Genomic DNA, 230,686 nt, shown 5'->3' on the forward strand with positions numbered 1-230,686 from the left:
TCGGTTTCGGCGCCTCGGCGGTCTATCCGTTCCTGGCTTACGAAGTGCTGGGTGACCTGATCCGTACCGGTGAAGTGCTGGGCGACCTCTACGAGGTGTTCAAGAACTACCGAAAGGGCATCACCAAAGGTCTGCTGAAAATCCTGTCGAAGATGGGCATCTCGACCATCGCTTCGTATCGCGGTGCGCAGCTGTTCGAAGCCATCGGCCTGTCCGAAGAGGTTTGCGAGCTGAGCTTCCGTGGCGTGCCGAGCCGCATCAAGGGTGCGCGTTTCGTCGACATCGAAGCCGAGCAGAAAGCGCTGGCCACCGAAGCCTGGAGTCCGCGCAAGCCGATCCAGCAGGGCGGTCTGCTGAAGTTCGTCCACGGCGGCGAATACCACGCCTACAACCCGGACGTGGTCAACACCCTGCAAGCCGCCGTGCAGCAGGGCGACTACGCCAAGTTCAAGGAATACACCTCGCTGGTGGACAACCGTCCGGTGTCGATGATTCGCGACCTGTTCAAGGTCAAGACTCTCGACAAGCCGCTGGACATCAGTGAAATCGAACCGCTGGAATCGGTGCTCAAGCGCTTCGACTCCGCCGGCATCTCGCTGGGCGCTCTGTCGCCGGAAGCGCACGAAGCCCTGGCCGAAGCCATGAACCGCCTCGGTGCGCGTTCCAACTCCGGCGAAGGCGGCGAAGACCCAGCACGCTACGGCACCATCAAGAGCTCGAAAATCAAGCAGGTCGCCACTGGCCGTTTCGGCGTAACCCCGGAATACCTGGTCAACGCCGAAGTGCTGCAGATCAAGGTCGCCCAAGGCGCCAAGCCGGGCGAGGGCGGGCAACTGCCGGGCGGTAAGGTCAACGGGCTGATCGCCAAACTGCGTTATGCAGTGCCGGGCGTAACGCTGATTTCGCCACCGCCGCACCACGACATCTATTCGATCGAAGACTTGTCGCAACTGATTTTCGACCTGAAACAGGTCAACCCGAAGGCGCTGGTCTCGGTGAAACTCGTTGCTGAAGCAGGCGTCGGCACCATCGCCGCCGGTGTGGCCAAGGCCTACGCGGACTTGATCACCATCTCCGGCTACGACGGTGGCACCGGTGCTTCGCCGCTGACCTCGATCAAATACGCCGGCGCTCCGTGGGAACTCGGCCTCGCTGAAACCCACCAGACCCTGCGCGGCAACGACCTGCGCGGCAAAGTCCGGGTGCAGACCGACGGCGGCTTGAAAACCGGCCTCGACGTGATCAAGGCGGCCATCCTCGGCGCCGAAAGCTTCGGCTTCGGTACCGCGCCGATGATCGCGCTGGGCTGCAAATACCTGCGCATCTGCCACCTGAACAACTGCGCCACCGGCGTTGCGACGCAGAACGAGAAGCTGCGCAAGGATCACTACATCGGTACCGTCGACATGGTGGTGAATTTCTTCACCTACGTCGCCGAAGAAACCCGTGAGTGGCTGGCCAAGCTCGGCGTGCGTTCCCTCGAAGAGCTGATCGGTCGTACCGATCTGCTGGAAATCCTCGAGGGCCAGACCGCCAAGCAACACCATCTGGATCTGACCCCGCTGCTGGGCAGCGATCACATCCCGGCGGACAAACCGCAATTCTGCGGCGTTGAGCGCAACCCGCCGTTCGACCAGGGCCTGCTGGCCGAGAAAATGGTCGATATGGCGACCTCGGCGATCAATGACCTCAGCGGTGCCGAGTTCGAACTGGACATCTGCAACTGCGACCGTTCGATCGGTGCGCGGATCTCCGGCGAAATCGCACGCAAGCACGGCAATCAGGGCATGGCCAACGCGCCGATCACCTTCCGCTTCAAGGGGACGGCCGGTCAGAGCTTCGGCGTGTGGAACGCCGGCGGTCTGAACATGTACCTGGAAGGCGACGCCAACGACTACGTCGGCAAAGGCATGACCGGCGGCAAACTGGTCATCGTGCCGCCGAAAGGCAGCGTCTATCAGACTCAGAACAGCGCCATCATCGGCAACACCTGCCTGTACGGCGCCACCGGCGGCAAGTTGTTCGCCGCCGGCACCGCGGGCGAGCGCTTTGCCGTGCGTAACTCCGGTGCCCACACGGTCGTGGAAGGCACTGGCGATCACTGCTGCGAGTACATGACCGGTGGTTTCGTCTGCGTCTTGGGCAAGACCGGTTACAACTTCGGCTCTGGCATGACCGGTGGTTTCGCCTACGTGCTCGATCAGGACAACACCTTCGTTGACCGGGTCAACCACGAACTGGTGGAAATCCAGCGGATCAGCGGCGAGGCGATGGAGGCCTACCGCAGCCACCTGCAGAACGTGCTGAACGAGTACGTCAAGGAAACCGAGAGCGAGTGGGGTCGTGAGCTCGCCGAAAACCTTGATGACTACCTGCGTCGTTTCTGGCTGGTCAAGCCTAAGGCTGCCAACCTGAAATCGTTGCTTTCCAGCACTCGTGCCAACCCGCAGTGATATGCGCCTGAAGAGTTTGATGAGGTTTTAACAATGGCTGAACGTCTGAATAACGACTTCCAGTTCATCGATGTCGGGCGCAAGGATCCGAAGAAGAAACTGTTGCGTCAACGCAAGAAAGAGTTCGTCGAGATCTACGAACCGTTCAAACCCCAGCAGTCGGCCGATCAGGCCCACCGCTGCCTGGGTTGCGGCAACCCGTATTGCGAATGGAAGTGCCCGGTGCACAACTTCATTCCCAACTGGCTGAAGCTGGTGGCCGAGGGCAACATCCTCCAGGCCGCCGAGCTGTCGCACCAGACCAACACCCTGCCGGAAGTCTGCGGCCGGGTGTGCCCGCAGGATCGGCTGTGCGAGGGTGCCTGCACCCTCAACGACGGCTTCGGCGCGGTGACCATCGGTTCGGTCGAGAAGTACATCACCGACACCGCATTCGCCATGGGCTGGCGCCCGGACATGTCCAAGGTCAAGCCGACCGGCAAGCGTGTCGCGATCATCGGTGCCGGCCCGGCGGGTCTGGGCTGTGCCGATGTGCTGGTGCGTGGCGGCGTGACCCCGGTGGTGTTCGACAAGAACCCGGAAATCGGCGGTCTGCTGACCTTCGGCATCCCCGAGTTCAAGCTAGAGAAGACTGTGCTGAGCAATCGTCGCGAAGTCTTCACCGGCATGGGCATCGAGTTCCGGCTCAATACCGAGGTCGGCAAGGACGTGACCATGGAGCACCTGCTCGCCGAATACGATGCGGTATTCATGGGTATGGGCACCTACACCTACATGAAGGGCGGTTTTGCCGGTGAGGATCTGCCGGGCGTTTATGACGCGCTGGACTTCCTGATTGCCAACGTCAACCGCAACCTGGGCTTTGAAAAGTCGCCGGAAGATTTCGTCGACATGAAAGGCAAGAAGGTCGTGGTGCTCGGCGGTGGCGACACGGCGATGGACTGCAACCGCACCTCGATCCGTCAGGGCGCCAAGTCGGTGACCTGCGCCTATCGTCGTGACGAAGCGAACATGCCCGGCTCGCGCAAAGAGGTGAAGAACGCCAAGGAAGAAGGCGTGAAATTCCTCTACAACCGCCAGCCGATCGCGATCGTCGGTGAAGACAAGGTCGAAGGCGTGAAGGTGGTCGAGACCCGTCTCGGCGAACCGGACGCCCGTGGCCGTCGCAGCCCCGAGCCGATCCCGGGCTCCGAAGAGATCATCCCGGCCGATGCAGTGGTCATCGCGTTCGGTTTCCGTCCAAGCCCGGCACCGTGGTTCGAACAGTTCGAAATCCAGACCGACAGCCAGGGCCGCGTCGTCGCGCCTGAGCAAGGTCAGTACAAGCACCAGACCAGCAACCCGAAAATCTTTGCCGGTGGCGACATGGTGCGCGGTTCCGACCTGGTGGTAACGGCGATCTTCGAAGGCCGCAATGCCGCCGAGGGGATCCTCGATTACCTGGGCGTCTGATTACATTTCAGCCTGAAATGCGATCAGAAATGTGGGAGTGGGCTTGCTCGCGAAGGCTTTGTATCAGTCACCCGATGTATTGACTGACACACCGCTTTCGCGAGCAAGCCCGCTCCCACATTGGTTTCTGTGCGCTCAATACAGCGCAACAAATTGACCCGATAGACAAAAGGCTGACCTGCATCCGTGCCTTTTGCGTCGCGCTCTGAGAAAATGCCCGCACTTTTTTTCCGGATGCCGACATGACTGCCCTGAAGAACGACCGTTTCCTCCGCGCCCTGCTCAAGCAACCCGTTGACGTCACCCCGGTGTGGATGATGCGCCAGGCCGGCCGCTACCTGCCGGAATACCGCGCCAGCCGTGCCCAGGCCGGTGATTTCATGAGCCTGTGCATGAATCCGGAATTCGCCTGCGAAGTCACCCTGCAGCCGCTCGACCGTTATCCACAACTGGATGCGGCGATCCTGTTTTCCGACATCCTCACCATCCCCGATGCCATGGGCCAGGGACTGTACTTCGAGACCGGTGAAGGTCCGCGCTTCAAGAAAGTCGTCAGCACTCTGGCCGACATCGAAGCGTTGCCGATCCCGGATCCACACAAAGACCTCGGCTACGTGATGGACGCGGTCAGCACCATCCGCCGCGAGCTGAACGGCCGTGTGCCGCTGATCGGCTTCTCCGGCAGCCCGTGGACTCTCGCTACTTACATGGTTGAGGGCGGCTCGTCGAAAGACTTCCGCAAGACCAAGGCGATGCTCTACGACAACCCGCAAGCCATGCACCTGCTGCTGGACAAGCTGGCGCAGTCGGTGACCTCGTACCTCAATGGCCAGATCCAGGCCGGCGCGCAAGCGGTGCAGATCTTCGATACCTGGGGTGGCAACCTGTCGGCGGCGGCGTATCAGGAGTTCTCCCTGGCCTACATGAAGAAAATCGTCAGCGGCCTGATCCGCGAGCACGACGGGCGCAAGGTGCCGGTGATCCTGTTCACCAAGAACGGCGGCCTGTGGCTGGAAAGCATCGCCGAAGCCGGTGCCGACGCACTGGGCCTGGACTGGACCTGCGACATCGGCAACGCCCGCGCCCGTGTCGGCGACAAGGTCGCGCTGCAAGGCAACATGGACCCGACCGTGCTCTACGCCAAACCTGAAGCGATCCGCACTGAAGTCGGTCGTATTCTGGCCAGCTATGGCAAAGGCAGTGGCCACGTGTTCAATCTGGGTCACGGCATCACCCCTGAGGTCGACCCGGAGCATGCCGGCGCATTCCTGCGTGCGGTGCATGAGTTGTCGGCGCAGTACCACGAATAACTTCGCAACATTTGCATAAATAAGCCTGTCCCGTGTTATGCGGGACAGGCTTTTTTTATGCTGCTTCAAATTTTAATTAATCATTTCCTGTTGTAAGAATTCTTTCCTTAGTTGTCGGATTAATTATTGCGGAGACTATTCCTGCTGCACCCGACGATTACTCCTACATAGAACTTTTCTCTATCCACGTAAGGTTTCAGGCATGTGCTCGGCATGGCGCTGAGTGCTGTAATAGAGCCTGGCGTCGGGCCGGGCTCGCTTATTAAGATATGCCTGGAATAACAATGAAAAAACCTACTTTTAAAAGAAGTGCGTCGACAACATGTGCTTCTTCGTTGATGTTGTTATCGGCCCTGTTGGGTTCTTCGGGCGCAGCGGCCCACGGTTATGTGGAGTTTCCGCCATCGCGCGCTTTTCTCTGTCAGAAGGGGGTGAACACCGCTTGTGGTCAAGCTCAGTATGAGCCGCAAAGTGTCGGTGAAACCTTCAAGGGCTTTCCGGCAGGCGTCGGCGGCGCACCCGGGCAAGGCCCGATTGACGGCAAAATCGCCAGCGGCGGCCACGAGCTGTTTTCTCCCATGGACGTGCAGTCCGCCACCCGTTGGCAGCTCACCGAGCTCAAAGAGCGCACTCTGGATTTCCAGTGGCATTACAAAGCTCCGCACCCTGTAGAAAAACACCAATATTTCATCACCCGTAATGGCTGGAACCCGAATGAATCGCTCAAACGCGCTTCGTTCGAGAGCACGCCTTTTTGCCAGGTCGAGGGTGATTTCCAGCTCCCGGTACCCGGCACCAAGCACCACTGCAGCATCCCCGAGGACAAAAACGGTCACCACGTGATCCTCGCAATCTGGAGCGTCGGCGATACCGCGGCGGCGTTCCACAGCGTCGCTGACGTGAACATCCTCGCAGAAGCCGTGCTGCCGGGTGGTTGGTCTGCCGTTGGCACCATTGCTGCTGCCACGCCGCTGCTGACCGGTGACAAGGTCAAGGCGCGCGCCTTCACCGCAGCGGGTGAAAGCGCGGCTTACAGCGTCGAAATCTCGATCGACAACGCTGAAGACGCCGAGCCGCAAAACTGGTCGTTCAAGCTCGCCCAGCAGATCAACCAGTCGCAGACCCTGATCCGCGCGGGTGTTCGCGATGAAAACGGCGACGTCGAAGCGATTCGTGGCACCAACACGCTGTACGCGCAAAAAGACAGCGGCGTCGTACGCTACGAAGTGCAACTGCTGATGAAAGAGGACACCGACGCGCGCATGGCGGTGACTTCGCAACAACCGGAATACGTGCTCGACAAAGGCCGAACCAAAGTCGATTTCAGCATGATGTCCAACCGCAAAATGAACGTTGAAGCCAACCTGTTCAACGACCAGAACAAGCTGGTGGGCACCACCACTGCTCAAGCCGACAGCGGTGTGACCTCGCTGGCCATGGACATTCGCAGCAACCCCGGCCCGCACACTCTGACCCTGGTGGGTACCACGCTGGATGGCCGCACCACCCGTCAGGACACCCAGCCGGTAAACGTCACGGGTGAAGGCGCGGGTGCCGATTACGACTTCCTGTTCCCTGAAGGACTGAGCGAATACACCGCCGGCACCAAGGTACTGCAAGCGAAAACCGATGAGGTGTTCGAGTGCAAACCGTTCCCGGCATCCGGCTATTGCAAGCAGTACACGCCTGAGGCGAATGCCTTTGAACCGGGCGTCGGCGAGCACTCGGATGTGGCGTGGAACAAGCTTTAAGGCCCGTTCTGCGTAATGGCGTCAGGCGGCCTGAAGGGGGCGTCTGACCGCTGGTGTTTTTCAGGGGCGATTCGAATGATGCTTCCAGTTTATTCCAAGCAACAAATGCTGCTGCATTGGGTGTCGGCAGCGGTGATCCTGTGGACGTTGGTCACCGGGTTCTATGTGGCCAACATTAACGTCGCCAATGACACCAAACAGTGGGTGGCCGGGGTCAATGTCTCGCTGACCACGCTGTTCATTCCAGTGTTTTGCTGGCGTCTGGTGTTGTTTGTCCGCCATCTGCGACATGAGCGCATGGCGCAGGTATCCCCGGGCAAAATGCTCGCCATGTTTGTCCATCGGCTGATCTATGTGCTGGTGGTGGTGGTGCTTTTGAGTGGCGTGTTGATGATGGATCGGCCGATCCCTGTATTCGGCCTGCTCGAGTTCCCTCAACCGCTGAACGATGTAGCGCTGACGGATGGCTTTTTCGTGCTGCACATCTGGGCCTGCACCGGCCTGGCCGTACTGGTCGCCATGCATATCGGCGCGGTGATCCTGCACGAGCTGCGGGGTTATCGCGTGTTGCGGCGCATGTCGTGGCGCTCGCGCATTCGTCAGGCGTGCGGACGTTCGGGATGAGCAACCGGTGAGGATCTTTTCATCATTGAGCCTGTGGGCGCTGCCGGTCGCATGTGCCGTGTTTCTTGCGTGGCAGGAGTGGGCATTTCGCCATGCGCAACGCCTGCCGCTGCCGGTCGCCGTACCGCTGCCGGCTGCGCCCGTGCCCGGGCCGTTGAACACCACGGCGGTGGCGACGGTATTCGGCCTCGCAACGCACACCGCACTTCAGCCAAGTGCCGAGTCGCTGACCCTGCAAGCGACGTTTGTCGCCGACAGTGGCCTGTCGAAAGCGTTGATCAGCACCGCACAAGGGGCGCGGTTGTATCGGGTTGGCGACGACTTGCCGAGCGGCAGCGTGTTGCGTCGGGTTGAAGCGCAGCACGTGGTGTTATGGAACAAGGGCCGGGAGGAATTATTACCTTTCGCGCGCCCTGCCAGCGCATTCCTCACGCACTTGTCAGCGCCCGCCGAGGCAAAACCCGCTGAGATTTCCGCACGTTTTCTACGCCCGCTCGTCGGGCACTCAGAGTGACCACATTGATGAACAGTTTGATTGGCGCGCAGGCCCTGCGCGTCTTGTTGGCTTGCGCCGTGCTGGCGACGCTGCTTCTCGGATACCCGGTGCACGCCGTGGAACAGCGCTGGCAGTTGGCGATGAATCAGGCCGAGTTGCGCGACATCGTCGAAGAAATCTCGGCGATCCTCGGCACCACCGTGGTGCTCGACCCGCGCGTGTCGGGCCGCGTCACCGTCATGTCCCGTCAGGCGCTGGATCGCGAAGGCGTACGGCGCTTGTTCTACTCGGTGCTGGACGCGCACAACTTCACCGTGATCGATGAGGGCGACCGCATCCTGATCACCCCGGTGGCTGACGTGAAAACCCGCGCCAGCCAATCTGCCGATACGCAAGCGACTCCGGCGCAATTCATTACCCGGGTCATTGAACTGAACACCAGCAGCGCTGCCGATCTGGCCGCGCTGCTCCGGCCATTGGTATCTGCCAACGGCTACTTCGGTCCGTCAGTGTCGGCCAACGCCCTGGTGATCACCGACACTCAGGCCAACGTTGAGCGCATCGCCCGCGTGGTGCGCCAACTCGACGCCGGGCAGCAAGATCAGCACGCCGTGGTGACGCTACGCTTTGCCCAGGCCAGTGATGTTGCCACCGTCATCGAGTCTTCTCTGGGCAAGCGCAATGCCGACTCGCCGATTCAGGTGCTGGCCGATGTCAGAACCAATCGACTGATTGTCATTGGCCCCGTTGTCGTACGTCAGCGTCTGACCGAGCTGATTCGCCAGCTCGATGTTCCGGCCACCGCCAGTCTCGACACTGCGCGGGTGATTCGTTTGCGCCACAGCGATGCCAGGCAATTGGCAGAAGTGCTGGAGAGCATGGGCCAGAATCGCAAGCAGCCAGTGGCCCTCGGCAGCGGCAAGGACGCGGCCGTGGCGACGCCGTTCATGCTCAAGGCCGACGAGAGCCAGAATGCGTTGGTGCTGATTGCCGATCCGGCTCAGGTCAGAACCATTGAAAATATCGTTCGCGAGCTGGATCAGCCTCGCGCGCAAGTGCTGATCCACGCCGCCATCGTGGAAATTTCCGGCGATATCGCTGACGCCGTGGGCGTGCAGTGGGGCTTGAGCACCGGTGATGCCAAGGGCTTTATCAACTTTCCCGGTACCGACATTCCCATCGTCGGCGGGCTGACGTTCGACGAGAAAATATCGGCGCCCGACGGCGCGATTCTGCAATTGGGCAGCGACCGTTTCGGCGCGTTGATTTCGGCCCTTGCGAGCAATACGCGGAGCAATCTGCTGTCCACGCCGAGCCTGCTGACCCTGGACAATCAGCAAGCGGAAATCATCGTCGGGCAGAACGTGCCGTTCAAGACCGGTTCGTACTCCACCAACAGCAGCGGTGCAGAGAATCCTTTCACCACGGTCGAGCGCAAGGATGTCGGCATCAGCCTGAAGATCAAACCCTACATCAACGAAGGCTCGACCCTGCGCCTGGAAGTCGAGCAGGAAGTCTCGGACATCGCGCCCTCGGTGTCGGGGATTGATTCCTCGGATCTGATCACCAACAAACGTGCCCTGAAAAGCACGATTCTTGCGGACGACGGCGAAATCATTGTGATCGGTGGGCTGATCCGCGACAGCGTGCGCACGCAGAAAAGCGGTGTGCCGTTGCTGCGCGACATTCCCTATCTCGGCGCGTTGTTTCGCTGGAGCCGCGACACCCAGACCAAAAGCAATCTGATGGTGTTTCTGCGTCCGACCATCGTGCGCAGTCGCGAGGATCTCTCCGGCATCAGCCAGCAGCGTTACGACACCTTGCGTGATCTGAGCCAGCCCAAAGCCGGGGAGAGCAACTCGCTGTTACTACCGGCCGAGGCGCGACATTTGTTTGAGCCGACAACGGTGGCGCCATGAGTGCTGCACTGGAAATCCTGCCATTCGGCTTCGCCCGGCGGTTTGGCGTGCTGCTGCACGGCACGGGCACGCAGGCCCGTCTGCTCATTCGCGGCGACACGTCGCTGACGGCGCTCGCCGAAGTGCGCCGGTTGTGCGCCCGCGAGTTGTCGATCGAGGTGCTTGCGCCGGAGCTGTTCGCTGAGCGACTGGCCGCGACCTATCGTGAAGGCCAGAGCGCCGCGCAACAGGTCGCGCAAGGGCTGGACGATGAACTTGATCTGCTCAGCCTCGCCGAGCAAGTGCCGCAGACCGCAGACCTGCTGGAGCAACAAGGCGATGCACCGGTGATTCGCCTGATCAATGCACTGCTCAGCGAAGCGGTGCGCGCGCAGGCCTCGGACGTGCATCTGGAAACCTTCGAGCAATACCTTTCGGTGCGTATGCGCGTCGACGGCCAGTTGCGCGAAATGCTCAGGCCAAGGCGCGAACTGGCAACGTTGCTGGTGTCGCGGATCAAGGTCATGGCGCGGCTGGATATCGCGGAAAAACGTGTGCCGCAGGATGGCCGGATTGCCCTGCGTCTGGCCGGCCACGAAGTCGATGTGCGGGTCTCGACGCTGCCGTCGGCGCACGGTGAACGCGTGGTGCTGCGCCTGCTCGACAAACAGGCCGGACGCCTGGAACTGCAAAGTCTGGGCATGCCGGATGACACCCTCGCCACGCTGCAACGACTGCTCGCCAGACCTCATGGCATTTTGTTGGTCACCGGGCCGACCGGCTCCGGCAAAACCACCAGCCTGTATGCCGCGTTGAGCAGCCTGAATGATCCGTCGCGCAACATTCTCACGGTCGAGGACCCGATTGAATATCACCTGCCGGGGATCGGCCAGATGCCGGTCAATCCGAAAGTCGAGATGACCTTTGCACGCGGTTTGCGCGCCATTCTGCGTCAGGATCCGGACGTGGTGATGGTCGGTGAAATCCGTGATTGCGAGACAGCGCAGATCGCCGTCCAGGCTTCGTTGACCGGACATCTGGTGTTGTCGACATTGCACACCAATCACGCCGTCGGCGCGGTGACGCGCCTGGTCGACATGGGCGTGGATGCGTATTTGCTGGCCTCGTCGCTGGTCGGTGTTCTCGCGCAACGCTTGTTGCGCACTCTGTGTGTGCACTGCAAGACAGCGTATGTCGCCGATGCGGCGACCTGCCAGCGGTTGGGGCTTGAGCCCCTGGCGGCGCCGCCACTGTTTCGTGCGCAGGGCTGTGAGCATTGTCAGCATGGCTATCGGGGACGCATCGGCATCTACGAATTGATCAGCATCACCGATGCGGTTGCCGCGCTGATTCATCAGGGGGCCAGTGAGCGCGAACTGACCGACGCCACGCGTAAGGAGTCGCGAAGTCTGTTTCAGGCTGCTCGACAACGGGTGCTCGATGGCGTCACCAGCGTCGATGAGTGGCTGCGCGTGACGCAGGAGGACTAGCCGATGCCGACCTTCGATTACCGCGCCGACAACGCTCAGGGTCATCGCTGCCGTGGCCAACTCGAAGCGGAGAATTCCCGGCATGCGCGACAGCAGTTGCGTGAGCGAGGGCTGTGGCCATTACAGCTCAAGGAACTGCGCGGCCATGGCGACGGCCACGGAGCACGGCGCGCCGGCCGCCTGAGCGCTGGCGATCTGGCACTGCTGACGCTGCAATTGTCGACGCTGGTGCAGGCCGGTCTGCCGCTGGAGGAAGCGCTGGAAGTGGTCGCCCGTCAAACCGCCAGGCGACGCGTGGCCGGACTGCTGTGGGCAGTGCGCGGACGAGTCATGGAAGGGCATGCGCTGGCCGTCGCGTTAGGCCGCTTTCCGGCGGCTTTTCCCGAGTTGTACCGGGCCACTGTGGCGGCGGGTGAACGCTCCGGTCATCTCGGGCATGTGCTTGAGCAACTGGCCGCTTACACCCAGGCGCGGCAGGCATCGCGGCAAAGGATCCAGATGGCACTGATCTATCCGGCGATTCTGATGTTCGCGAGCGTGGTCATCGTCGCTTTTCTGCTGGGCTATGTGGTGCCGGACGTCGTGAAAATTTTCATCGACAGCGGCCAGCCGCTGCCATGGCTGACCCGCGCTCTGATCAGTCTCAGCGACGGTGTACGCCAGACTGGTCTGCTGTTTGCGGGCGGTGGTCTGGCGCTGCTTGGCAGCTGGCGCTGGAGTTTGCGTCAGCCCATCTGGCGGCTGCGCTGGCATGCGCTGGTGTTGAACATGCCGCTGATCGGCGCGTTGCTGCGTGCCATGGAAGCGGCGCGGTTTGCCAGCACGTTGGCGATTCTGGGCAAGAGCGCGGTGCCCTTGGTCGATGCGCTGGAAATCGCCGCTGCCGTCATCGGTAACCGGACCATTCGTGCACGCATGAGCGCGGTCGCGCGCGCGGTGCGCGAAGGCTCGACCCTGACCCGCAGCCTGGAACGTAGCGGCGATATCCCGCCGATGATGCTGCACATGATTGCCAGCGGTGAGCGCGCCGGTGAACTCGACGCGATGCTCGGCCGTGCCGCCGAACAACAGGAAGCCAGCCTCGCCGCACGCATCGCGTTGATGGTGAGTCTGTTCGAGCCGGCGATGCTGCTGGTGATGGGCACTGTGGTGTTGCTGATCGTCCTGGCCATCCTCCTTCCGATCCTCAGTCTCAACCAATTGGTGAATTGATCCATGGCTCTTCTGCACAGAAACACAGCGGCCGCGCAGCGCGGTTTCACCCTCATCGAAATCATGGTCGTGGTGGTCATCATCGGCATTCTCGGCGCGATTGTCGTGCCGCAATTCATGAGCCGGCCGGATCAGGCGAAGACCACCGCGGCGAAGATCGACATTCAGGCAATTGCCACGGCGCTGGAGATGTATCGGCTGGACAACGCGCGTTACCCCACCACGCAGCAGGGCCTGGAAGCGCTGGTTAAACGCCCGACCGGCACACCGGTGGCGCGCAACTGGAACCCTGCCGGTTACCTGAAAAGTCTGGCGCGTGATCCGTGGGGCACGCCGTATCAATACCTCAACCCTGGCACGCGCTCAGTGGGCGGCGGTTACGACTTGTATTCATTGGGCTCCGATGGCGTCAGTGGCGGGGAAGGTCACGCCGCCGACATCGGCAACTGGACCGTCGACTGATGCGCCAGCGTTGCCGGGGTTTCACCTTGCTGGAATTGATGGTGGTCATGTTGCTGATCGGCATGCTGCTGGGCATGGTCAGCCTGGTCGGCGGGAATAATCCGGCGCAAGTGGCGCGACAGGAGGCGAGCCGGATTGCGCGGATGATCGAGCAGTTTCGCGAACGCGCGGTGCTTGAGGGACGGGAATTTGGCGTGGGTTTCAGCCTTGAGGGCTATCGCGTTCTGCAGCTCGACGCGCAAGGCTGGCAGCCGTTGACGGCCCTGCAGCAATGGCCGGCGGATCTGCATGCGCAGCTTGTGCTGGATGGTCTGCCGGTGCGTTTGCTGAACAGCGCACCGGCTCCGCAATTATTGATGCTCAGCAGTGATGAAATCAGCGCATTCAGCTTGTTGCTGGCAAGTCGCGAGCGGGTCTGGGCCGGTCTGGCGTCGGATGGCTTGAGTGAGGTAACGCTCGATGAATAAGCGAGCGATGGTCAGGCGGATGCAAGGTTTCACGTTGCTGGAAGTCATGGTGGCGCTGGCAATTTTCGCGGTGCTGGCGGCGTCCCTGTTATCGGCAAGCCGTTACGTGGTGCAGCAGAGCGGTGCGGCTGAGCAGCGTCTGTTTGCAGCATGGCTGGCGGATAACCGGCTCAGCGAACTGCGCCTGCAAAGCGCCTGGGTCAGCGGGCAACAGCAGCAGATCGTGCGCATGGATCGTCGTGACTGGCGCCTGCGTCAGCACTTGCGCGAAGTCGATACAGCGGGGCAGTTTTCGGTGGAGCTGGAAGTCAGTCTGGCCGACAGCGATCAGCCGCTCTATCGAACAATGGCTCGGTTGCACAGTCGTCATGACTGACCAACGCGGTTTCACCTTGCTGGAACTGATCATCGCGCTGGCGATTTTCGCCGTGCTTGGTCTTGCCAGTTGGGGCCTGTTTGACAGCGTGTTGCGCGTGCAGCAAGCGACGGCCGACCACGAACGCGGGTTCAGAAGTCTGCAACGGGCGGTGGCGGCGATCGAGCGTGACCTGTTGCAGGTCACCGGGCAGCCCCTGGTCTTGAATGCCGGGCAGCTGCGTGTGCAACGCAGCAACTGGCGCAATCCGCTGGATCAACCGCGTAGCGAACGCCAGGAACTGACCTATCGCCTGCACGACGGCGTGCTGTGGCGCGAAAGCCGCGCCGAGGGGGCGCTGACTGTCCAGCGGCAGAAACTGCTGGATGAGGTGATTGATCTGCGATGGCGAATGATCGAGGCCTCTGCGGGTACACCTTTGGCGCTGGAGCTGCAGGTGTCGACTCGGCGCTATGAGGCGATTCGCCGGGTGTGGTTGTTGCCGGGAGCCTTGTCATGAAGCGTCGGCAACAAGGGCTGGCGCTGATCAGCGTGATGTTGGTGTTGAGCCTGGCCTTGCTGATCACCAGTGGCCTGTTGCGCAGCCACCGACTGTCCTTGCAGAGCAGCGCGCAGCAGCTGCAGACCCTGCACCTGCGCCAATTGGCAGAGGCCGGAGAAGCCTGGGCGCTGCGGCGTTTGCATCGGGCTGTGGTGAATCAGCAAAGCCACGCCGAGATGCTTCGCGACTGGCCCCGAATCATTCCCGGACTCGATAGCGATCAGGCGCAGGTCGAGGTGCAAATCGAGGACCTGTCGGCGCGGTTCAATCTCAACGCATTGCTGCGCCAGGGCCAGATCGAGGTGGTGACGCTGGAGCGCTGGGCGAGGTTGCTCGAATTGCTGGAGCTGCCCGCGCTGCAACCGAATCAGGTCGGCGCGTTGTCCGAAGTGAGCCAGTTGCGTCTACTGCCGGGTTTTGATGCGACCACGCTGCGCCGCCTGGAACCGTGGGTAGCGCTGCTGCCCACGGATGCGACGCTGAATATCAACACCGCACCGGCGCTGTTGCTGCGCGTGCTGGAAATCGAGTCCGCCACCGCCGATGCGCTGGTTCGCCAGCGCTCGGCGCAGCCTTGGCCCGCTGTTCAAGCATTCGGCACCGATCCACTGATTGCCGATGCCGGGGTCAACACGCATGGACTCGGTGTCGACAGCCGCTGGCACCGCCTGACTGTGCGCGTCGTGCAAGACCAGCAGGTGCTGACGCTGAGCACCGACATCGAGTACATCGCGAAAACAGCCCGACTGACAGTCCTGCAACGCCGTTTACTTCCCTCCCGCGGCAACGAGATAACGCAATGAAAAACTGGCTTTACCTGACCGCCGAAGGGCTTGCGGACATGTCGTCCGACTGGCCTTGTTGTCTCTGGTCGCACACCAGCGAGCGGTTAACAATGCCGCTGCATCAAGCGGCCCAAGTGCTGCACGGGCAAAAAATCGACTTGCTACTGCCCATCGAATCCTGCAGTTGGTTGCGCAGTGAACCCTGGCCCGGCCGCCGTGCGCCCGCCGCGCAGGCCCTCGCGTTTGCGGTGGAAGAGCAGCTTGGCGAAGCGCTGGACAAGGTGCACTTGAGCGTCGGTCAAGCGGATGCCGAGCGACGTTATCCGCTGATCGTCATCGCTCGTGAGCGCTTGGCGGCGGTGTTGTCGCTGCTCACCGAAAATGGCCTGCAGGTGCGCTCGGTGTTCGTTGATGCCGATTTGCTGCCCACGGATCAGCCGATCGCTACCCGATGGTTCGGGCGATGGCTATTGGGTGGAGCGTTGCCGGCCCGGCTCGCGTTGACGGAGGAAGGTTTGCTGGCGCTGAAGAGTGTGTTGCCCGAGGACATGCTCTGGCGTGATGAGCCGGATGAACAGGCATGGCTGACGGAGGGTTTTTGTCAGGCGATCAACCTGCGACATGGCGAATTTGCTCCCCGAAACTCACCGCTGCCGTGGCGTGCCTTATCGGCGGTGGTGCTGATCCTGTTGTTGCTGGGCGCGGGCGCCAGTGAAACGCGGATACGTTTCCTCGATGGCGAAACACGGCGCCTGGCGCAGATCAATGACCAGCGCTTCAATACGCTGTATCCACAACACGCGCAAATCGTTGGCCTGACCGCGCAGATCGAGGCGATTCAGAGTGTGCCTGCGCAGTCGCGCGATACGCGCATTGCAGCGCTGGTCAGGTTGGTCGAACAAGTGATTGGGGCCAGTCAGGTTGAGGTCAGGCGCATTGAATATGAGCAAGCCAATGGCTGGAAAGTGCAACTGACGGCAAACAGCTTTGCCGAGCTTGAGCGCCTGCGTGAGCGCGGTCGCCAGCAAGGTTTGACGATCAGGATCGATGGCGCCAGCAAGATGGTCGACCGGGTGACGGCAACGCTGACCTGGGAGGATGACGTATGAACACCGACGTTCACATCAAGCGATGGCGACGCCTCTCGCAGCGTGAGCGTGGCCTGCTTGTGCTGCTGATCGCCGGGCTGCTCGGCGGCGCGCTATTTTTTTGCATCTGGCAACCGGCGATGCAACGGCTGGACGCGGCCGAGCATCGGTATCGCCAGCAACAGCATTTCGCCGTGCAGCTGGAGCGCGCTCAACCGCAGAGCCGATCGTTGTCCGATGCCAGTCAGCCGTTGTCCTTGCGGATCAGCGAGAGCCTCGTTACGGCAGGGCTTGAGGTGCAGCAGATGGACAGCGATAACGAGCAGATTCGCCTGACCCTTAGCGGCCAGCCCGAGCCACTGCTGCGCTGGCTGGACAGGCTTGAGCGGGACGACGTCTTGTTGCAGTCACTGACGCTGGAGCCGCGCGACACGCTGATCGAGGCGCGGCTGCAGCTCAGATAGTCGCGCCGGTCAGAGGTGGCAACTTCGCCAGTTTCAACGCCACCAGCAGTGCCACCAGCAACAGCGCACCAATGAACAGGCCAATCCCGTTCCAGCCTCCCAAGTGCCAGAACACCCCGCCCGCCGTCCCGGCGATGCTGGAGCCTGCGTAGTAGCTGAACAGGTACAGCGAAGACGCCTGGCCCTTGGCCTTGGTCGCGCGCCGGCCGATCCAGCTGCTTGCCACCGAGTGCGCACCGAAAAAGCCGAAGGTGAAGATCAACATGCCGACGATCACCAGCAACAGCGGCGTGAACATAGTCAGTGCAAGGCCGGCGAACATCAGTGCGATGGTTGCCCACAGCACTTTGCGCCGCCCCAGTTTGTCCGCCAGCGAACCGATTTTCGCCGAGCTGTAGATACCCGACAGGTACACCACCGACAGCAAACCGACGAACACCTGATCGAGGTTGTACGGCGCGGCGAGCAGACGATAGCCGATGTAGTTGAAAAGAGTGACGAAGGCGCCCATCAGCACGAACGCTTCAAGAAACAGCAGCGGCAGGCCGGCGTCGCGAAAGTGCATGGTGAAGCCATCGAGCAGGCTGCGTGGGTGCAGCGAGCGTGAGCGGAAGTTGCGCGATTCGGGGAGGATTTTCCAGAACACCGCCGCCGCGACCAGTGCCAGACCGCCGATCACCAGCATCGCCGTGTGCCAGCTGACAAAGTCGATCAACACCCCGGTGATCAACCGCCCGCTCATCCCGCCAATCGCGTTGCCACCGATGTACAGGCCCATCGCCAGACCGATGTGCTGCGGGTGGATTTCCTCGCTCAGGTAAGTCATCGCCACGGCCGCCAGGCCGCTCAGCGACAGCCCGATCAGCGCGCGCATGATCAGCACGCCCTGCCAGCTAGGCATCATCGAGCTGGCGATGGTGCACAGCGCGGCGGCGAACAACGCTGCGACCATCACCGGCTTGCGTCCGACCCGGTCGGAAATCGGCCCGGTGATCAGTAGTCCGATGGCGAGCATGCCGGTCGCCACCGACAGAATCAGGCTGCTCTGCGCCGCGTTGATTCCATACTCGTTGGACAGCAGCGGCATCATCGGTTGCACGCAATACAGCAGGGCAAAGGTCGCAAAGCCGCCGCTGAACAGCGCGAGCACCGTGCGCATGAACATCGGCGTGCCTTTTTCGATGTAGATCTCCTGCAGCTCGGCGATGACATCGTCCGCCGTGGCAGGCGGAACTTCATGGGCAAGAGGGGCGGCGGCGGTTTTCACATCAGACCTCGGAGAGCACGGCCAGGCAGGCAATGAAAAAATCATATAGCTGGCTAATGTTTCTATCCAATATATTGTTCGACCTGTTTGATAGCTTTAACGACCTAATGGGGTTTCCATGGAATTGCGTCATCTGCGCTACTTCATCGCCGTCGCCGAAGAACTGCATTTCGGCCGCGCCGCACAGGTGCTGGGTATTTCCCAGCCACCGCTGAGTCAGCAGATTCAGGCGCTGGAGCAAGAGGTCGGCGCGCGGTTGTTCGAACGCACCAATCGTCGGGTCGAGCTGAGTGAGGCTGGCCGATTGTTTCTGGAGGAGGCGCGACTGGTGCTGGCGCAGGTCGACAAAGCGGCGGACGTCGCCCGGCGTGCACAACTCGGCGAACTCGGCGAATTGAAGATTGGCTTCACCTCGTCGGCCCCGTTCAACTCGACCATCCCCCAGGCGATTTTTTCTTTTCGCCAGCGTTTCCCGGCAGTGCACCTGAACCTGCGGGAGATGAGCAGCACCATGGTCGCGGATGCGCTGGTGGATCAGTCGATCGAAGTCGGGATCATGCGCCCGCTGGGCCTGCCGGATTCGCTGAGTGTGGTGGAGCTGATGCGTGAGCCGCTGGTGGCGGTGCTCGGCTCCAAACATCCGTTGGCGCAAGGCAGCGAGGAAGGCCTGTTCCTCTCGGCGCTGGCGCTGGAGCCGTTTGTGTTCTTTCCACGCAGCTACGGCAGCGGGCTGTATGCGCAACTACTCAGTCTGGCCCGCGATGCCGGGTTCAGCCCGCACTTCGCCCAGGAGGCCGGGGAAGCGATGACCATCATCGGACTGGTCGCAGCGGGGCTGGGGGTTTCGGTGTTGCCGGCGTCGTATCAGCGGATGCGCATTGACGGTGTGGTCTATCGACCACTGCTTGATCCGGAGGCGGTGTCGGCGGTGTGGCTGGTGCAGCGCAAGGATCAGAAATCGCCGATGGCCAAGGCGTTTGTCGAACTGCTTACACGCAAGGTCGAACCTTCATCAGTGTGATGCCTGCCGGCCTCTTCGCGAGCAAGCCCGCTCCCACCCTGGAATACGTTCCCCTGTGGGAGCGGGCTTGCTCGCAAAGGCGCCCGCCCAAACACCACACCTCTCAGGGCAACCGCACCAGATCCCCCTTCAACGCCACCCGCGTCACAAACACCCCCGCACGGCACTCATAGGTATTCAAATCCTTGCGCACATGCTGGTCGTAATAACTGACGATGTTGACCACCGCATTCGCCCCGACCCGTTTGGCATCGGCCTGCAACTTGATCAGGTTCGACTGCAGCACCCACTCGCAGGAATCGTGATCACTCTTGTTGAAGCCGTTGGTCTTCAGATCACTGACCACATCCCGGCGCAACAAGCGCTGCGTGCCCTGCGGCCCATTGCCGATCAGATAGAACTTCACACTGCCATCCAGCCGCCCGGCGCGGATCGCATCCGAGAGCACGGTTTCGAACGGCATGTACATCAGGTTGGTGGCGTGGCTGGCGATGGGCAATAGCCCGAGGAGTGCGGCGGCGATCAGGGCTTTCACTTGCATGGTCATCTCCTTGACTTTGCGAGTCAGCATTCAACGATTTAACGAGTGTAGACACCGTACGTCGGTGCAGAAAAAACCATCTGGAACATGTGTAGCTCAAGGGCTACACTTCCGAGCATGCCCGAGATTATTCGAAGTTCAACATTCTCCTGCTGGCTTTTGAAGCTGGCTGACAGCCGCGCCAGGATGCGTATTCAGGTGCGCATTGATCGTATGGCCGATGGGAATTTTGGTGATGTCAAAGCCGTCGGTGAGGGGCTCAGCGAAGTCAGAATTGACTATGGCCCCGGATATCGAGTCTATTTCATGCAACAAGGTCGGCAAGTGGTCATCCTCCTTTGTGGTGGAGACAAGAGCAGCCAACCCCGAGATATCAAGCAAGCCAAGCTCATCGCGGAGTCTTGGCAGGAGCAAAACCCATGACCGAACAATTCACTCGTTGGGACTCAGCCGAGTACCTCAAGACAGAAGAGGACATGGCCAATTATTTGGATGCCTGCATGGAGGAGGCTGGAGATGATCCTGCCTTTATCGCCAAGGCACTGGGCACCATTGCGAGAGCGCGAGGAATGACCCAAGTCGCACGTGACGCCGGGCTGTCTCGAGAAAGTCTCTACCGTGCACTGTCAGGTGAAGGAAATCCTGAGTTTGGAACGATTCTGAAAGTGGTAAAGGCGTTGGGCTTGAAGTTACATGCCAGCACTTGAGCTGAACAGAACAGCAAAGGGCGCCGCAGGGCGCCCTTTGTCGTTTCTACAGTTCAATCAATCCACGTGCGCAAGGTCTCCGCGCAACGCCACGCTCGACACCACCAGGCCCGCACGGCACTGGAATTTCTCGGTGTCTTTGTACAGGTCGCGCTGGTCGACGCTGGCGATGTTGATCACCGCGTTGGCGTCGGCTTTTTTCGCGGCGTTCTGCAGGGTCGCGAGGGCCGATTGCAGGGCCCAGAAGCAGGCGTCGGTGTCGGATTTGTTCGAGCCGTTGGTTTTGCGGCTGCTGCTCACGGTGTCGAGTTTGCGCACCTGTTTTGGCAGGGTTTCGCCGGCCAGGTAGAACTTCACGCTGCCGTCCAGCAGGCCGGCGTCGGTGGCGCGTTTGACGCCCTCGCGAAAGCTCAGGTAAGTCGGCTCGTCGGCGCCTTGCTTGACGATGCCCAGGTCGTTGACGAACTCGATGTCCGGGTTGATCGACAGTTCCTTGAGCACGTTGTCGCGCAGGCGGTTGACCCAGCGGTTGTAGTTGCCGTGGATCTTGCCGTCCTTGGCGTCGAGGCCGTAGCTGCTGCGGTAGTCGATTTCAAACGAGGTCGGGCTGAACGGGATGTCGACTTCGGCGTGATGACGGCCGCGTACGGTAATCGCCGCTTTGATCATGCCCGGTCGCACCGACTGCACCACCCACTGGCGATCATTGAGTGCGGTGACGATGGCGCGGCTCATCTGCGCCTGGGTGAAGCCGAGGTTGGGCGAGAATTCTTCCTTGGCGTTGTAAACCGGTTTGCTGGTGCAACCGCCGAGCACAAAGGCCAGGGCCAGCAGGGCGGCGATGCGGTGAAACTGAGTCATTCCCTTCACTCCAAACGTGTTGCGGTCAGTGCCAGCGGCGGAAAATCAACGAGGTGTTGACGCCACCAAAAGCGAAATTGTTGTTCATCACGTATTCGTGATGCATCTGGCGGAATTCGCCGCGCAGGTAATCGAGCTTGCCGCAGTGCGGATCGACCTCGTCGAGGTTGAGCGTGTGCACGTACAGGTCGCGATTGAGCATTTCGATGCTGAACCACGACTCCAGCGCGCCGCAGGCCCCCAGCGTGTGGCCGAGGAAACTCTTCTGCGAGCTGATCGGCATGTGTTCGCCGAAAAGGCTGCTGGTCGCCAGTGTTTCGGCAATGTCGCCCTGTTCTGTAGCGGTACCGTGACCATTGACGTAACCGATGGCGTCCGGCGTCAGCCCGGCGTCTTCCAGCGCCAGTTCCATTGCACGGCGCATGGTGACCTGCTCGGGGCGGGTAGTGTGCTGGCCGTCGGCGTTGCTGCCGAAACCGACGATCTCGGCGTGGATCCGCGCACCGCGAGCCAGCGCATGCTCCAGCTCTTCGAGCACCAGCATGCCGCCGCCTTCGCCGATCACCAGACCGTCGCGGCCCTTGTCGTACGGGCGTGGGCTGGTCTGCGGTGCATCGTTTTTCAGGCTGGTGGCGTAGAGCGCGTCGAAGACCATGGCTTCGGTCGGGCACAGCTCTTCGGCACCGCCGGCGAGCATCAGCGGCAGCCGTCCGAACTTGATCGCTTCATACGCGTAGCCGATACCCTGACTGCCGCTGGTGCAGGCGCTGGACGTCGGGATCAGCCGCCCGGTGAGGCCGAAGAAGATGCTGATGTTGGCCGCGGTGGTGTGCGGCATCATCCGCACGTAGGAGTTGGCGTTGAGGCCCTCGGCCACCGAATTGAGCAGCATATTGCCGAACGCCTTGATCTCGTCGGTGCTGCCGGTGGATGAGCCGCAGGCCACACCCATGCGTCCGTCCTTGATCGATTCGTCACCGAGCAGGCCGGCGTCGGCCAGTGCCTGTTCCGCCGCGCCCACCGCCAGCCGTGACACCCGGCCCATGCTGCGCAGTTGTTTGCGGGTCCAGTGCGCCGGCACGACAAAATCATCGATCGGCCCGGCCAGACGGGTGTTGAGTTCGCTGAAGCGGTCCCACTCGTCCATCCGGCGGATGCCGCTGCGGTTGGCCGCGAAGTTGCCGGCGATGGTCTGCCAGTCGCTGCCCAGCGAGGTGATGCCGGCCATGCCGGTGACGACGACGCGCTTCATCAGCACAAGCCTCCGTTGACCGCCAGAACCTGGCGGGTGATGTACGAGGCTTCCGCCGACATCAGGAAATTCACCGCAGCGGCGACCTCTTCCGGGGTGCCCATGCGTTGTGCGGGGATCATTTTCATCAGCTCTTCCACCGGCACGTTTTCGTCGAGCATCGCCGTGTCGATCAGGCCCGGCGCGACGCAGTTAACCGTGATTTTGCGCTTGCCCAGTTCAATCGCCAACGCTTTCGCCGCACCGATCACCCCGGCCTTGGAGGCGCTGTAGTTGACCTGGCCACGGTTGCCGATCAAACCCGACACCGAGGTGATGCAGACGATCCGACCGGAGGCGCGACGACGGATCATCGGCATCATCACCGGGTGCAGGACGTTGTAGAAACCGTCGAGATTGGTGCGCAACACCACGTCCCAATCGTCATCGCTCAGCGCCGGAAAAGCGCCATCGCGGGTCAGGCCGGCGTTGAGTACCACGCCGTAATAGGCGCCGTGGGTTTCGACGTCGGCTTCGAGAATGGTTTTGCAGGCTTCGCGGTCGGCGACGTCGAATTGCAGGATGCGCGCGCTGCGGCCCAACGCTTCGACTTCGGCTTTCACGGCCTGGGCTTCAGCCACGCCGCTGCGGCAGTGCAGGACGATGTCATGCCCGGCCTGCGCCAGACGCAAGGCAATGGCGCGGCCGATGCCACGGCTGGAGCCGGTGACCAGTACGGATTCAGTCATCGTTCGACTCTCTGTTTTGTTCAAGGTATTGGCTGGGCTGCGGCGGGCGGAACACGTTCAAGCGTGCGCTGGCTTGTATGTCAGGCCCGTGGATGTGGCATTCGAAAACACCCATGCCGTTGTCGTCTTCCAGCGAACGGATGCCGTGGATGGTCAGTTCGCTGCCAGCCGGGAAGGCCTCTACGTTGCACTCGAATTTGCGCGTGCCGAGCAGGAACCCCAACTCCACCGGGTTGCCCTTCCGCCGTGCATGGCAACCGGCAAACGCGGCGACGCTTTGCGCCATCAGCTCAACGCCAACCCACGCTGGCAGGCTGCCGTCGGGCAGGCTGAACAAACCGTCGGGCTTGACCGTGAGGCGGGTGTGGATCTGCTCTTCGTCGAAACTGAGGATGCGGTCGAGCAGAATCATGTCGCCAGCGTGGGGCAGCAGTTCGGCGAGCGGCCAGTCGTTCATGGGGCGTCTCCGATAATCAGGCTGACGTTGTTGCCGCCGAAAGCAAACGAGTTGCTCATCAGGTAGCGGGGTGCAATGGACGCCAGGCGTTCGCTCGCGGTCACCCACTTCAGCGCCGGCAAGTCGGGGTCGGGCCGGGCGTCCCAGACGTGTGGCGGCAAGGCGTGCTGCGGGTTGTCGGCGCTCAGGCTCAGCCAGCAGAACGCCGCTTCGAGGGCGCCGGCAGCGCCGAGGGTGTGGCCGGTCATCGGCTTGGTCGACGAGCAGGCCACGCCTTCAGGAAACAGCGTGGCAACCGCCAGACTTTCCATCGCATCGTTGTGCTGGGTCGCCGTGCCGTGCAGGTTCAGGTAGTTGATTTGACCGGCTTGCAGCTGCGCGCGGTGCAAGGCTTTCTGCATCGCTTGCAGGGCGCCGCGGCCGCTCGGTTCTGGCGCGGAAATGTGGTGCGCGTCGGAGCTGGCGCCGCTGCCGAGCAGGGCAATGGCCGGGCCGTCGCTGCGTTGCTTGCTCATCAGGAACAGCACCGCCGCTTCGCCGATGTTGATGCCGTTGCGGTTGGCCGAGAACGGATTGCAGCGCTGGTCAGACACCGCTTCCAGTGAACTGAAACCGTTGAGCGTGAGTTTGCACAGGCTGTCGACCCCGCCGCACAGCACCGCGTCGCACAGGCCCAGATCGAGCAGGCGCTGCGCGCTCATCAACGCCCGCGCACTGGACGTGCAGGCGGTGGAAATCACGTAGGCCGGGCCGCTGAGTTGCAGCCAGTCGGCGAGAAAATTCGCCGGGGCGCCGAGTTCCTGTTGCCGATAGTCGTACTCGCCAGGGAACTGCTGCTCACGGAGATAATGCGCCAACCCGCGGCTGGCTTCGTCGATCCCCGAAGTACTGGTGCCGAGCACCACGCCGATGCGCTCGCGGCCATAGGTCTGGATCGCCCGGTCGATGTCCTCGCGAATCTGCAGCGCGGCTTCCAGCAGCAGTTGATTGTTGCGGCTGCTCTGGTCGGCCAGTTCGGCCGGAATCGCCGTCAGCTCACCATGCACCGCCGCCACCGGCAACTCACGCCCGGCCACCCAGCCGGACTCGCGGCGCATGCCCGAGCAGTCACCGGCAAACAGGTTGTGCGCGACCTGTTGCTTGTCGCGGCCCAGTGCGCAGATCACGCCGAGGGCATTGAGGTAGGCAGTCATGGCGTCGGTTCACCGAGAGGAGAAACCCGATAGTGCGGGCCTTGGGGCAGATTCAATTGGAAACTCAACGGTTGTGCATAACGGATCGTCCAGCGCGGCGCCAGCGTGCGTTGCTCGCCCTGCTGCTGCGCGGCGGGATAATTGCGCGCCAGCTCGCCGGACGGGGTCAGGGCGAACAGCAACGCGGCGAACAGCTCCCGGGCTTCCGGGTTGGGCGGCAGCAGCCCGTCGGCCTGCCAGCGACCGTCGATCAGTTGCTGACGCGCCTGGGGGATGCCCAGCGGATCCATCATCGACCAGCGGATGCCGGGGCCTTCGCGCTGGATCACCAACAGCCAGTCCTGACGCTGATCGGCTTGTTGGCGTTCGATGTGCAGTTGCATCGGCAGCGGCAATGTCGGGTTGCCCGCTGGCAACGGCGCCTGGCTGGCGCAACCACTCAACAGGGCCGTTAGCAACAATACCAGCCACACCACAACCCCTGTGGGAGCGGGCTTGCTCGCGAAGGCGTCGGCACATCCGACATCAATGCAAGCTGACCCAGCGCTTTCGCGAGCAAGCCCGCTCCCACAGGTTAAGTGTTGCATCAGCAAGCCCCTGCCAATGGTTTTCGCGCGACGACATTCACCAAGGTCTCCTCACGCTCGCCAAACGGCTTCGGCCGGCGCAATCCAAACCGTTCCAGCAAGCCGAAATCCTTCGAACGGCTCCACCACAGATACGGGTACGAGACATTGCGCTCGCCAAACTCGAAACCCTGCTGGCGAATCATCTCCAGGTACTGCGCCGCGCTCTTCTGCACATGCATCGGATGACGGAACAGCCAGCGGATCACCCAAGTATCAATGTAGGCCTCGGTGGACTCGGCGAACAGCAGATAACCGCCCGGCTTGAGCACGCGGTAGAACTCGGCGAGGGCTTTTTCCTGTTCGACCAGATGATGAAAGGTCTGGTGGCAGAACAGCAGGTCGACACTGGCATCGGCCACATTGAGCGTCGCGCAGTCGCTACCGATCAGCTCCACATCGAAACCCTGGCGCGCCGCTTCTTCGGCGCTCAATTGCAGGCTGTGCGGATCGGCATCGACGCCGATCAGACGCTGTGGGGCGAAGGTCTGGCGCAGGTGGCGGAACGATTTGCCCTGACCACAGCCGGCATCCAGCAGCACCGGATTGGCCGGCAGCGACTCGCTGAACAACCCGCGCAGGTCGTTGATCGCCACGCGCAACACATGGTGCTGCCAGGTGTGGCTGCGCAGGAACCAGAAACCGAAGCGGGTTTCCTCGACGTAGCTGTCGCTCAAGTAATTCATGGGGCGTCCTTTGCACAGAGTTCGGAAATCATCTTCAACCGGCGGCGCGCTTCGCTGACGAACGGGTTGCGTTCATCCCAGGCGTAGCCGGCGAGGATCGAGCAGATCATTCGGCGTATGTCGGCCTGACTGTCTTGATAAAAAATCACGTCCTGGAAGGTGCCGGCGTACCAGCCTTCGACGTAGCAGCGGAAGGTATCGACCCCACGTTTGAGCGGCTCGGCGAACTCGCGCTGCCAGTCGACAGTTTCGCCCTGCAACTGCCGGTGCAGGACCGCGGCGGCCATGCTCGCCGAACGCATGGCGATGGTCACGCCGGAAGAGAACACCGGGTCGAGAAATTCCGCGGCATTGCCGAGCAGGGCGAAGCCCGGGCCATGCAGGGTTTTCACATTGGCCGCATAACCACCGAGGGTGCGCGCCGGGGTGTCCCACACGGCGTTGTTCAACACACCGGAGAGGCTCGGGGTTTCGGCGATGAAACCACGCAGGCAGGCATCCAGATCGCTATCGCGACCTTTGAAGTGTTCGGCGGCAGCCACCACGCCCACCGAGCAGCGACCGTTGCTGAACGGGATCGTCCAGAACCAGATGTCGCGGTGCTCGGGGTGGGTGGTGACGAGGATCTTCTCGCGGTCGAAGGCCGGATTGTCGATGTGATCTTCAACGTGGGTGAACACCGCCTGGCGCACCGGGAAATTCGACGGCGCTTCCAGATCGAGCAAACGCGACAGCACGCGCCCGTAGCCGCTGGCGTCGAGCACGAAATCCGCTTCGACGCGGTACTCGCTGCCGTCTTCGCGCAGCACGTCGAGCTGCGGTTTGGCCCGGTCGAAATCGACGCGGACGATGGCGTCGCCGTAGCGGATTTCGGCACCCTGCAATTCGGCCTGATCGGCCAGCAGCTTGTCGAAATCGGCGCGCTGCACCTGGAACGTGGTGGGTTTACCTGCGGTGAAGGTGTCGCCGAAATCGAAGGCGCTGTAGCGCTCGCCCCAGGCGAATGCAGCACCGGTCTTGCGCTGGAAGCCGGCGGCGTTGACGGCATCGAGCATGCCGGCTTCTTCGACGAAGTCCAGGCAGTGACTCAGCAGGCTTTCACCAATGGAAAACCTCGGGAAGTGCTGGCGCTCGATCACCAGCACATCGTGGCCCTTGCGCTTGAGCAGGGCGGCGGCGATGGCGCCGGACGGGCCGGCACCGATGATCACTACCTGACGACGTTGCATTTCAACGGTTGGCACGTGAACTCCCGGGCACAGTGGCGGTGGTTTTCAGGGGCGCGCGGTGCAGGCCGATCAGGGCCGGCAGCAGCGTCGCGATCAGGCCCATCAGCATCAGCGCGAAGTACAGCGCCGGGCTGATCAGCTGTTGTTGCAGCAACAGATTGAGAAAGACGATTTCGCTCAAGCCGCGAATGTTCAGCAGCACGCTTTCACGCCAGCGGCTGGCGCCTTCGAACGATGCACCGGCCCAGCCCAGACCCAGCCAGTTGCCGAGCAGTTTACTGGCAATCGGCAACAGCAGCAGCGCCGCCCATTGCACTGCGCCGAGGCTGGCGAGGGCACTGTGCACGTCGATCTGGACGATGCCGAAGGTGAGGATCAGCGGGATCGCGATCCACGTCTGCAAACGGCTCATCCATCGCGCCGGCAATGGCAGCACCAACGGCACTTTCAGCAGGGCCATGCACAGCAGATAACCGATGCCGAAAATCAGCGCGTTGAGTTTGTAGTGCTCGGCCAACACCAGCAGCGCAAAGAAGCCGAGGCTGTAGGTCAGTGGTCGGCGCACGCGCAGCAGATGCAACAGCACTGGCACGCAGGCCAGGCCGAGTGGCAGCAACAGGCTGCTCAGATGCAGACTGCCCTGAGCGAGGCCGAACAGCGTCCAGCAGGTCAGGTCGATGAGGATGGCGGTCTGCACCAGACGCCGGGTGGCGGCGGGCGGATAGTCGATGTGGCGCAGGTACAGGTACAGCACCGGGATCGCGGTGATCGCGAATACCAGCCCAATGGCCAGCGAGTTCAGCCACGGTTGCGCCGGTAGCAGCCAGCAGGCGGCGGCCAGACCGCAGGCGAACGGCACGGCAAAACTCGGCACGGCGATTTTCACGCTCTGGCGGTCCAGCCGCAGGTCGATCACATCACTGAGAATGTGCCCGAGCAACAGCGCGAAACTCAGGCTGTAGAGGTCTTTCAGCCACCCCGGTGCAATCAGTTGAGCACCGCTGAGCTGCCAGCCCGGTTCGATCCAGAAATACATCAGCAGCGGCAACCCGAAGCTGGCCAGCAGCAACTGGCTGACGATCGGTATCAGGCCGAAATGCCGACCGATACGGGTCGCCACGGCGAACAGCGCCAGGGCCATCAGCCAGAAACCGACGACCATCATGCTGCCGGCTCTGCGACGGCGGCACGGTGGACGTGACGTCCGGCCCACGGCGCCAGAATGAAACTGAAGGCCAGCCCCAAGCTCACTGACAGGCCGAAATTGCTCACCGCCGGCGTGCTCGACACCGCCAGCAAACCGAACGACAGCCAGGTCGTCAGCGCCGCCAGCAAGGTGCCCAGCAAGCTGACCGCCGCACCGCCGACCTGCTCACGCATGAGGATCGCGTAATCGACGCTGATCGCCGTTACCAGCAGCAGGCCGAACAGGCTGAACAGGGTCAGCGGCTGACCGAGCCAACCGAGACTGGCCAGGCTGCACAGCGCCGCGAGTAACGGCAGAGCGACGATGCGCAAGGCGCCGCCGAAGCCGAACGGCACGATCAGCACCAGCACGATCAACACGCAGGAGGCGAGTTTCAGTTCGGCGGCGCTGATCTGGGTCGCGGCGAATACGTTGTTCAATTCGCCGAGACGATCCACCAGCGTCACCCCCGGCAAATCCAGGGCCTGCACCCGCAGCAGTGACGGATTGTTCAGGCCTTGCAGGCTGGTCATCGCCGCCACGCCGTCATCGGTCGGGCCGAGCCACAGCGTACGGTAAGGCTCGCCTAACGGCCCGGCCAATGCGGCGTCGATGTCTTCGGCAGGCAGGTTCTGCAGCTGCTGCAACTCGGTTTGCAACGACGCGAGCGGTACGCCGAGGTCGAGCAATGGCTGCCAGTATTGCGGCAGTTTGCTCAGCGCTTCACGAACCTGCTGTTGCTGGCTCGGCGGACTGAGCAGTTGGTCGAGGGCCAGATAGCCTTGCAGTTTGTCGAGGTTGACCAGTTGCTGCAGACGCTCGCTCAGTGCGGCCTGACGCTCCAGCAGTTGCTGCTGATTGGCGGCGCGCACGAGGAAGAACTGGCTGGTCGGCTGATAGCCGGTGATGCGCGCGATGGTCTGCGCTTCATCGGTCAGGCGTTGTGGCGCACCGACCCACTGGCGGATGTCGTTCTTGCTTTGCAGCTGCACCAGACCGCCGGCGCAGAAGGCGATCAACAGCGCCAGCAGCACCGGGGTGCGCACGTGTTCGAGCAGGGTTTCGCGCAGCTGCACCAGACGCTCGGCCAGATGCAGCGGCCATTGCGCCGGTTGCAGTTCAACGTTTTTCAGCAGGGCTGGCAGCAGGCACACCGCCGACAAATAAGCGCCGAGCAAGCCAGCGGCGGAGAACACCGCGATTTGCGTCAGCGCCGGGAAGGGCGTCCAGGCCAGCGCAAGATAACCGATGGCGCTGGTGATCAGGCTCAGCGTCAGCCCGGACAAGGTCAGGCGCAGCGCCGGCCAGCTGCGCCACGGCTTGAGGCTCCAGCTTTTCGACAGATAGTGCAGCGGGTAATCCACCGCCACGCCGATCAGGCTGGAACCGAGCACCAGGGTCATCACGTGCATGTGGCCGAACAGCGCCACGCAGGCCACCGCGCCGAACAGCATGCCCACCAGCACCGGCACGAACGCCAGCAGTACCCGCCAGCGACGAAACGCCAGCAGCAGCAACAGCAGAATGCCGACCGTCGCGCCGCCGCCAACCCAGGTCATTTCGCGGGTGGCTTGCTGCTGACCGTTGGCGGCGTAGAGCAGACCGCTGGCGGCCAACAGTTGCACGTCGGATTTCGCCGCCTGCTCGCGACTGTGCTGCAGCAGATCAGCGACTTGCAGCGGCAGGTTCATGTCGAAGGCATTGCCGGTGGTGCGCGCGCGCAGCAGCACCCAGCTCTTGCCGTCGGCATCGGCGACCAGTGCGCCGCTGCCGATGTCCAGTTGCACCGCGCCGTGTTTCGGCTGGCTGTTCTGAATGCGTCCGGTCAGGCCCAGCCAGTCGTCCTGGCTCGGCACCAGTGTGAACCCGTTGAACGGGTCGAACAGCGCCTGCACCCGTTGCTGAATGAACGCATCGGGATGCTCGGTCAGCAGTTGCCGGTCATCTGCCGAGAGCATCGCCAGTCGACCTTGCAGCAGTTGCGTACGCAGCGCCGGCAGATCCGCCTGCAGGTTCCACTGGACCTTTTCGAACAGACCGCTGGCCTGCCATTGCTCGCCCAGAGTCTGCGCCATAGCCAGCGCTTGCTGGCGATCGGCGTGGCCGACCAATACCAGCATTTCCCGATTAAGCGGCTCCTGCATGCGTTGTTCGGCGCGCAGTTCGAGGGCGTCAGGATTGGTTCCGGGCACCAGCTCCATGAGGTTGGCCGACAGCGGCGCACCGTCGCGCCACTGCCACCCGGCCAGCGCGACGACCGCCAGCAGCAGGATCAGGAACAGCCACGGCAGCCTGCGTTCACTCGGCAAAGTCATGTTGCTCCGCTTCGCTCAATGGCTGGCTTGCAGTGCTGTCCTGCATGCGCAGCACGGTGCTGTCGCCCTGGGTTTCCAGCAGCTCGATGGTCTGTACCAGTGCACCGCCGTCGATATTGATCTGATTGAATACTTGCTTGAGCAGCACCGAGCGCGGGGTCAGGGTCAGTTTCCACTGCTGTGCATCGCCGCTCAGGGCCAGTTCGAAATCCCGCTGCAAACCGCTGCTGTCGCCTTGCAGCACAGCGAGGAACAAGCGGTTCTGTTCGGCGCCGGCGCTCTTGTTCGGCAGCAACTGCCAAGCGTTGCCGTCACGACGGGCGATGCCGTTGGCGGTGATGCGGTAATCCTGTTGCAGCGGGCTCTTGAGCAGCCAGAGCAGGCCGTGATTTTTCGCCAGCACGAAGCTGCCCTTGCTGATCAACGGCTGGGGCAGGGCGCGCAGATGTTTTTCCTGAATGAACTGGCCGTGGATCACTTCCGGTTTCGCCAGTTGCTCGCTGAGCTGTTGCAGGTCGAAGGCGTTGGCCAGCGTCGACACGGCGAGCAGCGCCATCGCGCCAAGGCATTTGCAGAACAGGTTCATCGCAGCATCCTTTCCACCGCATCGGTGAACACTTTCGGTGAGGCCAGTTGCATCTCGCGGCTGCTGATCTCGACCGCTACCTGCACCGAGCTGGCGCGGGTCAGGCGTTCGCCGGTCTGCAGGTCGGTGATCAGATAATTGATCTTCAAGCGGTTCTCCCACTCCACCAGACTGGCGCGCACGTTCAAGCGCTGGCCGAACACCGCGCCCCGCACATAACGCAGTTGCAGGTCGATGATCGGCCACGCGTAACCGGACTCGGACATCTGCGTGTAGTTGTGGCCGATCTGATCCAGCAGCGCGCAGCGCGCCACTTCCAGGTATTTGACGTAGTGCCCGTGCCAGACCACGTGCATGGTGTCGACGTCGAAAAACGGCACGAGGATTTCCGTGTCGGCGTGCAGCACTCCGGCGCTACGCATGCAGCCTCCAGTGTTGCTCGGCGATGCGTTGCAGACACAGGCGCAGTTCGCCTTCCAGTGCACGGTCTTCGATGACCGGCGGGAAGTCCTTGGCCAGCTCTTCGTGCATGGCGGCCAGCGAAGGTGGCAGCGCGCGTGCGTCTTCATCGCGACCGCGCAACCAGACGCCCTGATTGGCCGCGAGCAACGTGGCGGCGGCGACCTGTTCGGTCAGCTCCAGCACGCGGATCGCGTCACGGGCGGCGATGGTGCCCATGCTCACCTTGTCCTGGTTGTGGCACTCGGTGGAGCGTGAGAACACGCTGGCCGGCATGGTGTTTTTCAGCGCTTCGGCGGTCCAGGCACTGGTGCCGATCTGCACGGCCTTGAAGCCGTGGTTGATCATGGCGCGATCCGCCGGGGCGCCGGACAGGTTGCTCGGCAAGCCATGGTTGTAGCGCTCGTCGACCAGCAGCGCGAGCTGCCGGTCGAGCAGGTCGGCGACGTTGGCCACCAGATTTTTCAGGCTGTCCATGGCGAACGCGATGTGCCCGCCGTAGAAGTGCCCGCCGTGCAGCACGCGCTCGGCTTCGGCGTCGATGATCGGGTTGTCGTTGGCGCTGTTGAGTTCGGTTTCGATGAATGAGCGCAGCCAGTTCAGGCTGTCGGCCAGCACCCCGAGCACGTGCGGGGCGCAGCGCAGCGAGTAGCGATCCTGCAGGCGATGCAGCGGCGCGGTCGGCGCGTCGATCGCCAGATCCTTGCGCAGCCACGCGGCAACCTGCATCTGTCCCGGATGCGGCTTGGCGGCGAACAGACGCTCGTCGAAGTGCTCCGGGTTGCCTTGCAGCGCGACCACGTTGAGCGCGGTGATGCGCGTGGCCAGTTGCAGCAGATAGTCGGCGCGGGCGAACGCGAGGCAGGCGAGGCCGGTCATCACCGCCGTACCGTTCATCAAGGCCAGCGCTTCTTTCGGGCGCAGCACCAATGGCGTCCAGCCGAGTTCGCGATGCACGTCGGCAGCCTGGCGACGCTCGCCACGGAACAGCACTTCGCGCTCGCCGGACAGGGTCGCGGCAACGTAGGACAGCGGCGTCAGATCGCCGCTGGCGCCGACCGAACCTTCTTCCGGAATCAGCGGCAGGATGTCGTGTTCAAGGAAGGCGTGCAGGCGCTCCAGCAGTTCGATGCGCACCCCGGACACGCCGTGGCACAGCGACTGCAAACGCGCCGCCAGCACCGCGCGGGTGGCTTGGGCGTCGAGCAGCTTGCCGAGGCCGCAACCGTGGAAGGTGTAGAGATGACGCGGCAGTGCCTCGACGTGATGCAGCGGCACCGCGACCACGCAGGAATCGCCGTAACCGGTGGTCACGCCGTAGATCACGCCTTCCTTGTCCAGCAGCGAATCGAGGAACCGTGCGCCTTTGGCGATACGCTCGCGATAAGCGGCGTCGCTCTGCAACTGCACGGGCGCCTGACGGTTGGCCAGGGCCAGCACGTCTTCGATGCGCAAAGGGCGTTCGCCGAAGGTTACCGGCTCATGGGTTGGCGTCGTCATCGGTCTTCCAGAAAGGGTAAAAGTTGAACCATTGGTGCGGGGCTTCGAGGCAATAGTGACTCAGGCGCTGCGCATAGCGGGTGGCCCACTGATGAATGACCTGCTCGCGCTCGCGGCGCGTCCACGTCACGCTGTCGGCGAACGGTTCGAGGGTCAGGCGATAGTGGCCGTCCGGTTGTTTCAGGCACATCAGCAGATTGACCGGGCACTTGAGCAAGCCGGCCAGCAACCATGGGCCTTGCGGAAACGCTGCCGGGTGGCCGAGAAAATCCACGCTGACGCTGCGCCCGCCATGCAACGGTACGCGGTCGCCGGCAATCGCCAGCCATTCGCCGCGCTCCAGGCGTTCGTGCAGTTGCAGCATGATCACCGGGTCCAGTTCGCTGACCTGAATCAGGCGCAGATTGGTCGCCCCGGCCTCGCCCAGCAAACGGTTGAACTGCTCGGCGTGCTTGGTGTGCACCAGCACATTCATGGTGACCTTTTCGCCGATCTCGGCCAGCGCCCGGCATACCTCAAGGTTGCCCAGGTGCGCGCCGACCAGCAGTTGCCCGCGACTGCCGCGCAACTGATTGCGCAGCAGTGCCGGGTCGATGATTTCGATCTGCTCGATGCGCAGCTTGCCGTTCCACACGTCGAGCTTGTCGAGCAGCGAATCGGCGAACGCCATGAACTGGCGAAACACCCGCCAGTAACTCGGTCGCAATTCGGCACGCTGGCTCCAGTCGGCCAACCGTTGCTGGTATTGCCAGGCACTGTTGCGCGCGGTACGGCCGAACAGGAAGAAGTACAGGACGATGCCGTACAGCAGCGGACTGAGCAGACGCCGGCCAAGCACCTTGGCGGCGAACGCGGTGAATTTCATCAGCAGGAAGCTGCCGCGTTCTTCACGGTCGGCCCAGTGCTTCTTGTCGGTCTCGACGCTCATGTGCGCCACCGGCGCCAGAGGATGACCGGCAGGCGCAGCAGCATGCCGAAGAACAACCGGGTGTGCATGCTGGAAATCAGCGCGTTGTCGTGCAGCAGACGGAAGTGCGAGACGCCGTCCAGCGGGTAATGCACGCTGGTCTGCAGCCAGCGCATCGGCTGGTTGCGCCACGACAGGCGCACGAGGATGTCGGAGTCGAAATCCATACGCTTGCCTACCCGCGCCGAGTCGATCACCGCCAGCGTCGGAGCCAGCGGGTAGACGCGAAAGCCGCACATCGAATCGCGGATCTGCAGCGACAGTGTGTTGATCCAGACCATCACATGAGTCAGATAACGCGCGTACAAGCGGCCCTTGGGCACGCTCTCGTCGAACAGCGGATAACCGCAGATCATCGCGTCCGGGTGGGCGCGGGATTCCTCGACGAAACGCGCGACGTCGTGCAGGTCGTGCTGGCCGTCGGCGTCAACCTGCAGGGCATGGGTGAAGCCCAGGCGCGCCGCTTCGCGCAGGCCGGTCATCACCGCGCCGCCCTTGCCCTGATTGAGGGTCAGGCGCACCAGATGCACGTTGTCACGTTCGGCCAGCGCATCCAGCACGCGCGCGCAGGACAGGGTGCTGGCGTCGTCCACCAGAATGCATGGCAGGCCCCGGGCGAGCAGGGCATCGACCACGGTGCCGATCGCGGTTTCATGGTTGTAGACCGGAATCACGGCGCAGGGGTTATGCATGATTCACGCACCCATTGTGGCGAGGGAGCTTGCTCCCGCTCGAGTGCGCAGCACTCGCTCGCAGTTTTGCGTGGACCGAGTTTGGGGCCGCTTCGCAGCCCAGCGGGAGCAAGCTCCCTCGCCACAGGTTAAGCATTGGCAGGCTCCAGGATGATTCGCCCGCTGGAGCAGGTCGCGGTGTCGTTACGGTAGGCGAAATACAGTTTGCCGCGCTCGGGATCGAAACGCAGGTGCAGCTGGACTTCATCGCCCGGGCGTACCAGTTGCTGGAATTTCAGCACTTCCATGCCGGCAAATTTGCCAGACAGGTTCAGCAGTTGTCGGCCAAGGTTCAGCGCCCATTCGACTTGCACCACGCCGGGCAGCACCGGAGCCTTGGGGAAGTGACCGCTGAAGTAGGCCAGGTCCGGTGGAACACTCAATTGCAGGCTCCACTCGCCGTCGGTTTCGACCTGCTCCAGCACTTCCGGAGCTTTCGGCCGTGGCGCCAGCAGCAGCGCTTCGATGTCGGCCTGCGGCAGCTTGCCCTGGCTGTTCAGTGGCAGTTGCCGCACCAGACGCCAGCGCCGGGGCAAGGCCAGGGCTTCGCAATGCTGGCTCAGGTGCTTGCGCAGGGCTTCGGTCAGGCTGCGTCGGCCCTGTTCACGCAAGGCAAACAGGCCGGCGTCGCTGAGCACCAGCAAGGCGCCAAGCACCGCACGGTTTTCTTGAACCACGCCCAGCCGCGCTTCGGCGACCCATTCATGGGCGACCAGTGCCTGTTCGAGCATCGGCAGGGAGATGCGCTTCTCTTCGAGTTTGACGATCCGGTCCAGCCGCCCGAGCAGTTCGAAACGCCCGTCGGCGGCAATGCGCGCGGCGTCGGCGGTGTGTTCGACATGCCCGGTCGGCAGGTAGGGCGAGGCGATCAGCAAGGCGCCGTCGCTGTCCTGGCTTAGCTCAACCCCGGCGAAGGGCTGCCACAGACTGGCGCCCTGACGCCAGGCGATGCCGCCGGTTTCCGAGCTGCCGAGGATTTCGGTCGGCCACTGTTGCAGGCGTTGCTGCAGGCTCTGCGCCGCGTCTGCGGGTAAAGCGCCGCCGGAGGAAAACACCCGGCGCACGGCGCTCAGGGCCGGCCAGTCGAGGTTGTCGCCCATGCGCTTGAGCAACGCCGGGCTGCCGACCCAGGCGAAGGCCGGGTGTTCACGGCTGGCGCGCTGCAGATCTTCCGGAAACGCCAGTTGCTTGCGCACGAACGGGCGTCCGGCGCACAGCGGCCACAGCACCCGGAACAACAAACCGTAGATGTGCTGGGTGGCGACACTGCCGATGATCCAGGCTTCACCGAGATCTGCGCCCCACAGTTGCTCCAGCGCTTCGACCTCGTTGGCCAGTTGGCGCAGGGTCTTGTCGATACGCTTGGGCTCGCCGCTGGAGCCGGAGGTGCACAGGCTCAGGCGGCACTGGTCGAGATCCAGTTCAGCGCCGGGCAGGGCCGGCTGCAGCAGATCGTTCAAGTGAACATCCGCGCTGTGATCGGTCAGCCATAGATCGACTTCATTCGACCAGCGTTGGCGGGTCTGCGCTTGCAGGTCAGCGGGCAGCAATACACTGACACCCGCGCGCCAGGCCCCGAGCAGGGCGATGGCGAGGTCGGCAGCATCTTCCAGATGCACCGCCATACGCTGCACGCCGCGTGCCTGCAGACCGGCGGCAACGCTCAGCGCCTGTTCGCGCAGTTGCGTGTGGTCGAGGGCCGGGGCGGCGCTGATCGCGCGTTCCGGCAGGGCCTTGAGCAACAGTTGCTCAAGTTTTATCCAGTTCATTTACGGCCTCTTACCCGTTGTCGTATCAGCCATTCAATGGCAAACATCAGGCCGATCAATCCGTAGGAGATCAGGCCGGTGTACAACATCCACCAATGCAGCGGCGCCCACAGGGTCAGGAGCGCGGCGCACAAACCGTTGCAGAAGAAAAACACGCTCCAGGCCACCGTGACCTGACGGGTGTAGCGGATCGCCTCGGGCGGTAATTGCGGCTCGCGCAGTCGCGCCAGACGCTCGACCATCGGCGGCCCGTATTTCAGGCTCAGGCTGAACAGCACCAGCATGAAGCCGCTGATCAGCACCGGATACCAGCGCAGCAACAGCGGACTGTCGAACAGCGCCAGCAGCAGGCAGAACCCGATCGCCACGCAGGCCATCCAGCGGCTGCCGGGCTTGCGCTCGCCGGTCAGTGCGCGCGCCAGCCACAACCCGCCCAGTAGCAGTCCGAACTGCCACGGGGCGAAGTGCTCCATGCCGAAATACACCGCAAAGGGGTACAGCAGCCCCGCCAGCAGCAGGCCGAGGCCGATCAATCGGCTCATGCGGCCGGTTGAACCAGTCGGTAGACCGCCTCGACCACGTCACCGACGGTGCGCACCGATTTGAATTCTTCGGCGGCGATTTTCTTGCCGGTCTGGCGTTTGATGTGATCGATCAGGTCGACCGCGTCGATGCTGTCGATCTCCAGATCCTGATACAGGTTGGACTCCAGGCTGATCCGCGCCGGATCCAGTTCGAACAGCTCGACCAAGGCATCGCGCAGGGTGTTGAAAATGTCGTCACGAGTTTGCATGGTCCGGTCTCAAGCTGCCTGTTTTGCCGTGACGAACGCCGCAAGGCTCGCCACGTTGGTGAAGTGGTTACGGGTGTCTTTGGCGTCGGCGTCGATCTTGATGCCGTACTTTTTCTGGATCGCCAGACCCAGTTCCAGTGCGTCGACGGAGTCCAGGCCAAGGCCTTCGCCGAACAGCGTCTGGTCGTCGCCGATGTCGTCGGCGCTGATGTCTTCGAGGCCGAGGGCGTCGATGATCAACAGTTTTATGTCACGGTGCAGATCGCTCATCTTCGGCGAGCTCCTTGATGAAGTAGGTGTGCAAATAGTCGTTGAGCTTGCGCGAGGCTTGCGGGGCGGGGCCTTGCGTGGCGAAAGTCTGTGGATCTATATCGGCCCCGACGCGGAAACTGAAGTGCACGCGACGGCGGGGGATGCGATACCAGGGTTCGGCCTTGGTCAGGGTAGTCGGACTGACCTTGATAACCACTGGTGTAAGGATTTTCGCACCGCGCAGGGCAATCGCCGCGGCCCCCCGATGAAAGGCCGGTGCCTGCCCCGGCTGGGTGCGGGTGCCTTCGGGAAAGATGATCAGGGTCTGGCCGTTTTGCAGGGACTCGGCGGCGGCGTCGAGCATGTCCATGCTGCCGTCATTGCTGATGTATTCGGTGCGGCGCAGCGGGCCGCGAGTGAAGGGATTTTCCCACAGGCTTTTCTTCACCACGCAATTGGCCTGGCGCACCAGACCGATAAGGAACACCACGTCGATCAGCGACGGGTGGTTGGCGATGATCATCTGCCCCGGGCGGCCGAGGCGTTCCGCGCCTTGAATGTCGTAAGTCAGCACGCCGGTGCGGGCCATGAACCGCACAAAAAACCAGAACAGCCGACTGACGGTCTGCCGCGCGCGCTGCCGATGCTTGAGTGCGTCACCCGATAAGCAACCGAGCAGCGGAAATACCAGTATGCGCAGGCACAGCCCGCCGAGCCCGAACAGGGCGAAACTGGCGGCGGTGGCCAGCAGGCGCCAGTAATAGGCGTCGCGGTTCTTCTCGGTCACGGGTTGCGTTGCCAGGTCCATACACGATTTTTCCAGGCATGTTGGCAATGGGGTTGCTGGCCGAGCAGGGCGCGCAACAGATTCAGCGCGTGGGGCCAGTGCGCTTTGGACAGTGCTTGCGGGCCGCTGTTCAGGGTCAGCCGCCAGTCGGTACCGGGGGTGAGCAACAGACCCAGCGCATAAGGGAACGGCACGTCGTCGATCCACTGCGAATAGGCCTGTGGCGGCTGTTCTTCGGTGATGATCAGCAGCACCGCCGGCGCGCCCTCATCGAGCAGGGCGGCGGCTTCGAGGATGCCGTGTTCCAGGCCATCGCCTGCGGCCGCCAGTGCAGTCATTTCGCTGGTTTCGCCGCGCATGATCGACCACAGGCCGATGATCGCGTTGTGCACCGACAGGCTGAACTGGGTCGGCGACAACGGCTCGTCCTTGGCCAGGTCACTGAGGATCTCGAAGGTGCGCGGGGTTTCGCCGTGTCGTGAAACAAACACCAGCGGCAGGTTCTCCCGTCCGTCGGCCAGCGGCCAGCCGACACTGAACGCCATCCGCGCCAGACGGCTGAGGCGTCGACGCTGCATGGCTGGCAGAAACGACACATCGGGCGCGACATCGCTGCTCGGGAGTACGACCGGTTGTCGGCTCCAGGCCTGCCACGCGTCCACGCTGTCGAGCCCCGGGGCCCACGCGCGCCATTGGGCGATGTTGAAGTTGATCACGGATGCTCATCCCGCCCCTGCGGGCTTTTATGACGCTTTGAGTCGCCAAGGCCGCGGCTGACTTGACGTGGCGCTTGGCGCCGGGTGGCGCGCATTATCCCGGTGCGACGAGTGTGTAGCAAATGTTGGTTACGTTTTGCGCAACGAAATGTACCGAGTGGTTCGTGGAAAAAATGTCACTTGGCCATTATCCGGATCGTGCGGGATTTGTCTGTCGGGCATATCAGCGCAATCGCGAGGTTTTTGCCCGCTGTGCCCGCTGATTTTTGCGCCTGACTCTGTAGTCCGCGTCGTTGAGGTAGCGAAGCGTGCGCACAGGCAACTACACTCGGTCATTCTTTGATACACGGAGGTTTTGTCATGCGGCGTGTGGTGTTCAATCAGAAAGGTGGCGTGGGCAAATCCAGCATTGCCTGCAATCTGGCCGCGGTGAGTGCCAGCGAGGGCTATCGCACGCTGTTGGTCGACCTCGACGCCCAGGCCAACTCCACTCAGTACCTGACGGGGCTCACCGGCGATGACATACCGATGGGCATTGCCGACTTCTTCAAGCAAACCTTGTCATCAGGACCGTTCTCGAAGAAAAACCAGGCCGACATCTACGAAACCCCGTTCGACAACCTGCATATCATCACCGCCACCGCTGAACTGGCCGATCTGCAGCCCAAGCTTGAGGCCAAGCACAAGATCAACAAGCTGCGTAAGTTGCTGGATGAGCTGGATGGCGAATACGACCGGATTTATCTGGATACGCCACCGGCGCTGAACTTTTATGCTGTGTCGGCGTTGATCGCCGCCGATCGTGTACTGATTCCCTTCGATTGCGACAGCTTCTCGCGCCAGGCGCTGTACGGGCTGCTGGCGGAGATTGAAGAGTTGAAGGAAGACCACAACGAAGGTCTGGAAGTCGAAGGCATCGTGGTCAACCAGTTCCAAGCCCGGGCCAGCCTGCCGCAACAGATTCTCGATGAGTTGATTGCCGAGGGCTTGCCGGTGCTGCCGGTGTACCTGAACAGCTCGGTGCGCATGCGCGAGTCGCACCAGGCCAGCACCCCGCTGATCCACCTCGACCCACGGCACAAACTCACGCAGCAGTTCGTTGAATTGCACAATCTGCTCGAAGACCACTGACCCCTGAGCTACTCAGATCCCCTGTAGGAGTGAGCCTGCTCGCGATGGCGTCCTGTCAGCCAACATATGAGTTGATTGACCGGACGCCATCGCGAGCAGGCTCACTCCCACATTGGGTTCTGTGTGGTATCAGATGCCCTGGCTACGCAGCCACGCCATCAACTGCGGCAACGGAAACGCCCCGCTCTGGCGCGCCACTTCCCGACCGTTCTTGAACATAATCAGGCTCGGAATCGAACGAATCCCCAACTGCGCCGACAACTGCTGATTGGCCTCGCTGTCGAGCTTGGCCAACCGGCACTTGCCCGCCAACTGCGCCGCTGCCTGCTCGAACACCGGCGCAAACGACTTGCATGGCCCGCACCAGTCCGCCCACACGTCAACCAATAGCGGTAGATCACCTTTGATCTGGCTGGCGTAGTCACCTTGCTTGAGTTCGAACGGCTTGCTCAGCAGTACCGCGGATTTGCAGCGCCCGCATTTTGGCTGGTCGGCGAGGCGTTCGGCGGGGATGCGGTTGAGGCCGTTGCAGGCGGGGCAGGGGATTAGGAGTGGTTCAGACATGATGGGCTCTCGGGCAGGAAGTCTATAAGACTGATCTGGAGGCAAAGTCGCGATTATCAAGGAATCGGTCTGTAGGTCATTACCATCGTCACTTAAGGAAAGGACCTACGCGCGTCGGTGCTGAATCTGATTATCTGTATTTGATCCAATTGGTAATCTTGAGCAGACCTGAACCAAATAACGCTTGGACTCCCATCCCTATGGCCTTCACAACGGGTAAACGTCTTTCGCTCTTACAGCTTTTAGAAGGATCTGAGTCTGTTGAAGACTTAAATGTCCGCGCGATTTACTCGTTTGCCGGGGACTTTGTTGGTTTCGAGAATGTTTGGCTAGATTCCGGTGCTGACCAAAATCCGGATTTCTTTCCTCGTCCTCTGCGTCGGCCAGAAAATGAAGATGACTACGACGCCTTGGTTCAGGCCGTCGATGAGATCCTTGAGATAACCGGTGATGATGGCTCGCATCCACTCGCGAGCCTGCTGGACATCATCAGTGATTGGATTGAGGAGTGGGATCGCACGCATCATCCGGTGCCTAAACCACCAGGTCGTGAAGTGTTGGGATATTTAATGCGTGAACATGGTTTGACCCAGAGCGATTTGCCCGGGGTCGGTACTCAGTCTGTTGTCTCGGAAATCCTGAGCGGCAAGCGGCAGTTAAACCTGCGGCAGGTTTGCTGGCTGGCCGAGTTTTTCAAGCTTCCTGTAGACGTATTTGTCTAAGACGTCTCAGGAAGAACAACTGATCTCCAGATGCTTGCCCCACTCCGGTGGCCGTTCGGCATAACCTTCCATCCCCGGCTGTTCGTCGAACGGTTTGCTCAGCACCGCATGCAGCCGGCGCACCTCGGAGTAGTCGCCTTGTTCGGCGGCGTCGATGGCTTTTTGCGCGAGATAGTTGCGCAGGATGTACAGCGGATTGACCGCATGCATCCGCGCCCGGCGCAGATCCTGATCGCTGTCGCCATCGCGGGCAACCCGTGCCACGTAGCGCTCGCCCCAGGCGTCGAAGCCTTTGATATCGACGAAGTCATCACGCAATCGGGCGACAGCCTGTTCTGCTGACTCTTCGCCGAGATGGCGGAAGAACAGCGTGTAGTCGACGCCGCTGTTCTGCATCAGTTGCAGCAGGTCTTCGAGCAGTTTCTGGTCGTCATCCTCGGCGGTGGTGAAGCCGAGGCGGCGGCGCATCAGGTCGAGGTAGTGCGCCTGGAACAGCGGCAGGTACAGGCCGAGGGTTTCGCGCAGGGCTTCGACGCTGATGAACGGCGTCAGGGCTTGGGCCAGAGCGCTGAGGTTCCACTGGCCGATCGGCACCTGGTTGCTGAACGAGTAGCGGCCCTGATCATCCGAGTGGTTGCAGATGAAGTTGGCGTCGAAATCGTCGAGGAAGGCGAACGGGCCGAAGTCGAAGGTGATGCCGAGGATCGACATGTTGTCGGTGTTCATCACCCCGTGACAGAAGCCGTAGGCCTGCCACTTGGCGATCAGTTCGGCGTTGCGCTCGACGATCTCGCGGAACATCGCCAGATACGGCTCCGGCTGCTCCAGGCATTCGGGATAATGCATCGCCAGCACGTGCTCGCCGAGTTGCTTCTGCTGCTCGGGACGCTTGGTGTAGTAGAAATATTCGAAATGGCCGAAACGGATATGGCTTGGCGCCAGACGCAGCACCATCGCTGCGCGTTCCTGCTTTTCGCGCCACACCGGAGTGTCGGAGCCGATCACGCAGGCTGCCCGTGAAGACGGGATGTTCAGCCCGTGCAGTGCTTCGGAAGCGAGAAACTCACGGATCGACGAACGCAGCACCGCGCGGCCATCGCCCATGCGCGAAAACGGCGTCTGTCCGGCGCCCTTCAGATGCAGATCCCAGTGTTCGCCAGCGTCGTTGTAGACCTCGCCCAGCAACAGTCCGCGACCATCACCCAGTTGTGGCGTGTAGCCGCCGAACTGATGCCCGGAATAGACCATCGCTCGTGGTTCGGCATCGGCCCACAACTTGTGGCCGCCGAACAGTTCAGCAAATTCCTGAGTCTCAGCGGTCGCCGGATCGAGATCGAGCAAGGCCAGGGCCGCCGGGCTGGCGACGACCAGACGCGGGTTGTCGATCGGCTCGGGCAGCACATGGGCGGAGAACGCGTCGCCCAGGCGGGCGAAGCGATTGTCGAAGGTCAGTTCGTCGAGGGCTTTCAAGGGCCGGCTCCAGCAGAATGTCCGAGCATTCTGCTGGGATCAGACCGGTTAGTCGAGTTTGGCCGGCGGCGGCTCTTGCAGCGGTTTCTGATCGTCGGGGATCGGTACGATGGTTTTGGTCTCCGGCTCGATCGGCACCATCTTGTATTCCTGACCGTGGAGGTTCTTCAGGTACACCTCCATCTGGCGGAACGAGATGTTGATGTGCTGCTTCTTGAACTCGCGGTTGATGAAGCGGTTGACCTCATCGAGTACCGGGTTGCGGTCACCGAGGTCACGTACGTGCATGCGCAATTCGTGGTCGAGGGTGCTTTCGCCGAAGTTGAGGAAGTACACGTGCGGCTCGGGTTCCTTGAGCACGCGCGGGTTTTCCCGGGCGGCCTTGAGCAGCAGTTCCTTGACCAGATCCAGATCGGAGCCGTAATCCACGCCGAGTTTCAGCGTGACGCGGGTGATGGTGTCGGTCAGCGACCAGTTGATCAGTTGCCCGGTGATGAACGTCTTGTTCGGGACAATGATGTCCTTGCGGTCGAAATCGGTGATGGTCGTGGCGCGGATGCGGATCTTGCTCACCGTGCCCGACAGGTTGCCGATGGTGATGGTGTCGCCGATCCGCACCGGGCGTTCGAACAGGATCATGATGCCGGAGATGAAGTTGGCGAAGATCTCCTGCATACCGAAGCCGAGGCCGACCGACAGCGCCGCCACCAGCCACTGCAACTTGTCCCAGCTCACGCCGAGGGTCGACAGGGTCGAGACAAAACCGACGCCGGCGATCACATACGACAACAACGTCGTGGTCGCATAGGCACTGCCCTGCGCCAGGTTGAGTTTCGACAGCACGAACACTTCGAGCAGACCCGGCAGGTTGCGCGCCAGGGCGAAGGTGATGCCGATGATGATCAGCGCGCCGAGCATGTCGCCGATGCTGATCGGCACCATGCTCATGTTGGCGCCGGTGCCGCTGGTGTATTCGTAGAGGGTGATGTTGTCGAGGTACGAGAACACCGAAATCAGGTCGGCCCAGACCCAGTACAGCGCGGCAATGAAGCCGCCGAGCAGCGCCAGACGGATCAGGCGCAGCGACTGTTCGTTGACCTTTTCGATGTCCAGGGTTGGCTCCTCGATCACCGCTTCGCCGTCGCCGGCCTCTTTCGCGGCCTGACGTTTGGCCAGGGCGCGCTGGTAGGCCAGACGGCGTGCGGCGACCGCCAGACCACGGACGAACGTGGCTTCGATCACCAGCCAGAACATCAGCAGGTACAGGGTGTTGATCAATCGGTCGCTGAGTTTCAGTGCGGTGTAGTAGTAGCCGAAGCACACCGCGACGAACAGGGCGATCGGCAGCAGGGTGAACATCACACCGACGGCCTTGCGGAACAGCGAGGTGTTTTCGTGGGCCGGGCTGCTGATCAGCAGGCGGCTGAGCAGCCACGCCATCAGCGCGTAGCAGGTCAGCACCACCGGCATGCCGAGCACGTCGTCGGCCAGCGCTGCCGGTTGCAGCTCGGCGACGGCCACCACGGTCACCAGGGCCATCACCACCAGTCCGAGGCGACGGATCCAGCCCTGAAGGAACTCGACCTGCGGCTTGTCCCAACGGAAGTGCAACTCGGCCACACCGCCCGGCGAGAGAATCCGGTAGGCGGTGTAGAACACCAGCCACGCCTGACCCATTTGCAGCAGCGCCGCGCCCATGTTGGCGTTCTGCCCGCGGGCGTCGATCTGCAAGGCCAGGCCGCACAGGCCCAGACCCAGCGCCACCGGCATTGCCAGCAAAATATTGATCAGAATCGCCTGCGGCGTATGCCACTGGCTGTCACGCTTGAAGTGCCCGATGTCCTGGTGAACCTTGTTCAGTCGCGCGTACAGTGCTTTGCGTCGCCACAGTAGAGCGCCGATTAACAGGGCCAGCGGCAGGAACAGCAGCGGGCGTTGGGTCAGGCCGTCGGTCAGCTCGCTCAGGCTCGAGGCCAGCGGCAGGGTGTCGATCTGACGCTTGAGCCGCTCCGGCACGCCGCGAATCCATTCAGCGTCCAGCGGTTTGTTGCTGGGGATCCAGAACATCTGCTCGTCAAGGGTCGCACGCAGGCTCTGCGCGGTGCTCAGCAATTGTTTCTGGTTGAGTTGCAGGGTGATCGATTCGTTGAGCACCGCGCTCAGTTCGCGGTTCAGGCGCTCCAGCAGGTCGGCGCGGGTGTTGGCCAGTTCCATCAGGCTCTTGCGCAGTTGCGGGGTGACTTGTTCCGGCGGCTGGGTGGAGAGCAGGTTGTCGACGTAGGTCGCCGGATTGCTCAGGAGTTCGCGCTGCTGGCTGACTTCGAACTGATACAGGCGAATATCGGCGATCTGGTCCGCCAGATCGCGGTCGACCTTGAGTCGCGGCAGCGCCTGTTTCTGCTTATAGAGAATCTTCGACAGCAGCAGGCTGCCCTTGAGCACGTTGATCTGCTCGTCGAGGGCCGAATCGCTTTGGGTCAGGCTGTCGAGCTGCTGTTTGGTCTGCAGGTTCTGCTGAGTGACTTCGTTGAGGCGGTCGGTGCTTTTGAGCAGGTAGTCGGAGAGCTTGAGGTTGGCTGCACTTTCGGTGGCGAGCAGGCTGCTGCCGCCGGCCTTCTGTGCCTCGATCGACTGCTGAGTGACAGTTTCCTGAGATTGCGCCAGTCGCTTCTGGTTGATCAGGGTCTGCAGTTCCTGGATCTCACGGTCGAGACGGTCGGACTTCTCCGAGAGCAGGTCGTGCTGACTGTTGCCCAGATCCTGCAACTGGCTGTTGCCCGCCAGTTCCTGACGGCGCAGCGGAATCAGTGAGTTCAACGCAGCGAGCTCGGCGTTCAACTGGTCGCGCTGCTCGGCGCTGACGGTCTTGCCCGCGTCCTTGCCGGATTTGAGGATGTTGTTGATCTGCTGGATGCGCGTCTGGCTGGCAGAGATTTCTGCCTGCGCACGCTCGGGGCGAGTCTGGGCGGTGATGATCAGGCTGTTGGCATCGGCCAGGGCTTTTTGCAGGTCACTTTGCTGGGTCGAGCGGTCGGTGAGGATCTGCTCCAGCTGCTGGATCGACTCTTTGCTGAAGCGCTGCGCCACCGGCACCACTGCCGTGGCCTTGAGGCGTGACAGTTCGCGGGTATTCTCGATGGTCTGCCGAGGGGCGGAGGCCAGTTGCTGCTTGAGGTCGATCAGCTTCTGGTCGTAATCACGCCGGCTGTTGAGTTGATTGAGCGTGGTTTGCAGGACTGACTGCAGGGACTTCTTGTCGGCATCCGGCAGTTTGCTGTCGGCCAGCTTGTCCAGGCTGGCCTGTACGGCTTCGCTGGACGGCGGTTCGGCGGCGTAGAGCGGGCCGACGGAAAGACTCAGGCCCAGCAGGGCCGCGAAAAAGAAGGAGCGCAGGGTAGGCATAGAGACCGGTCAAGCAAGTGAGAGTGGACGCAGTTTAGAGGAAGAGACCGGGACCCGGGCGACTTCCTTCGGGGAATCTGACGCCCACTTTGCCGATCTTGTTCCCGTCCATGACCGCGACCGTCCAGTGGGTGTTGTTCCACTCCACCTGGTCGCCAACGATCGGTGCACCCCCGACCTTTTGGGCAATGAACGCACCCAGGGTCATGTCCGGATCGATGCCTTCGGCCGGTAGGCCATAAAGCGCGGCAACCGCTTTAAGCTGGGCGTCTCCTTCGAGCACGAAGTCGCCGAAGAAGCGCAGATCCAGACCGCGTTGCGGTGCCTGGCTGAACAGTTTTCCGAGGGCTGGCAAGTTGTGTTCATGGCCGATAACACACAGCAAATCATCGACTTCCAGCACCGTACTACCCGACGGATGGAGCAGTTGCTGGCCACGAAACAGGGCGGCGATGCGGGTGCCTTCGGGCATTTTCAGCTCGCGCAAGGGCGAACCGATGCACCATTTCTCGGCACCGAGCTTGTAAACGAACAGCTCCCACTCGCTGGTGATATGCACTTCCAGCGCCGAACGGGAAATCGGCGCCGGCTCCGGCGGGACCGTCACCTTCAACAGTTTGGCCACCCACGGCAGGCTCGTGCCCTGCACCAGCAGCGACACCAGCACGATGAAGAACGCGAGGTTGAAATACAGCTGCGCATTCGGCAGCCCGGCCATCAGCGGGAACACCGCGAGAATGATCGGTACCGCGCCGCGCAGGCCGACCCAGGAAATAAATGCTTTCTCGCGACCGTGGAATGCCTTGAACGGCAGCAGGCCGACCAGCACTGACAGCGGCCGGGCGAACAGAATCATCCACAGCGCCAGACCCAGAGCGGGCAGGGCGATCGGCAGCAAGTCATGCGGAGTGACCAGCAACCCCAGCACGAGGAACATGCCGATCTGTGCCAGCCACGCCATGCCGTCGAGCATGTGCAGAATGCCGTGACGGCTGCGCACCGGGCGGTTGCCGATCACCAGACCGCACAGGTACACCGCGAGGAAGCCGCTGCCGTGCAGGGCGTTGGTCAGGGCGAACACCACCAGACCGCCGGCGATCACCAGAATCGGGTACAGGCCGGTAGCGAGGTTGATCCGGTTGACCAGTTGCAGCATCAGCCAGCCACCGCCCAGACCGATCACGCCACCGATGCCGAATTCGCGGATCAGGTGGGTCAACAGGCTCCAGTGCAGGCCGGTCTGGCCGCTGGCGAGCATGTCGATCAGGGTCACGGTGAGGAACACCGCCATCGGATCGTTGCTGCCGGATTCGATTTCCAGGCTGGCGGTCACCCGTTCGTTGAGGCCCTTGCCGCCGAGCAGCGAGAACACCGCAGCGGCGTCGGTGGAACCGACAATGGCGCCGATCAGCAGGCCCTGAATCAGGTTCAGGTCGAACAACCACGCCGCCGCCATGCCGGTCAGCCCGGTGGTGATCAACACCCCGACCGTCGCCAGCGACAACGCCGGCCACAGCGCCACGCGAAAACTTGAAACCCGGGTGCGCAAGCCACCGTCCAGCAGGATCACTGCCAGTGCGAGGTTGCCGACCAGATAGGCCGTCGGGTAGTTATCGAAAATGATCCCGCCGCCATCGACCCCCGCCGCCATGCCGACCGCGAGAATGATGACCAGAATCGGGATGCCGAGACGGGAAGAAAGAGAGCTGACAAGAATGCTTGCACCTACCAGCAACGCGCCGATCAAGAACAGGCTGTTGATGGTCGTCGCATTCAAAGGCAGTACTCCAGAAGCGTAAAGACGGGCACAAACTGACCATGCAGTCTGCGTGCCAGCGATTCTAACCTGTTGAAATGTGATGCTGTCAAAAAGCTTTTTACAGCGTGCTCACGCAGGAGGTGCGGCATGTGATGACTGTGGCGAGGGAGCTTGCTCCCGCTGGGGCGCGCAGCGCCCCCAAAAATCAGACGCAAAGGTTTTTTCAGAGCAGACGCAGTGGCTGGATTGCGCCTGCTGCGCAGCCGAGCGGGAGCAAGCTCCCTCGCCACAGAGATTTCATTTACTTCAAGGTAAATGTTGTTACAGGCTGAACCGCCCAACCATGTTGTTCAAGTCCAGCGCCAGGCGCGACAGCTCGTTGCTCGCCGCACTGGTCTGATTCGCGCCGGTGGCCGATTGCACCGACAGGTCGCGGATGTTCACCAGGTTGCGATCCACTTCGCGGGCCACTTGCGCCTGCTCTTCGGCAGCGCTGGCGATCACCAGGTTGCGCTCGTTGATCTCGACGATCGCGGTGTTGATGGTGTCCAGCGACATCCCGGCCCCCCGGGCGATGTTCAGGGTCGATTCGGCGCGCTCGGTGCTGTTGCGCATCGAGTCCACGGCGTGTTCGGTGCCGCTCTGGATGCTGCCGATCATGCGTTCGATTTCGCTGGTCGACTGCTGGGTGCGATGCGCCAGGGCACGCACTTCATCGGCCACCACGGCAAAACCACGCCCGGCTTCACCGGCACGCGCCGCTTCGATCGCTGCGTTCAGGGCCAGCAGGTTGGTCTGATCCGCCAGACCACGAATCACGTCCAGCACCTTGCCGATGTCACGGGATTCATTCGCCAGATCGCCGATTAGGGTCGCGGTGCTCTGCACGTCGGCGCTCATGCGTTCGATGGCGCTGACGGTTTCCTGCACCAGGTCGCGGCCGTCGCCGGCCGAGGTGGTGGCGTTCTTCGAGGCTTCCGAAGTGCTCACCGCATTGCGGGCGACTTCTTCCACCGCGCTGGTCATCTCGTTGACCGCGGTGGCGGCCTGTTCGATTTCGTTGTTCTGCTGGGTCAGGCCACGGGCGCTTTCGTCGGTGACGCTGTTCAGCTCTTCCGCCGCAGATGCAAGCTGGGTGGCCGAGCCGGAGATGCGCTGCAAGGTGTCGCGCAGCTTCGATTGCATCTTGGCCATTGCCGCGAGCAGGCGCCCGGCTTCGTCGCTACCGTCCACATGGATCGGCTGGGTCAGGTTGCCTTCAGCGATGGTTTCCGCTGCGTCCAGTGCTTTGGAAATCGGCTTGGTGATGCTGACGGTCAGCAGCCAGGCGAACAGGAAGGTCAGGCCGGTGGCGATCAGCAGGAGAGTCACGACCAGATTGAAGGACATCGAGTACTGGTTGGCTGCACCTTGATTCGTCTCGGCGATTTGCTGGGTGTTGATCTCCAGCAGGCGCGCCAGGGCGGTGTTCACCGCTTCCGAGTTACTCAGCAAGTCCGAGTTGAGCATCTGCCGCAGCTCATCGATCTGATTGTTGCGCGACAGGGTTTTCATCCGGTCTTCGAGTTGACGGTACTGAGCCAGGAGCTGCACGTACTGGTCGTAGGCCGCGCGCTCTTGCGGGCCATCGATCAGTGGCTCATAGGCACGCTGAGCGTCGGCGATCTGCCGGTTGCGCAACTCGAACAGCTCGATGGTTTTCTGCTGCACGTCGGGTTCGCGGTTGATCAGCAACCGATACGACAGCACCCGTAGGCGCAGCGTCAGTTGAGTGAATTCATCAACGGCCTTGATCGATGGCACGCTGGCAGTGGCGATGTCTTCGCCCGCTGCACGGATTTTGCTCATCTGGTTCAGGGCAAACACGCCGAGAATCAGCATCAGGCCGCCGATCAGGGCGAAGCCGGTGAACGCCCGGGGGGCGATATTCATATTACGAAGGGACATGGCGCGGATACCAAAAAGGGCCGCATCCATGCGGGCTGAGACTGCTGTATGGATGACTTATCGGTCATACGACTAAAGTCTTGAGGCACTGTGCGTATTTGTCGCATACGGGCCTGGGCGACGAAGTGCAGGAACCAGATCGGCAGATCACAGTCTTTTAAACTCGCGAGAACGGTCGGCCGCCAGGAAAATCAAGGCCTTGCGCCGGTATAACCCTGGCATCCGCAGTGACTTTTCTTTATCGTACGCGCCCTTTGAAAAACGCTTGGAAGATCAAAATGTTGGAAGCATCCCTCAGCCAATTGGAACAGCTCGTCAGCGACCTGGTGCAACAGAACCAGACCCTTGCGCAAACCAACCAGACCCTGTCCACGGAACTGGCCCAGGCCAAGGATGAAAACGAAAGCCTGCAACTGAGCCTGATGGAACAGGAAGAGAAGCACGGCGCCACCGCAGCGCGCATCCAGGCTCTGGTTGATCGCGTCAACGCAGGCCCTGTCAGCGCATGAACCACGGCACCGCAGGGGTAAAAGTCATCTCCATTCTCGGGGAGGACTATTCGATCAAGGCACCGGCCGGGGAAGAACAGACCCTGCTGGACGCCGCACTGATGCTCAAGGCCGCACTGGCCGACACCAAACGCAAATACCCGACGCTGATCGGTGACCGCTTGCTGGTGCTGGCAGCGATGAACCTGTGCTCGCAGCAGATCGAAATGAAGAAGCAGCACCAGAAAGAACTCGACCGTTACCAAGAGCAAGTCAGCGCCACGGTCGACACCATCGCCAAGACCATCAATCAGGGCTGATGGGGTTGCGCACAACCAAAGAATAGATTGTCGATCGGGTTGTATACAATCGGCACGGCTGTTGCATTGTTTCGGCCACTTATTCTTTGGGGGTGCTCCATGCAGTTGTGGCGACGCAGTATTCAATGGCAGCTGATTCTCAGCATGGGCACCGCCCTGCTGGTCAGCATCCTGATCGTGGTTGGAATTTATACCCTGGTGGTCAACCGCCTCGCCCAGAGCTATCTGGTCGAACAAGCGCTGCCGTCGAGCATCGAAGCGACGCGCAACGACATCGAACGCATCCTCGTCCAACCCCTGACCGCCGCCAAAGACATCGCCAGCAACAGCATGGTGCGCGACTGGCTGGCAGCGGGTGAAGACAGCAGCAAAACAGCGGCCTTCGCGCAGTATCTGGAAGGCATCCGCGCCGAACATAAAGCTTTCACCGCGTTGATCATCGGCACCGACTCCAATCACTACATTACCGAAAAGGGCCTGGATCGCACCCTCAGTCGGGCCAAACCGGCCGATGCCTGGTTCTACTCCTTTCTCGATAGCAATCAGCCGCGCACCCTGAACATCGACAACGATGGCACCACCGGAGAATTGGCGCTGTTCATCGACTTGAAGGTCGAGCACGCCGGCAAGGTGGTCGGCGTGGCTGGGTTGGGCCTGAGCATGAAAGAGCTGTCGGAGTTGATCCACAACTTCAGCTTTGGCGAGCGCGGCAAGGTCTATCTCGTGCGTTCCGACGGTTTGATCCAGGTCCATCCCGAGGCGCAGTTCAGCGGCAAGCGCACCCTCACGGAGCAGATCGGTGCGTCGGCGGCGCAAGCGGTCATGGGGCAGAAAGTCGCCAGCAACAGCTCCTTCCAGCGCGACGGCGAAGACTTCCTCGCCTTCAGCCTGCCGTTGCGTGATCTGGGCTGGACGCTGGTGGCCGAAGTGCCGCAATCGCAGATCTACGCCGAAGCCCGCAAGGCGATGTGGATGAGCGGCGGTATCGGCCTGGCGGTGGCTTTGGTGTGCCTGGCGCTGGTGGTGTGGCTGGCCCAAGGGCTGGTGCGACCGATTCGTCAGGTAACAGCCGCGCTGGTAGCGATCGGTAGCGGCGGTGGAGATTTGACCCATCGGTTAGATTCCAGTCGCGCCGATGAGCTGGGCGATCTCGCGCGCGGCTTCAACCGTTTTCTCGACAGCCAGCGCGGGCTGATCGGCGAAGTGCTGACCACCAGCGAGCGTTTGCGCACGGCGGTCGGCCAAGTGGCGAAGGTGGTGGAAAACACCGCCGAACGCTCCGGGCGCCAGCAGGAAATGACCGACATGGTCGCCACGGCGGTGCATGAAATGGGCCTGACTGTGCAGGAAATCGCGCAGAACGCCGGCAACGCCGCGCTGGCTTCACAAACTGCTCGCGATGAAGCAATGCAGGCGCGGGAAGTCGTCGGTGGCTCGATCCGCCATATCGAAAGCATGTCCGACGAGATCGGCGTGGCGGCGGGCGCGGTGGGTGAGCTGGCGCATCAGGTGGCGTCGATCGATTCGGTGCTGGCGGTGATTCGCGGCGTGTCCGAGCAGACCAACTTGCTGGCGCTCAACGCGGCGATTGAAGCAGCGCGGGCCGGAGATATGGGGCGCGGGTTTGCGGTAGTGGCGGATGAAGTGCGCACCTTGGCGCGCAGAACCCAGGCCTCCACCGACGAGATTCAGCAAATGATCGGCAGCCTCAAGCAAGGCGCCGAGAATGCCGTGTCATCGATGCGTACGGGTCAGGCTGCGACCGGCACCGGGGTTGAGTCGAGCCAACGTACGGGCGCGTCGTTGACCGCGATTACCGGACAGGTCGAGCGCATCAGCGACATGAACCATCAGGTGGCGACCGCGACGGAAGAACAATCGGCGGTGACTGAAGAGATCAATCGCAACGTGCAGGGGATTTCCGATCTGGCCCGGGCGACGGCGGGCGAGGTGCGGGCGTGTCGCGAGGATTGTCAGATGTTGCAGCGGTTGGCGGATGATCTGGCGAGACAGATGGGTGGGTTCAAGTTGAGCTGATGTGTTGTCAGTTCGGGCCTCTTCGCGGGCAAGCCCGCTCCCACAGTGTCCGTGTCGTACCAAAACTCATGTACACCAGATAAACCTGTGGGAGCGGGCTTGCCCGCGAAGACGGCACCAGCAGCGACTAAAAAACCGGATCAGAACCACGCATCCCGCATCGCCAGGCACGTATCATCCCGCGCCTCCAGCAACGCCAGCTCATGGTGACAGCCTGGCACTTCCCACGTCAGGAAGTACCGCGCCGCCTGCAACTTGCCCTTATAGAAGTCAGCATCCGCCGTATTGCCCTTGGCCAGCCCCTCCTCGGCGCGGATCGCCTGTTCCAGCCAGCGCCAGCCAATCACCGTGTGCCCGAACACCTTCAGGTACAGCGCCGAATTCGCCAGGCTGCTGTTGACCTTGCCCTGCGCCAGATCGGTGAGCAGGCCGATGGTCACCGCTTGCAGGCGCGCCACCAGTTTCTCCAATGGCTCACGCAGTGCGGTCAACGATTCATACGCAGTCGCGCGCTCGGCGGTGTCGGCGATCAGACGGATCAGTTGCTTCAACCCGGCGCCGCCGTTCTGCGCCAGTTTGCGCCCGAGCAAGTCCAGCGACTGAATGCCGTGGGTGCCTTCGTGGATCGGGTTCAAACGGTTGTCGCGGTAATACTGCTCCACCGGATACTCACGGGTGTAACCGTGGCCGCCGAGGATCTGGATCGCCAGTTCGTTGGCCTTAAGGCAGAACTCCGACGGCCAGGATTTGACGATCGGCGTCAGCAAATCCAGCAACTCATGGGCCTGTTTGCGCTCGGCTTCGGTTTCCAGTGTGGTGGTGTCATCGAACAGCCGTGCGGCGTACAGGCCGAGGTCAAAGGCCCCTTCGACGTAGGACTTTTGCGTCAGCAGCATGCGTCTGACATCGGCGTGCTGAATGATCGTCACTGGCGCCGTGGTCGGATCCTTGCTGTCCGGCACTCGGCCTTGCGGGCGTTCGCGGGCGTATTCCAGCGAATACAGGTAGCCGGCGTAACCGAGCATCACTGCGCCCATACCGACGCCGATCCGCGCCTCGTTCATCATCTGGAACATGTAGCTCAAGCCATGGTGCGGCTTGCCCACCAAATAGCCGACACACTCGCCGTTATCGCCGAAGTTCAGTGCCGTGGAGGTGGTGCCGCGCCAGCCCATCTTGTGGAACAGCCCGGCCAGCAGCACATCGTTGCGCTGGCCGAGGCTGCCGTCATCATTGACCAGAAACTTCGGCACGATGAACAGCGAAATGCCTTTCACCCCCGGCGGTGCGTCCGGCAGTTTGGCCAGCACCATGTGCACGATGTTTTCCGACAGCGGGTGATCGCCGCCGGAAATGAAGATCTTGTTGCCCTTGAGGCGATAAGTGCCGTCGGACGCCGGCTCGGCGCGGGTGCGAATATCCGACAGCGAGGAGCCGGCGTGGGGTTCGGTGAGGGCCATGGTGCCGAAGAAACGGCCGTCGATCATTGGTTGCAGAAAGCGCTGTTTTTGCTCGTCGGTGCCAAAGCTTTCGATCAGGTTGGCCGCGCCCATGGTCAGGAACGGGTACGAGGTGGTCGCCGCGTTCGCCGCTTGAAAGTGCGCAAAGCACGCTTGCGACAGCAGCGTCGGCAGTTGCATGCCGCCCGCTTCGAAGCTCCGCGCGGCATTGAGGAAACCCGCCTCGAGGAACGCATCCACCGCCGGTTTCACTTCGGGAATCAAAATCGCCTGAGCGTTCTCGTAGCGCGGCTCGTTCTCGTCGCCCTTGCGGTTGTGCGGTGCGAAGAATTTCTCGGCGATGCTGCGCGCAGTGCCGATGGCGGCGTCGAAAGTCTCACGATTGTGCTCGGCAAAGCGCTCACGCCGGGTCAGGTCTTCGGCATCGAGGACTTCGTACAGCTCGAAAGCCAGATTGCGGGAACTGAGCAGCGTCTCGGACATGGCGGCCTACCTGAAATTGGGGTTGGGCCGAGTCTAGGCTTGCTGATAAGGGCTGAATACGATGATTGATGGCGGTGATGTCAGGGCCGAGCACCGACTTAACAAACACCCCAAAACAACTGTGGGAGCGGGCTTGCTCGCGAATGCGGTGGATCAGTCACTGGAGATGTCGACTGACACAACGCCTTCGCGAGCAAGCCCGCTCCCACATTGGGATTTGATTGTCAGGCAACCATTGCGGTTGCCTGACTTACCGGGTGTCAACCGATAGTCATCAAACTCGCATTACCACCCGCCGCAGCGGTGTTGACGCTCAACGCCCGCTCGATCACCAGACGCTCCAGCGCAATGTTGGTCTCGCCCTGGGACAGGCCCTGAACGCCAACGATCGCACCGGCGCGTTTGGCAATCTGCTGGCAGACACCACGCAACTGGTCGGAATGGCCGTGATGCAGCACGGCATCAAACACCACTTCATCCTTGTGCCAGTCGGCAACCCGTTTGATCCGCGCCTGAACTTCCTTCGGCAGGCGTGCGAACAATGCCTTGCTGATGTCGGACTCCGGCCATACCGCCGAACCGCCGACCGCCAGGACCGCCGCCAGTTGGGCCAACAGATCGCCTTCGACGTCCGCCAGGCACAGCACGTGTTCACGCGGCAGGATCGCGTAGCTGTTTTTCTCGCCGGTCGGGCCGGCCAGCACGCGGGTGATGCCGCTTTGCGATTGCGCGGCGTACTGCACGCACAGGGTGCTCAGTTCGGCGTACTGGTTGCTCTCGGCCCAAGCCTTGAAAGCGTTAAGCGGTTTGCTCATGGCATCACGCAGACGCACGTCCGGGGCGACGACCGCATCACCGCGAGCGAAGGACTGCTCGATCGCGTCAGTAGGACGGGTCGACAGCAAACGGTACAGGTACAGCGGGCCACCGGCTTTCGGGCCAGTCCCCGACAGGCCTTCGCCACCGAATGGCTGCACGCCGACCACGGCACCGACGATGTTGCGGTTGACGTAGACGTTACCGGCGTTGACGTTGTCGATCACCTTGGCGATGGTCTCGTCGATACGGGTGTGCACGCCGAGGGTCAGGCCATAACCGGAGGCATTGATCTGGCCGATCAACTGGTCGATGTCCTTGCGCTTGTAGCGCACCACGTGCAGCACCGGGCCGAAGATCTCGCGTTGCAGTTCGTCGAAGCTTTCCAGCTCGATCAGGGTCGGCATGACGAAGGTGCCGCGTTTGACTTCTTCGCTGTCGGCGATAGCCACCTGATAGACGCTGCGACCTTTATCGCGCATGGCCTGGATGTGCTTGTCGATACCGGCCTTGGCTTCGGCGTCGATCACCGGGCCGATGTCCACGGACAGGCGCTCAGGGTTGCCGAGGCGGCTTTCAGCCATCGCGCCTTTGAGCATTTCGATGACACGGTCGGCGGAATCTTCCTGCAGGCACAGTACGCGCAGAGCCGAGCAACGCTGGCCGGCGCTGTCGAAGGCCGAGGACACCACGTCGATCACCACTTGTTCGGTCAGTGCCGAGGAGTCGACGATCATCGCGTTCTGGCCACCGGTTTCGGCGATCAGCGGAATCGGACGGCCCTGGCTGTCGAGACGGCCAGCGATGTTGCGCTGCAGCAGACGCGCAACTTCGGTAGAACCGGTGAACATCACGCCTTTGACGCGCTCATCACCGACCAGACCGGCACCGACGGTTTCACCGCGACCCGGCAGCAGTTGCAGCACACCTTCCGGAATCCCGGCTTCGAGCAGCAAACGTACAGCTTGCGCGGCGACCAGCGGAGTCTGTTCAGCCGGTTTGGCCAGCACCGGGTTACCGGCGGCCAGTGCGGCAGCGACCTGACCGCTGAAGATTGCCAGCGGGAAGTTCCATGGGCTGATGCACACCACCGGGCCCAACGGGCGGTGGGCGTCATTGCTGAAATCGTTGCGCGCCTGCACGGCGTAGTAGCGCAGGAAGTCGACCGCTTCACGCACTTCGGCGATGGCGTTGGCGAAGGTCTTGCCGGCTTCACGGGCCAGCAGGCCCATCAATGGCTGGATCTCGCCTTCCATCAGGTCGGCGGCGCGTTCCAGAATCGCCGCACGTTCGGCTGGCGGAGTGGCCTGCCAGATTGGCGCAGCATTCAGCGCGCACTGGATCGCGTTGTCGACGTCTTCGACGGTAGCTTCCTGCACGTGGCCGACCACATCGCGGTGATCCGCCGGGTTCAGCACCGGTGCTGGCGCTTCGTTGCTGGAAGCGCAACCGAGCATCGGCGCGGCTTTCCAGTGGTTGTGCGCGGTGGCGAGCAGCGCGCAGGACAACGAGGCCAGACGATGTTCGTTGGCCATGTCGATGCCGGCGGAGTTGGCGCGCTCGGCACCGTATAGATCACGCGGCAGCGGAATGCGTGGGTGCGGCAGGCCGAAACCACCTTCCACGGTTGCCATCTGCTCGATCTGCGCCACCGGATCGGCCACCAGCTCCTGAATCGAAATCGACTGGTCGGCGATGCGGTTGACGAACGAGGTGTTTGCGCCGTTTTCCAGCAGACGACGCACGAGGTACGCCAGCAGGGTTTCGTGGGTGCCGACCGGTGCGTACACGCGGCACGGACGGTTCAGCTTGCCTTCGGAAACTTTGCCGACAACCTGCTCGTAGAGCGGTTCGCCCATACCGTGCAGGCACTGGAATTCGTACTGGCCCGGGTAATAGTTCTGACCGGCAATGTGGTAAATCGCCGACAGGGTGTGGGCGTTGTGCGTGGCGAACTGCGGGTAGATGACTTCCGGCACCGACAGCAGTTTGCGCGCGCAGGCAATGTAGGAAACGTCGGTGTACACCTTGCGGGTGTACACCGGATAGCCTTCCAGGCCTTCGACTTGGGCGCGCTTGATTTCGCTGTCCCAGTACGCGCCTTTCACCAGGCGGATCATCAGGCGATGGCGGCTGCGGCGAGCGAGATCGATCACGTAGTCGATCACGTATGGGCAACGCTTCTGATAAGCCTGAATCACGAAACCGATGCCGTTCCAGCCGGTCAGTTGCGGTTCGAAGCACAGGCGCTCGAGCAGATCCAGCGACAGCTCCAGACGGTCGGCTTCTTCGGCGTCGATGTTCAGGCCGATGTCGTATTGCTTGGCCAACAGGGTCAGCGACAGTAGGCGCGGGTAAAGCTCGTCCATCACGCGCTCGTACTGCGCACGGCTGTATCGCGGGTGCAGGGCCGAGAGCTTGATGGAAATGCCCGGGCCTTCATAAATCCCACGGCCGTGGGAGGCTTTGCCGATCGAGTGGATGGCTTGTTCGTACGACGCCAGGTACTTCTGCGCGTCGTGTTCGGTGAGTGCCGCTTCACCGAGCATGTCGTAGGAGTAGCGGAAGCCCTTGGCTTCGAACTTGCTCGCGTTGGCCAGTGCTTCGGCGATGGTTTCGCCGGTAACGAACTGCTCGCCCATCAGGCGCATGGCCATGTCGACGCCCTTGCGGATCATCGGCTCGCCGCTCTTGCCGATGATGCGGCTCAGCGACGAAGTCAGGCCGGCTTCGTTGTGCGTGGAAACAAGCTTGCCGGTCAGCAGCAGACCCCAGGTCGCGGCGTTGACGAACAGCGACGGGCTGTTGCCCAGGTGCGGCTGCCAGTTGCCGGTGCTGATCTTGTCGCGGATCAGTGCATCGCGAGTGCCTTTGTCCGGGATGCGCAGCAGCGCTTCGGCCAGGCACATCAGCGCCACGCCTTCCTGGGACGACAGGGAAAATTCCTGCAGCAGGCCCTGAACAATGCCTGCACGACCGCCGGCACTTTTCTGGTTACGCAGTTTTTCCGCGATCGTCGCGGCGAGTTTGTTGGTGGCGTCGGCCATCGGTGCCGGCAGGCGCGCCTGCTCGATCAGCATCGGCACCACTTCCGGCTCAGGGCGACGGTAAGCAGCGGTGATCGATGCGCGCAGTACCGATTGCGGCAGGATGCTTTCAGCGAATTCGAGGAAGCACTGGTGGGCGTGATCGGTATGGGCTTCACCGGCATCGTCGGTGTCTTTGGCGGTCAAACCGTTCAGCTCGGTCAGGGTTGCACCACCCTCGAGTTTTTCCAGGTAATTGAAAATTGCCTGCTTGATCAGCCAGTGCGGTGTGCGATCAATCGAGGTCGCGGCAGCCTTCAGGCGCTCGCGGGTCGGGTCATCGAGTTTGACCCCAAGGGTGGTGGTAGCCATATTTTTATCCTCATGGTTGCCACAGTTGCGTGGCATCAGCTGGCGGCAAGATTAGCCGTGCGCCGAAAGAGGTGCAACCGGGTGCAACCCTTTTTTTGTCGGAAAAATAAACGCTTCGTCAGGAATTATTTTCTGGTACTGAAGTGCCGCTCCTGCTTGGTGCTTTTACTTCTAGCGGAGCGAGTTGACTGCGCTAAAAGGGAGCAAAAACGGCCTGTTTATCGGTATATCCGACTAGGTGCAACTTAATCACCAGAAACTGGTTGCACCTTTTTTGGTTTGTTGCATAGCATTCGCGCCCAAGGTGCAACCGGGAATACCCGGTGCATCGGCTGGTGGCTTTCCTGGGGAAACATCAGTCCTAAATGCGCGGGATCCCGATTCGTCTGCCAAACGTCGTCGTTTGTGTGCGATAGATCACCGCTGCTACATAAAAACAAAGCCAGGGCGTAACTTAATGAGCGTAAGCAATCCAACACTGATCACGTTCGTGATCTACATCGCAGCAATGGTGCTGATCGGCTTCATGGCCTATCGCTCCACCAACAACCTTTCTGACTACATTCTTGGCGGCCGCAGCCTTGGCAGCGTCGTCACGGCTCTGTCTGCCGGTGCTTCCGACATGAGCGGCTGGTTGTTGATGGGCCTGCCGGGTGCCATCTACATGTCCGGTCTGTCCGAAAGCTGGATCGCCATCGGCCTGATCGTCGGTGCCTACCTGAACTGGCTGTTCGTCGCCGGCCGTCTGCGTGTGCAGACCGAGCACAACGGCGATGCCTTGACCCTGCCGGACTACTTCTCCAGCCGTTTCGAAGACAAAAGCGGCCTGCTGCGTATCATCTCAGCGGTGGTGATTCTGGTGTTCTTCACCATTTACTGCGCTTCCGGCATCGTGGCTGGCGCCCGTCTGTTCGAAAGCACTTTCGGCATGTCCTACGAGACGGCGCTGTGGGCCGGTGCTGCGGCGACGATTGCCTACACCTTCGTCGGCGGTTTCCTCGCGGTGAGCTGGACCGACACCGTACAAGCCACGCTGATGATCTTCGCGCTGATCCTCACGCCGATCATCGTGCTGCTGGCCACCGGCGGCGTCGATACCACGTTCCTCGCCATCGAAGCCCAGGACCCAAGCAACTTCGACATGCTCAAGGGCACCACTTTCATCGGCATCATCTCGCTGATGGGCTGGGGTCTGGGTTACTTCGGTCAACCGCACATCCTCGCGCGTTTCATGGCCGCTGACTCGGTGAAGTCGATTGCCAACGCCCGTCGCATCTCCATGACCTGGATGATTCTGTGCCTGGGCGGCACCGTCGCTGTGGGCTTCTTCGGTATCGCCTACTTCTCGGCGCACCCGGAAGTCGCCGGTCCCGTGACCGAGAACCACGAGCGGGTGTTCATCGAGCTGGCGAAAATCCTCTTCAACCCATGGATTGCTGGCGTGCTGTTGTCGGCCATTCTGGCTGCTGTGATGAGCACCCTGAGCTGCCAGTTGCTGGTGTGCTCGAGCGCCCTGACCGAGGACTTCTACAAAACCTTCCTGCGCAAATCCGCTTCCCAAGTGGAACTGGTGTGGGTCGGCCGCGCGATGGTGTTGCTGGTGGCGCTGATCGCTATCGCCATGGCCGCCAATCCGGAAAACCGCGTACTGGGCCTGGTGTCCTACGCCTGGGCCGGTTTCGGTGCCGCGTTCGGCCCAGTTGTGCTGATCTCGGTGATCTGGAAAGACATGACCCGCAACGGCGCACTGGCCGGCATCCTGGTTGGCGCGATCACCGTCGTGGTCTGGAAGCATTTCGAACTGCTGGGTCTGTACGAAATCATCCCGGGCTTCATCTTCGCCAGCCTGGCCATCTACATCGTCAGCAAAATGGGCGAGCCAACCAAAGGCATGGTGCAGCGCTTCGAAGCGGCGGAAAAAGATTTCCACCTGAACAAGTGATGCATTGAGCTTCGGCTCACAAGAGAGCGGCCCGTTTCCTACTGGAGGCGGGCCGTTTTTTTATGCCTGCAATACCCCTGAGTCAGCATAGATCCCCTGTGGGAGCGGGCTTGCTCGCGAATGCGGTGGGTCAAATGAAATCAATGTCGACTGACACGGCCCTTTCGCGAGCAAGCCCGCTCCCACAGTTTTTCGGTGGTGAGTTTGAGAGGGTTGTCTGTAGTCGCATGCGCCGATTTTCGAAGGCTTTTTCGGCAGTGAAAGTAGGGCAAATCTGATTTTCCCGTCACCCACCCAACACCCCTTGCCCCTCATGCAGAATCGCCCGCCCTCAATCTGCAGAGAGACATCGGATGTTCGCGCCTGCCAATCAACCGCGTTTCACGTTGACCCTCGAAGGCGCCCAATTTGATCTCAAAGTCCTTGAGTTCACGGGCAAGGAAGCCATCAGCCAACCCTTTCGTTTCGAGCTGGAACTGGTCGGTGAGCGACCGGATCTGGACCTCGAAAGCCTGCTGCACCGTCAGGCGTTTCTGAGATTCGATGCGGAAGGTTCCGGTGTTCATGGTCAGATTTATCAGGTCGGGCAGGGTGATTCCGGGAAGCGTTTGACGCGTTATCACTTAAGCCTGGTACCGCGTCTGACTTACCTTGGGCATCGCATCAATCAGCGGATTTTTCAGCATCAGACGGTTCCGCAGATCGTCGCGCAGGTGCTCAAGGATCATTCGATTCTGCGTGATGCTTTCGAATTTCGCCTAGGCAGCGAGTACCCGGAGCGCGAGTACTGCGTGCAATACGCCGAAAGTGACCTCGCGTTTATCCAGCGCCTGTGCGCCGAAGTCGGCATTCATTACCACTTTCAGCACAGTCCGGAAGGTCACCTATTGGTGTTCGGTGATGATCAGACGGTGTTCCCTAAACTGGCTCAACCGGCGCTTTATCTGCCCGGCAGCGGCATGGCCGGTGGCGCGCCGGCGATCAATCGATTCAATGTTCGCGTGGAAACCCGTACCAGCGTAGTGACCCGGCGCGATTACAACTTCATCAAGCCGCGCCTGCAGCTGCAAAGTCGGGTCGACGGTGAGCAGCGCCCGGTGCTTGAGGATTATCACTTCCCCGGCCAATTCAATGATCGTGAAACCGGCAGGCACCTCGCCCAAAGAGCGCTTGAGCGACATGTCGCCGATTACCGTCAGGCCGAGGGCGTCAGCGACGTATCCGCACTGGTTTGCGGACATTTCCTGCAACTGATCGACCATCCGCGTAGCGACTGGAACGACCTGTGGCTGCTGACCTCGGTCGAACACCACGGCCGACAGCCGCAAGTGCTGGAGGAGTCGGTGACCAGCGATGGGGAAGCATTCCAGGGTTACCGTAATACCTTTCTAGCCACGCCATGGGAGGTGTTCTTTCGCCCGGCGTTGGGACCGGAAAAACCGCGCATGCTTGGCTATCAACCTGCCGTGGTGACCGGCCCGGCCGACGCGGAAATTCACTGCGACGAGTACGGTCGGGTCAAGGTGCAACTGGCCTGGGATCGCGATGGTGAGTTGAACGAGCATTCCAGCTGCTGGCTGCGTGTCGCCACGGGCTGGGCCCATGACCATTACGGCAGCGTGCTGATTCCACGGGTCGGCATGGAAGTGCTGGTCGGTTTCATCGACGCCGATGCCGACAAACCGCTGGTCATGGGTTGTCTGCCAAACGCCGCCACTCCGGTGCCGCTGGATTTGCCAGCGGACAAGACCCGCAGCATCCTCCGCAGCCAGAGCAGTCCCGGTGGCGGCGGTTACAACGAATTGCGCATCGAGGACAAAAAGGGCGCCGAAGAAATCTACCTGCGCGCTCAGCGCAACTGGACCCAGCATGTCCTGCACGACCAGCAGCTGCAGGTCGATAACCAGCGCAGCATTGTGGTCACGGGTACCGCCAAACATGAGTTGAAGGCCGACGAACAACGCATCACCCACGGCCAGCGCCAGACTGAAGTAAAACAGGACGATCATCTGACGGTGGTCGGCGATCGGCATATTCGGGTGAGCAATCAAGCCACCAGCGCAAGCGCGCAAATCCACGTCAGTGCCGGGCAACAAGTGGTGATCGATGGCGGCGCGAGCGCGACGATTCAGGCCGGTGGGCAGTGGATCAATATTGGCCCCGGCGGGATTTTCAGCAGCGTGCCGATTGTGGTGGGCGGGGCGCCAATGGTGGCGATGAGCGCGGCGCCGAGTGTGCCGGGACTGCCGGCGAAACTTGCAGCGGCACCGGCGGCCATGCTCACCGCCGCACAAATCATGAGTTTCAAAGGCGATGCGCCGTTCTGCGAAGAATGTGAGCGTTGCAAGGATGGTGTTTGTGCAGCCTGATTGCCTCATGCCGGCAGAGTGGCTGGCGCGTGAACCGCTGAACCCTTCGGAACAACTGTTCGCGATCTTCAGTAACGCCAGCGACGCCAGGCCTCCATTGGTCGCACCTAAGCCGATCTGGGCGGAGACGATCTACGCCGAGTGGGACGCGGTGATGCCCTTCGTGGGAATTGTCGCTACTGACAGTGAGTTTCTCGATTGGGTGGCCTCTACCGAGTCTTGCGACTGGGGTTGGCTGGCGGTGTCTTCGGCGAGTCTGGAAGTGCTGGTCGAGCACTTTCGCAGCCTGACTCAGGTGCTGATGCCGGACGGCAAAGCGGTGTTTTTCCGCTTCTGGGATGGGCGGTTTGTATTGCCGATCCTGCAGTCCGACGAAGTGCAATCGGCGCAGTTGATGCCAGTGATTTCGCGCGGTTTGATCAACGGACAGGCCGTGGAGATCGGGGGCAGGGCGCAGGTTTCGGGGCGGGTTTTTCCTTGGTGGAAGGTGCCTGAGTCGGTACTGGCTTCAGCAGGGGATGGAGTCCGGATCGGCAATGCGCTGCAATGGCTGAGCGAGGAGCATCCGGCACTCTACGAGACGTTCCCGCAGACTGTGTTGCGCTGCAAGGTTCAGCAGTTTTTTCAGGTTTCAGCGTTGGAAGAATCGTCACCATCGGTGCTGTTGGCGTATTTGCAGGACGAAGCAGAATGAAATTTCCGGGCGAAGGCTTCGGAAATTTCCCGCGAGTTGCGGCGGATTTCATGAACTGGTGGGCGGTGGGTTGCGGGGATAGTCTTTTCGTTGTCACTGCGAGAGTGGTGGCAGGGTGTAGGAACCCGAACTTCAAATGTGCATCAGTGCCGTCGATTGGTTGCGACACTTAACCAGTGTCCACAACGCCTTTTATGGCGGCTGTGTGCGGGACACGTTTCGACGTGGCTGATTTGAAGTTCCTCAGTTCCTACTCCCGCGCATGGCTGCCACCCAAACCCGTAGGAAGGTCGATGTCAGTCTCTATTTAGAACTTCGAGAATGCTCAAATATGACGATGCTTAAACCCGATCCACCCTACGAAAAAATCATCCCCCATCCCGATAATCGCTTCATGGCCCTGACCGGCAATTGCAGCGACATGCCCACCCTGTTCATCGATACCCAAGTTCCCCTCGACATCCTCATGGACGCCGCCAACCACCGCATCCGCGCCGTTATTCAAGTGCTGGAAAACATGTGCATGCGCGGCTCGGTCGAATGCGACTCGATCATCCTCAGCGACTTCGCCATGCTCTGCGCCATTCCGCTGCGTGACGGCTGCGATGTGCTGGATGTCATCGGCAAACGCTTGAGCGCGATGCCTTAACGTCACAATTATGAATAGATCCTTCCAGCCTCTATCGACGGAAGGATCACTAGCCTGCTGAGAAGAATTTAGTTCTGCAGATACTGATCTTGTGACTTGATAAAGGCGTCGAATGCAGGGGAGTTGTAAATTTCAAGGCAAGAATAGAACACGATATTTTTTCCAGACTGCTTGCTGGTTGAAGAAGTCTTGGCGTAAGCATCCGCCACGTACTTCTCTGTTTCCACATAGGGATCATGGATGACTTCAAGTGTGTCTTCGTTCTGCAAAATCGCGTGTTGTCCCTTGCCCATTACGGAGTAAGCGCCAATAGCGAGGCCGAGATCCGATTTGATATCTGATTCACTCTTGAATTGATTTGATATGCAGTTGGCGAGGCCGTAATTCTTCAATGAAACTCTTGCGGTGGTTAGATTTGCTTCATTTGAGAAGGCATTTACAGATGCGCCAAGAATACCTACCGCAATGAATAGCTGGAATTTCATCCCTTTAGCTCCCAGAAATTGATTTTTTCGAGTTTTACGTCTGGCCGATCATAAGTGTGGCTATTCGGGCGATGGTAGTCGCTGTTGTCTCCGGTGGAGCTACCGTTCCACAAGGTCGCATGACCGGTCGCGTCGGTCCACCCGGTGATTTCCATAATAATCACGCCTTTCTTGCCATTGATGAAGTCAGCCTCACTGAGTTTCAATTCATGATCCGGAGCCCCCCAATTGTGTTTCAGGAAGGCAAGGAAATCTGCGACCTTCATGATGTACGGGAGTTGGTCTGCGCCGGCAAGGCGATAGATGGATTTGCTGGGAATGATCGTTCCTTTCGGGATTTTGTAGCCGCCATAGTTAAATCCTCTACTTATTCTAAGGGCGCAAGCGTTCGCGTAAGCATCAGGCTTTTCTGCTCTGGCCGCTTCGACATTACCTCCAACCAGTGCATAAACATCAATCGAGTTTTTGAGGCCGACCTCTGCGTAGGCAGTCCATAGGGTGCTGAACTTTGGTCTTTTGACAACTATGTTTGAGGTTACGCCACCGGCACTGATATTGAGCTGAGCCACTAGACTTCTCCTTCCATGTCGAAGAATTCACCTTGAAAAGCGTTTGGAATGATCGCTATGCCTTTTGCCCCCACCGTCCCGGTCAGTTTTTTTTCTGTCGTACCGCTGATCGTTACAGCCACGGTCTCTCCCGGTAAATAGCCGGAAGTTTTCACATGAATATTCAAGTCGCAATAGAAGCGCGATATCGAATCGACGGGTGTCTGGTTTTCTCCATACGAGAACGTTATGCGCTGGATGCTCTTCGGTTCAGGGATCAAAGGGACGATGGGAGAAAAGCTCGCAGCGCTATGTTCCCCGCCACCAAAGACAGAGGATTGAGCAAAGAGAACAGTGTTGGATTTTGGCGGGCAGCCACACGCGACATAGTCGCCCTCAAGTGCAACCAGGCCAGCCGGTAAAGTGATTGTTCGTGGGCCGACAGCTACGATGGGACCTTTGCCTGGAGGGCATACAGGACAACTTGCCATGTGGCCGATGGATGAAGTGCTCACCGCGTAATCAATGTTGATTCCAACGTTTCCTTCCAGAACCACACCACCAGTTGATGTAGGCGCGCCGATTCCGACCACTTTTCTTCCCATGTAAATTTCCCTCTTTACAGGTTTTCAGTGGAGCGGATATTCGCACTCCCTTCGCTCGTGAGACGACGGTTAGCCTGAGGAAGATGTTTCTTTATGTTGCTCATAGAGTTGCGGGAGACCGCCCAAAACTACCGCAGGTGCTGGAAAACATGTGCATGCGCGGCTCGGTCGAATGCGACTCGATCATCCTCAGCGACTTCGCCATGCTCTGCGCCATTCCGCTGCGTGACGGCTGCGATGTGCTGGATGTCATCGGCAAACGCCTCGGCAACCCATCCCTGTAAGCCTGAGACAGTTTTTGTGGCGAGGGAGCTTGCTCCCGCTTGGCTGCGCAGCAGCCGTAACCAGATTGTCGCGGTGTCAGACGGAATCGGGATTTAGGTCTTGTAACGCTTCGCAACCCGGCGGGAGCAAGCTCCCTCGCCACAAAGGCAAGAGCAGAAGATCGCAGCCTTCGGCAGCTCCTACAGGGGGTACGCCAATTCTGTGTAGGAGCTGCCGCAGGCTGCGATCTTTGCTGTTGGGGGCCGCTCGGCCGCCAACCCCTGACTTGCCGCCCGGTAAAAGGTAAACTTTGCGCCCTTCGCAGGAGCAGCCATGAATTATCGTCACGCCTTCCATGCCGGCAATCACGCCGATGTGTTCAAACACCTGACCTTGACCCGCCTCATCGCCCTGATGTCGCGCAAGGAGCAGCCGTTTGCCTATCTCGACACGCACGCCGGTATCGGTCTGTATGACTTGCAGGGCGATCAGGCCAACCGTACCGGCGAGTATCTGGAAGGCATTGCGCGCTTGTGGGATCAGCCGGATCTGCCGGCGCTGACCGCCGACTACATGATGGTGCTGCACGAGATGAACCCGGATGGCCAGTTGCGCTACTACCCGGGTTCGCCGGAGCTGGCGCGGCGTCTGACCCGACCGCAGGACCGGGTGATGCTCAACGAGAAACACCCGGAAGACGGCGTGCAGCTCAAAGAGAACATGGCCGGCGACCGTCGGGTCAAGGTGCATCTGGGCGAGGGCTGGCATGTGGCGCGGGCGATGCTGCCGGTGCAGGAGAAGCGTGCGGTGATGCTGATCGATCCGCCGTTCGAGCAGCTCGACGAGATGCAAAAGTGTGCGGCGTCGCTGAAAGAGGCGATTGGCCGGATGCGTCAAACCGTGGCGGCGATCTGGTACCCGGTGAAGGATCAGCGTGCGTTGCGGCGGTTTTATCAGGATCTGGCCGGTACCGGCGCGCCGAAGTTGCTGCGCGTGGAGTTGCTGGTGCATCCGCTGGATACGCCGAACAGCCTGAACGGGTCCGGGATGGCGATTGCCAATCCGCCGTGGGGGCTGGAGGAAGAATTGCGTGAGCTGCTGCCGTGGTTGGCCAAAAAGCTTGGGCAGACCCAGGGTGGGTGGCAGATGGATTGGTTGATCGCCGAGAGCTGATCAATTGGTTTAACGGTGTCTGATCGGACGCCTTCGCGGGCAAGCCCGCTCCCACAGGGTTCGCGCAGATTCTGGAATCGCGCACGACCTTGTGAGAGCGGGCTTGCCCGCGATGCTTTTAGGACTTAGTTACCCGCCAGGCTCGGTGGCATGCACACGCCGGTGCCGCCAATCCCGCAATAACCTTCAGGATTTTTCGCCAGGTATTGCTGGTGATAAGCCTCGGCGAAGTACACGGTCGGCGCCAGCTCGATCTCGGTGCTGATTTCGCCCAGACCCGCCTTCGACAGTTCAGCCTGATACACCTCTTTGCTCTTCAGCGCCGCGTCGAGGTGCTCCAGGCTGGTCGCGTAGATCACCGAACGGTACTGGGTGCCGATGTCGTTGCCCTGACGCATGCCCTGGGTCGGGTTATGCAGTTCCCAGAACATCGCCAGCAGCTCTTCGTAGCTGACTTTGGCCTTGTCATACACCACCAGCACTACTTCAGCGTGGCCGGTCAGGCCCGAGCAGACTTCTTCGTAGGTCGGGTTCGGCGTGTAGCCGCCGGCGTAGCCGACCACCGTGCTGACCACGCCTTCGCGCTGCCAGAAACGGCGTTCCGCACCCCAGAAGCAACCCAAGCCGAAGATCGCAAAGTCGACGTCCTGGAAAAACGGGCCGAGCAGCGGAGTTTCTTCGAAGACGAAATGCTTTTCAGGCAGGGTCATCGCAGTTTCGCGGCCGGGCAGAGCTTGATCTTTGGTCGGTAGCACGTTTTTGTTCACCAGAATTTCCGAGCGTAGAACCATGATCGTTCCTCTCAGTCAGGATGGGATGTAAAAAGTCAGACCGCCAGTGTGCCGAATGATGCCGGATTTCGCACTATTCAGATGTGGGAGCGGGCTTGCTCGCGAAAGCGGTGTGTCAGTCGATATCAACATTGCCTGACAAACCGCATTCGCGAGCAAGCCCGCTCCCACAAGGGGAATTCATCGACAGGGATATCTGTGGGGGCTAGAGGCAGAGCGGGCCGCGCGGGTAGCGCTTGAGCGCCTGGATCAGCTCGGCGCCGGGGATTGGCCGGTCGAACAGGTAGCCCTGGCCGACGTCGCAGCGGTGGCGACGCAGGAACGCCAGTTGCTCGGCGGTCTCGATGCCTTCGGCCACGACTTTGAGTTTCAGGTTGTGGGCCATGGCGATCACCGCGGAGGTGATTTCCATGTCGTCCTGGTTGTCGGGGATTTCGTGGATGAAGCTGCGATCGATCTTGATGATGTCGATCGGGAATTTCTTCAGGTAGCTGAGTGACGAGTAACCGGTACCGAAGTCGTCCATGGCCAGGGTCAGGCCCAGGCGCTTGAGCTGGTCGAGCTGCAAGTGGGTGTCTTCGGTGGCTTCCAGCAGCAGGCCTTCGGTCAGCTCCAGTTCGAGCAGATTGGCCGGCAGCGCTTCTTCCTTGAGGATATTGGCGATCGAGGCGACCAGATCCGGATCAGAGAACTGCTTCGGCGAGAGGTTGATCGCCACTTGCAGGTTGCCCATGCCCGCCGCGGTCAGCGCCTTGCTCATGCGGCAGGCCTGACGCGCGATCCACTTGCCGATCGGGATGATCAGGCCGGTCTCTTCGGCAACGCTGATGAACTGGTCCGGGCGAATCATGCCGCGCTCCGGGTGGTTCCAGCGCAGCAGCGCTTCCATGCCCAGCAGGCGACCGCTGCGCAGGCACAGCTTGGGCTGGTAGAACACGTCCAGCTCGTTCTGGGTCAGGGCGCGGCGCAGGTTGTTCTCGACGAACAGCTTGTAGCTGGCCTCGGCATTCAGTGCTTCGGTGAACACCTGGACCTGGTGTTTACCGTTGGCCTTGGCCTTGTGCAGCGCGAGGCCGGCGTTGCGCATCAGGGTCTGCGGATCGCGGCCATGCAGCGGCGCACAGGCCAGGCCCACGGAGCCGGTGACGCTGATCAACTGGTTGTCGACGAACATCGGTTTGTCGAGGGTCGCCAGCAGTTGATTGGCAATCTGTTGGCCGGTGGCGAGGTCGGTGTCGTCGAGCAGCACCGCAAACTCGTTACTGGCGAAGCGCGCAAGGCTGCCACTCGGGCTGAGGCTGTTGCGCAGGCGCCGGGCGAGGCTGATCAACAGTTTGTCGCCGGTCTGGTGACCGAGGCTGTCGTTGATCCGCTTGAAGTTGTCGATGTCCACCAGCAGCAGGCTGATCGGCGTATCGCTATCGCGGGCGAAGCGCTCGTCCAGATTGCGGATAAACGCCGGGCGGTTGCCGAGGTTGGTCAGGTTGTCGGTGTACGCCAGGCGTTCGATGCGCTGCTGCGCCAGTTTGGTCTGGGTGATGTCTTCGTAGATGCCGATGTAGTGCGTCAGCTCACGGTTGTCGCCGTACACCTTGGAGATCGACAACTGGCCCCAGTACGGTTCGAGGTTCTTGCGCCGGCTCTTGAATTCGCCCTGCCAGCTGTTGCTTTTGGCCAGCGCCGAGGGCGCGTCGAACAGCAGCTCGCTGAGGTTCTCCAGCGCCGGCAGTTCCGACAGGCGCTGGCCGTGAACTTCCTCGGTGGAGTACTGGGTGATCGCGGTGAAGCTGGGGTTGACGTACTCGACCACGCCGTCGCAATTGACCAGCAGAAAGGCGTTGGCGCTTTGCTCGACCGCGCGCTGGAACAGGTGCAGGGCGCTGGTGGCGGTGCGGCGGTTGTGGTTGTTGATGACCTGAGCGAACTGGTCGGCCAGCTCACCGGCAAAGGCGATTTCATCGGACTGCCAGGCGCGAGTGACCCCAGTCTGCTCCAGACAGAGCACGCCGACCACCTGGCCGTCGACCCGGATGCTGGCGTCGAGCATCGCGTTGACGTCGCGCGGGCGCAGGGCTTCGGCCATCTCGCGGGTGCGCGGGTCGCGCATCGCATTATGCGCGTCGATGGCGCGGCTGCCGTGCAGCGCCTCCATGTAGTCGGGGAATCCGCTGATGTCGATCACCTCCGGCAGGATGTATTCCTGCGTGGCGCGGTGATACGCGGAAATCGGCACCAGCAGATTGCCTTCGAGGTTCCACAGGCTAGCGCAGTCGATTTCATAGATATCGCAGGCGCAGCGGGTGATCAGTTCGGCGGCTTCCTGCAGCGAGTTGTGGCTGCTGTAGCGCTGGCGGGCGAGCAGCAGAATCAGATCCTGCTGGGCGCGTACGCGATCGAGGTGCTGCAGTTGTTCCTGCTGGGCGCGCTGGTTGAGTTCGAGGGCGATCTGCAGGCGCGAGTTCTGGGTTTCGAGGTCGACCGAGGGCAACGCTGGTGCCTCGTCGAACACATTATCGACCGCCAGCAGATAACCGCGCAGCAAGTGTCGATTGTGCTGCTTATAGGCTTCGCCGAGTTCGAGGATGCTCAAGTCGCCAGCGGCGGTGTGCAGGGTGTAGCGCACCAGATAATGCGGGCTGTTGCACAGTTGTTGCTGAATATTGTCGTGCAGTTGATAACGCGCTTCGGGCTCCATCAGGCTGGCGTAGGGCGAGCCGACCAGAGCACACAGTTCAACGGCCGGCTGGCCGAACTGGCGTTCGCAATTGGGATCGAGAAACAGCATCGCCCAACTGGCTTCATTCAAGCGCTCGAAACGCAGCATGCCGAGCCGCGAGGGCACAGGCAACTGCGTCACTACCTCGGCCGCCATACGGCTGGCGGCATCGGGTTGGCTCTTCATGAAGGAACTCGCTTGGAAATATGCTGAACGCGCCGGGCTCTCGCCCTCTTTACTGTTGCCTGCGGCAAGGTTGCATCATTGCGGCACCGACTGACAAGAGAGATGAAGGCCAAGTGCTATAAGAATGTGTCGGCCGCATAGCGCATTTCTCCAGCCCCTCTTGGAAAAGAGCAAAAGATCGCAGCCTGCGGCAGCTCCTGCAGGCGATGCATACCAATGTAGGAGCTGCCGAAGGCTGCGATCTTTCAGGATCTCAACGTAATTTCAGGCTGATCGATTGCAGTTTCTTGCCATCCCGATCATGGTAACTGATCAAAATCTGATCAGTCTCGACCACCACATGCGCGAAGTTGTCTTCGCTGACCACTGCGCAGGTCAACTCATGTTGATAGTCGCCCGCTGCAGTGCGCACCAGTGGCTGATCAAGAATGAACGTCGACGCCTTGGCATAGGGCAACAGTTTGCTGTTACACAACGGCGAGGAGACGATGGTGTGGACTTCGAAGTCCGGGTCTTCGCTGTGGGTCAGGCGCGAGGTCAGCGAGCCGTGCACGTCGCCCGAGACGAATACGACATTCCTGATCTGTCGGGTGCGAATGGTTTCCAGCAGGCGCAGGCGCTGCTCCGGGAAGGCTTTCCAGGCATCATCGCCGTGCAGTTTGCGATCCGGATAGAACATCACGCTGGTGACCACGAATTTGACTCGTGCCTTGCTGGTGCTCAGCCAGGCGACCAGGGCCTGTTCCTGCTCGCTGTCCAGGATGCGTCGATCATCAGCAGCCAGGTTGCGCCGAGTCCGGCTATCAGTGACAAACCATTCAATATCACCATCGCTGAACTGATACCAGTAACGCGCCAGTTTCGAGTGATCGATCTCGCCATCAACTGTTAGTTCATGCGCCGGACTATGACTGGCTTGATACAACTCATACGCCGCCATTGCGTTGCGGTATAACTCATGATCGGACTTGCTGGCGTTCGCCGGCCAGTTGTCTTCAATTTCGTGATCGTCGAGGATCATGTAAGTCGAAGTGCCGGACATCAGCTGCTGAATATTCGATTGTGAGAACGCCGTGCGATATTTTTCGAGGATGTCCTTGTATTCGCGATCCGGGGCAATCAGGTTGAGGTCGTCGACATAGATCTGGTCTCCGGTCATCAGGGTGGCGCTGATCGGCGGCTCGGCGCCTTCAATCAACTGATTGATCGAGGCGAATATGCGGTCGCCAAATTGGGGCAGGGAAGCAATGCCGGCGGTCATGCGCAAGTAGCGACAGGAGCCGATGATGTAAGCGCGTGGCTGCGCGGCGTCGCTGGCGCGGGTGCGAAAACGGTAGATCTCGCGCGGCCATTGCAAAGGCAATTCGGCGATGCTCTCGACGGTATGCGCAGGGCTCATGGGGCTGAACCAGCCCGCCTGATATTCGTACTCGCAATGGCTCTCCAGGTCATTCAATGAAAAGACCTGGCAAAAATCGCGCAATGCACTTAAACGGGAAAAAAGGCTATTTGACCATTGTTTGCTGTCGCGCTTTCGATAACGCAGGCCGGCAAATACGCCGGCATTGTTTTGCGAGTCGCCGCGCATGAAGATGCGTGCGTGATTAGTTGTTGTATGGCCAATAATCGGGCCGACAGTTGGTTTTAACATGTTCGAATCCATTCGAATTGATACTTGAATAACGGTCAGTGTTTAGCAAGTTATTCGTTTAACTTGTGCCGCCAAGGTTAGTTGTCGGCGGATAAAAAATATCGGCGCGAAGTGGACTGGACTCGTGGCTTAAGTAGACCGAAGTTGTAGGAATAAAAGCGTTGTAACTTTTCTTCGGGCAAAAAAAGCCCCGTCAAACTGACGGGGTTGAGGTACGAGCGTGTGGCGCTCGAAAACGTGGAACGCAATCGGCCCTCCGTTGCCGGAGGGCCGAACGCTTTACAGCAGGATGGTGCGGATGTCGCCCAGCAGGCTGCCCAGACGCTGGGTGAAGCGTGCAGCAGCAGCGCCGTTGATCACGCGGTGATCGTAGGACAGCGACAGTGGCAGCATCAGTTTCGGCTGGAAGGCTTTGCCGTCCCAGACTGGCTGGATGGTTGCCTTGGAAACACCGAGGATCGCCACTTCCGGCGCGTTGACGATCGGCGTGAAGCCGGTGCCGCCAATGTGGCCGAGGCTGGAAATGGTGAAGCAGGCGCCTTGCATCTCGTCCGAAGAGAGCTTCTTGGTACGGGCTTTTTCAGCCAGCGAAGCAGCTTCTGCGGCCAGTTGCAGCAGGCTCTTCTGGTCGACGTTCTTGATGACCGGTACCAGCAGGCCATCCGGGGTGTCGACCGCGAAACCGATGTTGACGTACTTCTTGCGAATGATCGCCTTGCCGCTTGGCGCCAGCGAACTGTTGAAGTCCGGCAGTTCCTTGAGCAGGTGCGCGCAGGTCTTGAGCAGCAACGGCAGGATGGTCAGCTTGACGCCGGCCTTCTCCGCGACGGCTTTCTGCGCAACACGGAAGGCTTCCAGCTCGGTGATGTCCGCCGAGTCGAATTGCGTCACGTGCGGCACGTTCAGCCAGCTGCGGTGCAGGTTGGCAGCGCCGACCTGCATCAGGCGGGTCATCGGCACTTCTTCGATTTCACCGAAGCGGCTGAAGTCCACGACCGGAATCGGCGGGATGCCCGCGCCACCGGTTGCGCCAGCGGCAGCGGCCGGTGCTTCCTTGGCCTTCTGCATCATGGCTTTGACGTAAACCTGCACGTCTTCTTTCAGAATGCGACCGTGCGGACCGCTGGCGCCAACGGCGCTCAGTTCGACGCCGAACTCGCGGGCCAGTTGACGCACGGCAGGGCCGGCGTGAACCTTCGCGCCTGGCTTGGCCGGAGCAGCAACCGGAGCGGCAGCAGCAGGTGCAGCGGCAGCCGGAGCAGCAGCGGCTGGCGCCGGAGCGCCAGGAGCAGCGGCGGCAGCTGGAGCCGGGGCAGCAGCAGGGGCCGCGCCTTTGACTTTCAGCTTGAGGATCAGGTCGCCGGTACCGACTTCGTCGTCCAGCTTGATCGAAACGCTTTCCACCACGCCAGCGGCAGGCGATGGGATTTCCATGCTTGCCTTGTCGGATTCCAGAGTGATCAGCGACTGGTCGGCTTCAACGCTGTCACCAGCCTTGACCAGGACTTCGATGATCTTGGCCTTGCCGGCCGAACCGATGTCCGGAACGTGGATGTCCTGAACGCTGTCAGCCACTGGAGCAGCCGGGGCTGCCGCAGGAGCAGGCGCAGCGGCAGCGGCCGGCGCAGCAGCCTGAGCCGGAGCGGCCGCAGCCGGGGCCGCAGCACCCGCCACTTCCAGATCCAGAATCAGGTCGCCAGTGCCGACTTCGTCGTTGAGCTTGACGCTGATGGCCTTGACCACGCCCGCGGCAGGCGACGGGATTTCCATGCTCGCCTTGTCGGATTCCAGGGTGATCAGCGATTGATCAGCCTCGACGGTGTCGCCGACCTTGACCTGGATCTCGATGATCTGCGCCTTGCCCGACGAGCCGATGTCCGGCACGTGCACTTGCTGCACCGAAGCGGCAGCAGGGGCAGCGGCTGGCGCGGCAGCAGCAGGAGCGGCAGCCGGTTTGGCTTCAGCTTTTGCAGCCGGTGCAGCAGCAGGTGCAGGGGCCGCTTGCGCGGCGCCCTCGACTTCCAGCTCAAGCAGTTCGTCGCCTTCTTTCAGGCGGTCGCCCAGCTTCACTTTCAGGCTCTTGATGACGCCGGCTTTCGGGGCCGGCACTTCCATGCTGGCCTTGTCCGATTCCAGGGTCAGGATGCTCTGGTCGGCTTCGATACGGTCGCCGACCTTCACAAACAGTTCAATTACTTCACCTTCACCGCTGCCGATGTCAGGTACGCGAATGAGTTCGCTCACAAAATGTCTCCTCAGCAGTCCAGTGGGTTGCGTTTTTCCGGGTCGATGCCGAACTTGACGATGGCCTCGGCCACGACTTTAGGTTCGATATCACCACGGTCAGCCAGTGCTTCCAGGGCTGCCAACACCACGAAATGACGGTCGACTTCGAAGAAATGACGCAGTTTCTTGCGGCTGTCGCTGCGGCCGAAACCGTCGGTGCCCAGGACTTTGAATTCCTTGGACGGTACCCACTGACGGATCTGCTCGGCGAACAGCTTCATGTAGTCGGTAGAGGCAATCACCGGACCCTTACGGCCGCTCAGGCACTCTTCAACGTAGCTCTGCTTAGGCTTCTGGCCAGGCTTCAGGCGGTTGCTGCGCTCTACGGCCAGGCCGTCGCGACGCAGTTCGTTGAAGCTGGTGACGCTCCATACGTCAGCGCCGATGTTGAACTCTTCACGCAGGATCTTCGCCGCTTCACGCACTTCACGCAGGATGGTGCCGGAGCCCATCAGCTGTACGTGATGCGCTGCATCGCGGGTGTCTTCTTCGAGCAGGTACATGCCTTTCTTGATGCCTTCTTCGGCACCGGCCGGCATGGCTGGCTGCTGGTACGACTCGTTCATCACGGTGATGTAGTAGAAGATGTCCTGTTGCTCTTCGGTCATCTTCTTCATGCCGTCCTGAATGATCACCGCCAGCTCGTAGCCGTAGGTTGGATCGTAGGTGCGGCAGTTCGGGATGGTCGCGGCCAGCAGGTGGCTGTGACCGTCTTCGTGCTGCAGGCCTTCACCGTTCAGGGTGGTACGGCCGGCGGTGCCGCCGATCAGGAAACCACGGGTACGGCTGTCGCCAGCGGCCCAGGCCAGGTCACCGATACGCTGGAAGCCGAACATCGAGTAGAAGATGTAGAACGGCAGCATCGGCTGGTTGTGACTGGAGTACGAAGTACCGGCAGCGATGAAGGAACTCATGGCGCCTGCTTCGTTGATGCCTTCTTCAAGGATCTGACCTTTCTGGTCTTCCTTGTAGAACATCACCTGGTCTTTATCGACTGGCTCGTAGAGCTGGCCGACGGAGGAGTAGATGCCCAGCTGACGGAACATGCCTTCCATACCGAAGGTACGGGCTTCGTCCGGGATGATCGGCACGATGCGCGGGCCGATTTCCTTGTCCTTGACCAGTTGCGCGAGGATCCGCACGAAGGCCATGGTGGTGGAAATTTCACGGTCGCCCGAACCATCGAGGATGGCTTTCAGGGTGTCCAGGTCCGGGGTCGGTACGCTGAAGCTCTGCGCGCGGCGCTGAGGTACGAAACCGCCCAGTGCGGCACGGCGCTCGCTCAGGTAGCGGGCTTCGGCGCTGTTTGGCTCTGGCTTGAAGAACGGCAGGTTCTCCAGCTCTTCGTCCTTGACCGGGATGTCGAAGCGGTCACGGAACAACTTCAGGCTGTCGACGTCGACTTTCTTGGTGTTGTGCGCAGTGTTTTTCGCTTCGCCGGCACCGGTGCCATAACCCTTGATGGTCTTGGCGAGGATGACGGTAGGTTGTTCTTTGTGGTTGACCGCTTCGTGGTACGCCGCATAGACCTTGTACGGGTCGTGGCCACCACGGTTGAGTTTCCAGATCTCGTCGTCGGACAGATCGGCAACCATCGCCTTGAGTTCAGGCGTGTTGAAGAAGTGCTCGCGAACGAACGCGCCGTCTTTGGCTTTGTAGTTCTGGTACTCGCCGTCGATGACTTCGTCCATGCGACGTTGCAGGATGCCGTCGACGTCCTTGGCCAGCAGTGGGTCCCAGAAACGGCCCCAGATGACTTTGGTCACGTTCCACTGTGCACCGCGGAACACGCCTTCGAGTTCCTGGATGATCTTGCCGTTACCGCGAACCGGGCCGTCGAGGCGCTGCAGGTTGCAGTTGATGACGAAGATCAGGTTGTCCAGCTTCTCGCGGCCGGCCAGGGAGATCGCGCCCAGGGATTCCGGCTCGTCGCACTCGCCGTCGCCCAGGAAGCACCAGACTTTCTGTTTGCCCGGCTGGATGAAACCGCGGTGTTCCAGGTACTTCATGAAGCGTGCCTGGTAGATCGCCTGGATCGGACCCAGACCCATGGATACGGTCGGGAACTGCCAGAAGTCAGGCATCAGCCAAGGGTGCGGGTAGGACGACAGGCCCTGGCCGTCGACTTCCTGGCGGAAGTTGTTCATCTGGTCTTCGGTGATGCGGCCTTCCATGAATGCACGGGCGTAAACGCCTGGCGAGGTGTGGCCCTGGAAGTAGATCAGGTCGCCGCCGTGTTCGTCGGTCGGGGCCTGGAAGAAGTAGTTGAAGCCGATGTCATACAGGGTCGCGCTGGAAGCGAAGCTGGAGATGTGACCACCCAGGTCAGAATCTTTCAGGTTCGTACGCATTACCATGGCCATCGCGTTCCAGCGCACCAGCGAGCGAATGCGGCGTTCCATGAACAGGTCGCCAGGCATGCGTGCTTCGTGGGTTACCGGGATGGTGTTGCGGTAAGGCGTGGTGATGGCGTAAGGGAGCTGCGAACCGCTGCGGGTCGCCAGTTCACCCATACGGGTCATCAGATAGTGAGCACGGTCTTCGCCTTCTTTGTCGAGAACCGATTCCAGGGCGTCCAGCCATTCCTGGGTTTCGACGGGATCGAGGTCTTGCATGGCTTGCTCCAGGGCGGAAAGGCTTCCAGAATCGGTTGCCTGAGTTTGCGACTGGCCTTGTGGGCAGACGATTTAAAATTCTTGGATTGCCGACAGGTTGTTCCGGCGGCGTGTAGTTTTACTACAAATCTTTGAGCATTTCAGCCTTTCGCCTGTATAGACGAGTAGTAAAACTACAGAGGAAAGGCTTGTGGCCTCCGACTGCGTTGTGAGAATAATCGTTAAGGTTGGTCGATTACCATCCGAAAAAGGTGAAAGTTTGATGCTGGATGCCAAAGAAGAAGAAATTTCAGCTATTTCTAACTTTTGTTCGACAGTCCTTCGCGTAGCGGGTTTTCATCAAACACTACAAGCGGCCATTTACACGCCGATCAAGGATAGACCATGACCCTGCCCGTGCTCGCTGAACTCCCCGCCATTCTCTTGCCGTTGGTCACTCGATCCGAGCAGTCGTTCCGTACGGCGGTCGCCGCGCTGGAAGACGATCACGGCTTCTCCACCTGGACACCGGAACGCTGGGCGCAATTCGCCCGCGTCAGTGCCGCCAGCGATTTTGTCATTGAACAGAGCGTTCGTGACCCTTTGATGTTGCTGTCGCTGGTGCAGTCCGGCGAACTCGACCGGCCGTTCGCGCCGGGTGAATTGTGCGCGCAGATTGCCGCCGCCGTGAACACGGCGCAAAGCGAAGACGAACTCGGGCGTGTCCTGCGCCGCCAGCGCGCACGGCATCAAGTGCGGATCATCTGGCGTGACCTCAACCGCCAGGCCGATCTGGTGCAGACCTGCCGCGACCTTTCCGACATGGCCGACGCCACCATCGACCAAGCTTACCTATGGCTGTACAGCCGCCATTGCCAGCAGTTCGGCACACCGACCGGCCGGCGCAGCGGTCTGCCGCAGCAGATGGTTATCCTCGGCATGGGCAAGCTCGGCGCGGTCGAGTTGAACCTGTCGTCGGACATCGACCTGATCTTCGCCTACCCCGAGGGCGGCGAAACCGTCGGTGTGAAGCGCGCGCTGGATAATCAGGAATTCTTCATTCGTCTCGGTCAGCGCCTGATCAAGGCCCTCGACCCGATGACGGTCGACGGCTTCGTGTTCCGCGTCGACATGCGCCTGCGTCCGTACGGTTCATCCGGCGCGCTGGTGCTGAGCTTCAATGCGCTGGAACAGTATTACCAGGATCAGGGCCGCGACTGGGAACGCTACGCGATGATCAAGGCGCGGGTGGTGGCCGGCGATCAAACCGCTGGTGCGCAGTTGCTCGATATGCTGCGCCCGTTCGTCTATCGGCGTTATCTGGACTTCTCGGCGATCGAAGCGCTGCGCACCATGAAGCAGTTGATCCAGCAGGAAGTGCGGCGCAAGGGCATGGCCGACAACATCAAGCTCGGCTCCGGCGGTATCCGCGAGGTCGAGTTCATTGCCCAGGCTTTTCAGTTGATTCACGGCGGGCGCGACCTCAGCCTGCAACAGCGTCCTCTATTAAAGGTGCTGAGCACGCTGGAAGGGCAGGGCTACCTGCCGCCGGCGGTGATCAGCGAGCTGCGCGAAGGTTATGAATTCCTGCGTTACACCGAACACGCGATCCAGGCGATTGCCGACCGCCAGACCCAGATGTTGCCGGACGGCGCTCAGGATCAGGCGCGCATTGCGTTCATGCTCGGCTTCGCCGATTGGCAGGCCTTCCATGAAAAGCTGATGTTCTGGCGCGGCCGGGTGGCCTGGCACTTCGCGCAGGTGATCGCCGATCCCGATGAAGAAGAGGGCGCCGACTGCGAAGTGGTGGTGGGCGGTGAGTGGTTGCCGCTGTGGGAAGAAGAGCAGGACGAAGAGGCTGCTTGCCGGCAACTGGAAGAAGGCGGATTCAAGGACGCGACCAAAGCGCTGAAAGCGCTGGCCGGTTTGCGCGGCAGCCCGCAGTTACGCGCGATGCAACGGCTGGGTCGCGAGCGTCTTGATGCGTTTATTCCGCGCCTGCTGGCCCAGGCGGTGGAGCATGACAACCCGGATCTGGTGCTGGAGCGGGTGCTGCCGCTGGTCGAAGCGGTCGCCCGACGTTCGGCTTATTTGGTCCTGCTGACAGAAAATCCCGGCGCCCTGCGGCGCTTGCTGACGCTGTGCGCGGCCAGTCCGTGGATCGCCGAGCAGATCACCCGCTTCCCGTTGCTGCTCGACGAGTTGCTCAACGAAGGCCGGCTGTTCAAGCCGCCACTGGCCCCGGAGCTCGCCGCCGAATTGCGCGAGCGCCTGACGCGGATCCCCGAAGATGACCTCGAACAGCAGATGGAAGCCCTGCGTCACTTCAAGCTGGCGCACCGCTTGCGCGTCGCCGCTTCGGAAATCGCCGGCAGTCTGCCGTTGATGAAAGTCAGTGATTACCTGACCTGGCTCGCCGAAGCGATTCTCGAACAAGTGCTGGCGCTGGCCTGGCGCCAGACGGTGGCCAAGTACGGCACGCCGCTGCGCACTGACGGCAGTTTGTGCGATCCCGGCTTCATCATCGTCGGTTATGGCAAAGTCGGCGGGCTGGAACTGGGGCATGGTTCGGATCTGGACCTGGTGTTCATCCATGACGGCGATCCGCAGGCGGAAACCGACGGGCCGAAGCCGATCGATGGCGCGCAGTTCTTTACCCGGCTGGGGCAGCGGATCATTCACTTGCTGACGGCGCAGACCAACTCCGGCCAGCTGTATGAAGTGGACATGCGTTTGCGGCCGTCCGGCGCGTCGGGGCTGTTGGTCAGCTCGCTCGGGGCTTTTGAGCGCTATCAGGAAAATGAAGCTTGGACCTGGGAACATCAGGCGCTAGTGCGGGCGCGGGTGCTGGTCGGCAGTCAGGATGTCGGCCAGGCCTTCGAGACAGTCCGCGCGCAGGTTTTGGGCAAGGCGCGGGATCTGGCGAAGCTGCAACAGGAAGTCAGCGAGATGCGCGCCAAGATGCGCGATAACCTCGGCAGCAAGAGCACGGCGGCCGGTACCGCGGCAAATGCCTTCGAGGCCACGGCGCCGTTCGACCTCAAGCAGGACGCCGGAGGTATCGTCGATATTGAATTTATGGTGCAATACGCGGCCCTGGCGTGGTCGCACAGCCACCCGCCATTGCTGCGCTGGACCGATAACATACGCATTCTGGAAGAGCTGGAGCACGAACGGCTGATGCCTGCCGAAGATGCCAGCCTGTTGCGTGAGGCCTATAAAGCCTACCGCTCCGCCGCCCACCGGCAGGCCTTGCAGAAGGACGCCGGGGTGATTGCAGGCGACCAGTTTGTCGAGGAGCGCCGGCAGGTATTGCGGATCTGGCGTGAGTTGGGGCTAAGCTGAGGCCAGATATTTGAAGCACCGAGTTCCTTGTGGGAGCGGGCTTGCTCGCGAAAGCGCAGTGTCAGTCACCATCGATGCAGGATGTGACGGCCCCTTCGCGAGCAAGCCCGTTCCCACATTGGATCTGCGTTGATTGCAGATTAAGGGCCGGATGCAAAACCCTGTGGGAGCGAGCCTGCTCGCGATAGCGGAGTATCAGACGACAATAATGTTGGATGTGAAGACCCTTTCGCGAGCAAGCGCGCTTCCACAGCAGATCTACAGTGTTTGTAGAATTCTCGAGGCGGGGAGGCGTAAATGCCTCCCCGGTTCGTTTATGGAAACCACATGAATATTCTGATCGTTGGGCCCAGTTGGGTCGGTGACATGGTGATGGCGCAGACACTGTTCCAGTGTCTCAAGCAGCGCCACCCGCAATGCGAAATCGACGTGCTGGCCCCCGAGTGGAGCCGGCCGATCCTTGAGCGCATGCCCGAAGTGCGCAAGGCTTTGAGCTTTCCGCTCGGCCATGGCGCACTGGAATTGGCCACTCGCCGGCGGATCGGCAAGTCCCTGGCCGGTCAATACGATCAGGCGATCCTGCTGCCGAACTCGTTGAAGTCGGCGCTGGTGCCGTTTTTCGCCGGCATCAAACAACGCACCGGCTGGCGTGGCGAATTCCGCTACGGCCTGCTCAATGACGTGCGCACGCTGGATAAAGAACGTTATCCGCTGATGATCGAACGCTTCATGGCCCTGGCTTACGAGCCGAACGCCGAGCTGCCGAAACCTTATCCGCGTCCGAGCCTGCAAATCGATCCGGTGACCCGCGAAGCGGCGCTGGCCAAGTTCGGCCTGACCCTCGACCGCCCGGTGTTGGCCCTGTGCCCCGGCGCCGAGTTCGGCGAATCCAAGCGCTGGCCGTCCGAGCACTACGCCAAGGTCGCCGAAGCGCGGATTCGCGAAGGCTGGCAGGTGTGGCTGTTCGGCTCGAAAAACGACCACGCGGTGGGCGAAGACATTCGCGCACGACTGATTCCCGGCCTGCGTGAAGAATCGGTCAACCTCAGCGGCGGTACCTCGCTGGCCGAGGCCATCGACCTGCTGTCGTGCGCCGATTCGGTGGTGTCCAACGACTCCGGCCTGATGCACGTCGCGGCGGCGCTGAACCGTCCGTTGGTGGCGGTCTATGGCTCGACGTCGCCGGGGTTCACTCCGCCGTTGGCCGAGCACGTCGAAATCGTTCGGCTGGGTCTGGATTGCAGCCCGTGCTTCGACCGTACCTGCCGTTTCGGCCATTACAACTGCCTGCGCCAGCTGATGCCGGATGCGGTCAACGATGCCTTGCAGAAACTGCAGGGCTCCGTGGTCGAGGTTCATTAAGTTGCGGGTATTGCTGATCAAGACTTCATCGCTGGGCGACGTGATTCATGCGTTGCCGGCGCTGACCGACGCGGCCCGGGCCATTCCCGGGATCAAGTTCGACTGGGTGGTGGAAGAAGGCTTCGCCGAGATCCCGACCTGGCACCCGGCCGTCGGCAAGGTGATTCCGGTGGCGATCCGTCGCTGGCGCAAGAACCTCTGGCAGACGATCAAGAGCGGCGAGTGGAAGCGCTTTAAGCAAAGCGTGCGCGCCAGCCAATACGACCTGGTGATAGACGCTCAGGGCCTGCTGAAAAGCGCCTGGCTGACGCGCTACGTCAAAGCCCCGGTGGCCGGCCTCGACAAAGGCTCGGCGCGTGAGCCGATCGCTGCGCGATTCTATGACCGCAAACTGGCGGTGGCCCGTGGGCAGCATGCGGTCGAACGGGTGCGTCAGCTGTTTGCCATCGCCCTCGGCTATGACCTGCCCAAAGGGTTGGGCGACTACGGCCTCAACGTCGAGCGTCTGGTCGAATTACCGCGCAAGAGCGCCTTCGTGGTGTTCCTGCACGGCACCACGTGGGACACCAAGCACTGGCCGGAAGCCTACTGGCGCGAGCTGACCGAGCGCGTCGGCTATCTGGGCGTCGGGGTAAAACTGCCGTGGGGCAACCCGCTGGAGAAGGCCCGTGCCGAACGCATTGCCGCTGGTTTCAAACACGCCGAAGTGTTGCCGAAGCTGAATCTGGCCGGGGTCGGCAAAGTGCTGGCCGGCGCCCAGGCTTGCGTCGCGGTGGACACCGGTCTCGGTCACCTTGCAGCCGCGCTGGATGTGCCGACGATTTCGCTGTTCGGCCCGACCAACCCGGGCCTGACCGGCGCCTACGGCAAGGTGCAGATTCACATGGCCAGTGATTTCCCCTGCGCCCCTTGCCTGCAAAAGAAATGTACGTATCAACCGACCGCGCAGGATGCCCGTCAGTTTGACCTGAAACGCGAGCAGCCGCTGTGCTTCACGCGTGTGAATCCCGAGCGTGTCGCCAGCCGACTGAGCACGTTGTTAATGGCTGAGGAGCTGCGCTGATGCAATTGGCTTTTGTCCTGTACAAATATTTCCCGTTCGGTGGCTTGCAGCGCGACTTCATGCGCATCGCCCTCGAATGCCAGAAGCGCGGCCACCAGATCCGCGTCTACACCCTTATTTGGGAAGGCGATGTGCCGCCCGGTTTCGAAGTGCTGGTGGCGCCGGTCAAGGCGTTCTTCAACCACCGTCGCAACGAGAAACTCACGGCGTGGATGGAAGCGGACCTGGCCAAACGTCCGGTGGACCGCTTGATCGGCTTCAACAAGATGCCGGGGCTGGACGTCTACTACGCCGCCGACGGCTGCTTCGAAGACAAGGCGCAGAACCTGCGTCACTCGCTGTACCGCCGTTGGGGCCGCTACCGGCACTTCGCCGAATACGAGCGCGCGGTGTTCGCCAAAGATGCGAAAACCGAAGTGTTGATGATTTCCGAAGTGCAGCAGCCGCTGTTCATCAAGCACTACGACACGCCGCTGGAGCGCTTCCACCTGCTGCCGCCGGGCATCGCCCAGGATCGTCGCCGGCCGGCGGATGCCGACGAGATTCGCGCCGGTTTCCGCGCCGAATTCAACCTCAAGGACGACGAACTGCTGCTGGTGCAGATCGGCTCCGGGTTCAAGACCAAGGGCGTCGATCGCAGCCTCAAGGCGCTGGCCGCATTGCCCGCCGAGCTGAAGAAACGCACCCGGCTGTTTGTAATCGGCCAGGATGACCCCAAATTGTTCCAGATGCAGAGCGCCACTTTGGGCCTGGGCGACAACGTGACGTTCCTCAAGGGCCGCAGCGATATTCCGCGGTTCCTGCTCGGCGCCGACCTGTTGATCCACCCGGCGTACAACGAAAACACCGGTACGGTGCTGCTCGAAGCGCTGGTCGCCGGTTTGCCGGTGCTGGTCAGCGCGGTCTGCGGTTACGCCCATTACATTGCCGAGGCGGACGCCGGGCGAGTGCTGGACGAACCGTTCGATCAGGCGCAACTGACGCAATACCTGACTGACATGTTGAATGACGACGCTGCACGCGCGGCCTGGAGCCGCAATGGTCTGGCCTTCGCCGAGACGGCCGACCTCTACAGCATGCCGCAGCACGCGGCCGATGTGATTCTGGCGGAGCACGCTTAAATGAAGTTGATGCTGGCTGAACCGTTCAAAAGCCTTTGGGCCGGACGCGACCCGTTCGCCGAAGTCGAAGGCTTGCAGGGCGAGGTCTACCGCGAGCTGGAAGCTCGACGCACGCTGCGCACGGAAGTCGACGGCAACGGCTTTTTCGTCAAGATCCACCGGGGCATCGGCTGGGGCGAGATCTTCAAGAACCTGCTGACCGCCAAGCTGCCGGTGCTCGGCGCGGGTCAGGAGTGGAAGGCGATCCAGCGTCTGCAGGAAGTCGGCGTGCCGACCATGACCGCCGTGGCTTACGGCGAGAAGGGCAGCAACCCGGCCGATCAGCATTCGTTCATCGTCACCGAAGAGCTGGCGCCGACCATCAGCCTCGAAGATTTCAGCATCGATTGGGTCAAGCAGCCGCCTGCGCCTGCGCTCAAGCGCGCGCTGATCGCTGAAGTGGCACGCATGACCGGCATGATGCACCGCGCCGGGGTCAACCACCGCGACTGCTACATCTGCCACTTTCTGCTGCACACCGACAAGCCGATCACCCCGGACGATTTCAAGCTCTCGGTAATCGACCTGCACCGCGCCCAGACCCGCCCAAGAATTACTCAACGCTGGCGCAACAAGGATCTGGCCGCGCTGTATTTCTCGGCGCTGGACATCGGCCTGACCCGACGCGACAAGCTGCGTTTTCTCAAGGGCTATTTCCAGCAACCGCTGCGACAGATCCTGGCGGAAGAAGCGCCGCTGCTGAGCTGGCTCGAAGGCAAGGCCAACAAGCTATATGCGCGCAAACAGCGTTACGGGGATGCGCTCTGATGGCGGGTTGGACGCTTGAACCGCAATACAGCGAACTGGCCGAAGATTTCGGCAGTCTGGAAGCGGTGTTTGCCCTGCAGGGCGAGCGCCTGACCCGTGATCCGCTGTCCGAAGTCATCCGCGTGCAGCGCAACGGCGTGAATTACTACGTCAAACGCTACGTCGGCGCCGGTAAAGGCTTGCGCCGTTACCTGGGCAAGCCGCGGGTGAAGATGGAGTGGCAGAACCTCAAGCGCTTCGCCAAGTGGGGCATTCCCACCGCCGAAGTGGTGGCCTGGGGCCTGGAGCGACGTGGCGCGGCCTATGCCCGTGGCGCGATGATCACCCGCGAGCTGCCGCGCACCGAAGACCTCTCGGCGCTGGCCGAACGCAACGATCCGAAACTCAAGGATCGCCTGTGGGTTGATGGCATCAGCCGTCAACTGGCCGGCTACACCCGAACCATGCACGATCACCGCTTTACCCATAACGATCTGAAGTGGCGCAATTTGTTGATCGACGATCAGGCGCAGCTGTTTCTGATCGACTGCCCGAATGGCGATTTCTGGCGCGGCTTCTGGCTCAAGTACCGGATCACCAAGGATCTGGCCTGTCTCGACAAGGTGGCCAAGTATCACCTGTCGAACACCCAGCGCCTGCGCTTTTACCTGCAATACCGCGGACGTGATCGGCTGAATGCCGCCGACAAGAAACGGATTCGCCACGTGGTGAGATTTTTCGAGGGACGCGAATGACTGATTTCCTGGCCGCTGAAGACCGGGAGTTGCTTGAGCGCCATGGCCTCGGCACTTTCGACGCGCTCTGGGCCAAACAGCTCGAAGCCGTGGACGAACCGAACACCGATGGCGGTGGCTGGAGCAGCGTGTTTCGCCTGGAGCTGGAAGGGCAGGCCTACTACCTCAAGCGCCAGAGCAACTACCTGACCCGCACCCTGCACGCGCCGTTCGGCGAGCCGAGTTTCGCCCGCGAGTTTCGCAATATCAGCCGCTACAACAAGTTGGGGATCCCGGCGCTGCAAGCGGCGTTCTTCGGTGAGCGCAAGGTCAAGGGCGATGTCCAGGCGATCCTGCTGACCCGCGCCCTCGACGGCTGGGATGATCTCGACTCGTTGCTTCAGCGCTGGTCCGAGCTGACCGCCGAGCAGCAATCGGCCATTCTCAAGGCCTGTGGACAACTGGCGCGCCAGCTGCACGGCGTGCGTCAGGTGCACGGCTGCTTTTATCCGAAACACATCTTTTTGCAGGCTGACGGCGAGCGCTATCGGGCACAGCTGATCGACCTGGAAAAGACCCGGCCCCTGCTGTTCGGCATGCGCGACCGGGTCAAGGATCTGGAACCGCTGCTGCGGCGCGCGCCGGAATGGAGCGAGGCGCAATTGCGCGAGTTGCTCGCGGCCTATCTCGATCAGCCAGTCGACAGTTCGCTGGTCGACAGTTGGGTGACGCGCCTGACCGCACGTCGCAGTCGCAAGGAGACCCGTTGATGCGCTTGTCCGAACTGAAAAACGCCGGGCGCGCGCCGAGTCTGCCGCTGACGATTTCGCTTGCCGATGCGGCAGGCCCAGCGGACCTGCAACTGCTGAGCCTGCTGCGGGTGTTGCCGGGGCAGCGCTATGTCGGTGCCGGGGTCTGGCGCGGGCGGCCGGTGCTGGCCAAATTGCTGGTGGGCAGCAAGGCTGCGCGGCATTTTCAGCGCGAGCTGGCGGGCGTCAAGCTGCTCGCGGAACAAGGTCTGACCACACCGTTGCTGTTGGCCGATGGCTTGCAGGACGGCGAGGGCGGCTGGCTGCTGTTCGAATTCCTCGAAAACGCCGAAAGCCTCGGTGAGGCCTGGCAGAAAGTCGAATCGCTGCCAGTGCTGGCGGACGAGCAATCGGCGGTACTCGCCGAGGCGCTGGGCGCTATCGGTCAACTGCATGGCAAAGGCCTGTGGCAGGAAGATCTGCACCTGGACAACCTGCTGCGTCAGGGCGGTCAGCTGTACCTGATCGATGGCGCCGGGATCTGCGCCGAGACCGCTGGCCAGCCGTTGTCACGGCAGAAAGTGCTGGAAAACCTCGGTGTGTTTTTCGCCCAGTTGCCCAAGTCTCTTGAGCCGTTCACCGAAGAATTGCTGGTGTATTACCTGCTGAGCAACAGCGAGCACGCGTTGCCGCTGGAAGCCTTGCAGAAGCAGATCGCCAAGGTACGCGCCTGGCGGCTGAAGGATTACCTGATCAAGGTGGGCCGCGAGTGCACGTTGTTCAGTGTGCAGCGCGGTGCGTTCGGTCTGTGGGCGATCCGTCGCGAGGAAGAAGCGGCGATGCTCCCGGTGCTGGATCGGGCCGATGCGCTGCTCGATCAGGGCCATCTGTACAAGACTGGCGGCGCGGCGAGCGTCGGCAAGGTCGAGGTGGCCGGGCGCTCGCTGGTGATCAAGCGCTACAACATCAAAGGCTTCGCGCACTGGCTCAAGCGTTTCTGGCGTCCGAGCCGCGCGTGGCACTCTTGGCGTGAAGGTAATCGTCTGGCATTCCTTGGCATCGCCACGCCGAAACCGCTGGCGGTGCTGGAAAAGCGCTTTTTATGGCTGCGCAGCCGTGCTTATCTGGTGACCGAGTTCCTGCCGGGGCCGGACATCATCGAGCGCTTTGCGCCGTATGTGGAAAGCGGTGCGGCGCCGGAATCCGAGTTGCAGGCGCTGGATCGACTGTTCGCACGGTTGATTGCCGAGCGCATCAGCCATGGCGACTTCAAGGGGCATAATCTGTTCTGGCAGGAAGATCGCTGGGCACTGATCGATCTGGATTCGATGTGTCAGCACAGCTCTGTCGGAAGTTTCGCAGCGGCCTATGCGCGGGATCGGGCGCGGTTCATGCGCAACTGGCCCGAGAGCAGCGCGCTGTATCAGGTGATCGATCAGCGATTGCCCAAGGACATCTCCAGCGCGGCCTGAGCCGCCTTCGCCAGCAGGCTGGCTCCCACATGGGAATGCATTCCCTTGTAGGAGTGAGCCTGCTCGCGATAGAGCTTTTTAGGCCCAAAAATCTCCCGTTGAGCAATAGCGGACAAACTGCACTGACTTGTCCTACAGCTTCTCCAGAAGCCATGAACTGTGCCCGCTCCAGCCCCGATGCTAGCTTGCCCTGACCACTTCGGAGGGCAAGACTTGACCATCAAAAACGTCGTAACACTCAGCACCTGCGCATGGCTTTTATCCGGCTGCGGCACCGCCGCCTCGGTGTTGCAAATGGACGCTGACGTCGCCCGCGACATGCGCAGACAGAAAACCTACTGCCAATCGATTCCACGGATCTACAGCGGTCTGGCGTTCGACTTCTGTGTACTCAATGCCCCGCCTGACCCGACGGGCGTGCTGTTGCCATTCGTGCTGCTGGATCTACCGTTGTCCGGTGTTCTGGATACGGTGGTTTTGCCGTACACGATTTATCAACAGGTCATGGATGGCAACATCAGCATCTATTGGCGAATGGATCGCGGGTAGCTTGCTTTGCAGTTTTCTCTGTTTGAAAACCAGAGCGAGTCGCAGGCGATTGTCGAGGCGACAGCACTTTTGTATCCATCCGGGAAATACAGCGACTTCGTCATCTATGTTGATGAAAGCGGCGATCACGGGATGCAGAAGCTGGACCCCTATTACCCGATATTCGTGCTCGCTTTTTGCGTCTTTCACAAAAGGCATTACTGCGAAAAGGTCATTCCGGCCGTCCAGAAATTCAAGTTCAACCATATGGGGCACGATCTGATCGGGCTGCACGAGCTCGAGATTCGAAAAGAAAAAGGCGCATTCTCCAGCCTGTTCACTTCAAGAGCGCACAAGCATGCCTTTCTCGACGAATTGACCGGCATTATCGAGGCCATCAATTTTGTCCTGATCAGTTGCGTTATCGACAAGTCCTTGCTGCGCGAAAAGCAGGCATCTGCGGACAACCCCTACCACTTGGCTCTCGGCTTCTGTCTGGAAACGCTGCATGAGTTTTTGCAGGAAAAGCATCAACATAAAGTGTTAACGCATGTGATTTTCGAGCGGCGAGGCAAGCGGGAGGATAACGAGCTTGAGCTGGAGTTTCGCAGGGTTTGTGGCGGGTCTAACCGATTGGGGGTTCAACTGCCGTTTGACATCGTCTTCGCCACAAAACAAGTCAATTCCACCGGATTGCAGCTGGCTGATCTTGTTGCAAGGCCGATCGGCATGAGTGTTTTGAGGGCTGGTCAGGAAAATCGCGCGTTTGATGTGCTCAGGCGCAAGTTCTATTGCAGCGGTGGGCGGAATAAAGTTGGGAAAGGTTTCGAGAATTGGGGGTTGAAGGTTTTCCCTCCCCCAGAAAGCGAAAAGCCCCGGTGATCTCACCGAGGCATTAGCGCCGACCGGGATCCCCCAGCCCATTTGCACGGAAGTCTATGTTGAGAGGCTCGGGAGTGTCAACGCAAAGGCCGGCCAGTTCCGCTAGAGGCTTGTCGGCGCTTTTACGCTATAATCCCGCCCTTTAGCTGTCTCTCGCCCGGTGCGAGGGCACATCAATTTTCAAGGCGCATCGCGCCTGAATGCAGACTAAAGAGGCTAGACCCTGTGGCATTGACGATTCTTGGCCTGTCCGGCGCCCTTAGCCATGACCCTTCAGCCGCCTTGTACATCGACGGCAAGCTGGTGGCGGCGGCTGAAGAAGAGCGCTTCGTCCGCGATAAGCATGCAAAGAACCGCATGCCCTACGAATCGGCGAAGTTCTGCCTGGAACAGGCGGGTATCAAGCCGTCCGACGTTGACGTGGTGGCGATTCCGTTCGCCCCGATCAGCCTGTTCGGCAAGGCCCGCTGGCACTATGCCAAGCGTTACTGGTACGCGCCGGATCGCGCCCTCGATGCGATCCTGATGGGCAACCGTCGCTACAAGCGCTATCGCAACAAGATCGTCTGGTGCCTGGAGCAACTGGGTTTTGATCCGAAGAAGATCAAGATCGAGCCGGTCGAGCACCACCTGGCTCACGCCTCCAGCGCTTACCACTGCTCGGGTTTCAAAGAGAAAACCGCGATCCTCGGCATCGACGGCAAGGGCGAGTACGCGACGACCTTCTTCGGTTATGGCGAAAACGGCAAGATCCACAAGATCAAGGAATTCTTCGATCCGGACTCTCTCGGCGGCCTGTATGGCGCGATCACCGAGTTCCTCGGTTTCGAGATGCTCGACGGTGAGTTCAAGGTCATGGGCATGGCGCCGTACGGCGACGCCAGCAAATACGATTTCTCGCGTCTGGCCTCGTTCGAGAACGGCGAACTGGTGATCAACACCGACTACGCCAACGTGATCGGCCTGCGTCGCTATAAAGAGAAGGGCAAAGGCTTCTACTTCTCGCCGAAGCTGATCGAGTGGCTGGGTCCCAAGCGTGAAGGCGATATCGCCGACGAACCGTACATCCACTACGCCGCGAGCATGCAAGCGCTGTTCGAGAAACTGGCGTTGCAGATGATCGACTACTACCTGGGCGATGTGCTCAAGGAAACCGGCAAGCTGGCCTTCGCCGGTGGCTGCGCGTTGAACGTCAAGCTGAACCAGAAAATCATCGCCCGCGATGACATCAAGGAACTGTTCGTACAGCCTGCGTCCGGCGATGCCGGCACCGCGGTCGGCGCAGCGGCCTATGTGTCCCACGCCCGTGGCGTGCCGGTCGAGAAGATGGAACACGTCTACCTCGGCCCGTCGTACAGCAACGAAGATGTGATCGCCGCGTGCGCCCGTCACGAGAACAAGCCGACCTGGCGCAAGCTCGACAACATGCCGGAGCAGATCGCCAAAATCATGGTCGATGGCAACCCGGTAGCCTGGTTCCAGGGCCGCATGGAGTTCGGTCCGCGCGCGCTCGGTGGTCGTTCGATCATCGGTTGCCCGAGCGTGGCCGGTGTGGCTGACCGCATCAACCACCAGATCAAGTTCCGCGAGCGCTGGAGGCCTTTCTGCCCGTCGATGCTCGACACCGTTGCGCCACAGATGATCAAGATCGATCACCCGGCGCCGTTCATGACCTTCACCTTCGAAGTGGCGGAAGAGTGGAAGACCCGCGTGCCGGAAGTCGTCCACGAAGACGGCACTTCCCGGGCTCAGGTCCTGAAGCGCGAATACAACCCGCGCTACTACGACATGATGAAGGCACTGGAAGACCTCACCGGCAACGGCGTGTCGCTGAACACTTCGCTGAACCGTCGTGGTGAACCGATGATCTGCTCGCCGACCGATGCCCTGAACATGTTCTTCGGCTCCGATCTGCAGTACCTGATCATGGAAGACATTCTGGTGGTCAAAGAGGGCGCAAACGCTTATGACTCGCTCGGCTGAACGCCATGTGCTGCAGTTCTGTCACGGCTATGACGGGCCGTTCCTCGACTGCGCACGGCAGTACGCCAGCCTGTTCGCGGGCACCGGTTATCGGGTGACCACGGTCTTTCTGACCGGGGCCGCCGACAGCGAGGTGGCCGCAGCGTGTGCTTCCGATGAAGTGTTGTTCATGGAATACAGCTCCAAGGCCATTCGTGGCCTGAAGCTGGGCGCCATCGGCGATCTGCGCAAGATCGCCGCATCACGCAATTTCAGTTTCTGCATCGCCCATCGCTTCAAGCCGATCTACATCGCCTTGCTCGGCACCTCGCTGCCGGTGATTGGCGTGCATCACGCGTTTGACGATTACAAACGTGGCACGCGCAAGCTGTTCGCACATATTTTCCGCAAGCGTCTGAGCCTGCTCGGCGTCTCCGACGCGGTGCGCGACGACATGCGGCGCTGTCTGCCGAAATGGCCGTCGACCCGCATCCAGACCTTGTACAACCGCATTGATGTGCCGGCCTTGCAGGCCAGTCAGGTGTCAGCCCGCGAGGCTCGCGAGACCCTCGGTCTGGCGGCGGATGCGTTCATTGTCGGCAACGTCGGACGGCTGCACCCGGACAAGGATCAAGCCACCTTGCTGCACGGTTTCGCCGCGGCGTTGCCCGGTCTGCCGGGCAACAGTCAGCTGGTGATTCTCGGCAAGGGCCGTCTGGAACAGGACCTCAAGGAGCTGGCGCGCGAACTGGGCATCGGTGACCGGGTGCTGTTTCTCGGCCAGGTGCCGGACGCGCGCAATTACTTCCGCGCATTCGATGTGTTTGCCCTGAGCTCCGATCACGAACCGTTCGGCATGGTGCTGCTCGAAGCCATGGCCGCTGGCGTGCCGTTGCTCGCCACGGCCTGTGGCGGGGCGAAGGAAGTGGTCGAAGGCGTTGGCATTCTGTTCCCGCTGGGCGATGCCGAACACCTTGCACAAGGCCTGCAACATTTGGCCGGTATGGATGATCAGCAGCGCCGGCAGTGCGCCGAGCTGATGCTCGATCGCCTGCGCGAGCGTTTCTCCGACCGTGCGGTGCGCGACACCTTCTGGCGTCTGCCGCAAGTTACCGATCTGGCACCGAGGGGCTGATGCTCAACCGATTTCAAGGCTGGCGCGAACGTGGCTGGTCGCCCGTTGACGCCTCCACCTATGCCACCGCCTGGCAGCGTTTTGGCGGCAGCGTCGCGACCCATCCTTTGGTCGTCGAGCGTCTGGCGGATCTGGCCGGCATCCCGGTGCGCTATCTGGCGTGGGAGCAGGGCGGCGAAGTCAAAGCGGCGATCCCGACCTGGGGCCGCGATCTGGCACTGTCCAAGGACGTGCTCAAGCGTAACGGCAAGAAAGGTCTGTTCGACCTCGGCAATGCCGAGCTGATCCTGCCGGCCGCCGTCGATGCCCAGGCACCGTTGCGCCATCGCGCACGCTATCTGTCGGCGCTCAATGAAAACCGCTTCAGCGGCCTCAAGTTGCAGACCGAACAACTGGCCATGGCCCGCACCCCCGAAGAGCTGTCGAAGAAGTTTCGCTACAACCAGCGCCGCGAACTGCGCCTGCTGGAAGAGGCGGGTGGCGTGGTACGTCCGGTCGCAGAGTTTTCCAGTGCAGAACTGGCGGCGATCTACTGTGATCTGTTCCAGCGCCGCTGGGGCTTCCCGGCCACCGGCGCGGCGCGCATGGCCGAGGTCATCGAGCTGCTGCGCGAACTGCTGATTGGCTCGGTGATCTTCCTCAACGACGCGCCGATCGCCATTCAACTGGTGTATCGCGTCGAAGCGCCGGAGTGGATCAGCGTCGAATACATCAACGGTGGCGTCGATCCCGAGACCCGCGAATTCAGCCCTGGTAGCGTGTTGAGCTTCCTCAACACGCAAAGTGCCTGGGAACACGCGCGAGCACTGAACAAGCCGCTGCGGTTTTCCTTCGGTCGCGCCGACCGTGAATACAAGGATCGCTGGTGCAATCCTGTGCCGGTGTTCACCGTATGAGTCAGCCCATGAGCCGCAAACAGCAACTGCTCAAGCGTCATCGGCGCAATAAACGCATTACCTTGCTGATCGCCCTGGTGGTGTTGATCGCGCTCGGTGTGCTGGTCGCGTGGTGGTTGCCCCTGGTGCTCGCGGTGGTTGGCTGGATCGCCCACGAGGCATGGTTTGCCGATCATCTGTTCTATTCGCCGAAAGACGATTACCAGTACAGCTTTCCGCCGTTCACACCGCAGCCGAAGGTGCATTTGAGCGGCGAGCAATTGCGTCTGGATGAAGGCGTGATGCTGGTCGACGAGGCCACACTGATTCTCGCGGTGCGAGTGAAAAGCAACTGGCTCGGACGCTTCTTTGATCCGCGCGTCGAACTGCTCGGCGGGGCGAATCCCGATTCGCAAACCTTCGAGCGCGGGGTCAATGGCCTGCGTTATCTGAATCTGAGCGGTCAGGCGCAAGCTTTGTCGCAAGGCCAGTTGCGCTTGCGCGGGCGCTTTTGCCGAGTCTTCGGCGAGCCGGTGCTGTGGGCGCTGGAGCAACCGGACTACCGCCGTCAGCGGGTGATGGTGATTGCCCCGCACGCCGACGATGCCGAGTTGGCGGCGTATGGCTTGTACAGTCAGGCCGATGAAGCCTGGATCGTCACCCTGACCGCAGGTGAGATCGAAGCCGAACACTATCAACAGATGGGCATGAACAAGGTCGAGGCGGCGCGGCTCAAGGGCCGTCTGCGTGCCTGGGACAGCCTCGCCGTGCCGCGTTGGGCCGGTGTGCCGCAGGAACACTGCGTGCAACTCGGCTACTTCTGCCTGCAACTGGCGGCGATGCAGGCCGCACCGAATCAGGCAGTGGGGTCGCGCGAAGCGGACTTGAACGACACGCGACTGTTTCGTCAGTTGAATCCGTTCACTCTGCCGGGCGATGCCGACGGCGCGCCGACCTGGAACAACCTGCTGGCCGACCTGCGTGAAGTGCTGCTGCGCGCCCGTCCGGAGGTGATCGTGCTGCCGCACCCGACCCTCGATCCGCACCCTGACCATATCTGCGCCCAGCAAGCGGTTTTGCAGGCGCTCCAGGGGCTCGACTGGCAGCCGACGTTGCTCGGTTATGCCAACCATTTGCATGACAACGACCGCTGGCCGATGGGCAACACCGGGCAGGGCATTGCCTTGCCGCCTGCCTTCGATTTGGCGGTGCCGATGCAGCCGCTGTGCCTGCCGCTGTCCATTGAGTTGCAACGGGACAAGGCCATGGCGCTGGGCATGATGCATGACCTGCAGCCGCCGGCTCCGTTCAAGCGTCGCCTGCGCCGGGTTATCCAGCGCGTGCTGGCCGGGCGGGCCGCGTCGGTCTACGGCGAAAACGAATTTTTTCGAAAAGCGGTCAGGCGCCAGGAGTTGTTCTGGCTACTGAAGCACGGTGAGACAGGCGTCCAGCGGGGAGAGTCATGAGTCAACGGTTCAAGGTGTTGCAGCTGCAACCCGACTACAACGTCAAAGCCCATGACTTTGCCGACCTCGCCGAGCAGATCGTCAAGGCGCTGCCGAGCGATCGCTATGAGATCACCGCGGCTTTCCTGCGCGGCAAACCGGGGCCGGGCGAGCCGGTGAGCCGGGCCGACCATTCGGTGTACTTCGAGTTTTCCGACAAGTCGCTCAAGGGCATGCGCCTGCGGGCGATGTGGCAGCTGTACAAGTTCTGCCGCCGGGAAAAGTTCGACGTGGTGATCTGCAACCGCTTCAAACCGGTGAATATGATGCTGGCGCTCAATCGCTGGCTGAAGGTGCCGCTGTGCATTGGCATCTCCCACGGTTTCGGCGAATACGACCGCTTTTACCGGCGTCGTCAGACCCAGCGTCTGATCGATCGGCACTGGCGCTTCGTCGGTGTGTCGCCGGCGGTCAAACAGTACCTGCTCGATTGCGATTGCGGCTTCACCGACCAGAACACCTACGCCATCACCAATGCCATCGACATCCAGCAGGCCGAAGGCTTGCAGCACAGCCGCGAAAAAGCTCGCGAGTTGTTGGGCATCGATCCGAATGTGCGCTTGATCGGCGCGCTGGGGCGGCTGGTATCGGTCAAGGGCCACACCTATCTGCTGCAGGCCTTTGCCGCACTGAAGGACAAATACCCGAACACCCAGTTGGCGATCATCGGTGCCGGGCGCCTGCAGGCACCGCTGGCGGCCGAGATCGAGCAATTGGGCCTGAGCGGTCGCGCGCACCTGCTGGGTTTCAAGGAAAACGCTCTGCAATACGTGCGTGCGTTCGACATCTGGACCATGCCGTCGCTGGCCGAAGGCCTGGGCCTGGCGTTGCTCGAAGGCATGAGCGGACACCTGCCGGTGATCGCTTCGAACGTGCCGGCGATGTTGCCGCTGATCGAAGGTGCCGGTGGTCTGGCGATCACGCCCAAGGACGTGCCGAGTCTGGTCGCCGCACTGGATAACTATCTGGCGCTGTCGGACGACGAACTCAAGACCAAGGGCGAGCAGGCCTACCGCTATCTGCAGGAACAACACGACATCGAGGTGTTCCGTCAGGAATACCTGGATCTGATCGACTCTGGCCTGGAGCAGGCCCGCAAGGAGCAGCCGTGAGCGAAGAGAAAACCGTGAGCGAAGAACAAGCCATGAGCGAAGCCAACGCTCTCGTCACCGTGATCATCGCCTCGTACAACCACGGCCCGTATATTGAGGAAAGCATCCTCAGCGTCCTCAACCAGAGCTACAAGAACATCGAGCTGTTGGTGGTCGATGACGGTTCGAAGGACGACAGCGTCGAGCGCATTAGCGCGTTGCAGGCGCAGTACGGCTTCGATTTCCGTGTGCAGCAGAATCAGGGCCTGACCAATACCCTAAACGGCGCGATCGCCCGCTCGAAGGGCAGCCTGATCGTGCCATTCGGCTCCGATGACATCATGTACCCCGAACGTATTGCTACCCAGGTGGCGTACATGGACGGCAAGCCTGAAGTCGGGATCTGTGCCGGCAATATCGAGCTGATGCACGCCGACGGCAGCCTTTATCCAGAAAAGCGTCAGCGCCGCGACGTGCCGTTTCGCCGCCTCGATTTCGACGACATGTTTCTTGAACGCAAGCCGTATCCGCCAGCGCCGACGCTGATGATCCGTCGTGAGGCGCTGGAGAAGGTGGGAGGATTCGATCCGACGATTCGTCTTGAAGACCTGTACATCGAGCTGAAGGTGACCCGTGCTGGCTACTTCATCGACGGTTTGAATGTGGTGATGGCGCGCTACCGCAAGCACGCCACCAACTCGTACAAGAACCATCGCTTCATGATCGAGAACATCCTGCGCACCTATGCGCTGTTCAGCGATCATCCGCTGTACGACGAAGTGCGCTTCAAGGCGCTGAACTCGATGTTCCTCAAGACCGCAAACCGCAATCGCAAGCTGGCACGCGAGCTACTGGCACAGATCCCGTTCAAGGCCTGGAACAAGAAGACCTGGCGCGGACTGGGGCGTTTGCTCTTTTCCCCGCTGGAAAAGGAGTGAGGCGACGGTCGCTCGCACTCAGCGAGCGACCTTCTCCGGCAGGCGCTTTTCGCCCTTCTGACGCTGGCGCAGCCAATGCACAACCTTCTTGCCGGCAGCCATGCCCGGCTGTTCGATATAGAGGAACGTCGCGCTGCTGATCAGAATCAGCAAGCACGTGCAGACGGCCACCAGGGGCAAGTACACCGCCGTTTCTCGCGCATCGATATCCAGCAATAGCGGCAGCCGTTGTACCATCAGCCACAGGACAAACCCGTGCAGCAGATAGGTGCTGTAGCTGATTTCGCCGAGCCAGCGAATGCTGCGTGGTTTCAGCGCGCCGAACAGATTATTGCCGGACGCCACGATCACGAAAAACAACCCCAGCAAAAACAGCGGTGCAGTCTTGAATGCACGACTGAACGCGGTGAACGCAATCACCAGCGCGAGCACGGCAATGATGCTCGCCAGGCGTGACTGGCTCCATGCCACGAGCGCCGGTCGGCGAATCCAGTAGGCGGCGGCGATGCCACCGAGGAAGCTCGCCAGAAAGTGTTTCTTCAGCGAATGTTCCCAGCCGATGACCTGGTACAGCGTGTAGATGCCGATCAGGCACAGCACCACCTGCAACCAGCTGCCGCGGTAGATGAACACCAGCCCGGCCAATGGCAGCGCCATGTAGAAAAACACCTCATAGGCCAGCGTCCAGGTGACGTTGGATATCAGCATGCCGGAATGACGGTACTGGTTGATGTCCGGGCGGTCGAACGTCAGCCAGGCGAGGATCTGTTTGAACAGCTCCAGGCCAGGCTCCTTCATTTGCCAGTCCTGCAAGTGGAAGATCGAGACGAACACCAGCAGCATCAGCGGCAGGTACAGCGGATACAGACGAAATGCCCGTGAGACGCCGAACGCCAGCCAGTCATGGTTGCGTCCCTGCGCGAGCAGGCGGCTCCAGAACAGAAAACCGGTGATCATGAAGAACAGCGCGACGCTGCCCTGACCCAGCATCGAATAGAAGTTGCTCGGCGGAAAGTCGATCACCCCGGTGCGCAAGAAGATCCAGGTAATGACCGAGTGGTGCACGAACACACCAAACGCCAGATAGCCGCGCAGACCGTCGATGCTGGCATATCGACTTTCGCCGGAATGCTGCAGGTGCCGAGCGATTTTCGGCACCGCGCGCAACAGCAAAGCGGAGGTGACGATGGCCAGCAGATAGGCTGCCAGCGCGATAAGCGGATTGGTTTCGATCATCACTGAACTCGGGCCGGGGCGTTGCCGGCCAGCACTTGCCTGTGCAGGTTTTCAACCGCGGATTTGGACGCCGTCATGGCGTACCCCTGGAGCAACGCATCGAGGTGATCCTCGAACAGCCAGCGTTTGTCGACAGTGTAACGTTGCATATGACGCAAATTGCGTTGGCGCAGGGAAAGACTGAGCGGAGTAGGGTAGATACGCAGGTCGGCCAGATCGATCAAGCCGAACTCGCCATCTTCCAGCACCAGTACGTTGCCCAGATGCAGCGAGCGGAAATACACGCCTTTCTCGTGCAGTTGCGCCATGAATTTGCCAAAGCGCTCCACCAGCGCCTGGCGCACCGCTGGAGCCGTAATGCTCTGCAGCACCTGACGCAGCGTGTGCCCCGCTAATGGCGTGTAATGCACGGCACTGCTGCCATCGTCGAGACGGTACAGATTCAATATTTGTGGGGTCGGAATGCCCATCTGGCGCAGTTGTTCGCTGTTGACCGCGAAACGTTCGGAGTAGGGATTAAAGCTGCCGGAGGTGTACCAGCGGCGACGGCGGAACAGTTTGAGGAAGCTGCCATCGGTCAGGCGCAGGACTTTCGGGCCCAGGCCGTCTTCTTCGATGATCCGGGCTTCGCGGCTCAATTGTTCCAGGCCTTCAAGCGACAGCTTTTGCACTGGAAGGGTCAAAAGACGCCGCGCACGTTGATTGATGCTCAACGCCGCGATCAGTGCCAGTGGGATCCACAACAGGAACCAGTGTTCCTTGGGCCGTGAAATGATCCCGCCGCCCTCGGTCAGCCCGGCACCGATACCGAATACCAGCCAGGTCGAGGCAATGATCAGCAGTGGCTGCACACGCTGGCGCCAACTGCTCAGCAGGCCCCAGAACAGGAAAAACAACCATGGCAGCAGGCCGATGATGCCGACGTAATACAGGACACCGAGGGCAAAGCTGTGTGGTTCCTGAAGGATGTAGCCAACGCCCGGGTCGACAGCGAGGGTGGCACTGTAGCCATGACCGAGCCACGGGTGGTCGGCAATCTTGTGCAACACGATTTGCCAGATTTCCAGCCGGTAGGAATCACCTCGTTCAATGATCATCTGCGAAAACAGCGTGAAGACCGCGACCCCGCTCAGGGCCAGGGCCACCAGCAACCCCACTGAACGTCGGTTCCAGCAGATGAAGCACAGCCACAGCGCGGCCATGGTCAGTGCTACCAGCGGCGTTCGGGAGCCGGTGCCGATCACCGCCATGAACATGATCGCCATCGCCGGCACGCTGAGCCACATCATCTGGCGGCGCTTGCAGGTCATGGTCACGCTCAGCCAGTAGGCACTGAAGAAGCCGAACAGGTGCGAGCTGAGCAACGGGTTATCGAAGGCACCACCGCCGATCAGGCGCATGCCTGGTTCATAAACCCGGGCGAACATGAACAGAAAAATGGTCGTGGCAATCAGTGCGACCAGCGCCGCGCCGAACAGCAAGGGTTGCAGGATATCGCTGCGATAGCGCACCAGCAGGTAACAGCCGGCAAACAGCAGCAAAGTGTGCAGCGGTGGCTTGAACATTCCGCCAAGTAGCTCGCCAGGGCCCCACGCCAGGCTGAGCAAGGCCCATGCAGCAAACAGCAGGACTGCAATGAAGATCGGCTCGCGCAGCAGCTCCTTGAGTTCGCGCGGGCGCAGGCATAGGGCGATCAGTGTCGGAATGCTGAACAGGCCATAGAACAGCTTGTGATGCAGGCTTCGACCCGGCAAAAAGAACAGCGCGCACAGGAGCAGGAAATAACCGGCGGGAAGAATCCACAGGCTAATGAAATCGAAAATCCGATTGGACGTACTGCTGAAGCCGCGAAGTTGCATGCTGTGAGATTCATTCCTGAGGTTGATCGACCATTCGAGTGATGGCTATTTGATGCAGAAAAGGTGCATAACAATAACAGCCTTTCGCCGATTGCCAGAACCCTGAAGAAGCTGTGCTAAAGTCAGCGTCCTTTTTATCGACTTTCGCGTGATATGACCGATTCCAGTCCCGCCGCAAGCCCATCGAGCTTGAAAATCTACTTCCGCCTGCTCGGCTATGTCCGGCCGTACATCAGTCTGTTCCTGATCAGCATCGTCGGCTTTCTGATTTTCGCCTCGACGCAACCGATGCTTGGCTACATCCTCAAGTACTTTGTCGATGGCCTGTCCAACCCTGAAGCGGTGCTGTTTCCCTCCGTGCCGTACCTGCGTGACCTGCAGCTGCTGCAGGCCGTACCGCTACTGATCATCCTGATCGCCGCGTGGCAGGGGCTGGGCTCCTATCTGGGCAACTATTTCCTGGCCAAGGTTTCCCTGGGCCTGGTGCATGACTTGCGTGTGCAGTTGTTCAACAACCTGTTGGTGCTGCCTAACCGCTACTTCGACAAGCATAACTCCGGTCATCTGATTTCGCGTATCACCTTCAACGTGACGATGGTCACGGGGGCGGCAACGGATGCGATCAAGGTCGTAATCCGTGAAGGCATGACGGTGATCTTCCTGTTCGCCTCGCTGTTGTTCATGAACTGGAAGCTGACCCTGGTGATGGTGGCGATCCTGCCGCTCATCGCCTTGATGGTGCGCACCGCCAGCAAGAAATTCCGCAAACAGAGCAAGAAGATTCAACTGGCGATGGGTGACGTCACGCATGTGGCCTCGGAAACCATTCAGGGTTATCGCGTGGTTCGCAGCTTCGGCGGCGAGGCCTATGAAGAAAAGCGCTTCCTCGATGCCAGTCAGGGCAACACCGACAAGCAACTGCGCATGACTCGCACGGGTGCGATCTACACGCCGATGCTGCAACTGGTGATCTACACCGCCATGGCCGTGCTGATGTTCCTGGTGCTGTACCTGCGCGGTGACGCCTCTGCCGGTGACATGGTTGCCTACATCACCCTGGCGGGCCTGCTGCCCAAGCCGATCCGTCAATTGTCCGAAGTCAGCTCGACCATTCAGAAAGGCGTGGCCGGTGCCGAGAGCATTTTCGAGCAACTGGATGTCGAGCCGGAAGTCGATACCGGTACGGTCGAGCGCGATGCGGTGAGCGGTCGTCTGGACGTGCGCAACCTCAGCTTCACCTACCCTGGCACCGAACGCCAGGTGCTGGACGACATCAGTTTCTCGGTCCAGCCAGGGCAGATGGTCGCACTGGTCGGGCGTTCGGGCAGTGGCAAGTCGACGCTGGCCAACCTGATCCCGCGTTTCTATCACCACGACAAGGGCGAAATCCTCATCGACGATGTGGAAGTCGAACAGTACAAACTGCTCAACCTGCGTCGTCACATCGCTCAGGTGACCCAGCACGTGACCCTGTTCAGCGATACCGTGGCCAACAACATCGCCTATGGCGATCTGGCCGGTGCGCCGCGCGAGGACATCGAGAAAGCCGCACGTGATGCCTACGCGATGGACTTCATTTCGCAACTGCCGCAAGGTCTGGACACCCAGGTCGGCGAGAACGGCGTCCTGCTTTCCGGTGGTCAGCGTCAGCGTCTGGCGATTGCCCGTGCGCTGCTGAAGAACGCGCCTCTGCTGATTCTCGACGAGGCCACCTCGGCACTCGACACCGAGTCCGAGCGGCACATTCAGGCGGCACTGGATCAGGTGATGAAGGGGCGTACCACGCTGGTGATCGCTCACCGTCTGTCGACCATCGAGAAGGCCGACCTGATTCTGGTCATGGATCAGGGCCGCATCGTCGAGCGCGGCACCCACGACCAGTTGCTGGCGCAAAATGGTTACTACGCGCGCCTCAACGCCATGGGCCTCGATGCCCCGGCTGAAGATATCGCCTGATTCCAGGCCCTGCCCTGTGGGAGCGAGCCTGCTCGCGAAGCGCTGCAACAGACGACGTCCGTGTCGAATGTTCACCCGCTATCGCGAGTAGGCTCGCTCCCACAGTCGTTTGTATCCAGACCTTTACCCTTCTTGACCAAACCGGAATAAATCCGGGCACCGCGCTTGTTAAGGTTCCTCAACGAACTCTGACTTTTCATCGAGGGGGCCATCCCCGTCGCGCGGGTGCTTTCATGTTGCAACGCTATCTCTGGAAACTGCTGCCAAAGCCGCAGCGGGCCTTTCTGCTCGGGCGCCTGTCGGTGGTCGATCGCCAGGTGGTGAACAAGTCGATGTCGGCCAACCTGACGTTTCCCCAGCCCTTCCAGCAACGTTCCTGCCTGTTCATCCATGTCCCGAAATGCGCTGGCAGCAGCGTTTGCACGGCGCTGTTCGACGGCTGGCGACCCGGGCACTTGCCGTTGTACTGGTACGAAGAGCAATTCCCCGAGCCGTTCGCCAACGCCTTCAAGTTCGCTTTTGTTCGCGACCCGCTGGAACGCGCCTATTCGGCCTACGCCTTTTTGCGTGGCAACGAGTTGAGCGCGCGTGACCATCTGGCGCAGCGGCTGGTGCGGCAATACCGCGATTTTGATGACTTTGTTGCACGCTGGCTGCATCCGGAAACGATTTCCCGGCAGTTGCACTTTGCCGCGCAGACGGACTTTCTTACCGATTCGCTGGGGCATCTGGCGCTGGACTTCATCGGGTATCAGGAACATCTGACTCGGGATTTTCGTCTGGTCTGCGAGCAGTTGGGGCTGACTGTGGAGTTGCCTCACGTCAACGTGTCGCGGGAACGACAATCGACGCCGGCGCGCGAGTTCTGTTCGGTGCGCACCCGGCGACTGGTGCGTCGGGTGTATCAGCGTGATTACGAGTTGCTCGGTTATGAATGAGTCCCTGTCACTGCCGCTACAGACGCTCGCCATTCGGCCTTACGGTCTGGCGCTCTCGCACCAGGCCCGGGCAGCGCTCAAGGCACAACGCCCGCGTTGTCTGTGGTTGACCGGGTTTTCCGGCGCCGGCAAGTCAACCCTGGCCAATGCCCTCGAACTGCACCTGCATGCGTCGGGTCTGCACACCTTTTTGCTTGATGGCGACAATGTGCGCAATGGACTGTGTCGCGACCTGGGCATGAGCGACGTCTGTCGCCGGGAAAACATCCGGCGTATGGCCGAGGTGGCGCGGTTGATGGTCGACGCCGGGCTGATTGTGATCGTTGCGGCCATTTCGCCGTTCCGCGCCGAACGCGACGCCGCGCGCAGGCTGTTTGCCCAGGATGAATTCATTGAAGTGCACGTCAGCACTTCGCTCGAAGTCTGCGCCCGTCGCGATCCGAAAGGTTTGTATCAGGCCGTACGGGAAGGTCGGATCACGCACTTTACGGGCGTGGATAGTCCTTACGAAGCGCCATTGGCAGCCGAGTGGCAGATCGACACCGAGGCGCTGCAATTGTCCGAAGCCTGTGGACAACTGGCGGCACTGGTGCTCAAAAAATGAGCAAAGTAACGGACTGTTTCATCCTGTTGCAGGCTGCACGCAAGCCTGCGCCAACCCTGTGTTAATATCGCGCCCCTGTTCATTTTGTATGTGGGTTGCTCCATGAAGTTGTCCATGCCGCGATTCGATCAAGCCCCAGTCTTGGTGGTCGGCGATGTCATGCTCGACCGTTACTGGCATGGTGGAACCTCACGGATTTCCCCTGAGGCACCGGTTCCCGTCGTAAAAGTCGAGCAAATCGAAGACCGCCCGGGCGGTGCTGCCAACGTTGCCTTGAACATTGCCGCGCTGGGTGCGCCGGCGTCGCTGGTCGGTGTGACCGGTGATGACGAAGCCGCCGACAGCCTGAGCAACAGTCTCAAGGGTGCGGGCGTACGCGCGCTGTTCCAGCGCATCGCGCATCAGCCGACCATCGTCAAACTGCGGGTCATGAGCCGCCACCAGCAATTGCTGCGTATCGACTTCGAAGAACCGTTTGCCACCGATGCGCTGGCCCTGGCCTCGCAGGTCGATGATCTGCTCGAAGGCATCAAGGTGCTGGTGCTGTCGGACTACGGCAAAGGCGCGCTGAAAAACCATCAGGCCCTGATTCAGGCGGCCCGGGCCAAAGGCATTCCGGTGCTGGCGGATCCCAAGGGCAAGGATTTTTCGATCTACCGTGGTGCCAGTCTGATCACGCCGAACCTCAGCGAATTCGAAGCCATCGTCGGCGGTTGCGCCGATGAACACGAGTTGGTGAGCAAGGGCGCCGCCCTGATGCACGATCTCGAACTCGGCGCATTGCTGGTCACTCGTGGCGAACACGGCATGACCCTGCTGCGTCCGGAGCATCCGGCGCTGCATTTGCCGGCCCGTGCCCGTGAAGTGTTCGACGTGACCGGTGCCGGCGACACGGTGATTTCCACCCTGGCGGCGGCGATTGCTGCCGGTGAAGAGCTGCCGCACGCGGTGGCGCTGGCCAATCTGGCGGCGGGCATTGTGGTCGGCAAGCTCGGTACTGCGGCGATCAGCGCCCCTGAACTGCGCCGTGCGATCCAGCGTGAAGAGGGCTCGGAACGTGGCGTATTGGGGCTGGAGCAACTGGTACTGGCGGTGGCCGATGCTCGCGCGCACAACGAGCGCATCGTCTTCACCAACGGCTGCTTCGACATTCTGCACGCCGGGCACGTGACCTACCTCGAACAGGCGCGCGCCCAGGGCGACCGGCTGATCGTGGCAATCAACGATGACGCCTCGGTCAGCCGCCTGAAAGGGCCGGGTCGTCCGATCAACAGTGTCGATCGACGCATGGCGGTACTCGCCGGCCTCGGCGCGGTGGACTGGGTGATCAGCTTCCCCGAAGGCACCCCGGAAAACCTGCTGCGCGAGGTCAGGCCGGATGTGCTGGTCAAGGGCGGTGATTACGGTATCGACCAAGTGGTCGGCGCCGATATCGTCAAGGCTTACGGCGGCACGGTGAAAGTGCTGGGGCTGGTGGAAAACAGCTCGACCACCGCGATCGTGGAAAAAATCCGCGGTCACTGATTCAAGCTGAAAAGATCGCCGCCTGCGGCAGCGCCTACATTGGAATGCGTTTCCCTGTAGGAGCTGAGGCAGGCGGCGATCTTTTGCGTTTCAGGAGCTGACTTTTTTGCGCGGCACGATCTTCTTCAGCAACTGCTTTGCCTTGCCGCGCAACTGCGCCAATCCGGTAGGTTTCTCTGGCGGCGTCAGGCCTTGCTGGCGCAGCCAGTCCTTCCAGCGAATCCGCTCCTCGCGCACCAGCCAGCCATCCTGTCTGGCAAAGCTTTCGGCCAGATACAGACCGCGCGTGCCTGCCGGATAAAGCTGACCTTTCTTCAAGGTATACAGCTCGGCCAGCGGTTCGCCGTCCTGCAGCGGCATCAGGTACAGATCGGGGCGCTTGCGGTCCAGTCGCGCCACCAGTTGATCACCCTCCAGCCGCTCATCGACATGAAACAGACTCAAGGATTTGGCTTCCTTGGGCACGTCCAGGCGCAAGTCGTAGATCAGTTGCAGCGATGCTGTCGGCAGATGCACGTAGGCCCGTGGTCGTTCGAGCAGTTGCAGATTGGCGCAGCGCACCGGTCGTGCCGAGCCGGACAGCGGCGTCAGGCGAAACGGCAGGGCCTCGCGATAGTGCAGCGCGGAGGAGTAGGGCGCCGGTAGCCAAGTGTCGTTGAAACGCCCACCGAGCCAGCCTTCCGGGGTTTCCAGCAGACACTCTTCGGCAATTTCCTGAATCGCCGTGTGTAGCGGGATGTTCAGCTCATGAGCCGGCACGTAACCGGAAATCAGCTTGAGCACGACGTCCCCACGATCCTGCCGACGCTGGCGCACCAGCACCCAGTAATCGCGATTCTGCCAATGCAGGGTCAGGCGCACCGAGACCCCGAGGTTGGCCAGTTCCACCGCGAAGCGCTCGGCATCCGCCACGCTCACCGGTTTGCGCCGCTGCAGGGTCTGGGCGAAGTTCAGCGGCATGCCGACGCTCTGATAGGTCAGGCCTTCGGGCGTAGCTTCGACGTACAGCGGCAGAGTCTTGAAGTTGCTCGGGTTCTTTCTGATGAGCGTGCGCGGCATGTCGGCTCCTGCTTAAGGCCGCGGGGCGGCGTCAGTGACCACGAAGGACCTGGGCAACGGTCGCAACGTTATGGACGAGGTGCAGCGGATTGATCGTCCCGACAATAGCACTGGCCACGCCGGGCTGCTGGAACAACAACTCGAAGCTGGCGCGCACCGGATCCACGCCCGGACTCAGGCATACGTGGCCGCTGGCCAGGGCTTTTTTCACCAGAATGGCTTTGCCGTGGGCAGCAGCATAGTCAATGACTGCCTTCTCGTTCTGTTCGTTCAGATTGTAGGTGACCATCGCGCAGTCCCCTTGCTCCAGCGCCTTGAGTCCACCTTCGACGGTTTTGCCGGAGAAGCCGAAACCGCGAATCTTGCCCTCGGCCTTGAGTGCAGCGAGGGTGGCGTAGACCTCCTCGTGTTCGAGGATCGCCAGGTCGTTGCCGTCGGAGTGCACCAGCACCAGGTCAATAAAATCGGTTTCAAGACGTTGCAGGCTGCGCTCCACCGACATCCGCGTGTGCGCCGCACTGAAGTCATGGCGCGACAGGCCGTCGGCAAACTCTTCACCGACCTTGCTGACGATCACCCAGTCTTGCCGCTGGCCGCGCAACAACGGGCCGAGGCGTTCTTCGCTGCGCCCGTAGGCCGGGGCGGTGTCGATCAGGTTGATGCCCAATTCGCGTGCCTGCCTGAGCAGCATGCGCGCGGCTTCGTCATCGGGAATCTGAAAGCCGTTGGGGTATTTCACCCCTTGGTCGCGGCCCAGTTTGACCGTGCCCAGGCCCAGCGGCGAGACCGTCAGGCCGGTGCTGCCCAGTGGGCGGTGCAGTTCGTGCAGGTTCGCGATAGTCATGGCAGCAGTTGCTCCCAGGCTGGAACGCCCATCGGTGGTTTTGGCAACGCCGGCAAAGGTTCGGCGGCTTGTGGCTGAATGCCGTCGCGCTCCAGCGAGGTGATGACCCGGTCAGCAAAGTCTGGCGCCAGTGCGAGTTTGGTCGGCCAGCCCACCAGCAAGCGCCCCTCTTCGGCGAGGAAGGCGTTGTCCGGGCGGGTCAGGCCGGTTTGCAGAGGTTCGGCGCGGTCGACGCGCAAGGTCGCCCATCGCGTGGTACTGAGGTCGATCCACGGCAACAGCTGTGCGATCTCCTTTTGCGCCGTGGCGATCTGTTCGGCAGGTTCGCGGGCCACGCCTTCGCTTTCGGCGATGTCACCGCCCATGTACCAGACCCACTGACCGTCGGCGGCCGGGTGCGTGGTCACGGTGATCCGCGGTTTGGTGCCGCCGCCCAGGCAATGGGCGTACAACGGTTTGAGGCCCGGGCCTTTGGCGATGATCATGTGCAGCGGCCGGCGTTGCATCTGCGGATGGGTCAGGCCCAGGTCTTCCAGCAATCGGGCAGTGCCGGCGCCGGCACTGAGGACGATGCGCTGGGCGCGGATTTCACGACCGTCGACCTTCAGACCGACCAGCACACCGGCTTCCAGCAGCGGCTCGATGGTTTGCCCGGCGAGCAGACCGTCACCGGCCAGATCGGCCAGGCGCTGGATCAGGCTCGGCACGTCGACCACCAGTTCGGCGAGGCGATAGACCTTACCCTTGAAGCGCTTGTCTTGCAGGGCCGGCGGCAGTTGATCGCCCTTGACCTGATCGACCCGGCCACGCACGGCCTTGCTGGCGAAGAAACTGGTGAGGTTGCCGGCGAGTGTGCCGGGCGACCACAGGTAATGCGCTTCGGACAACAGGCGCACGCCGGTCAGGTCCAGCTCGCCGTTGCCGGCCAGCGCTTCACGCCAGCGGCGCGGCATGTCGGCGATGGCTTCCGAGGCGCCGGTCAGCGCACCGTGCAACGCATATTTGGCGCCGCCGTGAATGATGCCCTGGGACTTCACGCTCTGCCCGCCGCCGAGACTGGCGCTTTCCACCAGCACGGTCGAAAAACCCTGACGGCGCAGACGCGCGTTCAGCCAGAGGCCGGCGACACCAGCGCCGACAATCAGAACGTCGGTGGAAATAACGGATGGCATGCAACGACCTCAGTGTTCAAGACGAGGGCGCAGTATACAGACTCGGGAAAGAGCGGGATTTGTCGATGATCAACAGGGCAGATGCAAAACCAAATGTGGGAGCGGGCTTGCTCGCGAATGCGGTATGTCAACAACATTTCTGTTAACTGACACACCGCATTCGCGAGCAAGCCCGCTCCCACAGGGGGATTTGCGTTACTGCAAATCAGTGCCCGGCAGTCTTGGAGAACAGCTGGATGACCACCACACCGAGCACGATCAACGCCATCCCGAGCATCGCCGGCACGTCCAGCTTCTGCCCATAAATGAACAGCGCCGCGACGCTGACCATGACGATGCCCATGCCCGCCCACACGGCGTAGGCGACTCCCACCGGCACAGTGCGCACCACCAGCGTCAGCATCCAGAACGCGATGCCGTAGCCGACGATCACCAGAATCAACGGCAGCGGGGTGCTCAGGCCTTTGACCGCTTTCATCGAAACGGTGGCAATCACTTCGGCGCAGATGGCGATAGCCAGAAAGGCGTAGGCGTTCATGTGTAGATCCTCATGTAAAACGTTGCTTGCTGAGGCGGCATTCTAGTCGCTCGCCAGATGGGGTAAAGTCATTACCTATCTGTTTTGAAGATGGGCCGCTGCATGAATACCCTGTGGAATCTGGAACAACTGCGCGCCTTCGTCAGCGTCGCCGAACAACGCTCGTTTTCTGCGGTGGCGCGCGAGCAGCGCAAGGCGCAGTCGGCGATCAGCAGTGCGATTGCCATGCTGGAAGACGATTTGGGCGTCAGCCTGTTCGAGCGTAGCAGTGGTCGTTCGCCCAGGCTCACCGAAGCGGGCGAAGCCTTGCTCGAAGAAGCCCGGGAAGTGCTGCGTCAGTGCGAGCGCCTCAATGGTCGGGCGATGGCGATGATGCGCGGTCAGGAAGCGCAGTTGCGCGTGGCTCAGGATGAAGCCATGCCGTATCAGGCACTGGTGGAAAGCTTCGATGCGCTGGCCGAGCAATTTCCCAGCCTCGAAGTGCAACTGACCAGCGCCGCTCAAGGTGAAGTCGCACGCAAACTGGTCGAGCGTCGCGCTGATCTGGGCCTTCTGTTCTATCACGACGAAATTCCCGAAGCGCTGGAGCGTCGGGTTCTGGGTCGGGTGGAAATGGTCACGGTCTGCGGCATCAATCATCCGCTGGCGACGCAGTCCTACGTCACCTGCCAGCAACTGGCGCAGCATCGGCAATTGTTGATGTCGACGCAAACCAGCGTCTACCCCGGCAACGAACCGGCCAGTCCGCAAGTGTGGCGCGCCGACAGCTTCTACGTGATGGCCGAATGGCTGGTGCGCGATCTCGGCTGGGCCTGGCTGCCCCGGCATGTGGTGCAGTACTCGGCTTATCAGGGCCTGATGGTCGAACTGGACAGCGAATGGACCCCGCCGGCGCTGGTGGTGGAGCTGGTCTGGCGCCGGGATGAACCCCTCGGCCCGGCTGCGCGCTGGCTGGCTGAACGTTTTGCCGTGCACTTGCGGGCGATTGGCGACAAAAGTCGATAAACTCCGCCGCCATGAATAGAACTCTCTACACCGCGCTGTTTTACCTGGGGCTGCCATTGGTGGCGATTCGGCTGTGGCTACGCTCGCGCAAGGCCCCGGCGTATGCCAAGCGGATTGGCGAGCGCTTCTCCTACGGGATGCCACCACTGCAGCCCGGCGGGATCTGGGTGCACGCGGTGTCGGTGGGCGAAAGCATCGCCGCTGCGCCGATGATTCGCGCCTTGCTGCAACGTTATCCACGGCTGCCGATCACCGTGACTTGCATGACCCCGACCGGATCAGAACGGATACAGGCGCTGTTCGCCAACGAGCCGCGCATCCAGCATTGCTATCTGCCATACGATTTGCCGTGCGCAGCGGCGCGTTTTCTTGATCACGCCAAACCGAAACTCGCAGTGATCATGGAAACCGAACTGTGGCCCAACCACATTCATCAGTGCGCCAAGCGCGGGATTCCGGTGGCGCTGGCCAACGGCCGGTTGTCCGAACGATCGGCCCGGGGCTATGGCCGCTTCAGCAAGCTGACCGCGCCGATGCTGGCGGAAATGAGTTTTTTCGCGGTGCAGACCGAGGCTGAAGCCCAGCGCTTCCGCGATCTCGGCGCGCGTCCGCAGACGGTCGAGGTCACTGGCTCGATCAAGTTCGACCTGACCATCGACCCGCAACTGCTGCAGCGCGCCCATGAGTTGCGCGGCCAATGGCAGGCGCTGGAGCGCCCGGTGTGGATCGCTGCGAGTACCCACGAAGGCGAAGACGAAGTGGTGCTCGACGCCCATCGCCGGCTGTTGGCGAACTACCCGAATGCATTGCTGATCCTGGTGCCGCGCCATCCCGAGCGCTTCAACTCGGTGTTCGAGTTGTGCCAGCGCGAAGGCTTTGCCACTGTGCGCCGTTCCACCGGTGCCAACGTCGAGGCGGACACTTCAGTGCTGCTCGGCGACACCATGGGCGAGTTGCTGTTTCTCTATGCGCTGGCCGACAGCGCTTTCGTCGGCGGCAGCCTGGTGCCGAACGGCGGGCATAACCTGCTGGAGCCGGCGGCCCTGGCCAAACCGGTAATCAGCGGCCCGCACTTGTTCAACTTCCTCGACATTGCCGCGCAGTTGCGCGAGGCCGGGGCGCTGGCCGAAGTGGATGATGCCGAAGGGCTGGCGGTGGAAGTGCAGCGCCTGTTCGAATTGCCGCGCGATGCCCAGCGCATGGCCGAGGCGGGGCTGGCGGTGATGCGGCGTAATCAGGGTGCGCTGCAGCGGTTGCTGGATGGGTTGGCCCGGTTGATCAAGTAAGTCAGCACGCCAAAGAGCAAAAAAGATCGCAGCGTGCCGCAGCTCCTACAGGAAAATGCATTCCAATTGTAGGAGCTGCGGCACGCTGCGATCTTTTGCTTTTCAGGCTTAAGGGCGCGCCTTGAGCTGCGCTTCGGCTGCCTTGGCCAGATCCGGCGGGAGGAAATCCTTGTCTGGGTTGTAGTCGGCCTTCAGATAGCGCGCCAGGTCCTGCAAGTCACCCGGATTCAACGTTCCTGCCGCCTGCTTCAGACGCAGGTTGTCGAGGATGTAATCGTAACGGGTGTTGTTGTAGTTGCGCACCGAGGTGTACAGCTGGCGCTGGGCGTCGAGCACGTCGACGATGTTGCGCGTCCCCACCTGATAACCGATTTCCGTGGCTTCCACTGCGCTCTGGTTGGAGATGATCGACTGGCGGCGCGCCTGTACCTGCTCGACATCGGTGTTCACCGCGCGGTGCAGATTGCGGGTGTTTTCCACCACTTGCCGGCGCAGGGATTCGCGCTGTTGCTCGCTCTGATCCAGTTGCGCATAGGACTGGCGCACTTGCGAACTGGTCAGCCCGCCACTGTAGATCGGGATGTTCAGTTGCAGGCCCAGGGTGCTTTGCTCGACGTTGCCACTGTACGGCGTACCGAAGGCGTTCGGGTTGGCGAAACCGAGGGCGTCGTTGTCACCCTTTTCATATTTGGCCACGGCATCGAGGGTCGGCAGGTGACCGGCCTTGCGCTGTTTGAGGGTCTGTTCGGCGGAGCTGACCGCAAAGTTGCTCGCCAGCAGATTGAGATTCTGCTTGCCCGCGGTTTCGACCCAGGCCTTGGCGTCGTTTGGCGCCGGAGGCAGGATTGGCAGCGTGTGGACGATGCCCTGAATCGAGTTGTACTGACGGTTGGTCAGGGTGATCAGCGCTTCGAACGCATCGTCGACCTGACGCTGGGCGACAATGCGGTTGGCGCGCGCGGTGTCGTAACTGGCCTGCGATTGCAGGACGTCGGTCTTGTCCGACAGGCCGACATCGAAGCGCTCGTTGGACTGGTCGAGCTGACGTTTGAACGCGGCTTCTTCAGCCTTGGTCGAGGCCAGATTGTCCTGGCTGCGCAGCACGTTGAAGTAGCTTTCGGCCGATTGCAGGATCAGGTTCTGCTCGGTGGCCGACAGTTGCAGCGCGGCTTGTTCGTTGACGTCCTTGGCGGCCTGATACTGGAACCAGCGGTCGGCGCGGAACAAGGGCTGGGCCAGGGTCGCCTGATAGGAATGCGCGCTGCGATTGGCAATGGCTGAAGGCTGGTCGATCGAGGTGCGCACATCCGCCACTTCGGCGCCGCCGGACAGGTTAGGCAGCAACCCCGCGCGGGCCTGCGGCACCACTTCTTTCTGGGCCCCGTACTGGGCGCGGGCGGCGGCCAGATCGGCGTTGTTGTCGACGGCTTCCTGATAGACGCTGACCAGATCGGTCTTGGTCGACAAGGGCGCTTCTGCTGCCCAGGCCATTGCGTTGGACGCACAAGACACGGCAAGAGCCAGTGAAAGTTTGCGCAGCATGAGGCGATCCCTAGCAAAAATATTACGGAAATAATGTGCGCGCCAAGGCTACGGCGCGGCCCCGGCAGCGTCAAGGCGCGCAGAGCACAGCGAGTGTAGTTGCGCAATCGTGCGGCAACAATCCTGCAAGTCCCGGTAATTGCGCCATTCATCATGGTGTTTGCCGCGGTGTTGGCGTTCTTTGCCGGTTGTGTCTAGACTGGCCGGGTTCTTGTCGGGGTGCCTTGCTATGAGGCTGAGATCGAATAATTTCGGATCCCGTTGAACCTGATCAGGTTAGCGCCTGCGTAGGGAACAAGATTTCTCGTCACCCGGCGAGTCCTCTTGTGCTTCGTCCGGGAAATTGTTCGACAATCGAACGCTCGACGACGATGCACAGCACCAGTCCTGGTGCGTCCGTGCCTTTCAGGTTCTGCTCCGACAATCCATTTGCCTGGATGCTGTCTGGAGAGCCCGTGATGACTACAAAAGCAAAAAACGCGATCAACCTGAGTGACTCGGCCAAGGTCGATGAACAGTCGGTTCAGCCGTTCACCCGTTCGCAAAAAGTCTACGTTCAGGGCTCGCGCCCGGACATCCGCGTGCCGATGCGCGAAATCACCCTCGATGTGACGCCGACCGATTTCGGCGGTGAAATCAACGCGCCGGTCACCGTCTATGACACCTCGGGCCCGTACACCGATCCGAACGTGGTGATCGACGTGCGCAAAGGTCTGGGTGACGTGCGTTCGGCGTGGATCGATGACCGTGGCGACACCGAGCGTTTGCCAGGCCTGAGTTCCAACTTCGGTCAGGAACGCCTCGCCGATCCTGAACTGACCAAACTGCGTTTCGCTCACGTCAACAACCCGCGCCGCGCCAAGGCCGGGGCCAACGTCAGCCAGATGCACTACGCGCGCAAAGGCATCATCACCGCCGAGATGGAATACGTCGCCATCCGCGAAAACATGAAGCTGCAAGAGGCCCGCGCCGCTGGCCTGTTGAACCAGCAACACGCCGGCCACAGCTTCGGCGCAAGCATCCCGAAAGAAATCACCCCTGAGTTCGTCCGCGAAGAAATCGCCCGTGGTCGCGCGATCATTCCGGCCAACATCAACCACGTCGAACTGGAACCGATGATCATCGGCCGTAACTTCCTGGTGAAGATCAACGGCAACATCGGCAACAGTGCTCTGGGTTCGTCCATCGAAGAAGAAGTGGCGAAACTGACCTGGGGCATTCGCTGGGGTTCGGACACCGTGATGGACCTGTCCACCGGCAAACACATTCACGAAACCCGCGAATGGATCATCCGCAACTCGCCGGTGCCGATCGGTACCGTGCCGATCTATCAGGCGCTGGAGAAGGTCAACGGCGTCGCTGAAGACCTGACCTGGGAGCTGTTCCGCGACACGCTGATCGAGCAGGCCGAGCAGGGCGTCGACTACTTCACCATCCACGCCGGCGTGCTGTTGCGCTACGTGCCGCTGACCGCCAAGCGCGTGACCGGCATCGTTTCCCGCGGCGGTTCGATCATGGCCAAGTGGTGCCTGGCGCACCACAAAGAGAACTTCCTTTACACCCACTTCGACGAAATCTGCGAAATCATGAAGGCCTACGACGTCAGCTTCTCGCTGGGCGACGGCCTGCGTCCGGGCTCGATTGCCGACGCCAACGACGAAGCGCAATTCGGCGAACTGGAAACCCTCGGCGAGCTGACCAAGATCGCCTGGAAACACGACGTGCAGTGCATGATCGAAGGCCCGGGCCACGTGCCGATGCAGTTGATCAAGGAGAACATGGACAAGCAGCTGGAGTGCTGCGACGAGGCGCCGTTCTACACCCTCGGCCCGCTGACCACCGACATCGCTCCGGGTTACGACCACATCACCTCGGGCATCGGCGCGGCGATGATCGGCTGGTTCGGTTGCGCCATGCTCTGCTACGTGACGCCGAAGGAACACCTCGGCTTGCCGAACAAGGATGACGTGAAGACCGGGATCATCACCTACAAGATCGCGGCGCATGCGGCGGACTTGGCCAAAGGGCATCCGGGCGCGCAGATTCGTGACAACGCCCTGAGCAAGGCGCGTTTCGAGTTCCGCTGGGAAGACCAGTTCAACCTCGGTCTGGACCCGGACACCGCGCGTTCGTATCACGACGAAACCCTGCCGAAAGACTCGGCCAAGGTCGCGCACTTCTGTTCGATGTGCGGGCCGAAATTCTGCTCGATGAAGATCACTCAGGAAGTCCGCGAGTACGCGGCCAACCAGCGGATTGACGCGGTCGACGTGGACGTCGCCCAGGGTCTTGCGGAGCAGGCCGAGCGGTTCAAGAAGGAAGGCAGTCAGCTGTACAAGAAGGTTTGATCTGACCTGAAGTCTGCGGTGTCTGTGCTGGCCCCTTCGCGAGCAAGCCCGCTCCCACATTTGAATTCAGTTGTTCACGAAACTTGTGTTCACAGGCGATCCAGTGTGGGAGCGGGCTTGCTCGCGAAGGCGTCAGAACAGGCACCAAGGATCTCAATGACAAAAATACTCCTCCGAGATAACACCCTTGAGCATTCAACCCGGCACTTATTCCCCCGACCTCGCCGTACCCGCCGACAAGCGGGTGTTCGGCGGTCGCGATCTGTTTTCCCTGTGGTTTTCCCTCGGCATCGGCCTGATGGTGTTGCAGACCGGTGCCTTGCTCGCGCCTGGTCTGGGCCTCTCCGGTTCACTGCTGGCGATCTTCCTCGGCACGCTGGTTGGCGTTCTGCTGTTGGCCGCTGTCGGCGTGATCGGCAGCGACACCGGTCTGTCGTCGATGGCCGCACTGAAACTGAGCCTCGGCCACAAAGGCGCGAGCCTGCCGGCGCTGCTCAACCTGCTGCAACTGATCGGTTGGGGCTCGTTCGAAATCATCGTCATGCGTGATGCCGCCAGCCTGCTCGGCACTCGCGCGTTCAGCGAGGGTTCGCTGTGGGCCAGCCCGATGCTCTGGACCTTGTGCTTCGGTGCGCTGGCGACTTTGCTCGCGGTCAGCGGGCCGCTGACGTTCGTGCGCAAGATCCTGCGTAAATGGGGTATCTGGCTGATCCTCGCCGCGTGCATCTGGCTGACCTGGAATCTGTTCGCCAAGGCTGATCTGGCGGCACTCTGGGCGCGGGCCGGGGACGGTTCGATGCCGTTCGCCGTGGGCTTCGACATTGCCATCGCGATGCCGCTGTCGTGGCTGCCGCTGATCGCCGATTACTCGCGTTTCGGCAAGCGTGCGAAGAACGTGTTCGGCGGCACCGCCATCGGTTTCTTCATCGGCAATTTCTGGTTGATGAGCCTCGGCGTGGCCTACACCCTGGCGTTCGCGCCGAGCGGTGAAGTCAATGCGTTGCTGCTGGCACTGGCCGGGGCCGGTCTGGGCATTCCGCTGTTGCTGATTCTGCTGGATGAGTCGGAAAACGCTTTCGCCGATATTCATTCGGCGGCGGTATCGAGCGGGATTCTGTTGCGCCTGAAAGTCGAGCATCTGGCCTTGGCCATCGGCGTGATCTGCACCCTGATTGCACTGCTGGCGCCATTGGCGCAGTACCAGAACTTCCTGTTGCTGATCGGTTCGGTGTTCGCGCCGCTGTTCGGCGTGGTGCTGGTGGATCACTTCATCCTGCGCAAGCGCAGTGCTCAGGTGGCGTCAGCCGCGTTGCGCTGGCCGGCGCTGTTGGCGTGGCTGGGCGGGATCAGCACCTACCACTTGCTGGCGAATCTGTACCCGGACGTCGGTGCGACCCTGCCGGCACTGGTGCTGGCAGGGCTGTTGCAGCTGGTGCTGGGGCGAGCCTTCAGTTACGGCCCGGAAACAGCTCGGGTTTGACGATGCCTTTCAGACGCGGGTAAGGGATCTTCAGTTCGACGTGGCCCAGTGCGTAAGGCGCAATGGTGCTCACGTCGTACTTGAGGATCACGCCACCGTAGGTCAACGCCACATTCGGGGTTTTGACGAACGGCCAGCTCTTCACGAAATCCGCTTCCTGATCGAGCTTGGTGCTGATCAGCCAGCTGTTGTGCGCCACTTGCGCCGCTTTCCAGAACGCTTCTTCCTGACCCGGCAGCAACATGTCCGACAGGTTCAGCACTTTATGCTGCTGGCGCGAGTAGTTGATGAAGCCGCGCCCCGGGGTGCCATGGGCGCCGCCGGTGTCGAGGTAGCTCGACAGTTCGATGATCACCAAGCCGTCATGCTGCTCGCGTACCTTGGCTTGTAAATAGCTGCTGTTGCGCGGGCCGGCGTTGCGCAGGAATTGATCTCGGTAGGCGGCCAGGGTTGGCGCTACCGGCGCGTTCGCTTCAGTGCGGGTCATTTGCAGCAGACGTTTTTCGATGATGCCGTCCAGTGCAGGTTCGGCCGCGAAGTGCAGGGTGTCGATGTTCACCAGCGGGCAGTCCGGGTTGGAGCAGCCGGGTTTCAAAGTTTCCGACGCGTCGCGGGTGGTTTCCAGCGGCGTGCGGTAGTTGGGCTGGAACAGGTTGGCGCAGGCACCCAGGGTCAGGGCGATGGCGGCCACAGAGGCAATTTTGAAAAGCGACATGGGCGTCCTTTCTGAAACAGGGGAAGGCAAAAAGTTATCCGCTTCGACCCTCGCCGAAGCAGTCAGTTCGCCACTAAGCTAATTAGAGTGGGTTTCGCCGCCACCGTCCATCCCGCTGACGGTAAAGGGGCTGCATCAAACCGTTCGGGCGCGTTAGGATGGCGCGAAGTCGAGGTTGCCACTCACGCAAGGCAGCCTCGTAATGGAATTGCAGTAAAGAGGATGCTCATGACTGATTTTGCCAACGCCATTCCGACCGCCGTGGATATCGTGCGGCGCGAAAAATGCTACGAGGGCTTTTACAAGCTCGACCGTGTTCACCTGCGCCATGAATTGTTCGCCGGGGGCATGAGCCGCGAAATCAACCGTGAAATCTTCGTCCGCCACGATGCCGTGTGCATGCTGCCATACGATCCACAGCGCGACGAAGTGGTGCTGATCGAGCAGTTTCGCATCGGCGCCATGGGCAAGACCGACAACCCGTGGCTGGTCGAACTGGTCGCCGGTCTGATCGACAAGGATGAGCAACCGGAAGAAGTTGCTCACCGCGAGGCGCAGGAGGAAGCTGGACTGGACATCAAGGCCCTGTGGCCGATGACCAAATACTTTCCGTCACCGGGCGGCAGCAACGAATTCGTGCATTTGTACCTGGGGCGTTGCAGCACCGAAGGCGTAGGCGGCCTGCATGGGCTGGAGGAAGAGGCAGAAGATATCCGCGTCACGGTCTGGGCCTTTGAAGATGCCTTGCAGGCCGTCCGTGACGGACGCATTGCCAACGCGGCGAGCATCATCGCCTTGCAATGGCTGGCGCTGAACCGCGCCGAAGTGAGGGGGTTATGGTCGTAAACAAGCTGCGCGATCGCTATCGAGTCGACCTCGCCGGGCTGCAAGCCGCCTGCGAGGCCAACTACGCGCGCCTGATGCGACTGGTGCCGGACATGCGCAACGACCCCGAGGCGCGGCGCATCGCCGTGACCCAGGGCGAGCAGATGCTCGGCGTGCTGGCCCTCGAAGTGCTGCAGACCTGCCCGTACACCACCACTTTGCAGGTGCGTCAGGAACACAGTTTGCCGTGGCTGCCGGTGCCACAACTGGAAGTGCAGGTCTACCACGATGCGCGGATGGCCGAAGTGATCAGCGCCGAGCATGCACGACGCTTTCGCGGCATCTATCCTTACCCGAACGCCGCCATGCATCAGCCGGATGAAAAGGCCCAGCTCAATCTGTTCCTGGGGGAATGGCTGAGCCATTGTCTGGCCCTGGGGCACGAGTACGAAGTCGTACGCTAGTTGTGAACTGCGTCCGGTTCGCCGGTTTCCCCTTTGCGCCATCCCCCAGCATAATTGCGGCACTCAACCGATTCCGTGCTTTTGCCCTGGGAGAACGCCTTGCCGAGCGTATCCACATTGACCACCGCCGATCCGGCGCTGCTGGTGCAGTTATCCGACAGTCATCTGTTCGCCGAGGCGGGCGGCACGCTGCTGGGCATGAACACCCGCGAGAGCCTGCAAAAGGTCATTGAGTTGGTGCTGGGGCAGCAGCCGCAGATCGATCTGATGCTGGCCACTGGCGATATCTCTCAGGACGGCACGCTGGAGTCATATCAGCTGTTTCGCCAGATGAGCGCGCAGATCGATGCACCGGCGCGCTGGATTCCCGGCAATCACGATGAACCGCTGATCATGGCGGAGGCCGCGGTGCAAAGCGCTCTGCTGGAGTCGGTGGTCGATATCGGCAACTGGCGCGTGACCCTGCTCGATTCGGCGGTGCCGGGTTCCGTGCCGGGGTATCTGCAGGACGATCAGTTGCAACTGCTGGCGCGCTCGCTGAGCGAAGCCCCGGACCGCCATCATCTGGTGTGCTTCCACCATCATCCGGTGTCGATCGGATGCCCGTGGATGGAGCCGATCGGTTTGCGCAATCCCGAGGCCTTTTTCGACGTGCTGGACCGTTTTCCACAGGCCCGCGCGGTGCTGTGGGGGCATGTGCATCAGGAAATCGACCGCGAACGCAATGGCGTGCGGCTGATGGCCTCGCCATCGACCTGCATTCAGTTCGAACCGGGCAGTCACGACTTCAAGGTCGGTGAGCAGGCGCCGGGTTATCGCTGGTTGCGGCTGCTGCCGGACGGGCGGCTGGAAACTGGCATCGAGCGCGTTACCGACTTCCAATTCACTGTCGATTACGGCTCCAACGGTTACTGAAAACCGCGTCGCGCCCTTCGCGAGCAAGCCCGCTCCCACAAAGGATCTGTGCCGTTCGCAAATCCCTTGTGGGAGCGGGCTTGCTCGCGAAGGCGTCCTTACAAACACCCACGATCCCCCTGACTCCCTGTAAACTCCGCTATCTTTCGCCGACACCCAGGGAGCTCCAATGTCCGGTTCGATCCTCTATATCCACGGTTTCAACAGCGCCCCGGCCTCGAAAAAGGCCTGCCAGCTGGTCGAGGTGATGGAACGGCTGGGTTTGAGCGACCAATTGCGTGTCCCGGCGCTGCATCACCACCCGCGTGAAGCCATCGGTCAGTTGCAGCAGGCGATTGCCGAGCTGGGCCGGCCGTTGCTGGTGGGAAGCTCACTCGGCGGCTACTATGCGACTCACCTGGCTGAGCGCCACGGCTTGAAAGCCCTGCTGGTCAACCCGGCGGTCAGCCCGCACCGGATGTTTGACGGCTACCTGGGCACACAGAAAAACCTGTATACCGATGAGACCTGGGAATTGACCCACGACCATGTGACGGCCCTGGCCGAGCTGGAAGTGCCGGCACCCGTGGATGCACAGCGTTATCAGGTGTGGTTGCAGACCGGCGATGAAACACTGGATTATCGCCTCGCCCAGCAGTATTACCGGGCCTGCGCCTTGCGCATTCAGGCCGGCGGCGACCATGGTTACCAGGGGTTTGCCGGGCAATTGCCGGCGTTGCTGAGTTTTGCCGGCATTGGCGCCGATTTGTATCAGGCAATCGACTTCACCGCACTGTGAAGTCTTGCCCTTTTTTCATTGAATCACTGACGACGAGACCCTATGGCCACTCCCAGCGCTAGCTCTTATAACGCCGACGCCATCGAAGTCCTCTCGGGCCTCGACCCGGTGCGCAAACGCCCCGGCATGTACACCGACACCAGTCGGCCGAACCACCTCGCCCAGGAAGTCATCGACAACAGTGTCGACGAAGCCCTGGCCGGCCACGCCAAATCGGTGCAGGTCATTCTGCACGCCGATCACTCGCTGGAAGTCAGCGACGATGGTCGCGGCATGCCGGTCGACATTCACCCGGAAGAGGGCGTGTCGGGGGTCGAGCTGATCCTCACCAAGCTGCACGCGGGCGGCAAGTTTTCCAACAAGAATTACCAGTTCTCCGGCGGTCTGCACGGGGTGGGTATTTCCGTGGTCAACGCCCTGTCGACCGAGGTCCGGGTGCGCGTGAAGCGTGACGGCAACGAATACCAGATGACCTTCAAGGATGGCTTCAAGGCCACCGAGCTGGAAATCGTCGGCACCGTTGGCAAGCGCAACACCGGCACCAGCGTGTACTTCGCGCCGGATCCGAAATACTTCGATTCACCGAAGTTCTCCATCAGCCGCCTCAAGCACGTGCTCAAGGCCAAGGCTGTGCTGTGCCCGGGGCTGCTGGTCAGCTTCGAAGACAAAGGCACCGGCGAGAAAGTCGAATGGCATTACGAAGACGGTCTGCGCTCCTATCTGGTGGACGCAGTCAGCGAATTCGAACGCCTGCCGGACGAGCCGTTCTGCGGCAGCCTGGCCGGTAATAAAGAAGCGGTGGACTGGGCGCTGCTGTGGTTGCCGGAAGGTGGCGACGCGGTGCAGGAAAGTTACGTCAACCTGATCCCGACGGCGCAGGGCGGTACCCACGTCAACGGTCTGCGTCAGGGCCTGCTCGATGCGATGCGTGAGTTCTGCGAATTCCGCAGCCTGCTGCCGCGCGGCGTGAAGCTGGCGCCGGAAGACGTCTGGGAGCGCATCGCTTTCGTACTGTCGATGAAAATGCAGGAACCGCAATTCTCCGGCCAGACTAAAGAACGTCTGTCGTCCCGTGAAGCGGCGGCGTTTGTCTCCGGGGTGGTCAAGGACGCCTTCAGCCTGTGGCTCAATGCCAACCCGGAAACCGGTCTGGCGCTGGCCGAACTGGCGATCAACAACGCCGGTCGCCGCTTGAAAGCGAGTAAAAAGGTCGAGCGTAAACGCGTTACCCAAGGCCCTGCGCTGCCGGGCAAACTGGCCGACTGCGCGGGTCAGGACCCGATGCGTTCCGAGCTGTTTCTGGTCGAAGGTGATTCCGCCGGCGGTTCCGCCAAGCAAGCGCGGGACAAGGAGTTCCAGGCGATCCTGCCGTTGCGCGGCAAGATCCTCAACACTTGGGAAGTCGACGGCAGCGAAGTGCTCGCCAGCCAGGAAGTGCATAACATCGCCGTGGCCATCGGGGTCGATCCGGGCGCGGCAGACATGAGTCAGCTGCGCTACGGCAAAATCTGCATCCTCGCCGACGCCGACTCCGACGGTCTGCACATTGCGACCTTGCTCTGCGCGTTGTTCGTCCAGCATTTCCGCCCGCTGGTGGATGCCGGTCACGTCTACGTGGCGATGCCGCCGCTGTATCGCATCGACCTTGGCAAAGAGATTTACTACGCCCTCGACGAAGCCGAACGCGACGGGATTCTTGACCGTCTGGTGGCTGAGAAGAAGCGCGGCAAACCGCAGGTCACCCGATTCAAAGGTCTGGGTGAAATGAACCCGCCGCAGTTGCGTGAAACCACCATGGACCCGAACACCCGGCGTCTGGTGCAACTGACCCTGGGCGAGGATTTTGCCGAAACCTCGGAAATGATGGACATGCTGCTGGCGAAGAAACGCGCCGGCGACCGCAAGACCTGGCTCGAATCCAAAGGCAACCTCGCCGAGGTGCTGGCCTGATGCGGTTTGGCTGGGCCTTGGCGGGTGTGTTGCTGCTGAGTGCGATGAGTGTGTCGGCGGAGCCGTTGCAGGAATTGCGCGTGCTCTCCGAACACCCGGTCGTCGGCATGCGCGGTGGCAACCTGTCGGGGCTGGCCATGTGTGGCAGCGAGTTGTGGACGGTGTCGGATCGCGATGACGACCAGATCTATCGGCTCAATACCGCCGATCAGGTCTGGCAGGCCGAGGCTTTGCACATCGACGTGCCTCTGGTGCCGGAGACCGGTTTGCCGTGGGGATTACGCTCGCGCAATTGGGCCGCGTCGTTCGTGCGCGGTGGCGATCTGGATTTCGAGGGCATCAGCTGCGACAGCGCCGGCAATCGCTACATTGTCAGCGAGGGCCACGCGGCGGTCTTGCAGGTGCCCGTCAGCGGCCCGGTCAACTGGCTGAAGATTTCGCCGATGATGGTTCGCGAAGCGCGGGCCAGTGGCATGCTCCTGCATTTCAATGCGATCTTCGAAGGTCTGGCGATCAACCCGGCGGGTGATCAGATGTGGCTGGCCGGCGAACGGCAAAACCGGGGCTTGCTATTGATCAAGCGTCAGCAGACGGTGTGGGATTGCGACGGTCGTTGCGTGCTGCTCAGCGAGGGCGGCAAGCAGATGCAGCCGCCGCAGTTCCCGAAGGCCAGAGCGGTCGACCGCGACTTTTCCGACCTTTCGTTGTTCAACGGCAAATTGTTTACCCTTGAGCGCAACGCCTTCCAGATTTGTCGGCGCGATGCGCAGACCGCCAAGGTCGAGCGTTGCTGGTCGTACGCCGCTGAATTGTTGCAGGCCAACCGCCGTTACTCGCAGAACTTCGGGCTGGAAGAAGCGCTGATCGTTGACGCTGATGGTGCATGGGTCGGCGTCGACAATAATTTCGGCCCGCGGGCCGACGGCGAGGTTCGCCCGGTCGTCTGGCGCTTCGCCGCGCCTGAAGGTGGCTGGAGCGCCAAACCGTGAGTCAGCAACCGCCGGGCAAGCGCGCCGGCCGGGTGTTGATGATTCTGGCCTGGTGCGCGGGGCTGTTTCTAGCCACGCGGTTTTTCGGCCAGTGGGAAGAGCGTCAGCAGAATCCGAACGTGGTGGTCACGTCCGAGCAGCATGGCGGCGTGATCGAAGTAAAGCTGGCCGGCAACGCCCAAGGGCATTTTGTCGCCAGTGGCCAGATCAACGGTGAGCCGGTGGAGTTCATGCTCGACACCGGCGCGACCGATGTGGCGATCCCGGCGGATCTGGCCAAACGGTTGAAACTGGAAGAAGGTTTCGGTGTGACCCTGAGCACGGCCAACGGCCTGAGCCAAGGCTACCGGACAAAGATCGACCGCCTGCAACTGGGCGACATCGTGCTGCGGGATGTCCGCGCACTGGTGGCGCCGGGGCTGCATGGCGATCAGGTGCTGCTCGGCATGAGCGCCCTGAACAAACTTGAATTTACCCAGCGCGGTGGCACCATGCTGCTGCGCCAGACAACGAACCGATGAGGCCCGCATGAGCGACTCCCTTGATCTCAGCCTGGACGGTGTAGAACGCCGCTCGCTGGCTGACTTCACCGAAAATGCCTACCTCAACTACTCCATGTACGTGATCATGGACCGTGCCCTGCCGCATATCGGCGACGGCCTGAAACCGGTACAGCGGCGTATCGTCTACGCCATGAGCGAGCTGGGGCTGGACGCCGATTCCAAGCACAAGAAATCGGCGCGTACCGTCGGTGACGTGCTCGGCAAGTTCCACCCGCACGGCGACTCGGCGTGTTACGAAGCGATGGTGCTGATGGCCCAGCCGTTCAGCTATCGCTACACGCTGGTCGACGGCCAGGGCAACTGGGGTGCGCCGGACGATCCGAAGTCCTTCGCCGCTATGCGTTACACCGAAGCACGCCTGTCGCGCTATTCCGAAGTGCTGCTCAGCGAGCTGGGCCAGGGCACGGCCGACTGGGGCCCGAATTTCGACGGTACCCTGCAGGAACCGCTGGTGTTGCCGGCACGTTTGCCGAACATCCTGCTCAACGGTACCACCGGCATTGCCGTGGGCATGGCCACCGACGTGCCGCCGCACAACTTGCGCGAAGTCGCCACTGCTTGCGTGCGTCTGCTCGATGAGCCGAAAGCCACGGTCGAACAGCTCTGCGAACACATTCAAGGCCCGGACTATCCGACCGAAGCGGAAATCATCACGCCGCGCGCCGACCTGCTGAAAATGTACGAAACCGGCAAGGGCTCGGTGCGCATGCGCGCCGTGTACCACGTCGAGGATGGCGACATCATCGTCACCGCGCTGCCGCACCAGGTCTCCGGGGCCAAAGTGCTGGAACAGATCGCCGCGCTGATGCAGGCCAAGCCGTCGAAAGCGCCGCAGATCGCTGACCTGCGTGACGAGTCCGACCACGAAAACCCGTGCCGCATCGTGATCATTCCGGTCAATAGCCGCGTCGATCACCAAGCGCTGATGCAGCACCTGTTCGCCAGCACCGAGCTGGAGTCGACCTACCGGGTCAACGTCAACATCATCGGTCTGGACGGCAAGCCGCAGCTGAAAAACCTGCGGGCATTGCTGGTCGAATGGCTGGAATTCCGCGTGCTGACCGTGCGTCGCCGCCTGCAATTCCGCCTCGACAAGGTCGAGCGTCGCCTGCATCTGTTGGACGGTTTGCTGATCGCTTACCTCAACCTGGATGAAGTGATCCACATCATCCGCACCGAGGAGCACCCGAAAGCCAAGCTGATCGAGCGTTTCGCCCTCAGCGAGATCCAGGCCGACTACATCCTCGACACCCGCCTGCGGCAGTTGGCACGTCTGGAAGAGATGAAGCTGCGCGACGAGCAGGATGAACTGCTCAAGGAACAAGCCAAGCTCCAAGCCCTGCTGGGCAGCGAAGCCAAGCTGAAGAAGCTGGTGCGCACCGAGCTGCTGAAAGACGCTGAAACCTACGGCGATGACCGTCGTTCGCCGATCGTCGAGCGTGCTGAAGCGAAAGCGCTGACCGAGCACGATCTGCTGCCGAACGAGAAAGTCACCGTCGTGCTGTCGGAAAAAGGCTGGATCCGTTCGGCCAAAGGTCATGACATCGATGCCACCGGCCTGTCGTACAAGGCCGGCGATGGCTTCAAAACCTCGGCGGCGGGGCGTTCCAACCAGTCTGCCGTGGTGATTGACTCCACTGGCCGCAGCTATTCGGTCGCCGCGCATACGTTGCCGTCGGCGCGTGGCCAGGGCGAGCCGCTGACCGGCCGTCTGACCCCGCCACCGGGCGCGACCTTCGAATGCGTGCTGATGCCGGAAGACGATGCGTTGTACGTGATCGCCTCCGATGCCGGTTACGGCTTCGTGGTCAAAGGCGAAGACCTGCAAGCCAAGAACAAGGCCGGTAAAGCCCTGTTGAGCTTGCCGAACAACGCCAAGGTGATCGCGCCGCGTCCAGTGGCCGATCGTGAGCAGAACTGGCTGGCTTCGGTCACGACCGAAGGTCGCCTGCTGATCTTCAAAATCAGCGATCTGCCACAATTAGGGAAGGGCAAAGGCAACAAGATCATCGGGATCTCCGGTGAACGCGTGGCCAGTCGCGAAGAGTATGTCACGGACATCGCCGTGCTTCCGGAAGGCGCCACTCTGGTGCTGCAGGCCGGAAAACGGACCCTGTCGCTGAAAGCCGACGACCTCGAACACTACAAAGGTGAACGTGGCCGTCGTGGCAATAAGCTGCCAAGGGGCTTCCAGCGGGTCGATGCGCTGCTCGTCGAAAACCTCAATCAGGCGTCCTAGAGAGCTCGATCTACGATTTAACGCGTAGATCGACGCTTTGGCGCTGGAGTCGGAACGCATATTCACGGATGATATGGCCTTTCCAAGCGCCGGCGTGGCCGAGCGTTCTTCATATTTATTGAGTATTTTCACTGTGGTCAGCCTTGTGGCGGCCACCTGGACGGGATGATGACTGCTCTGCGCCCCCTTATTTTCCTGCTCGCCGGCGTTTTCGGCCTGGCGGGTTGCAGCGTTCACCAGCCGGTGTCGCTGTATCAGCTGGACAGCGGAAGTCCGGCTCAGCCTGCGCAAAGCACAGGCATGGCGGTTTTGTTGGGTCCGGTAGTCATTGCTGATTACCTGCAACGTGAAACTTTGCTGCAACGTCAACCGGATGGCAGCCTGCAAGCCTCGACCGACGGTCGCTGGGCTGGCAGCCTTTCGTCGGATATCGATCAATTGCTGATGCGTCAGGTGGCCGGTCATCTGGACAGCCAGCGTGTGGTATTGGCACCCGCTACTCTGGGGTTTGCTCCGGATGTGCAGGTATTGCTGACCATCACGCGTCTGGACTCCGGTGAGAAACAACCGGCGATCCTCGATGCGCAATGGCGTCTGATCGACCGTCGTGGGCAGGTGCGCGACAACCGCATCGTTCATCTGCAGGAGCTGCATGCCGGCACCACGGCTTCGCAGGTGCAGGCTCAAGGCATTCTGCTGCAGCGTCTGGCCGAGCAGTTGTCGGTGGCGCTCAAGCCACTGGCCAACCAGCCTCCAGTGGCCGAGGCACCGCGTAAGGCGGCGCCAAAACCGGCAGCGCCGGCGACGGAAGCCGAGAAGCAGCCGAAGATTCCGATGGCATCGCCGATTCGTACCGATATGGAAGTGTTCCGCTTCTGAGTGTGGTTTGAGTCAAAACAAAGCCCGCCTTGTGCGGGCTTTGTTGTGTCTGGGGGCTGGAGGATAGTTGTCGTCAGTGCTGACGCCTTCGCGAGCAAGCCCGCTCCCACATTTGATCAGCGGCGGGCACACACCCTGTGGGAGCGGGCTTGCTCGCGAAGGGGCCGGAACAGGCGCCATAAAAGATCGCAGGCAACAAAAAAGCCCGCAGACGATCGCTCGTCTGCGGGCTTCTGTGTTTCGGGCCTGAGGCTTACGCCCGGCGCTCATGCATCCGCGCCAGTTGTCGCTCAAGCATCGACGGATACGGCTCCATCAAGCGCTCGACACAGCAAGCGCCTTCCGGGCTGGCGATCGGACGGATCCGCGCACGCTGGCGAATCAGCGCGTCGTCACCGATCTTGCGCTCGACCAGCAGCAGGTTGCGGCTGTGTTGCGACAGGGCCAGTGCATCCTGAGCCGAATCGGTCAGCAGCAGGTCGATCTGGCTCAGGCCGAACAATTCGTCGCCCAGGGTCAGGCCCAGTTGCAATTGCAGGGTGATGCCGCTGTCGGCGACTTCGATCTGCAACTGATGGCCCAGCGCCCGCAGCAACTCGCCGCAGCAGATCGCATTGGTCAGGTAGTCGTCACCGCTGTCTTCAGTGTGGAACAGCATCAGTGTGCTGCCATCGTTCAGGGTTTCGATTTCGCCCTGATACAACGAAGCGGCCTGATCGAGGCAGTCGCGATAGCGCTCCAGCAACTCTTCCAGACGGGCACGCGGCAGGCGACGCAATTGCTCTTGCGAACCCAGCTGGATCGCCAGCACCGCACTGTGCTGCGGCACGCTCGGGGTCGCTTTACGCGGCACCGGAACAGCTTCGGTCAGCGACTCGTCGCGCAGATCGGCAAACGGATCTTCGTCGTCATCATCGTCTTCAACGGTGCTGACCACGTGGCGCGGTGCCGGTTTTTGCGCGGCCATCGGGCGGGTTTCGTCAAAGCTCGGGTCACGCAGGTTGCGCACTTCGAACTCTGGCTCATCTTCGTCTTCGAACTCGGGTTCCGGCTCTGGCTCGGGTTCCGGTGCAGGCTCCGGCGCGAAGTTGGCGTGCAGCTGACGCGCCAGATCGCCGATTTCGTCCTGACGATCTATGCCCGGCGTGTGTTCGTCGATGCGCCGCAGCCAGACGCGCAATTGCAGCAACGGCGTCGACAGATAGCGACCCATGCGCAGGCTCAAGGCCAGCGACAGCGCCAACAGAATCGCACTGAGAATGCCCATGCTTTGCAGGCTGATGGTCATCGGCTGCTGGAACTGATCCATGTCCAGGCTGATGCGCAGTTGCCCGGCGGTCACATCCTGGAAGGTGATCTTGCTCTCGTACATGCCTTCGGCTTCGCCCAGCAGGCTGTGCTTGGGACGCTGACCGGATTCGGCGAGGATGCGGTTGTCCACGCTATAGATGGCCGCGTGGGCCACCAGCTTGTTCTTGGTCAGGTTGTTGAGCAGCACGTTGAGGCTGAGGATGTCGTTGGACACCAACAGTTCCGTGGCGGAAGTGGCGGTCTGCGTGGTCAGGCTTTCGCCCAGCGCATCGGCCTGCTCGTGCATGGCCTGCTTGAACTGCAAGCCCATTACCCCGGCATAGATCACCAGGGCCAGAGCGACCAGGATCACGTTATGGCTGGCAATGCGCAATGCAATCGGTACACGGCGATGGCGCAGTGCACGGAAGATCAGCAGGAAGAAGTTATCGGTTTTAACTGGCGTGGGCCGGTTCACTGAGCTCGGCTCTTTTGTCCGTGAAGTTGACGCGCAGTATAGCGACAGGCCCTAGACCGGCAAAGCGCTCACGGTGCCCGATGGTCACTGAAAGTGGGTAGAATGCGGTTTTTTTCCAGTTGCGGGGGTGCGCGTTGCGCGAAATCGTCCTGATTAACATCACGGGAGTCGACCGTCCGGGTCTGACTGCGGCCATTACCGGCGTTCTGGCACAAGGTGGTGTGAACATTCTCGACATTGGTCAGGCGGTGATCCACGACACCCTGTCGTTCGGCATCCTGGTTGAAATTCCCGACTCCGAGCAGGGCAAAGCCGTGCTCAAGGACATCCTGTTCAAGGGCTACGAGCTCGACCAGCAGGTGCGCTTCACCCCGGTGTCCGAAGAGGATTACCAGCAGTGGGTGGGCAATCAGGGCAAGAAACGCCACATCGTCACCCTGTTGACCCGCAAAGTGACCGCCGGCCAATTGCAGGCAGTCAGCGCGATCACCGCCAAATATGGCCTGAACATCGACCATATCGACCGTCTGTCGGGTCGCATGCCGCTGGACACTCCGGCGGACAAGGGCAAGGGCTGCATCGAGTTCTCCGTGCGTGGCGAAGCGGCGGATCCGCAGGCTCTGCGCGCCGAATTCCTCAGCGTTGCCCAAGAGCTGAACGTCGACATCGCTTTCCAGGAAGATTCGCTGTTCCGGCGCAACCGGCGTCTGGCGGTGTTCGACATGGACTCGACCCTGATCGAAGCCGAAGTCATCGATGAACTGGCCAAGGCGGCCGGGGTGGGCGAGCAAGTTTCGGCCATCACCGAGCGCGCGATGGCCGGCGAACTGGACTTCCGCGCCAGCTTCAAGGAGCGCCTGGCGTTGCTCAAAGGCCTGGATGTCAGCGTGCTGGACTCGATCGGCGCTTCGCTGCGCCTCACCGAAGGCGCGGAAACCCTGTTCGCCGAACTCAAGCGCCTGGGCTACAAGACCGCGATCCTGTCTGGCGGCTTCACGTACTTCGCCAAACAGCTGCAGGCCAAACTCGGCATCGACTACGTGTTCGCCAACGAACTGGAAGTGGTCGATGGCAAGTGCACCGGCGTGGCGATCGAGCCGATTGTCGATGCGCAGCGCAAGGCTGACCTGTTGAAGGAGCTGGCGCACAAGGAAGGCTTGCGTCTGGAGCAGACCATTGCCGTGGGCGACGGTGCGAATGACCTGCCAATGCTGGCGATTGCCGGGCTGGGTGTGGCGTTCCGCGCCAAGCCGCTGGTCAAGCAGTCGGCCAAGCAGGCGATCTCCACCCTTGGGCTGGATGGCGTGCTGTATCTGCTGGGCTTCCGCGATCGCGACGGGCAGCTCTGAGCCTGAGACGGCCTCTGTGGCGAGGGAGCTTGCTCCCGCTGGGGCGCGAAGCGGCCCCGCTCTTTGACTCAAGAGAGTGGGACTGCTGCGCAGTCCAGCGGGAGCAAGCTCCCTCGCCACAGTTTCTTTAAAGCTTTAAAGCGACTTCCACAACGAATCAAAATCCTCCTCGCCCCCGCCATTCTGCGCGGCCTCCAGCGAGCGATAGGCAAATTGATTGAAGCTGTGGGTGCTTGCCACCCGTCGATCCAGCCCGGCGCGGTGTTCTTCGCCGTGGGTGTTGATCAGCACTTTATTGCCTTCCTGAAATGGCAGGCGCGGTGTGAGCAAGGTCGCGGGCAGGTCGATGGCGCTGATCTCCGGTAGCAATAAGCCGCGCAAATAATGGCTGTGATCATCCCGCGCACGCACCAGTTGCAAGCCGCAGGGCTCGGCGTGCGGCGCCACCAGCTCGATGCCCATTTGCGGCCCGCTGCCGCGTACCTGACGGATCCAGCGCACCACCGCAATGCTCCAGCCCTGACTCGCGCTGTCCTGAATTCCGACCATCTCCCCGGCCTGCAACTCGGCGGGCACCTCACCCGGCCAGCCCAGGCAATAACCACCGGGGCTGTGGTTGATCACCGGCAAGGCGTAGGTCGGGTAGTGCGGTGTGTGGTCAGCTGTGTTTTCGTCTTCACCGAGATGGTCGTACTGGATTTCCTCGTAGGGCAGAAATTCATCTGCATTGCTTTGCGGGGCGGCGTCGAAGGCCTGGCTCCAGCTGTCCTTTTCGCCCTGGACCACAACGCGACTGAAGTTAGCCGCGCGAGCACCGGGATGTTTGAGCAGTTCGCTGAAGCTGCGTTCGCCGCCCAGGTAAAAGTGCAGGGCGCTCATGCCCACGCACACGGTCAGGCTGCCCTGACCTGCGGTGCGCTGAAAACTGCGCTCGGCGGCCTGGCCCCAACTGGCGTGCAAATGTTGCAGGGTGTCGAGGCTCAGTCCTGCCGGGACTGGCAGCGGCGTCGACGTTTCCTGCTGCAGTAAATGCGCTTCGATCACGTTCACCAGCGGCTGCGGATCGAAGCCCAGCAATGCGCCCTGTTGTTCTTTGCGAAACATGCTGCGGTAGCGCGGCCCAGCATCCAGTTCGGCGCTGATGGCGAACAATCCATCCTCCGGACTGCCGGGATGCAATTTGAGCAAGGCACTCCACGGCTCCAGCACTTCGGCCAGCCGGGCGATCTGGTTCTGCCGCAGTTGATTGCAACGGGCGCTGCCCAGCAGCAGGGCGGCGATGTAGGTCTGTTCCAGGCTCAGCTCGCTGCTCAGGCTTGCCAGATCGTCATGCACCCGACGCTGTTGCAACTGCAAGGCGCAAGCGCAGCGATACAGCTGATGCAGCTCGAACCACAGATGTTCCGGCGGCGGACTGTACAGCTGCGTCGCCCGCAGCAGTTGCCCCTTGAGCGCATGCGCGGCCCGTTGCAGGGCCTGACTGAGCAGTGCCGCACGATCCTTGTGATACTTGGGGACAATGCGCAGAACGATCTGCTTGTAGCCGATAGCCAGATGACTTTGCAGCGCCTGACACAGGTTGCTGATCTTGCGCGAGCGGTCATCGAGCATGATCGCCTGATGCAGAAAGTGCCGCTCCAGATGCTGGCAGACGAAGTAAACCTCGGGGCGCAGCAACTCCAGCAGTTGCAGGCGATTGTCACTGGGGGTGAGCAATTGGTTGAGTTCGCCCAGGCCTTGATACAACTGGCGGGCGGTTTCGCCGATGTTGGCCTTGGGCAGGCCGGCGATCCAGCGCTTGAGGTCGCGCGGGGTGGCTTCACAGAACGACAGGCGCGTTTGCGTCGGGATCGGGGCGCGTAGGGAGGGTTGGGGGCGTGACTCACTCATGCCGTGATTGGCTCCAGCGGCGAAATTGGCAACACCAGGAACTCTAGCAGTTGTGGTCTGTTTCGCCGGATGGCGTCAGGCTTTTTGACCGCTGGTCTGCTGGCCGGATGCCATTCAACAAGCCCTACTAGTCTCTCAGACGTGCGATCGGAAACGCACGGTTGCACGGCCTGCCGTCAACCTCGGGCAGGTCTCCCGAAACTTCAAGGAGATGAGGTTCATGTCTAAATATGCAGTGGCAAATCAATGGGGCGGTAGTTCGGCACCGTGGCATCCGGGTGGGACCTGGGTGCTGGGCGGGCGGGACAACCAGCAAGTCGTCGCCATCGAGATCAAGTCAAGCGATGGCGGCAAAAGCTTCACCGGCACCATGACTTACGCCGGCGAAGGCCCGATTGGCTTCAAGGCGCAGCGCACCGGTCAGAATCAATACAACGTCGAGAACCAGTGGGGTGGCAATGATGCCCCATGGCATCCGGGCGGCAAGTGGGTGATCGGTGGACGGGACAATCAGAACGTAGTCGCGTTGAGCGTCACTTCCAGCGATGGAGGGAAAAACCTCAGTGGCACCAATACCTACGCCAACGAAGGGCCGATCGGCTTCCGTGGACAGATAGAGTAACGGCGCCTCCCAGGTCGTGTCCGCCCCTTCACAGACGTGTGAAAGGGCGGATCAGCCGGCTCAGGCCGTCGGCAGGGCCAGGGCCTGGCCCATTTGCACTGGCGAACCCGCCACCAGTTCTTCGGCCCACTTCACCTGATCCGGGCCAAACAGCACGATCGCTGTCGAACCCAGCTTGAAGCGACCCAGCTCCGCGCCTTTTTCCAGATGAATCGGCGCACGGGCGGCTTCGTCGTAGCGGAAGGTTTTCAGTTCGCGCTTCGGTGGGGTGACCAGACCAGCCCACACGGTTTCGATCGAAGCGACGATCATTGCGCCGACCAGCACCACGGCCATCGGCCCGCGCTCGGTGTCGAAAATGCACGCCACACGCTCGTTGCGGGCGAACAGCTCCGGAACGTTTTCCGCGGTGGTCTGGTTGACCGAGAAGATCCGGCCCGGGATGTAGACCATCTCGCGCAGAGTGCCGGCCAGCGGCATGTGCACGCGGTGGTAGTCCTTTGGCGACAGGTAAATGGTGGCGAAGTCGCCGCCCATGAACGGCGCCGCATTGGCCGCATCACCGCCGAGCAGTTCCAGCACGCTGAAGCTGTGGCCCTTGGCCTGGAACACGCGACCGTGTTCGATCGGGCCGAGCTGGCTGACCGCACCGTCGGCCGGGCTGAGGATCGCGCCCGGCGTCTGGTCCAGTGGCCGCGCGCCGTCTTTCAGGGCACGGGTGAAGAAGGCGTTGAAATGCTCGTAGGCGGTCAGGTCTTCGACCAGCGCTTGCGACATGTCCACCTGATAACGCTTGGCGAACCACTGGGTGAAGGCATTCTTGAACCAGCGCACGCGGCACTCGGCAACGCAGCCGGCCAGGCGCGACAGCAGGTGATGAGGCAGCAGGTACTGGCTGAGGATAAACAGACGCTCTTTCATTAGTTGTCCTTAAAAAACCTTAAATCTCGACAGGCGTATCAGGGTGGTTGCCCCACTCGCCCCAGGAACCGGCGTAGCCCTTGACCCGCGGATAACCGAGGGACTTGGCCACCAGATAAGTGAAGCCCGACCGGTGATGGGTCTGGCAGTGGGTAATGATTTCTTTGTCCTTGGTGATCCCGAGGTCTTCGAGGATCTGCGGCATGTCCGTGCGAATCCGCAATTGACGCTCTTTGTCCATGCCGGCGGTCCACTCGAAGTTCACGGCGCCGGGGATGTGTCCACCCTTGGCGGCCAGCATCTTCTCGCCCGAATATTCCAGCGGCCCGCGGGCATCCCAGATCGCCAGATCGGCGGCGCGGAGACGACTTTGCAGGTATTCGCGGGTTGCCGTCGGCTCGTCGTGCAGGGTCAGCGCCACCGGGCCACCCACTGCAGACGGTACCTGGATCGACATCGGCATGCCCGCTTCCAGCCATGCCGGCAAACCGCCGTCGATGTAGTGGTATTTGTCATGACCGATCACGTCGAGCAGCCAGATGAAACGCCCGGCCCAGCCACCGCCCTCGTCGTCGTAGACCACGTAAACCGCGTCCGGACGATGCCCCAGCTCACCGAACAACGCCTCCAGATCGGCTTTGGCCGGCAGCAGTCCCGGCGCCGGCGGCTGGCCGAGCTGGGTGCGCTTGGGGTCGACAAAGCGTGCGCCGGGAAGGTGACCTTCGGCATAACGGGCAGGGCTGGTCAGATCCACCAGAATCAGTTCAGGGGAATCGAGACGCGGGAGCAGGTCGCTCGGCTCGATGACGAGCGGCAAGCCAGAGAAGTCAGACATGTGAGGTCTCCAGAGCACAAAGGGGGGGATTGTAGCGCAGCCTCATCGGCCACGGCTGCTAAAGCTGTGCAGGGCTTTTTCGATGCACTGCGCGGTTTTGCCAAAGGCTTGCACGGTGATGTCGGCGAACGGCCCACCGCCCTGGTCGGCGACGACGATCATGATCACCCGGCCGTTATTGACCAGCGAACGCAGGAACAGATGCTCGCCACGGAACAGCGCACGCAGGCCCGGCGGCAACAATGCGGAAAACTGTGCGTTGTTCTCGGGGTTGATCCGCACCTGTGCCTGCTGCGCGAGCAACCGTTGCAGGACTTTGCTCTGACTGACGACAAAATTCAGCGCGGCTGCTTCCTTCGGCAGGCCGAAGGTCTGGTGCACCCGCAGATTCGATTGCGTGCGGTCGGCCATCAGAAGCATCACCCGACGCATCCCGCTGGCGACCAGCGCATCACGGGCGGCGACGGTCAGGCTCATGGCATTGGTGAAGCGGCTCGGCTCGGCCAGCAGTTCGGCGCATTGCCGGCGCCACTGCGTCAGATCCTCGGCATTCGGCGCCGCCGCCGGCAGCATCCCGGCCGGCAAGCGATGGGTGCCCCATGGCCATAATAAGGAAACGGCCGGGTGCCACAGATCGGGCATCGCGTGCTGGCGCGCACTGTTGGCGGCTTGCTGGTGCAACTGCTGCTGCACTTCGTCCATCGAGATTTGCAGATAAAGGCTGGTCAGGTACTGCCAGCGCTCGCTGTGCGGACTGTCCCAGGCCTGTTGCGCCGACAGCGCCAGGCCGTTGGCCAGCAACACGGTGTTGGCCGGCTGGTTGAGCCAGCGGCGCAGGGTCGGATCGTCGTCGAGGCGATTCTGCTGGCGCAACGGATGTTCGCTGTCGCGGGCGATGCGCAACACTTTCACCAGTTCGCGCTGTTCGCTGAGCAGCAGTTTATAGCCCTGCTGCACCCAGATCGGCAGATGCCAGACCTGTACCAGCGCCTCGGCGATCTTCAGCAGGCGTACGCCGAACAGTTGCTTCTCGACCATCCGCGCCGATTCGCCCTTGTGGATAACCCGCAACTCCCACTCTTCGAGCAACTCTGGAAACGTCAGCGCCAGCGGCCATAACGGCGACAGAAACAACAGGCTGCCCCAGTGAATGTCCTGCCACAGGCGTGCGAGGCGGCTGGCGAAAAAACCGTTGGCCTGTTGCGTGGCGTGCTGGCTGATCATCTGCAGTTGGCGCAACGCCTTGGGGATCTGCATCTGCGGTTCGACCGGCAGACGCGCGAGCAATTCTTCGGTACGCGCCAGGCCCAGACGGTTGATCGCCACCTCGAGATTTTCCGCCGGAGCGGCCATGGTGCCGTGGGTGTGACGATTTGCCTCACGGATGATGCTCAAGGCCAGCGCCGGGCTGTCCTGCATCAGGTCGGCGATATCGCGCAACGAGCTGCGGTTGTCGCGGATCGCCCGACAAACCTTGTCGTGAGCCTCTTGCGGCACGGGCAGGCGCACGCCATCGAGCAGTTTGACCCAGCCCTCGAGCGTGGTCGGTTTTGCGTGTGGGACGTTCGTTTCATTAGCCATGTCTGGACGAGATCTTCACTGACTGTAGACGCGCCCGGCATGGGCTAAATTGGCTTTTCGCCTGAACTGGCTATAGTCTGGCGCAGTTTTGCCGATAAGTAGAAGAAGAGATTTTTTAACTTCCGAATATGACCTTGAACCCGACTTAAATAAGTACTTTCTACCTATGGCTAAAATTATCGGCATCATCGTCGTATTCGCGAGCGTGCTCGGCGGATACGTGCTCTCCCACGGCAAAATTGCCGCCCTGATCCAGCCCTTCGAGGTGATGATCATCGGTGGTGCGGCCCTCGGTGCATTCCTCCAGGCCAACCCCGGTTACATGACGATGCACGTGCTCAAGAAATCCCTGAGCATGTTCAGTTCGCGCTTCAGCCACACGTTCTATCTGGAAGTGCTCGGCCTGATCTACGAGATCCTCAACAAGAGCCGCCGCGAAGGCATGATGGCCATCGAAGGCGATATCGAAGACGCTGCCGCGAGCCCGATCTTCGCCAAGTACCCGGCCGTGCTCAAAGACGAGCGCATGACCGCGTTCATCTGCGATTACCTGCGCATCATGTCCTCCGGCAACATGGCTCCGCATGAGCTGGAAGGCCTGTTCGACATGGAACTCTACAGCCTTAAGGAAGACCTCGAGCACCCGTCCCATGCGGTGAACGGCATTGCCGACGCCATGCCCGGTTTCGGTATCGTTGCGGCGGTATTGGGTATCGTGGTGACCATGGCGTCGCTGGGTGAAGGCGATCAGAAATCCATCGGCCTGCACGTGGGTGCGGCACTGGTCGGTACCTTCTTCGGTATTCTCGCGGCCTACGGTTTCTTCGGGCCGTTGGCGCATTCCCTGGCGCACGATGCCAAGGAAGAATTGAACGTCTACGAAGCCATCAAGGCCTCGCTGGTGGCTTCGGCTTCCGGCATGCCGCCATCGCTGGCCGTGGAGTTCGGGCGCAAGGTTCTGTACCCGGCGCACCGTCCAAGCTTTGCCGAGCTGGAACAAGCCGTTCGCGGTCGCTAAGCCATGGAAAATAATCAGCCGATAATCATCAAGCGCGTCAAGCGCATAGCCGGTGGGCACCACGGCGGGGCGTGGAAAATCGCCTTCGCCGACTTCGCCACGGCGATGATGGCGTTCTTCCTGGTGTTGTGGCTGCTGTCCACCGCGACACCGGAGCAGAAGATCGCCATCGCCGGTTACTTCAAGGATCCGGTCGGCTTCTCCGAAAGCGGCACGCCGTACATCATTGATCTGGGCGGCACGCCGACCCTGGCACCGGAAAACACCCTCAACCCTGAGGTGAAATCCCAGCCGCAACCGGACAAGGTCACGGTCGACACCGAGCAGGTCGAAGGCATGGCCGAACAGGTCGAGAAAGAACGCCTGGAGCTGTTGCTGCAAGAACTGCAGAACAAGGTCGACGAGAACCCGCAGTTGCAGAAGTTCAAGGATCAGATCCTGTTCGAGATCACCCCGAACGGCTTGCGCATCCAGATCATGGACGCGGAAAACCGGCCGATGTTCGACTCAGGTTCTGCACGTCTGAAGCCGTATTTCGAAGACATCCTGCTGGCCATGGCCGACACCATCAAAGCGGTGCCGAACAAGATCAGCATCAGCGGCCACACCGACGCCAAGCCGTACATCGGCACCGGCGATTTCGGCAACTGGGAGCTCTCGGCCAACCGTGCCAACGCTGCACGGCGTGCGCTGGTGGCCGGCAGCTATCCGGATTCGCAGGTGGCGCGGGTTGTCGGTTATGCCTCGTCGGCGCTGTTCGACAAGGAAAACCCGTTCAATCCGGTCAACCGCCGCATCGACATCGTGGTCCTGACCAAAAAGGCCCAGGCCGCCATCGAAGGTTCGCAAGGTGCCGACGCGGCCAAGCCCGCCGCCGAAGGTCAGAACGGCGCCGCTCCGGCGACGCCGGTCGATCCGAACGCGCTGCCTGCGGACCAGCAACCAGTGCCGGCACACGAGTTGCGCGAACGCCTGAACCTGTTCGACGACGCCGCACCGAAACCGGCCGCGCCGGGGACTGCGGCGCCAGCGCCAACAGTTCCGCCAGCTGCTGCACCGGCCCCCGCGCCGAAGCAGTGACCGACAAAAAAGCCGACAGTGATGTCGGCTTTTTTGTGGCTGTCGATTGGCTTCAGAACCCGCGCCGAATCCGGTTTTTCAGTTGTTCATGGAACAGATCGGCGTTGCGCTTATAGGTGCCGCTGAAGGATTCGTTGCTCGAATCCAGCGTCATCGAGCGCTTGCTCGATACTTCTTCACGATAGGCATCGATGAAGAAATTCAGATCACTGGCCGTGCTCAGCTTCGGCCACTTGTCCAGATACTCCGGCAATTGCGCCTGCCCGGTGCGGAACGAGCAGATCCGTCGGTTGCTGATCGTCGCTTCGCCGATTTCGAACGGCACCCACCACGACAGTGCGGTTTTCTCCGAAACCACCGCCAGCAGGTGCGTGCATTCGGTGATGTTGCGGGTGATCACCCCGGTGATGTCGTCGGTGGTCTGCGACTCCGGGTCGAGCACGTCGAGGTAAGTCTTGATGTTGGCCTGCATCAATTGCGCATTGATCGCCATGGCCTGCGGGCGATCAATGTGGCGGTAGCTGATGAATACGGGCATCAGAAGTGTCCTTTTATGGCGAGTTCACGGTAATAGGCGCCGAGCGCCGTGAGGCGGCAGCCCGTGGAGTGAATGGCGGCGTAGTACATGTGTTCGGCATCCACCGGTTCAATCAGGCTGTGGCGGTTGCACTTTTGCAGTTGGGCGAAAACCTCGCCGTGCTCCGGGTCGAACGTTGCTTCGGTGGGTTCGTAGCTAGGGGCAAGGCGGAACGTCGATTCAGCTTCGGCGAACCATTCCGGCAGTTTGCGCAGAATCTCCTTGGGGATCAGCGGCGAGACCTCGCGCAGGGAAATGAACTGCGAGACGTTGGTCTTGAACACCGGACGCTGCTCCCAGGCGTCGAGCGCGTTGTCGACGAAGGAATACAGGCTGCCCGGTGTGATCTTGCCGAGAATGTTCGCCGCACCGCCGTGCAGGGCCTGCAACAGCAAGCCGGTGAAGACACCGTGTTGCGCGCCTTCCATGGCTGGCTCTTCCTTTTTGCAGGCGGTCAAAATGGTCATGCCTTCGCCGACCACGCTGCTTTCGCTGCGCAAGGCGCGCACTTCGCCGGCCGCGCCGCTCTGGCAGCAGTCGAGGATGATCACTTTGTTTTTGATTTTCGTGGCTTTGGCGGCCCAGTTGAGGATGTCGCTGATGCGGATTCCGTCCTTGGCGCTGCGATAGTCCTGCGGCAGGAGCATGCCTTCATCGTTGTCGCTGTCGAAGCCGCCGTGCCCGGCGAAGTACAGCAACGCGACGTTGCAGTCGCCGCAGAACAGCTCGCGAATCTGGTCTTCGAGCTTGCCTCGGCCAAGGTTGTCCTCAGCCGAGGTCAGCACCACGTTCTTGAAGTTGGGATCACCGTTGGCGTCGGTCTTCAGCACGGACGCCATGGCCATGGCGTCGTTGCAGCAACCGCTCAAGGGCGAAACGTAGTCGTAGTGGTTGATGCCGATAAACAGTCCCTTGCGCATGTTTACACCGCCGTGTGCTGACGGATCGCACCAATGATGCTGTTGGTGTTCCACGCGCACTCGGCGTGAGCCGCCTCACGCACGACAGTGGAAATGCGCTCGGCGCCGAACGGTTTGATGGCGATGATCACTTTGCCCATGCGCTTGGCGATCTCGATTTCCTTGTTGATCCACTTGCTATAGGTCGAATACATGCCCGCCATGATCAGCACCGCCGAGCACGGACGGATCTTGTTTTCGATGGCTTCTTCGAGCTGCTTGTCGGTCTGCGCGCCCATGATCGGGTTGTGCGGCGGCACGGAAAAATTCTTGAAGCTGAAATCCGGTTTGGCGCCGAGCAGGCGTACCAGATTGTCGTGGGCGTGGGCGTAGTTCCACGAATGGCTGATGAATAAATGGTAGGTCTGCATGGGGTTCCTCGAAGGTCGCGAAGGTGCGAAGGAGGACCCCAATCTAGGCATCTGACGCGAGCCTACAAGGGCTGGGCGGTGAAAGAGAAATGTCCTGCAAACAGGTGCGAGCGAGTCTGTCAGAAGAGTCTGACGTTTAACGAAATCGAGGATTTGTCAGGCGCGGTCCGACATCCGGCAGCCCTCGGGCGAGAGGCTGCCGGTGCAGATGTTTAGTAGCCGTTTTCCGGCAGGCTGGCGATGATCGCGCGGTAGCTGTTCATCCGCTGCTGCTGCACGCGGCCGTCTTCCAGGGCCTTGAGCAGTGCGCAACCGGGTTCGCGATCGTGCTTGCAGTCGCGGAAGCGGCAGGTGCCGAGCAGGTCGTTGAACTCGATGAAACCGGCTTCGACGTCGGCGCGGCTGACGTGGCCCAGACCGAACTCACGGATACCCGGGGAGTCGATCAGCTCGCCGCCGCCTGGGAAGTGGAACAGGCGCGCGGTGGTCGTTGTGTGCGTGCCCTGACCGGACAGCTCGGACAGCGGGCCGACGCGGGTCTCGACTTCCGGCAGCAGGCTGTTGACCAGCGACGACTTGCCGACGCCGGACTGGCCGACGAACACGCTGATGCGGCCGTCGAGCTGCTTCTGCAACTGCTCCATGCCGTTGCCGTGATGCGCCGAGACTTCCAGCACCGGATAACCCAGCGTGCGGTACACCGCCAGCAGGGCATTGAGCGCCGGGGCGTTCTGCTCGTCGATCAGGTCGAACTTGTTCAGCAACAGCAGCGGGCGGATGCCTGCGTGTTCGGCGGCAACCAGGTAGCGGTCGATCAGGTTGGCATGTGGCTCGGGCAGCGGTGCGAAGACGATGACGATCATGTCGACGTTGGCGGCGACCGGCTTGAGCTGGCCACGGCTGTCCGGGCGGCAGAGCTCGGTGTTGCGCGGCAGTTGCGCGACGATCACCCCGATGCCCTGGTTGCCGGCGCGCCAGACCACCCGATCACCGGTCACCAGCGCCGGCAGGTTGGCGCGCAAGTGGCAACGGAAAACCTGGCCGGCCTGTTCGCCGTCCACGGCCTCGACTTCGACCTGCACACCGAAGTGGGCGATCACCAGGCCGTGTTGCTCAGGGCCGAGGTCGCCGCCCTCGAGGGCTTCGACCGCCGAGGACTCGCGTTTGGCGGCGCGCGCGGCGCGCTCGCCCTGAATCTTTTCGATGCGCCAGTTTTGACGACGATTGAGTTGGCGTTTGGCCATGGGTGTTCCGTCTGAAGAATGCAGCGATTAGGTAAAACGGCCGCGAGTTTAGCACGCCCGGGCACCGGCCTAGGCTAAACTGCGCAGCATTGCCTAGGAGCCCGAATATGCAAAACCCGCAGAACCTGATCTGGATCGACTTGGAAATGACCGGTCTGGATCCGGAAAACGACGTCATCATCGAAATGGCCACCATCGTCACCGACAGTGACCTCAACACTCTGGCCGAAGGCCCGGTGATCGCCATTCACCACAGTGACGAAGTGCTCGCCCGCATGGACGAGTGGAACACCCGCACCCACGGCAACTCGGGTCTGACCCAGCGCGTGCGTGACAGCCGTATCAGCATGGCCGAGGCCGAGGCTGAAACCATCGCTTTCCTGGAAAAGTGGGTGCCGAAGGGCAAGTCGCCGATCTGCGGCAACAGCATCTGCCAGGATCGCCGCTTCCTTTATACCCACATGAAGGCGCTGGAAAGCTACTTCCACTACCGCAACCTCGACGTGTCGACGCTCAAAGAGCTGGCTGCACGCTGGGCACCGGATGTGCGCGACAGCTTCAAGAAGGGCAGTACCCACCTGGCGCTGGACGACATCCGCGAGTCGATCGCCGAGCTGCAGCACTACCGCAAGCACTTCATCAAGTTCTGATTGAGGGGTGTCTGCCCTGACGTCTTCGCGAGCAAGCCCACTCCCACAATTTGGAATGCGTTCCCCCTGTGGGAGCGGGCTTGCTCGCGAAGAGGGCGTCAGAGTCCCGTAAGATTCAAGTCAGAAATGCAACCCGGAGTGCGCCCCCTTCTGGTGCGGCGCTGAAATGGCTAGACTGCGCGCCTTCCTGCCAGGACCGCCGCCATGTTGCTGATGCTCTATCTGATCGCCATTACCGCTGAAGCCATGACCGGCGCGCTGTCTGCCGGGCGGCGCGGCATGGACTGGTTCGGGGTGGTGTTGATTGCCTGCGTCACGGCATTGGGCGGCGGTTCGGTGCGCGATGTGCTGCTCGGGCACTATCCGCTGACGTGGGTAAAACACCCGGAATATCTGGTGCTGACTTCGGCCGCCGCAATGCTCACAGTGTTCACCGCGCGCTGGATGCGTCACCTGCGCTCACTGTTTCTGGTGCTCGATGCGGTAGGTCTGGTGGCATTCACCCTGATCGGCTGCATGACCGCTCTGGAAATGGGCCACGGCATGCTGGTTGCGTCGGTCAGCGGCGTGATCACCGGAGTCTTCGGCGGCATCCTGCGCGACATCTTCTGCAACGACATCCCGCTGATCTTCCGCCGCGAACTGTACGCCAGCGTCTCGTTTGCCGCCGCGTGGTGCTACATGCTGTGCCTGTACCTGAATGTGCCGAGCGAACAGGCGATCCTGATCACCTTGTTCGGCGGCTTTCTGCTGCGGTTGCTGGCGATCCGTTTTCACTGGGAAATGCCCAAGTTCGTCTACAACGACGAGCATTAATGCATTCCCCTGTAGGAGCTGCCGCAGGCTGCGATCCTTTGATCTTGTCTTTTAAAAATCAAAGTCAAAAGATCGCAGCCTGCGGCAGCTCCTACAATTGATCGTGCTGTTTCAGCGCCCACTCGACGTGTTCGCGGACTAGATCGGACGGGTAATCACGGCGCGCCTTCAAGGCTTCCAGCACCGGAATGCTCGACGGCGCGTTGCCTAGCCCGACTGCCAGATTGCGCAGCCAGCGCTCGTAACCGGCGCGGCGCAACGGCGAGCCTTCGGTGCTGCTGAGAAATTTGTCCTCGTCCCACAGAAACAACTCCGCCAGTTCGGCGTTGTCCAGGTTGTGCCGTGGCTTGAAATCGCTTTCCCCGGATGGCTTGGCGAAGCGGTTCCATGGGCAGACGATCTGACAGTCGTCGCAGCCAAATACGCGGTTGCCGATCAGCGGGCGCAGGTCTTCGGGGATGGCGTTTTTCAGTTCGATGGTCAGGTACGAGATACAGCGTCGGGCGTCCAGCACATACGGGCCGACGAAAGCATTGGTCGGGCAGATATCCAGACACGCGGTGCAACGTCCGCAATGTTCGCTGCTGTGCGGTTCGTCCACCGGCAGCGGCAGATCGACGAACAGTTCACTCAAGAAGAAATAGCTGCCGGCCTTGCGGTTCAGCACCAGGGTATTTTTACCGATCCAGCCCAGTCCGGCCTGCTCGGCGATGGCTTTTTCCAGCACCGGGGCGCTGTCGACGAAGGCACGGAAACCGAACGGGCCGATCTCCGACTGAATCCTGTCGGCCAATTGCTGCACACGTTTACGGATCAATTTGTGGTAATCGCGGCCCAAGGCATAACGCGAGACGTAAGCCTTTTCCGGTTGCGCGAGCATTTGCGCCATTTGCGTGTCGCCGGGCAGGTAGTCCATGCGCAGCGAAACCACACGCAGCGTACCCGGAACCAGTTGCTCCGGATGCGAGCGTTTGCTGCCGTGAGCGCCCATGTAATCCATTTCGCCGTGGTAACCGGCGGCGAGCCAGCGCTCCAGGTGCTGTTCATGCTCGGCCAGGTCCAGACCGCTGATGCCGACTTGCTGGAAGCCCAGCTCGCGGCCCCAATCCTTGATCGATTGGGCGAGGGCGGGCAGATCTGTGGTGATGGCGGACATGAGGCGAGAGAAACCGGAGCTGAGGTGCGTATAATTCTGCCAGACATCGGAGCCCGGAGACGCATGCCGCACACGAAAGATGAATTACCCGACGCGCTGTATGGCGCCGCACAGGTGCGAGCACTCGATGCGCGGCTGATCGCTGCGGGTACGCCGGGCTTCGAATTGATGCAGCGCGCCGCGCACGCGACCTGGCGCGCATTGGTACGGCAATGGCCTGCGGCAAACCAGATGACCGTGCTTGCCGGGCATGGCAACAACGCAGGCGATGGTTTTCTGATCGCCGCGCTGGCGCATCGAGCCGGCTGGGCGGTGCGGGTGCTGGCCGTCGGTGATCCGCAACGCTTGCAGGGTGATGCGGCGCAGGCTTATGAGCAGGCCATCAGCGATAACGTCGCCGTGCAGAGCTGGACTGCGCAAAGCGAGCTGCGCGGGGTGATTGTCGATGCCTTGCTCGGCACCGGGCTGGCCGGCGATGTACGTGAGCCATATGCCGCTGCGATCAAGGCGATCAATGCCAGTGGCCAGCCGGTGGTGGCAGTGGATATTCCTTCCGGACTGTGTGCCGATACCGGGCATGTCCTCGGCGTTGCGGTTCGCGCCGACCTTACCGTGACTTTTATCGGCTTGAAGCTCGGCCTGTTCACCGGGGAAGCGGCGGATCAGGTCGGGGCGCTGGTGTTTAACGATCTGCAAGCCGCCGCCGACATCTACCGTGACATTCCTGTCAGCGCTCTGCGTCTCACCACGGCTAATCTTCCACGACTGGCTCCGCGTGCGCCCGCTGCACACAAAGGGCGCTTCGGGCATTTGCTGCTGATCGGTGGCGATCAGGGCTTTGGCGGGGCGATTCTGCTCAGTAGCGAAACGGCCTTGCGCAGCGGCGCCGGAATGGTGTCGCTGGCAACCCGTGCGGAACATGTTCCGGCAGCGCTGACGCGGATGCCGGAAGTCATGGCGCTCGGCACGTCGTCGGCCAATCAGTTGATGGGGCTGCTGGAAAAGGTCTCGGTACTGGTGGTAGGCCCGGGACTCGGGCAGGCGAGTTGGGGGCGGGCGCTGTTGTCCGCTGCCGCCAATGCGCCGCTGCCACAGGTATGGGACGCCGACGCGTTGAATCTGCTGGCGAGCGGTTCTGTCAGCCTGCCCAAGGATTGCGTGATCACCCCGCATCCGGGCGAAGCCGCGCGGCTGTTGGGCGTCAGTACCGCTGAGGTGCAGGCCGATCGCCCGGCCGCCGCGCGGGCGTTGAGCAAAAAATACTCGGCCGTCGTCGTGCTCAAAGGCGCCGGCAGCCTGATCGCCCATCCCGATGGGCGTCTGGCGCTGTGTCATCAGGGGCATCCGGCGATGGCCACTGCTGGCTTGGGTGATGTGCTCGCCGGGTTGACCGGGGCGCTGCTGGCGCAGGGTATGGACGGCTTCGATGCCGCGTGCCTGGCAGTCTGGCTGCACGCCAATGCCGGCGCTCAACAAGGTAAATTCGGCCGTGGGCTGGCGGCCAGTGATCTGATTCCAGTCATTCGTCAGTTGTTGGAGGAGCATGCACCGTGTCTGAAGTAACCCTGTACCTGGCCGATGAACAGGCCATGAGCGACTTTGGCGCACGGATCGCCCGCGTGACCCAGGGCCATGGCCTGATTTTCCTGGAAGGCAACCTGGGCATGGGCAAAACCACCCTGTCGCGGGGCATTATTCGTGGCCTTGGGCATGTTGGCGCGGTAAAAAGTCCGACCTTCACCCTGGTCGAGCCCTACGAGATCGGCGACGTGCGCGCCTTCCACTTTGACCTGTATCGTCTGGTCGATCCGGAAGAGCTGGAGTTTCTCGGCATCCGCGACTATTTCGAAGACGATGCCCTGTGCCTGATCGAGTGGCCCGATAAAGGTGCAGGCTTTTTGCCAAAGCCTGACCTGACCATTACCATTAGCCCGCAAGACAGCGGGCGTTCGCTGAAAATTTTATCCCAGGGCTCGCGTGGCGAGGCCTGGTGTGCCGCTTTGGCATTGGAATCCAATTAAATGATGGGGTTAGGTATGCGCTTTCGCGCGTTGGTGGCTGCCGTTGGACTGATGTTGATGGCAGTAACCGTCAACGCTGTGGCCGAGACAAAGGTCAACAGCGTGCGCCTGTGGCGGGCGCCGGACAACACGCGACTGGTCTTCGACCTGAGCGGCCCGGTGCAGCACAGCGTCTTCACCCTGACCGCACCGGATCGGCTGGTGATCGACATCAATGGCGCCACCCTGGGGGCGCCGCTGAAGGTTTCGACCGCTAACACGCCGATCACCGCGATGCGCTCGGCCCAGCGTACGCCGACCGACCTGCGGGTGGTCATCGACCTGAAAAAAGCCGTCACTCCGAAAAGTTTCTCGCTGGCGCCGAACGCGCAATATGGTAACCGTCTGGTGGTCGACCTGTTCGACAACCCGGCCGATGCCGCGCCGCCGCCAGCCCCGACGCCATCCGTCGCCACCGTGCCGGCAGTGCCAGTAACGCCGTCGGAACCGGCGATCAAACTGCCACCGGCCCCGGCCGGCAAGCGCGACATCATTGTGGTGATCGACGCCGGTCACGGCGGCGAAGACCCGGGTGCGTCCGGCTCGCGCGGCCAGCGTGAGAAAGACGTGGTGCTGCAGATTGCCCGCGAGCTGCAGCGTCAGGTCAACGGCATGAAAGGCTTCCGCGCCGAGCTGACACGGACCGGTGACTACTTCATCCCGTTGCGCGGCCGTACCGAAATTGCCCGCAAGAAGGGCGCCGACCTGTTCGTTTCGATCCACGCCGACGCTGCGCCGTCTGCGGCAGCCTTCGGTGCCTCGGTGTTTGCCCTGTCTGATCGCGGCGCGACGTCGGAGACCGCCCGTTGGCTGGCCGACAGCGAAAACCGTTCCGACCTGATCGGTGGTGCCGGCAACGTCAGCCTCGACGACAAGGATCGCATGCTCGCCGGCGTGCTCCTCGATCTGTCGATGACCGCGTCGCTGACTTCCAGCCTCAACGTCGGCCAGAAAGTCCTGACCAACATCGGTCGCGTGACCCCGCTGCACAAGCAGCGCGTGGAGCAGGCCGGGTTCATGGTGTTGAAGTCGCCGGACATCCCGTCGATTCTCGTCGAAACCGGATTTATCTCCAACGCCAACGAAGCGAACAAACTCTCGGCATCGAGCCACCAGCAGGCGCTGGCGCGTTCGATCAGCAGCGGCGTGCGCCAGTTCTTCCAGCAGAACCCGCCACCGGGCACCTACATTGCCTGGCTGCGTGATTCCGGCAAGATCGCCCAAGGGCCGCGTGACCACCGTGTCGGTCCGGGTGAAACGCTGGCGATGATCGGCGTGCGCTATCAGGTGTCGCCGGCCACGCTGCGTGCTGCCAACAACCTGAAAAGCGATGAGCTGAAAGTCGGTCAGCACTTGACCATTCCAGGCACCGAACTGGCGTCCAAAGAATGAACCAGGTGTTGAACGCTGCCCGCATCGAACTGCTCAGCCCACGGCTGGCGAACCAGATCGCCGCCGGCGAGGTGGTCGAGCGCCCGGCTTCGGTGATCAAGGAGTTGCTGGAAAACAGTCTCGACTCCGGTGCCAGGCGCATCGATGTCGATGTCGAGCAGGGCGGCGTCAAGCTGCTGCGGGTGCGTGACGACGGCAGCGGCATTTCCGCCGATGACCTGCCGCTGGCGCTGGCCCGTCACGCCACCAGCAAGATTCGCAATCTCGAAGACCTCGAGCAGGTGATGAGCCTGGGCTTCCGTGGTGAAGCACTGGCGTCGATCAGCTCCGTGGCGCGCCTGACCCTGACCTCGCGCACCCGCGACGCCGATCAGGCCTGGCAGGTCGAAACCGAAGGTCGCGACATGGCGCCTCGGGTGCAGCCGGCGGCGCATCCGGTCGGTACCTCGGTGGAAGTGCGCGACCTGTTCTTCAACACTCCGGCGCGGCGCAAGTTTCTCAAGACTGAAAAAACCGAATTCGATCACCTGCAAGAGGTGATCAAGCGCCTGGCGCTGGCGCGTTTCGATGTGGCCTTCCATCTGCGCCACAACGGCAAGACCATCCTCAGCCTGCACGAGGCCCACGATGATGCGGCCCGCGCCCGGCGTGTGGCGGCGATCTGCGGTTCGGGCTTCCTTGAGCAGGCGCTGCCGATCGAGATCGAGCGCAATGGCCTGCACCTGTGGGGTTGGGTCGGGTTACCAACCTTCAACCGTAGCCAGGCGGACTTGCAGTATTTCTTCGTGAACGGCCGTGCGGTACGCGACAAACTGGTGGCCCACGCGGTGCGTCAGGCTTATCGCGATGTGCTGTTCAACGGTCGTCATCCGACTTTTGCGCTGTTTTTCGAGGTCGATCCGGCGGCGGTGGACGTCAACGTGCACCCGACCAAGCACGAGGTGCGCTTCCGTGACGGGCGCATGGTGCATGACTTCCTTTACGGCACGTTGCACCGCGCGTTGGGCGATGTGCGTCCGGAAGATCAGTTGGCCGGCTCTGTCACCACAGCCGTGGTGCGTCCAACCGGTATCGAGGCCGGTGAATTCGGCCCGCAGGGCGAAATGCGCCTGGCGGCCAACGCGCTGCTGGAGCAGCCGCAGGCGCAACCGGCGTTCAATACTTCGTCCGGCGCCAGTGCCGGCGGCGCTTATCAGTATCAGTACACGCCGCGTCCGCAGTCGGCTGTGCCGGCCGCCGAGGCTCAAGCCGCTTACCGCGAGTTCTTCGCACCGTTGCCGGAAGCGAATGCCAACGCGCTGCCGGCCGGTCAGGAAGATATTCCGCCGCTCGGTTACGCACTGGCGCAGCTCAAGGGCATTTACATTCTGTCCGAGAACGCTCAGGGGCTGGTGCTGGTGGACATGCATGCCGCGCACGAGCGGATCATGTACGAACGCCTGAAAATCGCCATGGCCAGCGAAGGTCTCAGCGGCCAGCCGCTGTTGGTGCCGGAATCGCTGGCGGTCAGTCAGCGTGAAGCCGATTGCGCTGAAGAACACGCTGCATGGTTCCAGAAACTGGGCTTCGAGCTGCAGCGTCTGGGCCCGGAAACCTTGGCAATCCGCCAGATTCCGGCGTTGCTCAAGCAGGCCGAGGCCAATCGGCTGGTGGGTGACGTGTTGTCGGACCTGATGGAATACGGCACCAGCGACCGGATTCAGGCGCACCTGAACGAACTGCTCGGGACCATGGCCTGCCACGGCGCGATCCGCGCCAACCGGCGTCTGGCCCTGCCAGAAATGAACGGTCTGCTGCGCGACATGGAAAACACCGAGCGCAGCGGTCAATGCAACCATGGCCGACCGACCTGGACCCAACTGGGCCTGGACGATCTGGACAAACTGTTCCTGCGCGGTCGTTGATGAGCCAGCTTCCTCCAGCGATTTTCCTGATGGGCCCGACCGCTGCGGGCAAGACCGACCTGGCCATCGAGCTGACCAAGGTGCTGCCGTGCGAGCTGATCAGTGTCGATTCGGCGCTGGTCTATCGCGGCATGGACATCGGTACCGCCAAGCCTTCCAAAGAGTTGCTGGCCGAATATCCACACCGTTTGATCGATATTCTCGATCCCGCCGAAGCGTATTCGGCTGCAGATTTTCGTCGCGATGCCCTGCAAGCCATGGCCGAGATCACCGCGCGCGGAAAAATTCCGCTACTGGTCGGTGGCACCATGCTCTATTACAAGGCGCTGGTTGACGGTCTGGCGGACATGCCGGCGGCCGATCCCGAGGTCCGTGCGCAGATCGAAGAAGAGGCTGCACGCCTTGGCTGGCAAGCCCTGCACGATCAACTGGCGATTATCGATCCGGTGTCGGCAGCACGCATTCATCCGAACGATCCGCAACGCCTGAGTCGGGCGCTGGAGGTTTATCGGGTCAGCGGTCAGAGCATGACTGCCCTGCGTCAGCAACAATCTGCGCAAAGTACTGAAGCAGCCGCTTCGGGACGGCAACAATTGCCCTATACTGTCGCGAACTTGGCCATTGCTCCGGCAAATCGCCAGGTACTGCACGAGCGCATTAAACAAAGATTCACAAATATGCTGGAACAGGGGTTCATCGACGAGGTCGTAGCCCTGCGTAAAAGAAGTGACCTGCATTCCGGGTTGCCGTCTATACGTGCGGTAGGCTACCGCCAAGTCTGGGACTACCTGGATGGCAAGCTGTCGTTAGCTGAAATGCAGGAACGCGGCATCATTGCCACGCGTCAATTGGCCAAGCGCCAGTTCACCTGGCTGCGCAGCTGGGAAGAACTGCACTGGCTGGACAGTCTTGATTGCGACAATCTGCCACGCGCCTTGAAATACCTTGGGACCATCTCCATATTGAGCTGAGTCCTTGCAATTGCCGTCTATCCTTGGGGGTGTGGCGGCCAAAGCCATCTGAATTACCTATTTTTATTATTGAATCCTTAAAGGAGTGCGGCACATGTCAAAAGGGCATTCGCTACAAGACCCTTACCTGAATACTTTACGTAAAGAGAAAGTTGGGGTTTCCATCTACCTGGTCAACGGGATCAAACTGCAAGGCACGATCGAGTCGTTCGACCAGTTCGTTATCCTGCTGAAGAACACCGTCAGCCAGATGGTTTACAAACACGCTATCTCGACAGTCGTGCCAGTACGTCCAATTCGTCTGCCTAGCGCAACCGAATCCGATGCAGGTGACGCTGAGCCAGGTAACGCCTGATAGGAGTCTCCTTTGTTCTTTGAGCGCCACGGTGGTGGTGAGCGAGTCATCCTCGTTCACTTGGAAGGTCAGGACCCTGAGGCGCGCGAAGATCCGCAGGAGTTTCAGGAATTGGCTAATTCGGCGGGCGCCGAGACCGTTGCGTTTTTTAACGTGCCGCGTCATCGGCCAACCGCCAAATTCCTGATTGGCAGCGGCAAGGTCGAGGAATTACGCGACCTGGTTCATGCCGAAAAGGCCGATCTGGTGATTTTCAATCACATTCTCACGCCCAGTCAGGAGCGTAACCTCGAACGTGTTTTCGAGTGTCGCGTGATCGACCGTACCGGCCTGATTCTCGATATCTTCGCCCAGCGCGCCCGTACCCATGAAGGCAAGCTCCAGGTAGAACTGGCCCAGCTTGATCACATGAGCACCCGGCTGGTTCGCGGCTGGACTCACCTTGAGCGTCAGGGTGGCGGTATCGGCATGCGTGGCCCGGGTGAAACCCAGCTCGAAACCGACCGGCGTCTGCTGCGGGTTCGTCTGCGTCAGATCAAGGGGCGTCTGGAAAAAGTGCGCAGCCAGCGCGAGCAATCGCGTCGCGGCCGCTCTCGTGCGGATATCCCTACCGTGTCTCTGGTGGGCTATACCAACGCCGGCAAATCCACGCTGTTCAATAACGTGACCAAGTCCGAGGTTTACGCAGCCGACCAGTTGTTCGCCACGCTGGACCCGACCCTGCGCCGTCTGGAACTGGACGACCTGGGGCCGATCGTTCTGGCTGACACGGTAGGGTTCATTCGGCACTTGCCGCACAAGCTGGTCGAGGCATTTCGGTCTACGCTCGAAGAGTCGAGCAATTCCGACCTGCTGTTGCACGTGATCGATGCGGCCGAGCCGGATCGCATGTTGCAGATCGAGCAGGTGATGGTGGTGCTGGGCGAGATCGGAGCCCAGGACTTGCCGATCCTCGAGGTATACAACAAACTCGATTTGCTTGAAGGCGTGGAGCCACAGATCCAGCGCGATGCCGATGGCAAACCGCAGCGGGTCTGGCTGTCAGCGCGTGATGGCACGGGGTTGGAATTGCTTGAGCAAGCCATTGCCGAATTGCTGGGCAGTGATTTGTTCGTGGGCACATTGCGCTTGCCGCAACGATTCGCTCGACTGCGTGCGCAGTTCTTCGAACTCGGTGCGGTACAGAAAGAAGAGCATGACGAAGAAGGCATCTGCCTGCTGGCCGTTCGTTTGCCCCGGGTCGAGTTGAATCGACTGGTAAGCCGCGAAGGATTGCAGCCGATGGAATTCATCGAGCAACACACTTTGCAATAAAAGCCTGGCAAAGCGGTTGTGCCGCAACGGCAGGCATTCTGTAGCATTGGTCGGCGCGCCGTGGGTGCGTCTTTGCTTTATCAGATGGAGAGCGCTATGGCTTGGAATGAGCCGGGTGGCAACTCGAATAATCAGGATCCTTGGGGTGGCAAGCGCCGCAATAACGGCGACCGCAAGGGGCCACCGGATCTCGACGAGGCCTTCCGAAAGCTGCAGGAAAGCCTGAACGGGTTGTTCGGTGGTGGTAAGAAACGCGGTGGTGATGACGGCGGTGGTTCGGGCAGGAGTGGTGGCGGCTTCGGCGGTCTGCTCGGCATCGGCCTCGTCGTGCTGGCGGCTGTCTGGCTGTACAGCGCGGTCTATGTGGTCGACGAGCAGGAGCAAGCCGTGGTGCTGCGCTTCGGCAAATACTACGAGACGGTCGGTCCCGGCCTGAACATCTATTTCCCGCCGATCGACAAGAAGTACATGGAGAACGTCACGCGTGAGCGTGCCTACACCAAGCAGGGCCAGATGCTGACCGAAGACGAGAACATCGTCGAAGTGCCGCTGACCGTGCAGTACAAGATCAGCAACCTGCAGGACTTCGTGCTGAACGTCGATCAGCCCGAAATCAGCCTTCAGCATGCGACCGACAGCGCCCTGCGCCACGTGGTGGGTTCAACCGCCATGGACCAGGTGCTGACCGAAGGTCGTGAACTGATGGCCAGCGAAATCAAGGAGCGTCTGCAACGTTTCCTCGATACCTATCGCACTGGTATCACCGTCACTCAGGTCAACGTACAGAGCGCAGCGGCACCGCGTGAAGTGCAGGAAGCCTTTGACGACGTGATCCGCGCCCGTGAAGACGAGCAGCGTTCGCGCAACCAGGCGGAAACCTACGCCAACGGCGTCGTGCCGGAAGCCCGTGGTCAGGCCCAGCGTATCCTCGAGGATGCCAACGGTTACCGTGACGAAACGGTCTCCCGCGCCAAGGGTGAAGCTGATCGCTTTACCAAACTGGTCGCCGAGTATCGCAAGGCGCCTGAAGTCACCCGCCAGCGTCTGTATCTGGACACCATGCAGGAAGTCTTCAGTAATACCAGCAAGGTACTCGTAACCGGCAACAAGGACGGCCAGAGCAACCTGCTTTACCTGCCGTTGGACAAAATGATCCAGAACAGTTCGGGCGGCAATGCACCGGTTACCGGTTCGGCCGCCGCCAGCAACAACACGGACGTCACGCCGCATGTCTCTGACGTGCCGCAGACACGTACAAGGGAGACCCGCTGATGAGCAATAAATCGCTGATCGCCCTGATCGTAGGCGTCGTCGTGGTACTGGTGGGCTGGAACTGCTTCTATATCGTGGCTCAGACCGAGCGTGCGGTGCTGCTGCAATTCGGTCGTGTGGTTCAGGCCGATGTTCAGCCAGGCCTGCATGTGAAAGTGCCTTACGTTAACCAGGTGCGTAAATTCGACGCACGTCTGATGACGCTGGATGCACCGACACAGCGCTTCCTGACCCTGGAAAAGAAAGCCGTGATGGTCGATGCCTACGCCAAGTGGCGGGTGAAAGATGCCGAGCGTTTCTACACAGCGACGTCCGGCCTCAAGCAGATCGCCGACGAGCGTCTGTCCCGTCGTCTGGAGTCCGGTCTGCGTGACCAGTTCGGCAAGCGCACCCTGCACGAAGTCGTGTCGGGTGAGCGTGATGCGCTGATGGCTGACATCACCGCATCGCTGAACAAGATGGCGGAAAAAGAGCTGGGGATCGAAGTGGTCGATGTCCGGGTCAAAACCATCGATCTGCCGAAAGAAGTGAACCGCAGCGTGTTCGAGCGTATGAGCACCGAGCGTGAGCGTGAAGCTCGCGAGCATCGCGCCAAGGGTAACGAGCTGGCTGAAGGCATCCGTGCCGACGCCGATCGTCAACGCCGCGTGCTGCTGGCTGAAGCCTATCGTGAATCCGAAGAGATTCGCGGTGACGGCGATGCCCAGGCCGCTGCGATCTACTCCAAGGCCTACGGTCAGGATCAGGAGTTCTACGGTTTCTACCGTAGCCTGCGTGCCTACCGTGAAAGCTTCGCGAACAAATCCGACGTCATGGTTCTCGACCCAAGCAGCGACTTCTTCCGTTACCTGGAAAAGTCCAAGCCTTGATACGACGTTGACCTGAATCATTCCGCCCGGCGGCTAAAACCTCGGGCGGGGTGATCCTTTGGGAAAACGTGTGTATGATGCGGCAGCCGGGAAATTCCCGGCTTTTTTGCGTCTGCACGTTTGATTGCTGTTTTTTGTTGCAGGCATCGGGTTGAATGGCCCGAGAGATTTTCGAGGAAAGTGATGGGCGAAGCCGGTAACAGGCCTTTCGCCGCGTCGTTCATGCGCGTGCGTTTTGAACGGATCGGTCATTTTCTGCTTCACTCAAGGCTCGCCCGCAGGCTGGCCGCCCGGATCAAAGGGGAATGGCGTAATGGCAACGGTAGACCGCTGGCTGCTGCCAGATGGCATCGAAGAAGTACTGCCACCGGAAGCGGCGCGCATTGAAGTCGCGCGTCGTCAGGTGTTGGATCTGTTCCAGAGCTGGGGTTACGAGTTTGTCGTGACTCCCCATATCGAGTACCTGGAATCCCTGCTGACCGGTGCGGGCCAGGACCTGGATCTGCGTACCTTCAAGGTCATCGACCCGCAGTCGGGTCGGCAGATGGGGTTCCGGGCCGACATCACGCCGCAAGTGGCGCGTATCGATGCGCACACCCTGCGTCGCGAAGGCCCGAGCCGTCTGTGCTACGCCGGCAGCGTGCTGCATGCCCAGCCGCGCGCACTGTCGTCCTCGCGCAGCCCGATTCAACTGGGTGCCGAGCTGTACGGCGATGCCAGCCCGAGCAGCGACGTTGAAGTCATCAGCCTGATGCTGGCCATGCTGCAACTGGCCGACGTGCCGGATGTGCACATGGACCTTGGCCATGTCGGCATCTACCGTGGTCTGGCGCGCGCCGCCGGTCTGTCCGGTGAAGTCGAGCAGCAGTTGTTCGATGCGTTGCAACGCAAGGCCATCGACGAGGTCATTACCTTGACCGAAGGCCTGCCGGCCGATCTGTCCGGCATGCTGCGGGCGCTGGTCGACCTGTGTGGCGGCCGTGAAGTGCTGACTGCCGCCCGTGAGCGTCTGGCCAGTGCACCGGCGCCGGTGCTGGCGGCGCTGGAAGATTTGCTGGAGATCGCCGATCGTCTGGCGACGCGTTTCCCGGAGCTGCCGCTGTACTTCGATCTGGGCGAGCTGCGCGGCTACCACTACCACACCGGTGTGGTGTTCGCGGTGTTTGTCCCGGGCGTGGGCCAGTCCATCGCTCAGGGCGGTCGTTACGACGACATCGGCGCTGACTTCGGTCGTGCCCGTCCGGCGACCGGCTTCTCTACCGATTTGAAAACCCTGGTGACCCTGGGGCGTGCTGAGATCGAGCTACCGTCTGGCGGTATCTGGATGCCTGACAGTACGGATGCGGCACTCTGGCAGCAGGTTTGCCAGTTGCGCAGTGAGGGTCAGCGTGTCGTTCAGGCGTTGCCTGGACAACCTTTGGCCGCCGCCCGTGATGCGGACTGCGACCGGCAATTGATTCAGCAGAACGGGCTTTGGCAAGTATCGCCACTGACTTCTTGAGTTTTCCTGCCGGCCATCGCCGGCACCAAGTTTGCGCGAATGAGGACAAGTGTTATGGGTAAGAATGTCGTAGTCCTGGGCACCCAATGGGGTGATGAGGGCAAAGGCAAGATCGTTGATCTGCTGACCGAACATGCTGCCGCCGTAGTGCGCTACCAAGGTGGCCACAACGCTGGCCACACCCTGGTGATCGACGGCGAGAAAACCGTCTTGCACCTGATCCCGTCGGGCGTGCTGCGCGAAGGCGTGCAGTGCCTGATCGGCAACGGTGTGGTGGTTGCACCTGACGCCCTGCTGCGTGAGATCACCAAGCTGGAAGAGAAAGGCGTACCGGTGCGCGAGCGCCTGCGTATCAGCCCGTCCTGCCCGCTGATCCTGTCCTTCCACGTGGCGCTGGACCAGGCCCGTGAAAAAGCCCGTGGCGAGCTGAAGATCGGTACTACCGGTCGCGGCATCGGCCCGGCTTACGAAGACAAGGTTGCACGTCGTGGCCTGCGCGTGGGCGATCTGCTGAACATGCCGCGTTTCGAAGACAAGCTGCGTGAGCTGGTGGATTACCACAACTTCATGCTGGTCGGTTACTACAAAGAGCCGGCCATCGAGTTCGAAAAGACCCTGGCCGAGTGCAAGGAATACGCCGAGCTGCTCAAGCCGCTGATGCTCGACGTGACTGCCGAGCTGCACGACCTGCGTCGCGCCGGCAAAGACATCATGTTCGAAGGCGCTCAGGGTTCGTTGCTCGACATCGACCACGGTACCTACCCGTACGTGACCAGTTCCAACACCACCGCCGGTGGCGTGGCGACCGGTTCGGGCGTTGGCCCGATGTTCCTCGACTACATCCTGGGCATCACCAAGGCTTACACCACTCGCGTCGGTTCGGGTCCATTCCCGACTGAGCTGTTCGACGACGTGGGCGCGCACCTGGCCAAGCAAGGTCACGAGTTCGGCGCAACCACCGGCCGTGCCCGTCGTTGCGGCTGGTTCGACGCCGTTATCCTGCGTCGCGCTATCGATGTGAACAGCATCTCGGGCATCTGCCTGACCAAGCTGGACGTACTCGATGGTCTGGAAACCATCAACATCTGCACCGGTTACAAAGACGCGCAAGGCAACGCCGTAGCGCCGACCGACGCTGACAGCTACGTAGGCCTGCAGCCTGTGTACGAAGAAGTGCCGGGCTGGACCGAATCGACTGTGGGTGCCAAAACCCTGGAAGAGCTGCCAGCTAACGCTCGTGCCTACATCAAACGCGTTGAAGAGTTGATCGGTGCGCCGATCGACATTATTTCGACGGGCCCGGATCGCAACGAAACCATCGTTCTGCGCCATCCGTTCGCTTGATAAGTCGTTGATGTAAAAAACAAAGGCCCCTTAATCGGGGCCTTTGTCGTTTATGCCTGTTGGACGGCATGACCTTTGCTGTAAATCTTCCTACAAGAGTGCCATCAAATTAATGGCGTCAGAAGTAGAGGGATTCACAGTGTCGGCCGTTCTCTCACTGTTACAAAGCCGTTTGTTGCGGCCCGTGTTCGTTACCCTTGGTATCGCCCTTTTGGTGCAAGTGCTAGTGGCAGTCGCCCTGACACGAAGCACGGTCACGGCGCTGGAAGCCGATCTCGGCACTCGTCTAGGCGCTGACAGCCAAAAGCTCTCCGGCGAACTGGAGCAGGCCGGGCGTGAAGTCACCTCAAGCCTCGATAACCTTTCCTCCAGTACCCGGCAGCGTCTGACCGCCGGCCTGTCCGCGCGTCTGAAGGACGAGCAGGCGCAACTGCGTGCGACTTTGGAAAAGGACCTGAAGGACTCGGCCAATGACATGGCTCAGTTGCTCGCCTCGGTTGCGCCGCGCGCCATGTGGGACAGCGACGTGCCAACCCTTTCCGAATTCGCCCGCCGCGCTCAACGCAATCCCAATGTGTTGTTCGTGGTTTACGATGATGCCACCGGGCAGCATCTGACGCGTTACCTCAACCGCGAAAACCCGATCAACAAGGCCTTGCTGGAAAAAGGCCAAGGCGAACGCGCGCTGGACAAGGTGCTGGACGCGGCGAAAAACGATCCGTCGGTCTACTACCTTGAAGCTTCGATCAATCCCAACGGCGTGGAAATCGGCAAAGTGCTGATGGGCGTTTCGACGGCGTCGGTGGAAACCGATCTGGCCGCGCTTGATCAGCGCTTCTCGGCGCTGATCGCCAGCAGTGATCAACTGGTCGGCGATAGCCTCAAGGGCGCTGCCGCCGACAGCGCGGCAGCGATGCAGGCGCGCCTGCAGTCGGCGCAATCTACCGCCGCCGAGATGAAAGCCAACACCACCAGCACCGTGCAGGACGCCGCCGCGACCTTGCGCTGGCGTATCGGCATGGGCCTGGCGCTGGTCGGTTGCGGCGTGCTGTTGTTGCTGGCGGTGGTGCTTGGGCATCGGGTGGTCAATCGCTTGAAGATGCTCAACGCGGCGATGGACGATCTGGCGGCAGGCGAGGGCGACCTGACCAAGCGCGTGCAGATCAACAGCAAAGACGAAATCGGCGACATGGCCTCGGCGGTCAATCGCTTTGTGGATAAGTTGCAGCCGATCGTGCGCGAGGCGGGCGACGTGGCCCAGCGTACCGGTGTGGAAATCGGCGCCATGACCCTGCGCAATGCCGGTGCCGACGCAGCGGCCGGGATGCAGCGTGACGAAGTGGCGGAAAGCCTGCGCGCGCTGTCGCAAATGGCTGACGAGGCGCAATCGGAAAGCCATGCCATGCAGGCGGCGTTGAAGCAGGTGGTGGATATTCGCCAGGCCACCGATGAAAGCACTCGTACCTCGGCGAAAGTCGGCAGCCTGATCGAGGCGCTGGCCGGGCAGGTCGACACCGGGGCGAAAGTCATCGAGCGGCTGGCGCAACAAAGTGAACAGATTGAAGTGGTGCTGACGGTGATTCACGGCATCGCCGAGCAGACCAACTTGCTGGCCTTGAATGCGGCGATCGAAGCGGCGCGGGCCGGTGAGACCGGCCGCGGTTTTGCCGTGGTCGCGGACGAGGTGCGCGCGTTGGCGAGCAAGACGCAAAGCTCGACCGGCGACATTCAGGCGCACATCGTCGCGTTGCAGCAGGGCGCGCGTGAAGCGGTAGAAGCGATCGGTCAGGCGGGGCGTCAGGCCAGCGAAGGTTTGCTGGTGTTGCGCGATAGCGCTCGGTTGCAGCAGTCAGTGCAGGCTTCGGTCGAGCAGGTGCACGCGGCGATTGGTCTGGCGACCCAGGCAGCGGCGCATCAGGCTCAGGGCGCGCAGGCAGTGCGCGGACGGGTCGAAACGATTCATGCTCAGGCCGAGAAGGCGGCGCAGGCGGTGGTGGAAACTACGGCCAGTGGCAAGGTGCTGGATGGTTTGGCGGCGCAGCTGAAGGCAAGCCTGGGGCAGTTCAGGGCTTGAGGTCGTCTGGCGGGCCTCTTCGCGAGCAAGCCCGCTCCCACATTCGATCGCATTCCCAGGTAGGGACTCGGTCAAAATGTGGGAGCGGGCTTGCTCGCGAAGGCGATTTCAGCGGCTCAGATACATCCGCGTCGTCAGCAGATATACCGGCAACCCCGACACCACAATCAACAACGCCGCATAAGGCGCCGCCGCCGCAAACTCGACATTCGCCGTATGCGCCCAGACCTCGGTCGCCAGCGTGTTCAGCCCGGTCGGACTGAGCAGCAGCGTCGCCGTCAATTCCTTCATCGCATCCAGAAACACCAGCGCAAACGCCGCACCCAGTGCCGGGAAAATGATCGGCAGGGTCACCCGGCAAAACGCGGTGAATGACGATGCCCCCAACGTGCGTGCTGCTTCTTCCAGTTGTGGCGCAGCCTTGTTCAGTGCCGTGCGAATCGGCGCCTGTGCCAATGGCAGGAACAGCAGCGCATAAGCGATCAGCAGCAATGCCGAGGTCTGGTACAGCGCCGGCACGTAATGCAGGGCGAAATACACCAGTGTCAGCGCGATCACCAGGCCCGGCAAGGCGTGGAGCAGATACGGCAAGCGTTCGGCCCAGATCGCCAGTTGACCCTTGTAACGCACCACCAGCAGCCCGACCGGCACCGCCAGCAGCAGGCACAGCGCCGCGCCACCCAGCGACAAGGCCAGCGACGACAGCAGGGCCTCGGTGATCGCCGCGACCGGGAAGGCTGCCGATGAGCCGACCGCCAGCCAGTACGCGAGCATTCCCAGCGGAATCCCGCTACCGACAATCGCCAGCAACAGGCAATACAACTGACCGGCAACCGCCCACGGTCCCAACCGCACTTGCTCGGCTCGACGCGCTGCACCCTGGCCGGTGCGCACATGGCGCCCTTTACCGCGCACCCGCAGCTCCAGCCACAGCAGCAGCAGACACAGCGCCAGCAATACCGCCGAAAGCATTGCCGCATTGGCGTTGCTGAATTCCAGTTCGAATTGCTGATAGATCGCGGTGGTGAAAGTTTGCAGGCCGATGATCGACAGTGCGCCGAACTCGACCAGCATGTGCAGGGCAATCAGCAGCGAGCCGGCCAGCAGCGACGGCCAGAGCAGCGGCAGAGTGACGCGGAAAAACACGCCCCAGCGATTCTGCCCCAAGGTGCGAGCCGACTCTTCGAGGGACGGATCGAGGTTGCGCAGGGTCGCCGCGACCGGCAGAAAGATCAGCGGATACTTCGACAGGCTCATCACCAGAATCGCCCCGCCGAGGCCTTCGAACTGCGCGCTCAGCGACACCCAGGTGAAGCTGCTGACAAACGCCGGCACCGCAAACGGCAGGCACAGAATCACGCCCCACAGACGTCGTCCCGGCAGATTGCTGCGCTCCAGCAACCACGCCAGCGACAGGCCGATCACGCCGCACGTCAGCGTCACCCCAACCATCAGCGCCAGAGTGTTGCGCAGCAGGCCGAATACGTACGGGCGCCACAACAAGTGCAGCGCCTCCGCCCACCCGGCTTGCCAGGCTTTCAGGCCGACATAGGCCAGTGGCAACAGGCTCATGACCACCAGCAATAAAACCGGCAGCACCAGCCAGATCGACGGGCGTTTGCGTCGTGGCACGTAACCCCCGCGCGCGGCGGGGGCGGATAACGATGCGGCCATCAGTTCAGGCCAACTTCACGTTCCAGCTCCAGCGCTTCCTCGGCGTTGCCCAGATCGGCCGGGGTCACGTTCGGCGCTTGCAGTTCGCTGAACGGCTTGAGTCCGCGATCCGATTCCATGCCTTTGTGCAGCGGGTATTCGGCGGTGGTCTGGGTGATCACGCGCTGGCCTTCCTCACTGGCCATGTAGGCAAGGAATTGCTGGGCTTCTTTTGGGTGTTTGCTGGATTTCAGCACGGCAGCGCTGGATACGGTGATCAGTCCGCCGACGTCGCCGCCGGTGAAGTAATGCAGTTTCGAGTCGAGTTTGCCTTTCTCGCGCTGCAGGGCGAACCAGTAGTAGTTGTTCACCAGCACGGTGGCGACTTCGCCGTTTTCCACGGCTTTGAGGGCGACCATGTTGTTGCTGTAGGTCTTGCCGAAAGCGCGCAGGCCGGTCAGCCATTCTTCGGCGGCGTCGCGACCGTGCATCTTGATGATCGCCACGGCCTGTTCCTGGAAGGCGCCGCTGGTCGGGACGAAACCGACTTTGCCTTGCCACTTCGGATCGGAGAATTCCATCACCGACTTCGGCAGGTCTTTCTCATCGACCAGTTTCGGGTTGTAGGCAACTACGCGAACCCGCGCGGTGACACCGATCCAGGTGCCGTTGCCGGCGACGTATTGCTTGGGCAGTACGGCCAGCGTGGCGTCGTCAGTCTTGGCCAGCAGACCTTGCTCGCCGAGGTTGTTCAGCGGCGGGGATTCTTCGGTGTAGATCACGTCGGCGGGGGAGCGGTCGCCTTCTTCGATGACCTGGCTGGCGAGCTGGTTGCTGCTGCCCTTGCGTACGTTGACGTGAATGCCGGTCTTGGCCTCGAAAGCCTTGGCGATCGCATCGCCGACTTCCTTGTGTTGGCCGTTGTAGAGCGTCAGGGAAACCGCATCGGCTGCCTGGGTGAGGGGAGTGGCGAGTGCCAGGCCGAGCAGGGTGAAGGTCAAGCCGCGGCGCAGGGTATTTCGAAACATCATTCGCAGGGTTCCTCACTGTCGCATTGCAAAAACTTGCAACAATGATAAACGATATTGTTTCTCAAGTGCGCCTTGCGGGTCGGTTGAGTGTTTGCTAGAGGCTGGTCGCTATGATCATTGTGGCTAGGGAGCTTGCTCCCGCTGGGGTGCGAAGCGGCCCTCGCTTCTGCTTCAATTAACGTTGCGCTCAGAGATTGCGACTGCTTCGCAGTCGAGCGGGAGCAAGCTCCCTCGCCACAGAGGCTTGCAGGTTTTCAAAGGCCAGAAACGCAAAAACCCGCTTTCGCGGGTTTTTGGGAAACTCAACGTCGTAACCTTGAGTTTGAATTGGTGCCCAGAAGAAGACTCGAACTTCCACGACCGTAAGGTCACCAGCACCTGAAGCTGGCGTGTCTACCAATTTCACCATCTGGGCATTCATCGCGAGCGTTGCCGCTGTTGATGTGGCGCACTATACGGAGCGCTTTTTGATCTGTAAACCCCTGATTTAATTTTAATTAATCGGGTTCAACAAAACCTTTCCCCGGAATGCAAAAAACCCGCTTTCGCGGGTTTTGTGTGAGTCTTGAAACTGATCTAGTCTCAAACTCGAAATTGGTGCCCAGGAGAAGACTCGAACTTCCACGACCGTAAGGTCACCAGCACCTGAAGCTGGCGTGTCTACCAATTTCACCACCTGGGCATCTCGTCAACGTGTGTACGTCGTCGATGGCGCGCACTATACGGAGCGCCTTTTTAACTGTAAACCCCTGTCAGCAAAAAAAATGAATTTTTTTACCAGCGGTGTTCAAAAGGGCTTTCAGGCGTCGATACAAGGCTCCAGAAGGGCCTTATATAGTCGGAAATTTCCCGTTTGATGGCGCCTATGCCAAACTAACCCGCATATAGACAAGGTGAAAACTCTCTAATGGCCGATTGGCAGTCCCTCGATCCCGAGGCCGCTCGTGAAGCGGAAAAATATGAAAACCCTATTCCCAGCCGCGAACTGATCCTGGCGCATCTCGCCGATCGGGGTTCGCCTGCTGCCCGCGAGCAACTGGTCGAAGAGTTTGGTCTGACCACAGAAGACCAGATCGAAGCCCTGCGCCGCCGCCTGCGCGCCATGGAGCGCGACGCTCAATTGATCTACACCCGCCGTGGCACTTATGCGCCGGTGGACAAGCTCGACCTGATCCTCGGCCGCATCAGCGGTCACCGTGACGGTTTCGGCTTCCTGGTGCCGGACGACGGTAGCGATGACCTGTTCATGAGCCCGGCGCAGATGCGTCTGGTGTTCGATGGCGACCGTGCGCTGGCACGGGTGTCCGGTCTCGACCGTCGTGGCCGCCGTGAAGGCGTGATCGTCGAAGTGGTGTCCCGTGCCCACGAAACCATCGTCGGTCGCTACTTCGAAGAGGGCGGTATCGGTTTCGTCGTTGCCGACAATCCGAAGATCCAGCAGGAAGTGCTGGTTACGCCAGGCCGCAATGCCAACGCGCAGATCGGTCAGTTCGTCGAGGTGAAGATCACCCACTGGCCGACGCCGCGCTTCCAGCCGCAAGGCGATGTGGTCGAAGTGGTCGGCAACTACATGGCGCCGGGCATGGAAATCGATGTCGCGCTGCGTACCTACGACATTCCGCACGTCTGGCCTGAAGCGGTGCTCAAAGAAGCCGCCAAGCTCAAGCCGGAAGTCGAAGAGAAAGACAAAGAGAAGCGTGTCGACCTGCGCCATCTGCCGTTCGTCACCATCGACGGCGAAGATGCCCGCGACTTCGACGACGCGGTTTACTGCGAAGCCAAGCCGGGCAAACTGCGTCTGTTCTCCGGTGGCTGGAAGTTGTACGTGGCGATTGCCGACGTCTCCAGCTACGTGAAGATCGGTTCGGCGCTGGACAACGAAGCCCAGGTGCGCGGCAACTCGGTGTACTTCCCCGAGCGCGTGGTGCCGATGCTGCCGGAGCAGCTGTCCAACGGCCTGTGCTCGCTGAACCCGCACGTCGATCGTCTGGCCATGGTTTGCGAGATGACCATCTCCAAGTCCGGCGAAATGACCGACTACTGCTTCTATGAAGCGGTGATCCATTCCCACGCCCGTCTGACCTACAACAAGGTCAGCGCGATGCTGGAAACGCCGAAAGCCACCGAAGCGCGCAAGCTTCGCGGCGAATACACCGACGTGGTGCCGCACCTCAAGCAGCTCTATGCGCTGTACAAAGTGTTGCTGGCGGCTCGTCACGTGCGTGGCGCGATCGACTTCGAAACGCAGGAAACCCGGATCATCTTCGGTTCCGAGCGCAAGATTGCCGAAATTCGTCCGACTACTCGTAACGATGCGCACAAGCTGATCGAGGAATGCATGTTGGCGGCCAACGTGGCCACTGCCGAATTCCTCAAGAAGCACGAAATTCCTGCGCTGTACCGTGTCCACGATGGTCCGCCACCGGAGCGTTTGGAAAAACTGCGCGCCTTCCTCGGCGAGCTCGGCCTGTCCCTGCACAAAGGCAAGGACGGCCCGTCGCCAAAGGACTATCAGGCTCTGTTGGCGAGCATCAAGGATCGTCCGGATTTCCATCTGATCCAGACCGTGATGCTGCGCTCCCTGAGCCAGGCGGTGTACAGCGCCCAGAACGAAGGCCACTTCGGCCTGAATTACGAAGCCTATACCCACTTCACCTCGCCGATCCGTCGTTACCCGGACCTGCTCACGCACCGCGCCATCCGCAGCGTGATCCATTCGAAACAGGACACTCCGCACGTTCGTCGTGCCGGGGCGATGACCATTCCGAAGGCACGCATCTATCCGTACGACGAAGCGGCGCTGGAGCAACTCGGCGAGCAGTGCTCGATGAGCGAGCGCCGTGCCGACGAAGCCACCCGCGACGTGGTGAACTGGCTCAAGTGCGAGTTCATGAAAGATCGTGTGGGCGAATCGTTCCCGGGCGTGATCACCGCCGTGACCGGTTTTGGTCTGTTCGTCGAACTGACCGATATCTACGTCGAAGGCCTGGTGCACGTCACCGCGCTGCCGGGCGATTACTACCATTTCGATCCTGTGCATCACCGCCTGGCGGGCGAGCGCACCGGTCGCAGCTTCCGTCTCGGCGATACCGTTGAAGTGCGCGTGATGCGCGTCGACCTCGACGAGCGCAAGATCGACTTCGAGATGGCCGAAAAAACCATCAGCGCACCGATCGGTCGCAAGAAACGTGGCGCCGATACCGCAGCGCCTGCGAGCAAGGCTGTGGAAGACAAGGCTCCGGCCAAAACCGCCAGCCGTCGTCCGGCCAAGGAAAAAGCGGTCGAGGCCTATCGCCCGAGCGATGCCGTGGCGAAAAATGCCGAGCTGCGCAAAAGCCGTGAATTGAAGAAGGCCTTGCTGGCCGAAGCCAAAAGCGGTGGTAAAGCGGCGTCTGGGGGAAAGACCGGACGGTCGGCGCCTGAGAAGGCCGTCGGCGGCAAGCCAGCCAAACCGAGCAAACACCGTAAAGGCCCGCCGAAAGCGGGTTCGGCTCCAGCCAAAAGTGGCGGGTCGCGTAAACCGAAGGCGAAGTCATGAGTCAGTTGGAAAAAATCTACGGCGTTCACGCGGTAGAAGCGTTGCTGCGTCACCACCCTAAACGCGTCAAGCAGATCTGGCTGGCCGAAAGCCGCAACGATCCGCGCGTGCAGACCCTGATCGAACTGGCCAACGAAAATCGTGTGCAGATCGGTCAGGCCGAGCGCCGCGAAATGGACGCCTGGGTTGAAGGCGTGCACCAGGGCGTGGTGGCGGACGTCAGTCCGAGCCAGGTCTGGGGCGAGGCAATGCTCGACGAGCTGCTCGATCGTACCGAAGGCGCACCGCTGTTGCTGGTGCTCGACGGCGTGACCGACCCGCACAACCTCGGCGCCTGCCTGCGGTCGGCGGATGCTGCCGGCGCGCTGGCGGTGATTGTGCCCAAGGACAAGTCGGCTACCCTGACGCCGGTGGTGCGTAAAGTGGCCTGCGGCGCGGCGGAAGTGATTCCACTGGTGGCGGTGACCAACCTGGCGCGCACTCTGGAAAAGCTTCAGCAGCGCGGTCTGTGGGTTGTCGGCACGGCGGGTGAGGCCGAGGTCAGCATTTATGACCAGGACCTGACCGGCCCGACCATCCTGATCATGGGTGCCGAAGGCAAGGGCATGCGCCGCCTGACTCGCGAGCACTGCGACTATCTGGTGAACCTGCCGATGGCCGGTAGCGTCAGTAGCCTCAACGTGTCCGTGGCAACCGGTGTGTGCCTGTTCGAAGCGCAGCGTCAACGTGGCGCCAAGGCCAAGGCTGCAGCCAAGAAAGCCTGACCTGTTGCAAATCCCCTGTAGGAGTGAGCCTGCTCGCGATAGCGGAGTTACATTCAGCATCAAAGTTGAATGTTGCGCCCTCATCGCGAGCAGGCTCACTCCTACATTGCTTTGTGGTGTGGCCTGTATCCGGTGATTGTTCAAATAATCACCAATTGCCTTGCGCCTGCGCAGTCCCTTCTCTACAATTGCGCCCCTTGCTGTGACGGCAGGCACGCATGTGCCCCGCGCCAGCAAGTCCATAAGTGTCATTCACTCCTTGTCTGACCGTTTTTGAGCGGCAGGCTACAACCCGTAAGGAGCATTCATGCGTCATTACGAAATCATCTTTCTGGTCCACCCTGACCAGAGCGAGCAAGTCGGCGGCATGGTTGAGCGTTACACCAAGCTGATCGAAGAAGACGGCGGCAAAATCCACCGTCTGGAAGACTGGGGCCGTCGTCAACTGGCCTACGCAATCAACAATGTTCACAAGGCTCACTACGTGATGCTGAACGTTGAGTGCACTGGCAAGGCCCTGGCCGAGCTGGAAGACAACTTCCGCTACAACGATGCTGTGATCCGTAACCTGGTCATCCGTCGCGACGAAGCCGTTACCGGCCAGTCCGAGATGCTCAAGGCTGAAGAAAACCGCAGTGAGCGCCGTGAGCGTCGCGACCGTCCTGAGCACTCCGACGCTGATGGCGTTGAGGGTGATGACAGCGACAACAGCGATAACGCTGACGAGTAATCCACGGACCTTTTAAGGAGCCTATCAAATGGCACGTTTCTTCCGTCGTCGTAAATTCTGCCGCTTCACCGCTGAAGACGTGAAAGAGATCGATTACAAAGATCTCAACACTCTGAAAGCCTACGTATCCGAGACCGGCAAAATCGTTCCAAGCCGCATCACCGGTACCAAAGCTCGTTATCAGCGTCAGCTGGCCACCGCTATCAAGCGCGCCCGCTTCCTGGCCCTGCTGGCCTACACCGACAGCCACGGCCGCTGAGACCGGGCAGTCGACAAGTAGCAAAGGATTGAATGCATGCGTGCCTTAGCTGAGTTCATCATGCGAGGCCGTATGCAGGCCACTCTCGTGGTGGCCGGATGTGCAACATTGCCGTTGTTGTATTGGTTGGGTGCTGCCGCCGGGAGCCTTGTGCTCCTGCGGCGCGGACTGACGGACGCCCTGGGTGTTCTGTCTCTGGGGCTGCTGCCGGCTTTGGTCTGGTGGCTGTATGCCGATGATCCACGGGCACTTCTGGTGCTGCTGGGGTCTTCGGGGCTTGCGTTGGTATTGCGCGCAAGCGAGTCCTGGGTTCGCACGCTGCTGGTCAGCGTAGTGATTGGAGTGGTGTTTTCAGTGGTGCTCGGGGCGGCGTTTGCGGCCCAGATCGAGATGCTCGCGCAGGCCTTGATAAAGGTCATGCCGGCGCTTCTTGGTGAAACCTACAAGCAATTGTCGGTCGATGAGCAAGCGCGCTTCGCGTCCCTGATTGCACCGGTCCTGACCGGACTGATTGCGGCTTTGTTGCAGATCGTCAGCGTGCTGAGCCTGATTGTCGGGCGGCATTGGCAGGCGTTGTTGTACAACCCGGGTGGTTTTGGTCGCGAGTTTCGCGCCATCCGGATCCCGCTGGGGCCGGCGATGTTGCTGCTGGCGTTGATGCTTCTGGGCCCGAATCTCGGTGCACAGATGGCCATGTTGACGCCGTTGTGCAGTGTACCGCTGGTGTTCGCAGGACTCGCCCTGATTCACGGGCTGGTCGGGCAGAAGCGACTGGCCGGTTTCTGGCTGGTGGGGTTGTACGTGACACTGCTGCTGTTCATGCAGCTGATCTATCCGTTGCTCGTGGTTCTGGCCATTGTCGACAGCCTGATTGATTTTCGCGGTCGTCACGTGTCGAAAGACACCGATAACGCGAACGGTGAAGGTTAAAAGTTAAGAGGATTTCCACATGCAACTGATCCTTCTGGAAAAAATCGCCAACCTGGGCAACCTGGGCGACAAAGTAAACGTTAAGGCCGGTTACGGCCGTAACTACCTGCTGCCTTTCGGCAAGGCTACCGCTGCGACCGCTGCCAACCTGGCTGCGTTCGAAGAGCGTCGTGCCGAGCTGGAAAAAGCCGCCGCAGACCGTAAAGCATCGGCTGAAAGCCGTGCTGCCCAACTGGCCGAGCTGGAAGTGACCATCACTGCCACCGCTGGCGACGAAGGCAAGCTGTTCGGTTCGATCGGTACTCACGACATCGCTGACGCACTGACCGCCTCCGGCGTTGAAGTGCAGAAGAGCGAAGTTCGTCTGCCGAACGGCACCATCCGCAACGTGGGTGAATTCGACGTGGCTGTGCACCTGCACGCCGAAGTTGAAGCCACCGTACGCGTTGTCGTGGTAGCAGCTTAAGCAATACTTGTCGGCTGGCACCCTCGGGTGCTTGCCGGTAACATCGGGCACGATCCTGTTTACAGGTCGTGCCCTTTGTCTTTCTGGTAATCCCGTTTTCAAACCTGACTCCAAGTGGCCATGAACGAAATCACCGCTCCCGAGCAATACGATCTGCAAACCGCTGCCCTGAAGGTGCCGCCGCATTCCATCGAGGCCGAACAGGCCGTACTCGGTGGTCTGATGCTGGACAACAACGCCTGGGAACGTGTGCTCGATCAAGTCTCCGACGGTGATTTCTACCGACATGACCACCGTCTGATCTTCCGTGCGATCGCCAAACTGGCCGATCAGAACATGCCGATCGACGTCGTGACCCTGGCCGAGCAATTGGACAAGGAAGGTCAGACGTCTCAGGTCGGCGGCCTCGGTTACCTCGGCGAGCTGGCGAAAAACACGCCGTCCGTCGCCAACATCAAGGCCTATGCGCAGATCGTTCGCCAGCGCGCGACGTTGCGCCAGTTGATCGGTATCAGCACCGAAATTGCCGACGCCGCGTTCAACCCCGAAGGCCGTACTGCCGAAGAGATCCTCGACGAGGCCGAACGGCAGATCTTCCAGATCGCCGAGGCGCGGCCCAAGACCGGCGGCCCGGTGGGCGTCAACGAACTTTTGACCAAGGCCATCGATCGCATCGACACCCTGTTCAACACCGCCGACGCAATCACCGGTCTGTCCACCGGTTATACCGACCTCGACGAGAAGACCAGCGGTCTGCAACCGTCCGACCTGATCATCGTCGCTGGCCGTCCGTCGATGGGTAAGACCACCTTCGCCATGAACCTGGTGGAAAACGCCGTACTGCGCAGCGACAAGGCGGTGCTGGTGTACTCCCTCGAGATGCCAGGTGAATCGCTGATCATGCGTATGCTCTCGTCCCTCGGTCGTATCGATCAGACCAAGGTGCGTTCCGGCCAGCTCGAAGACGACGACTGGCCGCGCCTGACCTCGGCAGTCAACCTGCTCAATGATCGCAAACTGTTCATCGACGATACCGCCGGCATCAGCCCGTCGGAAATGCGCGCGCGGACCCGACGTCTGGTGCGCGAGCACGGCGACATCGGCCTGATCATGATCGACTACCTGCAGCTGATGCAGATTCCCGGCTCCAGCGGTGACAACCGGACCAACGAGATTTCCGAAATCTCCCGATCCCTCAAAGCCCTGGCCAAGGAATTCAACTGCCCGGTGGTGGCGCTGTCGCAGCTCAACCGTTCCCTGGAACAACGTCCCAACAAGCGCCCGGTGAACTCCGACTTGCGGGAATCCGGAGCGATCGAGCAGGACGCCGACGTCATCATGTTCGTGTACCGGGACGAGGTGTATCACCCGGAAACCGAGCACAAGGGCATCGCCGAAATCATCATCGGCAAGCAGCGGAACGGCCCGATCGGCTTTATCCGCCTGGCCTTTATCGGTAAGTACACCCGCTTCGAAAACCTCGCGCCGGGCAGTTACAACTTCGACGACGACGAGTAAATTCTTCATCGTTTGAGCTGACGCCTTCGCGAGCAAGCCCGCTCCTACACTTGGAATGCATTCAAATGTGGGAGCGGGCTTGATCGCGAATGGGCGTGGCGCAATTTCCGACCACAGCCGTCGGAATTGGTCAAAATTTGTGCTATATTCCGCGCCCGCGAAATTCAATGAAAGCCAACACCGGTTATCGACATGCAAGCAGCCAAGCCGTTATTTGACTATCCAAAGTACTGGGCCGAATGTTTCGGGCCAGCGCCATTCCTGCCGATGAGCAGGGAGGAGATGGATCAGCTCGGCTGGGATTCCTGCGACATCATCATCGTCACCGGTGATGCCTACGTCGATCACCCCTCGTTCGGCATGGCGATCATCGGCCGGCTGCTGGAGTCCCAGGGCTTCCGCGTCGGGATCATCGCCCAGCCGAACTGGCAGTCCAAAGACGACTTCATGAAGCTCGGCGAGCCGAACCTGTTCTTCGGCGTCGCGGCCGGCAACATGGACTCGATGATCAACCGCTACACCGCGGACAAGAAAATCCGTTCCGACGACGCCTACACCCCGGGTGGCATGGCGGGCAAACGTCCGGATCGCGCGAGCCTGGTCTACAGCCAGCGCTGCAAGGAAGCGTACAAACATGTGCCGATCGTCCTCGGCGGCATCGAAGCTTCCCTGCGCCGCATCGCCCACTACGACTACTGGCAGGATCGCGTGCGCAACTCGATCCTGATCGACGCCAGCGCCGACATTCTGCTGTACGGCAACGCCGAGCGCGCCATCGTCGAAGTCGCCCAGCGACTTTCCTACGGGCACAAGATCGAAGACATCACCGATGTGCGCGGCACCGCGTTCATCCGCCGTGACACGCCGCAGGGCTGGTACGAAGTCGACTCCACGCGCATCGACCGTCCGGGCAAGGTCGACAAGATCATCAACCCGTACGTCAACACCCAGGACACCCAGGCTTGCGCCATCGAGCAAGAGAAGGGGCCGGTGGATGATCCCGAAGAAGCCAAGGTCGTACAGGTTCTGGCCAGCCCGCGCATGACCCGTGACAAGACCGTGATCCGCCTGCCGTCGATGGAAAAGGTGCGTAACGACCCGGTTCTGTACGCCCACGCCAACCGCGTGCTGCACCTGGAAACCAACCCGGGCAATGCCCGCGCGCTGGTGCAGAAACATGGCGAGATCGACGTCTGGTTCAACCCGCCGCCGATTCCGATGACCACTGAAGAAATGGACTACGTGTTCGGCATGCCTTACGCGCGGGTTCCGCACCCGGCGTATGGCAAGGAGAAAATCCCGGCTTACGACATGATCCGTTTCTCGGTGAACATCATGCGTGGCTGCTTCGGCGGCTGCACTTTCTGCTCGATCACCGAGCACGAAGGCCGGATCATCCAGAACCGTTCCGAAGAGTCGATCATTCGCGAAATCGAAGAGATCCGCGACAAGGTTCCAGGCTTCACCGGCGTCATCTCCGACCTCGGCGGCCCGACCGCGAACATGTACCGCATCGCCTGCAAGAGCCCGGAAATCGAATCCGCGTGCCGCAAGCCGTCCTGCGTGTTCCCGGGCATTTGCCCGAACCTGAACACCGACCACTCGTCGCTGATTCAGCTGTACCGCAGCGCCCGTGCATTGCCGGGTGTGAAGAAGATCCTGATCGCCTCCGGCCTGCGTTACGACCTCGCGGTCGAGTCGCCGGAGTACGTCAAAGAGCTGGTGACCCACCACGTCGGCGGTTACCTGAAGATCGCCCCGGAACACACCGAGGAAGGTCCGCTCAACCAGATGATGAAACCGGGGATCGGTACCTACGACCGCTTCAAGCGGATGTTCGAGAAGTACACCAAGGAAGCAGGCAAAGAGCAGTACCTGATCCCGTACTTCATCGCCGCGCACCCGGGCACCACCGACGAAGACATGATGAACCTGGCGCTTTGGCTCAAGGGCAACGGTTTCCGTGCCGACCAGGTGCAGGCGTTCTATCCGTCGCCGATGGCCACCGCGACCGCGATGTACCACTCGGGCAAGAACCCGCTGCGCAAGGTCACCTACAAGAGCGACGGCGTGACCATCGTCAAGAGCGAAGAGCAGCGTCGTCTGCACAAGGCGTTCTTGCGTTATCACGATCCGAAAGGCTGGCCGATGCTGCGTGAAGCGCTGACCCGCATGGGCCGCGCCGACCTGATCGGGCCGGGCAAGAATCAGCTGATCCCGCTGCACCAGCCGGCTACCGACAGCTACCAGAGCGCCCGTCGCAAGAATTCGACGCCGGCCGGCAGCCACAAGGTCGCGAAAGAGAAGACCACCAAGATTCTCACCCAGCACACCGGCCTGCCGCCGCGTGCCAGCGACGGTGGCAATCCTTGGGACAAGCGTGAACAAGCCAAGGCTGCGGCGTTCGCCCGCAACCAGCAGGCGGCCAAGGAGCGCAAGGAAGCGGCCAAGGGCAAGGGGCCGAAGCCGGCGCGCAAGCCGGTCGTACCGCGCTAAACATCGCTTGAGCTGAACAGAACGCCAACCTTCGGGTTGGCGTTTTGCATTTCAGGGTTCAAGAAGTGTGCTGAAACGACTGGCCCTTTCGCGAGCAAGCCCGCTCCCACATTGGAATACGTACTCCCGTGGGAGCGGGCTTGCTCGCGAAGGCGTCATCTCAGGCGCCGCATCTACCACTGCCGCCACATTTAGGCGCAACTTCCTCGAACCATTTCCCCGCATCGCCCGATTTTGGTGCTGTACTGCCCTGAGCATTCCGGGAAAGCGCCCAAGCCCCTGCATGGCATAAGTCTTGCGCGCTTTCGAATACGCTTAGGCTCGCAGGAGGCACGCCGTGTCGATTCATGTCGCATTGCATCACGTCACGCATTACCGCTACGACCGCGCTGTCGAACTCGGCCCGCAGATCGTACGCCTGCGCCCGGCCGCCCACAGCCGCACGCGGATCCTCTCGTATGCGCTGAAGGTCTCGCCCGAGCGGCATTTCATCAACTGGCAGCAAGACCCGCAGGGTAACTACCTCGCGCGTCTGGTGTTCCCCGAGAAAACCGACGAATTGCGCATCGAAGTCGATCTGCTGGCCGAGATGGCGGTGTTCAATCCGTTCGACTTCTTCCTCGAACCCTACGCCGAGAAAATCCCCTTCACCTACGCGGCCGATGAGCGCAAGGAGCTGGCGCCGTACCTCGAAACCCTGCCGCTGACCCCGGCATTCAAAGCCTATCTGGACGGGATCGACCGCACGCCGCTGCCCGCTGTGGATTTCCTGGTGATGCTCAACCAGCGCCTCAGCGAAGATATCCGCTACCTGATTCGCATGGAGCCGGGCGTGCAAACCCCGGAACACACCCTCGAACATGCCTCCGGCTCCTGCCGCGACTCGGCGTGGCTGCTGGTGCAACTGCTGCGCAACCTCGGGCTGGCCGCGCGGTTCGTCTCCGGCTACCTGATTCAACTCACCGCCGACGTGAAGAGCCTCGACGGCCCGTCCGGCACCGAGGTGGATTTCACCGACCTGCACGCCTGGTGCGAGGTGTACTTGCCAGGCGCCGGCTGGATCGGTCTGGATGCCACTTCCGGGCTGTTCGCCGGTGAAGGGCATATCCCGCTGGCCTGCAGTCCCGATCCATCCTCGGCGGCGCCGATCAGTGGTCTGGTCGAACCGTGCGAATGCCAGTTCAGCCACGAAATGTCGGTGGAGCGCATCTGGGAAGCGCCACGGGTAACCAAGCCCTACACCGATGAGCAGTGGCTGGCGATTCAGGCGTTGGGCCGGCAGATCGACGCCGATCTGCTCAAAGACGATGTGCGCCTGACCATGGGCGGCGAGCCGACCTTCGTCTCCATCGACGACCCCGATGGCGCCGAGTGGAACACCGCCGCGCTGGGCCCGGACAAGCGCCGCCTCTCCGCAGAACTGTTCCAGCGCATGCGCCAGCACTATGCGCCGAAAGGTCTGGTGCATTTCGGTCAGGGCAAGTGGTACCCCGGCGAGCAATTGCCGCGCTGGTCGCTCAACTGCTATTGGCGCCGCGACGGCGTGCCGATCTGGCACAACAGCGCGCTGATCGCCGACGAGCAACAGGATTACGGCGCCAATGGCGAACTGGCCGGGCGCTTTCTGGCGAGTGTTGCCGAGCGCCTGAAACTGCCGGCACGTTTCGTGTTTCCGGCCTACGAAGACAATTTTTATTACCTCTGGCGTGAGGGCGCATTGCCGAGCAACGTCAGCGCTGAAGATTCGCGTCTTGAAGAACCGCTGGAGCGTGCGCGTCTGCGCAAGGTTTTCGCTCAGGGCCTGGATAAAGTGATCGGCCAGGTGCTGCCGCTGGCGCGTACCGCCAAGGGGGATCAATGGCAGAGCGGGCGCTGGTATCTGCGCGACGAGCATTGCCGGCTGGTGCCGGGGGATTCGCCGCTGGGTTATCGCTTGCCACTCGGCTCGCAGCCGTGGGTGAAGGCGGCGGAGTATCCGTTCATTCATCCCAACGATCCGAATCAGGACTTTCCCGAGCTGCCGGACACCACCCAGCTCAACAGCCATGCCGAATCCGCCGCGGCCGACGAGCGTGCGCCGAAAGTCGACGAGTCCGCCGACTGGCTGACCCGCACCGCATTCTGCGCCGAAGCGCGCGAAGGGCGTCTGTATCTGTTTATGCCGCCGCTGGAACGGGTCGAGGACTATCTGGAACTGGTGGCGGCCATCGAAGCCACCGCCGAAGAGCTGCATTGCCCGGTGCTGCTGGAAGGTTACGAGCCGCCGAGCGATCCGCGCCTGAGCAACTTCCGCATCACCCCGGATCCGGGCGTGATCGAGGTCAACGTGCAGCCATCGGCGACCTGGGACGAGCTGGTCGAGCGCACCGAGTTTCTCTATGAACAGGCGCGGCAAACCCGCCTGACCACCGAAAAATTCATGATCGACGGGCGCCACACCGGCACCGGCGGCGGCAACCATTTCGTCCTCGGCGGCGCGACCCCGGCGGACTCACCGTTCCTGCGCCGCCCGGATCTGCTACGCAGCCTGATCAGCTACTGGCACAACCACCCGTCGCTGTCCTACCTGTTTTCCGGCCTGTTCATCGGCCCGACCTCGCAGGCGCCGCGGGTCGATGAAGCGCGCAACGACGCCTTGTACGAACTGGAAATCGCCTTCGCGCAAATGCCGGAACCGGGCGCAGAATGCCCGCCGTGGCGGGTGGATCGCCTGCTGCGCAATCTGCTGATCGACGTTACCGGCAACACCCACCGCGCCGAGTTCTGCATCGACAAACTGTATTCGCCGGATGGCGCTACCGGGCGTCTGGGCCTGCTGGAGCTGCGCGCCTTCGAAATGCCGCCGCATGCGCGGATGAGTCTGGCCCAGCAGTTGCTGCTGCGTGCGCTGGTTGCGCGATTCTGGCGCGAGCCATATGCGCCGCCGAAACTGGCGCGCTGGGGCACCGAGCTGCACGACCGCTTCATGCTGCCGCACTTCATCGAGCAGGATTTCGCCGATGTCATCGTCGAACTGAACAACGCCGGTTATCCATTGCGCGCCGAGTGGTTCGCTGCGCATCTGGAGTTCCGTTTTCCCAAGGTCGGCGATTACGCGGTCAGCGGCATCGAGATGGAGTTGCGTCAGGCGCTGGAGCCTTGGCATGTGCTGGGCGAGGAGGGTACGGCGGGCGGCACGGTGCGTTATGTCGATTCGTCGCTGGAGCGTTTGCAGATCAAGCTCAGCGGCTTGCCGCCGCAGCGCTACCTGCTGACCTGCAACGGCATTTCGCTGCCGCTGCAACCGACCGGGCGCATCGGTGAGTTCGTCGCCGGCGTGCGCTTTCGGGCCTGGCAACCAGCCAACTGCCTGCAACCGACCATCCCGGTGCACGCGCCACTGGTGTTCGACCTGCTCGACACCTGGATGCAGCGTTCGCTGGGCGGTTGCCAGTACCACGTGGCGCACCCGGGCGGGCGCAATTACGAGACGCTACCGGTCAATGCCAACGAAGCGGAGAGCCGGCGCATGGCGCGGTTTTTCCGCATCGGACATACGCCGGGGAAACTTCCGATACCGAACCTGACAATCTCCGACGAGTTGCCGATGACGCTCGATTTGCGACGTTTCTAAGTCCTGCACGACATGCGGATTTTTCGTATATCCGCATGTCATGTGCCTGCGTTAGTCTGACCGTTCCCTGCTGTCTGCCGAGCTTTCCATGCCTGACCTGCTAGACCGCTACCCGCGCACTGCGGGCACTTATCACGAACTGCTGAATGACAGCGGGGAAGTGCGCCCGCACTGGCGGCGGCTGTTCGATCAATTGCAGCGCAGCACCCCGGCGCAACTGGTGCAGCGGCAGGCGTTGCTGGCCCGGCAGATTCAGGAAAACGGCGTGACCTACAACGTCTATGCCGATCCCAAGGGCGCCGACCGCCCGTGGGAACTGGACCTGCTGCCGCACGTGATCGCTGCTGATGAGTGGCAGCAACTGTCGGCGGGAATTGCCCAGCGAGCACGCCTGCTCAACGCGGTACTGGCCGATCTGTATGGGCCCCAGCGGCTGATCAGCGAAGGGCTGTTACCGGCGGAACTGGTGTTCGGCCACAACAATTTTCTCTGGCCCTGTCAGGGCATCGCACCACCGGAAGATGCCTTTCTGCATCTGTACGCCGTGGACCTGGCGCGTACGCCGGACGGGCGCTGGTGGGTCACCGCTGATCGTACTCAGGCTCCGTCGGGCGCGGGCTATGCGCTGGAAAATCGCACCATCGTGTCGCGGGCGTTTCCCGAGTTGTACCGCGATCTGAAGGTGCAGCACCTGGCCGGGTTCTTCCGTACCCTGCAGGAAACCCTCGCGCGTCAGGCGCCGTGTGCTGACGACGCGCCGCTGGTGGTATTGCTGACGCCGGGGCGCTTCAACGAGAGCTACTTCGAACATCTTTATCTGGCACGCCAGCTCGGTTATCCGCTGGTCGAAGGCGGCGACCTCACCGTGCGCGATGCGACGGTGTACCTGAAAACCCTCAGTGGTCTGCGCCGGGTGCATGCAATCATGCGTCGGCTCGACGATGACTTCTGCGATCCGCTGGAGCTGCGCACCGATTCGGCACTTGGTGTGCCCGGCTTGCTGGAAGCAGTGCGTCAGGGCCGGGTGCTGGTGGCCAATGCCTTGGGCAGCGGCGTGCTGGAGTCGCCGGGATTGCTCGGATTTTTGCCGAAGATCAATCAGTACCTGTTCGGCGAAGAACTGCTGCTGCCGTCCATCGCCACCTGGTGGTGCGGCGAGGCGCCGGTGCTGGCGCAGGCGCTGGAAAAGCTTCCGGAGCTGCTGATCAAACCGGCGTTCCCCTCGCAAAGCTTCGCCCCGGTATTCGGCCGCGATCTGAGCGAACAACAGCGCCAGGCGCTCGCCGAGCGCATGCAGGCGCGGCCATACGCCTATGTCGCGCAAGAACTGGCGCAGCTGTCCCAGGCGCCGATCTGGCAGGCCGAAGACGGCCAACTGCAACCGCGAGCGATCGGCATGCGCGTGTATGCGGTGGCCAGTGGTGACGGCTATCGCGTATTGCCCGGTGGACTGACCCGGGTTGCCGCCGAGGCCGATGCCGAAGTGGTATCGATGCAGCGCGGTGGCGCGAGCAAGGACACCTGGGTGTTGGGCGATCGTGCGCCAAGTGGCGAGCAATGGAAAACCCAGCGCAACGTCGGCGTACACGATCTGGTGCGCCGCGATCCTTATCTGCCCTCGCGGGTGGTGGAGAACCTGTTCTGGTTCGGCCGTTACTGCGAGCGTTGCGACGACAGTGCGCGACTGCTGCGGATCATGCTCGCGCGGTATGTCGATGGTGATGACCCGCAAGCCTTGCAGGCCGCCGTGGAGCTGGGCGAGCGGCTGATGTTGCTGCCGGAGGAGGGCGAGTTGCCGGAGCGGCTGCTGGCGGCGCTGCTCGGCGAGGACTGGTCGTTCAGCCTGCGCTCCAATCTGCAGCGTTTGCAGTGGGCGGCCTCGCAGGTGCGCGGCAAGCTTTCACGGGAAAACTGGCAGGCGTTGGTCGAGTTGCAGCGCGAGGCAATGGAGCTGGACACCGAAGAGCCGGACTTCGGCGAGTTGCTGGACTTCCTCAACCGACTGGTGATGTCGCTGGCGGCGCTCTCGGGTTTCGCGCTCGACGACATGACCCGCGACGAAGGCTGGCGCTTCCTGATGATCGGCCGGCGCATCGAACGGTTGCAGTTTCTCAGCAGCAGTCTGGCGGCGTTTCTGCGCGGCGCCGGGGCGTTCGATCAGGCGGGGCTGGAATGGCTGCTGGAGCTGGGCAACAGCAGCATCACCTACCGTTCGCGGTATCTGGCGGTGGCGCAGTTGATTCCGGTGCTCGACCTGTTGCTGCTGGATGAGCAGAACCCGCATGCGGTGCTGTTTCAGTTGAAACTGGTGACCCGCACGCTCAAGCGATTGAATGATGATTTCGGCGTACCTCGCGAGGCCGGGTTGCCGCAGTTGGTCGAGCGTCTGGCGCGGTTCGATCTGGGTTGTCTGGAGAACCCGCTGTTCGGAGAGAACAGCGTGCGTGCCGCGCTTGATGGTCTGGCGGATCTGCTGCAGGAGATTGCCGAGGCCAGCGGTCAGGTGTCCGATCGGCTGGCGCTGCGCCACTTTGCCCATGTCGACGATGTCAGCCAACGCACGGTGTCCGTCTGATGAGCGCGCACTACCAGATCTTCCACGACACCTGTTACCACTACGACAGCCCGGTGTCGCTGGCGCAGCAATTGGCGCATCTGTGGCCGCGTGAGTGCACATGGCAGCGCTGCACCGAGCAGCAATTGCTGATCAGCCCGGAGCCGACCACGCGGCGGGATGAGCTGGATGTGTTCGGCAATCCGCTGACCCGACTGGCCTTCGAGCGCCCGCATGACGAGTTGCAGGTCAACGCCCGGCTCACGGTTGAGGTGCTGGCGCGGCCGCTGGCGGACTTCAATCTGTCCCCGGCGTGGGAGCAGACGCGCAACGCGCTGACTTACAGTAGCCAGCCGTTGTCCGCCGAAATGCTCGAGGCTTGTCGCTATCGGTTTCAGTCACCCTACGTGCATTTGAAGCGCAGCTTCGTCGAATTTTCCGAAAGCTGTTTTCCACCGGGCAGGCCTTTGTTGCTGGGCGTGCAGGCCTTGATGCAGAAGATTTTCAGCGAGTTCACTTTCGACGCCGAGGCCACGCAAGTGGCGACGCCGCTGGTGGAAGTGCTGGAGCGCCGACGCGGTGTGTGTCAGGACTTCGCGCATCTGATGCTCGCTTGCGTGCGCTCGCGAGGACTGGCAGCGCGCTACATCAGTGGTTATCTGCTGACCCAGCCGCCGCCTGGACAGCCACGGCTGATCGGCGCCGATGCGTCGCATGCCTGGGTATCGGTGTTCTGTCCGGTATTGGGCTGGGTGGATTTCGATCCGACCAACAACGTGCAGCCGGCGCTGGAGCACATCACCCTGGCGTGGGGTCGGGACTTTTCCGATGTGTCGCCGTTGCGCGGGGTGATTCTGGGGGGCGGGTCTCACGACCCGGAGGTCCGCGTTACCGTGATGCCATTGGAATAACACAACAACCCATGTGGGAGCGGGCTTGCTCGCGAAGGCGGTGTGTCAGTTACATCAATGTTGAAGGTGAAGACGCCTTCGCGAGCAAGCCCGCTCCCACTGGAAGTCGTATCGTGTTCGGAAAACGGGGAGGGCTGTGAGGGCCAGCGGCTGAGCCGCCAGCCCCGTCACAAATCCGCAGGGTCTGACTCGATCATCAAACCCGGTGGGGCTCAGGCGTCGGGCGCCTGGTCTTTCGGTGCATCAACATCAACATCGTCATCAGTCGCCACTTCCCCGTCAGGGTTCAGTGCCGCTTCTTCAGCCATTTGTTTCTTGCGCTGAAGCTTTTCCTCTTTCTTCTGCTCCTTTGCCAGGTCTCGTTGACGTTTGGCGAAGGAGTAATTGGGTTTGGCCATGGGCGATCCTCTGGGGTCGAAGGTGAGGTTGAGCGGCGCGTATTCTGCCCTGTATCGGTGTCCGGCGGTTAGCCGGGTTTTTGGTCGACCCACTTGGGCGTGACGGTCGGCTTCCACTGATCGAGGGCGTCGAGCAGGGTTTGTGGCGATTCGCTCACTTGCAGCATGTCACGATGCGGCGCGCGAACGAAGCCTTCGCCGACGATATGGTCGAGAAAAGCCGTGAGTTTGCTGTAGAAACCGTTCACTTCCAGCAGGCCCAGCGGCTTGCCGTGGTAGCCGAGCTGGCCCCAGGTCCAGACTTCGAACAGCTCTTCCAGCGTGCCGAGGCCGCCGGGCAATGCGATGAACGCATCGCTCAGTTCGGCCATGCGCGCCTTGCGCGCGTGCATGCCATCGACCACTTCGAGGCGCGTCAGGCTTTTGTGGCCGATCTCCTTGTCCATCAGACTTTGCGGAATGATCCCGATCACTTCGCCGCCAGCGGCCAGGGCGGCGTCGGCGACAAGGCCCATCAATCCCACGGCACCACCACCGTAAACCAGCGTCAGCTGGCGCTCGGCGAGGGCCCGGCCAAGGGCTTGGGCGGCTTCGGTGTAAGCCGGATCAGTGCCGGCGTTGGCACCGCAAAATACACAAACGGATTTGAGAGACATGCCTTCCTCCTGGGTCAATCCGTCACAGGGTAATGGCTGGCAGGCCTCGATCCAAGGGCTAGACTTCGCGTTCTGGCGATTCAAAGGTACCGCTGGCGCCACAGGCGTAGGCGGCGAGCAAACTGCACAACAGACCGTTAAAGAACATGATCGGCACTCCGTTTCAGTAGATGCGCCGATCATAGGCCCGGCCGGGGGATCTGGCCGGTAGATTGTTTCGATGAGTGTCATAGCCTGAAAGTTGTATACAATTTTTGACTCAAGTCATAGGAACTTGCGAAGATTTCAGGCAGTCTTTCCACCATTCGTGTTTTTGTTAACCCTGCCTTGGAGATTCACCATGTTTTCCAAAGTTGTTGCGGTATCCCTGCTGGCGCTGGCCAGCAGCCAATTGATGGCTGCCGAGTGCAAAACCACCGTTGATTCCACCGATCAGATGTCCTTCAACACCAAGGAAATCGTGATCGACAAGAGCTGCAAGACCTTCACTGTCGAACTGACCCACTCCGGCAACCTGCCGAAGAACGTCATGGGCCACAACCTGGTGATCAGCAAAGAAGCTGACATGCAGCCAATCGCTACCGCTGGCCTGGCCGCGGGCATCGACAAGAACTACCTGCCGGAAGGTGACGCGCGCATCATCGCTCACACCAAGATCATCGGCGCCAAGGAAACCGATTCGCTGACCTTTGACGTGGCCAAGATTGCAGACGGTGGCTACGGCTTCTTCTGCTCGTTCCCGGGCCACATCTCGATGATGAAAGGCACGATTACTGTTAAGTAATCAACGCACCGCATCATCGTTCTTCGCGGGCAAGCCCACTCCCACAGGGTTTGTGTCGGTCACACATTTTGTGAACAACCGGGACACTGTGGGAGCGGGCTTGCCCGCGAAGAGGCCATCAGCATCGACAGGTGAACTGGCCAAAGAAAAGCCCGCTGAGGATCACTCCTCAGCGGGCTTTTTCATTCAATCACCATGCAATCAAGGCGCAAACGGCATGACCCGTTTGTGATGAGTCTTGTTGTACGTGTTGACGATGATGTCGAACGCTTCCTGACGCACCGGCTCGCCGTGCAGGAAGGCATCGATCTCGGCGTAGGTCACGCCGTGAGAGGCTTCGTCCGGTTTGCCTGGCGACAGGTCTTCCAGATCCGCGGTCGGCACTTTTTCCACCAGCGATTCCGGCGCGCCAAAGCTGCGGGCGATAGCGCGAACCTGGTTTTTCACCAGACCGCTGAGCGGGGCCAGGTCGCAGGCGCCGTCCCCGAACTTGGTGAAGAAGCCCATCACCGCTTCCGCCGCGTGGTCGGTGCCGATCACCAGCCCTTGCGCCGCGCCGGCGATGGTGTACTGGGCGACCATGCGCATCCGCGCTTTGGTGTTGCCGAGGACGAAATCCACCGACACCGCGTGTTTGCCTTCGAACGCCGCGACTTCCTTGGCCAAGGATTTGACTGCCGGGCCGATGTTCACGGTGTGGCGTTCGTCCGGGGCGATGAAATCCACGGACGCTTGCGCATCGTGCTCATCGAACTGGGTTTCGTACGGCAGGCGCACAGCGATGAATTTGTAGGCGTCGTCGCCGGTGCGCTCGCGCAGTTCACGCATGGCGCGCTGGGCCAGGAGGCCGGCGGTCAGCGAGTCGACGCCGCCGCTGATGCCCAGCACCAGGGTCTTGAGGCCGGAATTGACCAGGCAATCCTGGATAAAGGTGATGCGCCGGGCGACTTCCGCTTCGAGGGCCTGATGCCCGGCGAATGGCGGTTGCACCTTGAGCTGTTCAGCAATCTCACGCTGTACGGCTTGCATGAATTCACTCCTTGCTAGATAGGCTGGAAACGGCAGGAACCTGGAACACATGTCGCAAATAGGCGACGAAATTCGGGTCTTTACAGTGAGTCTTGCCTGGCTCGTCGGAGATCTTCGCCACCGGCTGGCCGTTGCAGGCGGTCATTTTAAGCACGATGCTCATCGGTTCGACACCCGGAATGTCACAGGTCAGGTTGGTGCCGATGCCAAAGCTGACGTTGATCCGCCCGTGCAGCGCGCGGAAGATCTCCAGCGATTTGGGCAGGGTCAGGCTGTCGGAGAACACCAGGGTCTTGCTCATTGGGTCGATGCCGAGCTTGTGATAGTGGGCGATGCATTTTTCGCCCCACTGCACCGGATCCCCTGAATCGTGGCGCAGACCATCGAAGAGCTTGGCGAAGAACAGGTCGAAGTCGCCGAGGAAGGCGTCGGTGGTGATGCAATCGGTGAGCGCAATCCCCAGCAGACCACGGTACTCGCGCACCCAGCAATCGAGGGCGGCGATCTGGCTGTCGATCAGCCGTGGCCCGAGTTGCTGGTGGGCCATGATCCATTCATGGGCCATGGTGCCCAGCGGCTTCATATCCAGTTCCCGTGACAGGTGCACGTTGCTGGTGCCGACGAAACGCCCGGGGAAATCGTGTTTGAGCACGTTGACCACTTCTTCCTGTACGCGGTACGAAAAGCGCCGGCGGGTGCCGAAATCGGCGACCTGCAATTGCGCCAGTTCGTCGGCCGAGGCATTGGCGCTGAGCCAGTCGAACTTGCGATACAGCTGTTCCCGCGCCTGCACCAGCTCGATTTCCCGATAGCGATAGCGATAGCGGTTGCGCACTTCGCTGACGATCGCCAGCAACGGTACTTCGTAGAGAATCACATGCAGCCACGGACCGCGCAGCCGGATGAACAGTTCGCCGTTCTCGATGCCGGTGTGCAGGTAGCGCAGGTTGAAGCGGAACAGGCCGAGAAAGCGCAGGAAATCCGGCTTGAGGAAGGTGATGCGCTCGAGAAAACTTAATTGATCGGCACTCAGGCTCAGCTCGGCCAGGCGCTCGATCTGGTAGCGAATCTCGGCCAGATACGGCCGCAGATCCTCGCTGTTACGGCAACGAAACTCCCATTCGACTTCGACGTTGGGGTAGTTGTGCAGCACCGCCTGCATCATCGTCAGTTTGTAGAAGTCGGTGTCGAGCAGGTTCTGCACGATGCGATCGGCAAACACACTCTCGCTCATAAACGGGGTCTCCAGGTGCACCGCGCGGTTGCGCGGGATCAATCAATGACGCTAGTGGCGCATATCAGCGGTGGGGATTGCCAGCATTTTTTAAGAGCGTCGAGATCACCTGTGGGAGCGGGCTTGCTCGCGAATGCGGTGCATCAGTCACATTTGAATTGACTGACCCACCGCATTCGCGAGCAAGCCCGCTCCCACAGGGTTGTTGAAAACTCTATATCGGCGTCAGGTCCGGGCTGTCGATCTGCTCCAGCATCCACTTCACAAAATCCCGCACCTTCGGCACTTCCGCCGCATGCTCCGGGTAGGCCAGGTAATAGGCGTCGGAGCTGGGCATTGCATGCTGCCAGGGAATGACCAGTTTGCCGTCGGCCAATTCCTCTTCCACCAGAAACCGCGGCAGCAGCGCCACGCCGCAGCCGACCTGGGCAGCGCGGATGCACATATAAAAGGTTTCGAAACGCGGGCCGTGGTAGCTGTGCTCGGTGTGGTAACCCTGACTGTCGAACCAGTCGTGCCAGGCCTGTGGGCGCGAGGCATTTTGCAGCAGCACCAGATCGGTCAGTTGCGTCGGGTCGGTGAAGGGCGTGTCCGGCAGGCTGCCGGGGGCGCAGACCGGCACCAGCTCTTCGCCGAACAGCTTCAGGCATTCGGTGCCGGGCCTTGAGCCCTGGCCAAAATAGAACGCCAGATCGCTGCGACCCTGCAGCAAGTCATCGGCCTCCTGCTCGTTGCACAAGTCGAGGTGGATCGACGGATGGCGCAGGCGCCAGCCCTTCAGACGCGGTACCAGCCAACGAGCGCCGAAGGTCGAGGGTGTAGAGACACGCAGGACTTCGGTCTCGCCGCCGTAGGAACGCAGGTAATGCGTGGACATTTCCACCTGAGTGAGGATTTTTCGGACTTCCACCAGGTACAAATCCCCGGCCGGGGTCATCTGCAAACGCCGACGCACCCGACGGAACAACAAGTGCTGCAACAATTCCTCAAGCTGCGCCACTTGCTTGCTGACAGCGCTCTGGGTCAGGTTCAGCTCCTCGGCGGCCCGGGTGAAGCTCAGGTGCCGGGTCACGGCCTCGAAGCACTGCAACGCGGTGATCGATGGCAAGTGGCGTTTATTCAGCATGGGTGATCCCTTTTTCTTGTCTTTCTGTGCGCAGCATGAATAAACGGAATGATATCTCGCGTAAAGGTCGTTTGTTGCCTTGCCCTCGGGAAGCTACAACTAAAGGCCTGCCCGGTCGTGAACATTCGGCCGCACACATTCAGTTTTTCGCTTGAGGAGTGACCCATGGTTGCCGCATTGCTTGATCGTCTTGGTGTGAACCCGGCCCTGTACCAGAACGGCAAAGTGCCGGTGCATTCGCCCATCGACGGCAGCCGCATCGCCGCTGTGAACTGGGAAGGCCCGGCTGAAGTCGAGCAGCACATCAGTCGCGCAGATCATGCTTTCGAGCAGTGGCGCAAGGTGCCGGCCCCGCGTCGCGGCGAGCTGGTGCGTCAGTTCGGCGAAGTGTTGCGCGAATACAAGGCTGACCTCGGCGAACTGGTGTCGTGGGAAGCGGGCAAGATCACTCAGGAAGGCCTCGGTGAAGTGCAGGAGATGATCGACATCTGCGACTTCGCCGTCGGCCTGTCGCGTCAGTTGTACGGCTTGACCATCGCCTCCGAGCGCCCGGGTCATCACATGCGGGAAACCTGGCATCCGCTGGGCGTGGTCGGCGTGATCAGTGCGTTCAATTTTCCCGTCGCGGTGTGGGCGTGGAACACCACGTTGGCGCTGGTCTGCGGTAACCCGGTGGTGTGGAAACCGTCGGAGAAAACCCCGCTGACCGCACTGGCCTGCCAGGCACTGTTCGACCGTGTGGTGAAGAATTTCACCGATGCGCCGGCGAATCTCTGCCAGGTGATCATCGGTGGTCGCGATGCTGGCGAAGCGCTGGTGGATGACCCGCGTGTCGCGCTGATCAGCGCCACCGGCAGCACCCGCATGGGCCGCGAAGTGGCGCCGAAAGTCGCCGCACGTTTTGCCCGCAGCATTCTCGAACTGGGCGGCAACAACGCGATGATCCTCGGCCCGAGCGCCGATCTGGACATGGCCGTGCGCGCCATTCTGTTCAGCGCGGTCGGCACTGCCGGTCAGCGTTGCACCACCCTGCGGCGGCTGATTGCCCATGAGTCGGTGAAGGAAGAAATCGTCACTCGCCTCAAAGCCGCGTACGCCAAAGTGCGTATCGGCCATCCGCTGGAAGGCAATCTGGTCGGCCCGCTGATCGACAAACACAGCTTCGAAAAGATGCAGGACGCGCTGGAGCAGGCGCTGAGCGAGGGCGGCCGGGTGTTCGGCGGCAAGCGTCAGCTCGAAGAGCAGTTCCCCAACGCCTACTACGTGTCGCCGGCCATTGTCGAAATGCCAGAGCAGAGCGATGTGGTCTGCAGCGAAACCTTCGCCCCGATCCTTTACGTGGTCGGCTATAGCGACTTCCAGGAAGCGTTGCGCCTGAACAATGCGGTGCCGCAAGGCCTGTCGTCGTGCATCTTCACCACCGACGTGCGCGAGGCCGAGCAGTTCATGTCGGCGGTCGGCAGCGACTGCGGCATCGCCAACGTCAACATCGGCCCGAGCGGCGCGGAAATCGGCGGCGCGTTTGGTGGCGAGAAAGAAACCGGTGGCGGTCGTGAGTCGGGCTCCGATGCCTGGCGCGCGTACATGCGCCGCCAGACCAACACCGTGAACTACTCGCTGGAGTTGCCGCTGGCGCAGGGCATCACCTTCGACTGAGTTTGGAATGACGCAGATCCCCTGTGGGAGCGGGCTTGCTCGCGAAGTTGGTGGGTCAGTCGACACAGATGTTGGCTGAAACACCGCTTTCGCGAGCAAGCCCGCTCCCACAGGATCAACAGTGTGTTTGGCAGGTTTCTGTTGGAGTCTGGCAATGCCGTTACGCGAAGAATGTCTGTGGGAAACACTCACGCCGCAGCGCCCGGATAACACCGCGCTGCGCGGCGAGGTCAAAGTCGATGTCTGCGTGATCGGCGCCGGGTTTACCGGGTTGTCGGCGGCGCTGCATCTGTTGGAAAAAGGCAAAAGCGTCTGCGTGCTCGAAGCGCACCGCGCCGGGCACGGCGGCTCCGGGCGCAACGTCGGGCTGGTCAACGCCGGCATGTGGATCCCGCCGGACGAGATCGAAGCCGGTTTCGGCGAAGCGGTCGGCAGTCAGCTCAACCGCATGCTCGGGGCGGCGCCGGCGCTGGTATTCAGCCTTGTGGATAAGTACAACATTGATTGTCAGTTGCGCCGCGAAGGCACCCTGCACATGGCGCACAACGCCAAGGGCGAGGCGGATCTGCGCAGTCGCGAGCAACAATGGAAGCGTCGCGGGGCGCCGGTCGAACTGCTCACCGGCAAGGCCTGCGAGCAAGCCACCGGCACGCAGAAGATTGCCGCCGCACTGCTCGACCGCCGCGCCGGTACGCTCAATCCGATGGCTTATGTCACCGGGCTGGCCAACGCGGTGAAGGGCCTGGGCGGACAGATGTTCGATCACTCGCCAGTGACCCGTCTCGAGCGCGTGGGCCAGCAATGGTCGGTGCAGACCGAGCTAGGTTCGGTACTCGCCGAGCAAGTGGTGATCGCCTCCAACGCCTACACCGAAGGCGACTGGACCGAACTCAAGCGCAACTTTTTCCCCGGTTACTACTATCAGGTCGCGTCGGTGCCATTGACCGAAGACGCCGCCCAGGAAATCCTCCCGGGCGGGCAGGGCTCGTGGGACACGCGCCAGGTGCTGAGCAGTATTCGCCGCGACAAGGACGGCCGGTTGTTGCTCGGGAGTCTGGGCAATGGCAATCAGAAACCGACGTGGTTCCTCAAGGCCTGGGCCGACCGCGTGCAGCAGCATTACTTCCCCCATCTGAAACCGGTGGAATGGGAATGCACCTGGACCGGGCGCATCGCCTTCACCCCCGATCACCTGATGCGCCTGTTCGAACCGGCGCCCGGACTGGTGGCCGTCACCGGTTACAACGGTCGCGGCGTGACCACCGGCACTGTGGTCGGCAAAGCCTTCGCCGACTATCTGTGTAACGGCAATCCTCAAGCCCTGCCGATTCCCTTCGCACCGATGCAGCCCTTGGCCGGTGTCGGTTTGCGCAGCTGTCTGTACGAGGCCGGGTTCTCGCTGTATCACGCGGGCCAGTGCCTGCGCATCGTGATTTGAGTGTTGAAATATGTTGCGTAACGCGGCGCTTTTCGGAGTAACGACTAGCCTCTAATGGTGCGGGTTGTAGCAGTCCCGCACCAGCAGTGTGCAGTTCGGTGACGCGAGCTGTTACAGGCTGGTTGCACGTCGTTTGGTGCCGCGGTTGCAATGATGGCGCAAGCGGGTTGCGCCTCAGATTTAAAAAGGTTTCACCTTCCGCGGTTTAGACGGTTGCACGCCCAATGAAAATGGGAACGAAACAGTCGAAATAACAAGAAAGCAGCGACTTTTTGAAGAATAAAAAACCGATGGCACGGCGCTTGCTCAGAGCATTCAGTGAAGTGAAGTCGCAGTGCCAACTAAAAAAAACCTTGGAGCACCACCTCATGTCCCAGACGTTTTACAAGAAAGGCTTTCTGGCCCTCGCAGTGGCTACTGCGTTGGGTGTTTCTGCGTTTGCTCAAGCTGATGTGAAAATCGGTGTAGCGGGTCCAATGACTGGCGCCAACGCGGCATTTGGCGAGCAGTACATGAAGGGTGCACAGGCAGCGGCGGACGCGGTCAACGCGGCAGGCGGCGTCAACGGCGAGAAGATCGTACTGGTCAAGGGCGATGATGCCTGCGAACCGAAGCAGGCGGTGACAGTCGCCAAGGACCTGACCAACCAGAAAGTCGCCGGCGTGGTCGGTCACTTCTGCTCTTCCTCCACCATCCCCGCCTCGGAAATCTACGACGAAGCCGGGATCATCGCGATCACCCCGGGTTCCACCAACCCGCAGGTTACCGAGCGCGGCCTGAGCGCCATGTTCCGTATGTGCGGGCGTGACGACCAGCAGGGCATCGTGGCCGGCGACTACATCGTCGACGTGCTCAAGGGCAAGAAAGTCGTCGTACTGCACGACAAAGACACCTACGGCCAAGGGCTGGCGGATGCCACCAAGGCACAACTGGTCAAGCGCGGCGTAACGCCCGTGTTGTATGAAGGCCTGACCCGTGGCGAAAAAGACTTCAGCACCATCGTCACCAAGATCCGTGGCGCTGGCGCCGACGTCGTCTACTTCGGCGGCCTGCATCCGGAGGCCGGCCCGCTGGTTCGTCAATTGCGTGAACAAGGTCTGAAAGACGTCAAGTTCATGTCCGATGACGGCATCGTGACTGACGAACTGGTGACCACCGCCGGTGGCCCGCAATTCGTTGACGGCGTGCTGATGACTTTTGGCGCCGACCCACGCCTGCTGCCTGACAGCAAGACCGTGGTGGACGCGTTCCGCAAGGCCGGCACCGAGCCTGAAGGCTACACCCTGTACGCCTACGCTTCGGTACAAACCCTGGCTGCCGCGTTCAACGGTGCGAAGTCCAACAAGGGCGAAGAGGCTGCGGCCTGGCTGAAGAAAAATCCGGTGAAAACCGTGATGGGCGAAAAAACCTGGGACTCCAAGGGCGACCTGAAAGTCTCCGACTACGTGGTGTACCAGTGGGACAAGGACGGCAAATATCACCAGCTGGAAAAACAGAAGTAAGGGCTGACGCGATCATCCGAACGCCATGAACCCCTGTGGGAGCGGGTTTGCTCGCGAATGCGGGGTGTCAGTCGCCATCAACGGTAACTGATACGCCGCATTCGCGAGCAAGCCCGCTCCCACAGGAGACGATGGTGTTCGGGGGGAACGTGTCTGCATTGCTCCGACGTAAATCTGTATTTTTCCTAGAAGAACCGCCCGCTTCGGTGGGCAGGTTCTCATTGCGTGAGATTGCGTTATGGATGGTATTTTCCTGCAGCAACTGGTCAACGGCCTGACCCTCGGGTCGGTCTATGGCCTGATCGCCATCGGCTACACAATGGTCTACGGCATCATCGGCATGATCAACTTCGCCCACGGCGAGGTTTACATGATTTCCGCTTACCTGGCGGCAATCAGTCTGGCTCTGCTGGCTTACTTCGGTATTGAATCCTTCCCGCTCCTGATGCTCGGCACACTGATTTTCACCATCGTGATCACAGCGGTGTATGGCTGGGTCATCGAGCGTGTCGCATACAAACCCCTGCGCAACTCCACCCGACTGGCACCGTTGATCAGCGCCATCGGCATTTCCCTGATCCTGCAAAACTACGCACAGATCGCCCAAGGCGCCAAACAACAGGGTGTGCCTACCCTGCTGACCGGGGCTTGGCGTGTTGAAGTCGGTACTGGTTTCGTGCAATTGACCTACACCAAAGTCTTCATTCTGGTGGCCGCATTCGTCGGTATGGGTCTGCTGACCTACGTGATCAAGTACACCAAGCTCGGCCGCATGTGCCGCGCCACCCAGCAAGACCGCAAGATGGCCTCGATCCTCGGGATCAACACCGACCGGGTGATTTCCTATGTGTTCATCATCGGTGCAGCCATGGCGGCGCTGGCCGGCGTGCTGATCACCATGAACTACGGCACGTTCGACTTCTATGCCGGTTTCATCATTGGCATCAAGGCATTCACCGCGGCGGTGCTCGGCGGCATCGGCTCTCTGCCTGGTGCGATGCTTGGCGGGATCATTCTCGGCATATCCGAGTCGCTGTTCTCGGGCCTGGTCAACTCCGACTACAAAGACGTGTTCAGCTTCTCGCTGCTCGTACTTGTTCTGGTCTTCCGGCCTCAGGGCCTGTTGGGCCGTCCTCTTGTGTCGAAGGTGTAAGCGATGTCTTCAACCACTAAAACAACCATCGATATCAAAAAAAGTCTGGTTGAGGCGGTCCTGGCCGGCCTGATTGCCCTGATCGTATTCGGGCCGATTGTCGGCGTCGTCCTCGACGGCTACAGCTTCAACCTCGAATCGACCCGTGTGGCGTGGATCATCGGCATTGTCATGATCGGCCGGTTTGCCCTCAGCCTGTTCCTGCAAACCCCCAAAGGCCTGAAAATTCTCGACAGTTTCGAGAGCACCGGTTCCGGTGTGCATGTGCTGCCTGCCGATCACAAATCACGCCTGCGCTGGATCATTCCGCTGCTGATTGTGCTCGCCGTCATCGTGCCGTTTGTCTCCAACTCGTACCTGCTGGGCGTGGTCATCCTCGGGCTGATCTACGTGCTGCTGGGTCTGGGGTTGAACATCGTGGTCGGTCTGGCCGGTTTGCTCGACCTCGGTTATGTGGCGTTCTACGCCATCGGCGCCTACGGTCTGGCGCTGGGTTATCAATACCTCGGGCTGGGCTTCTGGACCGTGTTGCCACTGGCGGCGATCACCGCAGGGCTTGCCGGCTGCATCCTCGGTTTCCCGGTGCTGCGTCTGCACGGCGACTATCTGGCGATCGTGACCCTGGGCTTTGGTGAGATCATTCGCCTGGTCCTCAACAACTGGTTGTCGCTGACTGGCGGCCCGAATGGGATGCCGGCGCCGCTGCCGACCTTCTTCGGTCTGGAGTTCGGCAAGCGGGCCAAAGATGGCGGGGTGCCGTTTCACGAGTTCTTCGGCATCGCCTACAACCCGGACGTGAAGTATTACTTCATCTACGCGGTATTGTTCCTGGTGGTGTTGGCTGTGCTGTACATCAAGCATCGTCTGGTGAAGATGCCGGTGGGGCGCGCCTGGGAAGCGTTGCGCGAAGATGAAATCGCCTGCCGCTCGATGGGCCTGAACCATGTACTGGTCAAACTTTCGGCGTTCACCATCGGTGCATCGACCGCGGGCCTGGCCGGGGTGTTCTTCGCCACCTATCAAGGCTTCGTCAACCCGACCTCGTTCACCTTCTTCGAATCGGCACTGATCCTCGCCATCGTCGTACTCGGCGGCATGGGTTCAACCATCGGTGTGGTGATCGCTGCATTTGTGCTGACGGTTGCCCCGGAACTGCTGCGCGGCTTCGCTGAATACCGCGTGCTGCTGTTCGGCATCCTGATGGTGTTGATGATGATCTGGCGACCACGAGGGCTGATCCGCATCAGCCGTACCGGGGTCACTCCACGCAAAGGTGCCATTCACTATGAGAGGACTGCGCCATGAGTGAAGTCGTACTCTCTGTGGAAAAACTGATGATGCACTTCGGTGGCATCAAGGCCCTGAGCGATGTCAGCCTCAAGGTCAAACGCAACTCGATCTTTGCCTTGATCGGGCCGAACGGTGCCGGCAAGACCACGGTGTTCAACTGCCTGACCGGGTTCTACAAGGCCTCCGGCGGCAAGATCGAACTCAACGTGCGTGGCCAGCAGACCAACGTCATCCAGTTGCTGGGCGAGTCGTTCAAACCGACCGATTTCGTTTCGCCGAAAAGCTTTCTCAGCCGTCTGTACTACAAGATGTTCGGCGGTACCCATCTGGTGAACCGCGCCGGCCTGGCCCGGACGTTCCAGAACATTCGCCTGTTCAAGGAAATGTCGGTGCTGGAAAACCTGCTGGTGGCGCAGCACATGTGGGTCAACCGCAACATGCTCGCCGGCATCCTCAACACCAAGGGCTACCGCAAGGCCGAAAGCGATGCGCTGGACTGCGCGTTCTACTGGCTGGAAGTGGTCGATCTGGTGGACTGCGCCAACCGTCTGGCCGGTGAACTGTCCTACGGCCAGCAACGCCGTCTGGAGATCGCCAGGGCCATGTGCACACGGCCGCAGATCATCTGTCTCGACGAACCGGCCGCCGGCCTCAACCCTCAGGAAACCGAAGCGCTGAGCGCGATGATCCGGCTGCTGCGCGACGAGCACGATCTGACCGTGGTGCTGATCGAACACGACATGGGCATGGTCATGAGCATTTCCGACCACATCGTGGTGCTGGATCACGGCGTGGTCATCGCCGAGGGTGGGCCCGACGCGATCCGCAACGATCCGAAAGTGATTGCTGCCTACCTGGGCGCCGACGAAGAGGAGCTGGTATGAGCAAACCGATCCTCGAACTCAAAGACCTGGACGTGTTCTACGGCCCGATCCAGGCCCTCAAAGGCGTGTCGCTGCAGATCAACGAAGGCGAGACCGTCAGCCTGATCGGCTCCAACGGCGCGGGTAAATCGACGCTGCTGATGTCGATCTTCGGCCAGCCGCGCGCGGCGGGTGGGCAGATCCTCTATCAAGGCGTCGACATCACTCACAAGTCCTCGCACTACATCGCCTCCAACGGCATCGCGCAGTCGCCGGAAGGGCGTCGGGTATTCCCCGACATGACCGTCGAGGAAAACCTGCTGATGGGCACCATCCCGATTGGCGACAAGTACGCCAAGGAGGATATGCAGCGCATGTTCGAGCTGTTCCCGCGGCTTGAAGAGCGCCGTAACCAGCGGGCGATGACCATGTCCGGCGGCGAGCAGCAAATGCTCGCCATTGCCCGCGCATTGATGAGTCGGCCGAAGCTGTTGTTGCTCGATGAGCCGAGCCTGGGCCTGGCGCCGATCGTGGTGAAACAGATCTTCGCCACCCTGCGTGAACTGGCGAAAACCGGCATGACCATTTTCCTCGTCGAGCAGAACGCCAACCATGCGTTGAAGCTGTCGGATCGGGCGTACGTGATGGTCAACGGCGAGATTCGTCTGACCGGTACCGGTAAAGAGTTGTTGGTGAATGAGGAGGTGCGTAACGCTTATCTGGGCGGGCACTGATTCTGCTTGAGTTGTCCACAAAGCCCCGTGACGAAAGTCCCGGGGCTTTTTACATCCCAAGTCCAGCGCAAATCCCTTGTGGGAGCGGGCTTGCTCGCGAAGAGGGTGTGTCAGATAACGCCGTGTTTGATGACATATCCTCTTCGCGAGCAAGCCCGCTCCCACAGTTGACCTGTGCCAGATTTCAGAATTGTGGAAAACAAATTCCCATAGCTGCCAAAGCGCGACATATAGACGCTGCAAATGGCTGTTTTTCCACAGTTTTGACTTGTCCCCGTTTGCTGTGGAGCTGGCTGTGAATAACGTGGGAGTAGCTGGCTGAAGCCCTTGTGGAACGTGGCCTGCGGGCTGGTGATTGATTTTTGATCAGGTGTTTTTGCGGGAGCTGAAGACGCTGTTGTCAATCTTTTTCTAGGCTGCGCTGTAGAGGCAATTTCAGGTGAACAAGCCTGTGGATAAGTCTGTGACTAAACTCTGGAAAGACTGCGCTGAGGGCCGTAATTACTGGCCTCGCGCAATCACCGCGCTGACCGGCCGGTCGTGCAAAATGCCATCTCCGGCACAACAGCTGCTTCAGGGTCAAGCAAAAAACTTTCTATTTCCCGCGCAAAGCCTTGTGTGGCGCGGCTTTGCGCGTTTCCACTTGCCCCCGGAAACTGTGGAAGGGACTGTGGATAACGTGCGTGCACATGGCTACAGGCCACGCCACATAAGGTGTAGCGACGATTGATCGAATTTTGATCGGAATATGTCCCGGTGCGGGTGTTGCTCGTGAATGCCGGGCCGGGCATGCTGGCTGCTGATTTTCTATTCCAATGGCTGCGCTGGCGGCCGACGCAAGGAGAACACGATGTCCAACACCCTGTTTATTACCGGCGCAACCTCCGGTTTTGGTGAAGCCTGTGCCCGTCGTTTTGCCGAGGCTGGCTGGAAACTGGTGTTGACCGGCCGTCGTGCAGAACGTCTCGACGCCCTGTGCGCCGAGCTGTCGAAGCAGACCGAAGTGCATGGCCTGGTGCTCGACGTGCGTGACCGCAAGGCGATGGAAGAGGCGATTGCCAATCTGCCACCGTCGTTCGCCAAGCTGCGTGGCCTGATCAACAACGCCGGACTGGCGCTGGGCGTCGATCCGGCACCCAAATGCGACCTCGACGACTGGGACACCATGGTCGATACCAACGTCAAAGGCCTGATGTACAGCACCCGTCTGCTGCTGCCGCGGTTGATCGCTCACGGCCGCGGCGCCAGCATCGTCAACCTCGGTTCGATCGCAGGCAACTACCCGTACCCGGGCAGCCACGTGTATGGCGCCACCAAGGCGTTCGTTAAACAATTCTCGCTGAACCTGCGTTGCGACTTGCAGGGCACCGGCGTGCGCGTCAGCAACATCGAGCCAGGTCTGTGTGAAAGCGAGTTCTCGCTGGTGCGTTTTGCCGGTGACCAGGAACGCTACAACGCGACCTACGCCGGTGCCGAGCCGATCCAGCCGCAGGACATCGCCGAGACCATCTTCTGGGTGCTCAACGCCCCGGCGCACATCAATATCAACAGCTTGGAGCTGATGCCAGTGAGCCAGACCTGGGCCGGGTTTGCGATCGAGCGTAACAAGGCGTAAGACCCTGTGGCGAGGGAGCTTGCTCCCGCTGGACTGCGCAGCAGGCCCGCTTTTTTTCAACTGAAGAGCGGGGGCGCTCCGCACCCCAGCGGGAGCAAGCTCCCTCGCCACAAAACCGGGCAAAACCGCCAATAAGGTAAACTCATCTCCGACAAACCCCACCGCACCCCGCGGTTCAAAGGTTTTTAGAGGAGGCTACGTGAGTAACCGAGGTGAGCAGTCGCTGCTCAAACAATCGACCATCCTGATGTTCGCGGTGTCGATTGCCGGGATCGTCACCGGTTTTGTTTCAGGTTCGCAATCCATCCTTTTTGATGGTTTTTTCTCGCTGATCGCAACGTTCATCAAAGTACTGATGCTGATCACCGCCAGGCTGATCGCCAAAGAAAGCAATCACCGCTTTCAGTTCGGTTTCTGGCATCTGGAGCCGATGGTGCTGCTGATCGAAGGCAGCTTCCTGCTGTTGATCGCCATCTATGCGTTTCTCAACGGTGTATTCGGCATCATCAACGGTGGCCGCGAGATCGAGCTGGGGCTGGTGATCATTTATGCGGCGGTGTTCACCGTCGTCGAATTCGCCTATTTCTTCTACGTGCGTCGGCGCAATCGCAAGCTCAAGTCCAGCCTGATCCAGTTCGACAACATCAGTTGGCTGGTGGACGCGATGCTCTCGGTCGGCCTGTTGATCAGTTTTCTCGCCGCGTTGCTGCTCAAGGCCCAGGGCTTTGACGAGTGGGCGAAATTTGTCGACCCGCTGATCCTGATCGTGCTGGCGCTGACCATGCTGCCGCCGGCGTTCAAGATCCTCGGCCCGGCGCTGCGTGATGTACTGGGTATTGCCCCGGACACCTTGGATGATCAAGTGCGTCAGGTAATGGAAGCGGCGAAGGCCGAGCATGGTTTCGATGATTACGTGACCTACGTGCAGAAGCACGGGCGGGCGCGGTTTATCGAGATTCATGTGGTGTTGCCGGCGAATTACCGGCTGCAGAGCGTGGGGCAGCTGGATGCCTTGCGTGAGGAAATTTCGGCGCAGCTCGGCGAGCCGGATGCGGCACGCTGGTTGACGATCAGCTTTACCGGTGACAAGAAGTGGATTGCCTAGAGACCGTGTAACGGCTATTCGCGAGCAAGCCCGCTCCCACAGGGATCCGAGCTGTACACAAATTTTGTGTTCGCCGAAATTCCCCTGTGGGAGCGGGCTTGCTCGCGAAAGCTATTTTTCAATCAACGCAGATATTCAGCCAGCCCGCTGTAGCAGGTCGCCAAGTGATAAGGCGTCGTCGAAGGCATGTCCTTGCGGCTGACCTCTCCCTGCTCATCCCGGCATTCATGCCACCCGTCCGCATGCAGAAACCGCTGCTGCAGCGCCTGCAACTGGCGCAGCACGGTGGCTTCGCTGTCCGGGCGCAGTGTCAGAGCGCGCAGGTATTCCGCCTGCGCCCAGATGCGCTGAGTCGAATCTTTCGGGCGACCTTCCAGCTCCAGATCGAGCATTGCCCGCACGGCGCCGGACGGCTGTTCAACGCCGAATTGCTCGGTGAAAGCGAAGGCTCGCTCCAGCGCCGCGTGCAGTTTCGAACCGCGCAGCAGGGCTGAAGATTCAAGCAGGAAATACCATTCGAACTGATGCCCTGGCTCGTACCAGTTATCCACAGCCCCCAACGGCTTCTCCATCAACACACCGTGCTGCGGATCGACGAACTGCCTGTGCATGGCTGTGCATAACTCGACCAGCGCTTGCTGCGTCGCCGCGTCTTCACGCACCGCCAAGGTGGCGAGGAACGCTTCGGCCAGGTGCATCAGCGGGTTTTGCAGTGGCCCGGTTTGCAGGGTGATCCAGTCGCGGTCCAGGCACGCTTCGTACAAGCCATCGCCGGTGGCGAAGCGTCGGCCGATGACTTCCAGTGCGGCGTTGAGCGTGGATTCCACCAGCGGCTCGCGGGACTTGGCCCAGTAATGGGCGCAGGCGAACAGGATGAAGGCGTGGGTGTAGAGGTCTTTGCGCTGATCCAGCGGCTTGCCTTGCGCGTCGATGCTGTAGAACCAGCCACCGTGCTCTGCATCGTGGAAATGCCGTTGCAGCGAGCGGAATAGCGCGGCGGCGCGCACCTCGGCGTTATCCACAACCCCGATCAGGCTGGAAAACAGATACAGCTGCCGTGCGCAGGCCATCGCCCGATAGCGTTGCGGTGGCAACGGATGATGCGCCGCGTCGAGTGCTTCGTAGGGCAGCGCCATGTCGGCGTTCCAGCCCGGGCCTTGCCAGAGCGGCACGATCACGTTCAGAAAGTGTTGTTGCACGTCGCTGAACAGGGTGGTCAATTCGGGCAGGGAGGTGGAGCGGGAGGCATGGGGCATTGGCGGACGTCGTCACGGCTGGGGCGATTGCGCGACATGGTAGCAGAGCGGCGTCCTTTAGAGACGCAGTGACTGTCAGACCGCTTTCGCGAGCAAGCCCGCTCCCACAGGTTTTGTGTACACCACAAATCCAGTGTGGGAGCGGGCTTGCTCGCGAAGAGGCCGGTTCAGGCGATAGAGATCAGCCTGCCAGCAACCATGCACCGGTCATCGCTGAAGCTGCACCCGCCACTCGCACCAATGGTGCAGCAGCCTGCGGCAGAAAACGAACCACGGCATAACCTACGGCATGCAGCGCCGCCGTCGCCGCGACAAAACCGGCGGCATACGCCCACGGGCTGCTCATGTCCGGCAGTTCCAGGCCATGCGCCACGCCATGGAACAACGCAAACAGTGCCGTTGCCGCCACCGCCATCATCAGTGGCGGACGCACGGCCAGTGCCACCGCCAGACCCAGCGCCAGCACCGAAGCGGCGATCCCGCTTTCCAGCGCCGGCAGCTCCAGCCCTTCAAAGCCGAGCATGCCGCCGATCAGCATGGTGCCGACGAATGTGCACGGTAGCGCCCAGCGCGCCGCGCCTTGTTGTTGCGCCGCCCATAGGCCGACCGCGACCATCGCCAGCAAGTGGTCGAGACCGCCGATCGGGTGGCTGATGCCGGCGACCAGACCGCTGTCGCCGTGGCCCGGGTGGGCGAAGGCCAGGGCTGGGGTCAGCAGCAGCGCCACGGCGCCGAAAATACGTTTGAGTGTCATGGAGAAGCTTCCTTGTTGGTCAATAAGTCAGGCGGCGTTCAGCAGGCCCTGGCGTTCGATGAAGGCGATGATTTCTTCCAGGCCCAGACCGGTTTTCTGGTTGCTGAAGACGAATGGCTTGCCGTTGCGCATGCGTTTGGTATCGCTGTCCATCATCTCCAGCGAGGCGCCGACCAGCGGTGCCAGGTCGATCTTGTTGATCACCAGCAGGTCGGACTTGCAGATCCCCGGTCCGCCCTTGCGCGGCAACTTGTCACCGGCGGAGACGTCGATCACGTAGATGGTCAGATCCGACAGCTCCGGGCTGAAAGTCGCCGACAGGTTGTCGCCGCCGGATTCCACCAGAATCAGGTCCAGCCCCGGAAAGCGCCGGTTCAATTGATCGACCGCTTCGAGGTTGATCGAGGCGTCCTCGCGGATTGCCGTGTGCGGACAGCCACCGGTTTCCACGCCGATGATCCGCTCCGGGGCCAGCGCTTCGTTGCGCACCAGAAAGTCGGCGTCTTCGCGGGTGTAGATGTCGTTGGTGACGACGGCCAGGTTGTAGCGATCGCGCAATGCCAGGCACAGGGCCAGGGTCAATGCGGTCTTGCCGGAACCGACCGGGCCGCCGATACCGACGCGCAGGGGTTGTGTGTTCATGGTTTGTTCTCCTAAGAGCGAAACAGTCGGCTGTACTGGCGCTCATGCGCCATGCACGCCAGGGACAGGCCGAATGCGGCGCTGCCGATGTGTTCGGGATTGATGCGGGTGGCGTCCTGCTGCGCCTGTTGCAGCAGCGGCAGCAGTTCGCTGGTCAGACGCTGGGCGGCTTGCTGGCCCAGCGGCAGGGTTTTCATCAATACGGCGAGTTGGTTTTCCAGCCAGCTCCACAGCCACGCGGCGAGGGCGTCCTGCGGGTTGATGCCCCAGGCGCGCGCGGCGAGTGCCCAGCCGAGGGCCAGGTGCGGTTCGGCACATTGCTCAAGAAAGCTGCGGGCCGGCGCGTCGAGTTCTGGCAGACCGTTGAGCAACTGCTGCAGCGAGTAGCCCATCTGCCGGCTCTCCAGATGCAACTCGCGGGTCTCGCGGCTGGCGCGGTGGGTTTCGCAGAGGCGCAGCAACTCGGGCCAGTTTTCCTCGGCCGCGGCCTGACAATGGGCAAGCAGCAGCGGCGCCTCGAAACGCGCGAGGTTGAGCAGCAACTGATCGCTGATCCAGCGGCGGGCACTGTCCGGGCTGTTCACGCGGCCGTTATCCACCGCCATTTCCAGGCCTTGCGAATAGCTGTAGCCGCCAATCGGCAGTTGCGGACTGGCCAGGCGCAACAGCGCCCAGGCCGGATTCACAGGCGTACGCCGAACTGATGAAGTTTGGGCGCGTAATTGAAATCTTCGTCGCCATGCCGCGAATGGTGATGGCCGCCGCCGTAGGCACCGTGTTCCGGCTGGAACGGCGCCTCAATCGCCTCGACCTGGGCGCCAAGCTGTTCGAGCATAGCCTTGAGCACGTAATCGTCGAGCAGACGCAGCCAGCCATCGCCGACTTGCAGAGCGACGTGGCGGTTGCCCAGGTGATAGGCGGCGCGGGTCAGTTCGAAGGCATTGGCGCAGGTGACGTGCAGCAGTTGCTCGGGGCGGGCGCAGACGCGAACGATGCGGCCGTCCTCGGCCTGCAGGCATTCGCCGTCATATAACGGTGCCTGACCGCGCTCCAGAAACAACCCGACGTCTTCGCCGTCGGCACTGAAACAGCGCAGACGGCTTTTGCTCCGCGCTTCGAAGGTCAGGTGCAACTCGGCGGACCAGACAGGTTGAGGGTCGATTCTGCGATGAATCACCAGCATCGGAAAGCTTCCAGCAGTGGACTTGTAGGAGGGCTAGAGCAAGGGGCTTGCCAACCGGGCGAGATGTAGGAAATCCCTGTCGGAGCGTAGAGGATGTTTCAAGATGTTGCGGAATTTTGGAAGGTTTTGGTGCGTGAAGATTTTTACATGCACCAAATGTGAGCTTTGACACATAACCAATGTGGGAGCGGGCTTGCTCGCGAAAGCGGTGCATCAGTCAACAATGAAGTGACTGACCCACCGCTTTCGCGAGCAAGCCCGCTCCCACAGGGATTTATGTTGGTTTTGAAAAAAGAGGAATTACTCGGTACTGCCCAACCCTTGCCAGTGCTTTAGGCCGATAAAGATGAAGCGCAATTGCTGGGTGATCTTCGCCTGTGGCGTCAGATGCTCCGGCAGGGCTTCGGCAGGCGGGTCGATGATGTCCGGCAGGGTGGCGAATACCGATTTGACGATCAGGTCGGCGATCACGCTCAGACCGGCAGCGTCCAGATGCTGCAACTTGGGCATCAATGTCAGGTCGGCCGCGAGGTCGGCGCTGATGTTTTCGCGCAGACGGCCAATCGCCTGACGTACCGGTTGCGAACCGCCGTACTGCTCACGAGCGAGAAACAGGAATTGCGAACGGTTGGCGCTGACCACGTCGAGGAAGATCCGCACCGACGCATCGATGATGCCGCCCATGACGAATTCGTTGTGGCGCACCAGGCGAATGGTTTCGCGGAAGGTCTGGCCGACTTCACTGACCAGCACCAGACCCAGCTCGTCCATGTCGGCAAAATGCCGGTAGAAACCGGTGGGCACGATACCGGCGGTCTTGGTTACTTCGCGCAGGCTCAGGCTGCCGAATCCTCGGCCGCTTTCCATCAAATGGCGGGCAGCGTCCATCAGGGCGTTGCGGGTCTGTTGTTTCTGTTCGGCGCGGGGCAGCATCGCAGAGGCGTTTTCTTGAGCGGGACAAGCGCCGCACTCTAGCAAATCGGCTTTGCTGGCGTCGAACGGCAGGGGGGAAAGTCAGCGGAAAAAGGGATTTTGCAGATTGTCAGTGCTGAAAAAGTCAAAAGCCCAATCCGGTGATTGGGCTTTTTTTCCAGGCCGCCATGGGCTTAGCTCAAAGCGCTGTTGCGTTCGATCACACGGTCACCACCGCCTTCGGCAACGGCTTGGCCCAGTGGGGTTTTATCGAAACCGTCTTCAGCCAGGGTCTGGCCTTGTGGAGTGCGGTCGCTGCCGTCGGAAGCCAGGGTTTGACCCTGTGGAGTGCGGTCGCTGCCATCGGAGGCCAAGGTCTGGCCCTGTGGAGTACGGTCGCTGCCATCGGAAGCCAGGGTCTGACCTTGTGGAGTCTTGTCATAGCCGTCTTGCACCAGACCTTTCTCTTCCAGGCGATCACGGCCGCCTTCTGCTACAGCTTGACCTTGTGGAGTCTTGTCGTAGCCATCTTGTACCAGGCCTTTTTCTTCCAGACGATTACGGCCGTTTTCAGCCAGGGTCTGGCCTTGTGGAGTGCGGTCGCCGCCATCAGCAGCAACAGTCTGGCTGAACACCGAGTGGCTGGATTTCACTTGTGGGGTAGCCTGTTCGGCAGCGGGCAGGGCGAAAGCAGTGCTGGCTAGCATCGACAGGGTAAGGCTGAGCAGTAATTGGCGTTTCATGATGGGTTGCTCCTTGGGAGGGCGATAAAGTGGGTACGAAGCCAATGCTACTCTCGATAAGTCGATATAAAAGTTCATAAACGCAATGGTAATAATCAACAGAATTGATTGTTCTGCCGAGGCGCTCTAGCTCGGGCGTTTGCGGGCGGTGGTTTTGCACCGCAGTGGGTATTTTCGACTCACTCGCGCCTCGCAAATGTGCGGGTGGCGGTAACGCTGCTCGACCAATCAGTCAGCATTCGGGCGATTTTTTGCCATGGAATCCATATTTCGATTAAACCTGCGTACTGTTTGCCAGTCGTAGATTTCATGAGGGCCGCTTTGGCCCGCCGTTTCAGCTGTGCGTCGCGAAATCGGCGTGCGGTCGTCATCAGGAGTTTTGTGCATGACGCGCACCGGAAAAATCTTCAGTTGGACCTTCGCCATCCTCGTACTGCTGCTGGCGGTACTGGTTCTGATCATCGTGTTCTTCGACTGGAACCGGATCAAACCGCCGCTCAACGCCAAAGTCTCGGAAGAATTGCATCGACCGTTCGCCATCAATGGCAACCTTGCGGTGATCTGGCAGCGCGAGCCGGAGGAGGGCGGCTGGCGGGCTTGGGTGCCGTGGCCGCACGTGGTGGCTGAAGACCTGACGCTGGGCAACCCGGACTGGTCGAAGCAGCCGCAGATGGTCACGCTCAAACGCGTGGAGCTGCGCATCTCGCCATTGGCCCTGCTGGCGCAACGGGTGACCATCCCGCGCATCGACCTGACCGAACCCAATGCGCAACTGCAACGCCTGGCCGATGGTCGCGCCAACTGGACCTTCAAGTTCGACCCGAAAGACCCGAATGCCGAACCGTCGAACTGGGTGGTGGACATCGGCGCCATCGGTTTCGACAAGGGCCACGTCACGCTCGATGACCAGACGCTGAAGACTAATCTCGACGTATTGATCGATCCGCTGGGCAAGCCGATTCCGTTCAGCGATATCGTCGGCGCCAAAGCCGCGAAGACCGCCCAGGACAAGGGCGCCGCGCCGCAGGACTATGCATTCGCGCTGAAGGTCAAAGGCCAATACCACGGCCAGAACCTCACTGGCCAGGGCAAGATCGGCGGATTGCTGGCGTTGCAGGACGCGAACAAACCCTTCCCGCTGCAGGCCCAGGCGAAGATCGGCGCCACCAGCATCGAACTCGCCGGCACCTTGACCGACCCGCTCAACCTCGGCGCTCTTGATCTGCGGCTGAAACTGGCCGGTGCCAGCCTCGGCAACCTCTATCCACTGACCGGAGTGACCCTGCCGGACACGCCGCCGTACGCCACCGACGGCCATCTGATTGCCAAGCTGCATGATGCGGACGGGGCGAAGTTCACCTATGAACAGTTCAACGGCAAGATCGGCGGCAGTGACATTCACGGCGATCTGACCTACGTCGCCAGCCAGCCTCGGCCCAAGCTCAGCGGCGCGTTGCTGTCCAATCAACTGCTGTTCGCCGACCTCGCGCCGCTGATCGGCGCCGACTCCAATGACAAGCAAAAGGCTCGCGGCGGCGAGAGCAAGCAGCCGACCGACAAAGTGTTGCCGGTGGAAGAATTCAAGACCGACCGCTGGCGCGCGATGGATGCCGATGTCGAGTTCACCGGCAAGCGCATCGTCCACAGCGAGAAACTGCCGTTCACCGACCTTTATACCCACCTGAAACTCAATGACGGTGAACTCAGCCTCGAACCACTGCGCTTCGGCGTGGCCGGCGGCAATCTGGACGCGCAGATCCGCCTCAACGGCCGCACCGAACCGCTGGAAGGGCGGGCCAAACTGACTGCGCGCGGGTTCAAGCTCAAGCAGTTGTTCCCGACCTTCGAACCGATGAAAACCAGCTTCGGCGAGCTCAACGGCGACGCCGACATCAGCGGTCGCGGCAACTCGGTGGCCAAGCTGCTCGGCGGCGCCAATGGCCAGTTGAAGATGCTGATCAACGACGGTGCCATCAGCCGTGAGCTGATGGAACTGGCGGGGCTCAACGTCGGCAACTATGTAGTCGGCAAAATCTTTGGCGACAAGGAAGTGAAGATCAACTGCGCGGCGGCGGACTTCGACATCAAGACCGGCCTGGCGACCACGCGGTTGTTTGTGTTCGATACCGAGAACGCGATCATTTACATCGACGGCACCGCGAACATGGCCACCGAGCAACTGGATCTTACCGTTACGCCGGAATCCAAGGGCTGGCGTCTGATTTCGCTGCGTTCACCGCTGTACGTGCGCGGCAAGTTCATCAAGCCGGATGCGGGCGTGAAGGCAGTGCCATTGATGCTGCGCGGCGCGGGGATGGTGGCGCTGGGCGTGATTGCTGCGCCGGCTGCGGGGTTGTTGGCGCTGGTGGCGCCGAGTGGCGGGGAGCCGAACCAGTGCGCGCCTCTGCTTGAACAGATGAAGTCGGGCAAGGCGCCAGTGACCGTCAAGCCAACAAAATGATCGGTGACTGACAGGGCCCCTTCGCGAGCAAGCCCGCTCCCACAGGTTTAGTGAAAAACCTGTGGGAGCGGGCTTGCTCGCGAAGGCGGTTTCGAAAGGCTTACAGGTCTTTCAGAATGTCGGCCATGTCATCGGCATGCTCTTCTTCCTGCGCCAGGATGTCTTCGAAGATGCGCCGGGTGGTCGGGTCTTTTTCGCCGATGTACTGAATGATTTCGCGGTAGCTGTCGATGGCGATCCGCTCGGCCACCAGGTCTTCGTAGACCATTTCCTTCAAGGTGTTCCCGGCCACATATTGGGCGTGGGACATTTTCGACAGCAGGTCCGGGTTGAACTCCGGCTCGCCGCCCAGTTGCACGATGCGCTCGGCCAGACGGTCGGCGTGTTGTGCTTCCTGGGTTGCGTGTTCGAGGAATTCGTCGGCGGCCACGTTGGCTTTCAGACCGTTGGCCATGAAGTAGTGACGCTTGTAGCGCAGCACGCAGACCAGTTCAGTGGCCAGCGATTCGTTGAGCAAGCGCAGCACCTCTTCACGGTTGGCGCTGTAGCTCTCGGTTACCGCGCCGTTCTCGACGTGTTGCCGTGCGCGTTCGCGCAGGGTTTGAACATCAGACAAATGCAGGTCGCTCATTTCAGTCTCCTGGAGGCTAATCCGATTGGCGTCACGTTCTGCGGACGTGATCGCTTACCCAGGTTGTGAGTCCTGCGCGATGCAAAAAGTTTTATCGGTTTTACGCCGAGCCCCCTGCAGGTGCTGCCGAAGGTTGCGATCGTGGCGTCAGGCCGGACAACACGGCCTCCTCCTGCAACCAGGCAAAAAACGCCCGTACCGGCGGATGCCGCTCCCGTCCCGGCACACACAGCGCGCTGTACCCGGCACCATCGACCTGCACCTGACCCTTGTATGGCACCAGCAACCCGCTGGCGACGCTTTGCGAGACCAGAATATTGCTCGCCAGCACCAGACCTTGCCCGGCAATCGCTGCTTGCAGGGCGTAATGCTCTTCGTCGTATTCGCGGATCGCCGGTTGCTGGTTCAACCAGTTTTCGCCTGAGCCAGCACACCACGCTTCCCAGCCGTGGGCATACAGCTTCGAGTTGTGCCAACGCACGCTGATCAGCGCCGGCGTGCGTCGGGCGGCCAGCGCCACTTGCTCCGGCGAGCCGTAAACGCCGAAGGACTCATCGAACAGGCACACGCCGTAAAGATTGGGGTAGTCGTCGAGGCTGTAGCGCAACACCAGATCGACGCTGGCGTCCTGATGCAGGTCGATGACTTCGCAGTGGGTATCGAGGCGTACGTTGATGTTCGGGTGTTGCGCATAGAACCGCCCGAGGCGCGGCACCAGCCACAGCGCGGCAAACGCGGCGGTGGTCGACAGTGTCAGGCTGCTGCCACTGCGTTGCGGACGCAGGGTGTCGACGCTTTGCGCGACTTCCAGCAGCGCGCCGTGCAGGCTGCGAAACAGCCGCTCGCCACCTTCGGTCAGGCGTACCTGACGTGGCAAACGTTCGAACAGCGCCACGCCAAGCCAGTCTTCCAGCGCGCGAATCTGATGAGAAATCGCCGTGGGCGTAACCGATAACTCTTCGGCGGCAGCCTTGAAACTCAGCAGCCGCGACGCGGATTCGAAGGCGCGCAAGGCGGTCAGCGGCAACGAGGCGAACATTGAATACTCCATGGGTGAAATGGATTCATCCCGACTGATTTTTGCTCAGTTGAGACAGCAGCGAGTCGGCGCCAATCTGGCGCCACTTAGCCACTCAAGTCTAGTCCCAAGGAGTTTCAGATGAGCAAGATTCTTGCGATCCATGCCAGCCCGCGCGGTGATCGTTCGCACTCACGGCGTTTGGCAGAAAGTTTTCTCAGCGCCTGGCAGGTGCGCCATCCACAGGCTCAGGTCACCCGCCGGGAAGTCGGACGGGCGCTGATCCCGCCAGTCAACGAAGCCTTTGTCGCCGCCGCGTTTCACCCTGAACCCGAAGCGCGTCCGTTGTCGATGCAGGCCGATCTGGCGCTCAGCGATCAACTGGTCGGCGAGTTGTTCGAGCATGACCTGCTGCTGATTTCCACGCCGATGTACAACTTCAGCGTGCCCAGCGGCCTCAAGGCCTGGGTCGATCAGATCGTACGGTTGGGCCTCACGTTCGACCACACCCTGGACAACGGCGTGGCCCAGTACACGCCGCTGCTGCAAGGCAAGAAAGCGCTGATCGTCACCAGTCGCGGCGGTTTCGGCTTCGGCCCCGGTGGCGAACTGGAAGCACTGAACCATGCCGATCCGTGGTTGCGCACCGCGCTGGGCTTTATCGGCATCAACGACGTCAGCGTGGTCGCGGCCGAGGGCGAGGAGTCGGCCGAGCGCACCTTCGCCGTGTCAGTGGCCGAGGCCGAGCAGCGTTTGCTCGACCTCGCCCGGACGTTCTAAGTGGCCTGGCTGTGCCTGCTGATCGCCGCCGGTTTCGAAGTGACGTTCGCCATGGGCATGAAGTACGCCGAAGGCTTCACTCGCTTGTGGCCGTCGCTGATCACGGTGGCGGCGGCGATTGGCGGGATCTACTTCCTGACGTTGGCGATGCGCGAGTTGCCGGTGAGCATCGCCTATCCGATCTGGACGGCGATCGGCTCGCTGGGCACGGTGTTTCTCGGTTTTGCCCTGCTCGGCGAGAGCCTGACCCTGGTCAAACTCCTGTCGGTGGGGCTGATTGTGGCGGGGGTGGTGGGCCTGAAGTAGGCTGATGGTGCAGTTGTCATCATCAAGGAGGAAGCTTGGCGGGCGTTTTGCACGTCTGGCATCCACTCAGCGACCACAAGGATGTTTGCCCATGTCACAAGGTTCGGCGACACGTTATCCACTGGTACTGGTGCCGGGCATGCTCGGGTTTATCCGGCTGGTGCTGTATCCGTATTGGTACGGGATCATCAAGGCGTTGCGCCGTGGCGGGGCGACGGTGATTGCGGTGCAGGTGTCGCCGCTCAATTCCACCGAGGTGCGCGGCGAGCAGTTGCTGGCGCGGATCGACGAGATTCTGCGCGAGACCGGCGCCGCCCGAGTCAATCTGTTCGGCCACAGCCAGGGTTCGCTGACCGCCCGTTATGCCGCTGCCAAACGGCCGGATCTGGTCGCCTCGGTGACCTCCGTGGCCGGGCCCAATCACGGTTCGGAACTGGCCGACTATCTGCAGAAACACTACCCGGCGAACAGTGCCAAGGGGCGCGTGCTTGAGGTGCTGTTGCGTTTTGTCGGCTGGCTGATGGCATTGCTGGAAACCGGCTATCACGGGCCGAAACTGCCGGTGGACATCCACGCTTCGCATCAATCGCTGACCAGCGAAGGCGTGGCGCTGTTCAATCAGCGTTATCCACAGGGCCTGCCCGAGACCTGGGGCGGGCAGGGGCCGGAAGAGGTCAATGGGGTGCGGTATTACTCGTGGTCGGGAACCTTGCAACCGGGCAAGACCGATCGCGGCGGCAACCTGTTCGACGGCACCAACCGCAGCTGTCGCTTGTTCGCGAAAACCTTCGTGCGCGAGCCAGGGCAGTGTGACGGGATGGTCGGGCGCTACAGCTCACACCTCGGCACAGTGATTGGCGACGACTATCCGCTGGATCACTTCGACATCGTCAATCAGTCGCTGGGGCTGGTGGGCAAAGGGGCGGATCCGGTGCGGTTGTTTGTCGAGCATGCGGCGCGGCTAAAGGCTGCCGGCGTGTGAATGTCAGTTACACCGCGTTATCGTTCTTCGCGAGCAAGCCCGCTCCCACAGTGGTCCGCATTCCACCTGTTGGAATCCGGTCGAATGTGGGAGCGGGCTTGCTCGCGAAAGGGCAAGATCAGGCAACGCTGAGTTTGCGGCCTAGAACGGTGGTCCAGCGTTCGGAAAGAATCACCCCACCCAACGTCAACACCCCACCCACCAGGTGATACATCGCCAGCTCTTCCTTCAACACCACCGCCGCAATCAGCGCGGTAATCAACGGCAGCAAGTTAAAGAACAAGGTCGTGCGACTCGGCCCCAGACGCTGCACCGCCTGCATCCACGCCAGCGGCGCGAGCATCGAGGCCAGCAGGCACGCGTACAGCACCAGCGGAATGTTCTGCGCGGTGAAGCCGGTTTTCGGCGAGGCGGCGTACAGCGGAAACAGCACCACAATCGCCACCAGCACCTGCAGGTACAGCAACACCAGCGGCGGCAAACGCAGCTGCCATTTTTTCAGCAGGGTGCTGTAGATCGCGTAGGCCAGGGTGGCGATCAGCATCATCGCGTCACCCAGGTTCACTCCGTGTTGCAGCAAGGCGCCGAGGCTGCCGGACGACACCACCACCAGCACGCCGGCGAACGACAGCACTGCACCGAACAAGGCGCCGGCGGTCAGGCGCTGGCCGAGGCTGATGATGGCCATGGCCAGCGACATCAGCGGCATCAATGACAGGATGATGCCCATGTTGGTCGCCGTGGTCAGGGTCGCGGCGAAGTAGGCGAGGCTTTGATACACCGCCATCCCGAGCACGCCGAGGATGAAGATCTTGCCCAGATTCGGGCGGATCTGCGGCCAGTGTGCAATCACCGCTTTGAGCATGAACGGGGTGAACAACAGACCGGCGAGCAGCCAGCGATAGAAACCGATCTCGGCGGGGAAGATCGCCCCGACCGCCAGTTTGTTGATCACGGTATTGCCGGCCCAGATGAAAATCGCCAGCAGGGGAAACGCGTATTGCATGGGTTAAAACCAGAACGTTGATGAACGCTGATTATCCCTTGTCTGGATGCAGCCCTATACTGCGAACCGGACAACCTGCCTCTGCAACCGGACAGCATGAACAGCAAACACATCGATCTGCTGGATTTCAGCGAACTGCCGTCGGCGGTGTACTTCCGCTACGCCGACTTCAACGCCCATGAATACGCCGCGCCGCACCGTCATCCGTGGGGCACGCTGGAGTACGCGGCCCACGGTGTGCTGCACATGGACGTCGACGGCAACCGTTTCATGTCGCCGCCGCACTACGCGGTGTGGGTGCCGCCGCAGGTCGAGCACAGTTTCTACAGCCACCAACCGGTCAACTATCGCGCGGTGTGCCTCGATCCGCAGGTCTGCGCGGATCTGCCGGCGCGCGCCTGCACCCTGGCGATCAGCGACATCCTCAAGGCGATTCTCAAGGACTTCGCCGCCCGCGACGTGAAGATCCCCGAACTGGAGGCCGATCAGCGTCTGGCCCAGGTGCTGGTCGATCAACTGCAACAGGCGCCGGTGCATGAGTGCTATCTGCCGTATGCGAGCAACCCCGGGCTGCTGGCGATCCTCGACGCGTTGCAGGCTGACCCGGGGAACAACCAGCCACTGGCGCACTGGGCGGCGCAGGTGCACGTCAGCGAGCGTACGTTGGCCCGGCAGTTCGTGCGCGAGCTGGGGATGAGTTTCGGCGAATGGCGTCAGCGTCTGCGCTATCTGGCTGCCATCGAGGCCCTGGAAAGCACGAAGAGCGTGCAGGAAATCGCCTTCGATCTGGGTTACAGCGGCGGCTCGGCCTTCATCGCCATGTTTGCCCGGCAGGCCGGCTGTACGCCGGAACAGTATCGGCGTAGTCACCTGGAAGGCAGGAAGGTGTAACAAGATTTGGCTACACTTCAGCGCAGGCCGCCTCCATCGATGCGGCGACAAGGAGAAAACTCCATGAAGATGCTGCGTGTCCCGTTGTTGATGATCGGTCTGCTCCTGTGTTCCCAGGGTTTCGCCGCCACGGCGCAACAGAACAAAATGACCACCTGCAATGCCGACGCTACCGCCAAGAGCCTCAAGGGCGACGAGCGCAAGACTTTCATGAGCACCTGCCTCAAGGCAGCACCGGCCGCCAATGACGGCAAAGTGCTGACCCCGCAGCAGGAAAAAATGAAGACCTGCAACGCCGATGCGAAAACCAAGGCGCTGACCGGCGATGCGCGCAAGACCTTCATGAGTGATTGCCTGAAGAAAAAATAAGATCAAAAGATCGCAGCCTGCGGCAGCTCCTACATGAGACCGCGATCCTGTAGGAGCTGCCGCAGGCTGCGATCTTTTCGGCGCGACCAGGATGCTGGGCATCTACTCGCTTCGGCGCCGGAACGCTGGCAGACTGCCAATCCTTTTACGCCGTTCGTTTTGAGGCTGTATGCCAACGTTTTCTGAGCGTCATGTTGTGTTCTGGGTCAGTTGCATCATTATCTTTGGCGGTCTGTTGCTGGTGTTGCCGCTGCGTTTGTTGCCCAGCCTGCTGGCGGGTCTGCTGGTGTTCGAGCTGGTCAACATGCTCACGCCGCAACTGCAACGGCTGATCGAAGGCCGGCGTGCGCGCTGGCTGGCAGTGGCGCTGCTCGGCACATTGGTGGTCAGTGCGCTGGCGCTGATCTTTGCCGGTGCCATCAGTTTCCTGCTGCACGAAGCGGAAAACCCCGGTGCCTCGCTCGACAAATTCATGGGCGTGGTCGATCGCGCGCGCGGGCAACTGCCGCCGTTCCTTGATGCCTACCTGCCGGCCAGTGCCGCAGAATTTCGCGTGGCTATCGGTCAATGGGCCAGCAAGCACCTGTCCGAGCTGCAACTGGTAGGCAAGGACGCGGCGCACATGTTTGTCACGCTGCTGATCGGCATGGTGCTCGGCGCGATCATCGCCTTGCAGCGCATTCCCGACGTGACCAAGCGCAAACCGCTGGCCGCGGCACTGTTTGACCGTCTGCATCTGCTGGTGCAAGCCTTTCGCAACATTGTCTTCGCGCAGATCAAGATTTCCCTGCTCAACACGATCTTTACCGGGATCTTTCTGGCGGTGATCCTGCCGATGTTCGGCATCAAGCTGCCGCTGACCAAGACCCTGATCGTCCTGACCTTTCTGCTCGGCCTGCTGCCGGTGATCGGCAACCTGATGTCGAACACGCTGATCACCATCGTCGGCCTGTCGCTGTCGATCTGGGTGGCGGTGGCGGCGTTGGGCTATCTGATCTTTATCCACAAGCTCGAATACTTCCTCAACGCGCGCATTGTCGGCGGGCAGATCAGTGCCAAGTCGTGGGAGTTGCTGCTGGCGATGCTGGTGTTCGAAGCCGCGTTCGGCCTGCCGGGAGTGGTGGCGGGGCCGATTTATTACGCGTATCTGAAGAGTGAGCTGAAGCTGGGCGGGATGGTTTGATTCAAGCCTTATAGCGTTTGAAAGGGCCCTTTCGCGAGCAAGCCCGCTCCCACAGGTTGAGTGTGATCCTGTGGGAGCGGGCTTGCTCGCGAAGGGCGCACCGCCGATTCCGGATCAGGCCATAGTGCCGTAGCGCTTCATCGCCTCGATCGCCAGACCGCTGCCGATGCTGCCAAAGATATTCCCTTCCACATGTCGCGCATTCGGCAGCATCGCCGAAACACTGTTGCGCAGCGCCGGAATGCCGCTCGAACCGCCGGTGAAGAACACCGTATCAACCTGAGCCACCGACACGTTGGCATCGTTCAACAGCTGCGTAACGCTGCCGCGCACGCGTTCAAGCAAGGCGTCGATCGACGATTCGAACAGGGCGCGGCTCAGTTCCACGCTCAGGCCCGGCTCGATGCGGTCCAGCGGTACGTGGCGGCTGTCGGCGTGGGTCAGCTGGATCTTGGTTTCTTCGACTTCCATCGCCAGCCAGTGCCCGGCGCGCTGTTCGATCAGCTTGAACAGACGGTCGATGCCACCGGTGTCCTCGATGTCGTAGCGCATGCTGCCCAGCGCCAGAGTCGACTTTTGCGAGTACACCGAGTTGATGGTGTGCCAGGTCGCCAGGTTCATGTGGTGACTGGTCGGCATGTAGGCGCCGCTCTTCATCCGGCTGCCGTAGCCGAACAACGGCATCAGGCCTTGCAGGCTCAGCTGTTTATCGAAATCGGTACCGCCGATGTGCACGCCGCCGGTGGCGAGAATGTCGTCGTGACGGTTGTCCATGCCGCGACGCTCGGGCGACAGGCGCACCAGCGAGAAGTCCGAAGTACCACCGCCGATGTCGACGATCAGCACCAGCTCTTCTTTTTCGATGGTCGACTCGTAGTCGAATGCGGCGGCAATCGGTTCGTACTGGAACGACACGTCCTTGAAACCGAGCTTGCGTGCCACTTCGACCAGGGTGTCTTCGGCTTCCTGGTCAGCCAGCGGGTCGTCATCGACGAAAAACACCGGACGCCCCAGCACCACTTGTTCGAACTCGCGACCGGCGGCCGTTTCGGCACGGCTCTTGAGCTGGCCGATGAACAGCCCCAACAGATCCTTGAACGGCATCGCCGTGCCGAGCACGCTGGTGTCGTGCTTGATCAGCTTGGAGCCGAGCAGGCTCTTGAGCGAGCGCATCAGCCGGCCTTCGTAGCCTTCCAGATATTCGTGCAGGGCCAGACGACCGTAAACCGGGCGGCGCTCTTCGATGTTGAAGAACACCACCGACGGCAGGGTGATCTTGTCGTCTTCCAGCGCGATCATCGTTTCCATGCCGGGGCGCAGCCAGCCGACGGTGGAGTTGGAGGTGCCGAAGTCGATACCGCAGGCACGGGCTGGAGAGGCGTTGTTCATGTCTTTCGGGTTCCGGTCAAAAAACGGCCGCGCAGTGTATGTCAGTGCGCGGCAGATTCGAAGGCCGGTCATCTGCTATTTCGCGACTAAGCTTCTTGAAAGTCGCAGCTTCGCCCCAAACTTGCTGGCATGGGCCGGCAGACATACCGGCGGTCGCAAGAACCGTCGTCCACTGCCGATAAACTTCTGCTGCGCCACCCGGTCACAAAGTTGAGATCGGTCAACCCGGCACGCGCGAATGAGCGCATGCTGGCCTCGGCGCGAAATCGATAACGGATGGTGATTCCTTCGATGGACTTCAAAGACTATTACAAGATACTCGGCGTGGAGCCGACAGCGGACGACAAGGCAATCAAGGCTGCCTATCGCAAGCTGGCGCGCAAATACCACCCCGATGTCAGCAAGGAAAAAGACGCCGAGGCCAAGTTCAAGGACGCCTCGGAAGCCTATGAAGCGCTGAAAAGCGCCGACAAGCGCGCCGAATATGACGAGCTGCGCCGTTATGGCCAGCACGGTCAGCCGTTCCAGGGCCCGCCGGGCTGGCAGAGCCGTGGCGGTTTTGGCGGAGGCGGTGGCGACACCGGCGACTTCTCGGACTTCTTCAGTTCGATCTTCGGCAATCGCGGAGCCGGTTTCGGTGGCGACGGTCGGCAACAACGCAGTGCAGGGCGCCGAGGGCAAGACGTGGAAATGGAACTGCCGGTCTTCCTTGAGGAGACGCTGTCGGACGAGTCGAAGAAGGTCAGCTTCCAGGTCCCGCAATACAACGCCAACGGTCAGCACGTCAGCAATACCAGTAAGAGCCTGAACGTGAAGATCCCGGCGGGCGTCACCGACGGCGAGCGCATCCGCCTCAAAGGGCAGGGCGCACCGGGCATCGGTGGCGGGGCCAATGGCGACCTGTACCTGACCATTCGCTTTGCGCCGCATCCGAAATTCGATGTCGAAGGCGAAAACCTGATCATCACCCTGCCATTGGCACCGTGGGAGCTGGCGCTAGGCGCTGAAGTCGCCGTGCCGACCCTGACCGGCAAGATCAACCTCAAGGTTCCAGCCGGCAGCCAGAACGGCCAGCGCATGCGCGCCAAGGGGCATGGCTTGAAGAACAAGGCCGGTGAGCGCGGTTATCTGTTCGTGCAGCTCAAGGCCGTGATGCCGAAAACCTCCGACGACGAGGTCAAGGCGCTGTGGCAGGAACTGGCGAAGAAAGCCGCGTTCAACCCACGAGAGAACTTCTGAATCCGACGACGGAGTAGCCCATCATGAGCAGCCCCCTGATCGTTCAACTGGACATGGCAGAATTCTGTGAGGCGGCCGATCTGTCGGACGTCTACGTGATCGAAATCGTCGAACACGGCATCCTCGAACCTCAGGGCGCGCAGCCCCGGGAATGGCGGTTCACCGACTACGAACTGAGCCTGGCCAAACGCGCCGCGAAGTTGCGGCGCGAGCTGGAGCTGGAGTGGGAGGGCGTCGCGCTGGCGCTTGATCTGCTGGATGAAGTGAAGGAACTGCGAGCGGAGAATCGCATGCTGCGCCAGCGGTTGGGGCGTTTGGTGGTCGAATAGTTTTACCGTTGGTTCTGGAGTGTCTTTGCCGGCCCCTTCGCGAGCAAGCCCGCTCCCACAGGAGATCGCGATCTAAATGTGGGAGCGGGCTTGCTCGCGAAGAACGATAACGCGGTAAGCCTGCTTAAACCTTTCTTGGCAACACCACACTGAACAGCGTGCCGTCAGCCTCGCTTGAGCTGACGTCGATCGTCCCGCCATGGGCGGTCACCACTTCCTTGACGATGAACAAGCCCAACCCGAGGCTGGTCGACGGCTGCCCGAGCTCTTCGTCGGCGCTGCGCACCAGCGGGTCGAAAATCGTGCCGATCGCCTCTTCGGAAATCGGTGTGCCGTAGTTGTGCACCGACAGGCACACGTGGTCGCCCTCGCCACGCAGATCGAGGGTCACGTCGCGCTGGTTGGCACCGTGCTGCAAGGCATTGCCGATCAGGTTTTGCAATAACTGGTCGATCCGTCCGGCGTCCCACACGCCGCTGGTGTCACCGTGCACGGTGAGCCTGGGATCGGATTGCGGTTGACCGGCGCAGGCTTCGGCGATCGCCGCTCGCGCCGCAACGGCCAGATCCATCGGTGCCGGCTCGATCGGCAGGCTACGGCCCAGACGACTGCGCACCAGTTCCAGCAGATCGCTGACCATCGCCGCCATGTGCCGCGCACCGCGTTTGATGTGCAAGGCACATTCCAGCGCATCACCTTCAAGGCTGGCTTTGCGCAGCAACAGTTCGGTGGACATGCTCACCGCCTGCAGCGGCGCGCGCAGGTCATGGCCGAGGATGGCGAGGAAGATATCCCGCGAGCGGTTGACCTGCTCGGCGTAAGCCGCGGTGGATTCGGCCAGGGCTTCGTCGATGGCTTCGTTGAAGCGGATCATGTCCTGGAAATAGGTCACGTCCGGCGACTCAAGGCTGTTGACCCACAGGCGGATCACGCAGGCGCGCAAATGGCGGAATTCGCTGGTCATTTGCACCAGGTCAAAACCGACGGTGTGGCGCAATTCGCCATGGCTGGCGCCGGCCTCGTCCAGGCTCGGGGTCATTTCCGGCCCTTCGCCCTTGGCCTTGGCAGCCTGTTCGGCGGGGCTTTGCGGCTTGTTCATGTCGCGGGCCGCAGCCCGCAGAATCTCGCTGGCGTGATCGCGCAGCGCAGTGGAATCCAGATAGTCGGCGGCCGGCGTGATGGTCGCGGCGAACTGTTCCCACTCATCGACGATAGGGTCGATATTGGCCACGATGAACTCGGAAAGACGCATGGGCAGTTCCTGAAAATAGGCGGAGCGAATCGAATATTAGCCCCTTTGGCGGGAAATACACGACCGTTTGCACAGTGCTTTCCCAGCACCACGAAAAAGGCCCCGGGATCGTGCGCAAGATACGAACCCGGGGCCTTTTGCCGTGCGTCAGAATAGGAAGTAGCGCTGGGCCATCGGCAGGGTTTCCGCCGGTTCACACCAGAGCAGCACGCCGTCGGCCTTGACCTGATAGGTCTGCGGGTCGACGTCGATGTTCGGCAGGTAATCGTTGTGGATCAGGTCGGTTTTCTGCACCTCGCGGCAGCCTTTGACCACGCCGATTTTCTTCTTCAATCCCAGTGCCTCGGGCAGCCCGGCCTCCTGCGCGGCCTGACTGATGAAGGTCAGACTGGTGGCGTGCAGCGAGCCCCCGTAACTGGCGAACATCGGGCGGTAGTGCACCGGTTGCGGGGTTGGAATCGACGCGTTGGCGTCGCCCATCAAACTGGCGGCGATCGCGCCGCCCTTGAGGATCAGCGTCGGTTTGACGCCGAAGAACGCCGGCCGCCAGAGCACCAGGTCGGCCCATTTGCCAACTTCGATAGAACCCACTTCATGGCTGATGCCGTGGGTGATCGCCGGGTTGATCGTGTATTTGGCGATGTAGCGCTTGGCGCGAAAGTTGTCGTTGCCTTCGCCGTCCTGCGGCAGCGGGCCGCGCTGCTTTTTCATCTTGTCGGCAGTCTGCCAGGTGCGCGTGATGACTTCGCCGACGCGGCCCATGGCCTGGCTGTCGGAGCTGATCATTGAAAACGCGCCGAGGTCGTGGAGGATGTCTTCGGCGGCGATGGTTTCGCGGCGGATGCGGCTTTCGGCGAACGCCACGTCTTCGGCGATGCTCGGGTCGAGGTGGTGGCAGACCATCAGCATGTCGAGGTGTTCGTCGATGGTGTTGCGGGTGAATGGCCGGGTCGGGTTGGTCGAGCTCGGCAGCACATTAGGGAAACCGCAGGCCTTGATGATGTCCGGCGCATGGCCGCCGCCGGCACCTTCGGTGTGATAGGTGTGAATGGTGCGGCCCTTGAACGCGCCGAGTGTGGTTTCGACGAAACCGGATTCGTTGAGGGTGTCGGTGTGGATCGCCACCTGCACGTCGTACTGGTCGGCGACGCTCAGGCAGTTGTCGATGCTCGCCGGAGTGGTACCCCAGTCCTCGTGCAGCTTGAGGCCGATAGCCCCGGCCTTGACCTGCTCGATCAGCGGCTCCGGCAGGCTGGCGTTGCCCTTGCCGGTGAGGCCGATGTTCATCGGGAACGCGTCGGCGGCCTGGAGCATGCGCGCCAGGTGCCACGGGCCGGAGGTGCAGGTGGTGGCGTTGGTGCCGGTGGCAGGCCCGGTGCCGCCGCCGATCATGGTGGTGACGCCGCTCATCAGCGCTTCTTCGATCTGCTGCGGGCAGATGAAGTGAATGTGCGTGTCGATGCCGCCGGCGGTGAGGATCATGCCTTCACCAGCGATCACTTCGGTGCTGGCGCCGATGGCGATGGTCACGTTCGGCTGCACGTCCGGGTTGCCGGCCTTGCCAATTGCGGCGATACGCCCGTCCTTGAGGCCGACGTCGGCCTTGACGATGCCCCAGTGGTCGATGATCAGCGCGTTGGTGATCAGCGTGTCGACCACCTCGGCGGCGAGCAACTGGCTCTGGCCCTGGCCATCCCGGATGACTTTGCCGCCGCCGAACTTCACTTCTTCGCCGTAGGTGGTGAAGTCCTTTTCGACTTCGATCCACAACTCGGTGTCCGCCAGGCGCACCTTGTCGCCGACGGTGGGGCCGAACATGTCGGCGTAGGCTTGTCTGGAAATCTTCATGTGTTCGCCTTGGAATTCAATGGTCTTTGAGGCTGTTCGCTGCGCTCACAGATTCGCGAGCAAGCCCGCTCCCACAATTGATCGCATTTCAACTGAAGGAACGCGGTCGAAGGTGGGAGCGGGCTTGCTCGCGAAGGGGCCAGAGCAGACACCGCATTACTTAGAGATCACCCATGACCCGCCCGGCAAAGCCGAACACCCGCCGATGCCCGGCATACTCCACCAGTTCGACCTCGCGACTCTGCCCTGGCTCGAAGCGCACCGCGGTGCCGGCCGGAATGTTCAGGCGCATGCCACGGCTGGCGGCGCGGTCGAAGGTCAGCGCGTCGTTGGTTTCGAAAAAGTGATAGTGCGAACCGACCTGAATCGGCCGGTCGCCGCTGTTGGCGACTTTCAGGCTAAGGGTGCGGCGGCCGACATTCAGTTCGATGTCGCCGGGCTGGATCTGGTACTGGCCGGGAATCATGGCCGGGCTCCTTGCAGAATCTTGTAGTAGAGGGCGGTCGGGCGATACGTGCCGTGCGGGTCGCAGGCGTAATCGGGAATTTCGCCGGCGCGGGTGTAACCCAGGGCCTTGTAGAAATCTTCGGCGGGCGAACCGGCCTCGGTGTCGAGGTAGAGCATGCCGCGCTTGTGCTTGGCCGCTTCGAGTTCCAGCGCATTCATCAATTGCTGACCGAGGCCGCGTCGACGCGCCTGCTCGCGCACCAGCAGCTTCTGCACTTCGGCACGATTGAGCCCGTTGGCCTTCTGGCACAGGCCCAACTGCACGCTGGCCTGCACCTCTTCATCCTTGACCACCACCCAGAGCAACACGCTGCCCTTGTTCACTTGTTGCTGCACTTCATCGAAATACGCTCGGGCCTGCGCGGCATCGAGGTCGGCCATGAAACCGACGCTGGCGCCATAACCTACGGCGTCGAGCAGCAGATCAATCAGGCCCTGACGATAGTGCGCAAAACTTTCCGCATTGACGCGTCGCAGTTGGGCGGGGTTCATCGCGTGTCACTCCTTGTTGGCGACCGGCGGCTGGGCGCCAGGATTGAGGGTCAGTTGCATGAAGGTCAGATCGAGCCAGCGACCGAACTTGGTGCCGACTTGTGGCATTTGTCCGGTGATGCTGAAACCGGCGCGCTCATGCAGACGAATGGAAGCGGAATTGCCACTTTCGATGGCGGCGACCATCACGTGCTTGTCGCAGGCTTTGGCCCGCTCGATCAGCACGCTCATCAATTGCGGGCCAAGACCATTGCCGCGCTGGTCGCTGCGCACGTAGACCGAGTGCTCGACGGTATGGCGGAAACCGTCGAACGGCCGCCAGTCGCCAAAGGAAGCGTAGCCGAGCACAACGTTGTCGGCGTCGACGATCACCAGAATCGGGTAGGCCTGGGCCTGACGGGCGCTGAACCACGCCTGGCGGTTGCCGAGGTCGACCGCCGATTCGTTCCAGATCGCCGTAGTGTTGAGCACCGCGTCGTTGTAGATGTCGCGGATTGCCGGCAGGTCGGCGTGCAGCGCATCGCGAATGGTGTAGGTCATGGCGCGGCCTCAGACAATCGGCTGGTGGACGGTGACCAGTTTGGTGCCGTCGGGGAACGTTGCTTCGACCTGGATCTCCGGGATCATTTCCGGGATGCCTTCCATCACCTGCTCACGGCTCAGCAGGGTGGTGCCGAAGTGCATCAGCTCGGCCACGGTCTGGCCGTCACGGGCGCCTTCGAGCAGCGCGGCGGAGATGTAGGCCATGGCTTCCGGGTAGTTGAGCTTCACGCCACGGGCCAGTCGGCGCTCGGCGACGAGGCCGGCGGTGAAGATCAACAGCTTGTCTTTTTCGCGTGGGGTCAGGTCCATTGCGGGTATCCATCAGGGCAGATTGAAAAATGTGCATAAATCTCCTGTGGGAGCGGGCTTGCTCGCGAAAGCGGCAGGTCAGCCAGCATCTGTGTGAATGACACACCGCCTTCGCGAGCAAGCCCGCTCCCACAGTTGGATTGCATGTCAGGTGTTCCAGATTCGCGGTGGCTGGGCTTCGCGGCCGAGCAGGGCCGGGCGCAGCAGGCGCCACAGGTCGATCAGCCAGGCGCGGGCCAGCAGTGCCTCGCTCGCCAGGCAACGGGCAACCAAAAGCCCCGGCAACTGGGTCAGATCACCGCGCACTGCATGCCCCAGCGAGCGGCAGCGCTCCAGCAACTCGGCATCAATTTCACCGGTGACCAGCAGCGTCGCAAACACCGGATTGCCATCCAGACCGATCGGCGAATCCAGCAAACCGTCATTGCCGGTGATCCGTTGACGTTCGTGCCACAGCAACCGGCCATCACGGCGGATATCCAGATGCGCTTGAAAATGTCCAAGGTCGAAGCGCTCGCCACTGGCCGGTCGGCCCAGCGCCACCACGTCCCAGTAGAACAGCCGCGCATCGCCCTCAAGTTCGATCGAGGTGGTGAGTTCAGCCTGAGCGGCGCTGTAGACGATGGTTTCCTGCGGCAGCCATTCCAGCGTCGCACCGGCAGCGACTTTCAGGTCAAGCTGCTGATACGCCGGCCCCGTTGCGCGATACCACTTGGCGGCGCCAGGGCTGGTGATCTGCGCCCAGGCGTCCTGTTCGATGCGGGCGCTGATATTCAGTCGATCACCCCCGGCGATCCCGCCCGGCGGGTGGACGATGATGTGCTGACAGACCTCGGGGCCTTCGGCATACAGGTGCTTTTGCACGCGCAGCGGGCCGAGATGCCGGCGCTGAACCGGGCGTGTGCAGTCGCCGAAGCGGGCGTAGGCCAGCTCCAGCTCGGCGTGCCAGCTCGGGGTAAACAGGGCAGTGGGAAGCGGTAAGTTCATGGTTTGTAATTATCGTTAGGAAGCTACAGATTAAATTGTTACCAGACCTCGTACACCCTCGGCCTCCATATTTTCACCTCGACCCTGCTGCACGATCTCGCCCCGGGACATCACCAGGTACTGATCGGCCAGCTCCGCAGCGAAATCGTAGAACTGCTCGACCAGCAAAATCGCCATGTCACCCCGCGCCGCAAGTTTCTTGATCACCGCGCCGATCTCCTTGATCACCGAGGGCTGAATGCCTTCGGTGGGCTCGTCGAGGATCAGCAATCGCGGACGACTGGCCAATGCGCGCCCGATAGCCAGCTGCTGTTGCTGACCGCCGGACAGGTCGCCGCCGCGGCGCTGCTTCATTTGTAGCAGCACCGGGAACAATTCGTAGATGAAACCTGGTACTTCTTTCGCTTCGCTGCCGGGAAACCGTGACAGGCCCATCAGCAGATTCTCCTCCACCGTGAGCCGGCCGAAGATTTCCCGGCCCTGTGGCACGTAAGCGATCCCGGCGTGTACACGCTGGTGCGGCTTGAGCGTGGTGATCGCTTTGCCTTCCCAGTTCACCGCGCCTTCCTTGGCCGGCAACAGGCCCATCAGGCATTTGAGCAGGGTGGTCTTGCCCACGCCGTTGCGCCCGAGCAGGCAGGTGACTTCGCCGACTTTTACGTCGAATGAGAGGCCACGGAGGATGTGGCTACCGCCGTAGTACTGGTGCAGCTTGTCGACTTGCAGCATTCTCAAAATCTCCTCAAATCCCCCTGTGGGAGCGGGCTTGCTCGCGAATGCGGTGGATCAGTCGCCATCAACTTGAATGGCACACCGCCTTCGCGAGCAAGCCCGCTCCCACATTGGAAAGGTGTTTGCAGCTCAGCGGCCGAGGTAAACCTCGATCACCCGCTCGTTGTCCTGCACCTGCTCCAGCGATCCTTCCGCCAGCACGCTGCCCTGATGCAGCACAGTCACGTGGTCGGCAATCGAGCCGACGAAGCCCATGTCGTGCTCCACCACCATCAGCGAATGCTTGCCGGCCAGCGACTTGAACAGCTCGGCGGTGAATTCGGTTTCGGCATCGGTCATGCCCGCCACCGGTTCGTCGAGCAGCAGCAATTGCGGGTCTTGCATCAGCAACATGCCGATCTCCAGAAACTGCTTCTGACCGTGGGACAGCAAGCCCGCCGGGCGATTGACCGAGGTGGTCAGGCGAATGGTCTCCAGCACTTCGCTGATGCGATCGCGCTGCTCGCCGCTCAGGCGTGCGCGCAAGCTGGCCCACACCGACTTGTCGGTCTTCTGCGCCAGCTCCAGGTTTTCGAATACGCTGAGGGCTTCGAACACCGTCGGTTTCTGAAACTTGCGGCCGATCCCGGCCTGGGCGATCTGCACTTCGCTCATCTGCGTCAGGTCCAGGGTTTCGCCGAACCACGCCTTGCCGTGACTGGGGCGGGTCTTGCCGGTGATCACATCCATCAGCGTGGTCTTGCCCGCGCCGTTGGGGCCGATGATGCAGCGCAGTTCGCCGACACCGATGTACAGGTTCAGATTGTTCAGCGCGCGAAAGCCGTCGAAGCTGACGCTGATGTCTTCCAGGGTCAGGATCGTGCCGTGGCGGGTGTCGAGGCCCGGGCCGACGCGTTGGCCGAGGCCGATCGAGTCACGGCTGGTGCCTTCGTCCTTGTTCGGTTCCACGGGGAAAAACGCCGGCTCGAGCATGAATTCAGCACTCGCAGTGACTCTCATTGTTCACCTCGTTTCTTCAGCAGGCCGATCACGCCTTTGGGCAAATACAACGTCACGACGATGAACAGCGCGCCGAGGAAGAACAGCCAGTATTCGGGGAAAGCCACGGTGAACCAGCTCTTCATGCCGTTGACCACACCCGCGCCGAGCAACGGCCCGATCAGCGTGCCGCGACCGCCGAGGGCCACCCACACTGCCGCTTCGATCGAGTTGGTCGGCGACATTTCGCTGGGGTTGATGATCCCCACTTGCGGCACATACAAGGCCCCGGCCAGACCGCACAGCACCGCGCTCAAGACCCAGACGAACAGCTTGAAACCGCGCGGGTCGTAGCCGCAGAACATCAGGCGGTTTTCCGCATCGCGCAGCGCCGTCAGCACCCGGCCGAACTTGCTTTGCGCCAGACGCCAGCCGATGAACAGGCTCGCCACCAGCAACAACACGGTAGCCAGAAACAGCACCGCGCGAGTGCTGGGTTCAGTGATGCCGAAACCGAGAATCGTGCGGAAATTGGTGAAGCCGTTGTTGCCGCCGAAGCCGGTCTCGTTGCGGAAAAACAGGAGCATCCCGGCGAACGTCAGGGCCTGGGTCATGATCGAGAAATACACACCCTTGATCCGCGAGCGGAAGGCGAAGAAGCCGAACACCAGCGCCAGCAGACCCGGCGCCAGCACCACCAGGCACATCGACCAGATAAAGCTGCTGGTGCCGCTCCAGTACCACGGCAGTTCGGTCCACGACAGAAAGGTCATGAACGCCGGCAAACCATCACCGGCGGCCTGACGCATCAGGTACATGCCCATCGCATAACCACCGAGGGCGAAGAACAGACCGTGGCCAAGCGACAACAGCCCGGCGTAACCCCAGACCAGATCCAGCGCCAAGGCGACGATGGCGTAGCAGAGGATTTTGCCGACCAGCGTCAGCGTATACGCCGAGACATGCAGCGCACTGTCCGGCGCCAGCAGCGAGAGCAGCGGCAGGGCGATCAGCAGCGCGAGGATCACCGCGCCGATGGCAATGGTGACTTTCGGCCCGGCTTTTTGCGTGGCCGTGACAAGTAGAGGCTGGTTCATCAGTCGATCACCCGTCCTTTCAGTGCGAAGAGGCCTTGCGGACGTTTCTGGATGAACAGAATGATCAGCGCGAGGATCAGGATCTTGCCGAGTACCGCACCGATCTGCGGTTCGAGAATCTTGTTGGCGATGCCCAGCCCGAACGCGGCGAGCACGCTGCCGGCGAGTTGCCCGACGCCACCGAGCACCACCACCAGGAACGAGTCGATGATGTAGCTCTGACCCAGGTCCGGGCCGACGTTGCCGATCTGACTCAGCGCCACACCGCCGAGCCCGGCAATGCCCGAGCCGAGGCCGAAGGCGAGCATGTCGACGCGGCCGGTGGGCACGCCGCAGCAGGCAGCCATGTTGCGGTTCTGCGTGACCGCACGGACGTTGAGACCGAGGCGGGTCTTGTTCAGCAGCAGCCAGGTCAGCACCACCACGAACAAGGCGAAAGCGATGATCACGATGCGGTTGTACGGCAACACCAGATTCGGCAGTACTTGAATACCGCCGGACAGCCACGCCGGGTTCGCCACTTCAACGTTCTGTGCACCGAACAGCAGGCGCACCAACTGAATCAGCATCAGGCTGATGCCCCAGGTGGCGAGCAGGGTTTCCAGCGGTCGGCCGTAGAGATGACGAATCACCGTGCGTTCCAGCGCCATGCCGATTGCCGCCGTGACGAAGAACGCCACCGGCAGCGCGATCAGCGGGTAGAACTCGATGGCTTGCGGGGCGTAGTGCTGGAACAGCAACTGCACTACGTAGGTCGAGTAGGCGCCAAGCATCAGCATCTCGCCGTGGGCCATGTTGATCACCCCGAGCAGGCCGAAGGTGATCGCCAGACCGAGGGCCGCGAGCAGCAGGATCGAGCCGAGGGACATGCCGCTGAACGCCTGACCCAACACTTCGCCGATCAGCAGTTTGCGCTTGACCTGAGCCAGACTGGTTTCGGCGGCGGTGCGCACCCCGGCATCGCTTTCGACGCCGGGTTCGAGCAGGCCTTCGAGGCGCGTGCGGGCCAGCGGATCGCCGGTTTCACCGAGCAGGCGCACGGCGGCCAGACGCACCGCCGGGTCGCTGTCCACCAGTTGCAGATTGGCCAGCGCCAGGCTCAGGGCGGCGTGGACGTTCTCGTCTTTTTCGCCAGCCAGTTGCTGGTCGAGGAATTTCAGCTGCGCGGGTTTCGCGCTTTTCTGCAATTGCTGCGCGGCAATCAGACGGGTTTTGGCGTCGGCGGCGAGCAATTGGTGGCTGGCCAGAGCGGTGTCGATCAGACCTCGCAGGCGGTTGTTCAGGCGCAGGGTTTTCGGCTGGCCGTCGATGATCAATTGGCCTTGTTGCAGGGCGTTGATCAGCTCGACACGCGCCGGCTCGGGCTGCGCGGCCCAGGCTTCCAACAGTTTGGCCTGTTGCACGGGATTGGCGGCGACGAAGTCTTCGGCGTCGCCGGCAAAGGCAGTCATCGGCAACAGCAGTGCGATGGCGAGGATGAAGCGGTAAAGGGTAGTCGGCATAAAGAGTCGCCTTGCGCGGACTAATGGTGGGAGCGGGCTTGCTCGCGAAAGCGGTGTGTCAGCTTGCATCTAAGTTGAATGACGAACTGCTTTCGCGAGCAAGCCCGCTCCCACAGGGAGAGTGTGTCGGACTGAAAGTCTTACCAGCCCGACACCCAATGGCTCAGTTGCTCTTCACCGCATAATCCGGCTTCTTGTCGTTGCCATCGATAAACGGACTCCACGGCTGCGCGCGGATCGGGCCTTCGGTCTGCCACACGACGTTGAACTGACCGTCGCTCTGGATCTCGCCGATCATCACCGGTTTGTGCAGGTGGTGGTTGGTCTTGTCCATGGTCAGCGTATAACCGGACGGCGCGGTGAAAGTCTGGCCGGCCAGCGCTTCGCGAACCTTGTCGACGTCGGTGGACTTGGCTTTTTCCGCTGCCTGCGCCCACATGTGGATGCCGACGTAAGTGGCTTCCATCGGGTCGTTGGTCACCGCTTTGTCGGCGCCCGGCAGGTTGTGTTTCTTCGCGTAGGCCTTCCAGTCAGCGACGAACTTCTTGTTCACCGGGTTCTCCACGGACTCGAAGTAGTTCCACGCCGCAAGGTTGCCCACCAGCGGTTTGGTGTCGATGCCGCGCAGCTCTTCTTCACCCACCGAGAACGCTACCACCGGTACGTCGGTAGCCTTCAGGCCCTGGTTGGCCAGCTCTTTGTAGAACGGCACGTTGGAGTCGCCGTTGACCGTGGAGATCACCGCTGTCTTGCCGCCGGCGGAGAACTTCTTGATGTTGGCGACGATGGTTTGATAGTCGCTGTGACCGAACGGGGTGTAGACCTCTTCGATGTCCTTGTCGGCCACGCCTTTGGAATGCAGGAACGAGCGCAGGATCTTGTTGGTGGTGCGCGGGTAGACGTAGTCGGTGCCGAGCAGGAAGAAGCGCTTGGCGCTGCCGCCTTCTTCGCTCATCAGGTATTCAACGGCGGGGATCGCTTGCTGGTTCGGCGCGGCGCCGGTGTAGAACACGTTCGGCGACATCTCTTCGCCTTCGTATTGCACCGGGTAGAACAGCAGGCCGTTGAGTTCTTCGAACACCGGTAGCACCGATTTACGCGACACCGAGGTCCAGCAACCGAACACCACGGCGACCTTGTCCTGGGTCAGCAACTGCCGGCCTTTTTCGGCGAACAGCGGCCAGTTCGATGCCGGGTCGACCACCACCGGTTCGAGCATCTTGCCGTTCACCCCGCCCTTGGCGTTGATCTCGTCGATGGTCATCAGCGCCATGTCTTTGAGCGACGTTTCGGAGATCGCCATGGTCCCGGACAACGAGTGCAGAATCCCCACCTTGATGGTCTCGGCGGCCTGGACAGTCCAGGTCATGCCCATCGCGGCAATGGATGCCGTGAGTGTGAAAGCCTTGATCAAACTGCGACGCTTCATTGTGCGATCTCCATGAACGTTAAAGTTTTTTATGGTTGGCAGATGCGGACGACTGAAGGTGTGTTTTGCAAGGGCTGTGCCCGGTCGGGATCGGGCAGGAAAATGTCGTGTCAGAGCGGTTGCGCGATAGCGGCGCGCACCAGGAGAGGACAAGCGAGTGGCGGTGGTGCGAGGGCGTGCTTCATTGTGGTGCTGCCGCAGGGCGACAGCACTTTTCAGGGAGTGGGCCGAATCAGCCCTTGACGCAGTTTTCCATACCGTGACCGCCGCCCTCATATTCCGGGCCGTAGTAGTACTTGATAAAGGACGTCTTGCCGTCTGGAGCTGATTTCATCTTTGCAATGCCAACGCCGTAGTCCTTCAAGGCGGGATCGGTGTGCGCAAAGTAAATGGCCAGCGAGTCTGCATCGGCTGCGGCAAAACCGTTGTACAGAGACTTGTCGGCGAGGGTCAGGGTGAAGCGGTAAGCACCGTACTCACCGGTACTTTGCCCGACATTCAGTGACATATCGACAGTGCCTCTGAATTCGCCGATATGGCTGTCCATTCCCTTGCATTCGTACGTACCGCTGTAATCCGTGCCGGTGAAGGGGGGCGGGCTTGCCCATGCAGGCGCCGAGATAAATACGATTGAGGCAAGAATCGTCTTGAGCAACGTGATTTTCCTTTCGTGTTCGGACAGGCGCAGGACTCGCCGAGCCTTGCGCAGCGGAGGGCTGAGTGTTCAGCGACCGTGGAAGACTAGGGCGCGTGCTTCCGACGGACAACCTGAAAAACCTGTAGGAAAAATCTTGGTTTCTTGCCGGGCGGAGTAAACGTCACGTTGGTGATCCCGCGCTGGCGAAACCAGCCTCATGCCTTACAGGAGGCTCAGCGGCGGCGCATCAGGCCGATGAAGAACAGGCCGCCGATGGCCGCGGTGGCAACGCCGATGGGCAGGTCTTCCGGGGCGATCAAAGTCCGCGCGGCGACATCGACCCACACCAGAAACAGGCTGCCGAGCAGCACACAGGCGGGCAGCAAACGGCGGTGTTCGGCGCCGACCAGACGCCGGGCAATGTGCGGCACCATCAGCCCGACAAAACCGATCGAGCCACTGATCGACACCAGCACCCCGGTCATCAACGAGGCGATCACAAACACCCGCAAACGCACCGCGCGGGCATTCAGGCCGAGGGTGACGGCGGTCTGTTCGCCGGCCATCAAGGCGTTCAATGGCCGGGCCATGCCCAGCAACAGTCCGAGGCCGAGCAACACGCTCAGCGCCGGTACCGCCAGCAGCTCCCAGCGCGCCAGGCCGAGACCGCCGAGCATCCAGAACATCACCGCCGAACTGGCGCGGTGGTCGCCCATGAACAGCAGCAGGTTGGCGATTGCCATCATCACGAACGACACCGCCACGCCGCACAGTAGCAGGCGATCGCTGTCGAGCCGACCCTGACGGTTGGCAATGCCCAGTACCAGAAACATGCTCAGCAATGCACCGATGAATGCGGCAATCGGCAAGGTCAGCAGACCGATGATTTCACCGATGTGCAGCACCACGATCACGGCGCCAAGTGTCGCGCCGGAAGTGACGCCGAGCAGGTGCGGATCGGCCAGTGGATTACGCGTCACTGCTTGCAGCACCGCGCCAATCAACGCCAGCCCGGCACCGACCAACGCCCCGAGCAACATGCGCGGCACACGGATCAGCCAGACAATGTGTTCCTGCCCGGCGCTCCAGCTCACCTCGCCGAAACCCAAGGCCTTGTGCAGGAGAATCCGCCACACCACGGCCACCGGCACCCGCGCCGGGCCAAAGCCGAGCGACACCACGCACGACACCAGCAATACGGCGCCGAGGGCGATCAGCAACAAGGCGTAGCGACGGTCGATCATTCGCCGTGGAACCCCTTGGCCAGGGTTTCCACCGCCAGCACGTTATCGATCCCCGGCGTGGCCTGCACGTAGGGGATGACGATGAAGCGCTGGTTCTTGATCGCGTCCACCGATTGCAGCGCCGGGTTCTTCAGCAGAAATTCGATCTTCTGTTCAGCAGTGATTTCGCTGTAGTCGACGATCACGATCACCTGCGGATTGCGTTCGACCACGGTCTCCCAGTTGACCCGGGTCCAGCTCGCTTCGACGTCATCGAGAATGTTGCGCCCGCCCGCTGCATCGATCAGCGCCTGCGGCATGCCGAGGCGGCCGGAGGTCATGGCGCGGTCTTCGCCGCTGTCGTAAAGAAACACTCGTGGCCTGTCGGCGGGCAGGTCTTTGCGGATCTCGGCGACCTGATTCTGCATGTCGGCGATCAGTGTGTTGGCGCGATCCTGCACGTCGAAAATTTTTCCGAGATTGCGCAGGTCGTTATAGGTGTCGTCCAGCGTCGCCGCCGGGCGCTTCATCACGAAGGCGCAGGATTCGGTCAGCTCATACACGTTGATGCCCAGCGGTTGCAGGGTCTGCGGCGTTAGGTCGCCACCGACGCGCATGCCGTAATCCCAGCCGGCGAAGAAAAAATCGACGTTGGCGTTGAGCAGGGTTTCCACCGATGGATATTTCGCAGCCAGCTCCGGCAAACCGTCGAGCAGCGACTGCATCTGGGGCGTCACCGACTTCCAGCCGCTGACGCCGCTATAACCGGCCATGCGCGATTTGAGGCCGAGGGCGAGCATCATCTGGGTCATGTTGATGTCGTGGCTGACCGCGTGCTTCGGCGCCTCGTTGAAGCTCACTTCACGGTTGCAGCTGTGGATGGTCAATGGGTATTTCGTGGCTTCGGCGAAGGCCTGGGCACTGCACAACAAAAGAGCGACGCAAAGCAGGGAACGCACAGTCATGGTCGGGTTATCCAGGTGATTCGCGGGTAGCCGTGGAGGGGATGGGAGTCGATCAACGCCTCGACGCCGAACACGTCGCGCAACAATTCGGTGGTCAGTACCTGTTGCGGCGTGCCGCTGGCGACGATGCGCCCGTGATTGATCACGTACAGTCGGTCACAGAACGCGGCGGCCAGGTTCAGGTCGTGAATGCTGGCGAGGGTGCCGATCTGCAGACGTTTGACCAGTTGCAGCAGTTCGAGCTGATAACGCGGGTCGAGGTGGTTGGTCGGCTCGTCGAGGATCAGCAATTGCGGTTGCTGGGTCAGGGCGCGAGCGAGGATTACCCGCTGTTTTTCACCGCCGGAGAGGGTGGCGAACGCATGGTCTTCGAAGCCATCGAGGCCGACTGATCTGAGCGCTTGCGTCGCCAGATTGCGATCCTCAACGGTATCGCCATCGAACAGGCCTTTGTGCGGTGTGCGGCCCATGGCGACCACTTCTTCGACGGTCAGACCGAAGGCGTCGGGGAATTCCTGCAGGACCACGGCGATGCGTTTTGCGCACCAGCGCGAGGACTGTTTCCACACGTTGTGATGATCGAGTCTGACCTCACCGCTTTCCGGCTGACTGAAGCGATAGGCGCAGCGCAGCAGGCTGGTCTTGCCGCTGCCGTTGGGACCGATCAAACCGACAAACTCACCGGCGGCCACCTGCAACGAGGCGTCACGCAGCTGGAACTGGTGATGGCAGTGGCCGTGGCCCAGGGGTGTCCAGGCGAGGTTGGCGAGGGTCAGTGAGGTCATCTTCTACTCTGAAATATCGGGTGTTGCTGATGACGCCTTCGCGAGCAAGCCCGCTCCCACAGTGGATCGCATTTCAATGTGGGAGCGGGCTTGCTCGCGAAGGGGCCGGTGAATCAAAAGGTGTAATCGGCCGTGACGAAGAACGATCTCGGCTCGCCGAGAATCCACTGCTGGCCCTCATTGTATTGGCTTTGTGCGTACTGGCGGTCAAACAGATTGTTCACCTGCAAGCCCAGCGTGGTGTTGCGCAGAGCTTGCCACGACAGCGTTGCATCGACCACGGTGTAACTTGGCAGCTCGTTGCGGTTGGCCATGTCGGCGTAACGCGCATCGACGTAACGCACACCGGCACCGGCCTTCAGATCATCGCTGAGGTTTTTGTTCAGCCACAGATTGGCGGTTCGACGCGGTACATCCACCGGGCGATTGCCGTTGTACGACAGGGTTTGCCCGTTGACCACCTCGGAGAAGTCATCGTACTTGGCCTTGACAATCGCCGCGTTGGCCTGCAGTTGCCAGGCATGCGGCAATTGCAGATCAAGGCTGGCCTCCAGGCCGTTGGAAGATTGCTGGCCGACTTGCTGCTTGAGCGTCGGGTTGCCCGGATCGTCGGTCAACAGCTTCTTCTTGACGATGCGATAGGCCGCCAGGGTGAACTCGCCACGCTGATCCCAGAACAACTG

The 230,686-nt window shown here is 61.3% G+C and carries 203 protein-coding genes, 2 tRNA genes, 2 pseudogenes and 1 riboswitch (2 of these 208 cut by a window edge); of the genes and pseudogenes, 113 read left to right on the forward strand and 94 right to left on the reverse strand.

Annotated elements, in window-relative coordinates:
• The 16 genes from gltB to gspM form a co-directional block, all read left to right on the forward strand.
• Positions 1–2,453: the 3' portion of a glutamate synthase large subunit gene (gene gltB / locus ACS4NR_RS23880; protein ID WP_166495943.1), read on the forward strand. The gene continues 1,993 nt to the left of window position 1, outside the view; only the last 2,453 of its 4,446 coding nucleotides appear in the window; the start codon falls outside the window, past its left edge; its stop codon occupies positions 2,451–2,453.
• A 33-nt stretch (positions 2,454–2,486) separates the two neighbouring features.
• A complete protein-coding gene (locus ACS4NR_RS23885) occupies positions 2,487–3,905 on the forward strand; it encodes an FAD-dependent oxidoreductase (RefSeq protein WP_095138014.1) in 1,419 nt (472 codons plus the stop codon).
• 242 nt (positions 3,906–4,147) lie between these two features.
• Positions 4,148–5,215 (forward strand): uroporphyrinogen decarboxylase, encoded by a 1,068-nt coding sequence (gene hemE, locus ACS4NR_RS23890; RefSeq protein ID WP_007968321.1) that lies wholly within the window; start codon positions 4,148–4,150, stop codon positions 5,213–5,215.
• Between the two features lie 284 nt (positions 5,216–5,499).
• Complete coding sequence (gene gbpA / locus ACS4NR_RS23895) at positions 5,500–6,966, forward strand: N-acetylglucosamine-binding protein GbpA (RefSeq protein WP_095138015.1); 1,467 nt, start codon at positions 5,500–5,502, stop codon at positions 6,964–6,966.
• Between the two features lie 75 nt (positions 6,967–7,041).
• Complete coding sequence (locus ACS4NR_RS23900; RefSeq protein ID WP_095138016.1) at positions 7,042–7,590, forward strand: cytochrome b; 549 nt, start codon at positions 7,042–7,044, stop codon at positions 7,588–7,590.
• A gap of 25 nt (positions 7,591–7,615) precedes the next feature.
• Entirely contained in the window at positions 7,616–8,104 is a 489-nt protein-coding gene (locus ACS4NR_RS23905; protein WP_456018489.1) for a type II secretion system protein N, read from the forward strand.
• 8 nt (positions 8,105–8,112) lie between these two features.
• Positions 8,113–10,005 (forward strand): type II secretion system secretin GspD, encoded by a 1,893-nt coding sequence (gspD, locus tag ACS4NR_RS23910; RefSeq protein ID WP_456018490.1) that lies wholly within the window; start codon positions 8,113–8,115, stop codon positions 10,003–10,005.
• Positions 10,002–11,474: a type II secretion system ATPase GspE gene (gene gspE / locus ACS4NR_RS23915; protein ID WP_456018491.1), complete on the forward strand. Its 1,473-nt coding sequence runs from the start codon at positions 10,002–10,004 to the stop codon at positions 11,472–11,474. The genes gspD and gspE overlap by 4 nt, the downstream gene beginning before the upstream one ends.
• A gap of 3 nt (positions 11,475–11,477) precedes the next feature.
• Positions 11,478–12,686, forward strand: coding sequence for a type II secretion system inner membrane protein GspF (gspF, locus tag ACS4NR_RS23920; RefSeq protein ID WP_456018492.1), 1,209 nt, complete (start codon positions 11,478–11,480; stop codon positions 12,684–12,686).
• A 3-nt stretch (positions 12,687–12,689) separates the two neighbouring features.
• Entirely contained in the window at positions 12,690–13,148 is a 459-nt protein-coding gene (gene gspG / locus ACS4NR_RS23925) for a type II secretion system major pseudopilin GspG (RefSeq protein ID WP_095138021.1), read from the forward strand.
• Positions 13,148–13,615 carry a type II secretion system minor pseudopilin GspH gene (gene gspH, locus ACS4NR_RS23930; RefSeq protein ID WP_456018493.1) on the forward strand — a complete coding sequence of 156 codons (468 nt, stop codon included), beginning with the start codon at positions 13,148–13,150 and terminating at the stop codon, positions 13,613–13,615. Before gspG ends, gspH begins: the two co-directional genes overlap by 1 nt.
• Positions 13,608–13,991: a type II secretion system minor pseudopilin GspI gene (gene gspI, locus ACS4NR_RS23935; RefSeq protein WP_456018494.1), complete on the forward strand. Its 384-nt coding sequence runs from the start codon at positions 13,608–13,610 to the stop codon at positions 13,989–13,991. Before gspH ends, gspI begins: the two co-directional genes overlap by 8 nt.
• On the forward strand, positions 13,984–14,490 hold the full coding sequence (gspJ, locus tag ACS4NR_RS23940; RefSeq protein WP_166495952.1) for a type II secretion system minor pseudopilin GspJ: 507 nt from the start codon (positions 13,984–13,986) through the stop codon (positions 14,488–14,490). Before gspI ends, gspJ begins: the two co-directional genes overlap by 8 nt.
• Positions 14,487–15,335, forward strand: coding sequence for a general secretion pathway protein GspK (locus ACS4NR_RS23945; protein WP_456018495.1), 849 nt, complete (start codon positions 14,487–14,489; stop codon positions 15,333–15,335). The genes gspJ and ACS4NR_RS23945 overlap by 4 nt, the downstream gene beginning before the upstream one ends.
• Positions 15,332–16,426, forward strand: coding sequence for a type II secretion system protein GspL (gspL, locus tag ACS4NR_RS23950; protein ID WP_456018496.1), 1,095 nt, complete (start codon positions 15,332–15,334; stop codon positions 16,424–16,426). Before ACS4NR_RS23945 ends, gspL begins: the two co-directional genes overlap by 4 nt.
• On the forward strand, positions 16,423–16,869 hold the full coding sequence (gene gspM / locus ACS4NR_RS23955; protein ID WP_095138027.1) for a type II secretion system protein GspM: 447 nt from the start codon (positions 16,423–16,425) through the stop codon (positions 16,867–16,869). Before gspL ends, gspM begins: the two co-directional genes overlap by 4 nt.
• On the opposite strand, the gene ACS4NR_RS23960 is transcribed toward gspM, so the two are convergent.
• Positions 16,862–18,076, reverse strand: a complete 1,215-nt coding sequence (locus ACS4NR_RS23960) for an MFS transporter (RefSeq protein WP_432214148.1) — start codon at positions 18,074–18,076, stop codon at positions 16,862–16,864. The two genes, gspM and ACS4NR_RS23960, sit on opposite strands and share 8 nt — an antisense overlap.
• Before the next feature lie 178 nt (positions 18,077–18,254).
• On the opposite strand from ACS4NR_RS23960, the gene ACS4NR_RS23965 reads away from it, so the two are divergent.
• The gene (locus ACS4NR_RS23965; protein ID WP_095138029.1) at positions 18,255–19,157 is read left to right on the forward strand and encodes a LysR family transcriptional regulator; all 903 of its coding nucleotides are present in this window, start codon (positions 18,255–18,257) and stop codon (positions 19,155–19,157) included.
• Positions 19,158–19,260: 103 nt separating this feature from the next.
• Here ACS4NR_RS23965 and ACS4NR_RS23970 read toward each other — a convergent pair whose 3' ends face one another.
• The gene (locus tag ACS4NR_RS23970; RefSeq protein WP_150369485.1) at positions 19,261–19,698 is read right to left on the reverse strand and encodes an excinuclease; all 438 of its coding nucleotides are present in this window, start codon (positions 19,696–19,698) and stop codon (positions 19,261–19,263) included.
• Between the two features lie 117 nt (positions 19,699–19,815).
• Between ACS4NR_RS23970 and ACS4NR_RS23975 the strand changes: the two genes are divergently transcribed.
• Together ACS4NR_RS23975 and ACS4NR_RS23980 are read left to right on the forward strand one after the other, a co-directional pair.
• The gene (locus ACS4NR_RS23975; protein ID WP_456018497.1) at positions 19,816–20,121 is read left to right on the forward strand and encodes a type II toxin-antitoxin system RelE/ParE family toxin; all 306 of its coding nucleotides are present in this window, start codon (positions 19,816–19,818) and stop codon (positions 20,119–20,121) included.
• Positions 20,118–20,405: an addiction module antidote protein gene (locus ACS4NR_RS23980; RefSeq protein ID WP_007943750.1), complete on the forward strand. Its 288-nt coding sequence runs from the start codon at positions 20,118–20,120 to the stop codon at positions 20,403–20,405. Before ACS4NR_RS23975 ends, ACS4NR_RS23980 begins: the two co-directional genes overlap by 4 nt.
• Before the next feature lie 57 nt (positions 20,406–20,462).
• Here ACS4NR_RS23980 and ACS4NR_RS23985 read toward each other — a convergent pair whose 3' ends face one another.
• The 21 genes from ACS4NR_RS23985 to ACS4NR_RS24085 form a co-directional block, all read right to left on the reverse strand.
• Positions 20,463–21,266 (reverse strand): hypothetical protein, encoded by an 804-nt coding sequence (locus ACS4NR_RS23985; RefSeq protein WP_166495959.1) that lies wholly within the window; start codon positions 21,264–21,266, stop codon positions 20,463–20,465.
• 25 nt (positions 21,267–21,291) lie between these two features.
• Positions 21,292–22,518, reverse strand: a complete 1,227-nt coding sequence (locus ACS4NR_RS23990; RefSeq protein ID WP_443531775.1) for a beta-ketoacyl-ACP synthase — start codon at positions 22,516–22,518, stop codon at positions 21,292–21,294.
• Positions 22,518–23,246, reverse strand: a complete 729-nt coding sequence (gene fabG, locus ACS4NR_RS23995; RefSeq protein WP_456018498.1) for a 3-oxoacyl-ACP reductase FabG — start codon at positions 23,244–23,246, stop codon at positions 22,518–22,520. The genes ACS4NR_RS23990 and fabG overlap by 1 nt, the downstream gene beginning before the upstream one ends.
• Complete coding sequence (locus ACS4NR_RS24000; RefSeq protein ID WP_456018499.1) at positions 23,239–23,703, reverse strand: hotdog family protein; 465 nt, start codon at positions 23,701–23,703, stop codon at positions 23,239–23,241. Before ACS4NR_RS24000 ends, fabG begins: the two co-directional genes overlap by 8 nt.
• Positions 23,700–24,896: a beta-ketoacyl-[acyl-carrier-protein] synthase family protein gene (locus tag ACS4NR_RS24005; RefSeq protein ID WP_456018500.1), complete on the reverse strand. Its 1,197-nt coding sequence runs from the start codon at positions 24,894–24,896 to the stop codon at positions 23,700–23,702. The genes ACS4NR_RS24000 and ACS4NR_RS24005 overlap by 4 nt, the downstream gene beginning before the upstream one ends.
• Positions 24,893–25,483 (reverse strand): hypothetical protein, encoded by a 591-nt coding sequence (locus ACS4NR_RS24010; protein ID WP_456018501.1) that lies wholly within the window; start codon positions 25,481–25,483, stop codon positions 24,893–24,895. Before ACS4NR_RS24010 ends, ACS4NR_RS24005 begins: the two co-directional genes overlap by 4 nt.
• Complete coding sequence (locus ACS4NR_RS24015) at positions 25,483–26,208, reverse strand: class I SAM-dependent methyltransferase (protein WP_166495965.1); 726 nt, start codon at positions 26,206–26,208, stop codon at positions 25,483–25,485. Before ACS4NR_RS24015 ends, ACS4NR_RS24010 begins: the two co-directional genes overlap by 1 nt.
• Positions 26,205–27,452 carry an NAD(P)/FAD-dependent oxidoreductase gene (locus tag ACS4NR_RS24020; protein ID WP_456018502.1) on the reverse strand — a complete coding sequence of 416 codons (1,248 nt, stop codon included), beginning with the start codon at positions 27,450–27,452 and terminating at the stop codon, positions 26,205–26,207. Before ACS4NR_RS24020 ends, ACS4NR_RS24015 begins: the two co-directional genes overlap by 4 nt.
• A complete protein-coding gene (locus ACS4NR_RS24025; protein WP_456018503.1) occupies positions 27,439–28,602 on the reverse strand; it encodes a sodium:proton antiporter in 1,164 nt (387 codons plus the stop codon). The genes ACS4NR_RS24020 and ACS4NR_RS24025 overlap by 14 nt, the downstream gene beginning before the upstream one ends.
• Positions 28,599–30,938, reverse strand: coding sequence for an MMPL family transporter (locus ACS4NR_RS24030; RefSeq protein ID WP_456018504.1), 2,340 nt, complete (start codon positions 30,936–30,938; stop codon positions 28,599–28,601). The genes ACS4NR_RS24025 and ACS4NR_RS24030 overlap by 4 nt, the downstream gene beginning before the upstream one ends.
• On the reverse strand, positions 30,922–31,524 hold the full coding sequence (locus ACS4NR_RS24035; protein WP_456018505.1) for an outer membrane lipoprotein carrier protein LolA: 603 nt from the start codon (positions 31,522–31,524) through the stop codon (positions 30,922–30,924). Before ACS4NR_RS24035 ends, ACS4NR_RS24030 begins: the two co-directional genes overlap by 17 nt.
• The gene (locus ACS4NR_RS24040) at positions 31,521–31,946 is read right to left on the reverse strand and encodes an acyl-CoA thioesterase (RefSeq protein ID WP_027611337.1); all 426 of its coding nucleotides are present in this window, start codon (positions 31,944–31,946) and stop codon (positions 31,521–31,523) included. The genes ACS4NR_RS24035 and ACS4NR_RS24040 overlap by 4 nt, the downstream gene beginning before the upstream one ends.
• On the reverse strand, positions 31,939–33,483 hold the full coding sequence (locus ACS4NR_RS24045; RefSeq protein ID WP_135294798.1) for an HAL/PAL/TAL family ammonia-lyase: 1,545 nt from the start codon (positions 33,481–33,483) through the stop codon (positions 31,939–31,941). The genes ACS4NR_RS24040 and ACS4NR_RS24045 overlap by 8 nt, the downstream gene beginning before the upstream one ends.
• Positions 33,464–34,411, reverse strand: a complete 948-nt coding sequence (locus ACS4NR_RS24050) for an LpxL/LpxP family acyltransferase (RefSeq protein WP_166495971.1) — start codon at positions 34,409–34,411, stop codon at positions 33,464–33,466. The genes ACS4NR_RS24045 and ACS4NR_RS24050 overlap by 20 nt, the downstream gene beginning before the upstream one ends.
• Complete coding sequence (locus ACS4NR_RS24055; RefSeq protein WP_456018506.1) at positions 34,408–35,142, reverse strand: glycosyltransferase family 2 protein; 735 nt, start codon at positions 35,140–35,142, stop codon at positions 34,408–34,410. Before ACS4NR_RS24055 ends, ACS4NR_RS24050 begins: the two co-directional genes overlap by 4 nt.
• Positions 35,143–35,270: 128 nt before the next feature.
• A complete protein-coding gene (locus tag ACS4NR_RS24060) occupies positions 35,271–36,950 on the reverse strand; it encodes an AMP-binding protein (RefSeq protein WP_456018507.1) in 1,680 nt (559 codons plus the stop codon).
• Complete coding sequence (locus tag ACS4NR_RS24065; RefSeq protein ID WP_095138046.1) at positions 36,947–37,492, reverse strand: COG4648 family protein; 546 nt, start codon at positions 37,490–37,492, stop codon at positions 36,947–36,949. The genes ACS4NR_RS24060 and ACS4NR_RS24065 overlap by 4 nt, the downstream gene beginning before the upstream one ends.
• A complete protein-coding gene (locus ACS4NR_RS24070; protein ID WP_003220947.1) occupies positions 37,489–37,743 on the reverse strand; it encodes an acyl carrier protein in 255 nt (84 codons plus the stop codon). Before ACS4NR_RS24070 ends, ACS4NR_RS24065 begins: the two co-directional genes overlap by 4 nt.
• A gap of 9 nt (positions 37,744–37,752) precedes the next feature.
• Positions 37,753–38,013 carry a phosphopantetheine-binding protein gene (locus ACS4NR_RS24075; RefSeq protein WP_095138047.1) on the reverse strand — a complete coding sequence of 87 codons (261 nt, stop codon included), beginning with the start codon at positions 38,011–38,013 and terminating at the stop codon, positions 37,753–37,755.
• Positions 37,994–38,803: a lysophospholipid acyltransferase family protein gene (locus ACS4NR_RS24080; protein ID WP_456018509.1), complete on the reverse strand. Its 810-nt coding sequence runs from the start codon at positions 38,801–38,803 to the stop codon at positions 37,994–37,996. Before ACS4NR_RS24080 ends, ACS4NR_RS24075 begins: the two co-directional genes overlap by 20 nt.
• Positions 38,779–39,498, reverse strand: a complete 720-nt coding sequence (locus tag ACS4NR_RS24085) for a beta-ketoacyl synthase chain length factor (protein ID WP_166495974.1) — start codon at positions 39,496–39,498, stop codon at positions 38,779–38,781. The genes ACS4NR_RS24080 and ACS4NR_RS24085 overlap by 25 nt, the downstream gene beginning before the upstream one ends.
• A 360-nt stretch (positions 39,499–39,858) precedes the next feature.
• Here ACS4NR_RS24085 and ACS4NR_RS24090 point away from each other — a divergent pair, with 360 nt between their 5' ends.
• Entirely contained in the window at positions 39,859–40,629 is a 771-nt protein-coding gene (locus tag ACS4NR_RS24090; protein WP_166495975.1) for a ParA family protein, read from the forward strand.
• 129 nt (positions 40,630–40,758) lie between these two features.
• Here the strand turns inward: ACS4NR_RS24090 and trxC are convergent, their stop codons facing one another.
• Complete coding sequence (trxC, locus tag ACS4NR_RS24095; RefSeq protein WP_456018510.1) at positions 40,759–41,193, reverse strand: thioredoxin TrxC; 435 nt, start codon at positions 41,191–41,193, stop codon at positions 40,759–40,761.
• 374 nt (positions 41,194–41,567) lie between these two features.
• On the opposite strand from trxC, the gene ACS4NR_RS24100 reads away from it, so the two are divergent.
• Positions 41,568–41,915 carry a helix-turn-helix domain-containing protein gene (locus tag ACS4NR_RS24100; RefSeq protein ID WP_456020408.1) on the forward strand — a complete coding sequence of 116 codons (348 nt, stop codon included), beginning with the start codon at positions 41,568–41,570 and terminating at the stop codon, positions 41,913–41,915.
• A 6-nt stretch (positions 41,916–41,921) separates the two neighbouring features.
• Here the strand turns inward: ACS4NR_RS24100 and selO are convergent, their stop codons facing one another.
• The 5 genes and pseudogenes from selO to ACS4NR_RS24125 form a co-directional block, all read right to left on the reverse strand.
• Positions 41,922–43,385, reverse strand: a complete 1,464-nt coding sequence (gene selO / locus ACS4NR_RS24105) for a protein adenylyltransferase SelO (protein ID WP_456018511.1) — start codon at positions 43,383–43,385, stop codon at positions 41,922–41,924.
• Positions 43,386–43,433: 48 nt separating this feature from the next.
• Entirely contained in the window at positions 43,434–46,787 is a 3,354-nt protein-coding gene (gene mscK, locus ACS4NR_RS24110) for a mechanosensitive channel MscK (RefSeq protein ID WP_095138053.1), read from the reverse strand.
• Positions 46,788–46,821: 34 nt separating this feature from the next.
• Positions 46,822–48,564, reverse strand: coding sequence for a potassium/proton antiporter (locus ACS4NR_RS24115; protein WP_095138054.1), 1,743 nt, complete (start codon positions 48,562–48,564; stop codon positions 46,822–46,824).
• A 303-nt stretch (positions 48,565–48,867) separates the two neighbouring features.
• Positions 48,868–49,740 (reverse strand): methyl-accepting chemotaxis protein, encoded by an 873-nt coding sequence (locus ACS4NR_RS24120; protein ID WP_371917813.1) that lies wholly within the window; start codon positions 49,738–49,740, stop codon positions 48,868–48,870.
• A 30-nt stretch (positions 49,741–49,770) separates the two neighbouring features.
• Positions 49,771–50,523, reverse strand: a pseudogene (locus tag ACS4NR_RS24125) (MCP four helix bundle domain-containing protein); the annotation flags it as partial.
• Between the two features lie 248 nt (positions 50,524–50,771).
• Between ACS4NR_RS24125 and ACS4NR_RS24130 the strand changes: the two are divergent.
• The 4 genes and pseudogenes from ACS4NR_RS24130 to ACS4NR_RS24145 all read left to right on the forward strand — a co-directional run bounded on the left by ACS4NR_RS24130 (position 50,772) and on the right by ACS4NR_RS24145 (position 53,338).
• Entirely contained in the window at positions 50,772–51,002 is a 231-nt protein-coding gene (locus ACS4NR_RS24130; protein WP_007967306.1) for a hypothetical protein, read from the forward strand.
• On the forward strand, positions 50,999–51,301 hold the full coding sequence (locus tag ACS4NR_RS24135) for a cell division protein ZapA (protein WP_456018512.1): 303 nt from the start codon (positions 50,999–51,001) through the stop codon (positions 51,299–51,301). The genes ACS4NR_RS24130 and ACS4NR_RS24135 overlap by 4 nt, the downstream gene beginning before the upstream one ends.
• Before the next feature lie 144 nt (positions 51,302–51,445).
• A pseudogene (locus tag ACS4NR_RS24140) lies at positions 51,446–52,471 on the forward strand (cache domain-containing protein); the annotation flags it as partial.
• Positions 52,472–52,606: 135 nt separating this feature from the next.
• On the forward strand, positions 52,607–53,338 hold the full coding sequence (locus ACS4NR_RS24145) for a methyl-accepting chemotaxis protein (protein ID WP_371857970.1): 732 nt from the start codon (positions 52,607–52,609) through the stop codon (positions 53,336–53,338).
• Between the two features lie 140 nt (positions 53,339–53,478).
• On the opposite strand, the gene ACS4NR_RS24150 is transcribed toward ACS4NR_RS24145, so the two are convergent.
• Both ACS4NR_RS24150 and putA read right to left on the reverse strand, forming a co-directional pair.
• Positions 53,479–55,281, reverse strand: a complete 1,803-nt coding sequence (locus tag ACS4NR_RS24150) for an acyl-CoA dehydrogenase (RefSeq protein ID WP_456018513.1) — start codon at positions 55,279–55,281, stop codon at positions 53,479–53,481.
• Positions 55,282–55,541: 260 nt separating this feature from the next.
• Positions 55,542–59,495, reverse strand: a complete 3,954-nt coding sequence (gene putA, locus ACS4NR_RS24155) for a trifunctional transcriptional regulator/proline dehydrogenase/L-glutamate gamma-semialdehyde dehydrogenase (RefSeq protein WP_456018514.1) — start codon at positions 59,493–59,495, stop codon at positions 55,542–55,544.
• Between the two features lie 457 nt (positions 59,496–59,952).
• Here putA and putP point away from each other — a divergent pair, with 457 nt between their 5' ends.
• The 4 genes from putP (at position 59,953) to ACS4NR_RS24175 (ending at position 65,149) form a co-directional block, all read left to right on the forward strand.
• Entirely contained in the window at positions 59,953–61,437 is a 1,485-nt protein-coding gene (putP, locus tag ACS4NR_RS24160) for a sodium/proline symporter PutP (RefSeq protein WP_456018515.1), read from the forward strand.
• Positions 61,438–61,790: 353 nt separating this feature from the next.
• Entirely contained in the window at positions 61,791–63,806 is a 2,016-nt protein-coding gene (locus ACS4NR_RS24165) for a type VI secretion system Vgr family protein (protein WP_456018516.1), read from the forward strand.
• Complete coding sequence (locus tag ACS4NR_RS24170) at positions 63,796–64,500, forward strand: DUF4123 domain-containing protein (RefSeq protein ID WP_456018517.1); 705 nt, start codon at positions 63,796–63,798, stop codon at positions 64,498–64,500. The genes ACS4NR_RS24165 and ACS4NR_RS24170 overlap by 11 nt, the downstream gene beginning before the upstream one ends.
• A gap of 331 nt (positions 64,501–64,831) precedes the next feature.
• Complete coding sequence (locus ACS4NR_RS24175) at positions 64,832–65,149, forward strand: hypothetical protein (protein ID WP_456018518.1); 318 nt, start codon at positions 64,832–64,834, stop codon at positions 65,147–65,149.
• A 68-nt stretch (positions 65,150–65,217) separates the two neighbouring features.
• Here the strand turns inward: ACS4NR_RS24175 and ACS4NR_RS24180 are convergent, their stop codons facing one another.
• Genes ACS4NR_RS24180 through ACS4NR_RS24190 form a run of 3 tightly spaced genes read right to left on the reverse strand, consistent with a single transcriptional unit; the run spans position 65,218 to position 66,787 of the window.
• Complete coding sequence (locus ACS4NR_RS24180; protein ID WP_456018519.1) at positions 65,218–65,634, reverse strand: hypothetical protein; 417 nt, start codon at positions 65,632–65,634, stop codon at positions 65,218–65,220.
• Positions 65,631–66,203: a type VI secretion system amidase effector protein Tae4 gene (locus ACS4NR_RS24185; RefSeq protein ID WP_007967325.1), complete on the reverse strand. Its 573-nt coding sequence runs from the start codon at positions 66,201–66,203 to the stop codon at positions 65,631–65,633. The genes ACS4NR_RS24180 and ACS4NR_RS24185 overlap by 4 nt, the downstream gene beginning before the upstream one ends.
• Positions 66,203–66,787, reverse strand: a complete 585-nt coding sequence (locus ACS4NR_RS24190) for a PAAR domain-containing protein (protein ID WP_007967327.1) — start codon at positions 66,785–66,787, stop codon at positions 66,203–66,205. Before ACS4NR_RS24190 ends, ACS4NR_RS24185 begins: the two co-directional genes overlap by 1 nt.
• Before the next feature lie 83 nt (positions 66,788–66,870).
• On the opposite strand from ACS4NR_RS24190, the gene ACS4NR_RS24195 reads away from it, so the two are divergent.
• On the forward strand, positions 66,871–67,071 hold the full coding sequence (locus ACS4NR_RS24195; protein ID WP_152546145.1) for a hypothetical protein: 201 nt from the start codon (positions 66,871–66,873) through the stop codon (positions 67,069–67,071).
• Between the two features lie 313 nt (positions 67,072–67,384).
• The gene (locus ACS4NR_RS24200; RefSeq protein WP_456018520.1) at positions 67,385–68,224 is read left to right on the forward strand and encodes a 23S rRNA (adenine(2030)-N(6))-methyltransferase RlmJ; all 840 of its coding nucleotides are present in this window, start codon (positions 67,385–67,387) and stop codon (positions 68,222–68,224) included.
• A 125-nt stretch (positions 68,225–68,349) separates the two neighbouring features.
• On the opposite strand, the gene msrA is transcribed toward ACS4NR_RS24200, so the two are convergent.
• From msrA to aceE, 5 genes are all read right to left on the reverse strand, one after another.
• Entirely contained in the window at positions 68,350–69,015 is a 666-nt protein-coding gene (msrA, locus tag ACS4NR_RS24205; RefSeq protein ID WP_456018521.1) for a peptide-methionine (S)-S-oxide reductase MsrA, read from the reverse strand.
• Positions 69,016–69,220: 205 nt separating this feature from the next.
• Entirely contained in the window at positions 69,221–71,917 is a 2,697-nt protein-coding gene (locus tag ACS4NR_RS24210) for a putative bifunctional diguanylate cyclase/phosphodiesterase (RefSeq protein WP_095138069.1), read from the reverse strand.
• Positions 71,918–72,170: 253 nt separating this feature from the next.
• Positions 72,171–73,568, reverse strand: a complete 1,398-nt coding sequence (locus tag ACS4NR_RS24215; protein WP_456018522.1) for an alkaline phosphatase D family protein — start codon at positions 73,566–73,568, stop codon at positions 72,171–72,173.
• Positions 73,569–73,847: 279 nt separating this feature from the next.
• Positions 73,848–75,812: a dihydrolipoyllysine-residue acetyltransferase gene (gene aceF, locus ACS4NR_RS24220; RefSeq protein ID WP_456018523.1), complete on the reverse strand. Its 1,965-nt coding sequence runs from the start codon at positions 75,810–75,812 to the stop codon at positions 73,848–73,850.
• An 11-nt stretch (positions 75,813–75,823) separates the two neighbouring features.
• A complete protein-coding gene (aceE, locus tag ACS4NR_RS24225; protein ID WP_003220999.1) occupies positions 75,824–78,469 on the reverse strand; it encodes a pyruvate dehydrogenase (acetyl-transferring), homodimeric type in 2,646 nt (881 codons plus the stop codon).
• A gap of 262 nt (positions 78,470–78,731) precedes the next feature.
• Here aceE and ACS4NR_RS24230 point away from each other — a divergent pair, with 262 nt between their 5' ends.
• The 17 genes from ACS4NR_RS24230 (at position 78,732) to ACS4NR_RS24310 (ending at position 97,996) form a co-directional block, all read left to right on the forward strand.
• Positions 78,732–78,857, forward strand: coding sequence for a hypothetical protein (locus ACS4NR_RS24230; RefSeq protein WP_256198919.1), 126 nt, complete (start codon positions 78,732–78,734; stop codon positions 78,855–78,857).
• Complete coding sequence (gene glnE / locus ACS4NR_RS24235) at positions 78,854–81,793, forward strand: bifunctional [glutamate--ammonia ligase]-adenylyl-L-tyrosine phosphorylase/[glutamate--ammonia-ligase] adenylyltransferase (RefSeq protein WP_456018524.1); 2,940 nt, start codon at positions 78,854–78,856, stop codon at positions 81,791–81,793. Before ACS4NR_RS24230 ends, glnE begins: the two co-directional genes overlap by 4 nt.
• A gap of 327 nt (positions 81,794–82,120) precedes the next feature.
• Positions 82,121–83,155 (forward strand): lipopolysaccharide heptosyltransferase II, encoded by a 1,035-nt coding sequence (gene waaF / locus ACS4NR_RS24240; RefSeq protein WP_047290935.1) that lies wholly within the window; start codon positions 82,121–82,123, stop codon positions 83,153–83,155.
• A gap of 1 nt (position 83,156) precedes the next feature.
• Entirely contained in the window at positions 83,157–84,218 is a 1,062-nt protein-coding gene (gene waaC, locus ACS4NR_RS24245) for a lipopolysaccharide heptosyltransferase I (protein WP_027611365.1), read from the forward strand.
• Complete coding sequence (locus ACS4NR_RS24250) at positions 84,218–85,339, forward strand: glycosyltransferase family 4 protein (protein ID WP_007967344.1); 1,122 nt, start codon at positions 84,218–84,220, stop codon at positions 85,337–85,339. The genes waaC and ACS4NR_RS24250 overlap by 1 nt, the downstream gene beginning before the upstream one ends.
• Entirely contained in the window at positions 85,340–86,146 is an 807-nt protein-coding gene (rfaP, locus tag ACS4NR_RS24255) for a lipopolysaccharide core heptose(I) kinase RfaP (protein ID WP_456018525.1), read from the forward strand. It abuts the gene before it with no gap.
• Positions 86,146–86,880, forward strand: a complete 735-nt coding sequence (locus tag ACS4NR_RS24260) for a lipopolysaccharide kinase InaA family protein (protein ID WP_097087069.1) — start codon at positions 86,146–86,148, stop codon at positions 86,878–86,880. Before rfaP ends, ACS4NR_RS24260 begins: the two co-directional genes overlap by 1 nt.
• A complete protein-coding gene (locus ACS4NR_RS24265; RefSeq protein ID WP_456018526.1) occupies positions 86,877–87,629 on the forward strand; it encodes a lipopolysaccharide kinase InaA family protein in 753 nt (250 codons plus the stop codon). Before ACS4NR_RS24260 ends, ACS4NR_RS24265 begins: the two co-directional genes overlap by 4 nt.
• On the forward strand, positions 87,629–89,080 hold the full coding sequence (locus tag ACS4NR_RS24270; RefSeq protein ID WP_456018527.1) for a lipopolysaccharide kinase InaA family protein: 1,452 nt from the start codon (positions 87,629–87,631) through the stop codon (positions 89,078–89,080). The genes ACS4NR_RS24265 and ACS4NR_RS24270 overlap by 1 nt, the downstream gene beginning before the upstream one ends.
• Positions 89,081–89,293: 213 nt before the next feature.
• Positions 89,294–89,629, forward strand: a complete 336-nt coding sequence (locus tag ACS4NR_RS24275; RefSeq protein WP_456018528.1) for a YceK/YidQ family lipoprotein — start codon at positions 89,294–89,296, stop codon at positions 89,627–89,629.
• Positions 89,630–89,635: 6 nt separating this feature from the next.
• Positions 89,636–90,490 carry a DUF3800 domain-containing protein gene (locus ACS4NR_RS24280; protein WP_456018529.1) on the forward strand — a complete coding sequence of 285 codons (855 nt, stop codon included), beginning with the start codon at positions 89,636–89,638 and terminating at the stop codon, positions 90,488–90,490.
• A 225-nt stretch (positions 90,491–90,715) separates the two neighbouring features.
• Positions 90,716–92,473, forward strand: coding sequence for a carbamoyltransferase family protein (locus ACS4NR_RS24285; protein ID WP_253149167.1), 1,758 nt, complete (start codon positions 90,716–90,718; stop codon positions 92,471–92,473).
• Positions 92,457–93,587, forward strand: a complete 1,131-nt coding sequence (locus ACS4NR_RS24290; protein WP_027611372.1) for a glycosyltransferase — start codon at positions 92,457–92,459, stop codon at positions 93,585–93,587. Before ACS4NR_RS24285 ends, ACS4NR_RS24290 begins: the two co-directional genes overlap by 17 nt.
• Positions 93,587–94,483 (forward strand): antimicrobial resistance protein Mig-14, encoded by an 897-nt coding sequence (locus ACS4NR_RS24295; protein ID WP_443531743.1) that lies wholly within the window; start codon positions 93,587–93,589, stop codon positions 94,481–94,483. Before ACS4NR_RS24290 ends, ACS4NR_RS24295 begins: the two co-directional genes overlap by 1 nt.
• A gap of 8 nt (positions 94,484–94,491) precedes the next feature.
• Positions 94,492–95,928 carry a PIG-L deacetylase family protein gene (locus ACS4NR_RS24300; RefSeq protein ID WP_456018530.1) on the forward strand — a complete coding sequence of 479 codons (1,437 nt, stop codon included), beginning with the start codon at positions 94,492–94,494 and terminating at the stop codon, positions 95,926–95,928.
• On the forward strand, positions 95,925–97,079 hold the full coding sequence (locus tag ACS4NR_RS24305; protein ID WP_456018531.1) for a glycosyltransferase family 4 protein: 1,155 nt from the start codon (positions 95,925–95,927) through the stop codon (positions 97,077–97,079). Before ACS4NR_RS24300 ends, ACS4NR_RS24305 begins: the two co-directional genes overlap by 4 nt.
• Positions 97,080–97,111: 32 nt before the next feature.
• Entirely contained in the window at positions 97,112–97,996 is an 885-nt protein-coding gene (locus ACS4NR_RS24310; protein ID WP_456020409.1) for a glycosyltransferase, read from the forward strand.
• An 18-nt stretch (positions 97,997–98,014) separates the two neighbouring features.
• On the opposite strand, the gene ACS4NR_RS24315 is transcribed toward ACS4NR_RS24310, so the two are convergent.
• Together ACS4NR_RS24315 and ACS4NR_RS24320 are read right to left on the reverse strand one after the other, a co-directional pair.
• Complete coding sequence (locus tag ACS4NR_RS24315) at positions 98,015–99,232, reverse strand: acyltransferase family protein (protein ID WP_095138084.1); 1,218 nt, start codon at positions 99,230–99,232, stop codon at positions 98,015–98,017.
• Positions 99,232–101,091, reverse strand: coding sequence for an O-antigen ligase family protein (locus tag ACS4NR_RS24320; RefSeq protein ID WP_456018532.1), 1,860 nt, complete (start codon positions 101,089–101,091; stop codon positions 99,232–99,234). The genes ACS4NR_RS24315 and ACS4NR_RS24320 overlap by 1 nt, the downstream gene beginning before the upstream one ends.
• A gap of 153 nt (positions 101,092–101,244) precedes the next feature.
• Here ACS4NR_RS24320 and msbA point away from each other — a divergent pair, with 153 nt between their 5' ends.
• From msbA to hldE, 4 genes are all read left to right on the forward strand, one after another.
• Entirely contained in the window at positions 101,245–103,047 is a 1,803-nt protein-coding gene (gene msbA, locus ACS4NR_RS24325) for a lipid A export permease/ATP-binding protein MsbA (protein WP_115985376.1), read from the forward strand.
• Positions 103,048–103,280: 233 nt separating this feature from the next.
• On the forward strand, positions 103,281–103,985 hold the full coding sequence (locus ACS4NR_RS24330) for a sulfotransferase family 2 domain-containing protein (RefSeq protein ID WP_456018533.1): 705 nt from the start codon (positions 103,281–103,283) through the stop codon (positions 103,983–103,985).
• Positions 103,978–104,589: an adenylyl-sulfate kinase gene (gene cysC / locus ACS4NR_RS24335; protein ID WP_456018534.1), complete on the forward strand. Its 612-nt coding sequence runs from the start codon at positions 103,978–103,980 to the stop codon at positions 104,587–104,589. The genes ACS4NR_RS24330 and cysC overlap by 8 nt, the downstream gene beginning before the upstream one ends.
• A gap of 102 nt (positions 104,590–104,691) precedes the next feature.
• Entirely contained in the window at positions 104,692–106,113 is a 1,422-nt protein-coding gene (gene hldE / locus ACS4NR_RS24340) for a bifunctional D-glycero-beta-D-manno-heptose-7-phosphate kinase/D-glycero-beta-D-manno-heptose 1-phosphate adenylyltransferase HldE (RefSeq protein ID WP_456018535.1), read from the forward strand.
• Positions 106,114–106,203: 90 nt separating this feature from the next.
• Here hldE and ACS4NR_RS24345 read toward each other — a convergent pair whose 3' ends face one another.
• The 4 genes from ACS4NR_RS24345 to ACS4NR_RS24360 form a co-directional block, all read right to left on the reverse strand.
• On the reverse strand, positions 106,204–107,172 hold the full coding sequence (locus ACS4NR_RS24345) for a metal ABC transporter ATPase (RefSeq protein ID WP_456018536.1): 969 nt from the start codon (positions 107,170–107,172) through the stop codon (positions 106,204–106,206).
• Positions 107,173–107,203: 31 nt separating this feature from the next.
• Positions 107,204–108,016: an aldo/keto reductase gene (locus ACS4NR_RS24350; RefSeq protein ID WP_456018537.1), complete on the reverse strand. Its 813-nt coding sequence runs from the start codon at positions 108,014–108,016 to the stop codon at positions 107,204–107,206.
• Positions 108,013–109,188, reverse strand: coding sequence for an NAD(P)/FAD-dependent oxidoreductase (locus tag ACS4NR_RS24355; protein WP_456018538.1), 1,176 nt, complete (start codon positions 109,186–109,188; stop codon positions 108,013–108,015). Before ACS4NR_RS24355 ends, ACS4NR_RS24350 begins: the two co-directional genes overlap by 4 nt.
• A gap of 205 nt (positions 109,189–109,393) precedes the next feature.
• A complete protein-coding gene (locus ACS4NR_RS24360) occupies positions 109,394–109,726 on the reverse strand; it encodes a DMT family transporter (protein WP_003221050.1) in 333 nt (110 codons plus the stop codon).
• 102 nt (positions 109,727–109,828) lie between these two features.
• Between ACS4NR_RS24360 and ACS4NR_RS24365 the strand changes: the two genes are divergently transcribed.
• Positions 109,829–110,731, forward strand: a complete 903-nt coding sequence (locus ACS4NR_RS24365; protein ID WP_346651167.1) for a LysR family transcriptional regulator — start codon at positions 109,829–109,831, stop codon at positions 110,729–110,731.
• 11 nt (positions 110,732–110,742) lie between these two features.
• On the forward strand, positions 110,743–112,017 hold the full coding sequence (gene waaA, locus ACS4NR_RS24370) for a lipid IV(A) 3-deoxy-D-manno-octulosonic acid transferase (protein ID WP_456018539.1): 1,275 nt from the start codon (positions 110,743–110,745) through the stop codon (positions 112,015–112,017).
• A gap of 108 nt (positions 112,018–112,125) precedes the next feature.
• On the opposite strand, the gene ACS4NR_RS24375 is transcribed toward waaA, so the two are convergent.
• Positions 112,126–113,559, reverse strand: coding sequence for a TolC family outer membrane protein (locus ACS4NR_RS24375; protein ID WP_253151811.1), 1,434 nt, complete (start codon positions 113,557–113,559; stop codon positions 112,126–112,128).
• Positions 113,560–113,764: 205 nt separating this feature from the next.
• A riboswitch (TPP riboswitch) is annotated at positions 113,765–113,870 on the forward strand.
• A gap of 147 nt (positions 113,871–114,017) precedes the next feature.
• Between ACS4NR_RS24375 and thiC the strand changes: the two genes are divergently transcribed.
• A complete protein-coding gene (thiC, locus tag ACS4NR_RS24380) occupies positions 114,018–115,907 on the forward strand; it encodes a phosphomethylpyrimidine synthase ThiC (protein WP_064585677.1) in 1,890 nt (629 codons plus the stop codon).
• Positions 115,908–116,094: 187 nt separating this feature from the next.
• Positions 116,095–117,387, forward strand: coding sequence for a putative hydroxymethylpyrimidine transporter CytX (gene cytX / locus ACS4NR_RS24385; RefSeq protein ID WP_183783720.1), 1,293 nt, complete (start codon positions 116,095–116,097; stop codon positions 117,385–117,387).
• Here the strand turns inward: cytX and ACS4NR_RS24390 are convergent.
• The gene (locus ACS4NR_RS24390) at positions 117,356–118,102 is read right to left on the reverse strand and encodes an RsiV family protein (RefSeq protein WP_456018540.1); all 747 of its coding nucleotides are present in this window, start codon (positions 118,100–118,102) and stop codon (positions 117,356–117,358) included. The genes cytX and ACS4NR_RS24390 overlap by 32 nt on opposite strands.
• Before the next feature lie 228 nt (positions 118,103–118,330).
• Between ACS4NR_RS24390 and ACS4NR_RS24395 the strand changes: the two genes are divergently transcribed.
• The 9 genes from ACS4NR_RS24395 to ACS4NR_RS24435 all read left to right on the forward strand — a co-directional run bounded on the left by ACS4NR_RS24395 (position 118,331) and on the right by ACS4NR_RS24435 (position 127,704).
• Complete coding sequence (locus tag ACS4NR_RS24395) at positions 118,331–118,948, forward strand: NUDIX domain-containing protein (protein ID WP_064387810.1); 618 nt, start codon at positions 118,331–118,333, stop codon at positions 118,946–118,948.
• On the forward strand, positions 118,939–119,391 hold the full coding sequence (locus ACS4NR_RS24400; RefSeq protein ID WP_007967395.1) for a DUF1249 domain-containing protein: 453 nt from the start codon (positions 118,939–118,941) through the stop codon (positions 119,389–119,391). Before ACS4NR_RS24395 ends, ACS4NR_RS24400 begins: the two co-directional genes overlap by 10 nt.
• Before the next feature lie 99 nt (positions 119,392–119,490).
• Positions 119,491–120,306 (forward strand): 3',5'-cyclic-AMP phosphodiesterase, encoded by an 816-nt coding sequence (cpdA, locus tag ACS4NR_RS24405; protein WP_456018541.1) that lies wholly within the window; start codon positions 119,491–119,493, stop codon positions 120,304–120,306.
• 169 nt (positions 120,307–120,475) lie between these two features.
• Positions 120,476–121,084, forward strand: coding sequence for a YqiA/YcfP family alpha/beta fold hydrolase (locus ACS4NR_RS24410; RefSeq protein ID WP_456018542.1), 609 nt, complete (start codon positions 120,476–120,478; stop codon positions 121,082–121,084).
• 42 nt (positions 121,085–121,126) lie between these two features.
• Positions 121,127–123,034 (forward strand): DNA topoisomerase IV subunit B, encoded by a 1,908-nt coding sequence (parE, locus tag ACS4NR_RS24415; protein WP_095138100.1) that lies wholly within the window; start codon positions 121,127–121,129, stop codon positions 123,032–123,034.
• On the forward strand, positions 123,034–124,023 hold the full coding sequence (locus ACS4NR_RS24420) for an esterase-like activity of phytase family protein (protein ID WP_456018543.1): 990 nt from the start codon (positions 123,034–123,036) through the stop codon (positions 124,021–124,023). The genes parE and ACS4NR_RS24420 overlap by 1 nt, the downstream gene beginning before the upstream one ends.
• Positions 124,020–124,544, forward strand: coding sequence for a retropepsin-like aspartic protease family protein (locus ACS4NR_RS24425; RefSeq protein WP_027611396.1), 525 nt, complete (start codon positions 124,020–124,022; stop codon positions 124,542–124,544). Before ACS4NR_RS24420 ends, ACS4NR_RS24425 begins: the two co-directional genes overlap by 4 nt.
• A 7-nt stretch (positions 124,545–124,551) precedes the next feature.
• Complete coding sequence (gene parC, locus ACS4NR_RS24430; protein WP_095138103.1) at positions 124,552–126,825, forward strand: DNA topoisomerase IV subunit A; 2,274 nt, start codon at positions 124,552–124,554, stop codon at positions 126,823–126,825.
• Between the two features lie 168 nt (positions 126,826–126,993).
• A complete protein-coding gene (locus tag ACS4NR_RS24435) occupies positions 126,994–127,704 on the forward strand; it encodes a PqiC family protein (protein ID WP_456018545.1) in 711 nt (236 codons plus the stop codon).
• Positions 127,705–127,957: 253 nt separating this feature from the next.
• On the opposite strand, the gene ACS4NR_RS24440 is transcribed toward ACS4NR_RS24435, so the two are convergent.
• Complete coding sequence (locus ACS4NR_RS24440; RefSeq protein WP_095138105.1) at positions 127,958–129,472, reverse strand: AhpA/YtjB family protein; 1,515 nt, start codon at positions 129,470–129,472, stop codon at positions 127,958–127,960.
• Positions 129,473–129,606: 134 nt separating this feature from the next.
• Here ACS4NR_RS24440 and serB point away from each other — a divergent pair, with 134 nt between their 5' ends.
• Positions 129,607–130,821 carry a phosphoserine phosphatase SerB gene (gene serB, locus ACS4NR_RS24445; protein WP_139053506.1) on the forward strand — a complete coding sequence of 405 codons (1,215 nt, stop codon included), beginning with the start codon at positions 129,607–129,609 and terminating at the stop codon, positions 130,819–130,821.
• Positions 130,822–130,956: 135 nt separating this feature from the next.
• Here serB and ACS4NR_RS24450 read toward each other — a convergent pair whose 3' ends face one another.
• A complete protein-coding gene (locus ACS4NR_RS24450; RefSeq protein ID WP_456018546.1) occupies positions 130,957–132,711 on the reverse strand; it encodes a molecular chaperone in 1,755 nt (584 codons plus the stop codon).
• Between the two features lie 220 nt (positions 132,712–132,931).
• Here ACS4NR_RS24450 and ACS4NR_RS24455 point away from each other — a divergent pair, with 220 nt between their 5' ends.
• Positions 132,932–133,333, forward strand: a complete 402-nt coding sequence (locus tag ACS4NR_RS24455; protein ID WP_095138108.1) for a lectin OAA family protein — start codon at positions 132,932–132,934, stop codon at positions 133,331–133,333.
• Positions 133,334–133,393: 60 nt separating this feature from the next.
• Here ACS4NR_RS24455 and asd read toward each other — a convergent pair whose 3' ends face one another.
• The 3 genes from asd to ACS4NR_RS24470 are packed head-to-tail and all read right to left on the reverse strand — an operon-like array spanning position 133,394 to position 136,670.
• Positions 133,394–134,254: an archaetidylserine decarboxylase gene (gene asd / locus ACS4NR_RS24460; RefSeq protein ID WP_003221083.1), complete on the reverse strand. Its 861-nt coding sequence runs from the start codon at positions 134,252–134,254 to the stop codon at positions 133,394–133,396.
• Between the two features lie 19 nt (positions 134,255–134,273).
• Positions 134,274–135,089: a thiosulfate sulfurtransferase gene (gene rhdA / locus ACS4NR_RS24465; protein ID WP_456018547.1), complete on the reverse strand. Its 816-nt coding sequence runs from the start codon at positions 135,087–135,089 to the stop codon at positions 134,274–134,276.
• Positions 135,090–135,131: 42 nt separating this feature from the next.
• On the reverse strand, positions 135,132–136,670 hold the full coding sequence (locus ACS4NR_RS24470; protein ID WP_456018548.1) for an HDOD domain-containing protein: 1,539 nt from the start codon (positions 136,668–136,670) through the stop codon (positions 135,132–135,134).
• Positions 136,671–136,836: 166 nt separating this feature from the next.
• Here ACS4NR_RS24470 and motA point away from each other — a divergent pair, with 166 nt between their 5' ends.
• Positions 136,837–137,688 carry a flagellar motor stator protein MotA gene (motA, locus tag ACS4NR_RS24475; protein ID WP_007952169.1) on the forward strand — a complete coding sequence of 284 codons (852 nt, stop codon included), beginning with the start codon at positions 136,837–136,839 and terminating at the stop codon, positions 137,686–137,688.
• Between the two features lie 3 nt (positions 137,689–137,691).
• Entirely contained in the window at positions 137,692–138,768 is a 1,077-nt protein-coding gene (motB, locus tag ACS4NR_RS24480) for a flagellar motor protein MotB (protein WP_456018549.1), read from the forward strand.
• A 52-nt stretch (positions 138,769–138,820) separates the two neighbouring features.
• Here motB and ACS4NR_RS24485 read toward each other — a convergent pair whose 3' ends face one another.
• The 4 genes from ACS4NR_RS24485 to rsgA form a co-directional block, all read right to left on the reverse strand.
• Positions 138,821–139,306 carry a toll/interleukin-1 receptor domain-containing protein gene (locus ACS4NR_RS24485; protein ID WP_222016999.1) on the reverse strand — a complete coding sequence of 162 codons (486 nt, stop codon included), beginning with the start codon at positions 139,304–139,306 and terminating at the stop codon, positions 138,821–138,823.
• Positions 139,306–140,265, reverse strand: a complete 960-nt coding sequence (locus tag ACS4NR_RS24490) for a caspase family protein (protein ID WP_253148550.1) — start codon at positions 140,263–140,265, stop codon at positions 139,306–139,308. Before ACS4NR_RS24490 ends, ACS4NR_RS24485 begins: the two co-directional genes overlap by 1 nt.
• A gap of 2 nt (positions 140,266–140,267) precedes the next feature.
• The gene (locus tag ACS4NR_RS24495) at positions 140,268–140,675 is read right to left on the reverse strand and encodes a TIR domain-containing protein (protein ID WP_115985397.1); all 408 of its coding nucleotides are present in this window, start codon (positions 140,673–140,675) and stop codon (positions 140,268–140,270) included.
• Positions 140,676–140,887: 212 nt separating this feature from the next.
• The gene (gene rsgA, locus ACS4NR_RS24500; protein ID WP_456018550.1) at positions 140,888–141,919 is read right to left on the reverse strand and encodes a small ribosomal subunit biogenesis GTPase RsgA; all 1,032 of its coding nucleotides are present in this window, start codon (positions 141,917–141,919) and stop codon (positions 140,888–140,890) included.
• A 107-nt stretch (positions 141,920–142,026) separates the two neighbouring features.
• Between rsgA and orn the strand changes: the two genes are divergently transcribed.
• Together orn and ACS4NR_RS24510 are read left to right on the forward strand one after the other, a co-directional pair.
• Positions 142,027–142,569 (forward strand): oligoribonuclease, encoded by a 543-nt coding sequence (orn, locus tag ACS4NR_RS24505; protein WP_003221098.1) that lies wholly within the window; start codon positions 142,027–142,029, stop codon positions 142,567–142,569.
• Positions 142,570–142,773: 204 nt separating this feature from the next.
• Complete coding sequence (locus tag ACS4NR_RS24510) at positions 142,774–143,385, forward strand: trimeric intracellular cation channel family protein (RefSeq protein WP_047290974.1); 612 nt, start codon at positions 142,774–142,776, stop codon at positions 143,383–143,385.
• Positions 143,386–143,476: 91 nt separating this feature from the next.
• Here ACS4NR_RS24510 and queG read toward each other — a convergent pair whose 3' ends face one another.
• Positions 143,477–144,541, reverse strand: coding sequence for a tRNA epoxyqueuosine(34) reductase QueG (gene queG, locus ACS4NR_RS24515; protein WP_456018551.1), 1,065 nt, complete (start codon positions 144,539–144,541; stop codon positions 143,477–143,479).
• A gap of 63 nt (positions 144,542–144,604) precedes the next feature.
• Here queG and ACS4NR_RS24520 point away from each other — a divergent pair, with 63 nt between their 5' ends.
• The 12 genes from ACS4NR_RS24520 (at position 144,605) to ACS4NR_RS24575 (ending at position 159,597) form a co-directional block, all read left to right on the forward strand.
• On the forward strand, positions 144,605–146,104 hold the full coding sequence (locus ACS4NR_RS24520) for an NAD(P)H-hydrate dehydratase (RefSeq protein WP_456018552.1): 1,500 nt from the start codon (positions 144,605–144,607) through the stop codon (positions 146,102–146,104).
• Entirely contained in the window at positions 146,092–146,562 is a 471-nt protein-coding gene (gene tsaE, locus ACS4NR_RS24525; protein WP_007967425.1) for a tRNA (adenosine(37)-N6)-threonylcarbamoyltransferase complex ATPase subunit type 1 TsaE, read from the forward strand. Before ACS4NR_RS24520 ends, tsaE begins: the two co-directional genes overlap by 13 nt.
• Before the next feature lie 51 nt (positions 146,563–146,613).
• Positions 146,614–147,993, forward strand: a complete 1,380-nt coding sequence (locus ACS4NR_RS24530; protein WP_371917878.1) for an N-acetylmuramoyl-L-alanine amidase — start codon at positions 146,614–146,616, stop codon at positions 147,991–147,993.
• A gap of 5 nt (positions 147,994–147,998) precedes the next feature.
• Positions 147,999–149,897 (forward strand): DNA mismatch repair endonuclease MutL, encoded by a 1,899-nt coding sequence (mutL, locus tag ACS4NR_RS24535; protein ID WP_204894474.1) that lies wholly within the window; start codon positions 147,999–148,001, stop codon positions 149,895–149,897.
• Entirely contained in the window at positions 149,897–150,868 is a 972-nt protein-coding gene (gene miaA / locus ACS4NR_RS24540; RefSeq protein WP_095138118.1) for a tRNA (adenosine(37)-N6)-dimethylallyltransferase MiaA, read from the forward strand. Before mutL ends, miaA begins: the two co-directional genes overlap by 1 nt.
• Positions 150,869–150,962: 94 nt before the next feature.
• Positions 150,963–151,223, forward strand: coding sequence for an RNA chaperone Hfq (gene hfq, locus ACS4NR_RS24545; protein ID WP_003221112.1), 261 nt, complete (start codon positions 150,963–150,965; stop codon positions 151,221–151,223).
• Between the two features lie 12 nt (positions 151,224–151,235).
• Positions 151,236–152,537, forward strand: coding sequence for a ribosome rescue GTPase HflX (gene hflX / locus ACS4NR_RS24550; protein WP_003221114.1), 1,302 nt, complete (start codon positions 151,236–151,238; stop codon positions 152,535–152,537).
• Positions 152,538–152,633: 96 nt separating this feature from the next.
• A complete protein-coding gene (gene hflK / locus ACS4NR_RS24555) occupies positions 152,634–153,809 on the forward strand; it encodes an FtsH protease activity modulator HflK (protein WP_103368237.1) in 1,176 nt (391 codons plus the stop codon).
• Positions 153,809–154,678, forward strand: a complete 870-nt coding sequence (gene hflC / locus ACS4NR_RS24560; protein WP_047600702.1) for a protease modulator HflC — start codon at positions 153,809–153,811, stop codon at positions 154,676–154,678. The genes hflK and hflC overlap by 1 nt, the downstream gene beginning before the upstream one ends.
• A 313-nt stretch (positions 154,679–154,991) precedes the next feature.
• Positions 154,992–156,179: an ATP phosphoribosyltransferase regulatory subunit gene (locus ACS4NR_RS24565; protein WP_443531717.1), complete on the forward strand. Its 1,188-nt coding sequence runs from the start codon at positions 154,992–154,994 to the stop codon at positions 156,177–156,179.
• Between the two features lie 54 nt (positions 156,180–156,233).
• Complete coding sequence (locus tag ACS4NR_RS24570; protein ID WP_003221122.1) at positions 156,234–157,523, forward strand: adenylosuccinate synthase; 1,290 nt, start codon at positions 156,234–156,236, stop codon at positions 157,521–157,523.
• Between the two features lie 139 nt (positions 157,524–157,662).
• Positions 157,663–159,597 (forward strand): methyl-accepting chemotaxis protein, encoded by a 1,935-nt coding sequence (locus tag ACS4NR_RS24575; RefSeq protein ID WP_456018553.1) that lies wholly within the window; start codon positions 157,663–157,665, stop codon positions 159,595–159,597.
• Positions 159,598–159,705: 108 nt separating this feature from the next.
• On the opposite strand, the gene ACS4NR_RS24580 is transcribed toward ACS4NR_RS24575, so the two are convergent.
• From ACS4NR_RS24580 to ACS4NR_RS24595, 4 genes are all read right to left on the reverse strand, one after another.
• Positions 159,706–161,271, reverse strand: a complete 1,566-nt coding sequence (locus tag ACS4NR_RS24580; protein ID WP_456018554.1) for an ABC transporter permease — start codon at positions 161,269–161,271, stop codon at positions 159,706–159,708.
• Positions 161,271–162,281, reverse strand: coding sequence for an extracellular solute-binding protein (locus ACS4NR_RS24585; protein WP_041065682.1), 1,011 nt, complete (start codon positions 162,279–162,281; stop codon positions 161,271–161,273). The genes ACS4NR_RS24580 and ACS4NR_RS24585 overlap by 1 nt, the downstream gene beginning before the upstream one ends.
• Positions 162,282–162,609: 328 nt before the next feature.
• A tRNA-Leu gene (locus ACS4NR_RS24590) sits at positions 162,610–162,696 on the reverse strand.
• Between the two features lie 180 nt (positions 162,697–162,876).
• A tRNA-Leu gene (locus ACS4NR_RS24595) sits at positions 162,877–162,963 on the reverse strand.
• A gap of 225 nt (positions 162,964–163,188) precedes the next feature.
• Between ACS4NR_RS24595 and rnr the strand changes: the two genes are divergently transcribed.
• The 11 genes from rnr to ACS4NR_RS24650 all read left to right on the forward strand — a co-directional run bounded on the left by rnr (position 163,189) and on the right by ACS4NR_RS24650 (position 180,060).
• Positions 163,189–165,819 (forward strand): ribonuclease R, encoded by a 2,631-nt coding sequence (rnr, locus tag ACS4NR_RS24600; RefSeq protein WP_027611420.1) that lies wholly within the window; start codon positions 163,189–163,191, stop codon positions 165,817–165,819.
• Entirely contained in the window at positions 165,816–166,583 is a 768-nt protein-coding gene (gene rlmB / locus ACS4NR_RS24605) for a 23S rRNA (guanosine(2251)-2'-O)-methyltransferase RlmB (RefSeq protein WP_007967448.1), read from the forward strand. Before rnr ends, rlmB begins: the two co-directional genes overlap by 4 nt.
• Positions 166,584–166,890: 307 nt before the next feature.
• Complete coding sequence (gene rpsF, locus ACS4NR_RS24610) at positions 166,891–167,313, forward strand: 30S ribosomal protein S6 (RefSeq protein WP_003221133.1); 423 nt, start codon at positions 166,891–166,893, stop codon at positions 167,311–167,313.
• A 28-nt stretch (positions 167,314–167,341) separates the two neighbouring features.
• On the forward strand, positions 167,342–167,572 hold the full coding sequence (gene rpsR, locus ACS4NR_RS24615) for a 30S ribosomal protein S18 (protein WP_002551829.1): 231 nt from the start codon (positions 167,342–167,344) through the stop codon (positions 167,570–167,572).
• Between the two features lie 36 nt (positions 167,573–167,608).
• Entirely contained in the window at positions 167,609–168,502 is an 894-nt protein-coding gene (locus ACS4NR_RS24620) for a hypothetical protein (RefSeq protein WP_115985406.1), read from the forward strand.
• Between the two features lie 19 nt (positions 168,503–168,521).
• Positions 168,522–168,968, forward strand: coding sequence for a 50S ribosomal protein L9 (gene rplI / locus ACS4NR_RS24625; RefSeq protein WP_003221136.1), 447 nt, complete (start codon positions 168,522–168,524; stop codon positions 168,966–168,968).
• Positions 168,969–169,088: 120 nt separating this feature from the next.
• Positions 169,089–170,486, forward strand: coding sequence for a replicative DNA helicase (gene dnaB, locus ACS4NR_RS24630; RefSeq protein ID WP_003221138.1), 1,398 nt, complete (start codon positions 169,089–169,091; stop codon positions 170,484–170,486).
• A gap of 192 nt (positions 170,487–170,678) precedes the next feature.
• The gene (locus ACS4NR_RS24635; protein WP_456018555.1) at positions 170,679–172,982 is read left to right on the forward strand and encodes a YgiQ family radical SAM protein; all 2,304 of its coding nucleotides are present in this window, start codon (positions 170,679–170,681) and stop codon (positions 172,980–172,982) included.
• 337 nt (positions 172,983–173,319) lie between these two features.
• Positions 173,320–176,595, forward strand: a complete 3,276-nt coding sequence (locus tag ACS4NR_RS24640) for a transglutaminase family protein (RefSeq protein ID WP_456018556.1) — start codon at positions 173,320–173,322, stop codon at positions 176,593–176,595.
• Positions 176,596–176,683: 88 nt separating this feature from the next.
• On the forward strand, positions 176,684–179,170 hold the full coding sequence (locus tag ACS4NR_RS24645) for a circularly permuted type 2 ATP-grasp protein (protein ID WP_456018557.1): 2,487 nt from the start codon (positions 176,684–176,686) through the stop codon (positions 179,168–179,170).
• Complete coding sequence (locus ACS4NR_RS24650; protein ID WP_456018558.1) at positions 179,170–180,060, forward strand: transglutaminase family protein; 891 nt, start codon at positions 179,170–179,172, stop codon at positions 180,058–180,060. Before ACS4NR_RS24645 ends, ACS4NR_RS24650 begins: the two co-directional genes overlap by 1 nt.
• A 212-nt stretch (positions 180,061–180,272) precedes the next feature.
• Here ACS4NR_RS24650 and ACS4NR_RS24655 read toward each other — a convergent pair whose 3' ends face one another.
• The gene (locus ACS4NR_RS24655) at positions 180,273–180,458 is read right to left on the reverse strand and encodes a hypothetical protein (protein WP_095138129.1); all 186 of its coding nucleotides are present in this window, start codon (positions 180,456–180,458) and stop codon (positions 180,273–180,275) included.
• 68 nt (positions 180,459–180,526) lie between these two features.
• Positions 180,527–181,114, reverse strand: a complete 588-nt coding sequence (locus tag ACS4NR_RS24660) for an LOG family protein (RefSeq protein ID WP_095138130.1) — start codon at positions 181,112–181,114, stop codon at positions 180,527–180,529.
• Between the two features lie 340 nt (positions 181,115–181,454).
• On the opposite strand from ACS4NR_RS24660, the gene azu reads away from it, so the two are divergent.
• Positions 181,455–181,898 carry an azurin gene (gene azu, locus ACS4NR_RS24665; RefSeq protein ID WP_095138131.1) on the forward strand — a complete coding sequence of 148 codons (444 nt, stop codon included), beginning with the start codon at positions 181,455–181,457 and terminating at the stop codon, positions 181,896–181,898.
• 201 nt (positions 181,899–182,099) lie between these two features.
• On the opposite strand, the gene nadE is transcribed toward azu, so the two are convergent.
• The 3 genes from nadE to ACS4NR_RS24680 form a co-directional block, all read right to left on the reverse strand.
• The gene (gene nadE / locus ACS4NR_RS24670; RefSeq protein ID WP_456018559.1) at positions 182,100–182,927 is read right to left on the reverse strand and encodes an ammonia-dependent NAD(+) synthetase; all 828 of its coding nucleotides are present in this window, start codon (positions 182,925–182,927) and stop codon (positions 182,100–182,102) included.
• A 4-nt stretch (positions 182,928–182,931) separates the two neighbouring features.
• Complete coding sequence (pncB, locus tag ACS4NR_RS24675) at positions 182,932–184,161, reverse strand: nicotinate phosphoribosyltransferase (protein ID WP_456018560.1); 1,230 nt, start codon at positions 184,159–184,161, stop codon at positions 182,932–182,934.
• 214 nt (positions 184,162–184,375) lie between these two features.
• Positions 184,376–185,287 (reverse strand): LysR family transcriptional regulator, encoded by a 912-nt coding sequence (locus ACS4NR_RS24680; RefSeq protein ID WP_103521211.1) that lies wholly within the window; start codon positions 185,285–185,287, stop codon positions 184,376–184,378.
• A 165-nt stretch (positions 185,288–185,452) separates the two neighbouring features.
• Here ACS4NR_RS24680 and amaB point away from each other — a divergent pair, with 165 nt between their 5' ends.
• The 9 genes from amaB to ACS4NR_RS24725 all read left to right on the forward strand — a co-directional run bounded on the left by amaB (position 185,453) and on the right by ACS4NR_RS24725 (position 196,643).
• Positions 185,453–186,943: an L-piperidine-6-carboxylate dehydrogenase gene (amaB, locus tag ACS4NR_RS24685; RefSeq protein WP_456018561.1), complete on the forward strand. Its 1,491-nt coding sequence runs from the start codon at positions 185,453–185,455 to the stop codon at positions 186,941–186,943.
• Between the two features lie 154 nt (positions 186,944–187,097).
• Positions 187,098–188,381, forward strand: a complete 1,284-nt coding sequence (amaA, locus tag ACS4NR_RS24690) for an L-pipecolate oxidase (RefSeq protein WP_166496028.1) — start codon at positions 187,098–187,100, stop codon at positions 188,379–188,381.
• A 368-nt stretch (positions 188,382–188,749) separates the two neighbouring features.
• Entirely contained in the window at positions 188,750–189,883 is a 1,134-nt protein-coding gene (locus ACS4NR_RS24695; protein WP_007915892.1) for an ABC transporter substrate-binding protein, read from the forward strand.
• 238 nt (positions 189,884–190,121) lie between these two features.
• Positions 190,122–191,036, forward strand: coding sequence for an ABC transporter permease subunit (locus tag ACS4NR_RS24700; RefSeq protein ID WP_007915894.1), 915 nt, complete (start codon positions 190,122–190,124; stop codon positions 191,034–191,036).
• Positions 191,037–191,039: 3 nt separating this feature from the next.
• Complete coding sequence (livM, locus tag ACS4NR_RS24705) at positions 191,040–192,341, forward strand: high-affinity branched-chain amino acid ABC transporter permease LivM (RefSeq protein ID WP_095138138.1); 1,302 nt, start codon at positions 191,040–191,042, stop codon at positions 192,339–192,341.
• Entirely contained in the window at positions 192,338–193,210 is an 873-nt protein-coding gene (locus ACS4NR_RS24710; RefSeq protein WP_095138139.1) for an ABC transporter ATP-binding protein, read from the forward strand. Before livM ends, ACS4NR_RS24710 begins: the two co-directional genes overlap by 4 nt.
• A complete protein-coding gene (locus tag ACS4NR_RS24715) occupies positions 193,207–193,923 on the forward strand; it encodes an ABC transporter ATP-binding protein (protein WP_456018562.1) in 717 nt (238 codons plus the stop codon). Before ACS4NR_RS24710 ends, ACS4NR_RS24715 begins: the two co-directional genes overlap by 4 nt.
• A gap of 850 nt (positions 193,924–194,773) precedes the next feature.
• Positions 194,774–195,538 (forward strand): SDR family oxidoreductase, encoded by a 765-nt coding sequence (locus tag ACS4NR_RS24720; protein ID WP_115985420.1) that lies wholly within the window; start codon positions 194,774–194,776, stop codon positions 195,536–195,538.
• A gap of 199 nt (positions 195,539–195,737) precedes the next feature.
• Positions 195,738–196,643 carry a cation diffusion facilitator family transporter gene (locus ACS4NR_RS24725; RefSeq protein ID WP_456018563.1) on the forward strand — a complete coding sequence of 302 codons (906 nt, stop codon included), beginning with the start codon at positions 195,738–195,740 and terminating at the stop codon, positions 196,641–196,643.
• Positions 196,644–196,765: 122 nt separating this feature from the next.
• Here ACS4NR_RS24725 and ACS4NR_RS24730 read toward each other — a convergent pair whose 3' ends face one another.
• From ACS4NR_RS24730 to ACS4NR_RS24760, 7 genes are all read right to left on the reverse strand, one after another.
• Positions 196,766–197,899: an AGE family epimerase/isomerase gene (locus ACS4NR_RS24730; protein WP_456018564.1), complete on the reverse strand. Its 1,134-nt coding sequence runs from the start codon at positions 197,897–197,899 to the stop codon at positions 196,766–196,768.
• A 181-nt stretch (positions 197,900–198,080) separates the two neighbouring features.
• The gene (locus ACS4NR_RS24735) at positions 198,081–198,653 is read right to left on the reverse strand and encodes a HupE/UreJ family protein (RefSeq protein WP_456018565.1); all 573 of its coding nucleotides are present in this window, start codon (positions 198,651–198,653) and stop codon (positions 198,081–198,083) included.
• A 27-nt stretch (positions 198,654–198,680) separates the two neighbouring features.
• Positions 198,681–199,295: an urease accessory protein UreG gene (gene ureG / locus ACS4NR_RS24740; protein ID WP_095138144.1), complete on the reverse strand. Its 615-nt coding sequence runs from the start codon at positions 199,293–199,295 to the stop codon at positions 198,681–198,683.
• 11 nt (positions 199,296–199,306) lie between these two features.
• Positions 199,307–199,981, reverse strand: a complete 675-nt coding sequence (locus ACS4NR_RS24745; protein ID WP_456018567.1) for an urease accessory protein UreF — start codon at positions 199,979–199,981, stop codon at positions 199,307–199,309.
• On the reverse strand, positions 199,978–200,478 hold the full coding sequence (gene ureE / locus ACS4NR_RS24750; protein WP_003221180.1) for an urease accessory protein UreE: 501 nt from the start codon (positions 200,476–200,478) through the stop codon (positions 199,978–199,980). Before ureE ends, ACS4NR_RS24745 begins: the two co-directional genes overlap by 4 nt.
• Positions 200,479–200,778: 300 nt before the next feature.
• Positions 200,779–201,411 carry a TetR family transcriptional regulator gene (locus ACS4NR_RS24755; protein WP_027613541.1) on the reverse strand — a complete coding sequence of 211 codons (633 nt, stop codon included), beginning with the start codon at positions 201,409–201,411 and terminating at the stop codon, positions 200,779–200,781.
• Positions 201,412–201,584: 173 nt separating this feature from the next.
• Positions 201,585–202,133: a hypothetical protein gene (locus ACS4NR_RS24760; RefSeq protein ID WP_047600649.1), complete on the reverse strand. Its 549-nt coding sequence runs from the start codon at positions 202,131–202,133 to the stop codon at positions 201,585–201,587.
• A 385-nt stretch (positions 202,134–202,518) separates the two neighbouring features.
• Here ACS4NR_RS24760 and ACS4NR_RS24765 point away from each other — a divergent pair, with 385 nt between their 5' ends.
• The gene (locus ACS4NR_RS24765; RefSeq protein WP_456018568.1) at positions 202,519–204,594 is read left to right on the forward strand and encodes an AsmA family protein; all 2,076 of its coding nucleotides are present in this window, start codon (positions 202,519–202,521) and stop codon (positions 204,592–204,594) included.
• Between the two features lie 100 nt (positions 204,595–204,694).
• On the opposite strand, the gene ACS4NR_RS24770 is transcribed toward ACS4NR_RS24765, so the two are convergent.
• A complete protein-coding gene (locus ACS4NR_RS24770; protein WP_047600645.1) occupies positions 204,695–205,225 on the reverse strand; it encodes a ferritin-like domain-containing protein in 531 nt (176 codons plus the stop codon).
• 100 nt (positions 205,226–205,325) lie between these two features.
• Positions 205,326–206,276 carry a LysR substrate-binding domain-containing protein gene (locus tag ACS4NR_RS24775; protein ID WP_253151552.1) on the reverse strand — a complete coding sequence of 317 codons (951 nt, stop codon included), beginning with the start codon at positions 206,274–206,276 and terminating at the stop codon, positions 205,326–205,328.
• Positions 206,277–206,384: 108 nt separating this feature from the next.
• Between ACS4NR_RS24775 and ACS4NR_RS24780 the strand changes: the two genes are divergently transcribed.
• From ACS4NR_RS24780 to ACS4NR_RS24790, 3 genes are all read left to right on the forward strand, one after another.
• Entirely contained in the window at positions 206,385–207,023 is a 639-nt protein-coding gene (locus tag ACS4NR_RS24780; protein WP_027613546.1) for an FMN-dependent NADH-azoreductase, read from the forward strand.
• Positions 207,024–207,329, forward strand: coding sequence for a DMT family transporter (locus tag ACS4NR_RS24785; protein ID WP_027613547.1), 306 nt, complete (start codon positions 207,024–207,026; stop codon positions 207,327–207,329).
• Positions 207,330–207,420: 91 nt separating this feature from the next.
• A complete protein-coding gene (locus tag ACS4NR_RS24790; protein ID WP_166496037.1) occupies positions 207,421–208,311 on the forward strand; it encodes an esterase/lipase family protein in 891 nt (296 codons plus the stop codon).
• Positions 208,312–208,429: 118 nt separating this feature from the next.
• Here ACS4NR_RS24790 and ACS4NR_RS24795 read toward each other — a convergent pair whose 3' ends face one another.
• Positions 208,430–209,317 carry a DMT family transporter gene (locus ACS4NR_RS24795; RefSeq protein ID WP_027613549.1) on the reverse strand — a complete coding sequence of 296 codons (888 nt, stop codon included), beginning with the start codon at positions 209,315–209,317 and terminating at the stop codon, positions 208,430–208,432.
• A 96-nt stretch (positions 209,318–209,413) separates the two neighbouring features.
• On the opposite strand from ACS4NR_RS24795, the gene ACS4NR_RS24800 reads away from it, so the two are divergent.
• The 3 genes from ACS4NR_RS24800 (at position 209,414) to ACS4NR_RS24810 (ending at position 211,760) form a co-directional block, all read left to right on the forward strand.
• Positions 209,414–210,208 carry an AraC family transcriptional regulator gene (locus ACS4NR_RS24800; protein WP_456018569.1) on the forward strand — a complete coding sequence of 265 codons (795 nt, stop codon included), beginning with the start codon at positions 209,414–209,416 and terminating at the stop codon, positions 210,206–210,208.
• 63 nt (positions 210,209–210,271) lie between these two features.
• The gene (locus tag ACS4NR_RS24805; protein ID WP_007966973.1) at positions 210,272–210,577 is read left to right on the forward strand and encodes a PsiF family protein; all 306 of its coding nucleotides are present in this window, start codon (positions 210,272–210,274) and stop codon (positions 210,575–210,577) included.
• 169 nt (positions 210,578–210,746) lie between these two features.
• Positions 210,747–211,760, forward strand: coding sequence for an AI-2E family transporter (locus ACS4NR_RS24810; RefSeq protein ID WP_115985434.1), 1,014 nt, complete (start codon positions 210,747–210,749; stop codon positions 211,758–211,760).
• 114 nt (positions 211,761–211,874) lie between these two features.
• On the opposite strand, the gene ACS4NR_RS24815 is transcribed toward ACS4NR_RS24810, so the two are convergent.
• Positions 211,875–213,149 (reverse strand): Hsp70 family protein, encoded by a 1,275-nt coding sequence (locus ACS4NR_RS24815; RefSeq protein WP_095138153.1) that lies wholly within the window; start codon positions 213,147–213,149, stop codon positions 211,875–211,877.
• 291 nt (positions 213,150–213,440) lie between these two features.
• Between ACS4NR_RS24815 and ACS4NR_RS24820 the strand changes: the two genes are divergently transcribed.
• Entirely contained in the window at positions 213,441–214,388 is a 948-nt protein-coding gene (locus tag ACS4NR_RS24820; RefSeq protein ID WP_027613553.1) for a DnaJ C-terminal domain-containing protein, read from the forward strand.
• Between the two features lie 23 nt (positions 214,389–214,411).
• On the forward strand, positions 214,412–214,717 hold the full coding sequence (locus ACS4NR_RS24825) for a chaperone modulator CbpM (protein ID WP_027613554.1): 306 nt from the start codon (positions 214,412–214,414) through the stop codon (positions 214,715–214,717).
• A gap of 124 nt (positions 214,718–214,841) precedes the next feature.
• Here ACS4NR_RS24825 and ACS4NR_RS24830 read toward each other — a convergent pair whose 3' ends face one another.
• From ACS4NR_RS24830 to ACS4NR_RS24910, 17 genes are all read right to left on the reverse strand, one after another.
• Entirely contained in the window at positions 214,842–215,969 is a 1,128-nt protein-coding gene (locus ACS4NR_RS24830) for an ATP-binding protein (protein ID WP_456018570.1), read from the reverse strand.
• A 147-nt stretch (positions 215,970–216,116) separates the two neighbouring features.
• On the reverse strand, positions 216,117–217,817 hold the full coding sequence (ureC, locus tag ACS4NR_RS24835) for an urease subunit alpha (protein WP_150369550.1): 1,701 nt from the start codon (positions 217,815–217,817) through the stop codon (positions 216,117–216,119).
• Positions 217,818–217,977: 160 nt separating this feature from the next.
• Complete coding sequence (locus tag ACS4NR_RS24840) at positions 217,978–218,283, reverse strand: urease subunit beta (protein WP_098966985.1); 306 nt, start codon at positions 218,281–218,283, stop codon at positions 217,978–217,980.
• The gene (locus ACS4NR_RS24845; protein WP_027613558.1) at positions 218,280–218,816 is read right to left on the reverse strand and encodes a GNAT family N-acetyltransferase; all 537 of its coding nucleotides are present in this window, start codon (positions 218,814–218,816) and stop codon (positions 218,280–218,282) included. The genes ACS4NR_RS24840 and ACS4NR_RS24845 overlap by 4 nt, the downstream gene beginning before the upstream one ends.
• A 6-nt stretch (positions 218,817–218,822) precedes the next feature.
• Positions 218,823–219,356, reverse strand: a complete 534-nt coding sequence (locus ACS4NR_RS24850) for a GNAT family N-acetyltransferase (RefSeq protein ID WP_027613559.1) — start codon at positions 219,354–219,356, stop codon at positions 218,823–218,825.
• Between the two features lie 9 nt (positions 219,357–219,365).
• Complete coding sequence (gene ureA, locus ACS4NR_RS24855) at positions 219,366–219,668, reverse strand: urease subunit gamma (protein ID WP_007915951.1); 303 nt, start codon at positions 219,666–219,668, stop codon at positions 219,366–219,368.
• A gap of 147 nt (positions 219,669–219,815) precedes the next feature.
• The gene (locus ACS4NR_RS24860; RefSeq protein ID WP_456018571.1) at positions 219,816–220,655 is read right to left on the reverse strand and encodes an urease accessory protein UreD; all 840 of its coding nucleotides are present in this window, start codon (positions 220,653–220,655) and stop codon (positions 219,816–219,818) included.
• A gap of 30 nt (positions 220,656–220,685) precedes the next feature.
• Positions 220,686–221,384, reverse strand: a complete 699-nt coding sequence (urtE, locus tag ACS4NR_RS24865; RefSeq protein WP_095138157.1) for an urea ABC transporter ATP-binding subunit UrtE — start codon at positions 221,382–221,384, stop codon at positions 220,686–220,688.
• Between the two features lie 132 nt (positions 221,385–221,516).
• Positions 221,517–222,386: an urea ABC transporter ATP-binding protein UrtD gene (urtD, locus tag ACS4NR_RS24870; protein ID WP_115985438.1), complete on the reverse strand. Its 870-nt coding sequence runs from the start codon at positions 222,384–222,386 to the stop codon at positions 221,517–221,519.
• Positions 222,383–223,462 (reverse strand): urea ABC transporter permease subunit UrtC, encoded by a 1,080-nt coding sequence (gene urtC, locus ACS4NR_RS24875; RefSeq protein WP_456018572.1) that lies wholly within the window; start codon positions 223,460–223,462, stop codon positions 222,383–222,385. The genes urtD and urtC overlap by 4 nt, the downstream gene beginning before the upstream one ends.
• Positions 223,462–224,964, reverse strand: coding sequence for an urea ABC transporter permease subunit UrtB (gene urtB / locus ACS4NR_RS24880; protein WP_456018573.1), 1,503 nt, complete (start codon positions 224,962–224,964; stop codon positions 223,462–223,464). Before urtB ends, urtC begins: the two co-directional genes overlap by 1 nt.
• 163 nt (positions 224,965–225,127) lie before the next feature.
• A complete protein-coding gene (gene urtA, locus ACS4NR_RS24885; protein ID WP_456018574.1) occupies positions 225,128–226,393 on the reverse strand; it encodes an urea ABC transporter substrate-binding protein in 1,266 nt (421 codons plus the stop codon).
• Between the two features lie 232 nt (positions 226,394–226,625).
• Positions 226,626–227,048 carry a hypothetical protein gene (locus tag ACS4NR_RS24890; protein WP_456018575.1) on the reverse strand — a complete coding sequence of 141 codons (423 nt, stop codon included), beginning with the start codon at positions 227,046–227,048 and terminating at the stop codon, positions 226,626–226,628.
• Between the two features lie 215 nt (positions 227,049–227,263).
• Positions 227,264–228,274: a FecCD family ABC transporter permease gene (locus ACS4NR_RS24895; RefSeq protein WP_456018576.1), complete on the reverse strand. Its 1,011-nt coding sequence runs from the start codon at positions 228,272–228,274 to the stop codon at positions 227,264–227,266.
• Positions 228,271–229,218 (reverse strand): ABC transporter substrate-binding protein, encoded by a 948-nt coding sequence (locus ACS4NR_RS24900; RefSeq protein WP_456018577.1) that lies wholly within the window; start codon positions 229,216–229,218, stop codon positions 228,271–228,273. The genes ACS4NR_RS24895 and ACS4NR_RS24900 overlap by 4 nt, the downstream gene beginning before the upstream one ends.
• A complete protein-coding gene (locus ACS4NR_RS24905) occupies positions 229,215–230,003 on the reverse strand; it encodes an ABC transporter ATP-binding protein (protein WP_456018578.1) in 789 nt (262 codons plus the stop codon). Before ACS4NR_RS24905 ends, ACS4NR_RS24900 begins: the two co-directional genes overlap by 4 nt.
• Positions 230,004–230,116: 113 nt before the next feature.
• A protein-coding gene (locus ACS4NR_RS24910) for a TonB-dependent receptor (protein ID WP_456018579.1) crosses the window boundary here: on the reverse strand, positions 230,117–230,686 show its final stretch. Its footprint extends 1,554 nt past the window's final position; only the last 570 of its 2,124 coding nucleotides appear in the window; its start codon lies beyond the right edge, outside the window; it ends in the stop codon at positions 230,117–230,119.

It is taken from the genome of Pseudomonas sp. JQ36 (genome assembly GCF_053851495.1).

Coding starts and splice junctions, on each gene's coding strand:
- ACS4NR_RS23885 (WP_095138014.1), top strand. CDS start 2,487: ATGGCTGAACGTCTGAATAACGACTTCCAGTTCATCGATGTCGGGCGC.
- hemE (WP_007968321.1), top strand. CDS start 4,148: ATGACTGCCCTGAAGAACGACCGTTTCCTCCGCGCCCTGCTCAAGCAA.
- gbpA (WP_095138015.1), top strand. CDS start 5,500: ATGAAAAAACCTACTTTTAAAAGAAGTGCGTCGACAACATGTGCTTCT.
- ACS4NR_RS23900 (WP_095138016.1), top strand. CDS start 7,042: ATGATGCTTCCAGTTTATTCCAAGCAACAAATGCTGCTGCATTGGGTG.
- gspD (WP_456018490.1), top strand. CDS start 8,113: ATGAACAGTTTGATTGGCGCGCAGGCCCTGCGCGTCTTGTTGGCTTGC.
- gspE (WP_456018491.1), top strand. CDS start 10,002: ATGAGTGCTGCACTGGAAATCCTGCCATTCGGCTTCGCCCGGCGGTTT.
- gspF (WP_456018492.1), top strand. CDS start 11,478: ATGCCGACCTTCGATTACCGCGCCGACAACGCTCAGGGTCATCGCTGC.
- gspG (WP_095138021.1), top strand. CDS start 12,690: ATGGCTCTTCTGCACAGAAACACAGCGGCCGCGCAGCGCGGTTTCACC.
- gspH (WP_456018493.1), top strand. CDS start 13,148: ATGCGCCAGCGTTGCCGGGGTTTCACCTTGCTGGAATTGATGGTGGTC.
- gspI (WP_456018494.1), top strand. CDS start 13,608: ATGAATAAGCGAGCGATGGTCAGGCGGATGCAAGGTTTCACGTTGCTG.
- gspJ (WP_166495952.1), top strand. CDS start 13,984: ATGACTGACCAACGCGGTTTCACCTTGCTGGAACTGATCATCGCGCTG.
- ACS4NR_RS23945 (WP_456018495.1), top strand. CDS start 14,487: ATGAAGCGTCGGCAACAAGGGCTGGCGCTGATCAGCGTGATGTTGGTG.
- gspL (WP_456018496.1), top strand. CDS start 15,332: ATGAAAAACTGGCTTTACCTGACCGCCGAAGGGCTTGCGGACATGTCG.
- gspM (WP_095138027.1), top strand. CDS start 16,423: ATGAACACCGACGTTCACATCAAGCGATGGCGACGCCTCTCGCAGCGT.
- ACS4NR_RS23965 (WP_095138029.1), top strand. CDS start 18,255: ATGGAATTGCGTCATCTGCGCTACTTCATCGCCGTCGCCGAAGAACTG.
- ACS4NR_RS23970 (WP_150369485.1), bottom strand. CDS start 19,698: ATGCAAGTGAAAGCCCTGATCGCCGCCGCACTCCTCGGGCTATTGCCC.
- ACS4NR_RS23975 (WP_456018497.1), top strand. CDS start 19,816: ATGCCCGAGATTATTCGAAGTTCAACATTCTCCTGCTGGCTTTTGAAG.
- ACS4NR_RS23980 (WP_007943750.1), top strand. CDS start 20,118: ATGACCGAACAATTCACTCGTTGGGACTCAGCCGAGTACCTCAAGACA.
- ACS4NR_RS23985 (WP_166495959.1), bottom strand. CDS start 21,266: ATGACTCAGTTTCACCGCATCGCCGCCCTGCTGGCCCTGGCCTTTGTG.
- ACS4NR_RS23990 (WP_443531775.1), bottom strand. CDS start 22,518: ATGAAGCGCGTCGTCGTCACCGGCATGGCCGGCATCACCTCGCTGGGC.
- fabG (WP_456018498.1), bottom strand. CDS start 23,246: ATGACTGAATCCGTACTGGTCACCGGCTCCAGCCGTGGCATCGGCCGC.
- ACS4NR_RS24000 (WP_456018499.1), bottom strand. CDS start 23,703: ATGAACGACTGGCCGCTCGCCGAACTGCTGCCCCACGCTGGCGACATG.
- ACS4NR_RS24005 (WP_456018500.1), bottom strand. CDS start 24,896: ATGACTGCCTACCTCAATGCCCTCGGCGTGATCTGCGCACTGGGCCGC.
- ACS4NR_RS24010 (WP_456018501.1), bottom strand. CDS start 25,483: ATGCAACACTTAACCTGTGGGAGCGGGCTTGCTCGCGAAAGCGCTGGG.
- ACS4NR_RS24015 (WP_166495965.1), bottom strand. CDS start 26,208: ATGAATTACTTGAGCGACAGCTACGTCGAGGAAACCCGCTTCGGTTTC.
- ACS4NR_RS24025 (WP_456018503.1), bottom strand. CDS start 28,602: ATGATGGTCGTCGGTTTCTGGCTGATGGCCCTGGCGCTGTTCGCCGTG.
- ACS4NR_RS24030 (WP_456018504.1), bottom strand. CDS start 30,938: ATGACTTTGCCGAGTGAACGCAGGCTGCCGTGGCTGTTCCTGATCCTG.
- ACS4NR_RS24035 (WP_456018505.1), bottom strand. CDS start 31,524: ATGAACCTGTTCTGCAAATGCCTTGGCGCGATGGCGCTGCTCGCCGTG.
- ACS4NR_RS24040 (WP_027611337.1), bottom strand. CDS start 31,946: ATGCGTAGCGCCGGAGTGCTGCACGCCGACACGGAAATCCTCGTGCCG.
- ACS4NR_RS24045 (WP_135294798.1), bottom strand. CDS start 33,483: ATGACGACGCCAACCCATGAGCCGGTAACCTTCGGCGAACGCCCTTTG.
- ACS4NR_RS24050 (WP_166495971.1), bottom strand. CDS start 34,411: ATGAGCGTCGAGACCGACAAGAAGCACTGGGCCGACCGTGAAGAACGC.
- ACS4NR_RS24055 (WP_456018506.1), bottom strand. CDS start 35,142: ATGCATAACCCCTGCGCCGTGATTCCGGTCTACAACCATGAAACCGCG.
- ACS4NR_RS24060 (WP_456018507.1), bottom strand. CDS start 36,950: ATGAACTGGATAAAACTTGAGCAACTGTTGCTCAAGGCCCTGCCGGAA.
- ACS4NR_RS24065 (WP_095138046.1), bottom strand. CDS start 37,492: ATGAGCCGATTGATCGGCCTCGGCCTGCTGCTGGCGGGGCTGCTGTAC.
- ACS4NR_RS24070 (WP_003220947.1), bottom strand. CDS start 37,743: ATGCAAACTCGTGACGACATTTTCAACACCCTGCGCGATGCCTTGGTC.
- ACS4NR_RS24075 (WP_095138047.1), bottom strand. CDS start 38,013: ATGAGCGATCTGCACCGTGACATAAAACTGTTGATCATCGACGCCCTC.
- ACS4NR_RS24080 (WP_456018509.1), bottom strand. CDS start 38,803: ATGGACCTGGCAACGCAACCCGTGACCGAGAAGAACCGCGACGCCTAT.
- ACS4NR_RS24090 (WP_166495975.1), top strand. CDS start 39,859: ATGCGGCGTGTGGTGTTCAATCAGAAAGGTGGCGTGGGCAAATCCAGC.
- trxC (WP_456018510.1), bottom strand. CDS start 41,193: ATGTCTGAACCACTCCTAATCCCCTGCCCCGCCTGCAACGGCCTCAAC.
- mscK (WP_095138053.1), bottom strand. CDS start 46,787: ATGCCTACCCTGCGCTCCTTCTTTTTCGCGGCCCTGCTGGGCCTGAGT.
- ACS4NR_RS24120 (WP_371917813.1), bottom strand. CDS start 49,740: ATGGCCAAGATGCAATCGAAGCTGCGCGACACCTTGCAGCGCATCTCC.
- ACS4NR_RS24130 (WP_007967306.1), top strand. CDS start 50,772: ATGTTGGAAGCATCCCTCAGCCAATTGGAACAGCTCGTCAGCGACCTG.
- ACS4NR_RS24135 (WP_456018512.1), top strand. CDS start 50,999: ATGAACCACGGCACCGCAGGGGTAAAAGTCATCTCCATTCTCGGGGAG.
- ACS4NR_RS24145 (WP_371857970.1), top strand. CDS start 52,607: ATGGTCGCCACGGCGGTGCATGAAATGGGCCTGACTGTGCAGGAAATC.
- ACS4NR_RS24150 (WP_456018513.1), bottom strand. CDS start 55,281: ATGTCCGAGACGCTGCTCAGTTCCCGCAATCTGGCTTTCGAGCTGTAC.
- putA (WP_456018514.1), bottom strand. CDS start 59,495: ATGGCTACCACCACCCTTGGGGTCAAACTCGATGACCCGACCCGCGAG.
- putP (WP_456018515.1), top strand. CDS start 59,953: ATGAGCGTAAGCAATCCAACACTGATCACGTTCGTGATCTACATCGCA.
- ACS4NR_RS24165 (WP_456018516.1), top strand. CDS start 61,791: ATGTTCGCGCCTGCCAATCAACCGCGTTTCACGTTGACCCTCGAAGGC.
- ACS4NR_RS24175 (WP_456018518.1), top strand. CDS start 64,832: ATGACGATGCTTAAACCCGATCCACCCTACGAAAAAATCATCCCCCAT.
- ACS4NR_RS24180 (WP_456018519.1), bottom strand. CDS start 65,634: ATGAAATTCCAGCTATTCATTGCGGTAGGTATTCTTGGCGCATCTGTA.
- ACS4NR_RS24190 (WP_007967327.1), bottom strand. CDS start 66,787: ATGGGAAGAAAAGTGGTCGGAATCGGCGCGCCTACATCAACTGGTGGT.
- ACS4NR_RS24195 (WP_152546145.1), top strand. CDS start 66,871: ATGTTTCTTTATGTTGCTCATAGAGTTGCGGGAGACCGCCCAAAACTA.
- ACS4NR_RS24200 (WP_456018520.1), top strand. CDS start 67,385: ATGAATTATCGTCACGCCTTCCATGCCGGCAATCACGCCGATGTGTTC.
- msrA (WP_456018521.1), bottom strand. CDS start 69,015: ATGGTTCTACGCTCGGAAATTCTGGTGAACAAAAACGTGCTACCGACC.
- ACS4NR_RS24210 (WP_095138069.1), bottom strand. CDS start 71,917: ATGAAGAGCCAACCCGATGCCGCCAGCCGTATGGCGGCCGAGGTAGTG.
- ACS4NR_RS24215 (WP_456018522.1), bottom strand. CDS start 73,568: ATGTTAAAACCAACTGTCGGCCCGATTATTGGCCATACAACAACTAAT.
- aceE (WP_003220999.1), bottom strand. CDS start 78,469: ATGCAAGACCTCGATCCCGTCGAAACCCAGGAATGGCTGGACGCCCTG.
- ACS4NR_RS24230 (WP_256198919.1), top strand. CDS start 78,732: ATGCTGGATGCCAAAGAAGAAGAAATTTCAGCTATTTCTAACTTTTGT.
- glnE (WP_456018524.1), top strand. CDS start 78,854: ATGACCCTGCCCGTGCTCGCTGAACTCCCCGCCATTCTCTTGCCGTTG.
- waaF (WP_047290935.1), top strand. CDS start 82,121: ATGAATATTCTGATCGTTGGGCCCAGTTGGGTCGGTGACATGGTGATG.
- ACS4NR_RS24250 (WP_007967344.1), top strand. CDS start 84,218: ATGCAATTGGCTTTTGTCCTGTACAAATATTTCCCGTTCGGTGGCTTG.
- rfaP (WP_456018525.1), top strand. CDS start 85,340: ATGAAGTTGATGCTGGCTGAACCGTTCAAAAGCCTTTGGGCCGGACGC.
- ACS4NR_RS24260 (WP_097087069.1), top strand. CDS start 86,146: ATGGCGGGTTGGACGCTTGAACCGCAATACAGCGAACTGGCCGAAGAT.
- ACS4NR_RS24265 (WP_456018526.1), top strand. CDS start 86,877: ATGACTGATTTCCTGGCCGCTGAAGACCGGGAGTTGCTTGAGCGCCAT.
- ACS4NR_RS24270 (WP_456018527.1), top strand. CDS start 87,629: ATGCGCTTGTCCGAACTGAAAAACGCCGGGCGCGCGCCGAGTCTGCCG.
- ACS4NR_RS24290 (WP_027611372.1), top strand. CDS start 92,457: ATGACTCGCTCGGCTGAACGCCATGTGCTGCAGTTCTGTCACGGCTAT.
- ACS4NR_RS24295 (WP_443531743.1), top strand. CDS start 93,587: ATGCTCAACCGATTTCAAGGCTGGCGCGAACGTGGCTGGTCGCCCGTT.
- ACS4NR_RS24300 (WP_456018530.1), top strand. CDS start 94,492: ATGAGCCGCAAACAGCAACTGCTCAAGCGTCATCGGCGCAATAAACGC.
- ACS4NR_RS24305 (WP_456018531.1), top strand. CDS start 95,925: ATGAGTCAACGGTTCAAGGTGTTGCAGCTGCAACCCGACTACAACGTC.
- ACS4NR_RS24310 (WP_456020409.1), top strand. CDS start 97,112: ATGAGCGAAGCCAACGCTCTCGTCACCGTGATCATCGCCTCGTACAAC.
- ACS4NR_RS24315 (WP_095138084.1), bottom strand. CDS start 99,232: ATGATCGAAACCAATCCGCTTATCGCGCTGGCAGCCTATCTGCTGGCC.
- ACS4NR_RS24320 (WP_456018532.1), bottom strand. CDS start 101,091: ATGCAACTTCGCGGCTTCAGCAGTACGTCCAATCGGATTTTCGATTTC.
- msbA (WP_115985376.1), top strand. CDS start 101,245: ATGACCGATTCCAGTCCCGCCGCAAGCCCATCGAGCTTGAAAATCTAC.
- ACS4NR_RS24330 (WP_456018533.1), top strand. CDS start 103,281: ATGTTGCAACGCTATCTCTGGAAACTGCTGCCAAAGCCGCAGCGGGCC.
- cysC (WP_456018534.1), top strand. CDS start 103,978: ATGAATGAGTCCCTGTCACTGCCGCTACAGACGCTCGCCATTCGGCCT.
- hldE (WP_456018535.1), top strand. CDS start 104,692: ATGAAGTTGTCCATGCCGCGATTCGATCAAGCCCCAGTCTTGGTGGTC.
- ACS4NR_RS24345 (WP_456018536.1), bottom strand. CDS start 107,172: ATGCCGCGCACGCTCATCAGAAAGAACCCGAGCAACTTCAAGACTCTG.
- ACS4NR_RS24350 (WP_456018537.1), bottom strand. CDS start 108,016: ATGACTATCGCGAACCTGCACGAACTGCACCGCCCACTGGGCAGCACC.
- ACS4NR_RS24355 (WP_456018538.1), bottom strand. CDS start 109,188: ATGCCATCCGTTATTTCCACCGACGTTCTGATTGTCGGCGCTGGTGTC.
- ACS4NR_RS24360 (WP_003221050.1), bottom strand. CDS start 109,726: ATGAACGCCTACGCCTTTCTGGCTATCGCCATCTGCGCCGAAGTGATT.
- ACS4NR_RS24365 (WP_346651167.1), top strand. CDS start 109,829: ATGAATACCCTGTGGAATCTGGAACAACTGCGCGCCTTCGTCAGCGTC.
- waaA (WP_456018539.1), top strand. CDS start 110,743: ATGAATAGAACTCTCTACACCGCGCTGTTTTACCTGGGGCTGCCATTG.
- ACS4NR_RS24375 (WP_253151811.1), bottom strand. CDS start 113,559: ATGCTGCGCAAACTTTCACTGGCTCTTGCCGTGTCTTGTGCGTCCAAC.
- thiC (WP_064585677.1), top strand. CDS start 114,018: ATGACTACAAAAGCAAAAAACGCGATCAACCTGAGTGACTCGGCCAAG.
- ACS4NR_RS24390 (WP_456018540.1), bottom strand. CDS start 118,102: ATGTCGCTTTTCAAAATTGCCTCTGTGGCCGCCATCGCCCTGACCCTG.
- ACS4NR_RS24395 (WP_064387810.1), top strand. CDS start 118,331: ATGACTGATTTTGCCAACGCCATTCCGACCGCCGTGGATATCGTGCGG.
- ACS4NR_RS24400 (WP_007967395.1), top strand. CDS start 118,939: ATGGTCGTAAACAAGCTGCGCGATCGCTATCGAGTCGACCTCGCCGGG.
- ACS4NR_RS24410 (WP_456018542.1), top strand. CDS start 120,476: ATGTCCGGTTCGATCCTCTATATCCACGGTTTCAACAGCGCCCCGGCC.
- parE (WP_095138100.1), top strand. CDS start 121,127: ATGGCCACTCCCAGCGCTAGCTCTTATAACGCCGACGCCATCGAAGTC.
- ACS4NR_RS24420 (WP_456018543.1), top strand. CDS start 123,034: ATGCGGTTTGGCTGGGCCTTGGCGGGTGTGTTGCTGCTGAGTGCGATG.
- parC (WP_095138103.1), top strand. CDS start 124,552: ATGAGCGACTCCCTTGATCTCAGCCTGGACGGTGTAGAACGCCGCTCG.
- ACS4NR_RS24435 (WP_456018545.1), top strand. CDS start 126,994: ATGACTGCTCTGCGCCCCCTTATTTTCCTGCTCGCCGGCGTTTTCGGC.
- ACS4NR_RS24450 (WP_456018546.1), bottom strand. CDS start 132,711: ATGAGTGAGTCACGCCCCCAACCCTCCCTACGCGCCCCGATCCCGACG.
- ACS4NR_RS24455 (WP_095138108.1), top strand. CDS start 132,932: ATGTCTAAATATGCAGTGGCAAATCAATGGGGCGGTAGTTCGGCACCG.
- asd (WP_003221083.1), bottom strand. CDS start 134,254: ATGAAAGAGCGTCTGTTTATCCTCAGCCAGTACCTGCTGCCTCATCAC.
- rhdA (WP_456018547.1), bottom strand. CDS start 135,089: ATGTCTGACTTCTCTGGCTTGCCGCTCGTCATCGAGCCGAGCGACCTG.
- ACS4NR_RS24470 (WP_456018548.1), bottom strand. CDS start 136,670: ATGGCTAATGAAACGAACGTCCCACACGCAAAACCGACCACGCTCGAG.
- motA (WP_007952169.1), top strand. CDS start 136,837: ATGGCTAAAATTATCGGCATCATCGTCGTATTCGCGAGCGTGCTCGGC.
- motB (WP_456018549.1), top strand. CDS start 137,692: ATGGAAAATAATCAGCCGATAATCATCAAGCGCGTCAAGCGCATAGCC.
- ACS4NR_RS24485 (WP_222016999.1), bottom strand. CDS start 139,306: ATGCCCGTATTCATCAGCTACCGCCACATTGATCGCCCGCAGGCCATG.
- ACS4NR_RS24490 (WP_253148550.1), bottom strand. CDS start 140,265: ATGCGCAAGGGACTGTTTATCGGCATCAACCACTACGACTACGTTTCG.
- ACS4NR_RS24495 (WP_115985397.1), bottom strand. CDS start 140,675: ATGCAGACCTACCATTTATTCATCAGCCATTCGTGGAACTACGCCCAC.
- rsgA (WP_456018550.1), bottom strand. CDS start 141,919: ATGGCCAAACGCCAACTCAATCGTCGTCAAAACTGGCGCATCGAAAAG.
- orn (WP_003221098.1), top strand. CDS start 142,027: ATGCAAAACCCGCAGAACCTGATCTGGATCGACTTGGAAATGACCGGT.
- ACS4NR_RS24510 (WP_047290974.1), top strand. CDS start 142,774: ATGTTGCTGATGCTCTATCTGATCGCCATTACCGCTGAAGCCATGACC.
- queG (WP_456018551.1), bottom strand. CDS start 144,541: ATGTCCGCCATCACCACAGATCTGCCCGCCCTCGCCCAATCGATCAAG.
- ACS4NR_RS24520 (WP_456018552.1), top strand. CDS start 144,605: ATGCCGCACACGAAAGATGAATTACCCGACGCGCTGTATGGCGCCGCA.
- ACS4NR_RS24530 (WP_371917878.1), top strand. CDS start 146,614: ATGTTGATGGCAGTAACCGTCAACGCTGTGGCCGAGACAAAGGTCAAC.
- miaA (WP_095138118.1), top strand. CDS start 149,897: ATGAGCCAGCTTCCTCCAGCGATTTTCCTGATGGGCCCGACCGCTGCG.
- hfq (WP_003221112.1), top strand. CDS start 150,963: ATGTCAAAAGGGCATTCGCTACAAGACCCTTACCTGAATACTTTACGT.
- hflK (WP_103368237.1), top strand. CDS start 152,634: ATGGCTTGGAATGAGCCGGGTGGCAACTCGAATAATCAGGATCCTTGG.
- hflC (WP_047600702.1), top strand. CDS start 153,809: ATGAGCAATAAATCGCTGATCGCCCTGATCGTAGGCGTCGTCGTGGTA.
- ACS4NR_RS24565 (WP_443531717.1), top strand. CDS start 154,992: ATGGCAACGGTAGACCGCTGGCTGCTGCCAGATGGCATCGAAGAAGTA.
- ACS4NR_RS24570 (WP_003221122.1), top strand. CDS start 156,234: ATGGGTAAGAATGTCGTAGTCCTGGGCACCCAATGGGGTGATGAGGGC.
- ACS4NR_RS24580 (WP_456018554.1), bottom strand. CDS start 161,271: ATGGCCGCATCGTTATCCGCCCCCGCCGCGCGCGGGGGTTACGTGCCA.
- ACS4NR_RS24585 (WP_041065682.1), bottom strand. CDS start 162,281: ATGATGTTTCGAAATACCCTGCGCCGCGGCTTGACCTTCACCCTGCTC.
- rnr (WP_027611420.1), top strand. CDS start 163,189: ATGGCCGATTGGCAGTCCCTCGATCCCGAGGCCGCTCGTGAAGCGGAA.
- rlmB (WP_007967448.1), top strand. CDS start 165,816: ATGAGTCAGTTGGAAAAAATCTACGGCGTTCACGCGGTAGAAGCGTTG.
- rpsF (WP_003221133.1), top strand. CDS start 166,891: ATGCGTCATTACGAAATCATCTTTCTGGTCCACCCTGACCAGAGCGAG.
- rpsR (WP_002551829.1), top strand. CDS start 167,342: ATGGCACGTTTCTTCCGTCGTCGTAAATTCTGCCGCTTCACCGCTGAA.
- ACS4NR_RS24620 (WP_115985406.1), top strand. CDS start 167,609: ATGCGTGCCTTAGCTGAGTTCATCATGCGAGGCCGTATGCAGGCCACT.
- rplI (WP_003221136.1), top strand. CDS start 168,522: ATGCAACTGATCCTTCTGGAAAAAATCGCCAACCTGGGCAACCTGGGC.
- dnaB (WP_003221138.1), top strand. CDS start 169,089: ATGAACGAAATCACCGCTCCCGAGCAATACGATCTGCAAACCGCTGCC.
- ACS4NR_RS24635 (WP_456018555.1), top strand. CDS start 170,679: ATGCAAGCAGCCAAGCCGTTATTTGACTATCCAAAGTACTGGGCCGAA.
- ACS4NR_RS24645 (WP_456018557.1), top strand. CDS start 176,684: ATGCCTGACCTGCTAGACCGCTACCCGCGCACTGCGGGCACTTATCAC.
- ACS4NR_RS24650 (WP_456018558.1), top strand. CDS start 179,170: ATGAGCGCGCACTACCAGATCTTCCACGACACCTGTTACCACTACGAC.
- ACS4NR_RS24655 (WP_095138129.1), bottom strand. CDS start 180,458: ATGGCCAAACCCAATTACTCCTTCGCCAAACGTCAACGAGACCTGGCA.
- ACS4NR_RS24660 (WP_095138130.1), bottom strand. CDS start 181,114: ATGTCTCTCAAATCCGTTTGTGTATTTTGCGGTGCCAACGCCGGCACT.
- azu (WP_095138131.1), top strand. CDS start 181,455: ATGTTTTCCAAAGTTGTTGCGGTATCCCTGCTGGCGCTGGCCAGCAGC.
- nadE (WP_456018559.1), bottom strand. CDS start 182,927: ATGCAAGCCGTACAGCGTGAGATTGCTGAACAGCTCAAGGTGCAACCG.
- pncB (WP_456018560.1), bottom strand. CDS start 184,161: ATGAGCGAGAGTGTGTTTGCCGATCGCATCGTGCAGAACCTGCTCGAC.
- ACS4NR_RS24680 (WP_103521211.1), bottom strand. CDS start 185,287: ATGCTGAATAAACGCCACTTGCCATCGATCACCGCGTTGCAGTGCTTC.
- amaB (WP_456018561.1), top strand. CDS start 185,453: ATGGTTGCCGCATTGCTTGATCGTCTTGGTGTGAACCCGGCCCTGTAC.
- amaA (WP_166496028.1), top strand. CDS start 187,098: ATGCCGTTACGCGAAGAATGTCTGTGGGAAACACTCACGCCGCAGCGC.
- ACS4NR_RS24695 (WP_007915892.1), top strand. CDS start 188,750: ATGTCCCAGACGTTTTACAAGAAAGGCTTTCTGGCCCTCGCAGTGGCT.
- ACS4NR_RS24700 (WP_007915894.1), top strand. CDS start 190,122: ATGGATGGTATTTTCCTGCAGCAACTGGTCAACGGCCTGACCCTCGGG.
- livM (WP_095138138.1), top strand. CDS start 191,040: ATGTCTTCAACCACTAAAACAACCATCGATATCAAAAAAAGTCTGGTT.
- ACS4NR_RS24710 (WP_095138139.1), top strand. CDS start 192,338: ATGAGTGAAGTCGTACTCTCTGTGGAAAAACTGATGATGCACTTCGGT.
- ACS4NR_RS24715 (WP_456018562.1), top strand. CDS start 193,207: ATGAGCAAACCGATCCTCGAACTCAAAGACCTGGACGTGTTCTACGGC.
- ACS4NR_RS24720 (WP_115985420.1), top strand. CDS start 194,774: ATGTCCAACACCCTGTTTATTACCGGCGCAACCTCCGGTTTTGGTGAA.
- ACS4NR_RS24730 (WP_456018564.1), bottom strand. CDS start 197,899: ATGCCCCATGCCTCCCGCTCCACCTCCCTGCCCGAATTGACCACCCTG.
- ACS4NR_RS24735 (WP_456018565.1), bottom strand. CDS start 198,653: ATGACACTCAAACGTATTTTCGGCGCCGTGGCGCTGCTGCTGACCCCA.
- ureG (WP_095138144.1), bottom strand. CDS start 199,295: ATGAACACACAACCCCTGCGCGTCGGTATCGGCGGCCCGGTCGGTTCC.
- ureE (WP_003221180.1), bottom strand. CDS start 200,478: ATGCTGGTGATTCATCGCAGAATCGACCCTCAACCTGTCTGGTCCGCC.
- ACS4NR_RS24755 (WP_027613541.1), bottom strand. CDS start 201,411: ATGCTGCCCCGCGCCGAACAGAAACAACAGACCCGCAACGCCCTGATG.
- ACS4NR_RS24760 (WP_047600649.1), bottom strand. CDS start 202,133: ATGAAACGCCAATTACTGCTCAGCCTTACCCTGTCGATGCTAGCCAGC.
- ACS4NR_RS24765 (WP_456018568.1), top strand. CDS start 202,519: ATGACGCGCACCGGAAAAATCTTCAGTTGGACCTTCGCCATCCTCGTA.
- ACS4NR_RS24770 (WP_047600645.1), bottom strand. CDS start 205,225: ATGAGCGACCTGCATTTGTCTGATGTTCAAACCCTGCGCGAACGCGCA.
- ACS4NR_RS24775 (WP_253151552.1), bottom strand. CDS start 206,276: ATGGAGTATTCAATGTTCGCCTCGTTGCCGCTGACCGCCTTGCGCGCC.
- ACS4NR_RS24780 (WP_027613546.1), top strand. CDS start 206,385: ATGAGCAAGATTCTTGCGATCCATGCCAGCCCGCGCGGTGATCGTTCG.
- ACS4NR_RS24790 (WP_166496037.1), top strand. CDS start 207,421: ATGTCACAAGGTTCGGCGACACGTTATCCACTGGTACTGGTGCCGGGC.
- ACS4NR_RS24795 (WP_027613549.1), bottom strand. CDS start 209,317: ATGCAATACGCGTTTCCCCTGCTGGCGATTTTCATCTGGGCCGGCAAT.
- ACS4NR_RS24800 (WP_456018569.1), top strand. CDS start 209,414: ATGAACAGCAAACACATCGATCTGCTGGATTTCAGCGAACTGCCGTCG.
- ACS4NR_RS24805 (WP_007966973.1), top strand. CDS start 210,272: ATGAAGATGCTGCGTGTCCCGTTGTTGATGATCGGTCTGCTCCTGTGT.
- ACS4NR_RS24810 (WP_115985434.1), top strand. CDS start 210,747: ATGCCAACGTTTTCTGAGCGTCATGTTGTGTTCTGGGTCAGTTGCATC.
- ACS4NR_RS24815 (WP_095138153.1), bottom strand. CDS start 213,149: ATGAACAACGCCTCTCCAGCCCGTGCCTGCGGTATCGACTTCGGCACC.
- ACS4NR_RS24820 (WP_027613553.1), top strand. CDS start 213,441: ATGGACTTCAAAGACTATTACAAGATACTCGGCGTGGAGCCGACAGCG.
- ACS4NR_RS24825 (WP_027613554.1), top strand. CDS start 214,412: ATGAGCAGCCCCCTGATCGTTCAACTGGACATGGCAGAATTCTGTGAG.
- ACS4NR_RS24830 (WP_456018570.1), bottom strand. CDS start 215,969: ATGCGTCTTTCCGAGTTCATCGTGGCCAATATCGACCCTATCGTCGAT.
- ureC (WP_150369550.1), bottom strand. CDS start 217,817: ATGAAGATTTCCAGACAAGCCTACGCCGACATGTTCGGCCCCACCGTC.
- ACS4NR_RS24840 (WP_098966985.1), bottom strand. CDS start 218,283: ATGATTCCCGGCCAGTACCAGATCCAGCCCGGCGACATCGAACTGAAT.
- ACS4NR_RS24845 (WP_027613558.1), bottom strand. CDS start 218,816: ATGAACCCCGCCCAACTGCGACGCGTCAATGCGGAAAGTTTTGCGCAC.
- ACS4NR_RS24850 (WP_027613559.1), bottom strand. CDS start 219,356: ATGACCTACACCATTCGCGATGCGCTGCACGCCGACCTGCCGGCAATC.
- ureA (WP_007915951.1), bottom strand. CDS start 219,668: ATGGACCTGACCCCACGCGAAAAAGACAAGCTGTTGATCTTCACCGCC.
- ACS4NR_RS24860 (WP_456018571.1), bottom strand. CDS start 220,655: ATGAACTTACCGCTTCCCACTGCCCTGTTTACCCCGAGCTGGCACGCC.
- urtE (WP_095138157.1), bottom strand. CDS start 221,384: ATGCTGCAAGTCGACAAGCTGCACCAGTACTACGGCGGTAGCCACATC.
- urtD (WP_115985438.1), bottom strand. CDS start 222,386: ATGAGAGTCACTGCGAGTGCTGAATTCATGCTCGAGCCGGCGTTTTTC.
- urtC (WP_456018572.1), bottom strand. CDS start 223,462: ATGAACCAGCCTCTACTTGTCACGGCCACGCAAAAAGCCGGGCCGAAA.
- urtB (WP_456018573.1), bottom strand. CDS start 224,964: ATGCCGACTACCCTTTACCGCTTCATCCTCGCCATCGCACTGCTGTTG.
- urtA (WP_456018574.1), bottom strand. CDS start 226,393: ATGAAGCGTCGCAGTTTGATCAAGGCTTTCACACTCACGGCATCCATT.
- ACS4NR_RS24895 (WP_456018576.1), bottom strand. CDS start 228,274: ATGATCGACCGTCGCTACGCCTTGTTGCTGATCGCCCTCGGCGCCGTA.
- ACS4NR_RS24900 (WP_456018577.1), bottom strand. CDS start 229,218: ATGACTGTGCGTTCCCTGCTTTGCGTCGCTCTTTTGTTGTGCAGTGCC.
- ACS4NR_RS24905 (WP_456018578.1), bottom strand. CDS start 230,003: ATGACCTCACTGACCCTCGCCAACCTCGCCTGGACACCCCTGGGCCAC.